A 208,101-nucleotide genomic window follows, 5' to 3' on the forward strand; every position below is an offset into this window, starting at 1 on the left:
GACAGAGCCGACGATGAACGCAATGATTCAGGCGCAGACTGACAGAGCAACAGTGACCTGTAACCCAGACCAAATCCAGCCAAGATAAGTGGTATTACCGAACGGGGCGGCTTGTAAAAAAATACCCCAGTTTCAATCTATAGACATAGCAAACTCCGGTAAAAAAAGGGTAGCAGAGCTACCCTGAAGATTGATGAGTGGCGATAACCCGTTGGTGGCAAAGGCAGAACTGTTTAACTATTCCTGCATTGCCACTGGTTGGGCCGGGGGAACGACCGTCTGGCGCCTGTCTGTCCAGCCACGAATCAGCAATCGGGGGCAGGCTGTCTGCCCTTGTTTTCACTTGTTGTTAGTTTAATGCTTTATCGTTAGGTGCTTTGAACAACGCTTTCATTTCTTCAGACAGGTCGAAGTTCATGTTGAGATCCTTAGGCGGAATCGGCTGTTTGAACCAGCGATCAAACCATTTTTCAGCTTCGCCAGAGGTTTGTACCTGAGCGATGGTGTCATCAACCAGCTTCTTGAACTGCGGATCGTCTTTACGCAGCATACAGCCATAGGCTTCTTCGGACTACGCTTTGCCAACGATTACCCAGTCATCCTGTTTTTTGGCTTTGGCACGTTCACCGGCCAGCAAGGCATTATCCATCATAAAGGCGACCGCGCGGCCACTCTCCATGGTGCGGAACGAGTCGCCGTGATCTTTGGCACTGATGATGCGCATGTTAATTTTTTTCTCTTCATTCAACTGGTTAAGCAGTTTTTCAGAGGTAGTGCCGGAGGTAACAGCCACGGTTTTACCCGCCAGATTTGGGAAGTCTTTAATTCCCGAATCTTTTTTGGTCAGCAGGCGAGTGCCGACGATGACGATGACGATGACGATAAAGATGGTGTTGGAGAATGCAGCCTGTTGCTGGCGCTCCAGGTTGTTGGTGGTTGAACCACACTCAAAATCAAAGGTGCCGTTCTGCAACAAAGGGATACGGTTCTGAGACGTGATCGGGATCAGTTTGACCTGAAGGTCGGCTACACCAATTTTAGCTTTGACCGCATCGACAATCTTGTTCGAGTAATCCTGAGAATAACCAACGACTTTCTGTTGGTTGTCATAGTAGGAAAACGGCACGGAGGACTCACGGTGACCTACAACGATGACGCCATTGTCTTTAATCTTTTTCAGCGTCCCCGTTAATTCTTCTGCATGAGCCAGGCTGCTTGCGGCTGTACCAATCAGAAGCAGTGACAGTGCCAGTTTACGCATTTGCATGTTGTAACTCCTTTGCTGTTGTGATGGCTGCAGTCGCTATGACGCTAAGGCGGTTGCGAATTCAATCATGCCGATAGAGCGCTCTCACCGGTGCGACAACATGTGCACCATTAAAGAGCGAGTACTTGCCTTTATCTTTAAAAAATAGCTGATTGTGAACAAAATGAAATAAAATTGTTTGCCTTTTGAGAACTCAACTGCACTAAAATCGTTTGGCACTATTTTGGTGCGCTGATTGCCCTATTAAGGTGCTTATCAGCTGGTTTTCAGTGTGCAAACAACTGAATCATCCCGTTACACTCTGTTATTCAATGAATAATAAGCAAATGATGTGCCAATTATGCAAATGGGTGACCGTCAGGTATTACAGAAAGGTATGGTGAGGGCAGGAGGAAGAAACCGGCAGGCGGCACCTGCCGGTGATAACGTTAACGACGCAGACGGGTGAAGCAGGCGATACTGGCAAGCACCGCGAGAATGATCCACACCGGCCAGGCATCAAAGCGTGCATAAGGGGTCATGCCGGTGGTCGGCGTGACCTTGGCAAGCAGCACCTTGCGCGTAAACTGCGGCAATTCAGCACTGATTTCACCCTGTGGGCCGATAACGGCAGTCACACCATTGTTGGTAGCGCGCAGCAGCGGACGCCCTAGCTCCAGGGCACGCATGCGGGCCATCTGGAAATGTTGCCACGGTCCGATAGAGCGACCAAACCAGGTATCGTTAGAGATGGTCAGCAGCATATCGGTATCGGGACGGAAATTATCCCGCACCTGTTGGCCGAGAATGATTTCATAACAGACCGTGGCCGTCATGCGGATGCCATTTACCTTGAGCTGAGGCTGTTGATAGGGGCCGCGACTGAAGGAGGACATCGGCAGATCGAAGAACGGAGCCAGTGGCCTCAACAGCGTTTCCAGCGGCACAAATTCGCCAAATGGCACCAGATGATTCTTGTTGTAACGGTTGGTGCTGGGATAATGGTACGGCTCACTATCACCCAATACGATAATACTGTTGTAAAAATCGACCTGCTCGTTAGCGCTGCGGCGTGCATCCACCACTCCCGTCACCAGACTGCCATTGTGCGCGCGCAGCATATCGTCGATTTGGCGTAGGTAGTCTTGCTGACGGGTCTCCACATCGGGGATAGCGGATTCCGGCCAGATGACGATCGGTGCTTTATCCACATAAGGCACCGTGGCATCTCGGTAGATATTCAGAATCTGTTGCAGTGCATTTGGGTCCCACTTTTGCGCCTGTGCAATATTGCCTTGCATTAGAGCAATGTTAACAGCACGCTCTGGCTGTGGCGTGAACCAGTGGATAAATTTCAAAGACCAAGGCAGGAGCAGCAACGCGATGGCGCAGTAAAGGGGCAACGTTTTGCGCCGTGTGGTGCCAAAAACGATCAGGCCCGCAATGATGACCAACAAGAGATTGATACCGTCAACGCCGATCAGCGGTGCCAAACCTTGCAGAGGCCCGTCAATTTGGCTATAGCCAAATTGTAGCCATGGGAAGCCAGTGAGTACCCAACCACGCAATCCTTCGGTAATCTGCCACAGTACAGGCGCGGCCAATACCAGACGTGAAAGCGTTGCTCGCGGCCAAATGCATGTTAACAGTGCGGCAAAAAGCGCTGGGTAAAGCGAGAGATACAGCGCCAGCAGCACAACCAGAAATACGTTGATCGCTTCCGGCATGCCGCCAAACTCGGCGATACTCACGTACACCCAGTTTACACCGCTGCCAAACAGACCAAAGCCCCAGCTAAAACCAATAGCGGCAGATTGCCGCCAGGTTCTGTTCAGCGTTAGCGCTTGCAACCCACACAGTGAAACCAGTGCGGCGGGCCAAAAATCAAACGGCGAAAACGCCAGGGTGCCCCAGGCACCGCAGGACAGCGCCAGCAGAACATGCACCCGCTGGCGTCGTAAAACAGACATGACAGACATTGTCGAATTAAGGTTCCAGTGTTGGTTGAGGCGCCTCGTCAGGGATTCTGACATGAGTCTGAATAATACGTCGGCTATCCGCCATGGCAACTTTGAACAGGTAACCGTTGATGTCGATGGTTTCACCCCGCGCGGGCAGATGACCGAACGCCTGCATGACCAGCCCGCCGATGGTGTCCACTTCTTCATCGCTGAATTGGGTGCCAAACACCTCGTTGAAATCTTCAATCGGCGTTAACGCGCGCACGGTGTAGGTATGCCGGTTCAGTTGACGGATATCGCGATCTTCCTCGTCGTCGTACTCGTCTTCGATTTCGCCAACGATCAGTTCCAGGATATCTTCGATGGTGACCAAACCAGAAACGCCGCCAAACTCATCAATGACGATAGCCATGTGATAACGCAGTGAACGAAACTCGTGCAGCATACGGTCCACGCGTTTGCTCTCTGGCACGACTACCGCCGGACGCAGCACCTGTTCCATGCTGAAAGGGGCGGCATCGCTACGCATAAACGGCAGCAGATCCTTCGCCATCAGGATGCCTTCGATGTGGTCCTTATCTTCACTGATCACCGGAAAACGGGAATGCGCCGATTCGATAATCACATCCAGACACTCATCAAGTGACTGATTATGTTTTAACGTGATCATCTGTGAACGCGGGATCATTATATCTCGTACGCGCTGCTCGCCGATATCCATCACCCCTTCGAGCATGTCGCGGGTGTCTGGGTCTATCAGATCGTTTTGTTCGGAATCACGAATAAAAGCGAGGAGATCGCTACGATCCTTAGGTTCACCATGAAAAAGCTGGTTAAGGATCAGTGAGAAGAATCCTTTCTTGGGACTGGGGCTATCGCTGTTTTGAGAATGGTCGTCGCTCATGGCGTTTTATTTACTGTCTCTCTGGTTAGTCAATCATCATCAGCCACGCAAAAGGTGCATACGCCGTAAGACCATCAGGGCGCGCGGGCGGGCTGACATAAAAAGTGCACGGTAATAACCGCGCGTGGCGTTATGTTTAACCATAACGCCATTAAGCTATGATGACGAAAATGGCATCATAACCAAAAAAGCGTCATCACGAAAAATACTGAGGCCTGTCGTAATCTACTGTACTTTTCGCAATAACAGAACAACGTCTGACAGATTATACTACGCATCATCGTTCAGGTTGCAGCCGCGTTGGCTCACTCTTTCTCGGACAGATAAGGGTCTGCATAGCCCATTTGCTGCATGATCTCGGTTTCCAACGCTTCCATCTCTTCTGCTTCGTCGTCTTCGATGTGATCGTAGCCCAGCAGATGCAGACAGCCGTGTATCACCATATGTGCCCAGTGGGATTCTGTTGTTATCTGCTGTTCAATGGCTTCCTGCTCCACCACCTGGCGGCAAATGATCAGATCGCCCAATAAAAGCAGCTCGACTTCCGGTGGCGCTTCGAACGGAAAAGAGAGCACGTTGGTCGGTTTGTCTTTACCGCGATAGGTGTGATTCAGTTCGTGGCTTTCCGCTTCATCAACGATGCGGATGGTCACTTCCGCTTCTGGCTGAAACTGCGGCAATACTGCCTCCAGCCAACGCTGAAAATCCTGCTCACTGGGCAGCCCTGCCGTATTTTCGCTGGCGATTTGTAAATCGAGAATAACCTGACTCATTGTGACTCCTGCTTATCACCCGCGTCTGATACGGCGGGTACACTGACTGCTTGCGCTTCGCGTTTACGTTCTTCTGCCTGCGCTGCTCGGCGCTTCTGGTCGGCTTCTTCCCAGGCCTCATAGGCATTGACGATGCGTGCGACCACCGGATGGCGCACCACGTCTTCACTGTGGAAGAAGTTGAAGCTGATCTCCTCCACATCGGCCAGTACGTCGATAGCGTGGCGCAGACCGGATTTCATATTTCGTGGCAGGTCAATCTGGGTGATATCACCGGTTATCACCGCTTTGGAATTGAAGCCAATACGGGTCAGGAACATCTTCATCTGTTCGATCGTGGTGTTCTGGCTCTCATCGAGGATGATAAAGGCGTCATTCAGTGTGCGACCACGCATATACGCTAACGGTGCCACTTCAATCACGTTGCGCTCAATGAGTTTTCCTACGCGCTCGAACCCCAGCATTTCGAAAAGTGCATCATAGAGCGGGCGCAGATAAGGATCGACCTTTTGGCTCAAATCACCGGGCAGGAAGCCGAGCTTTTCACCGGCTTCAACGGCGGGGCATGTTAACAGAATGCGTCGGATATCCTAACGCTCTAACGCATCCACCGCGGCGGCGGCCAGATAGGTTTTCCCCGTTCTCGCCGGGCTAACGCCGAAGGTGATATCATGATCGAGGATATTGGCGATATATTGCGCCTGATTGGGTGTGCGAGGCTTGATGACGCCACGTTTAGTGCGGATATTGATGGCCTTGCCAAAATCCGGCACGCTCTCGGCGCTTTGCTCCAAAACGCCCGATTCTTTGATCGCCAGGTGAATCTGCTCGGGGTCAAGATCCCCTTCAATGCCGCGTACGGGAGCAGTATCAACATATAAACGTTGCAGAATATCTGCCGCAGCCTCAATGCACAGGCCTTTCCCTACCAGTTTGAATTTGTTGTCCCGACGGTTGATTTCGATTCCGAGGCGGCGTTCGAGCTGTTTGATATTACTATCAAAGGGGCCGCACAGACTGAGCAGGCGTTTGTTATCAGCAGGTTCAAGGGAAATCTCTTCTTTTATCGTAACGTTCAAATTATTCCTCTGGGTATGTTAGCGCTCGTCATCATGCGTGATGAGAACAATAAGATGCGAGATGATGATTGAATTATTTATCGGTAACAGGGAAAGGTGCAAGTAGCAATGTATTTTGTGGTGAGGCCTGGAGAGTGTCCAGCCGATGCACGGGCGAGTGTATCGCCCGTGCTGGCATCATCAAGGCTGGTAGATGCCAACGCCAATGTCGTTCTCTTTGCGCGTGCGCGCGATGACAGAGGCTGGGGACTCGTTGACGCGCAAGCCCATCTGGTCTTCGGTTTTGACCACCACACCGCGCAGTGAATTCGGATAAACGTCGACGATTTCAGCGTCAACGAATTTACCGATCATATCGGGTGTGCCTTCAAAGTTAACCACGCGGTTATTTTCCGTGCGTCCTGACAGTTCCATCACGCTTTTGCGCGATGTTCCTTCCACCAGAATACGCTGAATGCTGCCTAACATACGGCGACTGTATTGCATTGCCTGCTGGCTGATGCGTTCTTGCAGAATATACAGGCGCTGTTTTTTCTCTTCTTCGCTGACATCATCAACCATGTCCGCTGCTGGTGTGCCCGGACGTGCGGAATAGATAAAACTGAAGCTCATATCAAAATTGACGTCACCAATCAGCTTCATGGTTTGTTCAAAATCTTCCTGGGTTTCACCGGGGAAGCCAATAATAAAATCGGAGCTGATGTGAATGTCCGGACGTGCGTTGCGCAGTTTACGAATGATGGCTTTATATTCCAGCGCAGTGTGGCGGCGCTTCATCATGGTCAGGATGCGATCGGAACCGCTCTGCACAGGCAGGTGAAGGAAGCTCACCAGTTCAGGGGTATCTTCATAGACGCTGATGATGTCGTCAGTAAATTCAATGGGGTGACCGGTGATAAAACGGATACGGTCGATACCGTCGATAGCCGCCACCAGACGCAGCAGATCGGCGAAGGAGCAGATGCTGCCATCAAAGTTTTCGCCACGGTAGGCGTTAACGTTTTGGCCTAACAGGTTGACTTCACGTACCCCTTGCGCGGCCAACTGCGCGATTTCATATAACACATCGTCGCAAGGGCGACTGACTTTTTCACCGCGCGTATAAAGCACAACGCAGAATGAGCAATATTTATTGCATCCTTCCATGATGGAGACAAACGCTGTCGGTCCTTCGGCGCGTGGTTCCGGCAAGCGGTCAAATTTTTCGACTTCCGGGAAACTGATATCTACCACCGGGCTGCGCGTGCCCCGAACGTGGTTAATCATTTCCGGCAGACGGTGCAGTGTTTGCGGACCAAAAATCAGATCGACATCGCTGGCTCGTTCGTGAATATGCTCGCCTTCCTGAGAGGCAACACAGCCACCTACACCAATAATCAGGTCTGGATTGCTCTCTTTCAGCGCTCTCCAGCGGCCAAGTTGATGGAAAACTTTTTCCTGTGCCTTTTCACGGATAGAACAGGTATTCAGCAGCAGAACGTCAGCCTCTTCGGCCACCTCGGTCAGCTCATAACCGTGTGTATTTTCCAGCAGGTCAGCCATCTTGGATGAATCATATTCATTCATCTGACAGCCCCAGGTTTTAATGTGCAGTTTCTTTGTCATCGACTTGTCATTACTCAGTGCGGGTGAAAAAGCGTATTACCAAATCATAGATGCCCGGAAATACGGACGGGGCGCGTATTGTAATCTTTTGCTGCGGTTGTGACCAGTGCGCGAAATTCGTTGAGCGGTTTTTCGCAGAGTGAACGCGATTGTCGAAAATCCAGTACACTGTGCCTATCAGTCACACAGTTTGAATCGGTTTAGGCACGATGAACGGAATAAATCAACGGTATGACGCCATTGTGGTCGGTGGTGGGATGGTCGGTGCTGCAGTCGCGCTGGGGTTGGCGCGTAACGGCTTCCAGGTCGCAGTATTGGAACAGACGGCGCCCGCTACATTTGTGGTAGACAGCGCCCCGGATATTCGGGTTTCAGCGTTGGGATATGCGTCGGTTTCGCTATTAAAGTCGCTGGGGGCATGGTCAGGTGTTGAGCAGATGCGTTGTGCGCCTTATCGCCGGTTAGAAACCTGGGAATGGGACGATGCCCGCGTTGCGTTCAATGCTGCGGATGTGCATCTGCCCGAACTGGGATTTATGGTGGAAAATCGAGTATTGCAACTGGCGTTGTGGCAATGTCTGGCTGAGCAGCAACGGTGTGATATCCATTGCCCTGCGCAGATACGTAGCATGGCTCGCTCGTCGCAATATTGGCAACTCACGTTGGATACCGGGAAGACGTTGAGTGCGCCTCTGGTGATCGGTGCGGACGGCGCGAACTCGCGTGTGCGCCAGTGGGCGGGTATCGGCATGCATGGTTGGCAGTATCGGCAGTCATGCATGTTGATTGCCGTTGATACCCAGCAACCTCAACAAGATTGCACCTGGCAGCAGTTTACGCCTCAGGGGCCGCGCGCATTTTTGCCGCTGTTTGGCTCGTGGGGGGCATTGGCGTGGTATGACAGCCCGCGTCGCATTCGTCAGCTTCAATCACTGTCGTTGCCACAGTTGGATAAAGCGATTGCAGAGACTTTCCCAGCGCGGTTGGGTGCGGTTAACTCTGTTGCCGCCGGGGCATTCCCGTTGGTACGTCGCCATGCACAGCGCTATGTTGCGCATGGGGTTGCGCTGGTAGGGGATGCGGCGCATACCATTAATCCGCTTGCTGGGCAGGGCGTGAACCTCGGCTACCGTGATGCTGATGCATTGATTGATGTTGTGACGAGGGCTCGGGATGCGGGAGAGTGTTGGCACAGTGAAGCTGTCTTACGTCGCTACCAGCGTCGGCGTAAGGCGGATAATCTGGTGATGCAAAATGGCATGGATTTGTTTTATAACGCGTTTAGCAATAGCTTGCCGCCGTTAACCTTTGCCCGAAATATGGCGCTGCTGGCCGCTGAACGAGCCGGACATCTTAAAACGTTGGCGTTGAAATATGCCATTGGCGTGTAATGTGTTTGTGCTAGTGTGCGTGACGGTTGTTGGTATCTCTAAGCGCTTTGGCGCAATTTTGTAAGGTAGCTGTTTTTTATGACCTATCTGTTCCTTTCTCTCGCCATTGTGGCGGAAGTGATCGCCACTACGGCGCTTAAGCTCTCGGATGGTTTTAGCCGCTTAATGCCCAGCATTATCACCGTGCTATTTTATGGAGTGTCGTTTTACTGTCTTTCTCTGACGATGCGCACGTTGCCGACCGGGATCATTTATGCCATATGGTCTGGCGTTGGGATAGTGCTGATTGCCACGGTGAGTTGACTGTTTTACGGCCAAAAACTGGATCTGCCCGCCGTGTTGGGGATGATGCTGATTATCCTTGGCGTGATTGTTATTAATCTGTTTTCCAAGTCGGTGGCACATTGAGACGACATCGATTCTGGATTGTCTCGATTTGTTAATATGCGGTCCCTACTCTCTAGCCCGTTAGTACGCTGTTGCGTCTAAGGACCACTGTTAGCGTTTCTGGAACTGATCTGCATTTTCCTGACATAGTGGCGGAAACGTAACTAAGGCCACCGAGTTACCGCTCGCTGGCCTTCAGTATTTTGTTGAATAATCCATAAAAATAAACAGGGCGACGTCTTTCGACTGTCGCCCTGTTACTTGCTGTGTTACCAGCGTTTTTGGCTGGGGTACGAGGATTCGAACCTCGGAATGGTGGAATCAGAATCCACTGCCTTACCGCTTGGCGATACCCCAAAAATGTGGTGGCTACGACGGGAATCGAACCTGTGACCCCAGCATTATGAGTGCTGTGCTCTAACCAGCTGAGCTACGTAGTCAAATAGTACATCTTGGTTTTTTGTTTTTCAACAAAAATTTTTAACTTCAATCACATATTATCAATTACATGGCTGGGGTACCTGGATTCGAACCAGGGAATGCCGGTATCAAAAACCGGTGCCTTACCGCTTGGCGATACCCCAATACCCTAACATGCCTTGTCGCATAACAACCGTGAAGGAATGGTGCGGGAGGCGAGACTTGAACTCGCACACCTTGCGGCGCCAGAACCTAAATCTGGTGCGTCTACCAATTTCGCCACTCCCGCAAGAAAAGATGGTGGCTACGACGGGAATCGAACCTGTGACCCCAGCATTATGAGTGCTGTGCTCTAACCAGCTGAGCTACGTAGCCATCTTTTCCGCGTCACCTTCATCGGCGTTGCGGGGCGCATTATGCGTAGTTGGCTAAGTTGCGTCAACACATTTTTTCCCGAAAAACGTCTGTGACGGTTCGTTTGTTTGGGTTGTGAACAGTATGATGAGAAAAGCGACAAAAAAACACGTTTGGGTGAGACAATATGAAAAAAAACGGGCCGCAAAGGGCCCGTTGTTGTCATAAGACAATGTTCTGTAACGGTGACTATCAGTAGGCTGATTGGTGAACGCCAACCGCACGACCTGAAGGATCGTCCATCTTTTTGAAGGATTCATCCCACTCAATCGCTTTTGCCGAAGAACAGGCTACAGAAGGGCCGCCAGGTATGCATTCTGCCGCGCTCGGAACCGGGAACAGTTCTTCGAAGATTTCACGATACAGGTAGCCTTCTTCAGACGTTGGCGTGTTGTACGGGAAACGGAAGTGTGCAGTTTCCAATTGCTGGTCAGAAATCTGTTTTGCAGCAACTTCTTTCAGCGTGTCGATCCAGCTATAACCTACACCATCAGAGAATTGTTCTTTCTGACGCCAGGCAACGCTGTGCGGCAGGTAGGATTCAAAACATTCGCGCAGAATGTGTTTCTCCATTTTGCCGTTGCCGCACATTTTGTCTTTGGGGCTAATGCGCATTGCCACATCCAGGAATTTTTTATCCAGGAAGGGCACACGAGCCTCCACACCCCAGGCTGACATTGCCTTGTTGGCGCGCGCGCAGTCGTATTGATGCAGTGCGAGCAGTTTACGTACTGTTTCTTCGTGCAGTTCTTTGGCGTTAGGCGCTTTGTGGAAGTACAGGTAACCACCGAACACTTCATCAGAACCTTCACCAGACAGCACCATTTTGATGCCCATTGCCTTGATTTTTCGTGACATCATATACATCGGGATAGACGCACGAATGGTGGTCAAGTCGTAGGTCTCAATGTGATAAATCACATCGCGGATAGCATCCAACCCTTCTTGCACGGTGAAATGGATTTCATGGTGCACGGTGCCCAAATGATCTGCCACTTCCTGCGCCGCTTTCAGATCCGGAGCGCCTTCCAGCCCGACAGCGAAAGAGTGCAGTTGCGGCCACCAGGCTTCACTACGCTCGTCATCTTCCACGCGACGTGCTGCAAATTTCTTGGTAATTGCGGAAATGACTGAAGAGTCCAGACCACCAGAAAGTAATACGCCGTAAGGCACATCAGACATCAGGTGGCTTTTAACGGATTCTTCCAGCGCTTCACGCAATGCTTCTTTGTCGGTAACGTTATCTTTGACGTTATCGTATTCGAACCAGTCACGGCGATAGTATTCGCGAATTTCGCCGTCTTTGCTCCACAGGTAGCTGCCTGCCGGGAATTCCTTGATAGTGCGGCACGCCGGCACCAATGCTTTCATTTCGGAGGCGACATAGAAGTTACCGAATTCATCGTGGCCCATATAAAGTGGGATGATGCCCAAATGGTCGCGGCCAATCAGGTAGGCGTCTTTTTCACTGTCATACAGCGCAAAAGCAAACATGCCGCGCAGATCGTCTAAAAACTCTGGTCCTTTTTCCTGATACAGCGCCAGAATCACTTCGCAGTCGGAACCGGTCTGGAAGGCGTAGCGGTCACCATACTGTTGGCGCAGTGCCTGATGGTTGTAGATTTCACCGTTGACAGCCAGAATATGGGTGTGCGCCTGGTTGTAGAGCGGTTGAGCACCGGTATTGACGTCAACGATGGAGAGACGTTCGTGGGCCAAAATCGCTTTTTCATTGGCATAAATACCAGACCAGTCCGGGCCGCGATGGCGCATCAGTCGAGACAACTCCAACGCTTTTTTACGTAATTCAACCGGATCGGTTTTGATATCCAGCACACCAAAAATAGAACACATAAAGAACTCCCTCTAGCTCACCTGTCTGTAGTGAAGTAACACGATTATTGCGTCAGCAACCTCGAGTGGGACTCAGCCACACCTGTTCACGTTGCCTTCTGCTGTATCAATGACAATGATTTATCATCAAAACGGTACTTGAATTCAATATCATTTAATGAAAAAAGCCTTTGGCATGTGTTTTATTCAATGTGAAAGGCTTATTTATGAAGAAGTGATAATGAGTGTCACTGTTGAGGGCAGATTTTTGCGGATTGCATAATCCGGCAAACATCTGCGATTAGGTGGGTTCCAGCAAATGTTGCAAGAGTACACCGTTAAGCATGGCGCGTTTTACCAACGCGAAAGCCCCAATGGGAGATAGATGGTTTAACCCGGACACTTCAATAGGTAAGTGCTGACGAAACTCTTTTAATACCTGCGTGTTAACGCAGCGTTGAATGGCGGGCAGCAGAATTTTCTCTGCATCGGTGATTTCACCAGCAATCACGACCTTTTGCGGATTGAACAGGTTGATTGCGATGGCAAGGGCTCTGCCCAAATATTTGCCTGCATGTTCGAGCACATCCTGCGCCAGTGTATCACCACGGTTAGCGGCTTTGCAGATGGCGGTAATGTTGCACTCTTCGAGCGTCAGTTTGCTGCTGAATCCCTGCGACAAAAGATGGGCCACCCGTTGTTCAATCGCACCGTTGGAAACTACCGTTTCCAGACAGCCAAAGTTGCCGCAATGACAGCGTTCACCGAGAGGATCGATTTGAATGTGCCCGATTTTGCCCACGTTGCCGTTACTACCGAGGAATATTTGTCCGTTGACCAAAATGCCCGCACCGGTGCCGCGGTGAACGCGTATCAAAATGGAGTCCGGGTAATCGTGAGTCGCACCAAAATAGTGTTCGGCTAACGCCAGACTCCGAATGTCATGACCTACAAAGCAAGTGACCTTGAAACGGTGTTGTAACTGTTGCACCAGCGGCCAGTTGTCGACACTGATATGCGGCATGTAATGCACAATCCCGGCAGAGGGATCGACCAGCCCTGGGAGCACAACAGAGATGGCAATCAGTTCGCGAATACGGCGCTGATTAATGGTCATGAAATCACTGATGGCGTCAAACAGCGAGGCTTCCAGCGTATCCTGTGTACTTTCTGTCAAAGGATAGTGGGCATCACTGAGCGATTTACCCTGAAGATCGTAGAGCGCAATCGTGGCACCGTGACGGCCCAGGTGTACTGCAATTGCATGGAAAGGTCGTGTTTCACAAATGATGGAAATGGCGCGCCGACCGCCAGTAGAGGCCTGTTGGTCAACCTCTTTTATCAACCCACGTTCCAACAGTTGGCGCGTAATTTTCGTGACGCTGGCGGGGGCAAGCTGGCTGAATTCAGCAATTTGAATGCGGGAAATTGGGCCCTGTTGATCAATCAGACGATAGACAACAGCACTATTTAACTGTTTGACCAGATCAACATTCCCTATTTGTGCTTGTCCGCCTGTTGTCATTCTTGAACACCCGCTTATATTTTGTGCCTCATTTTATACCCACCATACATCAGATTGCCTATGCGTTAGCTATACGTGTTATCGCGTATATACGCTATTGCCATTCACGAAGGTATGAAGGATGTGGTACCCATCATCAAATACGGTCAAATTAGCGATTTTTCCGCTCTCGATACTGCCTAACCTATCGTCAAGATGCATAGCGCGCGCTGGGTAAAGGGTTGCCATGAGCAGTGCTTCATCAAGTGCAATACCGACATATTTCACGCTGTTCTTAACGGCATCGATCATCGTCAGTGCTGAACCGCTCAGCGTGCCGTTATCGTCAACGCACAACCCATCACGGTAGTATATGGTTTTACCAGCAAAAGTGAACCTATCGATGTCAGAGCCAGCAGGGGCTGTGGCATCAGTGACCAGCACCAATTTTTCACCTTTGATACGTTTACTGTTGCGGATATTGGCCCAATCGACGTGCATGCCATCGGCAATGATGCCGCAATAGATCTCTGGCGCGTCATAAATGGCACCCACCAAACCCGGTTCGCGCCCGGTAACATATGGCATTGCATTAAACAGGTGTGTGGCGAAGCGAATACTGGCAGCAAAGCCGCATTTTGCCTCCTGCCAGGTGGCATTGGAATGTCCGGCAGAAACAACGATCCCGGCCTGACTGAGTTGGCGAATGATGGCGGGAGCCACTTTTTCAGGTGCCAGCGTAATTTGGCCAATCACATCCGCATTGGCACAAAGATAGTCTACTAATTGTTGCTCTGGCGCACGAATCAGGCTGGCATCGTGCGTCCCTTTTTTCTTGAGCCACGGGCCTTCAATATGCAGGCCGAGAGCCTGATTGGCGTGTGATGCGAGATAAGCGCGCATGGTTTCTACCGCATGCTTTATGAAGGCATCACTGGAGGTGATAAGCGTAGGAAGAAAGCTGGTGCAGCCAGAGCGCTGATTGGCTTGCTGCATGGTTTTAAGCGTGGCTATGGAAATGGAGTCAAGGCTGTCATTGAACTGAACGCCACCGCAGCCATTGAGCTGTAAATCGATAAAACCGGGTGCCACCGATGCGCCAGCCAGATTTTGACGCGGCAGTGTGTCGGGAAGATCGGATTGAGGACACACGCTTTCGATCACGCCATCATCGATAACGATAGCATGGTCATCCAGTATTTGGTGCCCGGTATAGATACGACAATCGGTTAACGCATACATCTTGAACTCCCGGCTTACAGATTAAAGACCGATAATGCTTTCCGCTTCCAACTCGCGGAAATATTTCACTGTTTTGACTTTCAACTCCATGGTAGAGGGTTCATCACAGATGATGATCGCTTTGGCATGCAGTTGCAGGCAACTGATGGTCCACATGTGGTTCACGTTGCCCTCTACGGCTGCCTGCAACGCCTGAGCTTTGTTACGACCAGAAACCAAAATCATGACTTCCTCTGCATCGAGCAACGTGCCGACGCCGACGGTAAGCGCGTATTTGGGAACCTGAGACACGTCACCTTCGAAGAAACGGGAATTAGCCGTGCGGGTTTCTTCGGTCAATGTTTTGATTCGCGTACGTGAAGCCAATGATGAGGCGGGTTCGTTGAATGCAATATGCCCATCGTTACCTACACCGCCCATAAACAAATGAATCTTGCCATAAGAAGCCATTTTATCTTCATAACGCTGGCACTCCGCTACTACATCTGGAGCATTACCGTTTAACAGGTTAATATTTTCCTGCTGAATATCAACGTGGTTGAAGAAATTCTTATACATAAACGTGTGATAGCTTTGTGGGTGCGCTGCTGGCAGACCGACATATTCATCCATATTGAAGGTCACCACGTGTTTGAAACTGACAAGCCCCGCCTTTGTGCATCACGATAAGCGCTTTATAGGCTTCTAACGGCGAACTCCCTGTCGGGAGGCCCAACACAAAAGGGCGCTCAGCGCTGGGATTAAAGGCATTGATACGCTGCACAATGTGTCGTGCCGCCCATTTACCTACCTGTTCTGGGTGTTGCGACGGGAATAAGTCTCATACATACAATCTCCGGATAAGCGTTCCAAAAGCAGTAAACCGATTTGCTCGTGTCTGGATGATAAAGATAGGTTATTAGTTAGTCTAGCCTGTTTTTTTTATCTTGAAATAAGGTGAGGTGATTGATAGGTATAATGATTTAATATGCAGTGTTTTTGCGCGTATTGTCACAAAATGCTAGGGTTTAATTTGCGTGGCGAATTATTTTTTTACACTTCATGCACAAGCCGCCTTGTACGGGATGGCTGCTGTGAATCGGTTTAACGGGCAGTTTGGTATCCCCTGGCGGGAGAGAGAGGATAATGTGAGTGTTCTTAGCTATTTGCAAAGGGTAGGTCGAGCGCTGATGGTACCCGTGGCGACGTTGCCAGCCGCAGCGATTCTCATGGGGATAGGGTACTGGATCGATCAGAACGGCTGGGGAAGCGAGAGCGCTCCGGCGGCGTTACTGATCAAATCCGGCGCCGCAATCATTGAAAATATGGGCGTGCTGTTTGCGGTGGGGATCGCGTATGGCATGTCCAAAGATAAAGACGGGGCGGCGGCATTAACAGGGTTCGTTGGCTTTCTGGTACTGACCACGCTGTGCTCTCCTGCTGCCGTGTCGATGATTCAACATATTCCGCTGGCGGAAGTGCCTGCGGCGTTCAGCAAAATCCAAAACCAGTTTATCGGCATTCTGGTCGGTATTATTTCTGCTGAGCTCTATAACCGTTACAGCCATGTCAAACTGCCTGAGGCATTCTCGTTTTTTAGCGGGTGTCGACTGGTGCCGATTTTGACTTCGTTTTTGATGATCGTTGTCGCCTTATATCTTGATGTATGTCTGGCCGGTGATTTTTAGCGCGCTGGTCACACTGGGCGAACATATCCAGCAGTTAGGATCGGTTGGTGCGGGTGTGTACGCATTTTTTAACCGCCTGTTGATCCCTGTCGGATTACACCACGCATTGAACTCGGTATTTTGGTTCGATGTCGCGGGCATCAACGATATCCCGAATTTCCTGGGTGGTCAGCAGTCCATTGATGCGGGCAAAGCGGTGGTCGGGATCACGGGGCGCTATCAGGCTGGGTTCTTCCCCATCATGATGTTTGGTTTACCGGGAGCCGCGTTGGCGATTTATCACTGTTCGCGGCCGGAAAACAAAAGCAAAGTGGCGGATATCATGATGGCCACTGCCTTTGCCGCCTTCTTTACCGGGATTACCGAACCGCTTGAGTTTTCGTTTATGTTCGTTGCGCCAGTGCTGTATGTGTTGCATGCCGTGCTGACTGGGATCTCGGTGTTCATTGCAGCAAGTATGCACTGGATTGCTGGCTTTGGTTTCAGCGCCGGGCTGGTTGATATGGCGCCCTCCTCGCGTAACCCCTTGGCGACGCAGTGGTATATGCTGATTCCGCAAGGGCTGGTGTTCTTTATCATTTACTATGTGACGTTCCGTTTCACGATAAAACGTTTCAACTTGCTGACGCCCGGTCGCGAGCAGTCGGTTGAGGGAAGTGAAGAGGATGGTTTTACGCTAAATCAGAGCGTTGCTGAGAATAAGGTGAATGACACAACGTCTCTGGCGCGGGGATATCTGGCAGCGCTGGGCGGTAAGGCAAATCTGGTCGGGATCGATGCCTGCATCACGCGTCTGCGTCTGAATGTGGTAGATTCCGCGCAAGTGGATGAGGCTCAGGCAAAACGACTGGGGGCTGCGGGTGTTATCCAAAATGTGCAGATTGTTGTGGGGACACAGGCTGAATCTATCGCCACAGCCTTAAAACAGATTAAAGACGAGCAGTGACCATAGCCTAACTGTCTCGTTGTGCGGCGTGAGGTGTACCTCGCGCCGCATTTTTTATTGATGCCAGTGCCGCAGAAGGATGCACATTTTAGACTGTGTCATGCGTAATCATCGGCGCTTTCGCCTCTTTCTGTGCATTTCATAAGATTTAGTGCAAGTAACAGTTGTGTCCTGTCGTAGCTTGTTGGATCATTGCAGGTTATGTGTCGTTTTGCATTGAGGAACCAAGCATGAGTGAGGCCGAAGCCCGCCCAACCAATTTTATCCGTCAGATCATTGATGAAGATCTGGCGTCTGGAAAACACAGCCTGGTACATACCCGTTTTCCGCCGGAACCCAATGGCTACTTGCATATCGGCCATGCCAAGTCTATTTGCCTCAATTTTGGGGTGGCGAAAGATTACAACGGCCAATGTAATCTGCGTTTTGACGATACTAACCCGGTGAAAGAGGATATCGAGTACGTCGAATCCATCAAACAGGACGTGCAATGGCTGGGGTTCTCCTGGAGCGGTGAGATTCGCTACTCTTCTGATTATTTTGACCAGTTGCATCTGTATGCGGTGGAACTGATCGGTAAAGGCCTGGCCTATGTGGACGAGCTTTCTGCCGAACAGATCCGCGAATACCGTGGCACCTTGACCTCTCCCGGTAAAAACAGTCCTTACCGCGATCGCAGCGTTCAGGAAAACCTGAACCTGTTTGAAAAAATGCGCAATGGTGGGTTTGCCGAAGGTTCGGCATGTCTGCGCGCCAAGATCGACATGGCCTCACCGTTTATCGTGATGCGCGATCCGGTGCTGTATCGCATTAAATTCGCTGAACATCACCAGACCGGGAACAAGTGGTGCATTTATCCCATGTACGATTTCACCCACTGCATTTCCGATGCGCTGGAAGGGATCACGCACTCACTGTGTACGCTGGAATTTCAGGATAACCGCCGCTTGTACGATTGGGTGCTGGATAACATCACCATTCCTTGTCATCCGCGCCAGTATGAATTCTCGCGTTTGAATCTGGAATATGCGGTGATGTCCAAACGTAAGCTGAATCAGCTGGTGACGGAGAAAGGGGTAGAAGGGTGGGATGATCCCCGCATGCCGACCATCTCTGGTCTGCGCCGTCGTGGTTATACTGCCGCTTCTGTACGCGAATTTTGTCGTCGTATTGGAGTAACCAAACAGGACAACAATGTCGAAATGGCAGCGCTGGAATCCTGTATTCGCGACGATTTGAACGAGCATGCGCCGCGTGCCATGGCCGTGTTGTATCCGGTAAAAGTGATTATCGAGAACCTGCCAGAAGGTCATGAAGAGTGGGTTTCTATGCCGAATCATCCGAATCAGCCTGAGATGGGTACGCGTCAGGTGTCATTCAGCCGTGAGATTTATATCGATCGTGCTGATTTCCGTGAAGAGGCGAACAAACAGTACAAACGCCTGGTGCTCGGTAAAGAAGTGCGTTTGCGCAATGCTTATGTGATCAAGGCAGAACGCGTTGAGAAAGATGAGCAGGGCGTTATCACGGCGCTGTATTGTACCTATGATGCTGAAACCCTAAGCAAGGATCCGGCTGACGGACGTAAAGTGAAAGGGGTGATTCATTGGGTATCTGCCGCACACGCGCTGCCCGCTGAGTTCCGCCTTTACGATCGTCTGTTCAGTGTGCCAAACCCTGGCGCTGCGGATGACTTCCTGGCGACCATCAACCCAGATTCGCTAAAAGTGGCTCAGGGCTTTGTGGAGCCGAGTCTGGCGAAGGCAGAAGTAGAAAAAGCGTATCAGTTCGAACGTGAAGGGTATTTCTGCGCCGATCGTCGCTATTCGAGCGAAACACACTTGGTGTTTAACCGCACGGTAGGCCTGCGTGATACCTGGGTCGGCTGATGTCAGTGTTTGACTAAAATGAAAAAACCGCCTGCATTGGGCGGTTTTTTTATGGCATAAATCGGAAAAATGCCAAGCTTATTTCGGATCGTGGAGAGATTCGTCTTCTCGGCAGTCACCCGTACTGCAATGGCCATAAAGATACAAACTGTGGTTAGTCAGTTTTATACCGTGTCTGTCTGCGATTTCACGCTGGCGCGCTTCGATGGATTCATCACGAAATTCGATAACGCGTCCACAATCCAGGCAGATAAGATGGTCATGGTGGTGTTGTTGCGTCAGTTCAAACACTGACTTACCACCTTCGAAATTATGACGGGTGACAATACCGGCATCATCAAACTGGTTAAGTACGCGATAAACGGTCGCCAGACCAATCTCTTCGCCCATATCTATCAGTTTTTTATAAAAATCTTCCGCGCTGACGTGATGGCACTCCGGATCCTGCAAAACCTCCAGAATCTTCAGTCTTGGCAGAGTGACTTTCAGGCCGGCCTTCTTTAATGCGGTGTTATTGTCAGTCATGCGGATTTAGTCCTGTTACTTTCTCGTCGATGGGGGCAATTAAGCCTATGACATCGGTCGGCTCAAAAATTGTAATGGCGTCTCAATTATAGAACTGCGCATTAAAAATGAAAACCATGGGATGTTAACAATACAGTCTCCATAAAGTGTGCAATCGCGCGCAATCTGTTGTTGTAAAATGGAGAAAATTGATAAACGTACAAAACCGATGGGTACTATTGTACAGGCTTAGACCGAGAAGTTAAAAAAATGTTTCTATCAATTTAATCGGTTTTATCTATTAATAAAGCCATGAAATTGCTTTCAGGGCTTTTGTGTCAACTTGCTGGATCAGCCAACCAGCGCTTTCAGGTTGAGTTCTTCGCTGATTTGTTTGACCCAGGTACTTACGCGTTCGCTGGTCAGTTCAGGCTGACGATCTTCGTCAATGGCCAGACCGATAAAGTGGTTGTCGTCTGCCAACCCTTTAGAGGCTTCGAAATAGTAACCTTCAGTTGACCAATTGCCGACAATGGTCGCCCCGCGCGGTTCGATAATATCGCGCAGCGTCCCCATCGCGTCACAGAAGTATTCCGCGTAATCTTCTTGATCGCCACAGCCAAACAGAGCAACGATTTTTCCATTGAAATCAATTTCTTCCAATGTTGGGAAGAAATCGTCCCAATCGCACTGGGCTTCACCATAATACCAGGTCGGAATGCCAAGCAGCAGGATATCAAACGCCTCAATATCTTCTTTGCTGCTCTTGGCGATGTCATGAACCTCTGCAACATCACTGCCAAGTTGCTGTTGGATTGTCTTGGCAATGTTTTCGGTATTGCCGGTGTCACTGCCAAAGAAAATGCCTATGAGTGCCATGGATAAAATAACCTCTTTATTCTTAATGGTATGGTACGCTTTATCACCTACATATCAGACAATAATATCAGACGTGGGGTGAGGGAGAAACTTGTATCTTTCCCATGGCACAAACCAAAAATCGCCTATATTAAGTAAGGGAATTTTCCTTCTAGTTCCTTTACGTGATTTCGCCAGTTTTTTTAATTACTTTAGCAGCGTCACTGTCAACTGATATTGTTATATCTTTATGAAAAAACTTATTAATAACTGATTTTCAGTGACAATGTGCTGTAGATCACGGAGTGAAACTACTAAATATTCTTTCAATATTGACGATGAAAATAGGAGGTGCGACGTGTGCTTTCTATTGCGAAGTGCCGCGTGTTTTCCCCTTTGGGGATCGTTTTAAACCTGATGATTTTTTTTAAAAATAATAACCCTACCGCACGTTATTTTATATCTGGAGCTGGCTTATGCAATTTTTGAGAAACATCGCCATTAGAACGGCCATGTTATGGGTTTTAGGGGTTTTCTGTGTACTTTGGGGCGGTGTCTCCGTGTACACCATTTTCTCGTTTAAAGAGATGACCACAACCTCACAGACCAGTACCTTGCTGGTTCATAACATGAATCTGGTCAATCAGGGCAATGACCAATATTTTCGCATGGTGACACGTTTGGTGCGGGTGGTGGATTGGCGTCGTAACGGAGAAAACACCCTGGCGGATAAAGAGCAGGCATCCGCATTGACCGCGTTGAATAACCTGAAATCAGATCTGGCAACCTTTAGCAGCATCAATCACGCGGGGTTGGATGCAACACTGGCTGAAGCGGTGATCCGCGATTGGGGAAATCTTATCACTCAGGGCGTTGACCCGATGTTTCAAAAAGCGCAGGCCAATGAATTTGATGAATACCAGCGTTATGCCAAAGAAACGGTGCCAGCGCTCAGCCGTCAATTCGGTACCTCCGTTACCGCTTTTAACAAGGCGGGTTCCGAAAAATTTGCCGCAGCAGGCGTACGTTTTCAGAAAATTACCTCTGTTGGACAAAACATTTTGCTGACTGGCCTGATTGTCGGGTTGCTGCCGCTGTTTTTCACCGATCGCTATTTGGTGGCCTGTTTGGTGACGCCGCTCAACACGCTGCGTGACCATTTCAGCGTTATCGCGTTTGGGCAATTGGGTAAACCGATTCATGACTTTGGGCGTAACTGCGTGGGACGTTTGTTCCCTCTATTGAGGGAGATGCAAACCAGTCTGGCGACGACGGTGAGTACGATACGCTCCAGTACGGATGCTATCTACCTTGGGGCGTCCGAGATTGCCTCAGGTAATAACGATCTCTCTTTGCGTACCGAGCATCAGGCTTCCGTACTGGAAGAAACCGCGGCCAGCAGGGAGCAATTAATGGCAACCGTGAAACAGAATGCGGAGAATGCAAACCATGCGAGCCAATTGGCCTTGCAAGCATCCAATACGGCAAGAAAAGGGGCGAGATCGTTGATAACGTGGTGAAAACCATGGCAGAGATTTCGGGCAGCTCAAAACGCATCGCGGAGATTACCACGGTGATTAACGATATCGCTTTCCAGACCAACATCCTGGCGCTTAACGCGGCTGTTGAAACGGCTCGGGCTGGTGAACAAGGGCGCGGTTTTGCCGTCGTTGCCGGTGAGGTTCGCAGTTTGGCACAGCGCAGTGCACAGGCGGCAAAAGAGATCGAAGGGTTGATCGCCGAATCAGCGCACTGTGTGGGCACTGGCTCGCAGTTGGTTGAGGATGCTGGCGTTACCATGAGTGATATCGTTCGTGCGGTCACCAATGTGACAGATATCATGGGGGAAATCGCTTCCGCATCAGGTGAGCAAAGCAAAGGCATTGCGCAGGTCGGCCAGGCGGTAGCAGTAGCAGAAGCGGTAGCAGAAATGGACAGCGTCACTCAGCAGAATGCGGCATTAGTGGAGCAGGCCTCTGCGGCGGCGCTCTCGCTGGAGGAGCCGGCTGCGGTGCTTAACCGGACTGTCGCGGTGTTCCAACTGTCTGAATCAGTCGTGCCAGCCACTGCGCCTGCTGCGACGCCCGTGGCGGCGTTGACGCGCGCTGACAGCGGAACAAAAGCCAAAAAGGCTTTGCCGCCGGGAAACGATAACTGGGAACAATTTTAACCGAGCGGTTTGCGACTCGATACAATCACCACGGAGGGGATACAGGGCGTCATGGATGACGCCGGAAATACACCTGTCAGAATGAAAGGTCTTTGCCCGCCAGTTGCGCCAGCAACATGCGTTCAATCAGTTCACTACGGCTGATATTCTGTGTTTCAGCCAGGCTATTGAGTGCTTCTACGGCTTCTTCATTAATTTTCAACTCGATGCGACGCAAGCCTCGCACCTTGTCACGGCGCAATTGATTACGCTTGTTGATACGAAGTTGTTCATCACGCAAAAGCGGGTTGGTTTTGGGACGACCAGGCCGACGTTCATCCGCGAACAGATCCAACGTGGTACGGTCCGTTTGTTCTTTTGCCATAGTAGGTAGTGCTGCTGCAAGGAAGTCTGACCAAAATGCCCGCGCCGATTCAGCGTGGCATTTTGATGATGTGGTTACTGTGCATAAGGCTGATTCAGCCGTCCCTCTACTGCGGGCGCCATCATACCCCAGCGAGGCTGGCGGCGACAATGGTTAACTGCCGCTGCCATTCTCGGATTATGCAGGAGATTCTTCAAGAAAACGGTGAATGGCACGCAGCACAGCGTCGGGTTTTTCTGCATGAACCCAGTGGCCACTACCTGCAATAACATGCGCCTTCGCATTGGGAAACTGTTGCAATAGCGCATCGCGATAGCGGTCATCCAGATAGGGGGATAACGCGCCTCGGATAAACAGAATGGGTTTGTGCCAGGCGGGTACCGTTCCCAGCCCACAATGTGCTCATACTGCTCCCACAGAACGGGGACATTGAAGCGCCACTCTCCCTGCTGAAAAGATTTCAGTAGAAATTGCACCACGCCCTCTTCCTCAAGGTGGTGACGCATGATGGCGGCCGCTTCTGTGCGGGTAGTGACGCCCGCAGCCGTAACCGCACGCAGGGCGGCAAAAACGTCATCGTGGCGGCGCAACTGGTAATCCACGGGAGCGATATCAATGGCGACGATCTTTTCAATGCGATCGGGGATCTGTGTACTTAACGCCATCGCGGTTTTTCCGCCCATGGAGTGACCGATGATAATGGCTTTCTCAATATTCAACGCATCCAATAATTCTTTCACATCGCCCGCCATGGCCGGGTAGTTCATCTCCGGTGTGCGCGGCGATAATCCATGATTGCGTAAGTCGATCTGTATGACATCGTGCTGCTTTTGCAGATCGCGCGCCAAAATACCCAGATTACTAAACAGACTGTGAATCAATATGATAGGTGGCGAATGCGTTGGCTGCTGCGCATTTTGCAGGCGATAATTCAATTTCATGGTGAAGTTCATTCAGAGACACAGACGCTTAGGGTATCATGACTGCTGCCGATGATGTTGCCCTGTGGAAAATGAAGACTATGCTTTTTGCAGGTTGCAGGTTGCAGGTTGCAGGTAATGGGGCGAGGGAGCAGATGGGGGATCGTCTGACTTTCGATATTGTTTGTGTTATGCCGCTGTTCGGTGGTATTGATTCGCCTATATACTTCTTGCCGATTAATTAGAGTAAAAACAGTACTAGATAAAGATGAAAACTATTGAGGTCGACGAAGAGCTGTATCGTTATATTGCCAGCCACACGCAGCACATTGGTGAAAGCGCCTCGGATATTCTGCGGCGTATGTTGAATCTCCGGGTCGGGCAGGTTGCTGCTGCCTCTGAGGCCACATCGGCAAAAGCGCAGGCCCCTGCGACCGCACCGGCAAAACCGCGTGACGGTGTCAGGGCGGTATGTGAACTGTTGCTGTCCGATGAATATGCAGCCCAAAGTAAAGCGATCAACCGCTTTATGCTGGTGCTCTCCACGTTATATTGCCTCGAACCGAATGCCTTTTCAGCCGCAACCGAGCAACTTCATGGCCGTACGCGCGTCTATTTTGCGGGCGATGAACACACCTTGCTTCAGCATGGCGTCCATACCAAACCCAAACATATTCAGGGGACTCCCTACTGGGTCATTACCAATACCAATACGGATCGCAAACGCAGTATGGTCGAACAAATCATGCAATCGATGCAGTTCCCGACGGAACTTATCGAAAAAGTGTGCGGTACTATTTAACGAATAGCGTCAGGGAGAACGCCGATGGCTAATCACCCCAGAGCCGGACAACCCACCCGGCAAAGTGATCTGATTAATGTGGCGCAATTAACGTCACAGTATTATGTATTGCGTCCAGATACGGATAACGCCGCGCATGCGGTTAAGTTCGGGACGTCTGGCCACCGCGGTAGCGCGGCGCGCCACAGCTTTAACGAAGCACATATTCTGGCTATTGCTCAGGCGATTGCGGAAGAACGCAAAAAGCAAGGGATCACTGGCCCGTGTTTTGTTGGCAAAGACACTCACGCGCTTTCTGAACCGGCCTTTATTTCCGTGCTGGAAGTGCTGGCGGCGAATGGCGTTGAAGTGGTGGTGCAGCAAGACAACGGCTTTACGCCCACGCCGGCTATCTCCAATGCCATTCTGGTGCACAATCGCAAAGGAAACGCGCTCGCTGACGGGATTGTGATTACACCATCACACAATCCACCGGAAGACGGCGGGATTAAATATAACCCGCCTAATGGCGGCCCGGCCGATACCAACGTCACCAGCGTTATCGAAAAACGCGCCAATGTCCTGTTAGCCGATGGACTGAAAGAGGTTAAACGCCTAACGCTCGATAAGGCTTGGCAGAGCGGTCATGTCCATGAGCAAGATCTGGTGCAGCCTTATGTGGAAGGGTTGCGCGAGGTGGTGGATATTCCGGCCATTCAAAAGGCAGGATTGACGATGGGTGTTGATCCGTTAGGCGGCTCTGGCATTGCCTACTGGCAGCGCATTGCCGAGCACTATCAGTTAAATTTATGCCTGGTCAACGATGCGGTTGATCAGACCTTCCGTTTTATGACGTTGGATCATGACGGCGTTATTCGCATGGACTGCTCCTCTGAGTCGGCAATGGCGGGCCTGCTGGCGCTGCGTAACAAATTTGACCTGGCCTTTGCCAACGATCCCGATTATGACCGCCACGGCATTGTGACGCCGGCGGGCTTAATGAACCCGAATCATTATCTGGCTGTCGCTATCGACTACCTGTTCCGCCACCGTCCGCAGTGGGGACAATCTGTTGCCGTCGGCAAGACGCTGGTTTCCAGTGCCATGATTGACCGTGTGGTGGCCGATCTCGGACGCAAACTGGTGGAAGTGCCGGTCGGGTTCAAATGGTTTGTTGACGGTTTGTTTGATGGCAGTTTCGGTTTCGGCGGCGAAGAGAGTGCGGGGGCTTCTTTCCTGCGCTTTGACGGTACGCCATGGTCAACGGACAAAGATGGCATCATCATGTGCCTGCTGGCGGCTGAGATCACTGCCGTTACGGGTAAAAACCCGCAGCAACACTATGATGCGCTGGCCGCCCGCTTTGGTGCACCTAGCTACAACCGTATTCAAGCCTCTGCAACGCATGCGCAAAAAGCTGCGCTGTCTCGATTATCACCCGAACAGGTTTCAGCCAGTACGTTGGCCGGCGATCCCATTACTGTTCGTCTGACAGCGGCACCGGGTAATGGTGCTTCCATCGGCGGATTGAAAGTGATGACGGATAACGGCTGGTTTGCGGCGCGTCCATCAGGCACGGAAGAAGCCTATAAGATTTACTGCGAAAGTTTCCTGGGCGCAGAGCATCGTGCGCGCATTGAGAAAGAAGCGGTAGATATTGTCAGCGCTGTGCTGGCGAATGCTAAATAAATTTTTCTTTACCGCGCCTTTCAATGAGACTCGGTGAAGAAGATAAACGAAGGACGCCATGTGCGTCCTTCGTCTTTTTAGCTCCTGCCCTTTTTGATGAACGCAATGGCCAATAGCGATAGGCTGCTTGCGTTTTGCGCTGCTATTTATTTCTTTTGGGCGTTCCTTTTTTCTGTTTGAAATAGCAGGAAAGGTTCTCCGCAGCGATGCTGTGTAACCATTCATGGAGGTCTGCGTGGTTTTTCAGCATCAATTTTTGCATTGCGTGATTGCGATACGCACTGATTGCCTTGATGGAAATTCCCGATTGTTTACTGATTTTACTGTTGTCTAATCCCTGCTTGTAGCCCCACAAAACTTCACGTTCGCGCGGACTAAGACACTGCACAATATTATATCGCCGCACATGGGGTGAAATAGTTTGTGACGAAGGACTGGCAAGAAAGGTATTCAACAGTGTAGTCAGCGTTTCAGGAGGATCGCTGATTGCCAACTGCCCGTCTTCATAACCACAGCAGAGTGTGTTTCTCTGCTTTACTAGCAAAAAAAGTAGGGGCTTTTGCCGTTTGCGGCGAAATTGGCGCCACCAACGTGGAGCGTGCTGGGTAGCTGTAGTGAAAATGATATCCGCTTGTTCAATTTGTTCTGCACTATGTCGAATACTGACTCCCAGTTTTTGGGTATGAAACCATTGATGGATGAGGTGTCCAAGGCCGACAGTAAAATAGCGATCAAAATGAAGGAGCACAACAGTTCTTTCCATCGTCTAGTACCTATTTAACAGGTTGTTCCCGAAAAAATATCTGCATGGGTAAATACGCCTGGATCCCATGTAGGGTAAATACATTCATTGACTGTTTATTAATGAATGATTGATGTAAAAAATGTGTTTTAATTTGATTTTATTATCTTGTTTTATGAAGGTTTATGTTTTTGGATTAATCTTCCTCTTGGTTGCTTGTGTCATGTTTTAATATTTAATAGCATGCTTTTCTGTAATGTCCATTTTTTTTGTTTAGTCGTTGTGTAACTGTTATCTTTGAAATGACACTCATTGTAATCGTGCGATATCTGTAGCAAAGTATATGAATAGTAATCATTTTATTAAAAATAAAGCGAATATCTTAATTTAAATTATCCTCTGATTCATAATGTTTGTTTTAATTAATTACTCTGGACATGAGGGACGAAAAGCTGCTCATTAAGATTTTTCTATGGTTAAGCGTTTGCATACTTGATTGATACTCGATGTTGGTTCAGTATCGTTGCTAATGATAGGGGTATTTTTTTATTTGTTTGCCTTTCGTTTACTATTTGTTAGATATTATCATCACGTATACTTGCAATCGTTAACTGTGAAAGCGAAGCTCTCATCATCGAGACAGCTTTTATTTGTGCATATTCAATGTGCTGTGCTTTTGCGTGGTGCTGTATTTTGGTTACAGCGAGTGCTTTCTTAATAAACCCAATCGTGGTCAAGCCAATGTAGCAACAGCTTGGCATAAACAGGATTCACCTGCTATAACTCAGATTGTTATTTTAATTCTTATCTCATGGGATAGCGATATTATGGAAGGAAAAAATGTTTTTTTTCAATATAAATCATGTGCGGTTCATTCATTAAAGAAAATCAAATATAAGAGGGCGAGAGGGGCCGTTTATTTAATGATGACGCACATTTATAAAGAAGAGAAGATAAATTGCTTGAGGGATAAATATGATATTTATTTTTATTTCAGCGGCAGAGACAAGCAACGCTCCGAATTCAGATTTTATTCAATATGTCGTTTACATGAAAAAAGAAAAACCTTGAGCTGCCATGTAATGAGATTTTCATAATCTTTGGCGTGTTGCTAACGGCCTGCTGTATACCTCTTTTATCTGCCCTCGGCATAGGCCGAGGGGTATACTTAGCCCAGCGCCACCAGCAGCGCACCAACAGAAATCAGTGCAACACCAATACCCCCTAATAGCGATATCTTTTCCCCAAGGAGAAGGGCAGCCAAAATAACGGCAAAAACAACGCTGAGTTTATCAATGGGCGCCACCTGAGCAACGTTGCCCGTTTTCAATGCCAAAAAATAAAACAGCCAGGAAAGTGCTCCTGCAATACCACTTAGCAGAATAAATGCCAATGCTTTTTTATTGGCAAGCACTTCACCGATCATTGTCGTTTTCCCTTGAGCCACCACGACGCCAACTAAAAATAGCGCCATCACGACCGCGCGAACAGCGGTAGCCGTATTGGCGTCAAGATTTTGCAATCCCACTTTGCCAAACAATGCCACCGCGGCGGCACACAGGGCGGAGAGTAATGCATAAAGTAACCAGCTACTCATGATGAGCCTTGGCATCAAAATATCAGGATAAAAATCAACAGAATGAGAGGGGATGTTACGCCTGCTCGGGGGGGATCACGCTCCAGCTTTTGTCGCAGGTGTCCCATGTAGATGCGCAAGTAGTGGGTACTTTCCACCGCGTTGGGACCCCATACCTGTACCAGCAGTTGGCGCTGAGTCAGCACTTTACCTGCATTCGCCAGCAGGAGCGCTAGCAGCTTGAATTCGGTAGGCGTCAGGTGCAGCGCTTCGCCATCGCGGCTGACCTGGCGCTGGCTGAGATCGACGCTCACGGTGCCGAAGGTCACAAGCGGACTTTCCGTCGGATTGGCCCCGTGGCGGCGTTGCGCTACGCGCACGCGGGCCAGTAATTCTCCAATACTAAAGGCTTGCCAAGATAATCGTCAGCGCCAGCATCCAGCGCATCGATTTTATCCTGCTCATCAACGCGCGCGGACAACACAATAATCGGCACGCCGCTCCATTGGCGAACATCGCGAATGTAATCGGTGCCATCACCATCTGGCAACCCGAGATCGACAATCACCAGGTCTGGTTTGCGCGTAGCGGTTTCCAACAGACCGCGTTGCAATGTCTGTGCATCAAAAACACGCAGCCCTTCGTTTTCCAGAGCGCTGCGGACAAAACGCCGGATTTCTTTTTCATCTTCTACGATTAAAACGCTGGCGGATAACAGAGCATGCACTCCTTTCTGACTCGTTGTTAGTGGCTTTCGGGTTACTGGCGTTGCCTGTGATGCTGTTTCGTGAAGATCGCGCCCGCTTTTACAGCTACTTACACCGCGTTTGGTTGAAAACCAGCGATCAGCCGGTCTGGATGGCGCAATCCGAAGCGGCAGCAGGTGATTTTTTCTAACTTGCTTTGCAACTCGGTAAACCTCGTCTTTGTGCTACTGACCTTATCGTTCCGTTGGCCAGTAGCCTTATTTTTTTGATCCCGTTATTTTCCTTCTTGACACGCCTCTGCCTTTTTGTTTTCGCTCGATCTTCGCCGATGTGCTCTGTAACCGCTTGAAATCCGCTATGCTGAGGGGATGTTGACAAACGGGAGAGCTTTTATGATGTCAGCTCCTATTCCTGTTGGAATAAGTACATGTTTACTCGGTGCGCCAGTGCGTTTTGACGGCGGGCATAAGCGCCTTGATTTTGCCGTTGATCAATTAGCGCCTTATTTTCATTTTCAGACGGTATGCCCTGAAATGGCGATTGGGCTGCCCGTGCCGCGCCCTGCATTGCGCCTGGTCAATGATGAAAAGAACGGACTTCGGCTTTGTGCCAGCAACGGTTCAGGGTTAGATGTTATGGATGACATGCACGCCTTTACTGAACAAAAAATGGCATCATTACGGGACCTATGCGGTTTTATCCTGTGTGCCAAATCCCCCAGTTGCGGGATGGAACGGGTAAAGGTGTATGACAGCCATGGGAAAAATGCGCGAAAAAGCGGAGAAGGGCTGTTTGCGCAGGCGCTGAAACGGCATATGCCATGGCTGCCGTTAGAAGAAAATGGTCGCCTGAGCGATCCCGTGCTGCGAGAAAACTTTATCTCTCGGGTCTATGCCTTGCACGAATTGCAGCAAATTTGGCAGCAAGGGCTCACGCATGGCGCTCTGATGGCGTTCCATAGTCGCTATAAATTGCTGTTACTGGCGCACTCGCAGCCCGAATACCGAGAGTTGAGCCCCTTTGTGGCGGGAATGGCGCAATAGCCGACGCTGGAAACCTTTGCCACGGAATATCGATTGCGTTTTATGCGCTTGTTATCTCATCCTGCGTCGCGACGTAATCACACGAATGTACTGATGCATGTTCAGGGCTATTTTCGTCCTCATCTGACCTCGCAGCAGCGACAGGAGTGGCCGGATTAATCGATCGTTATCGACAAGGCGTACAACCGCTGCTGGCACCGATGACCATGCTGCGCCACTACATGACTGAATACCCAGATGATTACCTTGCGCAGCAACGCTACTTTGACCCCTATCCTGAAGCCTTGCTCCTGCGCTACGGCCATTAATTCCTGTAAGGATCAATTATGACCACGCATCTGGTCTGGTTTCGCCATGATTTACGTATCACCGATCACTCCGCGCTGCATGCAGCCTGTCAAAACGCTGATGCCAAGGTAATTGCGCTCTATATTGCTACACCTGCCCAGTGGCAGGCGCATGGCATGGCCCCGAGACAGGCGACGTTTCTGCTGCAGAATCTCCAGGCACTGCAACAGGCATTGGCAGATAAAGGAATCCCCTTGTTTTATCAACAATGTGACGACTTTCATCAGGCGGTTGAGGCCGTTGATGTCTTTTGCAAAAAACAGCATGTTTCCCACCTGTTCTATCATTATTAGTACGAGATCAATGAACGCGAACGGGATCGCGCGTTGGAAGCCAAACTGCACGGGCAGGTGGTGTGTCAGGGGTTCGATGACAGCGTGCTGTTAGCGCCGGGCAGCCTGGTGACGGGAAAACAGGAGATGTACAAAGTATTTACGCCGTTTCGCAAAGCCTTTATTCAGCGCTTGATGGAGACGGACGTTACCTGTTTTCCCGCGCCGAAAAAGCGCACTAACGCAGATTTAGGGAAATGGGATGCCTTGCCCCCCTTCGATTACCCCCAGCAAAAGGTGGATGAGACGTTGTTTCCGGCTGGGGAGCAAGCGGCGTTGGCAAGATTACGCCAGTTTTGCCAATCGAGCGTGGCTGATTATGACCAACAACGCGATTTTCCTGCACAGCAAGGTACCAGTCAGCTTTCACCTTATCTGGCGTTGGGTGTGATTTCCCCTCGCCAGTGTCTGAATCGCTTGCGTACTGAGCATCCCAATCTGTTGGAGCGATCCGATGGCGGCGCATTCACCTGGCTGAATGAGCTGGTTTGGCGCGAGTTTTATCGCCACTTGCTGGTGGCATGGCCGCGTTTATGTAAGCACCGCCCGTTTGTCACGTGGACGCAGCAGGTAAAATGGCGGCAAGACGACAAAGCGCTAACGGCATGGCAGGAGGGGAAGACCGGGTTTCCCATTGTGGATGCGGTGATGCGTCAACTGAATAGCACCGGATGGATGCATAATCGACTACGCATGATCTGCGCCAGCTTTCTGGTAAAAGATTTGCTTATCGACTGGCGGGCAGGGGAGCGCTATTTTATTTCTCAACTGTTGGACGGCGATTTGGCCGCAAATAATGGCAGATGGCAATGGGCAGCCTCAACTGGCACGGACGCAGCGCCCTATTTCCGTATTTTTAATCCCACCACGCAGGGTGAACGCTTCGATCCACAAGGGACGTTTATCCGCCATTGGGTGCCCGAACTGGCGGACGTGCCAGAGAGTGATATTCATCAACAGCATCGTTGGGCAAAGCGGGAAGGGCGTTCGTTGAATTATCCGGCGCCCATTGTTGATCATAAACAGGCCAGGCAGATGACGCTGGAAGCCTTTGAGGCTGCGAAAGCGTCGCAGGAAAAAGGCCAGAATAAGGCATATTAAGGAGCGTTATGCGCAATAGCGAATTGGAAACATTGATCAACCAGCAACTGAATGTGGCTTTGTTTCAGGATTATGCGCCTAACGGGTTGCAGGTCGAAGGGCGTGAAAACGTGCAGCGGATTATCACTGGTGTTACCGCTTCACTGGCATTGCTGGATGTGGCAGTAGCTCAGCAGGCCGATGCGGTTTTGGTACATCATGGCTATTTTTGGAAAAACGAATCGCCGGTGATTTGTGGCATGAAACGGCGTCGCCTTAAGACGTTGTTGGCAAACGATATCAACCTGTATGGCTATCACTTGCCGCTGGATGCGCACCCGGAGTTAGGTAATAACGCCCGGCTGGCGGCGTTGTTAGACATCACCGTGCTGGGTGAGATTGAGCAACTGCTGCCTTATGGCGAACTGTCTCAGCCTGTGAGTGGTGAGACGTTACGTGAGCGCTTGGAGACGCTATTGGGGCGTCCGGTGCTGCATTGTGGGGATAATGCACCGTCGCGGATAACACGTTTGGCGTGGTGCTCTGGCGGTGGTCAGGGGTTTATTGAGCAGGCCGCACGTTTTGGTGTGGATGCCTTTATCACCGGTGAGGTATCGGAACAGACTATCCATATCGCCCGCGAGATGGGGCTGCATTTCTATGCGGCGGGACACCATGCGACAGAGCGTGGTGGCATTAAGGCGCTGGGGGAGTGGCTGGCGCAGCAGCACGGGCTTGATGTGACCTTTATCGATATTCCCAATCCGGCATGATGACAATCAACTCACTGTTTTTTTAAAAATAATATAAATTTTTTAATCAGAATAATTGGCATCTTTATTGCTTAACACTGTTATAGCCAGACGTTGTGAAGCCGAACTGCGTAGCAAGGTGGCATGACGCAACGATGCCGTATCGCGATGGGGAGAAGAGGGTGCAACGAGCACGGTGCTACTTATTGGGCGAGCGGGCTGTGGTGCTGGAGTTGGAACCACCGCTGTCACTGCAAAGTCAACAACGCATCTGGGGACTTGCCGAACCTCTTCATCAGCATGAAGAGGTTGAAGCGGTGATCCCCGGGATGAATAACCTGACTGTGGTGTTGACGCATCCGCAGCAGGCGGCACGCGATACCATTGAACGTTTGCAGCGCTGGTGGGAAGAGAGTGAGTCGGTAACGATTGAGGCGAGAGAGATCACGATTCCGGTGGTATATGGCGGCGATGCTGGCCCCGATCTGGTGCGAGTGGCTGAACATTGCCAGCTTTCCCCACGTCAGGTGGTAGAGGCGCATGCGGCGGCGCACTATGTGGTGTACTTTCTGGGTTTTCAGCCGGGATTCCCTTATCTGGCGGGATTACCGGAGCCACTTTATACTCCACGGCGTGCAGAGCCGCGCCTGAGTGTGCCCGCCGGATCTGTCGGTATTGGTGGTCGACAAACCGGTATTTACCCACTGGCAACGCCAGGCGGCTGGCAGTTGATTGGTTGCACCTCGGCTGTGCTGTTCGATCCGCGTCAGGTGCCCCCCACGTTGTTGCGCCCCGGTGACAATGTGCAGTTTGTGCCGCAGCCGGAGGGCATATGCTAAAGATAATTCATGCCGGACTGCATACCTCGGTGCAGGATACCGGGCGTCATCATCTTCGCCATCTGGGAATCAGTCAGTCTGGTGCTCTGGATACGCCAGCGTTAAACATTGTCAATTTGTTAGTGGGCAATGCGATGTCTGAAGCCGGGTTGGAAATTACGCTTGGGAAATTCACGGCAACCTTTACCTCAGCCTGCTGGATAGCACTGACGGGCGCGGACAGTCACGGAGAGCTCGATGGTAAACCGGTCTGGACAGGCTGGCGCTTTCCCGTCAAGGCGTGGCAAACGCTCACGCTACGTATGCCGCGTCGAGGTATGCGCAGCTATCTGGCCATTTCTGGCGTTGCCAGAAGTTCTCGGATCGCTCAGTACCGATTTGAAAGCGGGGTTTGGTGGGTATCTCGGCCGCCCGCTACAGGATGGCGATACCCTTCCATTGAGAAAAGCGGCCTATCGCAAACCGCGCAAGCTTGTTGGTATCAAGCAGTTGCTGTTCAGTAATCGGGTTCGGGTGCTCCCCGGGCCGGAATATCATGAATTCAGTGAAGAGGCGCGCGACATTTTCTGGCGTACCGGGTGGCAACTGAGTCCGCAGAGTAACCGTATGGGATATCGGCTACAGGGGCCTGCGTTGATGCGTATTACGCCGCGAGAGCTTTTTTCTCACGGCTTGCTGCCGGGGGTGATTCAGGTGCCGCACGGTGGTCAACCCATCCTGCTACTGGCCGATGCGCAGACCACCGGCGGCTACCCGCGCATTGCTTGTGTCATCGAAGCTGATTTGTTCCACCTGGCGCAGATTCGGCTGGGTGAGCCGATACATTTCATTCCCTGCACGCTGGATGACGCCTTGCGCGCGTCAGAGGCGCAAAGGCGTTATCTGGAACAACTGGCGTGGAGGCTCAATGATTATTGATTTAAACGCGGATCTGGGCGAAGGCGGCAGCAATGATGAAGCGTTATTGCAGTTAGTTACTTCTGCCAATATTGCTTGTGGGTTCCACGCGGGCGATGCGCAAACCATGCGCCAGTCGGTGCGTTGGGGAATGCGTTACGGCGTGGCGCTTGGTGCGCATCCCAGCTTTCTAGACCGGGAAAATTTTGGCCGTAAAGCGATGTCGGTATCAGCGGACACGGTATTCGCTCAGGTGGTTTACCAACTTGGCGCGCTGAGCGCCATTGTGGCGGTTGAAGGCGGCAGGCTGACGCATGTCAAACCCCATGGCATGCTCTATAACCAGGCTGCGCGCGATCCTATGTTGGCCGATGCCATTGCCCGTGCGGTGAAATCGGTGAATCCGGCGTTACGGCTGGTCGGGTTAGCCGGTAGTGAACTGATTCACGCCGGGCAACTCCTAGGACTGGCGACGCGGCAAGAGGTGTTTGCCGATCGCGGTTACTTGCCGGACGGGACGCTGGTGCCGCGCGACCAGCCTGCCGCATTAATCAAAAGCGATGAGCTGGCGTTGGCGCAGACGCTGGAGATGATTAAACGTCGCCGGGTGCGCGCCAGTGATGGCACCTGGGTGAATGTGGAGGCAGATACGGTTTGCCTCCATGGTGACGGTGAGCACGCGCTGCTGTTTGCACGCAAGCTGCGTCAATGTTTCAATGAGCACCAGATTCAGGTTCGCGCGGCGTGATGCCGATCAGGCAAAATGAGTAAATGCATAACATGAAAACCGTATTGGTGACGGCATTTGAGCCGTTTGACGGAGAAGCCATTAACCCCGCCTGGGAAGCGGTAAAAGTATTACACGGTCGCGAAGTTGCCGGGGCGCGAGTGGTTACCTGCCAGTTAGCCTGCGTGTTCGACCTTGCTTTGCAACAGCTCAATGTCGCGCTGGCACAGTATCAGCCAGACTGTACGATCGCCGTTGGGCAAGCTGGGGCGCGCGCCGAGATCACCATCGAGCGCGTTGCTATCAACATCAACGATGCACGTATCCCTGATAATCATGGCAGGCAACCCATTGACACGCCGGTGGTTCCAGACGGGCCTGCGGCCTATTTTGCCACTTTGCCGATCAAGTCGATGGTCAATGCGTTACGCGAACAAGGCATTCCTGCATCGGTCTCCCACACCGCAGGTACCTTTGTCTGCAACCATGTGATGTATGGCCTGTTGCACGCGCTGGCACAATGTTCCGGCTCCGCCAAAGGTGGGTTTGTGCATATTCCCTATGCGCCGCAACAAGCAGCCCGCCATCCCGGTGGGCCATCGATGCCAATCACCATGGTGAGTCAGGCGCTGATTATCATGATTGCCCAGGCGGTGACTCAGCAGTAGGATGCCATTATTTCTGGCGGAACTACGCATTAACGTCTGGGGCGAATGACCGGGCGAGAAAGGAGATAGCGATGCCTGAAGGGCCAGAGATCCGTCGCGCTGCCGATGCATTAGCCGCGGCGGTGTTGGATGAACCGTTAACGCGGGTGTGGTTTGCGTTCCCCGCATTAAAACCTTACGAAACTGAACTCACCGGGCAGGTGATTGAAAAGCTGGAAACACGCGGCAAAGCGCTGCTGACCTACTTTTCCAATGGCCATATCCTCTATTCGCATAACCAGCTTTATGGCGTATGGCGGGTAGTGGATGCGGGTGTGACGCCCGAAACCAAGCGGGATTTGCGCGTTCGTCTGGAGACGCAGCAGCGCGCCATTCTGCTCTATAGCGCCTCGGACATTGCCATGCTCACCGCTGACGCGCTTGCCACACACCCTTTCTTGCAGCGCATTGGCCCCGATGTGCTCGATATGTGCGTTACGCCACAGCAGGTGCAAGCCAGATTGTTAAGCGAGCGATTTCGCCGCCGCCTGAGTGGGTTATTGCTCGATCAGGCTTTTCTTGCCGGTCTCGGCAACTATTTGCGCGCGGAGATCTTGTGGCAAGCAGCACTGTCGCCACAACACAGTGCCGCCACGTTGGATGAAACACAACGGACCGTACTCAGTGACGCGCTGTTGGCAGTTCCGCGCCTTTCCTACCACACGCGAGGCGCGGTGGATGAGAATCATCATCACGGTGCGTTGTTTCGTTTCAAGGTTTTTGACCGTGAGGGGGAACCTTGTGAGCGATGCGGTCATCCTATTGAGCGAACTATGCTCTCTTCGCGTCCGTTCTTCTGGTGCCCCTATTGCCAGCGCTGAGGAAGAAAAAAGCCGGGAAAATCCCGGCTTAGGTGTGTTGTTGCATCTCTTGTCACGCTTAACGTTCGGTGAGCGAAGAGGTGAAGTCGCGTTTGTCGTAGCCGGTATACAGCTGGCGCGGGCGTGCAATCTTCAAGCCGTCGTCGTGCATTTCGTTCCAGTGGGCAATCCAGCCGACGGTACGCGCTATCGCGAAGATCACGGTAAACATCGAGGACGGAATGCCCATTGCTTTCAGAATGATGCCTGAGTAGAAATCCACGTTCGGGTAGAGTTTCTTCTCGATAAAGTAGGGATCGTTCAGCGCAATGTGTTCCAGCTCCATGGCCACTTCCAGCAGGTCATCCTTCATGCCCAGCTCTTTAAGCACTTCATGGCAGGTTTCACGCATCACGGTGGCACGCGGGTCGTAGTTTTTATACACCCGATGGCCGAAGCCCATCAGGCGGAAGGAGTCGTTCTTGTCCTTGGCACGTCTGACGAATTCAGGAATATGTTCGACCGAGTTGATCTCTTCCAGCATACGCAGACACGCTTCGTTGGCGCCGCCGTGCGCCGGCCCCCACAGAGAAGCGATGCCCGCAGCGATACAGGCAAACGGGTTCGCGCCGGAAGAACCTGCGGTCCGCACCGTCGAGGTAGAAGCATTCTGTTCATGGTCAGCGTGCAGGATCAGAATGCGATCCATCGCGCGCTCCAGCACCGGATTCACCACATACTCTTCGCACGGCGTAGCAAACATCATATGCAGGAAATTACCGGCATACGACAGGTCGTTGCGCGGGTAAACAAACGGCTGGCCGAGAGAATATTTGTAACACATGGCGGCCACGGTCGGCATTTTGGACAGCAGGCGATACGCGGCGATTTCGCGGTGGCGCTCAATGCTGATATCCAGTGAATCGTGGTAGAACGCAGCCAGCGCACCCGTTACGCCGCACAGAACCGCCATTGGGTGAGAGTCGCGACGGAAACCGTGGAACAGACGCGTAATCTGTTCGTGGATCATGGTGTGACGCGTTACCGTGGTTTTGAAGGTGTCATACTGCTCGGGCGTTGGCGCTTCGCCGAACAGCAGGATGTAGCAGACTTCCAGATAAGTGGATTTCTCCGCCAGTTGGTCGATAGGGAAGCCGCGATGCAACAGCACCCCTTCGTCACCGTCAATATAGGTGATTTTGGATTCGCAAGACGCCGTGGAGGTAAATCCCGGATCGAACGTAAAAAAACCTTTGGAACCGAGGCTACGGATATCGATTTCGTCTTGCCCAAGTGTGCCGGACAATACATCAAGCTCAATGGGCTCTTTACCATTTAGGGTAAGTGTCGCTTTCTTATCAGCCATTTACAGTCTCCTTAGCGCTTTAATTTTAAAAATTTATCACCGAAGAAATACCGTTATGCCTGTACACCGAACGGAGAAACTCGGCCAAAACGCCGAGGTCTCGGCATTTGCGCCAATCAGGGTACAGCATCGGGCAGTGGCCGGGCTCACCACCCCATCAAAGGAAAACCGCGTTCTTCTGGTTAGTAACGATTCTCTAAATTCTAGTCTACTCTAGTCATTAACATGACTTTATACGTGGAATTCAACTTTCCACTGTTACACAAGTTATGTCACTTGGGAAAGCCTATCTTGAATTCTTTAACGGGCGACTTTCAGATTACAGCCTTATTTGTAATTTAATTGTTTAATATATGTAAAATTATATGGTTAATTTTATATAAAATGTGAAATAAGTGATCTAACTCACTGTTTAGCCGAAATGTCACTAAACAATTTGTGGGCTAATTGTAATAAGATTGTGAAGTACTTATACTCGCGTCAGGTCTCCGGAACCCCCTGAAGTAGGAGCACCCAGCGTGAATAAGTCATGTGCCGTTTAACATGGGATGTTGACGTTAAGGCCAACGTATCACCCGGAAGCATGTGGCTGCATTCTTCGCGCTGTCTGACCTAGTTACAGGTCCGGAGGAACGAAAAATAATAAAGGTGTGTGGGAAAATACGTGAAAAAACAAATATATGTCAATCTGGATCTGCAAACGATCCAGTTTCCCGTAACTGCGATAGCCTCAATTCTTCACCGTGTCTCTGGCGTAATCACCTTTGTGGCTGTCGGCATTTTGCTGTGGCTGCTCGGGCACTCTCTCGCATCCGAAGAAGGGTTCCTCTACGTCGCGGCCATTCTGGATAGCGTGATTGTTAAATTTATTCTGTGGGGCATCCTCACCGCGCTGGCCTACCACATTGTTGGCGGATTACGCCATCTGATGATGGACTTTGGCTTTCTGGAAGAAGATCTCGCGTCGGGAAATCGTTCCGCAACTTTCTCTTTTATCATTACTGTCGTGCTTTCACTACTGGCTGGAGTCCTCGTATGGTAAGCAATGCTTCTGCATTAGGACGTAATGGCGTTCACGATTGGCTGCTCATTCGCGCTTCTGCCATTGTTATCGTGCTCTACGTTATTTATATCGTGGGTTTTGTCGCGACGGCGGGGGATATCACCTATCCCGTCTGGCGCGGTTTCTTCGCGATGCCCCTCACCAAAGTGTTCACGCTGCTGACGCTGTTCGCCATCCTGGTTCACGCCTGGATAGGGATGTGGCAGGTATTGACTGACTACATCAAACCGCTGGCGTTGCGTCTGATACTGCAACTCGCCATCGTGGTTGCGTTGCTGGTGTACGTTATTTATGGAACCGTTGTGGTGTGGGGTGCGTGATGAATTTACCAATTAGGCAATTTGATGCCGTTGTTATCGGCGCAGGTGGCGCAGGTATGCGCGCTGCGTTACAAATCTCTCAAATGGGACTTTCCTGTGCTCTGCTGTCCAAGGTCTTTCCGACGCGCTCGCATACCGTGTCTGCGCAGGGCGGTATTACCGTCGCGCTGGGCAACACCCATGAAGATAACTGGGAATGGCACATGTATGACACCGTAAAAGGGTCGGACTACATTGGCGATCAGGATGCCATTGAATACATGTGCAAAACCGGCCCGGAAGCCATTCTGGAACTGGAGCACATGGGGTTGCCTTTCTCCCGTCTCGACGATGGCCGCATTTATCAGCGTCCGTTCGGCGGACAATCGAAGAATTTTGGCGGTGAGCAGGCGGCACGTACAGCGGCGGCGGCAGACCGCACCGGACACGCCTTACTGCATACGCTCTATCAACAAAACCTGAAAAATCACACCACCATCTTCTCCGAGTGGTATGCGCTGGATCTGGTGAAAAATCAGGACGGTGCCGTATTAGGCTGTACGGCTATCTGCATCGAAACGGGCGAAGTGGTTTATTTCAAAGCGCGCGCGACGGTACTGGCTACCGGCGGTGCAGGCCGCATTTACCAATCCACCACCAATGCCCACATCAACACCGGTGACGGCGTCGGTATGGCGCTGCGTGCAGGTGTGCCGGTGCAGGATATGGAAATGTGGCAGTTTCACCCGACAGGCATTGCCGGGGCGGGTGTGTTGGTTACTGAAGGCTGCCGTGGTGAAGGGGGCTATCTGCTCAACAAGCACGGTGAGCGCTTTATGGAGCGCTATGCGCCTAACGCCAAAGATCTGGCCGGCCGTGATGTTGTTGCGCGTTCCATCATGATTGAAATCCGTGAAGGTCGCGGCTGCGACGGCCCGTGGGGCCCACACGCCAAGCTCAAACTGGATCACTTGGGTAAAGAGGTGCTGGAATCGCGCCTGCCGGGCATCCTGGAGCTGTCTCGTACCTTTGCTCACGTCGATCCAGTGAAAGAACCGATTCCGGTCATTCCCACCTGCCATTATATGATGGGAGGCATTCCTACCAAGGTGAGTGGTCAGGCGCTGACGGTCAATGAAAAAGGGGAAGATGTGGTGGTGCCGGGGCTGTTTGCCGTCGGCGAGATCGCCTGTGTCTCCGTGCACGGTGCTAACCGCCTTGGCGGCAACTCGCTGCTCGATCTGGTGGTGTTTGGCCGCTCTGCCGGCATGCATCTGCAAGAATCCCTGGAAGAGCAGGGGGCACTGCGCGATGCCAGCGACAGCGATGTTGAAACGGCGTTGGCGCGTCTGAATCGCTGGAACAACAATCGCACTGGTGAAGATCCGGTGGAAATCCGTAAGGCATTGCAATCCTGCATGCAGAACAACTTCTCGGTGTTCCGTGAAGGGGATGCGATGGCCAAGGGCTTGGAAGAGCTGAAGGTGATTCGCGAGCGTCTGAAAAATGCGCGTCTTGATGACACCTCAACGGAGTTCAATACCCAGCGCATTGAGTGTCTCGAACTGGATAACCTGATGGAAACCGCCTATGCAACGGCCGTCTCCGCCAATTACCGCACCGAAAGTCGCGGGGCGCACAGCCGCTTCGACTACCCGGATCGCGATGATGAAAACTGGTTGTGTCATTCGCTTTATTTGCCGCAAAACGAGCGCATGACGCGCCGCGAGGTGAACATGCAGCCTAAATTACGTCCGGTGTTTCCGCCGAAAATACGTACTTATTAATGTCGCGGAGATGGCACGATGAAACTTGAATTTTCAATTTATCGCTACAACCCGGATGTCGATGACGCGCCGCACATGCAGGATTACACCCTGGAAGCGGAAGAAGGGCGCGATATGATGCTGCTTGACGCGCTGATCCAACTGAAAGAGCAAGATCCTACGCTGGCGTTTCGCCGCTCTTGCCGTGAAGGGGTCTGTGGCTCCGATGGTCTTAACATGAACGGCAAAAACGGGCTGGCTTGCATCACACCAGTCTCGGCGCTGCAACGCGCTAAAGGTAAAATTGTCATTCGTCCGCTGCCGGGATTACCGGTTATTCGTGATTTGGTGGTGGACATGGGGCAGTTCTATACTCAATATGAGAAAATAAAACCTTACTTGTTGAATAATGGGCAGAATCCACCGGCGCGCGAACATTTGCAGTCGCCGGACCAGCGTGCCAAGCTGGATGGATTGTATGAGTGCATTATGTGCGCCTGCTGTTCCACGTCTTGTCCGTCGTTCTGGTGGAACCCGGATAAATTCGTGGGCCCGGCAGGACTGCTGGCGGCTTACCGTTTCCTGATCGACAGCCGTGATACGGAAACCAAGCCGCGTCTGGATTCGTTGGACGATGCATTCAGTGTATTCCGATGCCACAGCATCATGAACTGCGTCAATGTCTGCCCGAAAGGGCTCAACCCGACGCGGGCGATTGGGCATATCAAATCGATGCTATTGCAACGTGGGGCGTAATCAGTTGCGCTGGGCATAGCAAGGCAAGCACCGCGAAACAGAGCAAGCGACGCCGCGCAGAGGTAAAACTGCCGTATTGTGTAGTGGTAAGACGTAACATGATTATCCCCCGGCTGGCTGCGGGGGATGATTAGGAAACCTTTAAAAACGGGCTTGTGCGCCAAACCGGTTTTTAAAGGTTCCTTAAAGGGTAAGGATACCCTGGCCCTGTGTACCAGGCAGGGAAATGAACCGTTTACGGTGCCCCGTTTTTTACGGCACAGGACATGTTAACCACGGCGAAAACTGAAGCTTATTAGCTTAAGGGATCACAATGCAGAACGGCGCAATGAAGGCCTGGCTGGATTCCTCCTATCTGGCGGGCGCGAACCAGTCCTACATAGAACAGCTCTATGAAGATTTTTTAACCGATCCGGATTCTATCGATCTTAGCTGGCGGTCTATCTTCCAGCAGTTGCCTACGGCGGGGGTCAAACCCGATCAACTGCACTCCAAAACGCGCGACTATTTCCGCCGTCTGGCGAAAGATGCCTCGCGCTTTAGCTCCTCTGTGACCGATCCTGACATTGACGCCAAGCAGGTCAAAGTATTGCAGTTGATTAACGCGTTTCGTTTCCGTGGACATCAGCAAGCCAAGCTGGACCCGATCGATTTACGCCCGCAGATTCCTGTCGCTGAGCTGGATCTGGCCTACCATAACCTGACGGCAGATGACCTTCAAGACGCCTTTAACGTGGGCTCTTTTGCCATCGGCAAAGAGACCATGAAGCTCGGTGAGTTGTATGACGCCTTGAAACGCACCTATTGCGGTTCTATCGGTGCCGAATACATGCATATCACCAGCACCGATGAAAAACGCTGGATTCAGCAGCGTATTGAATCTATTACCGGCCAGCCTTCTTTTAGCCTGGAAGAGAAGCGCCGCTTCCTGAAAGAACTGACGGCGGCGGAAGGGCTGGAGCGCTATTTAGGGGCCAAATACCCGGGCGCTAAACGCTTCTCGCTGGAAGGTGGCGATGCGCTGGTGCCCATGCTCAAAGAGATGATCCGGCACGCGGGCAGCAATGGCACACGCGAAGTGGTGCTGGGCATGGCGCACCGTGGACGCCTTAACGTGCTGGTTAACGTGCTGGGTAAAAAGCCGCAGGATTTGTTCGATGAATTTGCCGGTAAGCACAAAGAGCATCTCGGCACCGGTGATGTGAAATACCATCAGGGCTTTTCGTCTGAATTCGCGACCGAAGGCGGTCTGGTACACCTGGCTCTGGCGTTTAACCCATCACACCTTGAGATTGTCAGCCCGGTGGTGACCGGTTCCGTGCGTGCGCGCCTCGATCGTCTCAGCAGTGAGAGCGGTCCGCGCGTGTTGCCGGTAACCATTCACGGTGATGCGGCAATCAGCGGGCAGGGCGTAGTTCAGGAACTGCTGAACATGTCCACGGTGCGCGGTTACGAAGTGGGCGGTACGTTGCGTATTGTGATCAACAACCGCATTGGTTTCACCACCTCCAACCCACTGGATATCCGCTCCACCGAATATTGCACCGACATCGGCAAGATGGTGCAGGCACCGATTTTCCACGTTAACGCTGACGATCCGGAAGCGGTTGCCTATGTGACGCGTCTGGCATTGGATTTCCGCAATCAATTTAAACGCGATGTGTTTATCGATCTGATTTGCTACCGCCGCTATGGTCACAACGAAGCGGATGAGCCAAGTGCGACGCAGCCGATGATGTACCAGAAGATCAAAAAACACCCGACACCGCGTAAAGTGTATGCCGATCGTCTGGAACAGGAAAAAAGCATCACGCTGGAAGACGCCACCGAGCAAGTGAATCTGTATCGTGATGCGTTGGATGCGGGGGACTGCGTAGTCGGAGAGTGGCGTGAAATGGACATGCAGTCCTTCACCTGGACGCCTTACCTGAACCACGAGTGGGATGAACCTTATCCGCACAAAGTGGAGATGAAACGCCTGCAAGAGTTGGCAAAGCGTATCAGTGAGGTGCCGGAAGCCATTGAAATGCACCCGCGCGTCGTCAAAGTGTACGCCGACCGTGCCGGAATGGCGCTGGGCAATAAACCGTTCGATTGGGGCGGTGCGGAAACCCTGGCCTACGCCACGCTGGTAGATGACGGTATTCCTATCCGTATTTCTGGTGAAGACAGCGGCCGTGGCACCTTCTTCCACCGTCACGCCGTGGTGCACAACCAAAAGAACGGTTCCAGCTACACCCCGCTGGAACATGTGCACAACGTGCAGGGCAAGTTTAACGTATGGGACTCGGTGCTGTCCGAAGAAGCGATTCTGGCATTTGAATATGGATATGCGACGGCAGAGCCACGCACGCTGACTATTTGGGAAGCGCAGTTCGGTGATTTCGCTAACGGCGCGCAAGTGGTGATCGATCAGTTCATCAGCTCCGGCGAGCAGAAGTGGGGACGCATGTGCGGCCTGGTGATGCTGCTGCCGCATGGCTATGAAGGTCAAGGTCCGGAGCACTCTTCTGCGCGCCTTGAACGCTATCTGCAACTGTGTGCTGAGCAAAACATGCAGGTGTGCATTCCGTCGACCCCGGCGCAGGTTTACCATATGTTGCGTCGTCAGGCATTGCGCAGCATGCGGCGTCCGCTGGTGGTCATGTCACCGAAATCACTGTTGCGCCATCCGTTGGCGATCTCTTCGCTGGAAGAGCTGGCAAACGGCGCATTCCAACCAGCTATTGGTGAAATTGACGAACTCGATCCGCAAGGAGTGAAGCGCGTCGTGCTCTGTTCCGGCAAGGTCTACTATGATTTATTGGAACAGCGTCGGAAGAATGAACAGAACAACGTGGCGATTGTGCGTATCGAACAGCTTTACCCGTTCCCGCAGCAGGCGGTGCAGGCGGCGTTAGAGCCTTTTGCGCACGTGCATGATTTTGTCTGGTGTCAGGAAGAGCCGCTCAATCAGGGGGCCTGGTATTGCAGCCAGCACCATTTCCGCGAAGTGATTCCCTTTGGAGCGTCTTTGCGTTACGCCGGACGCCCGGCCTCCGCCTCACCGGCGGTCGGTTATATGTCTGTGCATCAGAAACAACAGCAAGATCTGGTTAACGACGCGCTGAACGTTGATTAAATAAAAGGATAGATAATGAGTAGCGTAGATATTCTTGTCCCTGACCTCCCCGAATCGGTAGCTGATGCTTCCGTGGCGACCTGGTACAAAAAGCCGGGTGACAGCGTCCAGCGTGATGAAGTGCTGGTCGAAATTGAAACGGACAAAGTGGTGCTGGAAGTGCCTACGCCAGAAGCCGGCGTGCTTGATGCCGTGCTGGAAAGCGAGGGGGCTACGGTAACATCGCGCCAAATCCTTGGGCGCCTGCGTCGCGGTGACAGTTCCGGTAAAGAAACCAGCGAAAAAGCGCAGAGCAAAGAGCCTACTCCTGCCCAACGCCATACCGCAGGGTTGACGGAAGAGAACAACGACGCGCTCAGCCCGGCGATTCGTCGCCTGATTGGTGAGCACGGTCTGGATGCGGCTGCGATTAAAGGCAGCGGCGTAGGTGGCCGTATCACGCGTGAAGATGTGGAAAAACATCTGGCGGCGCAGATGCAGGCTGCCAGCAGCAGTGACAAAAAAGTGGAGAAAGCGGAAGCTGCGCCGGCTCTGGCTCATCGCAGCGAAAAACGCGTACCGATGACGCGTCTGCGTAAGCGTGTTGCCGAACGCCTGCTCGAAGCGAAAAACAGCGCCGCCATGTTGACGACCTTCAACGAAGTCAACATGCAGCCGATCATGAATCTGCGCCAGCAGTACGGTGAAGCGTTTGAAAAACGCCACGGCGTGCGTCTGGGTTTTATGTCGTTCTATATCAAAGCCGTGGTGGAAGCGCTGAAACGCTACCCCGAGGTGAACGCCTCCATTGATGGCGAAGATGTGGTGTACCACAACTATTTCGATGTCAGTATCGCGGTATCGACGCCGCGCGGGCTGGTAACGCCGGTGCTGCGCGATGTGGATGCACTGGGTATGGCTGACGTTGAGAAGAAAATCAAAGATCTCGCTGTTAAAGGGCGCGACGGCAAGCTGACGGTAGAAGAACTGACCGGCGGTAATTTTACCATTACCAACGGCGGTGTGTTCGGCTCCCTGATGTCTACGCCGATCATCAACCCGCCGCAAAGCGCGATTCTGGGCATGCATGCCATTAAAGACAGACCTATAGCAGTGGATGGTCAGGTGGTTATTCTGCCGATGATGTATCTGGCGCTTTCTTACGATCACCGTTTGATCGATGGTCGCGAATCCGTGGGCTTTTTGGTCACGGTAAAAGAGATGCTGGAAGATCCAACACGCCTGCTGCTGGATGTATAGCGCGTGGTGACGTAGACCGCCGCAGCCTGCCGAGCGGTGGCCATACGGCAAGAGGTATTGGTTTGATTTGTGCTATGCAGCCGCCCCGTGGCGGCATTATCCAATAATATCAAGAAAGTCATGCGACTTATCTTCTAACCGAGATGGATAGAACATCATGAATTTACATGAATATCAGGCAAAACAGCTCTTTGCTCGATATGGCCTGCCGGCACCAACCGGTTATGCCTGTACCACGCCGCGCGAAGCAGAAGAAGCCGCCTCTAAAATTGGCGCCGGGCCGTGGGTCGTGAAGTGCCAGGTGCATGCAGGTGGCCGCGGTAAAGCGGGCGGCGTGAAAGTGGTGAGCAGCAAAGAAGATATTCGCGCGTTTGCGGAAAACTGGCTGGGCAAAAATCTGGTGACCTACCAAACGGATGCGCAAGGGCAGCCTGTACATCAGATTCTGGTGGAAGCTGCAACGGATATCGATCAAGAACTCTATCTCGGTGCCGTGGTCGATCGCGCTACGTGTCGGGTAGTGTTTATGGCCTCGACAGAAGGCGGGGTGGAAATTGAAAAAGTGGCGGAAGAGACGCCGAAACTGATTCATAAAGCCGCGCTCGACCCGCTGACAGGCCCGCAGCCTTATCAGGGCCGTGAGCTGGCCTTTAAACTGGGGCTGAGCGGCAAGCAAGTGGCGCAGTTCACCAAGATTTTTATGGGGCTGGCCACTCTGTTCCTGGAACGCGATCTGGCGCTGGTGGAGATTAACCCGCTGGTGATCACCAAGCAGGGCGATCTGGTCTGTCTGGACGGCAAACTCGGTGCTGATGGTAACGCGCAGTTCCGTCAGCCGGAACTGCGCGAAATGCGCGATCCGAGCCAGGAAGATTCCCGCGAAGCGCATGCTGCGCAGTGGGAACTGAACTATGTGGCGCTCGATGGCAACATTGGCTGCATGGTGAACGGTGCTGGCCTTGCCATGGGCACCATGGACATCGTTAAACTGCACGGCGGCGCTCCGGCTAACTTTCTGGATGTGGGCGGTGGTGCAACCAAAGAGCGCGTGACCGAAGCCTTCAAAATCATTCTCTCCGACGACAACGTGAAAGCGGTACTGGTCAATATCTTTGGCGGTATCGTGCGCTGCGACCTGATTGCCGATGGCATCATCGGTGCAGTAGCCGAAGTGGGCGTTAACGTACCTGTGGTGGTGCGCCTGGAAGGAAACAATGCGGAACTGGGTGCAAAGAAACTGGCGGACAGCGGCCTGAATATCATTGCCGCCACCAGTTTGACAGATGCGGCTCAGCAGGTTGTGAAGGCAGCGGAGGGTAAATAAAATAATGTCTATTTTGATTGATAAGCACACTAAAGTCATTTGCCAGGGATTTACCGGCAGCCAAGGCACCTTCCATTCTGAGCAAGCACTCGCTTACGGTACGCAACTGGTGGGCGGCGTGACGCCCGGTAAAGGCGGCACAGAACATTTGGGCTTGCCGGTGTTTAATACTGTGCGCGAAGCGGTGGAAGCCACAGGGGCTACTGCCTCGGTGATCTATGTCCCGGCTCCGTTTTGTAAAGACTCGATTCTGGAGGCGATTGATGCCGGTATCGAACTGGTTATTTGTATCACAGAAGGCATCCCGACGCTGGATATGCTGACAGTGAAAGTGAAGCTGGAACAGAGCGGCGTGCGGATGATTGGGCCGAACTGTCCGGGTGTTATCACCCCGGGTGAGTGCAAGATTGGCATTATGCCAGGGCACATTCATAAACCGGGTAAGGTGGGGATTGTTTCTCGTTCAGGAACGCTGACCTACGAAGCGGTTAAGCAGACCACGGATACCGGGCTTGGCCAGTCTAGCTGTGTAGGTATCGGCGGCGACCCGATTCCGGGTTCCAATTTTATCGATATTCTGGCGCTGTTCGAACAGGATCCGCAAACCGAGGCCATCGTGATGATCGGTGAAATCGGTGGTACTTCGGAAGAAGAAGCGGCTGCCGATATCAAAGCGCATGTGACCAAACCGGTGGTGGGGTACATTGCTGGGGTGACGGCACCGAAGGGCAAGCGTATGGGCCATGCTGGCGCCATCATCGCGGGGGGTAAAGGCACGGCGGATGACAAATTCGCTGCGTTGGAAGCCGCTGGTGTAAAAACGGTACGCAGCCTGGCGGATATCGGCGAGGCGGTAAAAGCGGTGCTGGCGCGGTAATCTCTTGCCGTAGTCGCGTGCTGTGCTGTTAACAGCAGGGGCCATCTTGGGATGGCCCTTTTTTATGTATTTCTAAATGCTATGACTTGCCATCGGCACAGTAAATAAAAGCGGTTAATAATAAAGAACCGTGATTAATTGAGCACCCAATATATTAACTATAACAACATTAAATTAACAATTTAAACAATATGGATATCATTAAATCATCTACGCTTAATAACAAGTGAAATTAAATCTGTCCCGCCAGGTCAAAAATTGGTTTGCTAATTGATGCTGTTGTTAAGTTTATTTCTACATTTACTTAACAAGTAAGCGCATGGCGAAAACCTGGTAAACCAGAAATTAACATCAGTCGCGCTATTTGCGTCAGATCAAAATCTTAAGCTGGCTATAAACAGGGAAATACGCTTAAATTGCGCCACATCAATTTCTACTAAAGGTGCGCCAGAAGGGTAAAGTTGATTTGAAACCAAAAACACAATCTGTGTCACGTAACAATCTATTTATTGTAGGGAATTACAGGCGTAATATAGCTGCTACCCTGTTTGTGGTATCGTTTTTAGCTATTTTTAACGTGTTTTCTTTGGCGTGTTATTGGTTTAACGGTGAACTCTCGCTGTTTATAAAAGCCGGTTCTGAAGCAATTTTCTGTTGTGTTCTTTTTGGGTGTTTAGCGGCTTGTCTGCATTTACAAGCTAAAACCTTCCTGCGAGGAGCAAGGAGTCAAGATGTTTGATATAGTCGAACTGTCACGTTTACAGTTTGCCTTAACCGCGATGTACCACTTCCTTTTCGTACCATTAACGCTGGGGATGGCGTTTTTGTTAGCGATCATGGAAACGGTCTATGTGCTAACGGGCAAACAAATCTACAAGGATATGACCAAGTTCTGGGGCAAATTGTTTGGTATCAACTTTGCGCTGGGCGTGGCCACCGGGCTGACCATGGAGTTCCAGTTCGGTACTAACTGGTCCTATTTCTCTCACTATGTCGGGGACATTTTCGGCGCACCGCTAGCGATTGAAGGCTTGATGGCGTTCTTCCTCGAATCAACGTTTGTTGGCTTGTTCTTCTTTGGCTGGGATCGCCTGGGCAAAGTGCAACACATGGCCGTGACCTGGCTGGTGGCGTTGGGGTCTAACTTCTCCGCACTGTGGATTCTGGTAGCGAACGGCTGGATGCAAAACCCCATCGCTTCCGAATTCAATTTCGAAACCATGCGTATGGAAATGGTGAGCTTCTCGCAACTGGTGCTGAACCCGGTTGCGCAGGTGAAATTCGTCCATACCGTTGCAGCAGGCTACACCACCGGTGCCATGTTCATTCTGGGTATCAGTGCTTACTATCTGCTTAAGGGCCGTGATTTGGCCTTTGCCAAACGTTCATTCGCGATTGCTGCCAGCTTCGGCACCGCTGCTGTGCTGTCTGTTATCGTACTGGGTGATGAATCCGGTTATGAAATGGGCGACGTGCAAAAAACCAAACTGGCCGCGATTGAAGCCGAGTGGGAAACTCAACCGGCACCTGCCAGCTTTACGCTGTTCGCCATTCCTAATCAGGAAAAAATGGAGAACCAGTTCGCGGTGCGCATTCCGTTTATGCTGGGGCTTATCGCCACGCGTTCGACGGACGGCGTTGTGCTGGGGCTGCGTGAGCTGATGGATGGTCATCAGGTGCGTATTCGTAACGGCATGAAAGCGTATGAATTGCTGGAACAGCTGCGCGCGGGTAATACCGATCCGGCAGTGCGTGAAGCCTTTAACCAGACCAAACAGGATCTGGGATACGGTATGCTGCTTAAACTCTATACGGCAGATGTTGCTAACGCCACCGAAGCGCAAATTCAGCAGGCAACCAAGGATTCCATTCCTCGCGTAGCGCCGCTTTACTTCTCGTTCCGTATCATGGTGGCCTGTGGCGTGCTGATGCTGCTGATTATCGGCTTGTCGTTCTGGAGCGTGATCAGAAACCGTATCGGTAAGAACAAACTGCTGCTGCGTGCTGCCCTGTTCGGTATTCCGTTGCCGTGGATTGCGGTTGAAGCCGGTTGGTTTGTTGCTGAGTACGGTCGCCAGCCGTGGGCTATCGGTGAAGTGCTGCCAACGGCGGTGGCGAACTCTTCGCTGACGGCCGGAGACATCCTGTTATCAATGGGTCTGATCTGCGGTCTGTATACGATGTTCCTGGTCGCCGAAATGTATCTGATGTTCAAATTCGCGCGCCTCGGCCCAAGCAGCCTGAAAACAGGGCGTTACCACTTTGAACAGCCGTTGACGCTGGCTCAGGACGCACGGTAAACAGGAGTCCACTATGTTTGAATATGAAGTATTACGTTTTATCTGGTGGCTGTTGATTGGCGTGCTGATGATCGGTTTCGCCATTACTGACGGCTTTGATATGGGGGTCGGTGTGCTGGTGCGCGTGATGGGGCGTAATGATGTAGAACGCCGTATCATGATCAACAGTATCGCACCGCACTGGGACGGGAACCAGGTGTGGTTGATCACCGCTGGCGGGGCGCTGTTTGCTGCCTGGCCGATGGTGTATGCCGCTGCGTTCTCTGGTTTCTATATCGCGATGATTTTAGTGCTGGCATCGCTGTTCTTCCGTCCGATCGGTTTTGACTACCGTTCCAAGCTGGAAGACGCGCGCTGGCGCAACATGTGGGACTGGGGCATCTTTATTGGTAGCTTCGTGCCGCCAGTGGTGATTGGTGGGGCATTCGGTAACCTGTTGCAGGGCGTGCCGTTCCATATCGATGCCAGTGCTCGCTTGTTCTATACCGGTAACTTCTTCCAACTGCTCAATCCGTTTGGCCTGTTGGCGGGCGTTGTCAGCCTGACCATGATTTTGGCGCAGGGTGCAACCTACCTGATGATGCGTACCAATGGCGATCTGTATGTGCGCTCAAAAGGTGCGGCTCAACTGTCTGCGTTGGTAATGATGGTGACCTTTGCTTTGGCTGGCGTGTGGGTGATTTACGGTATCGATGGTTATACCATCACCTCCGTGTTGGACAAGGCGGCTGAGTCTAACCCGCCGCACAAAGAAGTCGCACATCAGGCCGGTGCCTGGTTGGCTAACTTCACTGCGCATCCGGTGCTGTGGGCGATCCCGCTGTTGACTATCGCGACGGCGCGTGCGAACAAGGGCAGCCTGGCATTCCTGTTCAGCTCGCTGACTATCGCCTGCGTTATCCTGACCGCAGGGGTTGCCATGTTCCCGTTTGTGATGCCTTCCATCACGCAACCGAACGTGAGCCTGACCATGTGGGATACCACCTCAAGCCTGTACACGCTGAAAGTGATGACGATCGTCGCGATTATTTTTGTACCCATCGCGCTCTCTTATACTGCATGGTGTTACTACAAAATGTTCGGTCGCATTACCAAAGAGCATATTGAACAGAACACCCATTCTCTATACTAAGTAAGGAGCTTAATGATGTGGTATTTTGCCTGGATACTCGGAACGCTTTTTGCTTGCTCGCTGGGGATTATTACCGCTCTGGCGTTAGAGCAGAGTGAAGCAACAAAAGCGAAAGCGGCAGAAGATAACGCGCAATGAGTAGTCTGGTTGATAAACTCTACCAGCTAATGGACAAGGGCCCATTACGGGCTCTTGCCTTGACTCATGGCGTTGCTGATGGCAGGGTGTGTGATGTGGGATCCGACACGCTTTGCCGCGCGCACCAGCGCGTTGGAAATTTGGCAAGGCCCGTTGCTGGTATGGGCCGTTTGCACCGGCGTAATATACGGGGTAGGGTTTCGCCAACAGCGCTTGCTGTGGCGCGTGATTTTTGCGCCTTTTCCTGCCTTTGTGATCCTGCTCGTAGGGCTTATTTACTTCTTTCGCTAATATCACTGCCTATTCCGTTTGGGTTATGGGTTGCTTGCAACCCATAATTATTTTATTTCCCTCTAAGCTAGCCATTCCAAACCTCATTTCTCTTGCGTATAGTAGCAGTGTTTCGTTGTATTACCGGGATGTAGAGTGAGCAATACGTTGTTTCGTTGGCCTGTGCGTGTCTATTATGAAGACACAGACGCCTGTGGCGTGGCGTATTACGCCTATTATATCACCTTCTATGAGCGTGCGCGAACAGAAATGTTACGCCAGCACGGCTTTCATCAGTGCGCTTTGCTGGAAGAGCATGTGGCTTTCGCTGTGCGCCGGATGGCGGTCGAATATTTTTCTCCGGCTCGTCTGGATGATTTACTGAACGTAGAGAGTGAAATCACAGTGATACGCGGTGCTTCTCTCACGTTCGCTCAGCGTACTCTCAATTCTCACGGCGATCTGTTGAGTCAGGCCGACGTATTGATCGCTTGTATCGATCCACATCACATGAAGCCCATCGCGCTTCCTAAGTCTATTGTCGCGGAGTTTAAGCAGTGACTGACATGAATATCCTTGATTTGTTCCTGAAAGCCAGTCTTTTAGTGAAACTTATCATGCTGGTTTTGATTGGTTTTTCCATCGCCTCTTGGGCGATCATCATTCAACGCACGCGTATTTTGAATACCGCTACGCGTGAAGCTGAAGCCTTTGAAGATAAATTCTGGTCAGGCATTGAACTCTCCCGGTTGTACCAGGAAAGCCAAACGCGCCGCGATTCGTTGGCAGGTTCAGAGCAGATCTTCTATTCCGGCTTCAAAGAATTTGCCCGCTTGCATCGGGCTAACAGCCATGCGCCAGAGGCGGTGGTGGAGGGCGCTTCTCGCGCCATGCGTATTTCTCTGAATCGCGAACTGGAAATGCTTGAAACCCATATCCCGTTTTTGGGAACTGTTGGTTCCATCAGCCCGTATATCGGCCTGTTTGGCACCGTGTGGGGGATCATGCATGCCTTTATCGCACTGGGTGCGGTGAAGCAGGCCACGTTGCAAATGGTTGCTCCGAGTATTGCAGAGGCACTGATTGCTACCGCAATTGGCCTGTTTGCCGCGATCCCGGCGGTAATGGCGTATAACCGCCTGAATCAGCGTGTGAATAAACTGGAGCAGAACTACGACAACTTCATGGAAGAGTTCATCGCTATCCTGCATCGTCAGGCCTTCTCCGAAAGTGGCAAGTAATCAGGAGGCAGCATGGCTCGTTCACGTGGTCGCCGGGATTTAAAATCCGAAATTAACATCGTTCCGTTGCTGGACGTGTTGCTGGTGTTGTTGCTGATTTTCATGGCGACGGCACCGATCATCACGCAGAGCGTGGAAGTGGATTTGCCGGATGCGACGGATTCTAAGACCGTTTCCAGTAACGATAACCCACCGGTGATCGTTGAGGTGTCTGGCGTCGGCCAGTACAGCCTGGTCATCGAACAAAAGCGGATGGAACAACTGCCCGCTGAGCAGATTGTGGCAGAAGCCCAGGCGCGTATGGCTGAAAACCCCAAGTCGGTGTTTCTGATCGGGGGCGCGAAAGACGCGCCTTATGATGAGATCATCAAAGCGCTGAACTTGCTGCGCCAGGCTGGGGTCAAATCAGTAGGTCTGATGACTCGGCCTATATAATCAATGCGTTGCAGTCAAAGCATGATGTTTTTTCTGGCAATCGTTAATTACGGCAACACAGTATTTGGGAACCGCTTGTGCTAAAGGCCACCGAAAAACCTGATAAGTTGAAATGCGCTTTTATTGTCTCGGCCGTTTTGCACATCATACTGATTGCTTTGTTGGTTTGGAGCTCATTCCATTCCTCGATGGATGCCAGTGGCGGCGGTGGCGGCGGCTCGGCAATCGATGCGGTTATGGTTGATCCTAATGCCGTCGTTGAACAGTACAACCGCCAGCAACAGCAGCAGAGCGATGCAAAGCGTGCTGAACGGTTGCGCAAAAAGCAGGCTGAACAGCAAGCTGAAGAGTTGCATCAAAAGCAGGCTGCTGAGCAACAACGTTTAAAAGAACTTGAAAAAGAGCGTCTTGCGGCGCAGGAAGAGGCCAAGCAGCAGGCGCAAGAGCAAGCTGAACAACGCAAGCAGGCGGAAGCCGCTGCGGCCAAGGCTAAAGAACAGCAACAGCAGGCAGAAGCGGCTGCCGCGAAAGCAAAAGCGGAAGCAGAGCAACAAGCAAAAGCCGCCGCTGACGCAAAGAAAAAAGCTGAAGAAGAAGTGAAGAAACAGGCAGCCGCTGCCGCAGCCGCGAAGAAGCAGGCTGAGGAAGAGGCCAAGGCTAAAGCGGCAGCAGACGCGAAAGCTAAAGCTGCTGAGGATAAAAAAGACGCCGCCCAGTCTGATTCAGTAGACGATTTGCTCGGTGGTTTGGCATCGTCGAAAAATGCCCCTAAATCGGGTGGCGGTGCGCCAGCCGGTGCCGGCGCGGCGAAAAAGAGTGGCGCATCGGGTGCAGCCCTTGACAGCTACGGCGGTCAGGTGCGCGCGGCGATCCAGAGGAAATTCTATGATTGGCAGCTTTATCGGGGTAAAACCTGTACATTGCGCATCAAACTTGCACCGGATGGTCTGTTAGTTTCCGTTGAGGCGGAAAGTGGCGATCCGGCACTGTGTCAGGCGGCGATTGCCGCAGCGAAGCAGGCAAGAATACCGAAGCCGCCAAGCACGGATGTGTATGAAGCTTTCAAAAACGCACCGATTGATTTCAAACCGCAATAATCGGAATGTGCTGTACCCGACGCTAAAGGGGTCGATGCGGCACCTTTAGGACAAGGACGATGGCATCACTCCCTGGTATTGTGTTTTGTTGATACCGGTTTGTTAAAATTCTGCTAATTTATCTAAGGCGATACGTCTGGATAAGGGAGATGAAATGAAGCAGGCATGTAAAGTTGCACTAGGTTTTTTAATGCTGTGGGTCACAGCGCTGCACGCCGAAGTGCGTATCGAGATTACCCAAGGGGTTGACTCGGCACGTCCTATCGCCGTGGTTCCGTTCAAGTGGGCTGGCGGCGGTGCAGCTCCTGAGGATATTGGCGGTATCGTTGGCGCGGATCTGCGTAACAGCGGTAAATTCAATCCTATCGATCCCAGCCATATGCCGCAGCAGCCGGGTTCCGCCTCGGAAGTCACCCCTGCTGCCTGGACGGCTCTGGGTATTGATTTTGTTATCGTCGGTCAGGTTCAGCCAGGTGCTGATGGCAGCTACGTGATCTCTTACCAATTGGTGGATACCTCGGGTAACCCGGGCAGCGTATTGGCGCAAAACCAGTTCAAGGTCACCAAGCAGTGGCTGCGTTACGCCGCGCACACCGCCAGCGATGAAGTGTTCCAGAAATTAACGGGCATCAAAGGTGCATTCCGTACCCGTATCGCCTATGTGGTACAGACCAATGGCGGTCAGTTCCCTTATGAACTGCGCGTATCTGACTACGATGGTTACAACCAGTTTGTGGTACATCGCTCTCCGGAGCCGCTGATGTCACCGGCCTGGTCGCCAGATGGCAGCAAAGTAGCGTACGTGACCTTCGAAAGTGGTCGTTCTGCACTGGTGATTCAAACGCTGGCGAATGGTGCTATCCGTCAGGTTGCTTCTTTCCCGCGCCATAACGGCGCACCGGCGTTCTCCCCGGATGGCAGCAAACTGGCCTTTGCGCTTTCCAAGAGCGGCAGCCTGAACCTGTATGTCATGGGCATCGGCTCCGGTCAGATCCGCCAGGTGACGGATGGTCGCAGCAATAATACTGAGCCAACCTGGTTCCCCGATAGCCAAACTTTGGCATATACTTCTGATCAGGCTGGACGTCCACAAGTCTACAAAATTAACGTCAATGGCGGAGCTCCGCAGCGTCTCACGTGGGAAGGGGCGCAGAATCAGGACTCAGAAGTCAGTGACGATGGAAAAATGTTAGTGATGGTGAGTTCCAACGGTGGTGCTCAGCATACCGCTACACAAGATCTGGTGACGGGGGCCGTTCAAGTCATTACGGGCACCTATCTGGACGAAACGCCGAGTATCGCACCGAACGGCACAATGGTGATTTACAGCTCTAAGCAAGGGCTGGGTTCAGTGCTGCAACTGGTGTCTACTGACGGGCGTTTCAAAGCGCGTCTTCCGGCAACTGATGGTCAGGTTAAATTCCCTGCCTGGTCGCCGTATTTATAAACATAAATAATTTTTTTCAAAGGACATAAGAGATGCAATTCAATAAAGTACTGAAAGGCCTGATGTTGGCTCTGCCGGTGCTGGCTATCGCCGCATGTAGTTCACACAAGAAAGACGGCAATGACCAGTCTACCGTTGGCACTGCAGGCAGCGGTTATGAAAACGGCAATATGTCTTCTTCTGAGCAGGCTCGCCTGCAAATGCAAGAGCTGCAACGCAACAATATCGTCTACTTCGATCTGGACAAGTACGATATCCGTTCTGATTTCGCTCAGATGCTGGACGCGCACGCTTCCTTCCTGCGTAGCAACCCGTCCTACAAAGTGACCATCGAAGGTCATGCTGACGAACGTGGTACACCGGAATACAACATCGCGCTGGGCGAACGTCGTGCGAATGCCTTGCAGATGTATCTGCAAGGCAAAGGCGTTTCTTCCGATCAGATCTCTATCGTTTCTTACGGTAAAGAGAAACCTGCGGTTCTGGGTCATGACGAAGCTGCATGGTCCAAAAACCGTCGTGCGGTCCTGGTATACTAAGAGCATTGCATGAACAGTAACTTCAGACGTCATCTCGTGGGTCTGTCGTTATTGGTTGGCGTAGCGGTCCCTTGGGCCGCTACTGCCCAAGCGCCAATCAGTAATGTCGGCTCTGGCTCGGTGGAAGACCGTGTCACCCAAATGGAGCGTATTTCCAACGCTCACAGCCAGCTTTTAACTCAACTTCAGCAGCAGCTTTCTGATACGCAGCGCGATATTGATAGTTTGCGCGGGCAGATTCAGGAAAATCAGTACCAGTTAAATCAGGTTGTTGAACGCCAGAAGCAAATCTATCAGCAAATAGATAGTATGGGCTCTTCGTCTTCAACGCCGTCGGCATCGTCTTCTTCTGCGCCGTCCACTGATACGGGTGCCTCCACCTCCAGCCCCGCCAGTAATGGTGCGGGCGCGGCGGCGCCAGCCAGTACCGGTGACGCCAACAGCGACTACAACGCTGCGGCTGCACTGGTGTTAGAGAAGAAACAGTACGACCAGGCAATTGTCGCCTTTCAGGCATTTATCAAGAAGTATCCTGATTCAACCTACCAGCCTAATGCCAACTACTAGCCGGGTCAGTTGAACTACAACAAAGGTAAGAAAGACGCCGCCGCCTACTATTTTGCGAACGTGGTCAAGAATTACCCCAAATCCCCCAAAAGTTCTGAAGCCTTGTTCAAGGTTGGGGTGATCATGCAGGAAAAGGGTCAGACGGATAAAGCGAAGGCTGTCTACCAGCAGGTCATCAAACAATATCCCAACACCGAAAGTGCCAAGCAGGCGCAAAAATGGCTGACTGGGCTTTAACCCCTTTTCAGGCACAAAAATTGCGCTGCATGAGCGATTTTTGTGCTTTGCCGTTTGATGATTAAGCAGTTAAACAGTTTTTCAGGAAAATAGGTTGCACTGAGCGGATAAGTTAGTAATATATGCCGCCGTTGCCAAGGCAAGGTGAAAACGCCGTGGTGGCACAATGATGGGTCGTTAGCTCAGTCGGTAGAGCAGTTGACTTTTAATCAATTGGTCGTAGGTTCGAGCCCTACACAACCCACCAACAATATCAATCACTTATATCGCATTCTTTATTTCCACAATTATCCCTTGTGCCGTATTTTTGCCATTCTTGGCAAAAATGCTGTCTATTTGTTTGGCATGTTGAGTTAAATGATTTGGCGACAGATGTGCATATCTGCGTACCATTTCTATTGACTCCCAGCCACCCATCTCTTGTAATGCAGATAAAGGAGCGCCGGATTGAACTAACCAACTCGCCCATGTATGTCGCAAATCATGAAAGCGAAAGTTTTCAATTCCGGCCCTTTTTAATGCAGCATGCCAAGCCTTATTTCCATCAACCCTTAATTTCCTTATTTCTGGTGTTTTTTTCACCATTAGGTTTTGTCGCTGATATTTCGTGAACAAATACCCAGCGGTGATGTTTCCCTATCTGCCCGCGTAATACTCCGCATGCCGTATCGTTCAGCGCAACCCCCTATCGCTTTTCCGCCTTTTGCATTCTCTGGATGAATCCATGCCATCTTTCTCTGCATGTCCACCTGAGACCACTCAAGGTCAAGAATGTTAGAGCGGCGCAGGCCAGTAGCTAGGGTGAACGTCACAACCGGCTTCAGGTGGTCTGGCAACTCATCTATAAGCGTTCTCTCCTCATCGTGAGTTAGCCAGCGGATCCGCTTGTTTCTCGGCTGCCTAGCCTTAACAACTGGCAAGGAGTTAAGCCATACCCATTTGTTAGCCGCTATCCGTAGCAGCGCACGCATGAACGCCTGTAGAGAGTATTTGGTTGATTCAGATATCGGCTTTGGCCTGTACGCCGAAACGGATTTCCCCTCGCGCTTCATCCTGTCACGCATCTCTTCCCATCGCGCTCTGTGCTTCCGGTCATATGCTTTCGATATCGCTACCTGAATCTGGTCATTCGTTATCGTAGACAACTCCCGTCCGTGGAAGTGATCGAGGAAAAACGTTATTTTCGACTTGTCAGCATCCAATGACCGCTTATGCGATTTCTCTCGCAGCCACCGAATGCACGCCTCATCGAACAGCTTAACCGGAGCCTCACCCAGTTTTGCAGATCGCCAAGAATCAGCCTTTAGCTTGTCGTGGAGTTCCTGCGCCTCTCGCTTGTCTTCCGTCCCAAGAGACTGTCTAACTCGCTTCCCATCCGGCGTAGTGAAATCACAGTGCCAGATACCATTCCTTTGTTTGATTGACATGGTTTTGTCTCGGTCATGTCACCCGCATTCACGGCGACAGTGTTGATCGGTTTTGACATCGCTTCAAGGCATGCTGATTTTACGAACCGGTATTTATGTCGCTGTCCAGTGCCGATGTCAGTGGCAGGAAGGATGCCGCGCTGTACGAGTGACTTTATGGTTTCAGGATGGACTTTCAGTAGAGAGGATATTTCTTGCAGGGTTAGCACTTCATCGTTCAATCGTCACCTCACTTAAATAACCCGAAACAAATTCAGCCCGAAGAGGATTGCTACAGTCCATTCAAATATGCTCATGGCTTCCTCCTGTTTCTGAAAAACTCTACGATGCGCTGCACAAGTTCAGCCAGGCACCACACGAAGCAGGCCAGTCCGATAAATGCGCATACAGCGTTCTTCTGCTCCATATGCCAGCTAAAGAGAAATAAAAAGGCCACTGTGATAGTGGCCAATAACCATTTTGGTAACGGTATGCGCATCATGTCACGCTCCATAGCAGCCACGCTGCCAATAAAAAGCCGCTAATAGCTTTGCTGTTAGCGTTGTTCGCTTCATGATTCCCCCTTGGCTTTCGCGATGGCGGCAATAGCCTTTAGTATTTCCTCTGGTGCATCGCCATCTTTCTTTATTTGATTCCATGTACGACCCATTCCCCACTCTCCGTATATTTTGACTTCATTGTGCACAGCCAACTCCAGTAGAGATTCCAGCGCCTCAAACAAATCCGGTGCCGAAACAAGAAGCGCTATATCTGCCCGGTTGCTGAAAATGTAGTATTCATCACATCTCACAACCTCATTTCCATTTGCGCCATATATCCCCGGATTGTTGTAATAAGCGCCAGAATTGTATGTATATGGTTTTTCCTGAACACCATCAGTGAATGACTTCACGCCGAATACCCACAGGCCCTCTGTATGCTTACTCATCCTCATCTCCTTAATTCAGGCGTAAAAAAACCGCTCTCGGCGGCTGGTTAAAGTTCAGGTATTTTTCGCTTACTGCGAGTTTTTCTGTCGGCATCTGCCTTTAATTTTCTTGCGGCAGCCCACCATACCCAATGCCGGCATATCAGACCAAATGCCATCAAATCCTCATAGCTATGTGGGTCTTTTAAATCGCAAAAGAATGGCCCGTTTGCCATCCACAGCATGTGACCACATCTATATGCCGTATAGTGATAATTGTCAGTGGTATTCAGGCGAGGTTCCCACTCTCCGTTTTTAATCTGGCGAATCGCTGCTCTTGCATTTCTGAATCGAAGAGCAAAATTTGAAATGAAAGGTATCATCTACTCCCCCTTATGCTGCGGAGCGGAGGATAAATACGCATCAATGCGCGGCGCAAGGTCTTGCGGATTGAGGTCAACCAAACTCCCGCCACCCCGCCAGCGTTTTGCGCGGCACGGCTATCGAACTATCCGTCGACACCGGAGAGTTGGCGGAGCTGGATCCGCAAAACCGCTCTTGGAGTTATCTTGCGCAGACTGATTCAGGGGTGGATATATAGAATGTCGGCTTCGCTTGTTCGGAATTACCGGACAACTGGAGCATTGCGGCGCGAGCCAGCGAGCCAATACGGGCACGACCTTCTTTCGTGTTGACGTCCGGTACTTCTTTTGCCATTTCGCGGATATGGTTCAGGTAATCTTCAAGGCCATTAGGAACATAAAGCACAGGTGCTTGCTCTGGCTTAATATCTACTGTCGTCAAATCTTTAATTTCACTCATCACTCCCTCCCGTTGATTTATAAATATGCCGACCTAATCGGCATGGGTATAAGCCGAACTTAATCGGCTATTACTGATTTAGCGATGATGCGGCGTAATCTGCGGAACAACTTTTGAAATCAGGCTCATTGTCGTACCTGATATCAAATCCGGGGTAAGTTAATCGACCGAACTCATCACTTTCCGGTTTCTCTGGTGGGTATTTTTTTAAGATTATTGCTATGGTTTCTGCGTTTATCGCTGCTCTCTTTGAGAGATATCGCCTACCTTTCGTTGGAGCTAAATAAACTATCGCTCTCTGCTCCTTAATCATCTCTATCTCCAATGCCCATTAGGGCGGTTATTCGTGCGTTATCTGGTGTTGGCGCGGGGGTTAAAGGTATTTACTGTAAATTCTCTGGCATTCTTTTTCTGCCAGAGTGATTGTCGATTCTAGGTCTGAGGCTCGTGGCTCTGTGTTATTCCCCAAGCCAATTACTTTAAATCCATTTATTGAGCGCTCAACCCTAACGCTAAACTCTGAATAAAGATGATGAAGCCGTTTTTTATGGTTGTCGCTAATTCTGCTTGACATATCTCACCTCTGTACTGATTCAGTTATTAATCGGATGCAATAAAAAAGGCTGCGGTTAGGCAGCCTAATCAATTCCTTTTTTCGCAAGGTTTAAAAAATCTTCGTAAGATAGATTTTCTATTTCAGTAATATGGTTCTTCATATTCGATATCACCTCTTGTTTTGCTCGGTTGAATGCATCCTCATTCTTACCAAGGCATACCTCATGAGGGCGAGGAAAGTAATATCCAGATACGCTTCTTACTGCACGCTCTTTCCCGAATCTATCCATGCTCACCTCGCTTGATAAATGCTTTTGGTTTTCCCGCGATGCCCCGCGCGAAATAGCGCCACATCAGGGATGCATGCTGAGCCGTTGCATTCTTCTTTCACTCGCGGCAACTCAATCAGCGCTTTCAACGTGCGTTCTGAGCATCCAGACATCGCTACTTCGATTTTCTTTGCCAGCCGAATATCTGCGTTCTTCTCTGCTTGGTGCGCAATGGCACGAGCCAGGTTCTTGTGTCTGTTTCTTGGCATTTTAATTTCTCCAGTGGTTTTATGCCTACCGACCTGAACCAGCATCGGCAGGGTAAATCCGCTTGTCGTTTTAGGCTGCTTACGCGTTAAATCGGACGCCACCCGTAACTCAGTGATGCTTTCGCCTCCTCTCCCTCACTACGTCGCCGTGGGAGCCCGACCTGTAACACCGTCGTCGCGCCACCTGAAATCAATCAGGTATTGGTTGCGGTCTAACCGCGTTAGTGCACCATTTCGGCACCTCCTGTTTGGTTAAACATTCTTTTTGGGGTGAAACACCCACGAGTCTATTGTTAAAGAGCGCACATCCGTTTAAGTTCGCCAGCGTCCTGCTGTGATAAGAAAGATAGCTTAAGTTATGATGGTGGTCAATAACTTAATTTATATTTTCATGATAAAAGTTATTTTTTGTTGATAACTAAAGAAATTTATTTTTCACATGGCTATCCGCTTGGTGTGCTATCGTGTAGAAAAGGCAACGGGAGGGCGAGTTGATGGAACATGATGAATTGAAAGAAGACCGTGCAGCGTTCATCGCAGGAGAAATCGACGGGATAGTGATTCAGTTAATCATTGATGGCGTAGAGATAAACCGCGATAACATCGTCGGGCATCTCGAAGCTAAGCGTAAGGCCGTTGGCAATGTCATTCACAAAGGGTTACTGCGCGATTCTGCGGCTATGGTGTGGAAGGGGAAATAGGGCACAAAAAAACCGGCGCTGGCCGGGTTTATGTTAGACGTGTAACGTCTTGATTATTATTCCAGATGCTATAGAAACAATAGCCAGCACAGAAGTTGTTGTCCAAATTATTTGAGATAGTTTGGCATCGGATATTTTTTTATCAACAGCATCAGAAGATGGCTTTTTGGAAAGAGAATCAGTGATGTTATCTAGTTTTACCATGATAACCGCCATATTTTTGTAATAGAATTGACAGTGGTTTCAATGGTAGATACTGATTTCTTCAGCTCGGAGACATCTGTTTTGATGTGCACAAATTCAGTCTCTAGAACTGCTAATCGCTTTTCCATGTCGTCGCCTCCATCTGAGTTTATGTCATTGCTTAATTGTACATCATCAGTTCCAGAATGGTCTAATCCAGATGTAACTGGTTGAGGAATTTGTAAGAAAGCTTCTGAGTAATTTACGATACCTCCAGATAGCGATATCAGACTAATCTTTCCAGCTGCGATTTTTCCAAGGAAGAATGCCTCGGAATCCACCTGGCTACCGAACCCCTGTGACAAATCATCCCTCAGAAGGTTGTGGATCTTCCCCATAATGCGTCTTTAATACCTCATAGAGAGCCTTCATTTGCCGTTCGGTCATTGTTACCGATGCTACATGCTGTGCCTGTACAAGAACCGCAACCTGAAACTCATCCCCTAGTATATACGGGGGTGGATTCATTTCTCATGATTCATTTCTCATAATAAAAGAGAGCTAAAAGCTTGCCCGTTCTGGTCATAGCGACTTATTCCAGCGAAGTCAGCAAAAAATGTAGAAAATCCAGCGGCTTTTGAAATTTCCTTTCTTTCAGACAATTATAAATCCCCCATGTTGTTACACCCACCTGCTATGCTGGCTAGTAGTCCAGCACAGCCCACCAGAACACGCGACCTATGATTTCAACTTCGCTCTCATTGGCTACTTCATCCTCTGGGTTGTTGAAGCTACGGATTATCAGCTTTCCACCCGGCTTGCGGTAAAGCTGCTTGATTCGCTTTAACTGCTTATCACCTGCGCCCGGTTGCCCAATGGCATAGAGCTTGCCGTCAATGATTCGCTTGTTGTTAGTATCTATAGCTACGGTCGATCCATCGCGAATGATTGGCTCCATGCTATCGCCTCTTGCTGGGAAGCAGACCACGCCAGAACCATCTGAATTAGCGCCAATCTTGCGCAATGTGGACTTTGAAAATCGCAGCATAAAGCCGTTATGGTCTTCATCCATGATCCGCCCATCACTACAGGAAAAGTCGATGTCTTTCAGGAAATTAACTTCCACCTCGTCATCTTTCAATGGGGTTTTGCTGTCCCACGGATCTAACTTGCCCCACTCTGATTTTGGCGGGATGGTAGAGTTTGGATTCTGAGGCTCCGCCCCGTCTTGTCTCATTACCCCATTACCTGACTCCAGCCATTCGGGCCGAACGCCAAGAACATTAGCAATAGCTATGGTCCTTTTGCTGCCCTTTGTCTTTCCTGATGTCATTTTCTGGATAGCTGGCTGGGTTAGACCCACAGCTTCACCTAACCGCTCCTGAGAATATCCAGCGGCTTCCATTGCGGCATTTAATCGTTCTGAGAATGTGTTCATCCTCTAAATATATAACCTCGGTTACCCCAATACAAATAACATAGGTTATGGGCAGCGCGCATAACTTGAGTTATTATTAATCTTAATCCATAACCAAAAAAGGACATTTTATGAATTTAGTTATTCAGCGCGCCCTTGGCATCGTCGGAAGCCAGAAGAAACTGGCTGAAGCGTGTGACGTTAGCCAGCCAGCGGTACACAAATGGCTGAACGGCGGAAAGGTTTCTCCTGAAAAGGTTCAAGCCATCGTCAACGCCACTGACGGAATTGTTAAGGCTCATGAAATACGGCCTGATTTGCCGGGAATTTTTCCACATCCTAATCGCGCCGCCTAGCAACACCGCTCTTTAAACAACTTAACCGGTGGGTGCTTCACCCCCAATAACACAGTGGCACCCCACAGGGCTGTCACGTCTTAACAACAGGAAAATAGTAACGAATGGAACATGCAAAAACACGCAAACCGACTCAGCAAGAAATTGATCGCGCTGAAACAGATTTACTCATCACTTTGTCGTCTCTGACTAATCGGGGGCTGGCAAAAATGGTGGGATGTCATGAATCGAAGATAAGCCGTACAGACTGGAGATTTATCGCGTCAGTTTTGTGCGCATTCGGAATGGCATCAGATATCAGCCCAGTTAGTATGGCGTTCTCGTATGCGTTAGAGAACATTTCAAAGAAAAAATCCCCGGTGTGCAAGACCGAGGATTCTCAGGTAACGATGGAATTTTAAACCGATAGGAATAATACCATGATTTTAACTATCAGCAAAACCGCGCTGTTAAGCGCAATGATTTTCCAAGCAAAAGCGGATGTTCGTTATTACCTCAACGGCATCTGTTTTGCTCCAGACAAAAAGCTGTATTCGACTGACGGTCATCGGGCGTTTATCGGTGAGCATGAAACCGATGGGCTGGAAGATCGCATAATCGTCGCTATCAAGGGTGCCAAGCCATCCAAGTTCGATAAAGCCTCGATTGATACCGATACAGGGAATGTTGCTTACCTTGACGAGCATGGCTCTCGCGTTGGCGCTGGCCTGTGTGAAGTCATTGATGGTCGCTTCCCTGACATTGACCACATCGCCTCAAATTTCAAAAGCAAGCCTACAGACGAGATCGGATTTAACGATGGCTATCTGGCTGACATCGAAAAGGCCGCCAAGCTCTACAACCCGAAATTCTGTGGCATCAAGATCAAGCCAAACGGGAACACGGAAGCGTCAATCGTGGAGTTTAACAGCGCTTTCGGCAATGGAACGCTGGTCATCATGCCTATGCGGCTGTAGGGGGTAGGACATGAACGCCGCAGAGGTAATCAAATTCCCCGGTCCTGAGCCGGGGCAATTCAGGAGCAACCGGATGGAGAACCAGAGGCAAGGTTACATCCCGTTGTACCGGAGTATCAGGAAAAAAACATGGGCTAAAGACGTGTTCCTGCGAACCTTGTGGGAAAACCTCTTAATGGACGCAGCCAGAAAGCCATACACAGCGAATTTCAAAGGCCATGTGTGGCACAACCCGGTCAACTGGTGGTGACAGCGGCTGATTTAGGGCTGCAATTGTGTGACAGGAAAGGGAAGCCAATAAGCCGGGACGCAGTGGAGCGGATGCTGTCTGTTTTTGTGCGAGAGGGGATGATTTCTATCGACGGCGAGAAGCAAAAGGGAAGGGTGATCACCATCCTGAACTACGCCGAATATGCCGAAAAAATAGACAATTTACCCGCACATGAAGCCACACAAACATCCGCACAACATGAACAAGAAGGTAATAACAAGAATATAAATAATAAACCCCCTATATCCCCCAAGGGGGAATCACCAAAGTTCGATCCTCTCAGCGTCCCAATTCCTGAATGGCTAGACCGCCAAGCATGGAGTGATTGGGTAAGTAACCGCTCTGAGATGAAAAAGCCGATAAAGACCGAGCGCGGAATTAACGCCGCATTCAAGCTGCTGAAAGAATGCCTTGATGAAGGTCACGGTCATAAACAACAGCATTGCCAATGGCTACCAAGGCTTGTTCAAGCCGAAATTCCCGCTCAGGAAAACAGGTGTTGCCAGACCTAGCCGACCCATGAACCACATACCGGAGGGCTTTACAGGATGAGCGATTTAATTCGACGCCTACAGGCCGCCATGCCAGCAGGTATCAAACCAAAGTTCACAACGCCGGAAGAGTGGCTGGCGTGGCAACGGGAGCAGGGCCGGAAGGATTCGGAGCGCATTGCTGAACTGAACCGCATTTCCCGCCTGCAAAAAATCCTCGGACGTTCCGGCATTCAGGAGCTTCACCGGGAGTGCACATTCCAGAACTACAACGCTGACCTTCCTGCGCAGCGTACGCACTGGATAAGGCGAAGCGGTACGCGAATGAGGTTCGGTGGGTTTATTTTCAGCGGCGGCTGTGGCACCGGCAAAAACCACCTAGCGGCGGCAATCGGCAATCACCTGCTGTCGAAAAACAAATCGGTGCTGGTTGTTACCGTTCCGACCTGATGATGCGCTTTCGTGAGACGTATCAGGACGGCGCGAAGGTGTCAGAAGCCGACCTGATGAACGACCTGTGCAACGTTGACCTGCTGATTCTTGACGATATCGGCGTGCAGCGTGGGAACCAGAACGAAGAGATTGTCTTGTTCCAGATAGTGGATCGCCGCCTGTCTGCAAAGAAACCCGTAGGCATGCTGACAAACCTCGACGTGGAAAAACTAACCGCGCTACTCACTGAGCTAATCATGGACAGGATGCGCATGGACGGCGGCATGTGGGTAAATTTCGACTGGCCCAGCTATCGGTCTCATGATGGAAATTACTACAGACGATTACGACGTAATTAACGCCTATGCAACCGACAGGCTATGGCATGACCGAGTAAGCACAACGGAAGCCGTTAATGCTCAAAAGTTCTTCGCTAAAACCATTGTCGAATTATTTATTTTTGACATGAGATTAGCTCACAAGCATGGCTGGCAGCCAAACAAACAGGGGGAGTGATATGGACATAATCAAATTAAACCAAGCATGCCGAATTCAAGCGGCTGGTGGCGAAAATCGCATTGAGTTTGAGCCAATTTACATTCAGGTAAGCCACATCGAGTCGTTTTATTCTGCTGGGCGCACTGTGCTGAAAATGACAAGCGGTGACCGGATCGAAGTAGAACAGACACTGGAAGAGACAGTTGCATTAATACTAGGAAGCAATTCCGAGACAAAAATGAGCTATACACCTGCCCTAAATGCGGTGGAAGTGGTCGGTCTGCTGGTTGTGATGAGTGCATACCTTACTGATAAAAGGGGGTGAAGAGTGAAAGTAAAAACTAGCGAGTTGACGGGCGCAGAGTTGGATTGGGCTGTGGCAGAAGCTATAGGTGGTGATCCGATATTGCATATGACATCTGGAACCGCTTTTGTCGAGAGGAATGGATCGGTTTTTTCGCCATCGTCAGACTGGGGGCAGCTGGGGGAAATCATAAATACGGTAGAGATAGTTATTGGCAACCACCCATCCGGGGAGGGTGATAATAAATTCTGGGGTAGCGCCCACAGTTTCAAGTCGGGCACTAGTTTTCAAACATGGGATGGTGCTGCCATTGCTGCATGTCGGGCCATAGTCGCCTCAGTGCATGGTGATGAAATCGACTTGCCGGAGGGCTTGCAATGAGTGAGTCAAAGCCACAGCGCCGCGTTGTGTGCGCCGCTAACCGATATGAATCAACTAAGGGGTAATTATTGAAACAGGTTTACTTCTTGGTAGACCAAGCCAGAAAGAACAACGCCATTCAATTCATCCAGCAATTACCCACCGATTCAGATAAGCCTCTCACCATCACCATTCAGGACCGAAACCGGACGCTTGAGCAGAACGCTCGGCTTTGGGCCACACTGCGCGACATCAGCGAGCAGGTCGTTTGGTATGGGCGAAAGATGGATTCGGAGAGTTGGAAGCACGTTTTCACCGCGGCGTTAAAGCGGCAAGAGACGGTGCCTGGAATCGATGGCGGCTTTGTAGTGCTTGGTCAATCAACATCAAAAATGCGAGTCAGTGAGATGCGCGACCTTATCGAGCTTATGAAAGCGTTCGGCGCGGAACGTGGCGTTAAGTGGAGCGAAGAATCAAGACTGGCTATCGAATGGGCTGAAAGATGGGGGAAGCAAAGTGAGCACACGAAAACTAATCCGTGAGTATTTCAAATCTAACGACAAAGCAACATACACCCAGATACGTGAACACTGTGAAAGCCATGGCTTCCATAGCGGAAATATATCATTCGCTGTGAATGACATGATGAATCGCGGCGAACTGGATAGGACGGGAAAGTATGGCGCTTACCAGTATTTTCCGACTGAAAAACTCAACGAGGAGATAACTACGGGCCGACCACTCGGCGCGAAGGATAAAACCCCGAGAGCTCGACAAAGCAAGCATGCTGCGGCGGTGAATAGATTCGACCAACTATTGCACGGGGTACGTCATGGGACAACGTGTTAGCCCGACATATTTAGTCTGTGAACACCTGAAAATACAGCCCACCAAACGCAGCAGAAAGCCGCCGAAGCCCAATACCTGTAAGTGCTGTAGAAAGAAATTCACCCCAGATAGACCACTGCAATTCGTTTGTTCCCCATCCTGCGCATACCAATACCAAAAACGACAGAAAGAGAGGCAGCAGAAAGATGCTGAAGCTAAATCTCGTCGCGAATGGAGAGAGCGTAAGGCCAAGTTAAAGCCGTTAACGCATTGGGAAGACTATACGCAACGGGTAGTCAATGACTACATCCGGGAGCGTGATGCTCACTTGCCATGCATTAGCTGTGGAACGTGGGAAACCGTTCAGTGGGAAGCAGGGCATTACAGGTCAAGAGGCGCGGCATCACACCTCAGATACAGCGAAGACAACATTCACAAACAGTGTCATCGGTGCAATGACGAGCTATCCAGCAACGCCATTCCATACCGTGCAGCACTCGTCAACAAAATCGGCCTTGAGCGCGTTCTAGCGCTTGAAAACAACAACACCCCACACCGTTACACCCGTGAAGAACTGGAAGCGCTGCGAGCGCATTACAGGGCTTTAACGCGTGTTCTAATCAAACAACGGGAGGCAGCATGACAACTGAAACCGAAAATGAGTTAAGCAATGTACTAGCGTTTCCGGCCAGGAAAGCGGACGAAAAAGACAACCTGCCATTTCTTCCCGAAGGAACGCAAAGACGCTTCTGTCCTCATGACATTGTTTGGGTTAATGAGCAGGAAAGACAGGTTCGCTGTCGACGTTGCGAGTTGGTGCTTGACCCATTTGATTACATGCTATCAGTCGCAAATAAAGAGGTGAAGTTGGCTGATACCGTCAAATATCTGCGACGTGAGGAAAAGCAGCGACGCCAGAACATCGAAAAGTTGATTCAGATAGAGAAAAACGCCAGGGCCAGAATCAGAAAGGTTGGATACAAAGAACCTCTTCCTCTTTGGCAAAACGAGAGGGTGGAATCATGAAAATGCTTACCTACGTCCTCAACCTCTTCACCCCCATAACTCCCAATATCCAGCCAACACACCTGCAGTCGTGGGATGCTGATCCGAAAAGGAGGAAAGAATGCGCAAAGAGCCAATAACTCAACTGATGTGCTTCGAGAGGGAGTCAGCGTTACGCATGAAGCACGGCAGGGGCATAGCATCAATAACCCCCCATGCAGCGCACATGGACACGCTACATGCTGCACAATTGGGGCGCAAAGCATCGCGGCGATGACCTGCCATGCGGTGGCAGCGGGGGAGTGTGGCGCATGATGTGGCACGAGCAATGGAACTCAGAACAAGGCGACCGGATACAGCTAATTTTCAGCAAGTTAGGCAAGCAGGACTACAGCGGGGAAGAGCTAATCAGGAAGGTTAGAGAAATATTTCTGCCATCAGCATCAGGAGCCAGCGTCATCAGTCTCGCCAAAGAACAGAATGACGTCGATTTTGTAGAGAAATGTCTGGTAGAAACTTTCATGCCCGATAGCCCGATCCGCGCTGTAGTTATTGAACGATATCGTGAACGCAATTACCCGCAAAATGTTTTACGCGACCTCACCGGAGTAGATATTGAGTCCTGCAAGCGTCGGGCGCGGTGGGCTGAAAGCTGGCTGAGGATATGGTTTTTTCTACAATTAAACGTGAAATGGAGAAAGAAATAGCAAATAAAGAATAATAAATAGAAATTTTTTTCATAAAAGCCTTGATTCGCGAACTGAGTATGCTCGGGAGCAAAGCGAAAGAGCAGGTGGTGAGATAAACGAGGCGGCGCTCACCATTGAACCGCCAAGCGGGTATGTTCAGCAGATGGCCTTGCTACTCCCGCCATGCAGGCTGGGAGGTCTGCAAATAACCTCCTGTACTTTGATGTCACAGTGATGGTCGATGAAGGTGGAGTTCAGATACAAAGTTTGGCAACTGGCTCTGATCTCCGTCTCTCCTTACTCAAGCCCTAGCTAACCGCTGTGTATTTTCTTTAGTATTTTCAATGTTTTGATAGCTGGCATCCAACTCTAGCTAGAAAGTTCGATTCTTTCATGGCCCGCCAAATTTCAGGCTGAGCTAATTGCTCGGCCTTTTTTATTTACTGCACACAGCGAGGATCCCGTGAAGATACCTGAAATTATTAAAACGGGGTTCGTTAACTCAGCCCCGTGGCTATTGGTTTTGGTTTTCCTGTCATATGCGGGCGCTGAAATTAACTCCCGTATTAACTCTGCTGAACACGCATATCCTCGCGCTGTTGTCTCTTACGGTTTGGCTAATGCCAAGACCGATGACGAGTTAATCACCACGGTTGAAACATGGAAGCGTGACGCATGGGGAGCACAGATTGGGGCATTGCGCGTTCTTTGCGAAAAAGACCGGGATTACGTGAATAGCCTCGGTGGTAATGATGTGGGTGCACGGATATGCAGGATTACAAAATGAATGATCAGCCCAGTAACGGTATTACCCAATTGTTCGCCTGGATTGCCGGTGTTGCCTCTGCTGCTGGTATTGCTACACAGGACATGATTTACATCTTCTTCGGTGCTGTCGGTGCTGTCGGTGCTGTCGGCGCTGCTGTGTCTGTTTTCTCATTAGTTAGAGGGCGTGTTGATGCCTATCGAAACCGAAAGGAAGAAGAGCGCCGCACACAGTTGCTAGCTGATTATTTGAAAATCGCTGCACAAATACCCTGATTCTGAAAATCCCTCATCAGTGGCTGAGGTGATGAAGAGGATCAGCGAATAATGGCACCATCACTACGCAACAAGATTGCTGGTGCCGCCGCAGGTGGTGCTATCGCTATTGCTACCGTGCTGATTCAGTGGCATGAGGGAGTTCGATATACCCCATATTACGATGTGGTTGGTGTGCTCACTGTTTGTTATGGGCATACAGGCTCAGACATCATCCCCACCAAGAAATACACGCAGGCCGAATGCAATGACCTGCTAGCGAAAGATATCGCACCCGCTGCCGCTGCTGTAGAAAAAGCCGTAAAGGTTCCGATGACCGATATGCGTAAAGCTGCGCTTATCTCATTCATGTACAATGTTGGCATTGATTCGCTGACTCGCTCAACGATGCTGCGCAAGCTGAATGCTGGTGATACATCGGAAGCCTGTGACGAGCTAAAGCGGTGGGATAAAGCAGGCGGTAAAGTCTGGCGTGGATTAACTGACCGCTGAGCGGTGGAGCGTGAGCTATGTCTATCAGGGCTACAATAATAGCCGTTCTGCTTGCTCTCATTGCTGCGCTGTCATTCGGCGTCTACTACTACCACGACGCATACAGTGAGACAGCAAAATCGCTGAAGCTCGCCAACGCCACAATCACCGATATGTAGATACGGCAGCGTGATGTTGCTGCGCTTGATGCCAAATACACCGGAGAACTCGCAGATGCTAAAAGCAAGCTGGCTGATTTGCAGCGCTGTGTTGCTGCTGGCAAGTGCGGGTTGCGCGTCAACGTTGTCAAGCAGGCCACCTCCACCTCCGGCCTGGATGATGCAACCAGCGCCAGACTTACTGACTCCGCTGAACGGGATTATTTCACTCTCCGGGAGCGAATCGAAACCATCACAAAGCAACTGACCGGATTGCAGCAATACGTCCGTGAGCAGTGCTTGAAATAACCAGCCCGTTAATTCGGGCTTTTTTGTAACTACAACCACGAGAACTAAAGATGCTTACTATCAAGATAATCAACAAAGAGAAAGATGTTTCAATTTTCCAATCACTCGGTGATGTCAGCTATGTGAAAGACTCTCGGAAAATCTTCTTCACTGGCTGGCATGGTGGTGATGCTGACCTGCTGCTTGATGAAGGTGAGGTCGTTTATGTATGCAACGAAAAGGGCGTAACAGTGGCCCTATGTTCCTAAAAATCAGTCAGAAGAAGTCAGTCACGGCAGAGTATTGGCCCATTAAATCTGTCGCATCAATCACTACAATCGCTGACGGCGTATTTGATACAAGCGACATTGTGGCTGAAGTGCGATTCAACAATGAAACCGTCACTATTTACAAATATCAGAATGCATGGCTGGTAAATGACGAAGGGAAAATCCTTGAGGTCATTAACCGCGACTATATGTGGAGCTAAAAATGGATCGCATGAGCGTTTTTATCGCAGCAGATAACGAGGCTGGACACGTCCAAGCCGTTATCGTTGAGAAAGATTTCCCGATTTACGAAAAGCCGGGCTTTGTCGCCTCTGTTGACGACATCAAGCCAGCAACCAAGCGCGTGCGTAAGGCGGCTGACAATGGCAACGACGCTAACAAAGAGTGAGATAGTCCTGTTTGCCCTGCGTAAGTTTGCCGTGGCATCGAATGCGACACTGACTGACGTAGAGCCTCAGTCGATGGCTGATAGTGTGGCTGACCTTGAAGATATGATGTATGAGTGGCAGATAAACCCCGGCGACATTGGCTATCTGTTCGCGGTGGATGATGAAGATCCGCTTCCAGATGATGATTCAGGGCTTCCGCGCAAATACAAGCAGGCTGTTGGCTATCAGCTACTTCTCCGCATGATGTCAGATTACAACCTGGAGCCTACGCCACGCATCAAAACCAACGCAGCAAAGGCTTACGACGCACTGCTCACCGATACGCTTGAAATCCCATCCATGCGCCGCCGTGGAGACTTTCCTACCGGGCAAGGCAACAAATACGACACATTCTGCACCGATCGCTACTATCCCGACGATAGGCCGGAAACTGACGACGATGTGCTAAATCCATAAGGTGAGAGAATGCCAATCCAACAGCCTCCGCTCATGAAGGGCAGCGGCAAAAACTTCCGCGATGCTGACTATGTGGACCTGCTTCCGGTCAATATGCTGGCGACACCTAAGCAAGTGCTGAATAGCAACGGCTATCTACGCTCATTCCCCGGCATAGACAAGCGTTCTGATGTTGCAGGTGTATCGCGTTTGCGGTGGTAGCCTGTATCGCGGTCAGTCTGTCGTAGGTTCGGTGTCAGGTTCTGGGCGCGTGAGCATGGCGTATGGGCGTACATCGCAGGCTGTCGGCGTTTGCGGGCAATTGGTACTGTATCGCTACGATGGCACTGTAAAGACGGTGGCGAATTGGCCTGTGTCGAGCGGTTACACTCAGTACGAATTAGGCTCAGTGCGTGACGTCACCCGCCTGAGCGGGCGGTATGCGTGGTCGAAAGATGGTACTGATTCGTGGTTTATCTCTGACCTTGAGGACGAGTCTCATCCTGACCGCAATAGTGCAGAGTACCGTGCAGAATCCCAGCCGGATGGCATTATCGGCATGGGGACGTGGCGTGACTTTGTTGTGACATTCGGCACATCGACTATCGAGTATTTCTCGCTGGCTGGAGCGACTACGGCGGGGGCGGCTCTCTATGTTGCTCAGCCCTCGCTAATGGTGCAGAAGGGTGTCGCCGGGACGTACTGCAAGGCGAAGTTTGGCGACTTCTACGCATTTATCAGCAACCAGGCAACCGGCGCACCGTCTATCTATGTGATTAACTCAGGGCAAGCGCAGCCAATCGCTACAGCTTCCATCGAGAAGATATTACGCGAGTACACCGCCGATGAATTGGCTACGGGCGTCATAGAGTCGTTGCGCTATGACGCTCATGAGCTGCTTATTGTTCACCTGCCACGCTACGTGTTGTGCTTCGAGACAGCATCGAGTGAGAGTGGCGGTCCTCAGTGGTGCATTCTGAAAACTGGCCTGTTTGATGACGTATATCGCGGCATCGACTTCCTATATGAAGGGAACAACATCACTTGCGGTGACAAGCTGGAAGCGGTGACCGGTCAGTTTAATTTTGCGTCAAGTGCTCAATATGGGAAGCAACAGGAGCACCTGCTTTTCACCCCAATGTTTAAGGCAGATAACGCTCGCGTGTTTGATTTCGAGTTTGAGGCAAGCACAGGCGTTGCTCAAATAGCCGATCGCCTGTTCTTATCCGCAACCACGGACGGCATCAATTATGGGAGCGAGCAAATGATTGAGCAGAACGCACCATTCATTTATGACAAGCGCATTCTATGGCGTCGTGTCGGGCGCATACGTAAAAACGTGGGATTCGTGCGCATTATCACCAAATCACCAGTGACCCTATCAGGCTGTCAAATCAGGGTGGAATAAATGGCTGACCCATCACTTAATGCGCCTGTCGTCGTGCAGGCTCATCGCATCGACGCGTCTATTCTCCCGCTGAATATCTTCTCTATCCCGTATCAGCTTTATGTCATTCAGAACGGTATGGACTTCGGTAATGTTGCTGGCAAGGCAAATCAGGCAGGGCAGGGCGCATATGATGCGCAAGTTAAAAACGACGAGCAGGATGCGACTCTGGCTGACCATGAGTAGCGGCTTGATGATGCTGAGGCTAAGCTAGCCAATCACGAATCTCGTATCACGGCAGCAGAAGCGACGCTTGCCAACCATGAGGCGCGTATATCATCGGCAGAAAGCACAATTGCCATTCACACGACGCAGATTTCCGCAAATACCGCTCAGTTAGCCAATCACGAAGCCAGAATCACCACGCTTGAGACTAACTTTGCTGCGTATCAGGCGTACATGAACCGGCAGAAATCAGAGGTTGTTTACTCTGGCATTTCTCTGTCAATCCCTACTACTGCAACAAATTTGCTAACGCTGCTAGGCCCGCTGACTCCGACAACTGGCACATTATTGCCATTCTTTGACATCGCGGTCGGAAGCACTCAATAAGTTCAAAAATCTTAGTGTAAAGATAAACATACGTGGCACATATGCATCATCGTCAGGTAATCGCTCGATGCAAATAACATTCGGCACTGTTGTCCATGACACGATTGTGATTAGTCGTGACGCGGCAACAAGTATTGATGACGTGTTCATAAACACCTTTTTTGCTGTCGATGAAAATGACGACATCGTATCGCCTGGTATCACGATGATGATTAAGGCCAACGGCAGCACATTCACGGCAAGTCGGATAAAAATCATCGCCACTCAGTGAGGCGCACTCATGATTTCATTTAAGCCAACCCGAAACATCGACCTGATAGAGGCTGTTGGTAATCACCCGGACATTGTCGCTGGAATCAATAACGGTGACGGATACGACTATAAGCAGGAGTGTCGTTATTTCGAGGTAAGTGCTTATGGTCAGTTCGGAATAATCGTATATTACCAATATATTCAGTATCTTAATTTCGATTACCACGCGATGTACCTGCCAGAAATTCGCGGATTTAGCAAAGATATTGGCTTGGCATTCTGGCGATTAATCCTGTCAGAAACGAATGTGCAATGCGTTACTTCATTCGCTGCCCGCAAATTCCGTCACGGGCAAATCTACTGCGCGATGATCGGCTTAAAGCGCGTAGGGACCATCAAGAAATACTTCAAAGGCGTTGATGACGTCACCTTCTATTCAGCCACTCGCGAAGAACTAACCGACTTCCTCAATCACGGGAGATAACTATGCTATACGCATTTACGCTGGGCAGGAAACTGCGCGGCGAGGAACCATTTTGCCTTGAAAAAGTCGGCAAGGGTGGCAGTAGTGATAATGGCGCAGGCGCTCAAGCCGACGCCATGAACTGTGCTACCGCCTTGCAGCGAGAGCAATGGCAAACGGTGATGAATAATCTCGCGCCTTTTACTCCGCTGGCGCAGCAGTACGTCACGCAGTTGCAGGATTTGTCCTCACTCAGCGGGCAAAACTCAGCACTGAACAGTTATTACAATTCTGACCAGTACAAGCAGCTTGCAAATCAGGCTCGCTATCAAGGCCTGAATGCGGCAGAGGCCACAGGTGGACTAGGCTCTACTGCGACCGGCAATATGCTTTCTTCCATTGCCCCAACGTTGGGCCAAAATTGGCTATCAGGCCAGATGAGCAACGCGCAGAACTTGGCGAATATCGGCTTGGGCGCGTTGCAAGGTCAAGCTAATGCCGGACAGACGTACGCCAACAACGCCGGTCAGCTCTACCAGCAGCAGGCAGCACTGGCAGCAGCTAATACCAATAAGCCATCTGCCTTGCAACAAGGTATTGGTGGCGCATTGAGCGGTGCTTCTCTTGGTATGGGAATTGGTGGCCCATGGGGCGCGGTTATTGGCGGCGGTCTTGGCGTTCTCGGCTCACTGTTTTAGGAGGTAATCATGGCTACTACTCAACCATGGGCAACTGGCGGCAGTATGCTGGCTGGTATTGGTGGCAATAACACTAATGCCCCACAGGCCAGCGACGTTAATGCAACTCTCGGTCTGATTCGCCAGAACAACGAGTTCGCGCGTGCTGGTGGGAATAACGTTGGATTACAGGCGTTGCAGGGATTGAAAGGTCTTTCCGATGCCTACAAGCAAGACCAGTTACAGAAAGCGCAGGCGGCTTTTAATCAGGCCCACGCTAACGCGTGGAAGTCTGGTGACACATCTGCGCTGCGTGATTTCGCTGTGAAGAATCCGGCATTCGTAACGCAGGCTCAGGCTGCTGTATCGCACCTCGGCGAAGAGCAGCGTAAGGATATCGGTAATCTCGCTGCTGGTATGCGTGTATCGCTGGCTCAAGGGCCGGAAGCGTTTAGTAAGTTTGTTAACTCGAACACTGGTACTCTCGGGCGAGTTGGGGCTGATCCAAACACTGTATTGCAAATGGGAATTAACAACCCGCAGGCGGCGCAAAAGTTCGTTGATACGCTTGGCATGTCATCGCTGGGTGGAAAGGATTACTTCGACATTGTTGATAAGCAGCAGGGTAGAGTAATTGATAGAGATAAGATTGCGGTAGACAGAGAGCGCTTAGCCGAGACGGCGCGTAGTAACCGTGCTGGTGAGGCAGTGCAATGGGCTAATGTCGGAATTGCTCAGCAGAATGTGAACGTGCGCAAACTTGAGCTTCAAGATAAAGCTCTTGACCGCCAAATCGCCAGAGAGACGAATCAGGTTCAGCTTGGTGTATTGCAGGACAAGAGAGCTGCAACCCAGCGCGAGCTTGAACAAGCTAAGTCTGATAAGGCCGACGCATACAACACCAGCATGGATGCCATGACTCGCGCCATTGATACGGCAAACAAGGTGCTTAACAGCCCAGGCTTTACTGGATATTTCGACGTTAACTTAATGCCGGGGACGAACAGATGGATTCCGGGAACAGATACGGCAGACACTAGAGCGCTAGTCGATACGCTTAAATCGCAGGGGTTCATGTCTGGCATTCAACAAATGCGTGGGCTTGGTGCGCTGAGTAATGCCGAGGGGCAAAAGGTAATGGACGCCATCGGAAACCTATCGGCTAGCCAGTCCGAAAAATCAGCGCGGACATCGATAAAAACAATCATTGACACAACCCAGATGGCGCAAAAAAGACTGCAACAAAAGTACGGGAAGGATATCCCGGCGCAGCAGCCTAATCAGCAGCAATCACAGCTATCAGATGATGATCTGGTGAATAAATACCTCGGGGGCAGATAGTGGCATACGACCGCGAACAGCTTATGACCGCGTTACGCAATGCTGACGCGGCGGGTGATACAGAAGGGGCGACCAGAATTGCTCAGATGATCCAGTTGCAAGGACAACAAGCGCAGGAGACTCAACAACCATCATCCCCAATGGTATCAGCAGAGGAGAACGCCAGACAGGAAAACGTGGTCAATAACGCCAATGTTGCGAGATGCAATTGGTAATGGCGCAGTGAATAGGCTAGATACGATTTACCAAGCGGCAAAAGCCATGAATCGCCTCAACACAGGGAAACAGTACGCCAGCAGCCTTGTCTCAGCAGGTAAATAACTTCCTGAAAGAGAAGAGCGGTCTGTCAAAGATATATGGCATTGCATCCAAGGCTGCCGCAGCAGAGGGCATTACTAGCCTGTCAGGATTCCCCGGAGCAGGCGCGGCGGGCGTAATCTCTGGAGCGCTGGCGGCGGGTAAAACCAGCAGGATAAAAGCCGCTGATGCGCTGCTTTCATCGCCAGAGTTCAAATCAATGTTGTTCCGGTTGCAAAGCGCACCTATCGACAGGGACGAGGTTAGGCGTGTGATAGAAAGAAAGGTGATGCAGTCAAATTCTTTTAAGCGGTGGGAGAAAACCCTATCAACGGATGAGGCTAAAACCCTTGGGCGTGTTGGATTGATAACGTGGCTGTCTCAGCAAGACACTACCGCCACCGAAGACCAATCCAGAACGCAATGAGAAATGCGACAATCCAACCTGCTGTTACCATATTTACCTCCGCCACGGATGGCTAAATAAAAACCACATTACCCAATATCAACCGCAAATTCACGCAATTTGTGGGGAACTACTCACGCATGGAGAAAATAATGGCGGAAATTCAACCCAATGTCGTAGTTTCGATGCCGTCTCAAAACTTCACGCTAGCCCATTCTTTCAAGGCCAACGCCAACGGTAAAATCTATATAGGATTAATCGATACTGACCCGTCAATCCCAGAGAACCAGATTCAGGTCTATCTCGAAAACGAGGACGGCAGCCACGTACCTGTAGCACAGCCAATCGTTATCAACTCTGGCGGCTTCCCGGTATACAATGGGCAGATTGCCAAGTTCGTGACCGTGCAAGGCCACTCCATGGCGATTTGCGACGCCTACAACGTGCCGCAATTCTATTTCCCGAACGTGCTTAAGTATGACCCGGATCAGTTTAGGGTGTCGCTGGGAGGGAGTGATGGATTCGGTTATATTGGCGGGGCAACATATGCGCAAATCAGGGCGTACACCGGTTCACTTTCTCGCGTTTATTGCCTCGGTCGCAGTAACGTTTTTGATGGTGGTTATGGATTTTTTGAAGTCGATTTGACTGACACTACGAGTGCTGATGATGATGGCACTGTGTTGATTGACGTATCCGGTCGTCGCTGGAAGCGTCAATACTCTGGTGCTGTGAATGTCGTTTGGTTCGGGGCTAAAGCTGGAGATGACACGGCGTCAGTCGCACTTGCAAATACGTCAGCATTTTGCCGCGCTTGCTTATCGCTAAAAACAAGTTGGGATGCATGGCGCACGGCGACAAAAGCGTCAAGGTCTGTTTATGTTCCTGCTGGTGATTACAACTTGTCTAACGGGCTCACAATACCAAAAGGTTGCTCGCTATACTCCGACGGAGTGGGGGTGGCTCGTCTAAAAATACTATCAAGCACCGTCGATGCGGGAACAAAACTACCCTTGGTGTCGCTGGGTTCTGTTATAGATGATGCCGGTCTTATTGTGGCGTCAACTGGTGCATATGTACAAGATCCGGCACCTTCTATAGATAAAATCTACCTCAACCCACAAAACTCAAATACCGCCGTAGACGTCAATGGGATTCCCGGCTTTCATATTGGTAGCTTATGGATTCAGGCTGATAGTGGTATTGTAATTCGTGGTGGGAGTGGTGACGGAATTATTGAGAGTGTTTTCGCGGAAAACGGAATAAGCAGAGGGGTTGTGTTCGCTGATTGTCAGAATATCACAGTAAATAATCTCTATACGTTCTTGTGTTCTAACTCTGTGGTTTTTTCGACAAATAGTAATAACACGACCGTTAAATCAATTCAAGCTAATTACCCTAAAGTAGCAGTTATCCAAATAAATGACGGGGGTTACTGTTAGAGGGGCAAAGGTTGGGATTTTGATTTCAAAAACAAACGAACAATTCTCAATATTTACATCAGTGGTTCGCTGCCGTGGTACTGGTTGCGACATTAGTATAGATGACATGGATGCAAGGAATTATAACGGCTATGCCACTAACAACGAAACAGGATTAAATAACTCAATAAAGATTGGAAGATTAATGCTTAGGCAAGCGCCACATAACTCAACAGATACGGCAGGGACAAATGCAAGAGGCTGTAGGGCTAACAATTCAGAGCTGATAGTTGATAGTGCTAATATTGCGGAGCTAGGCTTTGCTCCGTTCAGTCTCGAAGGAACTTTCCAGGCTAAAATTTATGTTAATGGCGGGGTAATATCAGGGCTTAATGCAACTGTTCCAGTTGTAGATATCAGCAACACAAGCACATCGTCTATATGTGAAGTGCAGGTTGAACCACCGTCTGGATTGGCACTTTTCAATCTACAGCAATATATTTCCCCTCGCTACGATAGGGTTAGAAGGCCATTTCTAACGGTGACAGAGGGTGGACGGCTGGCGATCAAGATTCCATTTATTGGCAACGCAAACACATGGAGGCTGTCAATACGCGCCAACACAAACTCCGCAGGAAACGCAAATTACCGACGAGTTAGGCGGTTGTTCGTCGCTCAAGAAACCGGGTTTGTAAGCTCAGCAGTTGTTACAAATTTGGCATCGATTGACGACGGAAACACATCACTATCAACATCATTCACTCCTGATGTGGTGTATCAGCTAGATATTGATACGGTTGGTAACGGATCACAAAGGCCATATCAGAGCTATGGATATGCAGTGATATCAGTACCGTCAACATATACACAACTGGTTTTTGATGTAGAGAAAGAACTGTAATACGAAATATGGCAAGGGAATGCCGTCAGTGATAGCATAGGAGGTAAGCTAGTCAATATCGGACAAACCACGATGAAATTAAGAGTTAGCCAGGTAAGGTTTTTTATTGTACTGTTCATTGCATTTATGGTCCCGTCATTCATATTTGTTTTTTTAAACAGTCGTCAATGGCCTCAGGAGTTTTGATTTCTTTTATAAGCATTGCTTTCTTGTGTTTAAGTTCAGCGGCAGATGTATCCATAAAAAAATCAAATTTGATTTTGTTGCTGTTGGCGGCTATTGTTATCTTACTTCAATCTGCATATTTTGCTATTTTTCATGATAATCTAAAGCCTATATACTCTATAGCCGCAATAATATTAGTGATAGTATCTGCTACATTTTTGCATAAAAAATTATAGATATGGGATTGCAAAAGATATCATCAGTTGTGATTTTGTTTTTTACTTTTGTTGGTTGGTTATCACTAATCCATCCGGTTAGTATATCTGGTTACTCTGTTAAAATGAAGCCAGTATTCCCATTTTCAGAACCGAGTCATTATGCATTGACTATAGGATTTCTGTTTTGCACTTTCGGATATTATACATCAAAAAAGTTAAGTTATTAATAATTTGGAATATGGTTGCTCAGGCACTGCTTTTCCCTAACTTAACTCTGATTATTTTCAGTTTCATATCTATGTTTATATTTTTCGGGTCAAAAGATTAACGTCTATTATAGTCATATCACTTATTGTTTTATCATCTATTTACGCATCAATGTATTTTTTTCCTCCAGCGAGGCGATTCAGTACATAACATCTCGTGTAATTGTTAGCTCTGATAGCAATAATCTAACTACTCTTGTCTTCCTGCAAGGGATTGATGATGCAAAAATGGCTCTTTTTGATACTTATGGGCTTGGGCTTGGATTCCAAATGGCAGGGACAAATGGTGTTGGGGAGTATGGTTATAAGATTTACGTCTTATCAGGAATGGATCTTAATAGATTTGATGGTGGTTTTTTAGCTTCAAAAATAGTTTCTGAATTCGGTGTTATTGGTGTATCGCCTTGCTTATATATGTAAGTAAGGCTTTCAAGTCTATCCGAGAGCTACGGAAATGCAGTCGTGATGATTCTGAGTCAGATAGATTGCGTATTATGTGGGCTTGCGCGGTAATATCACTATCTGTTGAGGTATTTTTGCGCGGGTTTGGGTACTTCTCTCCAACCATAATCATGTTCATCACTCTTTACATGGTAAAAAGATCAAAAGAGCGCGAGCTTTCCTAGCCGACCCAATCAGCCCACCACTGAAATATTCATGTGCCGTTTTTGTGACGTGGTGTGCCGTGTTATGGCGTAAAAATACGGTGCGAATTAATGTAAATTTTTGATAATTAAAGTTTCTATAGATGGATTTACTGACTTTTAATCAATTGGTCGCAGGTTCGAGCCGAGCGAAGCGAGACAGCATTTCAGAGTCTGGCTACGTCGGCAGAGACACTTTTCTTGTGTTATACGGCGTCAGGGGGATCTGTCCGATAACGTTCAGCGGCATGTTGTTGCGCGAAGCCAGATAGCATAGCCCCGCGTGCCACCTGATAAGCTTCCCACTGTTCAACATGATGCAGAGGCGGGATCGTGACTGATTCCCGGCGATCGAAACCGACTAACGCGGCATCGACCAATTCACCGACCTCCATCACGGCAGGAAGCGTATTCACGTCAGTACCGGAACGTTCCCAGATTTCAGTGTGTGTTGCTGCGGGAAGCACCTCCTGAACATAGACCCCCCCTGGGGGAGAGTTCGAGGCTAAATCCCTGAGACAAAAACAGTACGAATGCTTTAGTTGCGCCATAAACGGTCAGTCCGAACTCTGGGGCTAACCCGACGACCGACCCAATATTAATGATTGCACCATTAATGATTGCACCTTCACCAACCGCCGCCAGCCGGGGAGCGATCGCGCTGGCAAGACGCACGAGCGCCGTGGTGTTGAGTGTGACAAGCCGTGCGATATCGTCAGTTGCCTGATCAACAAAGCTCCCCGCGATACTCATACCGGCATTATTCACAAGGATTCCGATGCGACTGTCTTCGCGTACGCGCGCTTCTACGGTGGCAAGTTGGTCAGATTAGGTGAGATCGGCGGGGAGGATATCGACGGCAACACCATGCTCTTGGCGCAATCGAGTGGCCAGGGCTTCCATCCGCATGCGATCGCGGGCAACTAATACAAGATCATGGCCACGACGGGCGAAGCGCTCAGCATAGGTTGCGCCAATGCCAGATGACGCGCCAGTAATGATAACCGAGGGGAGTGTGTTCATAAATGTGCTCTCGTGTCTGAGTGATAGGGATGATGCCCTCATATAAATGTCGATTGACATTTATATGAGGGCATCATCATGCAATACACCACGTTTGGTCGTAATACGGGTTTACGTGTATCTGAATTGGCGCTTGGCACCGGTAACTTCGGTACCGGCTGGGGCTACGGTTCTGAAAAAGAACAGGCGAAACAGGTTTTCGATCGCTATGCGGATGCAGGCGGTAACTTCATCGATACAGCGGATGCCTACCAGTTTGGTCAATCTGAGCAAATGGTCGGGGAATTTATCGCTGCTGAACGCGATCATTTTGTCCTGGCGACGAAATACACCTTAAGTGCTTTGCCTGATGCCGGCGCTTCCCGTACCGGCAACAGCCGTAAGAATATGATTGCTTCGGTAGAAAATAGTCTTAAACGGCTACAAACCGATCGTATTGATGTGATGTGGGCGCACTTTGACGATCAATTGACCCCGTTCGAAGAGATCGTTCGCGCTTTCGACGATCTTATCCGTGCCGGGAAAATCCAGTATGCCGGATTATCCAACTTTCCGGCGTGGCGCATTGCCCGTGCCGATACGATGGCGGAACTGCGAGGCTGGTCGTGTATTGCGGGTATCCAGGTGGAATACAGCCTGGTACAACGCACCGCCGAGCGGGAACTGCTGCCTATGGCCCAAGCGCTCGGGTTAGCAGCAACGCTCTGGTCGCCGCTGGGAGGTAGTCTCCTTACGGGCAAATATCGTCAAAGCGCAGAAGGGCGACTAAAGGGGTTTGGGGGAAGACTGATACATATCGAGCAGGATACTGCCTTGCTCGATACGGTGTTTGCCATTGCACAGGAAGTGAACGCGATGCCTGTTCAGGTTGCCATCGCCTGGCTGCGATACAAGGCCGCTCGCGCCAGCACCAGCCTGATTCCTATTCTGGGCTCGCGTACCCTGGCGCAACTGAACGACTCACTGTTGGCCCTGGATATCTCCTTAAACGGCGGGCAGGTTACCCGACTGGATGATGTCAGCGCAATCTCACTGGGCACGCCGCATGAGCAGATTGCCAGTACGCGGCCCCGGGCACAGGGAGGCGAGGGGGTTCATTTTATCGCGCCGTGGTCACCACGCGCCTGACCTTGCTATTGATGAAAGGCATCATCTATTGAGTCTTATTTTTTCATCACCTAAGATGATGTCTGACTGAAAAGGAGAAAATCATGGCCCGTGTATCAAAACAACAAATGGAGCGCAATCGCGAGGAAATTATTCAGGTCTCCTCTCAGCTCTTTCGTGAACGGGGTCTGAATGGCGTCAGCGGGATTAACACATGGCGGTTTTTATGGCCATTTTTCCTCTAAAGATGAGCTGGTGGCTATCGCTAGCCGTAAAGCACTTGATGATTCAGCCTCCCGCTGGCAGGAAATCAGGCACCAGTCACACCATGATGACTTTCGCACTTTGGTGGAAGCCTATCTTTCCCAAATCCACCGCGATGCTGCGAAGGATGGATGTGCAATAACTGCGTTAGCCAGTGACGTGGCCCGTGAAGAGGAAGATAAACCGGTGCGTGAGGTTTATCTTAGTGGCGTAAGGGCAATGCTGGAGAGGCTGGAGTCTGTTTCCGATAGACAAGACGCAGAACAGAGCAGACAGCACGCTTTGGTGCAATTTTCCCCGTTATTGGGGGCGTTGACACTGGCGCGAGCCACTGCCGGAGGCGCTTTGTCAGATGAGTTTCTCATGGCGGCCAAAAAAGCATTAGTCGGTGACACAGTATAAACGCATCCAAACCGATTCTGGCCGGATTGACGTCTGGACAGAGACAGGCGTAGGATTCAGTTACTTTTAGTTAGTACAAACATCCAGGTAAGCTTGCAATGACCGCATTTCCCACGCCAGAAGCCGATATCGATCAGCAAATCCTCACGCTCTCGGAAAAACTCGATCGCGGTGATGTATTGGCGGCAAACTGCCCTTCACGCGAGGTGCTTAAGCACCTTACCAGCCGCTGGGGTGTGCTGGTGATGATTGTGTTGCTGCCGGGCACACAGCGCTTTAGTGCGTTACGCCGCAGCATTGAGGGTATCAGCGAGCGCATGCTGTCACAAACGCTGCAATGGCTGGAAGCAGACGGGATGGTGCATCGGCATGTGTATAACACGGTACCGCCCCATGTGGAGTACACCCTCACGCCTTTGGGGCGCGAAGCGGCGGAAAAGGTACGCGATCTGGCGGATTGGATAGAAGTCAATTTACCGACTATTTTACAGGAACAGATGCCTTCATCAGCGCAAAGCCTATTGGAATAATGGCTGGTTAGAATAAAAAGGCCTGCCGGGAAGGCAGACCTGATGACATCAGAGTGCTTTTTCTGGGCTGCGTACCAGCGCGACAATATTACTGCTGGCGGTTTTTTGTTTGAGTTTGGCGATAACTAATTGGCCCAGTTGGCGGGTGGCTCCAGTAACGGCAATAGTCATGATCTTACTCCTTCGCCGGATGGCGTGATTGATGTGAAAGTCACTATAAAGCCTTAAATAACTTTTAGTAAGTACTTACATAAACATAAGTGTCATCAGTCTTGACTGAATGTCTGTGCTTCTCTGGCTGACTTATACGTTATATTGCATCCTGCCATGGTCTGGTGGGAGTATAGTAGGTTCTTTGTGTTTTTCTGCCCGCAGTGTTGCTGGGCTGAACCCACTGAAGTCTCGTTGTCTGTAACACGGAGAAGTGGGGTAAGGAGTGTTATGATTGGTCCTCTGATTAACGGTTCCGCCATTATTATTGGCGGCGTTCTCGGCATTTCCCTGAGTCGTTTTATTCCACAGCGCCTTCGTGATGGTTTACCGCTTGCGTTTGCTATGATCTCCATTGCAATGGGGATAACGTTGGTGGTCAAGGTGTATCAATTGCCCGCCGTCGCACTGGCGGTCGTGCTGGGTGTCGCATTGGGTGAACTGTTGCGATTGGAACATGGCATATAGCTCGGAGGCATCTGGATTTAACGGGTGTTAAGTCGTGTCCTGCCGTCCCCCCGGCACAAGCTGCCACCGGACGTGTATACACAGAATTTTACCGCCTTGATTGTGCTGTTTTGTGCCAGCGGTACCGGTGTGGTTGGCGCGCTGACGGAAGGGTTGACGGGAGACTATCAACTGATGGTGATCAAATCGGCACTGGATGTATTTACTGCGCTAATTTTTCCATCACGCTCGGGGCCGCGGTTATTTCTATCGCTGTACCGCAATTTATCGTTCAGGCGCTGTTATTTTTCTCTGCACAATTGATTATGCCGTTTATGAATGACATTACCATGGGGGATTTTGCAGCCTGCGGTGGCATTATCATGATGGCGGTGGGGCTACGCATTGCGCAGATCAAAATGTTTGCCGTGGTAAACTTCCTGCCTGCGCTGTTATTTATTATCCCACTGTCAATTTATTGGCATCGCTGGTTCGGTTAGTTTTATTTTTGCTAAACAGAAGTGGATAATTAAACGTATTATTCATTATTTGTTTAGTATGCAAAACTTTAAGTGCCTTCTTGCTAACCGGCTGCTAACATATACCCCGCTTGGGAGTCCGGCTGGAGCAGGATTTCCTCATTTGACGATAACTATGGGGTGGCAAGATGGACTTTTTCAGTACCAGCAACATTTTGATTCATATCCCGCTCGGTGCGGGAGGGTACGACCTTTCCTGGATTGAGGCCGTAGGTGCGTTGTGCGGTCTGCTCTGTATTTGGCTTGCCAGCCTGGAAAAAACCATCAATTACCTGTTCGGCTTGATCAACGTCTCACTGTTTGCCGTTATCTTTTTCCAGATTCAGCTATACGCCAGCCTGCTGCTGCAAATCTTCTTCTTTGTGGCTAATGTCTACGGCTGGTACGCCTGGACTCGTCGTACAGAACAGCAGGATATCGCCCTGAAAATACGCTGGCTGCCGCTCCCCAGGTTGCTTGCCTGGTCAGTAGTGGGCGCACTGGCGATTGGTTTGATGACGGTATACGTCGATGCGGTATTTGCTGCTCTGACAGGCATTGCAGTGACCGTAATGCAAAGCATGGGCGCGCAGGTGACCATGCCGACATTACAGCCAGATGCGTTTCCCTTCTGGGATTCCAGCATGATGGTGCTCTCCATGATAGCCATGGTACTGATGACGCGTAAGTATGTTGAAAACTGGATACTGTGGGTTGTGGTTAACATTATCAGCGTGGTGATCTTTACGTATCAGGGAGTTTATGTGATGGCGTTGGAATACCTGATTTTGACGGGTATTGCCCTTAATGGCACCTGGCTGTGGATCATGGAAGCACGTCAGCGTCAAACGCCATCGTATGTGCAACGTCAAGTGTAGGATTGGGCGTTGGAAAACGCGGCGTTGCTGTGCGGTAACAGCATTTTATCGCGTAAAATGACGCGATATTGTTGTGGGTACGCCATACGCTTGACTTATCATTTGCGCGCTGCAATATGAACAGTTCCGTTTTTAAACGCCAGGGCAATCGCCCTGCAACCGTTTCCTATTGGCAAGATGTGGCATTTTCTGCGCAAGAATCGATGGATGAATGATGAATTACCAAAATGATGACTTAAGAATTAAAGAGATCAAAGAGTTGTTACCTCCTGTCGCGTTGCTGGAGAAATTTCCGGCCACCGCGCGCGCTGCAGAAACGGTCTCATTTACCCGCTCGGCAATTCACAAGATTCTGCATGGCACTGACGATCGTCTGCTGGTGGTGATTGGCCCGTGCTCGATTCATGATACCAAGGCTGCAAAAGAATACGCTGCACGTCTGCTCACTCTGCGCAATGAATTGAGTGACGAGTTGGAAGTGGTGATGCGTGTCTATTTCGAGAAACCGCGCACGGCCGTGGGTTGGAAAGGGCTGATTAACGATCCGCACATGGATAACAGCTTCCAGATTAACGATGGGTTGCGTATCGCACGTCAACTGCTGGTGGAAATCAACGATACCGGGCTACCTGCGGCGGGCGAATTTCTGGATATGATATCGCCGCAGTATCTGGCAGACCTGATGAGCTGGGGTGCCATTGGTGCTCGCACCACGGAATCTCAGGTACACCGAGAACTGGCTTCTGGCCTTTCTTGCCCGGTTGGCTTTAAAAATGGTACCGATGGCACCATCAAAGTGGCGATCGATGCTATTAATGCAGCCAGTGCGCCGCGCTGCTTCCTGTCGGTCATCAAATGGGGCCACTCAGCCATTGTTAACACCAGCGGTAACAACGATTGCCACATTATTTTGCGCTGCGGCAAAGCACCAAATTACAGTGCCGAGCACGTTAGCGCAGTTAGCGCAGTTAAGGAAGGGCTGGAAAAAGCTGGACTGCGCCCGCAGGTGATGATCGATTTCAGTCACGCTAACAGCAGCAAGCAGTTCAAGAAGCAGATGGACGTGGGTGCTGATGTGTGCGCGCAGATTGCTGGCGGCGAACGAGCCATTACCGGTGTGATGGTGGAGAGCCATCTGGTGGAAGGGAATCAGAGCCTAGAAAGCGGTGAGCCGCTAGTTTATGGCCGCAGTGTGACAGATGCTTGTATCGGTTGGGAAGATACCGACACCTTGTTGCGTCAGTTGGCTAAAGCGGTGAAACAGCGACGTGCACAGTAAGTTGTCAAACACAACATGGGTTGTTTCTTATTCCTGACCCGTGAAAAGGTCAGGAACGATCGATCAATATGAGGTGTTCACTTTCTGGCTCAGTCATCAGTATCTTGAGATAGCGATTGTGTCACACCGCATGAGGCCAGCATACGTTGTGTGTTTTCAAGCTCTTCTTGTAATAACTCGGCATTTGGCAGCACCGTGCGAAAGTTTGCGGCCATGACCTTGGTGGGGAGCCCTTCCAATGCATACCTTGCTAAAGCATGGCCTCTATCCGCACAGAGAATTAAGCCCACAGGGGGATTCTCGTCAGGTAAGGTCCAGTGTTCTCTGGCATAGTTACAATACATATGCATCTGCCCTACATCCGCATGAGTGAGACTGCCGAGTTTCAAATCAACGATGAGACCAGACAGCGCAATTGGCGATGAAAAAATAACAGATCAACGCGATACCAGGTCTGATCAATGCGTAGTCGTCGCTGTCGTCCGATAAAGGTAAAGCCGTCACCGAGTTCAAGCAGAAAGTCCTCTAATCGGTGGATTAACGCTTCCTCTAGATCGGATTCTGAGTATTCGTCTTTAAGATCAAGAAACTCCAGCACATAAGGATCTTTGATCGCCTCATTGGGGGTAACAATGTCTTGTTGCTTCGGTATTGAGCCAGTGACCAGCATGGCTGCTTTATCGCGGGAAAGCGCAGTGCGCTCATAAAACTGGCTACTGATTTGTCGGTCGAGTTGACGCACGCTCCAGCCGCCTTGTAGTGCTTCGGTTTCATAGAATTGGCGGGCATAGGTATCTTTGACCGATAGCAGACGAACATAGGCTGACCACGGTAGCGTGAAAAACTGCGCCAGTTCAGTAAGATCAAAATTCCGAGACAGTGTCTCGGAAATCATTGATCGCGAGTAGATGAGGAAAAATCTCCGCATATTTTCCAGATTGTCCACACTGAAGCCGCGTCCAAAACGTGTTGTCAGGTCGTCGGATAAGCGCGCGATCAGCTGCTCACCGTAACTGGCTCGACGTCTGCCCTTTTGCTCGACCTCAATAATTCGTCGGCCAATTTCCCAATAGCTTGCTGTCATCAATGCATTGACGCTGTGGGCCACGGTGTGGCGCGCATCATCGAGCAATGCCACGATACCATTGTGGATACCTACATAACCTGTAGGTAATGCGGTACGCTTCATTGCCACCGCCGATTTCTTTTTTTTACTCAAGGCATCACCTCCGCAGAACACAGTCTCCTGCTATGTCATAGCGATGATGTTACGACCAAGAACACGCCTGACACTATCAAGGCGTCGAGCGTGTTGTGAACTTTGGAACACGCTTCCAGAGAATGCCCTTATCGAACTTGAAACGTTGACGTTTTATCCAGGCCATATTGGAAATTTACAGGAAGTTCCTTTGCCTGGCTCAGAGGGCGCTATGCTTGAGCAATAAAAAACCCGGCTTATGCCGGGTTTTTTACTACTTCAGTTCAAACGTAACTTATTTGGCTTTGCCCTGATTAGCAACAGCAGCGGCTTTCGCTGCGATCTCATCAGCATCGCCCAGATAGTAGTGTTTGATCAGCTTGAAGTTTTCATCGAACTCATACACCAACGGTACGCCAGTCGGGATGTTCAGCTCGAGGATTTCGTCTTCGCCCATGTTGTCCAGGTATTTCACCAATGCACGCAGGGAGTTACCGTGTGCTGCGATGATAACGCGTTCACCGCTCTTGATGCGCGGCAGAATGGTTTCATTCCAGAACGGCACAACGCGCTCAATGGTCAGCGCCAGGCTTTCGGTCTGCGGCAGTTCGTCGTCAGTCAGTGACGCATAGCGCGGGTCATGGCCAGGAAAACGCTCATCTTCACGGGTCAACGCAGGCGGAGTGATAGCAAAGCCACGACGCCATTGTTTAACCTGGTCATCACCGTATTTTTCTGCGGTTTCTGCTTTGTTCAGACCCTGCAACGCGCCGTAGTGGCGTTCGTTCAGTTTCCAGCTCTTTTCCACCGGCAGCCAAGCTTGATCCAGCTCGTCCAGGATGTTCCACAGCGTATGAATGGCACGTTTCAGCACAGAGGTATAAGCGAAATCGAAGGAGAAACCTTCATCTTTCAGCAAGTTACCAGCGGCTTTGGCTTCTGAGCAGCCCTTATCGGACAGGTCAACATCGTACCAGCCTGTGAAGCGGTTTTCATTGTTCCACTGGCTCTCACCGTGTCTCACCAGTACCAGCTTAGTTACAGCCATAGCTAAACTCCCTCATTCCTAAGATTTCAGTGATAACTGATCTCATTATATTGCTGCGCTGCAATTAACGGCAATCAATAGTCACCGATTAACCTGATTTATCTGCATTAACTTTGCTCATTATCACGTTATAGCTTGCTCGTTTCAGCTCACAGCAATGGCCTGCTGGAGCTGTTCCGTTGGGGAATTTATCGATAGCCTGAGTTCTCTGAATAAAAATCATACCGACCCAGTATGAGTATGGGTCGATATGACGAGATTGTCACTCAGGCAGTATCGCCTCGCTTACGGTGTGTTAGCAGATAGAAGGCTGGAATCACCAACATCGACAGCAGCGGCGCAGTCACCATACCGCCAACCATGGGGGCGGCGATGCTCTGCATAACTTCCGCGCCCGTGCCGCCGCCCCACATAATGGGTAACAGCCCTGCCATGATGGTGGCAACGGTCATCACTTTGGGACGCACGCGCAACACAGCACCTTCATGGATTGCTTCGCGCAACAACGGTAATGCCAGCGTTTCATCGGATTTTTGACGTTTTTCAATGGTGTGATTGAGGTATAGCACCATGATTACGCCAAACTCGGCGGCCACCCCAGCAAGAGCGATAAAACCCACTGCTGCTACTGATAAGTTGTAACCCAGCAGATAGAGCAGCCATACGCCACCAATCAGCGAGAAGGGTAGAGTACCCATGATCAACAGCGCATCCTTCACCTTGCTGAAAGTCACATAGAGCAGGATAAAGATAATCAGCAGTGTGAACGGCAATACCACTTTGAGTTTGGCCGTCGCGCGCTCCAGATACTCAAATTGTCCAGACCAGCTTAGTGACACGCCTTCTGGCAATTTCACCTGCTGCTCCACAGCACGTTGCATATCCTGCACGGCAGATTTCAGATCGCGGCCGCGAATATCCACATAGATCCAATCCGAGAGGCGAGCATTTTCACTTTTCAGCATGGGCGGCCCATCGCTGATGCGAATATCTGCCAGTTCCGAGAGTGAAATTTGCCCACCACTTGCGGTAATGACCGGTAAGTTCTTAAGCTTTTGCAGTGAATCGCGAATCTCGCGTGGATAGCGCAGGTTGATAGGATACCGTTCGCGTCCCTCAATGGTTTCGCCAATGTTTTCCCCGCCTACCACGATGGAAACAATGGATTGCAGCTCTTTGACCGACACACCGTAACGCGCAGCCTTGGCGCGATCGATATCAATATAACGTCCACCTGCCAGACGCTCCGCCAACGCGGAGGTGACGCTGGGAACGCCGCGCACCACCTGCTCGATCTGTTCGGCCACCGCTTCAATTTGCGCGATGTTGCTGCCGTTAACTTTTATGCCCACCGGGCTTTTGATCCCCGTTGCCAGCATATCCAGTCGGTTGCGGATTGGCGGTACCCAGATGTTGGCAATCCCCGGCACTTTCACAATGCTATCGAGTTCGCTTACCAGCTTGTCCATCGTCATGCCGGGCCGCCACTGATCTTTGGGCTTGAAGCGTATGGTGGTTTCGATCATGGTCAGCGGCGCGGGATCGGTGGCCGTTTCTGCCCGTCCTGCCTTGCCGAACACGGTTTCTACTTCCGGCACGGTTTTGATTAGCCGGTCGGTCTGTTGCAATAATCGGCCTGCTTCTCGCGCAGATATTCTGGGCAGGGTGGAGGGCATATAGAGCAAGTCGCCTTCATCCAACGCGGGCATAAATTCGCTGCCTAATTGGGAAAGCGGATAGAGCGTAGCCAGCAGCAGCACCCCTGCTACTGCCAGCGTCACTTTCGGCCACTGTAATACGCGATCGAGCAGCGGCTCATAGGCACGGATCAGCCAGCGGTTGAGCGGGTTGGCGTGTTCATCGGGAATTTTGCCACGAATAAAATAGCCCATCAGCACCGGCACCAGCGTAATGCCCAGTCCAGCGGAAACCGCCATGGTATAGGTTTTGGTGAAGGCGAGCGGCGCAAACATTTTCCCTTCCTGTGCTTCGAGCGAAAACACCGGAATGAACGACAGGGTAATGATCAGCAAGCTACAGAGGAGAGCTGGGCCGACCTCCACGGCTGCCTTTTCAGCAATCTTCCAATAGTCCGCGGAAGCGGGTTGTCGGTCAGGATGCTCATGTCGCCACTGTTCCAGCACCTTATGCATATTTTCTATCATCACAATGGCCGCATCCACCATGGCCCCGATGGCGATGGCAATGCTGCCCAATGACATGATGTTGGTGTTCACCCCCTGATAGTGCATGACAATGAAAGCGCCGAGAATATCCAGCGGCAGCGTCACAATGGCCACCAGAGCCGAACGGAAGTGGAACAGAAACAGCGTACACACCAGGGCAACGACAATAAACTCTTCAATCAGCTTGTGCGTGAGCGTCGTGATGGCGTTTTCAATCAGGTGTGAACGATCGTAGACGGGAACAATCTCCACGCCTGCGGGCAGGCTGTGCTTGATTTCATTGAGCTTGAGCTTGACCGCATCGATGGTTTCCAGCGCATTTTTCCCTGAGCGCATCACGATAATGCCGCCCGCGACTTCACCTTCACCATTGAGTTCAGCAATGCCACGCCGCATTTCCGGACCAATACGCAAGGTGGCGACATCTGACAACATGATGGGGATGCCGTCTCGGGTTGCGATCACCACATGCTTAAAGTCGTCAATCGTTTTTAGATAGCCCGAGGTGCGCACCATGTACTCCACTTCCCCGAGCTCGACAACGGAACCGCCACCTTCCTGATTCGCGTTTTGTACAGCAGTCATCACCATCTCGTGGGAGAGGTTTAGGGCGCGCAGTCGGTCTGGATTGAGCACAATCTGGTACTGTTTAACCATGCCGCCGACGCTCGCCACCTCTGATACGTTGGGCACAGTCTTTAACTCATACTTGATGATCCAGTCTTGAATGGCGCGCAGATCGCCAAGGCTGTGCTGGCCGGTTTTGTCTACCAGCGCATACTCATATACCCAGCCAACGCCGGTGGCATCAAGGCCAAGAGAGGCCTTCGCCTGAGGCGACAATGTCGACTGCACCTGGCTGAGATACTCCAGCACGCGTGAGCGTGCCCAGTAGGGATCGGTGCCGTCTTCAAACAGGACGTAGACGTAAGAATCGCCGAACATGGAGAAGCCGCGTACCGTTTTGGCACCTGGTACGGAGAGCATGGTGGTGGTGAGTGGGTAAGTCACCTGATTTTCCACGACTTGCGGCGCTTTGCCGGGGTAGCCGACTTTGATGATCACCTGAACATCGGAGAGATCGGGCAACGCATCAAGCGGCGCTTTTTGCACCGCCCACCAGCCCCATGCGGCCATCAGCATGGCACTCAGCGGCACCAGTAGCCGATTGCGCAAAGACCAACGAATAATGGCAGCAATCATTGTTGATGTCCTTCATGTTGGTGGTTATTCGCACTGCTGGCCGCTGGCGTGACACTGACCAATCGCACGCCCTCTTCTGGCAGCACAAATGTGAAGCTGACTTGCTGACCAACAGCCAATGATGGCCGTAATGCGGAAGGGGCCGTAAAGTCCATGGTCATCGGGCACCAGTTCAGCGCGGCAACCGAGCCGTGCGAGATGGTGATATTGTCGCCGTCTATCGCCTCAATTTTCCCCTCTGCGGTGTAGGTGGGGGTGGCCGGTGTATCTTGCTGTGGCTGATCGCCTGCCATTTGCGGCAGTGCGCTTTTCAGGCTGGCTTCTGAATCAATCAGGAATTGCCCGGAAGTGACAACGGCTTGGCCCGCGTCAAGACCGTGAGTGATCTCTACCCAGCCATTTTGGCTACGGCCTGTTTTCACCTCGACCGGCGTGAAGTGACCGTTACCGTCTGCAAGCAGCACCCGATTGTGCGTGCCGGTGGTGATGAGCGCTTCGTCAGGAATAGCGACTACGGCGGGCGTGGTGACGGGATGCGTCAGTGTCACGTTGAGGATCATGCCGGGTTTGAGCAAGTGCTCCGGGTTTTCCAGTGTCAGCCGGGCTTTCAGTGTGCGCGTTGTCGGTTCCAGATTCGGCAGCAGTTCATTAACCTTGCCGTGAAAGGTTTTGCCCGGCCAACTGTCCGTAGTGGCGCTGATGTCACTGCCACGTGAAAGTAAGCGGGCTTGGCTTTCCGGATAATCAACCACGATCCATACCGGGTCGAGCGTTGCCAGTTCAAACAGCGATTGCGCGGCGTTGACCTGTGCGCCTTCACGCACATCCAGCTTGTTGATGTAGCCCTGTGCCGGTGCGCGCAACGTGATGCGGGTTTGCGGTTTTCCCGAACGTTCAACGGCCTTAACAATCTCTTCCGGCATAAACTGTAATTGCAGGCGCTCGCGCGCAGCGGCAACCAAAGAGGCATCGCCCCACTGGCGAATGGCGAGGTATTCCTGCTGCGCCGCCGACCACTGCGGCATCCAGAGTTGCGCGAGAGGATCGTTCCGCTGGACGAACTGCTGTGGCGCTTTCACATACAGTTTTTCGATCAGCCCGTTTGCCCGCGCGGAAATGGTTTCAATGCCACGTTCATCCGTGGCGACGGTGCCAAAGGCAGTGAGTTGCAGATCTAACGTCCGCTGAGTTGCTTGCGCCGTTTTCACGCCCAGATTTTGCTGTTGGCGTGCACTGATGGTTATGCCGCCGTCATCCTGGGTTTCATCGGCGTAACGCGGCACCAGATCCATGTCCATAAAAGGTGATTTACCCGGCTTATCGAAGCGCTGCCCTGGGGTCATCGGGTCATACCAATAGAGCACTTTCTTTGCGTTTCTTGTGGCGTAGCGGTTGCGGGGCTGGCAACCGAGGCGTCGCTATGGCTGGAGGATGCACCCAGTCGGTACCCGACGACCAGCGCGGTGGCAACGGCAATAGCAACGACGTTTAACGTAACGATCGGTTTCATTGTTTTGTATCCTGAGGTATCAGCTTTGTATCCTGGGGAATCAAGTAACGAATAGCAGCCCAACTGGCGGCGAGTGTTTTCTGCGCGTTAATCTGTTCAATTTCGCTGTTAAGTAGCGCGCGTCGCGTATCAAGATTTTCTGCCAAGCCGCCGCTGCCGGTACGGTATTCGGCATCGAGCAATTTGAGCCGCGAGCGTTGCAGCGGGACCACCTCATTGACCTGGCGATCGTAGATGGATTTAGCCGCCTGATACTGTGCAATAAGCGCATCCAGCGCAGCCTGATGCGCACGAGTCAGTAAGATCAACTGATCGTTGGCTTCATAGGTTCTGGAGAGATCGGAGGCGTAATCTTTATCCTGTCGCCGTGATTTGAATAAGGGCAAATCGACGGTCAACATCACGCCGCCCATGTCCTCTAATCCATCGGCCCGCTTGCCGTAGTACACTTCCACGCCGACATCCGGAATGGCAGCCACCGCGGACTGCTCTGATTTAGCCTTGGCGGCATCTGCTTCGCGCGCGGCCTGAATGATTTCGGGGTGCTGCTTGATGGCATCAACCAGCGCATTCTGACTGGCGGGAAGTCGGGTAATGACAGGGAAATCACCGCTAACGCGCGTGATGTCAGTCCCCGTCAGTTGCTTTAGTCGCGAACGTGCCACCTCCACGTCACGTTTGGCGTTATCCAATTGATTTTTCATTTCATTGACAGTGAGTTGCAGTGCTAGAACGCTGCTGGCGCTCGCTACCCCGGCTTTTTGCATGCCGAGTTGCCGCTGTGTGTCATTCAGCAGGCGTTCAATGGCTTCCTGTGCATGTTGCCCCAGCGCCAGATCGAACCAGGCCAGCAATGCTTCCCGTTGTAACGCGGTGCGAATCACGTCCTGATTGGCCTCAGCTTTACGCGCTTCTGCGCGAATAGCATCGGACTTACGTTCACGTTTGGTGCTACTGACGTAATCCTGCATGATACCGACACGCTGCATGGTCATGTCTGAGCGGGTAAAGCGATGCGCGTTGGGGTCACTGACCGGAAAGTTCTCGATCCCGACTTTCAGTTTGGGGGCGGGTAGCTGCATGGCGGAATCCGCCATGTTATTCAACGCGTTCACCTGATGATGGTTGGCAGAAATTTCTGCTAAATACTGTTCAGCAGCAGCCAGAGTTTGATCGAGCGTTGTGGACTGCGCAGTGAAAATCGCGCAGCCAAACAGCCACGGCAAGGCATAGCCCGCCTGTTGTAGACGATGAGTCAACATATCGACCTCGAAATCAGTTAGCGGATGCTGAAATCAGATCGTAGCCGGAGGCGCTTTGGATAAAGGTGAAGTTCACCGTTTGTCCGACGCTGGCAGGCTGACTACCGTGGTTCATGCTGCTGTGATCCATAGGCATGGACATCACAGTGCCATGATTCATGGCACTGTGATCGTGTGCGGATGCAGACGATGTTTCGGCAAAAGCAGGGGCAATAGCGGTAACAGAAGCAAACAGGGCAATGGCGGTCAGTAACGTACGCATAATAAACATCTCCAGAATAAAACATAACAGGTGATAAAAGTATCAATTTATTGTTTTATCTGGATTTATTCTCTAAAGCGGCAGTATACGATCTCAGCCGGTGGCCCGGTTCGCGGCGGGGTTAACCAGGCATGCTGGTCAGGAATGTTGGTATCGTCCGCGATCACAAGCAGCGTACTTGTGTCGTGCGCCATGGCATCAAGATGCAACGGCGAAGCGGTTTTCTGTGCATTATCCGGCGTGCAGTGTTTATCACACAGCGGCGTTTTCACCATGGCTGCGGCATGGTGAGACGTCTGCGTCATGCTCATGCCGTGGTAGCTGATCACCTGCGTGGTTTGCACAACCGGTTGGACATCGCACAGATGGGCTGCCAGCGCCAGTTGGGTATTGAGCATCAGCCAGCAGACAATCACGCCAAACGCCAATAAACGGCGCTTGCGCTGCGGTAATTGTCTGAAAGGCAACCCAAACATGCGGAGCTTCCCACTGAGTGATCGAATAGCCCTACATATAACAATAAAATTTGTGCGAGCGAAAGCGAGAATTGTTCGTGGCGCACGTTCTTGACGTAAATTTACCGTTCAAAAGCGTGCCCTGTCTGTCTCAGGGGGGTTATGTAAAGAATTGATAACTTGTCAGGGAGCAGTACTGCTTACCGGGTTTCAACCAGCAGTCTGGCTGCGGCCAGTCTGGGTGATTTGGGCTATCAGGTAGAAATTCACTTTCCAGCGCTACACCGGCGTAGTTGTCATACGGGTTACCTTCACGAGCGGGGGTTCCCGCGAGAAAGTTCCCGCTGTAAAGTTGCAAGGCTGGGGCGCTGGTGAAGACGCTCATCATGACCTTCTCATCCGCAGACCACAAGTTTGCTGCCGGGCACTCGCTAGAGCCGCAGGTACGATGCAGCAGATAAGCGTGATCGTAGCCGCTGATCGCTTTCTGATCATCGTCGCGTAAAAAATCCTGCAATAGCGTTTTAGGGTGGTGGAAATCCAGTCCGGTGTGGTTCACCACGGCAAGACCGCCGACGGGGATCCCCTCGCTGTTAACGGGCAAATAATGATCGGCGAACAGTTGTAAACGGTGGTTGCGCACATCGCTGGCATGTCCGTCCAGATTGAAATAAGCATGGTTGGTCAGGCACACCGGGCAGGTTTTTTCTACCACGGCGGAATACTCAATTTCCAGCGCATTGTGCTCTGTTAACCGATAGCGTGCCTGTGCGGTCAATTGTCCCGGGTAGCCCTGATCGCCATCGGGCGAGACCAGCAGATAGGTGATTTGCGTGGCATCCTGTTGTACAATGCGCCATCGACGTGCATCAAACCCGTCAGGTGCAACTGGTGCTGGCCTTGATTAGGCGTCAGCGCATAGGTTGCTCCGTTACGCTGTAAACGGGCGTGGTCTATGCGGTTGGCATAGCGCCCGATAGACGCGCCGAGATAGGCCTGTTGGCGCGGATAATCCGCAGGTGTCGTGCAGCCGAGCAGTACTTCGCGCACTTCTCCCTCCGGCAGAGGGACCTGACAAGAGAGCCAGGTTGCGCCCCAATCCATCAACACAACGCGCATTCCTGCGCGGTTCTGTAACGTAGTCAGGGTGAAAGGCTGGCCATCGGGGGCCAATTCAGCACTTTTTTCGTTCAGCATACACCTGCTCCTCAGGGTATCAGTCGGGATAGCCGTTGGGATGGTTAGATTGCCAGCGCCAGGTATCCTCAGCCATTTGCGCTAGCGTACGGGTTACGCGCCAGTGGAGTTCATTGGCCGCCTTTTCCGGATCTGCCCAGTAGGCGGGAAGGTCGCCCTCGCGGCGCGGCGCGAAGTCATTGGGCAGCGATTTACCGCATGCCTGACTAAATGCTTGCACGACTTGTAATACACTGTAGCCGACACCGGCACCAAGGTTGTAAATGTGTACGCCTGGGCGTTGATGCAGCGCTTTCATGGCCGCCACGTGACCATCGGCCAGATCGACCACATGAATGTAATCTCTGACGCAGGTGCCATCTTCAGTCGGGTAATCATTACCGAAGACAGACAGCGATTCACGGCGACCAACGGCGACTTGCGCGATAAAGGGCATCAGATTATTGGAAATGCCTTGCGGATCCTCACCTATCTCTCCTGAGGGGTGAGCGCCAACCGGATTGAAATAGCGCAGCAGGGCGATGCTCCACTCAGGATGGGCTTTCTGTAAGTCCGTCAGGATCTGCTCCACGATCAACTTGCTGCGCCCGTAAGGGCTGGCGGGCATCCCGGTGGGGAAGCTTTCCTGATAAGGGATGCGTGGCTGATCGCCATAGACAGTCGCAGAGGAACTGAATATCAGGTTTTTTACGCCCGCCTTTTCCATCGCTTTAACCAGCGTCAGGGTGCCGTAGATGTTGTTATCATAGTACTCAACAGGATTGCTGACGGATTCCGCTACTGCTTTTAGTGCAGCAAAATGGATCACGGCGTCGATATCATGAGTGGCGAAAATGCGGTTTAACAAGACGCTATCGCGAATGTCGCCTTGATAAAACGGCACGGTCTTTCCTGTGAGACGGGTAAGGGTTTCCACCACGCTGGCTTTACTGTTGCACAGATTGTCCAGAATAATCGGTTGGTGCCCGACTTCTAAAAGCTGAACACAGGTATGGCTGCCGATGTAACCGCTACCACCTGTTACTAAAACATTCATAAGAACCTCGATTGCCAATGTTGAATAAAACTAGCATAGCCTGTGGGGTGAAAAGGTGATCTGCAACGAAGAAATTCGCTGAAATTATGAGGTTTTTCATCAATCTTGCCGAGAAGAATAATCCGTTTCACACCCAAAAAATCCATCAGATATTGACACGGTAATGGCGTGGTATCGCTATCACTTTGATCCGTCAATAAGAAGTCCGGCCTCCAGCGCTGTGGGGGCCGGGGAAAAATAACATATCTGAGGGGGGACGGGTACTTCCAGCCAGGTGAATGGTAAAAAAAGTGTATGAACAAGACATGTGATTTGGCCCACACTGTAAACTATTAGGTCCCTGGTGAAGGTTAAAATAATTATATTTTAATGCTTTTATTTTTCTATAAAAATGATATTTCCTACTTGTTTGATGAAGAGGGTAGCTTATTTTTTATGTGTGAAAAGCGTATGTCTTTGCATAAATTAGCAGGAAGTTCTACGTAGCATGTTACGTAATTTACACCGTAAAAAAATGATTAAATCTATATTGATTTGTGATTTTTAGTGTTTTGTCTATATGTTATATTTATATGGTTGTAGCTCGCTAAATATAACCTAAACTGTTTATGGATAATCTTATAGAGCGAAGTCTCAAGTCTGTTTGTACTGGTATAGTATTTACTAGGAATTTTTGGTTTTTTTATAGGGCTGAGAATATATAATAAATAAGGTGTTATCATGAAAAATCATATTGATAATAATTATCTTCCTAAAATGCTAACCAATGTGTTAGATCAACATCCAGAATCTTACTGTATCAAAAAAAAGACTCTACATATGTTTATGCGAACTTATCTCTTGCGAAATTAATTGGAGTTCGCCCGCCAAATGATTTTTTATTTAAGACCGAATTTGAATTTAATTCGAGGTTAACAGAAGATGAAAATGTAGTTAAAGAGTGGCAATGTCAGGATAGATTAGTCTTTGAATCAGAAAAAATGCTGAGTGTGCTCGAAATTCACCATAATGCAGTTATTCATCCTTATATGGTAATTAAACTGCCATTCTACAATGATACTAATCAGTGTGTCGGAGTACTCTCCTACGGAAAAATATTGAAATCTTTCACACCAAATGAGTTTATTAGCGTATCTGGCACAGGATCTCTGTTACTTGATAAACCGGATGATTTTTTAATGTTACAAGGTAAAAACTATAAAAATATTTCTGATATTCTTTTTCTCCCTGTTAATGCTATAGAAAACGCTTTTCAAAATCTTTATGAGAAGGCCAATATTTCTTACCATTATGACTTTGCTGCATTTTGTTATCAAAAGAAGTATAACTAATATTTGCTGAAGCGATTTATTAAAAACAAAACGTTCATGTTTGAGGATAATATTCTTGTAGCGATGTAAGTGTGATTTTATTTTGTTGTAGTGAATCAAGGAGAGTCTGAGTTATGAATGATCGTATACATGAAGATAATTACTTGCCTAGAATGTTGACCAATGTTTTAGATCAACCTCCAGATCCGTACTTAATTAAAGGACTAGATTCGAGGTATATCTATGCAAACTTAGGTCTTGCAAAGTTAGTAGGCGTTCGTTCTCTAAATGATGTTTTACATAAAACAGAATTTGAGTTTAATTCGCGATTGACAGAGGACGAAAATGTAGTTAAAGAATGGCTTTATCAGGATAGCTTAGTTGGGACTACGCGTAAGAAATTAAGTATGTTGGAAATTCATCCCGGCGCTGTAAGCTATCCTTATATAGTAAGAAAGTTACCATTTTATGACGATAATAATCAATTTGTTGGAGTTATTACCTATGGAAAGACGCTAGAGACATTCACACCAAGTGATTTTATTAACGGGCGTTGTCCTGGATCGCTGCTACTCCATAAGCCAGATGACTTTTTTACTGAGAGAGAATGTGAGATTATTTTCTTAAAATTGCAAGGGCGAACGTGTAAAAATATTGGCGATATGCTTTTTTGTCGGCAAGAACAATCGAGAGCACATTGCAAAGACTTTACGCTAAGGCCGGAGTATCTCATTTCGATGATTTTTCTGAATTCTGTCATAATAAAAATTTTCATCGCTATCTCCCTCGGCGATTTCTTGAATGTAAACGCGCGATGTTCGAAAATAATTACGACTTAGACGAGTGGTGATGTGTCTTGCAACTTACGCTCATTCAGCTGTTAAAATAATAAAGGCCGCTGAGCGGCCTTTATTATTTGCTTTTTATTTCGCGTTACTCGTCAGCGTTTCAAACTGGTACCCATAAATATCGCCTTGCGCCACAAAGGTGAGGCGGTGGGTGATGCACTCTGGCGCGTCTTCTGCGTGGTGGGAAACAAACAGCAGCTGCGTTTCACCTTCACCGATCAAGACATCCAACCAGCGGCGCACTAACTGCCGGTTAAGGGGGTCTAACCCTTGCAAGGGTTCATCAAGAATTAACAGTGCCGGGTGTTTAACCAGCGCGCGCGCAATCAGTACCAGACGCTGCTGCCCCCAGGACAATGCGTGGAACGGGGAATCGGCTTGTGATGTCAAGCCCAGCAGTTCAAGCCATTGCTGCGTTAAGAAACGCTGACGATCGGATACCGCTGATAAATGCCGATCGAGTCGAAAAAGCCTGATGTGATGGCATGGTGCACACTAACGCTGATGCGATATTCCAAATGCAGGCTGCTGCTGACGTAACCTATATGCCGCTTGATATCCCAAATGGTTTCGCCACTGCCGCGGCGGCGACCAAACAGCGTTAAATCATTACTGTATCCTTGCGGGTGATCGCCGGTGATTAGGCTCAGCAGCGTGGATTTACCGGTACCGTTCGGGCCGACGATTTGCCAATGCTGACGGGGTAACACTTCCCAATTGAGGTGATGCAGTATCGGGCGATCGTTATATTGCACCACGCCATCTCTCAGGATGATACGAGCTTGATCGGTCGGCAGCGTAGGCGTATGCAGCGGGTCTTCCGGAGCCGGAAGTGCCGTGCCAGACAGTGTTTCGCTGAACGCGAGCTGGGCGATCAGCGCATCGGCCAATACGTCTGCACGCGCGCCGGTGCGCGTCAGGGTACAATCGGCCAGAATGCCCACATGGTTTATAAATTCAGAGATATCATCAAAGCGGTTAACGATGATCGCCAGCGTGTAGCCGCGCTGCGCCAACTCAGCCAGATGTGCGGCCAACTGAGCGCGGGAGGCAACGTCGAGGCCATCAAAAGGTTCGTCCAGAATCAGTAGGTCGGGCTTGGGCATCAGCGCCTGGCACAGCATGACCTTACGTGTTTCACCGGTAGAAAGGTATTTAAAACGGCGCGAGAGCAGGGGAGTGATGCCAAGACAGCGGCGCCAGCGTGGCGCAACGGATGGGATCCTGAACCTCATCCTGAATCACTTCGGCGGTGGTACGCCCGGTATCGTCTTCATCGGCGCTGAGCATATCGGTATTGTTGCGCTGCCACTCTTGCGTGACCAGTTGTTGCAACTGCTCGAATGACAGACGGGCAACACGGGGAAAATCGCAGTTTCGCGAGTCTTCCAGCAAAGGGAGTTCACCCGATAATGCGCGCGCCAGCGCAGATTTCCCGCTGCCATTGGCTCCCACAAAGGCCCACTGCGATTTTCCTTCCAGCGTCAAGGTATCAAGGCGCAAAACACGTGTGTCATTTATGCGAAAAACACCTTGCAAAATTTGCAACAACGACATTCTTTATCTCTTTTTTAGCAAGTAATACACTCAGAAATAAAGGGCATTGCTGTTGTTGTCAAGCCGTTCCTGTGGCGATTCCGGTAGTGAACGTTCAGGCGTTAGCACAAAGTAGCGACAATCGCGCGGTCGGCATTAAAGCAGGCTGTCACTGCCATTCCTACGCGCAGTTTTTGTTGTTCAATTTGCACGTTTGGCACTGTGGAGCATAACGTTTCGCCGCTTGCCAGTGCGATCAACACTTCGCTGCTCTCTTGTCCTGCTTCCAGATGCGACACCGTGCCAGTCAGCTCGTTATCTGATTGAGGTCGGGCTGCTGCGGTGTCGTATACCGCAATCCAGGGCGCTTTAATCAATACCAGCACTTCTTTGCCCTCATCAAGCCCCAATCGCTCTGCACTTTGCTGCGTCAGCAACACGTTCACCGCCGTTTTCCCATCTGCCAGCAGGACGTTCAGGTGCTGCTGCACAGCATCCAGACTGCGTGCTTGAACGGTACCAAAGAATTGGTTGCGCGCGCTGGTTTGCAGTGAAAAACGGGCGATGGCGGCCAATAAGCTGTCTAATGGCAAGTTATCGTCTTGCAGCACGTCAAAGGCCTTTTGCTGTATTTGCGCCAGTAAATCATAGAGTTGAATTAAACGCTCGCCGTAGCGAGTCAGCGTAGCACCGCCGCCCCCTTTGCCGCCGGTCATGCGTTCTACAATGGTCTGCTCAGCCAGTTGATTCATTTCGTTAATGGCATCCCAGGCGCTTTTGTAGCTAATACCTGCGAGTTTGGCTCCTTGGCTGATTGAACCGGTGTGACGAATCTGTTTGATCAGCTCAATGCGCCGTGGATCGGCAAAAAGACGTTGTTGTAATTTGAGTGTCAGGAGGATTTCAGCTTGCATGGTCACGGTCCAGGGAGATTAAAAAAAGACAAAACCGAACGTGGGTAACGTTCGGCGCAGCGCTATTGTCGCGTGTTTGGGCAGTGTGGGCAAACCGCACAAATGGTTGCATTAATTCTTACAGTTACGGTACACCATTCATCATCACCCGTAATGATTTTTCGTTGCGGTACGTTGAGATTCGCGATGGATATCGCGTGTATTGAAAAGCGGACCGTTACCGATAAGTGAGGTAAGCATGTTGGAATTGCTCAAAAGCCTGCTGTTTGCAGTTGCCATGGTTCCTGTGATGATGGCGATCATCCTGGGCGCTATCTACGGTTTAGGCGAAGTGTTTAACGTTTTTTCCCGTATTGGCCATGCCGATGAAGGTACGCTAAGAAAGTAACCCCGCTGTGTTTCATCCTTTTTTGATGCCCGGTCTTTTTGACCGGGCATTATTTTTTTGTATGTACTCTCTTCGGATTATGCGAGCAAAAGTGCATGACAATGCGGGATTTATCGTTATATTATTCTGAATACAACGATAACGTCCTGATGTAATTACTCTTGGGAGAGACCGATGAAACAGCAATGGATGAAATGGGGTGTCGCATTAACCCTGAGTGCAACGTTGGCGATGCCAGCCGTTGCTGCAGAACAAAAAATTACCGTGTTTGCCGCCGCTTCACTCACCAATGCGCTACAGGAAATTGCCGCCCAATATAAGAAAGAGAAAAGCGTCGATATCGTTTCCTCTTTTGCTTCTTCTTCAACGCTGGCGCGCCAGATTGAACAAGGTGCGCCTGCGGATCTGTTCATCTCTGCTGATCAGCAATGGATGGACTACGCTCAGGATAAAAAGCTGACGGATACTGCGACCCGTTACACACTGCTGGGCAATGCGCTGGTGGTGATTGCTCCCAAGTCTAACGATGTGAAACATTTTGCCATCACAGATAAAACGGACTGGAAGAGCCTGCTGAAAGGGGGCCATCTGGCGGTTGGCGATCCGGACCATGTGCCTGCCGGGATCTACGCCAAAGAAGCGCTGCAAAATCTGAAAGCCTGGGACGACCTCTCTCCGGTGATGGCGCGCGCCAACGATGTGCGCTCCGCAATGGCGCTGGTAGAACGTGAAGAAGCGCCTTTAGGTATTGTTTATGGTTCTGACGCGGTTGCCAGCAACAAGGTAAAAGTGGTCAGTATTTTCCCGAAAGAGAACCACAAGCCGGTCGAATATCCGATGGCTATCATCAAAGATCATAACAACGCGACGGTTACCGGTTTCTATGAGTATCTGAAAACGCCTGCCGCTACGGATGTTTTCAAACGCTACGGTTTCACTCCGCGCGGATGATACTCACGGATTACGAATGGCAAGCCATTGAACTCAGTATTAAAATTTCCATCACCGCTGTAATATTCAGCATGCCGCTAGGGATCCTGGCGGCATGGGTGTTGGTACGCTGCCGTTTTCCTGGGAAGTCTTTGCTGGACAGCATCATTCATTTGCCACTGGTATTGCCACCCGTGGTGATTGGCTATTTGTTGCTGATCGGGATGGGCAGAAGGGGCATTATCGGCCAGTGGCTTTATGAATGGTTCGGCCTCAGCTTCAGCTGGCGCGGTGCCGCGTTAGCGTCCGCCGTGATCGCGTTTCCACTGATGGTGCGCGCGATTCGCCTGGCGCTGGAAGCGGTAGATACGCGGCTGGAGCTCGCCGCTCGAACGCTGGGCGCAAATCCCTGGCGTGTCTTCTTCACGATTACGTTGCCACTTTCATTTCCCGGCATTGTGGCTGGCACTGTATTAGCGTTTGCCCGTTCTCTGGGAGAGTTTGGTGCGACCATTACGTTTGTGTCCAATATCCCGGGGGAAACGCGTACCATCCCGTCGGCGATGTACACACTGATTCAAACCCCAGGCGCAGAAGCTGATGCGGCACGCCTGTGTGTGATTGCCATTTTGCTCTCGATGGCGTCGTTGCTGCTCTCTGAGTGGTTAACCCGCTGGGGCCGCAAACGGTTGGGGGTGTAATGCTGGAGCTTAATTTTCATCAACGCCTCGGCGATCTTGATTTGCGTGTGGATACCCGATTGCCTGCTTCGGGCATTTCTGCGGTGTTTGGCGTTTCCGGCGCAGGGAAGACGTCGCTGATCAATGCGGTGGTTGGCCTTACGCGTCCGCAGTCTGGCCGTATAGTGCTCAACGATCGCGTGCTAATGGATGCGGAAAAACGCATCTACTTGCCGCCTGAAAAACGCCATGTGGGTTATGTTTTTCAGGATGCGCGGCTTTTTCCGCATTATCGTGTGCAAGGCAACTTGCGCTATGGCATGGCACCTTCCATGAAGTCGCAGTTTGATGCCATTGTTGCATTATTGGGCATTGAAGCGCTGTTAAATCGGCTACCGTTGACCCTCTCTGGCGGCGAAAAGCAGCGAGTGGCGATCGGCCGTGCCTTGCTGACTGCACCGGAACTGCTGTTGATGGATGAGCCGCTGGCATCGCTCGATCTGCCGCGCAAACGTGAGCTATTGCCTTATCTGGAAACGCTGGCAAAAGATGTCAACATTCCTATCCTGTACGTCAGCCACAGTATGGAAGAGATTGTGCGGCTGGCGGACAGGGTCGTGGTACTGGATAAGGGCAAAGTTAAGGCAGAAGGCAAGCTGGAAGAGGTCTGGGCGAGCAGTGCGATGCGTCCCTGGTTGCCGAGTGATGGGCAAAGCAGCATTCTCAACGTGAAAATGATGGAACAGCATGAACGCTACGCCATGACGGCGCTGTCGCTGGGCGAACAGCGTCTGTGGGTGAATCGCGTTTCTATGCCGTTGAAAACGCCGCTGCGCATTCGCGTCAATGCCGTAGATGTCTCTTTGGTGTTGCAGCCGTCAACGGCGAGCAGTATTCGTAACGTGTTACCTGCCAAAGTGTTGGAGTGCATCGACGTTGATGAACAGGTTGAAGTGAAACTGTCGGTTGGCGGGCAGATCCTGTGGGCGCGGATTTCACCCTGGGCGCGCGATGACTTGAGACTGCGCGCGGATATGTGGCTTTATGCACAGATCAAGAGTGTGTCAATAACGGCGTAGCGTGTTTTTTTGTCGGGTTACGTTTAACCTAGCGGCAATCACTCCCCAGCTTGCGCCGGGGAACACGCGCTGGCGGATCAACTGCGCAATGGAAGGCTCTTCATTGTGGCCGATAACCAGATCGGCGTGCGCTTTAACGGCATCATCGCTGTTGCCCATGGCAACGCCTAGCCCGGTGGCTTCCAGCATACTGATATCATTAAAGTTATCGCCAAAATCCAGCACATCGCTCATGGCATAGCCCTGAGGGGTGGACCCACTCACGCAGCAGTTTGCCCTTGTTATTTCCGCTCAGCGCCACGTCAACCTGATCCTGCCAGGACCACTCGCAGGTTAAGCCAAACTCATTCATGACCCGATTGGCAAAGTTGTCTAACGCCTGCGTATCCGTGTGCGAAAGGGCGAATTTCCAGATGTTTTGCACCTGATCGGCGGCGTTCAACAGGCTGTCAACGTGCAGGAACGTGGGGCGCTGGTGTGGTGGCAGCGTTTCGCCCCATGCCTGAGTACGGACCACATGGCCGGTCGGCTCCTGATACAGCATGCCGTCATCGGCGTACATCAGACTGTGAATGCCGTACTCGCCTAATAAAGTCAGTACGCTTTTAGCCTGGGCTGCCGTCAACGGATTGGCTTGCGATGTCGGCTTTTTCTGATAATTGTACAGATAGGTGCCATTACAGCAAATGGCCGGCGTATCCAGATCCAATGCCTGATAGAACGGATGAATGGCGGAATGATGCCGTCCGGTAACGATCACCACCTTGGCGCCCTGTTGGCGTGCCAGCGCCAGCGCAGTGAGGGATTCCGGTAAAATTTTCTTTTGCCGGTCAAGCAAAGTGCCGTCCAAATCAAGAGCAATGATACGATACGTCATAGAGGCCCTATTAAGAGAGTCTAGAATTGCGTTAATGCCCATAATGTTACACCCTAAGTGTCATGGCGCAAAATGCGACAAACCAAGGAGAAAAGCATGCAGCAAGTGGTCTATATTGCCAGTCCGGAAAGCCAACAGATTCACGTCTGGCAGTTGGCGTCCTCGGGGCAGCTCACGCTGTTACAGGTTGTGGATGCGCCGGGGCAGGTGCAGCCGATGGTTATTGCGCCCAATAAACAACATCTTTACGTTGGCGTGCGCCCGTCTTTCTCGGCCATCAGTTACCGTATTGATGCGCAAGGTCTGCTGACGCAGGTGGGTTCTGCTTCGTTGCCGGGAAGTCCAACGCATTTTTCCACAGACCGTCAGGGGCGTTTCCTGTTCAGTGCATCCTACAGTGGTGAAACCCTGAGCGTCAGTCCGATTGATGCCGAAGGCATCGTGGGTGAGCCGATTCAGCAGTTGGATGGTCTGTCAGGCTGCCACTCCAGCGATATCGATCCTCAAAACAGGGTGCTGTGGGCTCCATGTTTGAAGGAAGATCGCATCCGGTTGTATGACGTTTCTGCCGAGGGCAAGCTGTCCGTTGCGGCGCAAGCAGAGCTACGCGCGGTGGAAGGCGCAGGGCCGAGGTATATAGATTTCCATCCAAATCAGCGCTTTGCTTACTGTGTGAATGAATTGAACAGCACGGTTGATGTGATTGAGCTGCATGGGCTGGAGGGTAAAGCGCGTACCGTGCAGTCACTAGATGCCATGCCGCAGGGCTTTGCCGATACCCGCTGGGCCGCTGACATTCATTTAACGCATAATGGTCGTTTCCTCTATTGCAGCGATCGTACCGCCAGCCTGTTGAGTATTTTCCAGGTATCAGAAGATGGCAGCACCTTATCGCTGGTCGGGCATCAACCGACTGAGACGCAGCCGCGCGGTTTCAACATCGATCATAGTGGTGAGTTTGTGATTTCTGCCGGGCAGAAGTCACAGCACATTGAGGTGTATCGTATCGATCAGGAAAGCGGAAAGCTGCAACCGTTGGCGCGCTATGCCGTAGGGCAGGGGCCGATGTGGGTGAGTGTGCTGGCGCTTGATTGAGCCTGACTGGGTTCCCGCGCACAGTGCGGGAACCACAAAAGGACATCCCCGGCGTATCGCTGGGAATTGATATTTACTTCTTCTCTTCTTCTTCGTTAAGCACCTGATGCGCCCAACGCGGGTGGTGCTTACGCGCCCACTTGGCAGACACTTTGCCTTCGATCATGCCCTTGATAGAACCACGCACCCAGAACGCCATATACATATGAATCAGGATGGCGTGGATCAACACGATAGCTGCCGCCGCGTGAACCAGAATGGCGTAACGCACGATATCGATCGGGAACAGGTGAGCAAAGTAAGGCTGATGCCAGTAATCAGCAACACCAGCGTTAAGCCCATGATGCTCCAGAACATCAGCTTCTGGCCCGAGTTGTATTTGCCCACATCCGATACGTTATGCTCGTTGCCTTTTAGTACCTCAACGATATGCAGGAACCAGGGAATTTCGCGGCGTTTTGGAATGTTGTGGCTCACAAAACGGAAGAACATCGGCACCAGACAAATCACGATCAGAATACCGAAGAACGGGTGCATGATGCGCCCCATCTGGGGCGTACCGAAGGTCTGCGTTAACCATTGCAGCGTCGGGAAAAACAGTGCGATGCCGGAAAGCGCCACCAGGAAGAAGCTGATCACTACAATCCAGTGACAGATGCGGTCAACGAACTTGGTGCGCACAATCATTTTCTGCTTGCTCATTGCTTCTCCTCCTCGTCGTGGTCATGCTCTGTCTCTTCCGTGTTTGGCCCAACGCCAACATAGTGGAAAATCAAACCGGCGAAGGTGGCGACAAAGCCGAGCGTTGCCAGCGGCTTGAGGATGCCTTTCCACAAATTGACCGGTGTGGAGATCTGCGGGTTATCGGGCAGATTGTTATAGAGCGACGGTTTATCTGCATGGTGCAGCACGTACATGACGTGAGTGCCGCCGACGCCTTGCGGATCGTACAGGCCCGCGTTGTCATAACCGCGTTTTTTCAGATGTGTGATCCGCTCTTCAGCCAGCAGTTTCATCTCTTCCTTGGTGCCGAAATGAATAGCGCCGGTCGGGCAGGTTTTCACACAGGCAGGTTCCTGACCGGTGCTAACGCGATCCACACACAGGGTACATTTGTACACCCGGTTATCGTCTTTATTGAGACGCGGAATGTTGAACGGGCAGCCAGCGATGCAGTAACCGCAGCCGATGCAGTGCTCAGACTGGAAGTCAACAATACCGTTCGCGTACTGAATGATGGCGCCCGCAGACGGGCACGCCTTCAAACAACCCGGATCGCTACAGTGCATACAGCCATCTTTACGGATCAGCCACTCCAGACGATCGGCACTTTCCACTTCGGAAAAGCGCATCACTGCCCATGATTTGGCGCTCAGATCCATTGGGTTGTCGTACACCCCGTGGTTATGACCCACTTCATCACGGATATCGTTCCATTCGGAGCAGGCCGCCTGACAGGCTTTACAGCCGATACAGGTGGTGACGTCAATCAGTTTGTCGCTTTTGTCGTTTCTCACGTGCGGTGGCGGTGTAAGGCTACTGGTAGCCGAACGTTGGATAATATCTTGAGATTGCATTGACATAGCGCACTACCTTACACCTTTTCCACATTCACCAAAAACGCCTTGAATTCTGGCGTTTGCGAGTTGGCGTCACCGACGCTGGGCGTGAGGATATTTGCCAGGAAGCCTTTGCGAGTGGTGCCCTCAAAGCCCCAGTGGCAAGGTATCCCGACTGTCTCTATCGCTTTGCCGGCGATGGTCAAGGTCTTGATACGTTTGGTGACCACCGCTTTGGCTTTAATGTAGCCGCGCTGACAGGAAACCTTCACCTCATCCCCTGCCTTGCTCCCTTTGCTCTGCGCCAGGTTTTCGCCAATTTCCACGAACTGCTCGGGTTGGATAATGGCGTTAATGTGCGCATGCTTGGTCCAGTGGCGGAACAGCCCGGTAATGGAATAGGTGGTAGCGACATACGGGAAGTCGCTTGCCTTACCCATGGTTTTGGCATCGCGGGCAAACGGCCGCGCCGCCGGGCTGGAAACCACGGACGGATGCAGCGGGTTGGTGTCGAGCGGCGTTTCAATCGGTTTGTAGTGTTCCGGGAACGGACCATCGACCAGTTTGTCCATCGAGAACAGACGCGCCACGCCTTCCGGCAACATGATGAACGGCATGGTGTCTTTGCCCGGCGGTACGGTGGCCGCAAAATCCGGCACATCAATGCCTTGCCATTTCTGGCCGTTCCACTCCAGCAGCTTGCGCTTGCTGTCCCAGGGTTTCCCTTGCAAGTCAGCGGAGGCGCGGTTGTACAGGATGCGGCGGTTTTGCGGCCAGCACCAGGCCCAGCCCGGCGTCGCTGTTGTCTCGGTTAGCCATCTGGTTGCTTTTTTCCGTCCGGCTACCAGCATAAATCCAGCAGAAGCTGGCGGTGGTACCATCGTCGCGCAGCCGTGAGAAGTCAGCCAACTGCTGGCCTTTTTTCAGAATCAGCGTGCCTTTGTCGTCATAAACATCGGCCAGCGCCATACCGTTACCTTCGCGAGCGATCTCTTCCGGCGTTGGGTCTTCCGGGTCCTGATAGTTCCAGTTGATGTTCATCAACGGCTCAGGGCATACGCCGCCTTCTTCGCGATACAGCTCACGCAGACGCATCAGCAATTTGCCGAGAATTTTCCCATCGTGCAGCGCTTCTGCTGGCGGTTCAGCTGCCGCCCAGTGCCATTGCTTCCGTGGGGGCAAAGCCCAGTGCGGCGAGGGTGGTGCCAGCCATACCCCCTGCACAAACTTTAAAGAAACCTCTTCTATTGATTTGCATTAGTTTCCCTAGGTGATGGTTTGTTTATTTTTTGTTGCAGGCGATTTAACAACACTCACGATAGGGGGTTTGCGCGAAATCAAAATTTAAGTATTTAAAACACCTTTTTACTCCTTTAAGGGGATGTTTTTATGGCTATATATAATGTTTTATATAACGTTTGGTTTCAGTTTTGTAATCTGGCGGTTGTTTTTTAGCTGCAAAAATAGGCAAAACAGCAAAAAAAACGCCGTATAAAAAAATACAATCGGGCAACAAAAAAGAGAGGGAGATGTTACGTCTGTGAGATGTATTGAGGTAAAAATAGGACGATAAAAAAGCCGCTCGGAGGCGGCTTAACAGATTATTTCACTTGCATACCCGGTTGTGCTCCGCTGTCTGGGCTGAGCAAGAAGATTTCCTTGCCGCCGGGGCCTGCGGCCATCACCATGCCTTCCGATACACCGAAGCGCATTTTGCGCGGGGCCAGGTTGGCGACCATGATGGTCAAGCGGCCTTCCAGCGCTTTCGGATCAGGGTAAGCGGTGCGGATGCCGGAGAAAATCTGGCGAGTTTCACCACCGAGATCCAGCGTCAGGCGCAGCAGCTTGTCGGAGCCATCCACAAAATCTGCCTGTTTGATCAGCGCAATGCGCATATCCACTTTGGCAAAATCATCAAAGGTGATGGTGTCCTGAATCGAATCGTCAGCCAGCGGGCCGGTTACCACTTTCTTGGCGCTCATGTCCTCTTTCGAGGCGTCAACCATGGCATTGACCTTGTCGAGATCGATACGGTTGAACAACGCTTTGAACGGTTTCACTTCGTGACCCAACAGCGGTTGCGCTAGCGCGTCCCATGCCAGCGTGGTGTTGAGGAACGCCTCGGCGCGCTCAGCCAGCGATGGCAATACTGGTTTCAGGTAGGTCATCAGTACGCGGAACAAGTTGATGCCCATGGAGCAGATGGCCTGCAAGTCAGCATCACGGCCTTCTTCTTTCGCCACCACCCACGGGGCTTGTTCATCCACATAGCGGTTGGCGATATCCGCCAGCGCCATGATTTCACGGATGGCTTTGCCTGATTCGCGGCTTGCGTAGGCGTCTGCAATGCTGTCTGCCGCATTGGCGAAGGTGACATAAAGCTCGGGATCGGCCAGCGTTTCTGCCAGCTTGCCGCCGAAACGCTTATTGATAAATCCAGCGTTGCGTGACGCGAGGTTAACCACTTTGTTGACGATATCGGCGTTCACGCGCTGTACGAAGTCTTCCAGATTAAGGTCGATATCATCAATAATGCGTGATGAGAGTTTGGCGGCGTAGTAATAGCGCAGGCAATCGGCATCCAGGTGTTGCAGATAGGTCTCGGCCTTGATAAAAGTGCCGCGAGATTTGGACATCTTGGCACCGTTTACCGTCACGTAGCCGTGTACAAACAGGTTGGTCGGCTTACGGAAACCACTGCCTTCCAGCATGGCAGGCCAGAACAGGCTGTGGAAATAGACGATGTCTTTACCGATGAAATGGTACAGCTCTGCGCTGCTCTCTTTGCGCCAGAATTCATCAAAGTCGATATCGCCACGTTTGTCACACAGGTTTTTAAACGACCCCATATAACCGATAGGCGCATCCAGCCAGACGTAGAAATATTTGCCCGGCGCGTCCGGTACTTCAAACCCGAAGTAAGGCGCATCGCGGGTGATATCCCACTGTTGCAGGCCGGCATCAAACCACTCTTGCATCTTGTTGGCGACCTGCTCCTGCAACGCGCCGGAACGAGTCCAGGCTTGCAGCATTTCGCTGAATGCGGGCAAATCGAAGAAGAAGTGCTCTGAATCACGCATCTCCGGGGTTGCGCCAGACACCGCCGATTTCGGATCGATCAGTTCTGTCGGGCTGTAGGTAGCGCCGCACACTTCGCAGTTGTCACCATACTGATCGGCCGCTTTACATTTCGGGCAGGTGCCTTTTACGAAACGGTCTGGCAGGAACATGCCTTTTTCCGGATCGTAGAGTTGAGAAATGGTGCGGTTTTTGATAAAACTATTCTCTTTCAAACGACGGTAGATTAAACTAGACAGCTCCTGGTTCTCTTCACTGTGGGTGGAGTGATAATTGTCGTAGCTAATCTGAAAGCCAGCGAAATCCCGCTGATGTTCCTGACTCACGTCCGCAATCATCTGCTCCGGCGCCACGCCCATCTGCTGCGCTTTCAGCATGATCGGCGTACCGTGGGCGTCATCCGCACAGATAAAGTGAACCTGGTGACCGCGCATTCGCTGATAACGGACCCAAATATCAGCCTGGATATGCTCCAGCATGTGGCCGAGGTGGATTGATCCGTTAGCATAAGGCAACGCGCAGGTTACCAATATTTTCTTAGCGACTTGAGTCATAGTGGGGGACTTTCTTTCATGATGATGAGAGGGAATCCCGATGTTAACCGATAGCCCCTTGCGGCGTAAACCGCTGTAAGCGGAAAACCCTTTTCAAGTACAGGCAATGCCGCGTTCACTGCGCCTGCACAGCAGTCGGGCCGATTTTTTCGCTGAGGTCAACGATCGGGGCGGGGCATTCTGTTATGCTAGGGCTGTTTTTCAACAAAATAATGAGAACGATAAGGAGCCGGGATGAACGCACGAATCCCTGAGCAAACTCCCGATACGCTGAAGGCACTGGTTACCGGTGTTTTATCCACTTTCAAGCACCTGACGCTGAAAAATAACCTGACGACGCTCAATGCATTGCATTATTGCGCCTTGCTTGATGATGTGCTGCGCATTGAACTGGTGATGCCGTTTGCCTGGTTGAGCGGTCTGGAAGTATTGAAAGAGACGGTCAGCCCTGAGTTGATGCGTTTAACCGGCGCCAAGGATGTGGAATGGCGTCTGACGCACAGTATCGCCCGCCACGTTAATAATCAGGCGGGCGTCAAAGGGGTGAAAAACATCATCGCTGTCAGCTCTGGTAAGGGCGGCGTGGGGAAATCCAGCACAGCGGTGAACATGGCACTGGCGCTGGCTGCGGAGGGGGCAACGGTCGGTATTCTCGATGCCGACATCTATGGTCCGTCAATTCCGACCATGCTGGGTACCGCCAGCGAGCGTCCGACCTCGCCCGATGGTCAGCATATGGCACCGATCATAGCCTATGGCCTGGCGACCAACTCTATCGGCTATCTGGTGACGGATGACAATGCCATGGTGTGGCGCGGCCCAATGGCGAGTAAAGCGCTATTGCAGTTGTTGCAGGATACGCTCTGGCCGGATCTCGATTATCTGGTACTGGATATGCCGCCGGGTACCGGGGATATCCAATTGACGCTGGCGCAAAATGTACCGGTGACGGGCGCAGTAGTCGTCACCACGCCGCAGGACATCGCGTTGATGGATGCCATGAAAGGGATCGTCATGTTTGAGAAAGTCAGCGTGCCGGTGCTGGGTATCGTTGAGAACATGAGTGTTCACATTTGCAGCCACTGCGGGCACTTGGAGCCGATTTTTGGCACAGGCGGCGCGCAGAAACTGGCAGAGAAATATAACTGTGCTCTGCTGGGGCAGTTGCCGTTGCATATCTCTTTGCGTGAAGACCTCGATCGCGGTGAGCCTACCGTTGCCAGCAAGCCGGATAGCGAGTTTACCTCACTCTATCGTGAACTGGCCGGGCAAGTTGCCGCGCAGCTTTACTGGCAGGGTGAAGTTATCCCAACCGAGATTTCGTTCCGCGCGGTGTGACAGGTTTTGTGCCCTGTTTAAGGGGTTCCCGCGCAGGCGGGAACTGCCTGCGACTAACCATGCATGCGCGCCTGACGGATTCTCGCGTCGAACGGCGATCTCCCTGGCATAAGCGCTTGCGTAGTCGGGGCGAAAATCTGTCAGGGCATCTAAACGAAACGGCAATTAAGGCTCTCTTCGGGTATCTCGCGTGCTATACCTATGTTAGTTTTCCAGCCTGTAAATTCACATGTATTGGGTGATAGAACGATGACAAAATTTTTGCAATGGCTGGTTTTGACACTGCCGACTGCCACTCTCTTGTCATGTGCGCCTTATAACTACGATGCACATCAGGATAAAAGGCCAGCCATGCATGTCGATAGACCAATATATTCGGTTGGTAAGTGATGGATCGTATAGAAGAGATCTGCGTATGGAACATGTCCGCGATCGAGGAGGATGTGTAGATAACAGCACCGATTGCGGTAGGCCTGTTGGCTGGTAATGCTGTGGGCAATCCAGCCTTAATAATTCTCTGTGGCAAAAAAAGCGCCTCGTTGCCGTTGATAACGCTTGGTGGCGGGAAACAAGCAAGCCACATAAAGCCTCCCTTTACCCCGCTTTCACTTTCCGTCATCTCTTGCTGTGTTGAGACAGCGTGCGCACGTTCACCGATCCTTTTGTAAACCGGAAATGACCGTGACTAGGGCTGGCGCTGCCTTCCTTAACTCCCTATAATTCACTCGTTACCATTAATTTATTCGTTACTGCGCCCTGCGACGTTTCCCCCAATTTTTTGAACAATCAGGTCATTTATTGTCATGGCTGCGACGTCTCACCAGTGTGTCATCATCGGAATTGCTGGAGCATCCGCTTCTGGCAAGAGTCTTATTTCCAGTACGCTCTATCGCGAACTGCGCGATCAGGTGGGGGATGAGCATATCGGGGTTATCCCGGAAGACAGTTATTATAAAGATCAAAGCCATCTGAGCATGGAAGAGCGGGTGAAAACCAACTATGACCACCCCAATGCCATGGACCATGACCTGCTGTTAACGCATCTGAAAATGCTGAAGGCCGGCCAGGCGATAGAGTTGCCACAATACAGTTACGTTGAGCATACCCGTAAAAAAGAGACGGTACACTTACTGCCGAAGAAAGTGATCATTCTGGAAGGGATTTTGCTGCTGACGGAAGTGCGTTTGCGCGCCGAGCTCAATTTTTCCATTTTTGTCGATACCCCGCTGGATATCTGTTTGCTGCGTCGTATGCGCCGTGATGTTAATGAACGCGGTCGCTCCATGGACTCGGTGATGGAGCAATACCAAAAAACGGTACGCCCGATGTTTTTGCAATTTATTGAACCGTCTAAGCAAGATGCGGATATCATCGTGCCACGCGGTGGTAAAAACCGTATTGCGATTGATATTCTGAAAGCTAAAATAAGTCAGTTTTTTGAATAATTCACCGGTGACGGCTTAAACGTGAAAAGGGAACAAAATGAGACTGTGCGATCGTGACATAGAAAGCGCCTTAGACAATGGACACTTGGTTATCACGCCCCGTCCTCCCGTGGAAAGAATTAACGGCGCGACGGTTGATGTACGGCTGGGGAATCAGTTTCGCGTTTTTAGTGGCCACACAGCCGCATTTATCGATTTAAGCGGCCCGAAAGACGAAGTCAGTGCGGCACTTGATCGCGTGATGAGCGATGAGATTAATTTACCGGAAGGCGAGGCGTTTTTCCTGCATCCTGGCGAGCTGGCGTTGGCGGTGATGCTGGAATCCGTGACGCTGCCAGACGATCTGGTGGGATGGCTGGATGGCCGCTCTTCGCTGGCGCGTTTAGGATTAATGGTTCACGTTACTGCACATCGTATCGATCCCGGTTGGCGGGGTAGAATTGTGCTGGAGTTCTATAATTCAGGTAAGCTACCGTTGGCATTACGTCCTGGCATGATTATCGGTGCGCTGAGTTTTGAACCGCTCTCTGGCCCGGCTGCACGCCCTTACAACCGTCGTGAAGATGCCAAATACAAAGATCAGCAGGGCGCTGTGGCGAGCCGAATCGATAAGGATTGATCGCCAGTGCATAATGCCGTTGCACTGATTGTTGGGAGAATGGCATGAAAAGAGTGTTGACGATGCTGGCGATTCTGCTTGTGGTGCTGGCTGTCGGTATGACGGCGCTGGTCATGCTGGTGAATCCCAACGATTTTCGCGCCTACATGGTGAGTCAGGTCGAAGCCCGCAGCGGATACCGTTTGCAGTTGGACGGGGATTTACGCTGGCACGTTTGGCCACAGCTAAGCATTCTTTCCGGCGGCATGTCGTTAGCCGCACCGGGTGCCTCATTGCCGATTGTCAGTGCGGAAAACATGCGGCTGGATGTCAAACTCTGGCCGCTGTTGTCACATCGTCTGGAAGTGAAGCAGGTAATGCTCAAGGGCGCGGTGGTGCGCCTAACGCCCGAGAGCGAAGCACCGCGCTCCAGCAATGCGCCTATTGCCCCGGCCGGTTCTTCCACGCCGGAAGAGACGCGTAGCTGGCAGCTTGCTATCAATCAACTGAAAATCGTGGATAGCCTGTTGATTGTGCAACGGGGCGACGACGAACAGCTTAACGTGCGCGATATCAACCTCACGCTGGAACAGAGCAGCGATCGGCAACTGGAACTGGAACTGAGCAGTCGTATTAATCGCGATCAACGCGACCTTGCCGTTTCGCTCCAGGCCAATCTGGATATGCAGCACTATCCGCAGCAAATCAGTGCCAGCATCGAACAATTGCAATATCAGCTTCAAGGTGCCGGCATTCCCTCCGGTGGCATCAGCGGCAGTGGTAGCCTGCAAGCCAGCTATCAACCGGCTTCTGGCAATGCACAACCCAAAAAAGTCACGGTAAGCCAGTTCACGCTGGCGGCGAATGACAGCCAACTGAGCGGAAATGCCTCGGCGACGCTGGGTGACCGCCCAGACTATATGCTGGACATCAAAGCCGCGCGGTTAAACCTTGATGCGCTGCTGGGCATTGCACCAAAAGCGCAAACGCAGAGTGCTACTCCTGCGGTAATCAAAACCGCGACGCCAGTGGTATCGTCGGAGCGCGGGCCAAGTGAAGGAGATGTCTTATGGCAATCGTTCAGCGCTCAGTTGGCTTTGCAGGCGGATACGCTTATCTACCGTGGTCTGACATTCAGTCATGTGAATCTCAACGCCGCCAATCGGGCAGGCGTATTGACCCTTACTACCTTGCAGAGCGAACTTAACGGCGGGCGTATCGCTCTGAGCGGAAAAATGGATGTGAATGCAACGCCGAAAATCGCCCTGCAACCGGTTATTGAAAATGTGGAGGTTGAGCCGCTGACGGCTGCATTTGCGTTGCCGCAAACAGTCAGTGGCAAACTCTCGTTAAAGGGACAGCTTGGCGGCGATGAATTCTCCCAGGATGCATTGATGCGCCAGTGGCGCGGCAATGCGGCGTTGAGCGTGGAAAATCTGCGCTTCCAGGGTGTGAATATTCAGCAAATGATTCAGTTGGCCGTGGTGCGTAACAACAGCAATGTGCAGGCGTTGGAGCGCTATGATCGCTACACCGAAATTACACGATTAACAGGTAATGCCGATCTTAATGCAGGCAAACTGCGGGTGAGTGATATCGCTGGCGAATCCGCCCTGTTGAGGCTAACCGGCACCAGCCAGTTTGATCTTCCCGCTCAGCAATGCGATATGAACTTTAACGTGCGTATCACCGATGGTTGGCGTGGGAATGAGCAATTGGTGGAAATTTTAAAATCCACCAGCGTGCCACTGCGTATTTACGGGCCGATCAACAACCTGAGCTATCAACTGCAAGTTGACCAGATGCTGCGTAAACGCCTGCAAGATGAGATGAAAAAGCGGCTTAATGATTGGGCAGATAAAAATCAGCAAAGCCAGACGGGCAAAGGGCTGAAGCAATTTCTTGATAAGCTTTGATTCCGTTTTTGCCCCCGGCATTCTTTGCGATGAGGCAAAAATGCCGGGGGTTATCGCTGTAACGCTGTGCTAAATGGTTTTTTTCTTTTAATACGGAAAGTTTCAGTTTATTAAACTTCTCTCGTTTCCCAAAATAAACTTTACTTCTTTGATCTTTGCCATTTGTAGTTTTTCTACAAATCAGTAAACTCCCCTGCTTTTATCGCGTTTTCTTATACCAGAGCGTTATCTGATGTCTGCCTGTCAGGCGCTTGTTTACGTTCACTTTCTACAGAGAAACATCATGATCGAACTCCTTATAGGTGTCATTGTGACGGTGCTGGTGGGCCGTTACATCATTAAAGGCTATTCCGCAAAGGCTATTCCGCGAGCGGCGTGCTGCTGGCGGGCGGATTGTTGCTGTTGCTGATCAGCGTAGCGATGGGGAAAAGCGTGCTGCCCGCTAGCGCCAAATCCACCGGGTGGGGCTTAACGGATATTGTTGAGTACGTCAAAATTCTGCTGATGAGCTGCGGTGGCGATCTCGGCATGATGATCATGGTTCTGTGTGGTTTTGCCGCCTACATGACGCATATTGGTTCCAATGACGTTGTAGTAAAACTGGTCTCACGCCCGCTGAAAGTGATCAATTCGCCTTATTTACTGATGATTGCCGCGTATTTCGTTGCCTGCCTGATGTCACTGGCTGTGTCATCGGCAACGGGGCTGGGGGTGCTGCTGATGGCAACCCTATTCCCGGTCATGGTGAACGTTGGCATTAGCCGTGGCGCGGCAGCCGCTATCTGCGCTTCGCCGGCGGCATTGATCCTGTCGCCGACGTCTGGCGATGTGGTGCTGGCCGCACAAGCGTCGCAGATGAAACTGGTGGACTTTGCCTTTAAGGTGACGCTGCCGATTTCTATTGCCGCCATTGTATGTATGGCTATCGCGCACTTCTTCTGGCAGCGCTATATCGACCGAAAAGAGAACATCAGCCACGAAATGGTTGAGGCGAAAGACATTGAAACCAATGCGCCACGCGTGTACGCCATATTGCCGTTCACGCCAATCATCGGCGTACTGATTTTTGATGGCAAGTGGGGGCCGGAACCTGCATATTATCACCATTCTGGTGATTTGCATGTTGCTGGCTGCGGTGTGCGAGTTTCTGCGTTTCTTTAATGCCAAAACCATTTATGCCGGTCTTGATGTGGCTTATAAAGGCATGGCTGAGGCATTCTCCAGCGTGGTTGTGCTGTTAGTGGCAGAGGGTGTGTTTGCACAGGGGTTGAGTACCATCGGCTTTATCAGCGGTTTGATTAGGCTGGTGCAATCTTTCGGCAGCGGTGCATTGCTTATCATGCTGGTGCTGGTCGTGATCACCATGCTGGCGGCAATGACTACCGGTTCTGGCAACGCGCCGTTCTATGCGTTTGTTGAACTGATCCCCAAGCTGGCTTCGCAGATGGGTATCAACCCGGCTTATTTGGCAATCCCGATGTTGCAAGCCTCTAACCTCGGCAGAACCATTTCTCCTGTCTCCGGTGTGGTGGTTGCAGTGGCCGGGATGGCGAAAGTCTCCCCCGTTTGAAGTGGTAAAACGCACGTCAGTACCGGTGTTGGTCGGGCTGATTGTGGTGGTGGTTGCTACAGAAATTTTGATTCCGACGTGATGTAAACAGGCATCCCTCACTGTGTTTGGTGGGGGATACTCCAGTGCTGCGTAATGATTTATGTGCAAATTGTCACTGGAATTTTTTACACTTCATAATCCTGCTCAGGCGTGTGTTCCTGAGTGATTGCCACTTTGACAATGCGGTGGCTCTCCATGCTTACTATCTTGAAGCGATAACCATCGATGGTGAGCTCATCACCCTCCTGCGGCACCCGTTGTGAATACTCCATCATTAATCCGGCCAGCGTGTAGTACTCGCGTTTTTCATCCAGCGTAAGGGGAATGTACATGGCGAGATCTTCCAGCGGCGTGTAGCCGTTGGCAATCCAGCTTCCATCTTCGTTTTGCTGAATGTCGTGGCGCGCATCGACATCTTCTCCCTCTACCGGCAGGTTACCGGCAATGGTTTCCATCACATCGCTCAGCGTAACAATACCTTCCACCGAACCAAATTCATCCACCACAAAAGCGAAATGGGTTTTAGCCGCTCTAAACTGCTCCAGAGCTTGCAGCAAAGAGATCTGCTCAGGAAACACCAGCGGTTGGCGCACCAACTTATGCAGATCGAGCGGCTCATGGCGCAACTGTTGTTGCAACAATGAGGCCACGTGCACGATGCCCACCGGTTCATCGGAGGTGGGGCTATCCATCACCACCAGCCGGGTGTGGGGGCTTTTTTCCAGCAGCGTTGCCAGAGCATCTTGTGAAGACTGAAGCTCAACGGCAGTGATGTCGTGGCGCGATGTCATGATACTGTTCACGCTACGTTGCCCCATGCCTAGCACGCGCTCGATCATGCGCCGTTCCTGACGGTTGAACACCGTGTTACCGCTTTGTGCGTTGTCGCCAATCATATCCGACGTTTGGTTATTCAATTCTGCATCTTCATGCTCTCCGCGCAGAATTTTCAGGATCACATCGGCAGTGCGCTGGCGCAACGGTACATCGGAGGTGAGGAAACGGCGGCGGTTAAACTGCGCGACCTGATTAAGCACCTCGATCAATACTGAGAAACCAATCGCCGCATAGAGGTAGCCCTTGGGTATATGGTAGCCAAAACCATCTGCGACCAGACTAAAGCCGATCATCAACAAAAAGCTGAGGCAAAGGATCACAATAGTGGGGTGGGCGCTAACAAACCGGGTTAGCGGTTTGCTGGCAAGCAGCATTAACCCGATGGCAATGGTCGCGGCAGACATCATCACCAGCAGGTGGTCTGTCATGCCGACGGCAGTGATTACCGAGTCGAGTGAAAAGATGGCATCCAGAATAACAATCTGTGTCACGACAGCCCAAAAGCGTTCCCCTTTGCGCTGCGTATGTTGCTCTTGATCTTTGCCTTCCAGCCGCTCATTAAGCTCAACGGTGGCCTTAAACAGCAGAAACAGACCACCCACCACCATGATGATATCGCGCGCGCTAAACGGCTGCTGAAACAGGGTAAAGAGTGGGGTAGTGAGCGAGACCAGCCAGGACATGGAGGCAAGCAGTACCAGACGCATCAACAGTGCAAGTGACAAGCCAACGACGCGGGCACAATCTCTGAGTTTTTCGGGGAGTTTTTCCGCCAGAATGGCAATAAAGACAAGGTTATCGATACCTAACACCAGTTCCAACACCACAAGCGTTGCCAAACCGGCCCAGATAGTGGGATCTTCGATCCACTCCATATAAATTTTTTCACCTGTATCAACCAGAACCGATATAGGTTAGCAGCGCAGCCCGCGATGAACCAGCATTTGTAGGGATATTACCTGTCTGGCAACATTGCCATAAAATAATTACAAACATAATTACTTTATTTACAACCATTTTCATTGTAACTTACTGATTTAAAATCGCTAAATTTCAAAAAAACGATATCTAGTGGCTGGCAAGAGTGTTAGCGTTTGTAAGGAATTATTAAATAATACCGTTTTGTTCAAAAAACACTCAAACATAAAAAGACATGTGATTTCTTGAGGTTATTGCGGTTTTGTTGCGCGGGATAGGCCTAATCTGAAAATCTTTGTAAATCCAAGAACTTCCTGTACATAGTGAAATGTGCTCCATACTATAGTGGCTTGCGCGGCACTATCGGGTCGTTTTCTGAAGGTTTCGCGGTTTTTTTTGCTTGACTAGTCCGTAAAAATAAATAGGTACCCAGGAATCATAATGTGGTCCACGGACGGTATTCCGTATTTTAACAGCACGTTGGCGGCTATAAGCCAAGGGCGGTAGCGTGCCTGGTGCGAAGTAACTTCACGGTTGATGATGGTGCAAAAATGCAAGAAATTACGGTTATCTTCATAAGCGCTTTTATTGCGCTTTTTCTGGCAAGAAAAATGGCAATAAAAGTAGGGTTAGTCGATAAACCGAACTCGCGTAAAAAACACCACGGGCATATTCCTCTGGTGGGCGGTGTTTCTATTTATCTTGCGCTCTGGATCCTCTATGCCCTTCATTCTGAATGGCTACCTGATTTTTCCCTCTATATGGTCTGCGCCAGCGCATTACTTTTCGTTGGCGTGCTGGATGACCGCTTTGATCTCCCTGTTATGCCCCGTATCTTCCTGCAAGCGCTGGTGGCTAGCCTCATGATGTATTCCGGGCTGCATCTTGCGAGCCTGGGCAACATTCTGTTTGGTTATGAACTGGTGCTGGGCTGGGCGGGCTACGCGGTGACTCTGCTCGCCGTCTGGGGAGCTATCAATACTTTCAACATGGTCGATGGCATTGATGGCTTGCTGGGTGCACTCTCTTGCGTAACCTTTGGTGCACTGTCTGTGATGTTTTATCTGGATGGTGAGCATGAACTGGCGCAGTGGAGTTTGTGCCTGTTGGCCGCATCCATTCCTTATATTCTTCTCAATCTTGGTATCCCTTGGGGACAAAAATTTAAAGTCTTTATGGGCGATGCCGGCAGCACCTTAATTGGCTTTACCGTTATCTGGTTGTTGATTGTCGCCACGCAAGGGCATGACGCCGTAATCCGCCCGGTGACCGCATTATGGTTTATCGCAGTGCCTTTGATGGATATGGTAACCATTATGACGCGCCGTATTCGCCGTGGCGACAGCCCCTTCAAGCCCGATCGCGAGCATCTTCATCATATTTTACTGCGTGCGGGGCTGGGGCCTCGCCAAACCCTGTTAGCCATTGTTGGTGTGGCTTTTATGTTTGCGCTGGTAGGAATTATTGGCGAGCGTGCAGGAATCAGAGAGTCTGTTATGCTTAGCCTGTTTTTACTGGCATTCGTCGGCTATTTCTGGTCAATTATCCGGGTGTGGCGCTTGCTGACGTGGACTCGCCGTCGTAGCGGCCAGTCAGGGCATTTGCACAGCAAAGTGGGCCAAACGCCACTGAACAAGTAAATTACCCGTTTTTACAGCCGTAACTCATGGAATCAATAGCACCCGAATTCTCTATGATAGAGGAAGAGGATCGGCGGCGACTTATAACTTATTAAAAGTGATGGCATAAACAGGATGATAGCTTACAAAAGAAAAGTGATACCGTTGATGGCATCTGCCGTGTTGCTGAGCGGTTGTACCATTTTTCCTGGTTAGCATTTGACGACCAGCGGCAAAGAAGTGATAAAACAGCAGGATGCAGATTTTAACATCAGTAAACTGGTCAACGTTTACCCGATGACGCCCTACCTGATTGAGAAAATGCGCGCAAAACCGCTGGTGGCTCAGAATAATGCGGCTTTGGATCGTGAACTCCAAGGTTATGAGTATCGTATTGGTGTGGGCGACGTGCTGATGATTACCGTGTGGGATCACCCTGAGTTGACGACTCCGGCGGGCACCTACCGTACTGCCGCAGATACCGGCAACTGGGTCCACTCTGACGGTACTATCTTCTACCCCTATATAGGCAAAGAGGCAAAGTGACGGTTGCGGGTAAAACCGTCACCCAGGTACGCGATGAGATCATGAGCCGCCTGGCGCAATTATTGAGTCTCCGCAGGTTGAAGTGAGTATTGCCGCATTCCGCTCGCAAAAGGTGTATGTCTCTGGCGAAGTGGCGACATCCGGCCAGCAGGCGGTTACCAATGTGCCGTTAACTATACTGGATGCCATCAACAAAGCTGGTGGGCTGACAGAAAACGCCGACTGGCGCAACGTGGTGCTGACCCACAACGGCCAGGAAAAACGCATTTCCCTCCAGGCGCTGATGCAAAACGGCGACCTCTCTCAGAACCAGCTTCTTTACCCTAGCGATATCCTTTATGTGCCACGCAACGATGGCCTGAAGGTGTTTGTGATGGGGGAAGTGAAAAAGCAAAGCACGCTAAAAATGGACCGCAGTGGCATGACGCTCACCGAAGCGCTCGGCAATGCGGAAGGGATGGATCAGGCGATGTCTGATGCAACCGGTGTGTTTGTTATCCGCCCGTTGCGCGGCGCACAAGGCCCGAAACTGGCCGATATCTATCAGCTTAACACCGCAGACGCGACAGCTCTGGTGATGGGTACCGAGTTCCAGTTACAGCCTTATGATGCGGTGTATGTGACTACCGCACCGATTGTGCGTTGGAACCGCGTTGTCTCACAGCTGGTGCTGACCATCTCCGGCTTTAATGACCTGACCGAAGGCGCGTTGCGTATTCGTACCTGGCCGTAACCTTTCATTAATCCTCGAAGAACGTCATGTTTGATTCCATTTTAGTGGTATGTGTAGGCAACATCTGCCGCTCCCCGACCGGGAAGCGGTTATTAAAACAGCTATTGCCGAACAAAAGAATCGCCTCTGCAGGGTTGGGCGCGTTAGTGGAGCACGCTGCGGACGACACCGCCAGTGACGTGGCCAGTGCGCACGGCCTTTCGCTGGAGGGGCACTCAGCCCAGCAGCTCACCAAATCTCTGTGCAGAGAATATGACCTGATTTTGGTGATGGAAAAAGGCCACATTGATGCCGTGGGGCGCATGGCACCGGAAGTACGTGGCAAAACCATGCTGTTTGGCCACTGGCTGAACCAGCGCGAAATCGCTGACCCTTACCGCAAAAGTCGCGAGGCTTTTGAATTTGTGTATTTGCAACTTGAGCAGTCGGCCCAAAAATGGGCGCAGGCTTTAAATCGATAATTCTCAGAGAAACCGATGGCAGAGAAAAATTCAGTGAAAACATCTGAAATTGATCGTTCAGATGAGATTGATTTGGGGCGATTGCTTGGAACTCTGCTAGATAATCGTTGGTTAATTATTGGTGTGGCGGCGCTGTTTACCATTGTTGGTATTATGTATGCCATGCTCGCCACACCGATTTATAAAGCGGATGCATTGATTCAGGTGGAGCAAAGCGGTGGCGACTCACTGCTGAAAGATTTCTCCAGCATGCTGCCGGATGCTAAACCGCAGTCTGCTGCAGAAATTGAGTTGATTGAATCGCGCATGGTAATCGGGAAAACCATTAACGATCTGGCGTTAGATATTGATGTGCGTCAGAAGTATTTCCCAATCGTCGGACGCGGTATTGCGCGTTTAATGGATGCTGAGCCAGGCCAAATTGCCGTCTCGCGTCTTGATGTGCCCGACAGTTGGCAGGATGAGCCGCTGACGCTGAAAGTGATCGATAAAGAGAATTACACCTTAACGGGGGGGGAGACACTGTTTCTTTTTCCGGTAAAGTTGGGCAGGTTGAGAGCCATAACGGTATTAATCTCTTGGTGAGTGATATTCAAGCTGAGAACGGTACAGTTTTTCGCTTAAGAAAACTTAACCCATTAACGGCAATTAATAACCTATTAGATGATTTTACCGTTGCCGATAAGGGTAAGGATACTGGGGTTTTAGGTTTAAGCCTTGAGGGCACCGACCCTATGCTAACAACCAAGATTTTAAACAGCATCAGCCAAAACTATTTGCAGCAGAACGTAGAACGAAAATCAGAAGAAACAGGGCGCAGCCTTGAGTTTTTAAAAGAACAATTACCGAATGTTCGTGGTCAACTGAATGATGCAGAAAATAAATTAAATACCTTCCGACAACAGAATGACTCTGTTGATCTCTCGTTGGAAGCAAAAGCAGTTTTAGATACTATGGTGTCTGTTGAGTCTCAGCTTAATGAATTGACCTTTAAAGAAGCAGAGATCTCCAAACGCTACACCCGTGAACACCCAGCCTATCGTGCGTTGATGGAAAAGCGCAAAACGTTGCAGCAAGAACGTGACAAGCTCAATAAACGTGTTGGGGCTATGCCGAAAACCCAGCAGGAGATTCTGCGCTTAACTCGCGATGTTCAGGCAGGGCAAGAAGTGTATATGCAACTGCTGAATAGACAACAGGAACTGAGCATTAATAAAGCCAGCACCGTAGGCAACGTCCGTATTATCGATAAGGCAGTTGTTCAGCCTAAGCCAGTGAAACCAAAAAAAGCATTGATTGTGCTATTAGCAATGATTTTAGGCGGAATGGTATCCACTGCATTTGTCATTCTGAAAACTTTGTTGCATAAAGGCATTGAAAGCCCTGAGCAACTGGAAGAGTTAGGGATTAACGTTTATGCCAGTGTGCCGCTTTCTGAATGGCAGCAGAAAAAAGATAACGCATTGCTAGCAAAAGGTAAAAAAGTAATACTCGCTCTACGGAGTTGCTTGCGATAGGTAACCCTGCCGACTTGGCTGTTGAAGCCATTCGCAGTCTGCGCACCAGCCTTCACTTCGCGATGATGGAAGCAAAAAACAATGTGCTGATGATTTCGGGTGCGAGCCCCTCTATTGGTAAAACCTTTATCAGTGCTAACCTGGGGGGCGGTAATTTCACAAGCAGGTCAGCGTGTGCTAATTGTTGACTGTGATATGCGCAAAGGTTATGCCCATGAGTTGATGGGGGTGCAAAGCAACAATGGCCTTTCCGATATTCTTTCAGGACAGATACAAGCAAAGGATGCTGTGCGCAAGACGCATATGGAAGGTATGGATTTTATCCCGCGCGGTCAGGTGCCTCCTAATCCTTCTGAATTGCTAATGCACAGCCGTTTTGCTGAATTTATTAAGTGGACGGCAGAGGATTATGATTTAGTGCTGCTAGATACGCCTCCCATTTTGGCGGTGACGGACGCGGCTATTATTAGCCGCCATGCTGGCACTTCACTGCTTGTCGCGCGCTTTGAAATGAACACCGTAAAAGAAATTGAAGTGAGCATTCGCCGCTTTGAGCAAAATGGTGCTGAGATTAAAGGTGTAATTCTTAACGCCATTGTTAAACGTGCAGCCAGTTATTATGGATATGGTAATTATCACTACTATACTTATGATTATAAATCCAATAAATAAGGCGATAGCGTAAGGGAGATAATAACATTTCCCTTACCGTTATATTAACAAAATAATTTGTGAATTAGGTTTGAATATTTTAAAAAATATATTTTGGATGCTATCTGAAAAGATTATAAGGTTAGCATTAAGTGTTGTAACAAGTGCCTTGATTGCGCGATATTTAGGACCGCAAGGCTTCGGGGAGCTTAACTATTATATCGCTTTGTTATCAATAGCTATTGTTCTCTCTTCTGTAGGATTCAATAGAATTATTGTGCGGGATGTTGTGCAATCAAGGGATAATGTAGAAGAACAAAATGTTATTATTCAACTGCCTTATATATACGTTTGCTATTTTCTTCCCTTATTATTATTGCAGTTTTTTACTCCTTTTCTCTTCCAATGAAAATGAAATACTAGCTACTGGTATGATTTTTATATCATTAATATTTACATCATTTGATGTGTTGGATTTTCATCAACAAGGGTTTTCTTCGTTTAAGCAGGTTAGTATATGTAGAACAATTACATTTTTTATTAGCGCAATAATTCGATTGGTTTTCATATATTTTCATTGGATTTCTTATGGTTTGTTTTTGCTGTATTAGTTGAATATATTATTACGGCAATGGGATTAATGTATGTCAGTTATAAAAATAAAATTATTTTTCCTTTTGCAATTAAATTCTTTTCAATTGATAAAGCTAAGGTCTTAATAAGAGAGTCATGGCCTGAAATCATAGCGGGATTTGGTGCGGTTTTGTTTATGAAAATGGATCGGGTTATGCTGCAAGTAATACATGGTTCTGAAAGCGTGGGGATATACTCTGCAGCAACGAGGATCAGTGAGGCTTGGTACTTTGTTCCTGTAGCGGTAGTTTCAGCAACGTTTCCTAAAATTATTCACTTGAAAAAGAAATCTGAAATTGAATATTACAAGTCAATTGCTGCGCTAAGCTCAGCATTAGTTTATATGGCTTTATCTGTAGCTATATTTTTCTCAATTTTTGGTGGTGATATTATAAGCATTATATATGGAGAAGAATATACGAAAAGTTCTATGATCATTGTATGGCATACATGGGGAGCAATATTCTTGTGCATGGAAATTACATCTGGATCTTGGTTAGCAGAAGAGAAAAAAATTAAATATTAATTTGTATCGTAATCTATTTGGATTGGCTGTGAATTTTACCTTAAACTTTATTCTAATACCCATATTGGGAGCTCAGGGTGCAGCCATTGCCACTGTAATAGGTTTAGCCTCTGCATTTTATCTATTCGATTTGTTTTTACCATCACTTAGACCTATTTTTTGGATAAAAACGAAATCGATTTTTCCTGCTGAGTTTTATAAATGTGTCACATTGTTTATAAAATCAAAAAACTGAAATTTTGGATTTAATCTTCATGAAGTTTTCATCGCTCATTAATCAATATAAATATCTCTTTTCTGATCATACAACGCGTTTGCAAAAACCACTTGTTATCCAATTTCCTGTCATTGATATATGTAACTCTAGATGCCAGATGTGCCGTATTTAGGAGAATAAAAAAGTACCGATATTTCTGTTGCACAACTTCAGCAAGGGTTGAATAGTTCACTTTTTGATGAGGTTGAGGGTATTGGTTTTAATGGTGGCGAACCTACACTTAGGACTGAACTTGCAGAATTAGTTGAAGTTGTTGTTAATTCATTGCCAAAGTTGAAACATGTGTCATTAATTACAAACGCTTATAAATACACGCAAGTTATAGAAAAAATTGAAATCATAGCCCCTATTATTAAAAAAATATTAATTTTGATGTAATGGTATCCATAGATGGATATGGTGAAGTTCATGACCGGGTCAGAGGTCGGAGTGGAAATTTCAATAATGCACTTAAAGTTATTGAATTTTTACAAAACTACCCACTTGTTAATAATGTAAGAATTGGATGTACCGTAATTAGAGAAAACGTATATCATCTTCCTCAATTACTTGAGTTTTGTATATCAAAAGGATTATATATAAAGTTTAGACAAGGTGTACCTCATCAACGACTTTACACAGAAAACTTACTAGACCCGTATGCGCTGACTGTTGAAGAGAAATATGAATTTGTTGAATTTCTAGAAGGTTTAATCTCATACTACGAAAAAAGCATTATGCAACGATTCTTCTATCGTTCATTAATCCAACAAATAACGAACCAAGAATCGCTGGTTGTGATTGGCGTCACCGAGGGGAGACAATTACTGCGAAAGGTGAACTAGCCTATTGTGCTGTTCAAAGCAAATCATTGATGAAAAATATAGCTGAAGGTGATCCTAATGACGCTTATTTTTCAAATGAAGCACATCTAAAAGATATTATTAGAACTAAATGCGATACTTGCCATCATGACTATGTTGGTATTCCAGCTAAAGAGCATTATCGTCGTTTATTCGTTGAAAGACTTGATGAAAAATTTAAAATAAAACGAAAGGTACGCCAGTTTCCTGGTTTTAATATTCTTAATAGTTTGCGTAGAAAGAGCGAATTTAATAAAAGTCTAAATTATTTTAGAACATCTGTAACAACACCTAGCGTTCAGCTGAAAACAAATCAAATAAAAATACTCATATGCGGCTGGTATGGAACAGAAACATTAGGTGATGAGGCTATTATTGGTGGCATAATGCGTAGCTTTCAGCAATGCCTGGGAGAGAACGTACAATACATCGTAGTTAGTTTATTCGAATACATAACTCGTATGACTGCGTCACAAATGCCAGAATTTGTTAACGCCAAAATAGTTACGCCTGAGCAGGGAATTTCAGTAATTAAGAGTATGGATTATGTAGTATTTGGTGGTGGTCCGTTAATGGGGATTGACACATTAGCTCCTGTGCAAGCTATTTTTGAAACCGCGAAACTGCATAACGTTAAAACGGTGATAGCTGGATGTGGTGTAGGGCCTTATGGCGAAAGTTGGCATAATATCAGTATAAAAAGAATTTTAGATCTTTCGGATATTCGGATTTATCGTGATCAAAGGTTAAAAGAATATGCTGCAGAATTTGGTGTAAATATTACGAGCGACGTAGTTGCGGAAGATCCTGCATTTACTTGGCTGGCATATATGTCGGCTGAAAAAACAGGAAATAATGATGGTAATAAGAAGGTGTTACTGTTGGGACTAAGAGATTTTCCCTACGAAGAATATGCCCGACATATACCCTATAGTAAAAGGTTAGCTATTAAAGATAACTATGAAAAAACAGTAGTAAAGGCGCTTGCTATTTTATCACAAAGATATCCTAATCTGATAATTAGACCATTACCAATGTGCACTAATCATATTGGTTCAGACGATCGTTGGTTTTACCGCCGTTTATTTAGAGGTAGTAATGAATTAAAGAATATCATTGATGATTCGCTACTCGGCCATGAAATGTCACTAGTAGAGTATTGTCAAGCATTCAAATCCGCTGACGCTCTTTTGGCGATGAGATTTCACTCGCTTGTATTCGGGCTGGAGATCGGTGTTAACTCTGTTGCCTTAGATTATACCCTTGGAAAAGGGGAAGTACGTTCATTAGCTGAGAAACATAATGCTGTTCTAATCTCTATGATTGATCTTGATGAATATCACTTAGCTAACGCTATTGAAACCGCGCTAGATGCAGAAAAAAACAAAGCAATTAGCGCCGATAATTTGCTTTTTACCAGTCTATTGAAAGCTAAATTAGCTGAGGGTTTTCTATGAAGGTACTTCATCTTTGTTATAGTGATTTGGATGGGGGCGCTGCCCGAGCAGCTTATCGATTGCACATAGCTCAGCGACGCTTTGGTATTGATAGCCACATGTTAGTTGTTAATAAGTTATCTGATGACGATAACGTTCATGCAGTATCTAAATGGAATAATGTTAGAATTAAAATCATCAATTATTTAACATATAAATGTTTGAGGGTTAATAAAAAAATAGAACTGGGATATATTCAATTAATTTATTTTCATCAGGACTGGTAAAGTATATAAATCAATTAGATCCTCAGGTGGTTAATCTACATTGGATTGGTGGAAATATGCTTTCCATCGGAGAAATAGGTAAACTACGGCAACCGATTGTATGGACTTTACATGACATGTGGGCATTTTCCGGATATGAGCACTATGAAGATTTAAATAATCCCGGACAATATATAAATGGTTATAAAAAATAGTAAGGTGTTGTTTGATTTAAATAAAATAGTTTTTTAGTTAAAAAAATAAAGTGGGGAGGGAAAAATTCTATATTATTGCCCCCAGTCATTGGATAGGTAATTGTGCGCGAAATAGTATATTATTCCAAAATAAAAAAATAAATGTTATCAGCAATTGTATAGATCATGAGAGATATAAGCCTGTTGATAAGTTCTTAGCGAGAGATTTATTTAGATTACCTCAAGATAAAAAATTAATTTTATTTGGAGCAAGTAAGGAACGGGATGAAGACAATTTAGATATAAAAGAACATTATCTAGGTAAGTTAATGGACGATATTTCGCTAAACTTACTTTATTCAGCTGTAGATGTATTTGTCGCTCCATCCCTACAAGATAATTTACCAAATACAATTGTTGAATCCCTTGCAACTGGCACGCCATGTGTAGCGTTCAATATCGGTGGAATGAGTGATTTGATATCTTCGGAGTTATTTGGCTCATTAGTTGATAAAGTAGACTTAGTTTCTCTTGCAGGTTCAATAGTTAAGTCATTACAAACAAAACATAAACAAAATGTGATAGCTAAAAATAGTTTTATGATTCGTAATGAAAACTGTATTGCTCAAGAATACGATGAAGTTTATAAGTTCTACATAAATCAAAATAATGAATGAAAATGAATATTTTGCTTAAAATTACAGTTATAATAATCATGAATTGAAGTTAACTATTGATTCAATTTTAAATCAGACTTATTCGAATATCGAGTTTGTTATTATTGACGGGGGGTTAACAGATGGAACTGTCGATGTAATAAAAAGAATAGTAAGTTTATTGACTGCTGGGTTAGTGAATCGGATAGAGGGATTTATGATGCAATGAATAAGGGGGTTTTACTTGCGACTGGTGATTATGTTATTTTTATGAACTCAGGGGATAGATTTTATGATAGTGATGTTTTACAACATATTGTAATCAACTCGGGTTGTAAAGATGATATTATCTATGGGGATCACTGGACACTAAACTCTAATGTTAGTAACGGTCATCATAAAGCGAAGGAGGTGGAAAAAATTAAATATGGAATGATATGTTCTCATCAAAGTATGTTGTTTAGGCGAAGCATATTGATTCATATTTTTCAAAAAAATTTAGTTTTTTTAAGTTGAATGGTGTTATTGTCTCCTATTACCGGGCTGGTGGCGTGTCGGATAAAAAAAGAATTAAATCGTTAAGTAATTCGTACAAGGCTTTTTGTGATAACTTAAAATGTACATCAGATATTAAATTCTTTTATCTATGGAGATTAACCATGGAAATCGGGAAGATAATTTTGAAATGGGTCACTAAAAAATTGTGATCATTTCTATTTCTATTTCTTTGTTTTATATTCTGGTATATAGATTCTATCTGGGATATCCAATAGACTTTTATTATTTTATGTGCTTTGGTGTTTTGTACTATATTCCATCACCTTATCTTATATATTTGTCTGGGGCTTTATTGAGTTATCCTGGTATATCGGCGTGGCGAGATTATCTTTTTTCCGCATCAACAAAATATGAAAAAATATGTATTGTTTTTTTCGTATTTACCGTGTTGATTTTTTCTAAATAAATTATTTTCGAAAATCACTATATTAAAATTAAGAATGGTAAATATATCTTCATTTTCTTTGTTTTTTTCTTTACTATGGTTTTGTGTTTATATTTATGGTATTCAGCGTATGAAGCCAACCTTCTCTTTAGCGGTTATATATCAGAATATAGTACACGAATAATGGGGAATATGGCGACAGCAAATTTACTACTGAATTTTTAGCACTATATTTTAACTTTATCAATAAAATTAGAATAAAAAAATATATATGGCTTTAATCATGATTAATTCTCTTTTCCTGCTGAGCATGGGGGGCGGATGTATGTCGTTACAATCATGATTCCATGGATAATGATTTATGTAAATAATATGCAAGAATTAAATAATTTTTTGAGTAAATTTAAGACTAGTTTAATAGTGTTGCTGTTAATTATATTGTTTTGTGCAATAGGAATATTCAGATTGGGGATAAATGATTTTTCATTCCTTATGTATATTTTTTGCAGAGCCAATTTTACAAGTTATTCTTCAGTTACCTATTTATTATATAATTCTGGCATGCCGTTACTAAATAATGGTATTCTTTTTATTAGTTCATTTCTTGGGGTAATTCTCTCATTCCTCATCGGGAACAAAGACTCGTTGTATCTTCTTCTGGAGCATTTAGGTGTTTATTACGAATCTCCTTTTGGAGTTACATCTGTTGTTGTTTATTTGTTTACATCTTTTGGTTTAATTGGATCGTTTGTTTTTATTGGTTTTTTGACTTTTTTATAGTTTGCTTTCCAAAATGGCTTCAATGTGTATGTTTTTTAAGACATTCTATTTATCTGCCTTATCAATTGTGCCATTCATATTTTTTCGTGAGTCTTTTATATATCTACTAGAATTGTAGTATTCCCATTATTTATCCTTCCTATGTGTATTTTTGTATTTGATCGTTGCTTGTTCATTTTCTTAATAAAATGAATTGATGATTGTATTTGATAATGTTATTCGATCACTTCAATCTTATGGTGGGATATCAGTATATTTTGATAATCTTATTAATAATACAATCAAAGATAATTTGGAATGTGAAGTAATAAATTATGATGATTTTGATAAAAGAAGAGGGGCGAACTTAAGTAAGTTATTAGAAAGATATAAACTATGTAATTGCAAAAATATTCAAGAGGGTGTATTTCACTCCAGTTATTATCGCTTACCATCAGAATTCAATTTATCTATTGTTACAACTGTACATGATTTTACATATGAGAAATTTATCAAAGGTCCTGCGCTTTGGGTACATCATTGGCAAAAAAGTAAGGCCATAAAAAATAGTAATTTGGTTATTTGTGTCTCACAGAATACGGCCAATGATCTTTTGAAGTACATGCCAATACCAGAACATAAAATAAGGGTTGTTCATAATGGTGTCTCCGACAATTATCATCCTTTATCTCCCAATCCAACTATAAATAATGAAGTGCTTTTTGTCGGAGGCCGTTCAAGATATAAAAATTTTAATTTGGCAATCCAGGCAGTTTCTTCTATGCCAGAACTGAGATTATCGGTTGTAGGTGGTGGTGATTTCTCCGAAAAAGAAAAAGCTTTATTGAATGAATTAATACCAGGGCGGTATAAGTGGTTAGGTCGCCTTAGTGATGCTCAGTTAAATGCTGAGTATAATCAAGCCTATGCAATTCTTTATCCATCGAGTTATGAAGGTTTTGGAATACCAGTATTAGAAGCGATGAAAGCAGGTTGTCCAGTAATTGCTGTCAATTCCTCATCAATACCTGAAGTTGCTGGGGATGCTGCGTTCTTGACTGAAGGGGCGCATAGTGATGCGTTTGTAGAAGGCTTAAGTATGTAGATGCAAATAGAGCGTATCTCAAAGGTAAAGGTTTTTTACAAGTAAGTAAGTTTTCATGGAATAAGTGCTATCAAGAAACGTTGAGTATATATAAAGAGTTAATGTAAGTATCTTTTCGTGACGGTTAATTTATTAGGTTTAAGTTATGACAAAAAAATCGCATTAATTACTGGAGTTACAGGGCAAGATGGATCATATCTGGCTGAGTTTTTATTAGAAAAAGGATATGAAGTTCATGGCTTGAAACGCCGCTCATCACAATTTAATACTAATCGTATTGACCATATTTATCAGGATCGTCATGCAGATAAACAAAATTTTATTCTTCACTATGGTGATTTGACTGATTCATCAAATCTTATAAGTCTTATTCAGAAAATACAACCAGATGAAATATACAATCTTGGTGCTCAATCACACGTTGCTGTTTCTTTTGAATCTCCAGAATATACAGCTGATGTTGATGCTATAGGCACATTAAGATTATTAGAAGCGATTAGAATTAATGGGCTTAGTAATAAAACAAAATTCTATCAGGCTTCGACATCTGAGCTATATGGTTTGGTCTAAGAAATCCCTCAAAGAGAGACGACACCTTTTTATCCTAGGTCTCCATATGCGGTCGCAAAATTATACGCATATTGGATTACGGTTAACTATCGTGAATCATATGGAATTTATGCTTGCAACGGTATTCTTTTCAATCATGAATCACCGCGTCGTGGTGAAACATTTGTAACACGTAAAATTACTCGTGCAATTGCGAATATTTCGCAAGGCATTGAACAGTGCCTTTATTTAGGTAATATAGACTCTCTGCGTGATTGGGGACATGCTAAGGATTATGTACGCATGCAGTGGATGATGTTGCAACAGGACAAACCAGAGGATTTTGTTATTGCGACTGGAAAACAAATTTCTGTTCGTGAATTTGTAAAGATGTCTGCAAAGGAAGTTGGGCTTGAATTAGAGTTTAAAGGTGAAGGGGTTGATGAAATCGGAACTGTTGTTGGAAAAACTTCAGACTGTGCAGTTTCCGTAAATATTGGTGATGTTATCGTCCGCGTTGATCCCCTTTATTTCCGCCCTGCTGAGGTCAAAACTTTATTAGGTGAGCCAACTAAAGCAAAGGACAAACTCGGCTGGACCACTGAAATTACTGTTGAAGAAATGTGTGCTGAAATGATAGCGAGTGATCTTGAAAAAGCTAAGCAGTTAGTTTTGCTGAAAAAACATGGTTATGATGTTTCTGTCTCTTTAGAGTGAAAATATATGTCTGCAAAAAAAACGTATTTATATTGCAGGCCATAACGGTATGGTTGGTTCTGCAATTTTTCGTGCACTAAGTGCTAATGATAATGTTGAGTTGATACATAGAACGCATAGTGAACTTGATTTAACATCACAGGCTGCTGTGAATAATTTTTTTAATACCACTAAAATTGATGAAGTCTATCTTGCTGCCGCCAAAGTTGGAGGGATTCACGCAAACAACGAGTGCCCTGCAGATTTTATCTATCAGAACTTAATGATTGAAGCTAATGTTATCCATGCAGCGCATCAAGCTGGTATTCAAAAATTACTTTTTCTAGGCTCAAGTTGTATCTACCCTAAATATGCAGCTCAGCCAATGTCTGAAGATGCTTTATTGACAGGTGTGCTGGAATCAACAAACGAACCGTATGCTGTTGCAAAGATTGCTGGTATCAAACTTTGTGAATCTTACAATCGTCAGTATGGTCGGGATTATCGTAGTGTGATGCCAACAAATTTGTATGGCGTGAATGACAATTTTCATCCTGATAATTCACATGTAATTCCTGCTCTACTTAGACGCTTTCATGAAGCGAAAGAGAGTAATAACCCCACTGTTACAGTGTGGGGGAGTGGTCTCCCGATGAGAGAGTTTCTTTACGTAGATGATATGGTATCAGCATCTATCTACGTTATGAACCTTGACCATGAGGTCTATGCTAAAAATACACAGCCAATGCTTTCCCATATCAATGTTGGTACGGGAGTCGATTGTACAATTCGACAATTAGTAGAGACAATGGCAAAAGTTGTAGGTTATCATGGGGAAATTATTTTTGATGCAAGTAAACCTGATGGAACTCCTAGAAAATTGATGAGTGTTGATCGCCTTAGTTGTTTGGAATGGACATATAAACATGATCTTTTTACTGGTCTAAAGTTGACTTATGCCTGGTTCACAAAAAATATTAATTCATTTAGACGCTAACGATGTGTCAACGACTAGATAAAGATCTTTTCCGAACTATTGTTGTTAATACACCTTTAATTTCAATAGACCTCATCGTTAAAGATGAGCAAAGCCGGGTTTTACTTGGGAAGAGAATAAACCAGCCAGCGCAAGGATATTGGTTTGTGCCTGGTGGTCGTATTTTTAAAGGTGAATCATTTCAATCTGCTTGCACGAGAATTTGTAATGAAGAACTAGGAAGACCTATAGAAATTACACATGCCCGATTTTTAGGTGTGTATGAACATTTCTATGAAAACAACTTTTCTGGTGAAGATTTCCCAACTCATTATGTAGTTCATGGGTATGAAATTAATAGTAATTTAAATCTTTTACTTCAACCTTTAATACAGCATGAGTGTTTTCAATGGATAAGTGTACCAGACCTTCTTAGTTCTGATACGGTACATCAATATACAAAAGATTATTTCATAATTAGGTGATAGGATTATGTTGCTTCCTGTAGTAATGGCCGGTGGATCAGGAACAAGGCTTTGGCCTCTTTCGCGTACCTTGTATCCAAAGCAATTTTTGTCTTTAAATACGAAGATGACAATGTTGCAAGAAACATTAAGGCGGTTAGAAAAAATAGAACACCATGATCCATTGATTATTTGCAATGAGTCCCATCGTTTCATTGTTTCTGAACAATTACGGAATGTAGGATACACGCATAGCGGGATTTTACTTGAACCTGAAGGGAAAAATACAGCGCCAGCGGTTGCACTTGCAGCTATCCAAGCTAGTCGGACAGGAAACGATTCTATTATGCTTGTATTGGCGGCAGATCATGAAATATTAAATGAAGAAAAATTCCTTTTATCAATACAACAAGGAATTCCATTCGCCGAGCATGGAGATTTGGTTACATTTGGCGTTATTCCTTCATGTCCAGAAACCGGCTATGGCTACATTCGCCAAGGCGAAAAACTCTCTGAGGGAGGATTCCGTGTTGCGGAGTTTGTCGAAAAACCTGATTTATCAACCACAGAGCAATATTTAGATGACGGTTGTTATTTATGGAATAGTGGAATTTTCATGTTCAAAGCGTCAGCCTATTTAGCTGAGCTTAAAAAATACCGACCTGACATTCTTGGTGTATGCGAACAGTCGTTAATGTCACCACAACAGGATTTGGATTTCATTCGTATTAATGCTGATTGTTTTCACTCGTGTCCCGAAGAGTCTATAGATTATGCAGTCATGGAAAGAACGGAACATGCGGTAGTTGTTCCACTTGATGCTAAGTGGAGTGATGTCGGTTCTTGGTCTGCGCTATGGGACATTAGTAATAAAGATAATTCTGGCAATTCTGTTCGAGGCGACGTGCTAATTGAAGATGCTAAAGATAATTATCTTTATTCTCAGCATCGCCTTATTGGTGTTGTGGGTGTCGAGGATTTAGTTGTTGTTGAAACGAAAGATGCGGTATTAGTCGCGCATAAAAGCAAGGTCCAAAAAGTTAAGGACATTGTTTGCCAATTGAAGGATCATAATAGGCCTGAATATCTTCAGCATCGTAAAATTTTTCGTCCCTGGGGTAGTCACGATACAATTGCCGAAGGTGCAAGATTCCAAGTCAAGCATATTACAATAATGCCAGGTAAAAGAACTGCAAAGCAAATTCATTATAATCGTACTGAACACTGGATTATCGTATCTGGCACTGCTAAGGTTCATCTTGAAGATGAAATGATACTTGTTACTGAGAATGAATCAACTTTTATACCTGTTGGCATGCCTCACGCTATTGAAAATCCCGGTAAGATCCCCTTGGAGATTATTGAAGTTCGGTCAGGAGTATATCTTGATGAAGATGATGTCGTCCGTGTTTCTGATTCTGAGGCCTGATCACAATGCGCATTTCAATAATTACAGCAACATTCAATAGTGAAAAAACGATAGGCGATACCTTGCTTTCAATTGAGCGTCAGTCGCATAGTGATATTGAGTATATTATCATTGATGGCGCTTCCAAAGATGGAACAATTCACTTAATTAATAAACTAAGTACTAAAGTATCTAAGATAATAAGTGAGCCAGATAAAGGAATTTATGATGCTTTGAATAAAGGTATCAATATTGCAACTGGTGAAGTAATAGGTTTCTTACACTCAGATGATTTTTTTGCTTATGATGATGTATTAAAAGACATTGCAGAAGAATTCGAAACAAGAAATTGTGATGCAATCTATGGCGATTTAGAATATGTATCACAGCATAATGTTGATAAGTGCCTACGAGTATGGAAGAGTGGCATCTTTAGTAGAAATAAATTGCTACTGGGCTGGATGCCTCCCCATCCATCCTTCTATATGAAGCATTCCTGTTATATTAAATATGGCTGTTTTTCACTTGATTATGATATAGCTGCGGATTATGATTCAATATTAAGATATCTCTTTAAAAGTAAAATTATACTCTCATATATCCCTAAGGTTCTTATAAAGATGAGAGTGGGTGGTCTTAGTAACCGCTCTATAAAGATTATGGCGAAAAAGTCTTTAGAGGATATAAAGATTATGAAAAGCAATAGAATTCCATGGCCATTAGCTCTCGTTGGTAAGAATTTATCAAAAATCCCACAATTCATTAAAAAGAATCATTATGTTAAAAGCTAACAGTGTTATTAAAAGTAGTCGAATTACATTTGGTACGAGTGGTGCCAGAGGCTTGGTTGTCGATTTTACCTCAGATGTTTGTGCAGCATTTACGCATGTTTTTCTAAGTGTTGTCAAGGGAGAGTATAAATTTGATAGTGTTGCTATTGCTGTGGATAATAGACCAAGCAGTTTATCAATAGCAAAATATGTTGCATCTGCAATTGAAAAACACAACTTGAAAGTTGTTTATTATGGAGTTGTTCCCACACCAGCTTTAGCATTTCGTGCATTAGCAGATAACGTTCCTTGCATTATGATTACTGGTAGTCATATTCCTTTTGATAGGAATGGAATGAAGTTTTATAGCCCTAACGGTGAAATTACAAAAGAAAATGAAATCCAAATTATCGAGAGTACTTACGAATTCAATACTTCTGATGAATTTTCAGAACTAGTTACTTGTAATGATGCTGCTCAAACATATATTGAACGCTATACTTCAATTTTTTCTGATAAACCGTTGTTAGGAAAACGAGTTGGTGTTTATGAGCATTCTAGTGCTGGTAGGGAATTATATGCCAAGATATTCTCAACTTTAGGTGCAAATGTCATTTCTTTGGGGCGTAGTGATAAATTTGTGCCTATCGATACTGAAGCGATTAGTGATGAAGATAGTGCACTAGCATTAAAATGGGTAGAGGAATATAAGCTTGATACGATTTTTTCTACTGATGGTGACGGAGATAGACCTTTAGTTGCTGATGAAAATGGAAAGTGGTTAAGAGGCGACATTCTTGGATTATTGTGTGCTGATAAACTTGGTATTGAAGCTGTAGCTGTTCCTGTAAGTTGTAATACCGTGATTGAAAAATCTGGAAAATTCAAGTGTGTTAAAAGAACCAAGAGCGGATCACCGTATGTAATTGATGCTTTTTCAGAGCTAACAGGTATGTATTCATCAATTGCAGGTTTTGAAGCAAATGGTGGATTTATACTAGGATCGGATGTTTACATTAATAACATTCGGTTATCCGCACTGCCAACGAGAGATGCAGTTTTACCGGCATTAATGTTAATTAGCTCCATTCGTGAACAACCTATTTCAAGTTTAGTTGATTCATTATCTGCACGTTACACGTCTTCAGACAGACTTAAAGATTTTCCTATAAATCGTAGCGAATATTTTATTGGTTATGTATTGAATTATTCCGATTTATTTATTTCTGAGGTAGGACTTCAAAACATGACTTGTTCAAATATCGATACTACTGATGGAGTTAGAATGTTATTTAATAATGGAGATATTATTCATTTAAGGCCATCAGGAAATGCTCCTGAGTTAAGATGCTATGCAGAATCTTCAAAACAGGAAATGGCAAAAAAATATGTGGAAGTAACATTGATGTATCTGTCTACGGCCTCAAAACCCTTAGAATAGTGTTAAGTTATTTTTATACTCGCTGTAGACTATCTTCTATATTTGGTGGTTTTGCCAAAGAGCTATGTACAAATAGTGATGGAAAGTATTACTGGTGGGGATATTTGCATATTTTATATTTTTCTCTTGGCATGCCAGCTATATTAATTATTTTTTAGTTAGTTAACTCTACAGCGTGGTAATTATATTTACGCTTTTAGAATATATGCTTAATAAATGAACCTGCATGAGATGTAGCTAACAAGGTGATGCTCCTTTCACAGTTCACAGTAAACCCCTTGCCACTCACCATCAATGTCGGTATCGTTAACGCGCACCTGCAAAATCAGGTGCCAGGATTGGGACCCTGCCTGACTTCACTGACGACACCAAGCGCGTTTGCGCTTTTTTTGTGTCGTGCGCTTAGCTGCACTTCTATGGTGGGCCGGGCGGGGGCATCGCAAGATGCGCCGGTGTCAGCGAGGCCGGTAGTTCCAACCCCGTCCGGTTCCACCACCCAAGAGATTGGAACCTCAGGTGGCGGGAATATACGATACTCACTGGAGGCTTCCTTATGGCTACACCCCTCAATCAAGCACACCCGTTACTTGTTCTACCCTTCAATGCGGATACCGATTTCACCACACTGGCCGAGCACTGTGAGCACTTTACAGATGCTATGCTCGAAAGTGACGATATTGCGCTGAAGTTGGCTCTGAGTGGGCGACTCGCTGCCTGCCTTAGTTTATTAAAATCCACACTGAATGAGCCCATTCCGCCGCATCTTATTGAGAGCCTGACCGTTGATGCGCTCCCTGCCACTTTTCCGCATTTTGAGCCCGATGCTGAATCTCTCTGCGAATATTGCCAAATGCTGGTGCAATTGTTCACAGAGCAGAAGCTATCTTCACAAACGTCACCGGTTTTGATCGGGCTATTGTCTGAGCTGGTTTGGTATTTTGTAGCTGGCCTAAAAGCCTCGCGTTGGTTAAAAACCGAAAATGGCATAAACGAGATTGATGAATTGATGGCGTAAATCGACTGGCGGTGGTTGCTACTGATTTGCTAAACCCCAAATTGCATTGATTTGCCTAAAACGGGAAACAGGTTTAGATATTATTCATTCAAAAGGAGGTCCTCCGCTTTCGCGGAGGATAACCGGAGAGGGCGATAGCAACAAAAACCGCCATTCCGAAGATGATCAAATTGTCTTATTCAGCGCGCTTTGCCAGTCAGATAATGCAATTCCTAACCCCTGAATCTTCCCACCTGCTAAGGTCGAATATGCTGGTCGATGTGCTGGCGTAGGGTATTGCGCTGTTGTAATTGGCGTTAGCGCAGGGGCTTTGCTCAGTACTGATTTCTGCACCGCGACAGAAAAGATCGCCTGAGCAAATTCAAACCAACTCACTTCTTTATCACCTGCGTAATGATAGATACCACCTGCGGCATTTTGTTGTAACAGTGCAATAATCGCCTGTGCCAAATCACCGGCATAAGTCGGGCAGCCGCGCTGGTCGTCCACAATGCTTAATGCATCACGCTCTTTGCCTAAACGCAGCATGGTTTTCACGAAGTTATTGCCATATTCGCTAAATACCCAGGCGGTGCGCACGACAATCGCATCCGGTGCTGCGCTGCTAACGGCAACCTCGCCTGCAAGCTTGGTTTTGCCATAAACGCTGAGCGGGTTAGTCGGGCTCTCTTCGGTGTAGGGCGTGCTGGCATTGCCATCGAAAACGTAGTCAGTAGAAACGTGCACTAGACGAATGCCGTGCTGAGCCGCAACGCTTGCCAGATTAGCCGGGCCTGCGGCATTAATGCGCTCCGCCAGATCCGCTTCACTTTCTGCTTTATCCGCTGCGGTATGGGCCGCTGCGTTAACAATGGCATCCGGTTTAAAAGCCAGCACTGCAGAGTTCACCTGCTCAAGATCGGTAATATCCAGTTTTGTAGAGTCTGTGGCACGGATTTGCCAGTCAGTTGGCAACCGGTCTTGAAAGCAACGACCAAGCTGACCATTAGCACCGGTCAATAGCACTTTCATCAGTCCAGCTCCTTGAAGCGTTTGCCGAGTTTGTCCTTTTCTGAAAGCAATGGAGATTCCAGCGGCCATTCTATGCCTAAATCAGGGTCATTCCACAGCAGGCAGCCTTCATCGGAAGGTTGGTAATATTCCGTGCATTTATATTCAAAATCGGCAATGTTTGAGAGCACGACAAACCCGTGTGCCAGCCCCGGCGGTAGCCAAAATTGCGTTTTGTTTTCTTCAGATAACGACACGCCAAACCACTTGCCGTAGCTAGGGGAATCTCGACGAATGTCGACTACCACATCATAAATTTCACCGCGCACTACACGCACCAGCTTGCCTTGTGGTCGTGTTTTCTGGAAATGCAGACCACGCAATACGCCTTTGCTGGAGCGTGAGTGGTTATCCTGCACAAAATCCAGATCGATATTCAGCATTTGCTGATAACGGTTTTTCTCAAACGTCTCTAAAAAAAATCCGCGTGCATCACCAAAGACCTTGGGTTGAATCACTTTTGCACCGAAAATGGGGGTATCGATAACTTGCATAGTGTTTGTTCAATAATCGTGAGGTTAATTGTGTTTTTTGTACCATAAATCCCCAGCCTATGCTTAGGATGGTAAAACCAGCGTTGCTGAGCATAATAAAAATCAAGCATTCACAAGTGTTATAACAAGTTATCGGCTTGCTAACGCGTTTCTTCAACCAGGCGCGCTAGATACTGCCCGTATTGCGTTTTGCTCAGTAATTGGGCTTCTTTTGCCACTTGTTCACGGGAGATCCAGCCCTTACGGAAAGCGATCTCTTCCAGGCAGGCCACTTTCAGTCCCTGACGTTTTTCAATGGTATGAATAAACTGTGAGGCTTCAATCAGGCTATCATGAGTGCCGGTGTCCAGCCAGGCAAAGCCACGACCAAGTATTTCAACGTTGAGTCTGCCTTGCTCCAGATACATCTGGTTCAGCGTGGTGATTTCAAGTTCGCCTCGAGCCGAGGGTTTCACCTGCTTGGCCATCTCGACGATATCCTTGTCATAGAAATAGAGTCCGGTCACCGCCCAGTTAGATTTAGGCTTAAGCGGCTTCTCTTCGATGGAAAGGGCTTTGAAACTTTCATCAAATTCCACCACGCCAAAACGCTCAGGGTCGGTCACCTGATAGCCAAACACCGTTGCGCCTTGCTCTTGGGCCACCGCACTTTCCAGCTTTTTACCGAAACTTTGACCGAAGTAGATATTGTCACCCAAAATCAATGCACAGCGTTCACCGTTGATAAACTCTTCGCCGATAATGAATGCCTGTGCCAGCCCATCTGGGCTTGGTTGTTCCGCGTAGCTGAGGTTGATACCAAAGTGGCTGCCATCGCCGAGCAAGCGCTGGAAGGAGGGGAGATCTTCCGGGGTGCTGATAATCAAGATATCCCGAATGCCTGCCAGCATCAGCACAGAAATCGGGTAATACACCATGGGTTTGTCATAGATGGGCAGGAGTTGCTTCGAGATACCTCGGGTGATGGGGTAAAGTCTTGTGCCGGAACCACCTGCTAATACGATGCCTTTCATTATGTTAACCTTCGCTGTGGATACTTGAAGTAGCAGGCTGTAATCATACAATATCGATGCGGAATTGTCTGAACTATAAGAATAGTTACGCCTTTCAGGTAGCGTTGTTGACAATTGGGTGTAACCTTATTCTCACGGCCACGTTATGATGGCAAAAGAATGACAACGGATAAGTTAAGAGAGTTTAAGAGAGTTAATGCATGGCAACAAAATTGAAAGCGATTATCCCCGTCGCTGGGCTGGGTATGAACCTGCTGCCGGTGACAAAAGCGATCCCAAAAGAGATGCTGCCGTTGGTGGATCGCCCGGTAATCGAAAAAATCGTTAACGAGTGCGTCAATGCAGGTATTAAAGAGATTGTGCTGGTTACGCACGCTTCCAAAAATGCGATTGAAAACCACTTTGATACTTCTTTCGAGCTGGAATCCCTGCTGGAAGAGCGCAAAAAACGCCAACTGCTGGCCGATGTGCAATCCATCTGCCCGCCGGGCGTGACTATCATGAACGTTCGCCAGGGCGAAACGCTGGGGCTGGGCCATGCCATCAATTGCGCCCGCCCGATAGTGGGTAACAACCCGTTTGTGGTGGTGCTGCCCGATGTGGTAATGGATGAGGCCAGTGCCGATCAAAGCAAAGAGAATCTGGCGCAGTTGATTGCCCGTTTTGAAGAAACGGGCAACAGCCAGGTGCTGGTGAAACACCGCCCTTACGAAGTGCTGCCGGAATACTCCGTGGTGGAGTGTGCCAAGCCGTTAAACCACGCGGGGGATGCTGCGGCAATCACCTCGATGATCGAGAAACCGGAAGAGGGGTTTGATTTGTCTGCGGTCGGGCGTTATGTGCTGTCGGCTGATGCCTGGTCAATTCTGGCAAAAACGCCTGCCGGTGCTGCCTGGGGCCGTATTCAACTGACGGACGCCATCGCCGAACTGATTGAGCAAAACCATCAGGTGGATGCGGTGCAGATGGCGGGTCGCAGCTTTAACTGCGGGCGTAAGTTGGGCTATATGCAGGCATTTGTGGCCCATGGCTTGCGTAATCCTGAGTTTGGTGATGCGTTTAAAGCCAGCATTAAAGCGCTGTTAGAGCAACCCGCAAAAAGCTAATGGTTCCACCTGTGTCCCCGGGTTTATAGATGCCCGGGGCTCTGGGGGATTGTGTCTTTTATGCTTTTAAAAAGAGTTCCTTTTCCATTTTCCTACGATATGTAAGCCCGGGTATTTCTCTTCCACCAGCATTGTTCCATTTTGAGAACTCATTGGCTGCAAGTTCGTAATTCCCTTGATTCAGGTACTTTAATAATGTCGATTTTCTGACATTCCCTGTACCGATATTGAAAGAAAGAGAGACTAATACGTCAAATTGGTTTTGATTAATATCCACGGTAACAATAGTACTAATATCATGTTCAAAACGGTTAAGGTCTTTGAGTAATAAATCATCTGCTTCATAATGTGTGATTTTATCTAAATACCTTTCTTCCGGCATAATCAGGTAGCCATAGCCAATTGTCCATTTTCCTACCACATCCTGATATTTTTCAAGCCTGAGTCCTTCAAACATTTTTATCAAATCTAAACCTGATTGGCCAATTTTATTCGGTATGTTTGCCATTGGATGCTCCATATATAAATGTCATGAGTTAATATTATTGTGTTGCTCCATCCTGTTTCACAGTAGGTGTAGGTACTACCATTTCCTCATCAATCGAAATAAAGTATTTTAATTGATGAGGAATTCATTGCGGGAATAGTGATGGTAACCCGCTTGTTTTCCCAGCGCCTGAACCACCGTGTCAGAATGCCGGGCTTACTTGCATGCAAGATGTCAGGCTGGTGCTTTAAACGATATGCCTGAAAAGAAATGTGTAACGTGGTTTGGTAGCAATGGCAGTCCAGAGTGGTCAGAAGGCTATTTAGTGGTTTCTGAGAGCGCCAACTAAAATAAATAAGCCGGTTTACATACTGATGCGCCATATTATGCTCAACCGTATGCTGTGCATGTTGGTGCGCTCGATAAACATGATCAGCTATCTGTATGAGCGGTATGCGCATGATCAGTCAATCCATAATGGCTTGCGTTCAAAACCGATGTGATAGACCAACCACTGTTGTATTATCTGGTGTTCTCCCATGTTGAGCAGGATAAAGTTCTTTTCAATGCCAATGATACGGCCCTTTGGTGATTCTGAAAGGCAACGATTTAATAAGTTTGTCGCTTGCTGAGCATCTTCTTCTGAGTAAGGAACAGAGGGAGTCGGGTTACCGATAGCAACGCGCTTTATGAATCGAACGCCTGAAAGATCAAATATTGATGATGCCATTCAACGTATCCTCACCAGAAAAGGGTAATGTAGGGTAAGCGGGTTAGCTTTAACTTAACTCTTACCCTTAGGTTATTCCTTGTTACTTCTGTTCTTCGGCGGATTCTTGCTTTCCTTCAGATGATCTATCAACATGCGGAATAGCTACTGGCTGAATAGCGGTCTGCATAATATCAAGCACACGTGAAAGGCCTTCTGGCATTCCTTCATCAGCGGCATGGACTTCAATATGGTATTTTGCCGAGTTATCTGTCTTTCTGGTGCTTTCTTGATGTGCGCTAACGTTGCCCTTGATTTTAATACCCCAACCAAACAACCTGTCGCCTGCTTTGGCTTCAAGGGATTCATCTGATGAATTTTTTTCTTCTGCTGCTGATTTCACTTCCATATCAAAGGTAATGTCTACTTTCTTTACCGACAATGAAGGAATATTAACAATGAAAAGAAGAGGAACATTGATTTCCATATTTTGCAAAATGTGCGTTATTTTCCCGTCTTTTTCTTCCTGGGGAATACTGTGTTGATATTCAAATTTGATATTTCTTACTAATTTTTTATCAAGGACCTTTTTTCCTTCGTTTGTTTTAAACGTTGTAATAAAACCAATATCATTGATAAAATCCGCAGTGGCCTTAGCCATCATAACCTATGCTTCGCAGGCAGCTTGCAACGGCGCACCGATAAGCGTGTTCATGGGGAGTCCATTAAACTGATTCGCGATTTCATTTGCCATGAGTGTGATTCCTTTTGCTGTGAGTTAATTCGTGATTGCTGATTAAATCTGTGTTTTATTCATTGTCCGGCGATGTGCTTTTTTGTTTTTTGTGTAAAACCATCTTGATAAATCATCATTGCGGTCGCTCTTTCCCTGCTTTTTCCCCGTATAAAAATAGCCTTGTGAATTGTTGATGAGTTCGTTCACCATTCTGGAAACACCTTCAGGTGTGTCCTGGTGAACAATTTCAATTTTTATATTCGCTAATAGACTATTTTTATTTTTAATGATTCCGCTACCAAGATCCACCTGCAAGGAGGGTTGTTCCGCCAATAGTTCGGGATTGTCTTGAACATCATTAGCGAATAGTTTTATCTGGCTATTATTGTGATCGGGTTCGAACTCGTCGAGATTGGTGAGCCCTACCTCAGATTCGGCTGAGGCTTTTTCAATGCGGACACTACTGAGAGGAACCAGGTTAATGAAGGGAACACAATAGTAATCAATATCATCATCGGTCGCTCCTTCTCTGCGAGACGGGAGACCGATTTTGAGTCTGCGCGGAAAAATGCCAGGTAGCATATTTTTTCATCGCTGGCAGAGAGATCAGGATCTCTTCTGCGCTTTTTTTAAAAAAAACGCAGAATGTTTAATGACTGCGCCTCAGCAACGTCATTTTGTGCCTGAGCCATTGATTTTGCTAAAGCGGTAATAATACTGCTTAACGAAGTCTTCTTTGCCATGGTGGGTTCACGCTCCGAATGTTGCGGGAGGTTTTTCACTCCCGATATTTCAGTCGCAGATCATTAAAAATGATGTTGTATACCTAACGACAACGTATAGTATTTGTTATCCATCCCGCTCCAGTCGCCATCGTAATATCGTGCGCTGTCTGCGATTCGCCATTCCTTGCCGCTATTCGATTCCTCAAATCGGGTATAAGCCACCTCGGCATAGAGGTTTGCTTGGGGCATGATGTAGTAGCCCGCATTTAACACTGTCGAAAAATGCAGTGAGTTTCTGCCCTTGGTGCGAATGATCAGGTCTCGGGCATAATGGTTGTCGTTACTTTTCGCCTGCACCAGGTTGCTAAATTTAAAATAAAAATGCCACCAATTTCTATATCTTGATAACGCCAGGAACCGACTAATCCGATGTAAGGCATACTGTAGCTTTGACGATACCCAAAGATTTTTTCACTGTCGGGGATAGTAAATATATCGCGTCCCCTTATTCATCGCCATAATCAAAGTAGCCACCATACCCAGACCAGCTAAACGTGGTTTTCTGGCAGCCTGGCGTGATCATTAATCTGATGTGCCACTGTCGTTTCTGCCGTTGTCGTCTCTGATATGATGAGCCCGCCTGTTAGGATAATAAGAGTAAGCGGTATTATCATTTTTATTTCCTTAATTATACTTGTGTATCTTTTGCATGCTGATCTTTTTGCAATGACATTAGCTTTATTTTGATAAATACCTTCCCATCACATCATTGTTCCGATATGACAGGTTCTGCTATCACAGTGCGCAGAAGAGCAGGCGAGTAAAGATATTGTGCAACGCTATTTCCGTGCGCTTACGCAAACGGTGTTTACGTACTATTCAGATTATTCAAAATTGAATGCTTTACTATCACCCTTTTTCTGATTCATTGTTCACCCCCCCCCAGAGTCGCATTTTTTGTGAAAAAAGGGGGGTGATGTCTATTTTTTATATTTACAGCATGAGAAAGATCACGGTAAATACAGAGGTACAGGAAAAATAATTATTAGCTTTCTAATCATTCCGTTAGCCATTTGGTCTTTTATTATGAATAAATTGTTAAGCTTCATTGCACAGCGAGAAGGCGAAGCGATAAATCTTCATCGGGAATTGGTCCGTCGCCCAGCAGTTAATCCTGAACATGGTGGTGAAGGAGAGGAAATAAAGGCACGTTGGATAGAGGAGTGGCTATATCATAATGGCCTGTGCCGCGTGCAGCGTATGGATGCGTTAGACGTTAAGGCAAACAATAAGCTAAGACCCAATTTGGTGGCACATTTTCTTCCATCTGGATGTAAGCACACACTGTGGCTAGTGACGCATATGGATATTGCTGCACCTGGGCCGCTCGAGCATTGGGTGAGCGATCCGTTTGTATTGCGTATCGATGGCGATCGGCTATACGGCAGAGGCGTCGAGGATAACAATCAGGGCATTGTTTCAGCCTTGTTATTGCTGGATGCCGTCAAGCAACTGAAGATAACGCCGCCAATAGGGATCGGGATTATTTTCACCAGCGCAGGTATCACTGATTACACAAAAGGGATCGGTCATATTTTGAATAAGACGCCACAGTTATTTCGGGCAGACGATCTGATTGTGGTACCGGATTATGGCAATGAGAACGGCAGCATTATTGAAATTGGTGAAAAGCGCAACGCCTGGGTGCGTATTGATGTCAAAGGGCGGGAGTATCATGCTGGTTTTAGTGAAGGGCCAAACTGTTTTGAGGCAGCTGCTCGCTTTATCTCTCGGTTTAAGCATGTCCGCCGTCGTTATGCTTGCCCGGATCCGTTCTTCTTTCCTCCTACATCAACGATAACGCCAACACATTCTGAAACTAACTGTACGGGTTTAAACCACGTTCCTGCCAATTTTGTTTTTTATCTCGATATTCGTTTGATGCCAAATTGTGGGCTCGAACCGGTAATGGAAGATCTCCAGCAATTGGCTCGCCTTATTGAAAAACAGGAAAGGGTTTTGTTTACCTTTTCCTATGTGGAGATCACGCCAGAAGCCCCCCATTACACCGGGGCACTCGCCAGTGATTCGCATTCTCTCTGATGCCGTCGAGAAAGAGTTAGGTGTTACACCACGCTTGGTGGGGGTTGGCGGCGTGACAATGGTATCTGTGATCCGTTCTCTGGGGTTGTCTGTGGCGGTATGGGGGATTCAGCAATCCAGCAAGAACCAGATAAATGAAAGTATCAGTCTTAAAGCTCAGTTAGAACAAACCCGTATTTTTGCGCGCATGTTATATACCTCACCGCAAAAACTATCCAAAGTGACGCCTTCTCAATCGCTCTCCTGTGAAAGCGCAAAAAATATCACGCCTGCGGAACAGTCGGTCGCAAGGTTGGTAGGGCTTGGCATGAATAATGAGAATATTGGTGAACAGCTCAATTTGAGCGTTAATACGATCCGAACACACTTGAAGAACTTATACCGTAAAACGGGAGCGCGTAACCGTCGCGATTTACAGCGTTTGTTTATTTTGAAGTAAGAGCGTGCAATTTTCTTCAGACTATCCACATGCCTTAAGCTGAGTTACCATATCCGTCTGCTTTTGCGTTGTCTGTCGTCGTCGTGATACAGGCAGGTTATCCTTCAGACAGGAGTTGCTTTAATGTCCAAACAGCAAATTGGCGTGGTGGGTATGGCGGTGATGGGGCGCAATCTGGCGCTTAACATCGAAAGTCGTGGTTACACCGTGTCCATTTTCAACCGCTCTCGTGAAAAAACCGAAGAAGTGGTGGCCGAAAACCCCGGCAAAAAACTGGTGCCTTATCACACCGTTGAAGAATTTGTGGCGTCACTTGAGTCTCCGCGCCGTATTCTGTTAATGGTAAAAGCGGGAGAAGGCACGGACAAAGCGATCGAATCCCTGAAACCTTATCTGGATAAAGGCGATATCATTATCGATGGCGGCAACACCTTCTTCCAGGACACCATCCGCCGTAACCGTGAGCTTTCCGCTGAAGGGTTTAACTTTATTGGCACTGGCGTATCTGGTGGGGAAGAGGGCGCGCTGAAAGGACCTTCCATCATGCCGGGTGGGCAGAAAGATGCCTATGAGCTGGTGGCCCCTATTTTGGAGAAGATTGCCGCTCGTGCCGAAGGCGAAGCCTGCGTCACCTATATCGGGCCAGACGGTGCCGGTCACTATGTGAAAATGGTGCATAACGGCATTGAATACGGCGATATGCAACTGATTGCCGAAGCCTATTCACTGCTGAAGCATGGCTTGAATCTTTCCAACGATGAACTGGCGAAAACCTTCTCTGAATGGAATGCCGGGGAACTGAGCAGCTACCTGATCGACATCACCAAAGATATCTTCACCAAGAAAGATGAAGAGGGTAACTATCTGGTCGATATGATTCTGGATGAAGCCGCCAACAAAGGCACTGGCAAATGGACCAGCCAAAGCTCGCTGGATCTCGGCGAACCGCTGTCTCTGATCACTGAATCGGTGTTTGCGCGCTATATTTCGTCCCTGAAAGACCAGCGCGTTGCTGCCTCCAAGGTTCTGACCGGGCCGCAGGCAAAACCGTTCAGCGGTGACAAAGCCACCTTTATCGAGAACGTGCGCCGCGCGCTCTATCTGGGGAAAATTGTTTCTTATGCGCAAGGCTTCTCACAGTTGCGTGCGGCTTCGGAAGAGCATCAGTGGAACCTGAACTACGGTGAAATCGCCAAGATTTTCCGTGCCGGTTGTATTATCCGTGCCCAGTTCCTGCAAAAAATTACTGATGCCTACGCAGCAACGCCGGATATCGCCAACCTGTTGCTGGCGCCGTATTTCAAGAAAGCGGCGGATGAGTATCAGCAGGCATTGCGTGATGTAGTAGCCTATGCGGTACAAAACGGTATCCCGACGCCGACCTTCTCCGCAGCTATTTCTTACTACGACAGCTATCGCTCCGCGGTGTTGCCTGCCAACCTGATCCAGGCGCAGCGTGATTACTTTGGCGCGCATACTTACAAACGTATTGATAAGGAAGGCGTATTCCACACCGAGTGGCTGGAATAAGTTATTTCCTAAAATTACGTTGCTAAATAAACGCCGAATAGTTCCGCTATTCGGCATTTTGCGTATTGGTTTATCGTTAAATTCAAATTAATCATGCCGTTATGATTGATTTTCTTTTTCTTACTACACATTTTTGTTAACGTTGATATGAGCGTAATTTACAATTTCACTGTTTATTGTAGCGAGATCTTGCTATTTTTAAGCTTGTGTAAAAAAGCAGAGTCAAATGATGGAGAGCGTTAAGACTCTCTGTCCTATAATCTATTGCTGAGAATCTCCTCAGTGGAGCGATGTCGCCGCGGTCGGAGTGGGCTGTGCCGCGCATCGCGGTTAAAGAAGGTTGGGATGCGGTTCCTGGTAACGGTATTCCTACCTGAAGCGCTTCATTTGTTAACAAAGGAAATCGTAATGAAGAAGACGTTACTTACGTTGGCCCTGGCAGTGGCCATGTCCTCTAGCGCATATGCTGCCCCAGTAGGTACTGCTGGCACCACCACCACGTCCGCAAGTGCGGCAGGTGCTGGTGCAGCTGCGGGCACCACAGCACTGGTTGCTGTGGGTCTGGCTGCTGCGGTAGCAGTCGGTGTTGCTGTTGCCAGCAATGACGATAATGGCAATACCGGAACTACTGGTTCGGTTGTTCCGGGTACTGCTCAGTAAGGTCATTTGACAACCAAGGCCACTTCGGTGGCCTTTCTTTTATTGTATCTGGCCGTTTCGCGAGACATTCACGTAATGATAAAAATAACGCTCGTGGCAAAACGCAGTGCGCTGATGTTACTGCCACTGTTCGCGCTGGCATTGACCGGTTGTTCCCGAAATATGGATGCGTTCCCCAAACCGCCAAACTGGCGATTTGGGGAACGGATGATGTGCAGGTCTCCGCTGAGCGGGTTGAAAAAACGCCTTATGCTTCTGCTTATCTTAAAGTCGGTGATGCTTCTCAGGCCTTTGTGGTGCTGGCCTTTGCAGAAAATAATCAGCTTAATGTGGATCGGGGCAGACAGTAATCTTCTGGTGATGCAGCATGGCCGTATTGTGAAAACCCAGGGTTTTGGTGAAGATATTGCGCACGTCATCAATGTTACGCCCGATCCGCTCGCGGTGGGGTTGCTAAAACCGTCAACCTCCATGCGTTGGCAGGGGAAAATGGCCTGGTCGCAGGTGCAACGCGGTGATTATGCGGTAGAGTCCGTATTTCAAGCGCGCGGCAAAGAAACGGTGACCATTCTGGGCAAACCGCGCCAATTGCTGAAGTTTACCGAACAGGTTTCGGTTCCCGCCTTAAATGCGCAATACACCAATACCTATTGGCTGGAGCCAACTACAGGGCAGTTGGTGCAAACCTGGCAACATATGGGGCCGGACATGGCGCTGGTTAAATTCACGGTATTAAAACCCTACGTACAATAAGGGACTGACATGTTGGCATTTTCCCGTATGGCACTCCTGATGCTGTTCACTGTGGGCGCCGCACAGGCAGCGCAGTTGACAGTAAAAACGCCGCAGCAAACGCTGGCGGTGGTAAAGCAAGCCGATGGCACGCGCCTTGCAAACTTTTACCAGCAAGTCGCTTTTCCCACTGGCGTTAACTGGCGCAACTCGTTGATTTCAGATTATGCCAGTACGAAAAAAATCTATGCGCAGGCAGAACAACTGCGCAAATCTTTGGCAGAGTTCGAAACCCGCTGGCGTAACTCTGGCGATGGCGATCTGGCAATCTCCGCCTGGCTGATGCGTAAAATGCTGGATCAGGTTGATGTGGCCGGGAGAATCTCAACGCCGCTCGATCCCGATTGTATTCGTGTAAACCCGCGCGCTAATCGCCCGCCGGTGGGTGACTATGCGCTCTATATCGCACCGTTGGCATCGCGTTTTACCCTGGCAGGGCTTATCAATACCGATCCTGATGTGGCTGAACTGAAAACGGTGGGTGATGTGGCGTTGCAATCGGGTTGGACGGTCCGCGATTATGTGCTGGATCGCCGTTTCCTTGCCGGTGCCAACCAGGATGCTGGTTACCTTATCGATGGGCAAGGCGCATGGAGCAAGGTGCCATTGGCACTGTGGAACCAGCAGCATATCGAGCCTGAGGCAGGTGAAACGTTGTTTATTGGTTTCGAACCCAGCGTATTACCTAACGAATTTTCGTCTTTGAACGATCAAATTGCTGATTTTCTGGCTAACCGGATTCCACACTAATGACAAAGAAAAGAAGATTTAAAATAGGCTGTCTGTCGTTGGCCATCGGCTGCGCATTGGCGGGGCAAGCTGTGGCGCAGGATGTCGCCCAGCAAAGTGATATGGTTAAAAGCGTCACCAACCCCAATACCCGTTTTGATAGCGCGGGCGTATCTCAGTCTGATTTTGGTGGCACCGGGCTGCTGCAAATGCCGACGGCACGTATGGCACGCAGCGGTGAGTTTAATCTGAACTACCGCGATAACGAAGAGTATCGGCGCTATTCCGTGTCGTTGCAGCTGTTTGACTGGCTGGAAACCACGGTGCGTTATACCGATATCCGTACGCGAGCTTACAGCAACAGCACCGATTTTAGCGGCGATCAAAGCTATAAAGATAAGGCCTTCGATCTTAAGGCGCGGTTGTGGCAAGAAAGTGCATGGCTGCCGGATATTTCCTTTGGTCTGCGCGATATTGCCGGTACTGGGTTGTTTGACAGTGAATATCTGGTCGCCAGCAAACTCATGGGGCCGTTTGATTTCTCGTTCGGGATTGGCTGGGGCAATATTGGGCAGAGTGGCAATATTAAAAACCCCGCCTGTGAGTTTAAAGCCAGCTTCTGTCAGCGTAGCGATAGTTATAAAACAGGCGGTGGGCAGTTTGAAGTGGGGAACTTTTTCCACGGCCCGGCGGCGCTGTTTGGGGGGATAGAGTACCAAACTCCGTGGAATCCGCTACGTTTTAAGCTGGAGTATGATGGCAACGATTATAGCCACGAAGCTTCAGAGTTTATAGCTAGCCGAAAAAAAGCGGACGGAAAAATCAAGCAAGACTCCCCCTTCAACATTGGTATGGTCTATCGCGTCAGCGATTACTTTGATACCACGCTTTCCTGGCAGCGCGGCAACACCCTGATGTGGGGCTTTAGCCTGCACACCAACTTTAACGATTTACGTCAATCACACCCGGAAGATGTTCCGCCGGTGTACGCCCCCGTCCATTCAGCGAATGGCACCAACTGGCAGCAAGTGGCGCGTGAACTGGATGAGAAAGCAGGGTACAGCGATGCTGATATTTATGCCGATGCGCATCAGGTTACCATTGTTGCCGATCAGGATAAGTACCGCGATAAAAATGAGGCCACTCAGCGTGCGGCGACCGTGCTGGCAAACCATGTGCCGGAGAGCGTAGAGGAATACCATATCGTGCGTCGCAGTCAGCGTTTGCCAGTGGAAAGTACGGCCGTGGATACCAAGGCGTTCCGCGATGTGCAATCGGCATCTATCCCACTTGGGCAGCCGGATCCCGTAACCCACCGTGCGGAACCGCTCTCTGACATCAACGGGCAACCGGTGTTACGCAGTGAACCCTCGCGCTTTACCTATGGAATAGAACCGACCTTGACGCAATCGGGGGGGGGGGCCAGAATCATTCTATATGTATCAGGTGGCGCTGAAAGGCAGTGCCGATTATCGCCTGAACGATCACTGGTCTGTTGGTGGCGCAGCATCATTGAACCTGATCAACAACTACGATCGTTTTAATTATAAAACACCGCCTACCGACACCACTTTGCCGCGTGTCAGAACCTGGATTCGTGAATATGTAACTTCTTCGGATCTGTTACTGACCAACCTGCAACTGACGCGCATGGATAACCCGGCCACCGACTGGTATACCCAGGTGTACGGCGGTTATCTGGAAATGATGTATGCGGGGGGGGGGGGGTCTGAAGTGCTGTATCGTCCGTTCGGCGAACGCTGGGCATTGGGGCTGGATGTGAACTACGTCAAGCAGCGTGACTGGAATGACATCATGCGCACCGCAGATTACGACGTGGTCACTGGGCACCTGACCGCCTATTGGGAAATACCTTACGTCGAAGGGGCGGTGGCGAAAATCAGCGTCGGGAGCTATCTGGCCGGAGACTATGGTGTTACGGTTGATCTGTCACGCCGCTTTGACAGCGGCATCATTGCCGGGGCATTTGCCACCAAAACCGATGTCAGCACTAAAGACTACGGTGAAGGCAGCTTTACCAAAGGGTTCTATATCTCCATTCCGTTCGATCTGATGTTTACCGAACCGACGGTGAAACACGGTGCTGTCGGTTGGGTGCCGCTGACGCGTGATGGCGGCCAGATGCTGCAACGGCGTAACGGCCTGTACGGCGTGGCGGGTGAAATGCGCTAACCGCAATAAGCAGCGGGCATCAATGTGCGGCCTTACTCCCCGTGAGTAAGGCCGCATTGTTTTTACCTGACCAATGAATATTGTCGGGTTACAGTGGACGTTTTGTGAGTTTCAGGTAACGATATAAAAAATAAATTCACTGCGTTAATACGCGGTGAATGGCATGATTTCGGTCATATTATACACCCTTTGATGTAATGGAATGGGAGAGGCGTGATGTCTGATAAATTGCCTACATTATTGACAGTGGACTCTCATCTTTCCGGGGTACGCTTTTCCAGGAGAGTCTATCTGCCGCGTATTACCGGTACGCTGCTGTGCTCCCTGTTCATCGCTTCTGTATTGGTCACCAAAACTACCCCGTTCTGGGTGTGGATGCTGCTTTTCCTCAACGCCTTTGTGTGGCCCCACCTTGCCTACTACTTTTCCCGACGTTCCATCGACCCTATGCGTTTTGAACGTGGTAATTTGCTGGCAGATGTTGTTTTTGGCGGATTCTGGATTGGCATGATGGGGCTTAACGTGCTGCCCAGTGTCATTATCATCGCCATGGTGGGCATGAATAGCATGGCGGGCGGCGGCATTCGCTTGTTTATCCAGGGCGTGAGTTTGCAACTGCTCAGCGCTGCCCTGGTGGCGGGGCTTAATGCACACCGGATCGATTTAGTCACCACGCCGACTCAACTCTATGCCTGCTTACCGATGCTGGTTATCATCCGATTGCGCTTGGGTATGTGACCTATGTGACGGCGACCAAGCTGGCTGAACACAAGAGCAGGCTAATGCTGATGAGCCCCCACGATGGTATGACCAACGTTTATAACCGTCATCATTGGGAGCAGTTGCTGCACAATGAATATGAAATCTGTCGCCACATTGATGAGCCTTCGACGCTGGCCTTGATCGATATCGATCATTTTAAAACCATCAATGACAGCTTCGGCCACCACGTGGGTGATGAAGCTATCCTGTTTTTGACGGAAGAACTGCGCAACGGTTTACGTGCGACCGACGTGATTGGCCGCTTTGGTGGCGATGAGTTTGCGGTGATTTTGCCCGAGGCGCTTGCAACGGACGCCGTTGAGATCATCAACCGCATCCGCAAACGCCTGGCAGCCAAGCGCTTGACGCAAACGCCACAGTTGGGGATCCGCATCAGCGTCGGCGTGGCGGAATATCGCCCGACCATGAATCAATATCATGACTGGCTCAAAGCGGCGGATATCGCGCTTTATATGGCGAAAAACAAAGGCAGAGGGCGCACTGAAGTGGCCTAAACCCTTTTCTCATGGCCACTGCTGCGGCAGTGGCGTTGACTACGGCTGCGAGTTCAGCCGGTGATAGACTTTGAAGTCAATAACTCTGTTCGCAATGTCTCCCAGCGGTTTTCCTGCATCAATTATTGCGTGAATATCCGTGCTCAAGTGTGTGGAGCTCTCGACGTTTACCGCTCGCTTTTTTCGACCGATGTTCTGACTGATGGCGCTAATGGACGCTTTTATTGCGTAAACTCTTGGCGTGTTGTTATAGGCTTGCGTCAAATGCTGGTTTATCGCACGGCGCAACGTGTCGACTGGGTGTTCGGGCGTTTCTTCTGTGGGCAGCGAACCATCTAAAAAGAGACGTATCTGTTTTACCCGGTTAAGCTGCTCGGCAAGGTGTTGATATTTATCTTCCCGAATACGCTTCTCATGCATGCGTGAAGGGCAGCAGAGATATTCTTTGTAACGCGTCAGTGATTCAAGGTGTGTGTCCGGGGCCGCCCTTTTTATCTTCAGCAGTTTTTCTGCAAAGACGATGTGCTTGGGTGATTTGGTTTTCTTCGCAAGTTCGACAGCAGAGGTCAAACTATGGGTAAAATGTGCTCTGAGAGAAAGCAGCAGGGGGATGTTGCGATATTGCTTAGCATGATTGTTTTTTGTGATCATTTTGCGGTTGAGTGTTAAAACTGTAACGTATTGCCACTAAATCCTTCTTCTATATTCCGTCCCCCCAGCGAAAACGGCCTTGCAAGGGCCTTGTCAGCAAGCATTTATTACTAAGCTGGCCTAAAATGTTTTATGTCTGAAGAATATGCAACCATTCTTTTGTGAATGGTTTGTTAATAGCCTGCTATTTATTTTTTTTATTTTTTATAAGTTATCACGAAAAAATAAAGCGCAGTGTTGCATTTGCTACATTTTTGATTTTAAATGTAGCAACTGATTCTTTAAGGGGGCAGTATGGAGTTCACCGCTTTATTGAGGGAACGTTTCTCGCGCTTGACCCCGTCACAGCAGATGATTGCATGCTACATCGAACGCAACAAAGATCGCGTGGCATTCATGACGGCTCGCCAGTTAGCCGTTGTGATGAACATCAGTGATGCCGCCATTGTGCGCTTCTCACGTGCAGTGGGGTATGAGGGCTATGCCCACATGAAAGAATCGCTGGGTGATGCCTTGATTGAGCGCACCGGCGCCAGTGGCATCTTGCATCGCGAACCCGCGCTGCCCAGTGAGACAGAATTAAAAGAGAGCGTGTTTGCCAATGCCAGCCAGCTCTTGAAAGCCACGGCAGAACTGAATGAAGACCGCATTGTCTCCGCAGTTGCCGGGCGTATCGCCGCCGCAAGGCGTATTTGGGTAAGTGGCAATGGAACATCGTTTTCCATGGTTTCTTACCTGGCGATGCAGCTGAATCATTTCCTTGGCAACACCGAGGTGTTCAATATCGGTCACGGTGACGTTGCGGATCGCATATTGCAGGTTAATGAGCAGGATGTGTTTATTGGTATCGGGTGGGAACGTTATATCCCTTATACCATTGATTTGATGAGCCTTGCCCGGCAGCGGGGAGCTTATGTCGTCGCCATGACGGACCGTGCCAGCTCTCCTTTGGCAAATGAAGCTGATGAAATGTTGTATATCGTGCGTAGTTCATCGGCTGTGGCATGGTGGTCGAAAGTGAGTCCGATGATCGTCGCTGATTGGCTGATGGCGCAGGTGATCACCAAAGATGAGGAGAAAATCAAAGCGAATTTAAAACTTTCCGATGATGCCTGGCGTCTTCTGGGTCATTGGAAAAATGCCAACACCAGGGAATTATTTAACAATAATAAATAGATATAACAATCAGTCGTAAAAAAAACAGCGGTGGCAATAACCACCACTGTAACATTATAAAGAAATACCTTCGCGCCTTCGTTTCATAGTTAACTAATCAATGTGTTGTTTGATCAACGTATTGTTTAATCCACGTTTTGATTAAACCGTGTCTTATGTTGCTGACATCAGAGAAAAGTAGTTTCTTACCGTTTGTTTCTCAAAGGAAAACATATGAACAAAGGAAACGAAAAGCAACAGGGTTTCATGCAGTCGAGCGTTGATGAAGGTGTCAATGCCGAGCGTCGTCGCTTAATTAAACAAACTTCGATTATTGGTGCAGGGGCTCTGCTCAGTGCCTTTTCGCCAGCGGTTTTTGCCGCACCCAGCAAAGAAGTGATTGTGCGAGGGATAGGTGGGAGCTACCAGGAAGCGCTGGAAAATGCGGTTTATAAACCTTTTACGGAATTGACCGGCATTAAAGTGATCATCCAGCCTTCTACTGCCGCACAAATCATGGCAATGATCAAGGCGGGTCGTGTGACGCTTGATGTGCTGGATATCGGTGATGTCACGCAAACCAACCTCAATGCGGCCGGGGCGTTGATGCCAATCAATTACGCGGGCATGAAGTTCACCAATCCCGACGACATTATACCCGAAGTACGACGCCCCAATATGGTCGGTAATCTGTTCTTCTCTACCGTGATGGTTTACAACACGGATGTGTTCCGCGATGGTAACCACCCGCGCACCTGGGCAGAGTTTTGGGATGCGGAACGTTTCCCCGGCCTACGTACATTAACGGATCTGCGTACCAGTTCCACAGAGCTGGAATTTGCCTTGCTCGCCGATGGCGTAGACATGAAAGATATCTACCCCATTGACATCAAACGCGCATTTGCTTCCCTGAGCCAAATTAAACCCCACGTGGTGAAATGGTGGGATACCGGTGCGTTGTCCGTGCAACTGATGGAGCGTAAAGAGGCGGTGTTGGGGGCATTGTGGAACGGGCGTGCGCAAGCGCTGATCGATCAGGGGGCTCCATTAGCCATTGAGTGGAACCAGATTAAACAGCAGTTGCAGTGCTGGAGCGTGCTGAAAGGTTCACCGAATCCGGAAAATGCCCAGTTGCTGATCGATTTTGCATTGCAGCCGGAAGTGCAGGCGAAAATCACCCAGTTTATCGCCTATGGTCCCACCAACAAAAAAGCCTTCCAGTTTGTTCGCCCGGAAGATCTGGCGAAACTGCCTTCCAACCCTGAGTATTATTTGCGCTCCTTTGTGCAAAATGCGCAGTGGTGGACCGATAATATCGAGGAAGTGGGCAAAATCTGGCAACCATGGATCTTGGGTCAGGGGTAATGAGAACGGATTCAACTCACCACGACTCCCGGCGTCAGCCGGGAGCAGCACTGCGCCTTGAGGGGCTGACCCGGCGCTACGAACAGGCAGCCGTCGTCGATAATCTGGGCTTGACGATAGCGGCTGGCGAGTTTGTCACGCTGCTGGGTGCCAGCGGTTCAGGGAAGACGACCACCTTGATGATGGTGGCGGGCTTTACTGAACCCAGTCAGGGACGCGTACTGATTAACGATCAGGATGTCACGCATCTGCCCCCCGCAAAACGCGACCTCGGCGTGGTGTTTCAACACTACACGCTGTTTCCCCATTTGTCGGTGGCGGATAATCTGGCGTTCCCACTGGAAATGCGCGGCATTGCGCGTCGTGATATCAAACAGAAAGTGGCGGATGCGCTTGCATTGATTCAGCTTGATGATAAGGGCCACCGTCTGTCGCGAGAGCTTTCCGGTGGGCAGCAGCAGCGCGTTGCGCTGGCGCGCGCGCTGATCTTTTCCCCGGCGGCGCTGTTGATGGACGAGCCACTGGGCGCGCTGGATAAAAAATTACGCGAACATATGCAGTTGGAAATCAAACGGCTGCACGCGGCTTCCGGTTCTACAGTGGTGTTCGTCACGCACGATCAGGAAGAGGCATTAACCCTGTCCGATCGCATTGCCGTGATGCAAGAGGGGCGCATTGCTCAAATTGATGCGCCGCACGATCTCTATACCAAACCAAAGAATCGCTGGGTGGCTGAATTTATCGGCCAATCCAATTTTATTGACGGTCAGGTTAGCGCAATTCGGCAACAAGGCTATGACGTCCGCCTCTCAAGTGGTGAAACAGTGTGCGGGCAGGGCGTAGAGCATCTTAGCGTAGGGGATTCGGTATTGGCCGTTCTACGTCCAGAACATATTCATATTGGTCTGCCGGGGGATGCCTCAACGCATTTGCCGATTGCGGCAACCATCGCTGAAATGCTGTATCTGGGACACACTTTTAAATTGACGCTGGCGCTCAGTGATGGCACTACGCTGCTGGCACAGTTACAGAACTCGGCGCTGGAGGGAACTCTGCGACCGGGGGCCGCCGTGCATATCGGATGGGCAACGGAAAGCCTATGGTTTATTCCCGCCGAGGCTAAGCGATGAGCGGGCTTGGCGACAGGCTCGTGAGCCGGTGGAAACCGTGGCTATTGCTGGCCCCGGCACTGCTGGCGCTGACGGTTTTTTTGCTGATCCCGCTGGTGAAAATGCTGGGGTACAGCCTGTTCGATCCTGAGCTAACCAGTAAGCACTTTGCACGCATCGTGCAGGAACCGGTCTGGCTGCAAGTGTTGTGGATTACGCTGCGCACCTCGCTGTTAGTGACTCTGGTGACGCTGTTGCTGGGGTATCCGGTGGCCTGGGTATTGTGCAAGTTGCCGGCGCGACTGGCCAGTATCGCCGTTGTTATCATCATTATTCCGCATTTTACCAGCGTGCTGGTGCGCACGTATGCCTGGATGGTGCTGTTGGGCAGTGATGGTTTTGTCAACCAGGTGCTGCGCGCACTGGGGCTTATCGATACGCCGCTGAAACTGATGTATACCCCGCTCGGTGTGTTGATCGGCATGACCTATATTTTGCTGACTTACATGGTGCTGGCGCTCTACAGCGTCATGCGCGGTATCGACCCTCAACTGCTGCGGGTGGCATATAGCCTCGGAGCCTCGCGCTTTCGTGCCTTTTGGCGCATCTTTTTGCCGCTGTCGTTGCCCGGTGTCGCAGCAGGCAGCCTGCTGGTGTTCATTATCTCTATCGGATTCTTCGTCACGCCCGCGCTGATGGGCAGCCCGCGAGATACCATGATCGCCATGGTCATCGAGAATCAGTTGGAAGTCTATTTCAACTGGGGCTTTGCTTCAGCGCTGTCAACGCTACTGTTGCTGTGCACGTTATTGCTGTTTTGGGTCTATGTTCGCGTCGTGGGATTGGAACGGCTATTTGAGGCGAAAGGATGAACGGAAACCGACCCGGCTGGCTGCCTCTGCTGATTACGTTGTTAACCCTCGCTTTTTTGCTGGTCCCGATTGCAATGATTTTCCCGCTGGCGTTCAGTACCAATAGCTATTTGTCGTTCCCGCCGCAGGGATTCTCTTTAAAGTGGATGCGCGCTATTTTGCAGGACGCGCAGTGGCTACAGGCTATCGGCCTATCGTTTACCATTGCGCTCATGTCCACCTTGCTGGCCATGGTGTTGGCTCTGTTTGCCGCCCTGGCGTTGGTGCGCTGCCGTTTTGTCGGCAAAACGCTGGTCTATGCGCTGATTGTGCTGCCAATGATTGTGCCTAATGTGATTGTGGCGCTGACGTTGTTCTTTTTCTTTTCCGAGTTGGCGCTGTTTAACAGCTTCACTCGCATTGTTATCGGACATGCCCTTATCGCGCTGCCTATCGCGACCATTATTTTGTCTTCAACCTTCCAAGGAATGGATTATCGGCTGGAGCAGGCGGCAATGAGTCTGGGGGCCAGCCACTTCAACGTATTACGACGCATCACACTGCCGCTTGCAGCACCAGGAATGTTCTCGGCAGCGATTTTCTCGTTTCTCAGTTCGTTCGATGAGCTGCTCATTGCGTTGTTTCTTTCCGATCACGGCAGCCAAACGCTGTCGGTACGGATTTGGAACACCGTACAGTTTCAGCTCGATCTTTCTATCTATGCTGCCGTCAGTGTGCTCTCCATCGGCGTGACAATAGTGACACTGGGAATTACGAGTGTGGTGAACAGAAAAAAAACGACATCAGGTAACCATTATGAATGAAAGTTGGCTTTTCCCGCTCCATGAGTATCAGCAGCGCGTCGCAAAGATCCGCGCTTATATGCAAGAAAAAGAGATATCCCTGTTGCTGATTGATCAGACTGAATTCCTGTTTTATCTCACCGGATTCGGTATTTCCGAAAATATGTACCGCGCCTGTTTGCTGCCACTCACGGGCGAGCCGGTGATGGTGTTCCGCGCCATGGATGAGCGTGCGTTCAGGGAAAACAGCTGGATTACTGACACGGTGACATTCCATGACTGGCAGGATCCGCTGACGGTGCTGGCAGATACGGTGCGCGCTCGCGGCTGGGAGAGTGCGACGCTTGGCATCGATTTCGATTCTTATTGCATGACGATCAATCGATTCCAGTGCTTGCAGGCGATGTTGCCACAGTCTCGTGTAAAGGATTTTTCCGGTGTGCTTAAGCAATTGCGCGCGCGCAAGATTCCTCAGGAAATTGAGTGCATCAAGCAGTCCGCTGCGGCGAACGATCAAGCGATTCGTGAAGTGGTTGCCGAAATGGGCGTAGGAAAGACCGAACGTCAGGCGGCTGAAATTATCCACCGCGTACTGATTCGCCACGGGATGGATTCCAACCGTTGCGGCATTGTCACAACCGGCGGTGGTAACAGCTTCTCGCATGCCAACATGCAAGAACGGCCACTGGAGCAGGGAGATATTCTGCACCTTGAAGTGGTCTCTTTTAAACGCGGCTATAGCTCCAAGATCATGCGTTCGGTGATCATCGGCACCGCATCGCCCGCACAGCAAGAGATTGCTCAGCAACTGATCGCGATTCAAGACAAGCAGCTTGCAGCCATGAAACCCGGCGCTGTGGCTAAAGATATTGATGCGCAGGCACGTAGCGCTGTGCTTAAAGCGGGGTTGCGTCAGGATTACGCCAGCATTACCGGATATACGCTGGGATATTATCCGAAAACCACACCGCGCACCAGCGATTTCAGCCATGTGTTTCTGCCCACCTCTGAATGGCAGCTAGAAGCAGGCATGGTGTTCCACATGTATCTGTACGCGGCTGGCATGGCTATCAGCGAAACCGTGCAGATCACGGAAAATGGTTGTGAACGTTTGACAAAAATACCGCGCCAGCTGTTTGCTACGGCATAGCGTGGATTAAGGCGGCCTTAAGCCGGGCCGCCGATCATTCAGGTTTCAGTAACGCTTATTTACGCGCGATCAAGACGGTCAGCGGTGACATTGGAAACGGCTGATGTTGCCGTGTCTCCACACGGCTAAAGCCGGCATCGCACAGCAATGATGCCAATTCCCCCTCTCGCGTGACGTGACGCCCGCGCAGTAATAGTGGCAGGTAGAAAGGCAGTACAGAGGCTGCATCCTCTTGGTTGGGCGATATCTCTGCGTGTACGGCGACTAGCACGCCGCCTGGCGTCAGCGCGTTGAACAGTTGTGCAATGCTGGTGGTGATATCCTCGACAAAATGGAGAAAGGAAGAGCACCAGATGATATCAGCATAGCTAGCGGCAAACGGCTGAGTGGTAAAATCGCCGCTGGCGGCACGTAAGCGATCGTGCAGACCGGCGGCAACAATATTTTGCTGTGCCACGGCGGCAGTTTGCGGCAGATCGTACACCACACCTTGCAGCGCTGGATGACGCTGTGCCAGACCGATGGCGATCATCCCCGGACTGCCGCCCACATCCAGCAGTGTTTTTGCATGGGGGAATTCCAGCAGCTCACCCACGATGTCACAGGCGCGATCGACCGTCAGCGCGCGCTGCTCCTGTGCAATCTGCTTTTGTGCGGCCTGTGCCCACCCCTCATCCATGCGGGCGGCGGGGGGCGGTGTGCCAGGTGTCTGCTGCATCAGGTCGGCTAACTGCTGCCCAACTTCGCGTAGCGATTGATTACGGAAACACCAGCTATCGCCAATAAAACGCTCGCCGGTTTGGCACAGATAAGGTTGCATCTCGGGTGTAGTCTGATAGGATAGCCTGCCGCGTTGCGTGTCAGCAGTTTCATACTCCACAGCAGCGCTAACAGCGCTGAAGCTTGCTCTGGTACCCGCTGTTGGCGCTGCGCGAATTGCTCAACGGTTAATGGGTGCGCCAGTTGATCAAACAGCGCGCTATCCAAGGCCAGAGTCGCACCGCCTTTGTTTTGATGTTGGTGGCGGTAAGTGTCCATAAATCGGTCAAAGTGGCTGGGAACATGGTGACTCCTTGCATGCTGCATTGCGCGTAAAAACGCGCTGCATTGCCTTACGTGGGCGTTGCCGCCGGGGATAGGCTTATGTTATCTATAAATGAGAATTATTATTGTCTTGGTTTGTCTGCGTAACGGCGGTTTTTCTCTGAGGATGGGAGGAGAGAGAAATGGGAGAAGGGCGAGGGTCATCAACGCAGCGCGTGATGCCGCGTATGGTGTTGCGTGAGGGTCACCGTCGTCAGTTACCGGACCAGTTTGGCCAGTGCTGGTCACAATCGGATGCGCTGAGTGACGGCCTGACGCTGGTGACTTCCTCTTATCAGCCGCTGAAACCGTTGGTGGAAGAGGCCGAAACCGCCCATTCACAGCCGGTGCTAGTGATGACCTTCGGATTGAACGGCGAGTCGAACTACAGCGAAAAGCAAGGTGCCAGTATGACGTTTCGTCAGCAGCACGTGACCATCGCCAGCTTTCATCACAGCTTGGGCGAATGCTATTACCCGGAACGGCAAAAAGTGGATCAACTGCGTCTCTGCTGGTGAACGAATCCATGCTGGCGCGCTATATTGGCGGTGCGGTAACGCAGCGCCTGTTTGGCGATTACCGGTTGCGTCAGTATGCCTACAGCCGCTTGACGCCAGTGGCGCAACAGCATCTGCACGCGTTGCAACAGGCACAGGGCGATATGCTCTCCATGCACATTCACGCTTTGAATCTGTTGGCGGCACATCGCTATTTGTTTGAAGAGACGCGAGAAGCGACTCGGTTACATCCTCAGGATGTGGTGGCCGTGGAACGCGCCCGCGACTGATGGTTGCGCACCTGAGTGAAACCATCTCTCTTGGGGCATTGGCATTAACGGTCGGGCTGAGCGAATACAAGCTTAAGCTGGCGTTTCATCGTCATTTCAATACCACGCCGGGGAAAATGTTGTTGCAACTGCGTATGGAAGAGGCGCATCGTTTGTTAGAGCAGGGCTTGCAGGTCGCGCTTGTCGTCTGCCTGGTGATCAACGTGCGTCAGGCGCGTGGAGGTCGGCAGCATGGCACCGGCACGGACCAGCAGCGGCAAACGCTCCAGCGGGGCATCCAGTGTGATGATCTGGCCACCGCTGAACCAGGTGCCGGTATAGAAATCATACCAGCCGGAGGCATTCTTCGGCAGATAAACCTGGCGCTGACGTTGGCCTTGTTCCACGACGCTGGCCACCAGCAGATCGCGGCTCCTCAGGAAGTCATCCGTTTCCTGGAACGTGATAGCATCGTGTTCGTGGTCGAGGAAGGTGGGGCGCAGCATCGGCTCATCGTCCTGGCTGGCGTGCCACAATTGGGTGTACAGGTAAGGCAGCAGGCGATAACGCAGGGCGATAGCATCGCGGATTGCCGGGTAACTTCCGGGTACATCCATGGCTCATTGACCGTGTGGTCGTCATTCCAGGAGTGGATGGTAAAACGCGGATGCATCACCCCATTCTGAACCCAACGCACGAACAGCTCAGCATCAGGTTTATCGCCAGAGAAACCACCCACATCGTGGCCTACGTTGTATAAACCAGAAAGTCTCATGCCGACGCCCATGCGGATGTTGTAGCGCAGCGTGGTCCAGTTGGTGCGGTTATCACCGCTCCAGGTTTGCACATAACGTTGCATCCCTGCACAGCCGGAACGGGAGATCAGGTAAGGACGTTTTTCCGGGGCGAAACGCTGTTGCGCTTCCATCGATGCGCGCATCATCACCGGGCGGATGTGTTTAATGGCGATCGGTTTACCAAAGCCGAAGCAGCGCGCTTCGACGTCCCACACTTCATATTCGTTGTTGTCGTTCCAGGTGGAATCGATGCCCATTTCCAGCAGTTGTGAAGTCACGTTATCCTGCCACCATTCGGGTTGGTGAAGTCCAGGAGTGAGCCTTCATCGTCCCAGAAACAAGAGCGCTCTGGTGCATCTTGCTCTGAATCGCGGATGAACAGTTGTTGCTCTGCGACTTGCTGGTACATCGGGTGGTCTTGCAACAGGCAAGGCTTGATGTTGGCTGCCAGTTTCAGACCGGCATCATGGAAGGCCTGCGACATCACCTTCGGCTGCGGCACTTTGTCGTAGTTCCAGTTAAACACATAACGCTTGTTGCCAATGGAGGTGTAGCCGGACGACAGCTGGAACGAATCACACGGGATGGCATGTTCTTTACACAGCTCAATGAATTTCATCAGTTGCTGCTGTGCATCGGGTGCGTCGGTGTAGTGCATGGTGGAGCCGCTGTAACCCGGGCTCCATTTGGGGCCAAACAGGGTTTTACCGGTCAGGCGCACGAATTTTTTGGTAACATCCAGCACACGCGGGCCGAGGAACAGGTAGTAATCGAGATCGCCGGCTTCCGCGCTGTAGCGACGGTAAGCCACGTGATAGTTATCCAGCTCGTTACCCAGATCCAGTCGGGTGCTGCTCAGGTTATCGTAAAACATCCCAAAACTTACCTCACCGCGACGGGTAATGGTAAATGGAATGTGTTTGTAGAGTGGGTCGGTAGACTGCGCGTTGTACCCCATGGCATCGAGGTTGCGCATTTCATAACGGCGGCCAGCGCGGTTCAGATCGCCCGCTTTCTCACCCAGACCGTAGTATTGTTCCTGCGGATGGCGGCGCTGATAGTGCTCAACGCCATCACCGTGCGCATTCAACAGGTAGGCGCTGGTATGGCGGTCAGCGGAAGCGGTTGCCATTCGCCCTGTTGGTCACGGTATTCCCATGATAGCCACAGCGGTTGATGCACGGTAACGCGCAGTTTATCGGTAGCCACTTGCAGGCCATCATCCAGTGTTGTCAGGGTAAAACCAGGCAGGGCAAAGCCCACGGTGCTTTCGCGTTCACGTCCTTCCCATGCCACATCTTTCCCTGCTTCCGGGGCGATGCTCCAGGTGCGATCCAGGGCGAGTTCCCCTTTGCGTTTGATCAGTACACGAAACAGATCGTCTTCCAGTACATACAGACGAAACAGATGCTGGTTATCCACGTTGATTTCAACAAACGCTTGCGTTTGTTGGCTTAGCCCCCGGTTTTTCAAAATTTTCATAGCAGCTTTCCAAACTAAACAATCGAAGACATCACAGTACGAAAGGCCTTGTCATAACAAGGCCTTTCGACAAAACGTTATGCAGCGCGCGCTTTATTGCGACGCTCAGCGATGAAGGCAACCAGGAAGATGGCGCCAATCAGGTCAAAAGAAGCCCATAGCGATAAACAGCGGGTTGTAGCCGATCTTGTCCGCTGTTACACCAATAATCAGCGAGAAGATAAAACTGGCAATCCAGGCAAAGGAACCGCGCATCCCATTAACCGTTGCCATTTGGCCTTTCTCAAACGACTCAACCACCAGCGCGCTCAGCATGCAGGAGATGATCTGGTGACCAAAACCGCCGATAGAGATCAACAGAATGGTGATGTACGGGTCTTTAGTCAGAGCCACCATCGCCAGCGAAATCATCAGGAAAGCGCCGGTTACGGAGCTGGAAACCACGGAGTTGACGCGGCTGCAACCAAACAGACGGGTATAGACACGGGTCCGGTAACCACTGGCGATACTGCCCAAGTCAGCGGCCAGGAACGGCAGCCAGGCGAACATGGCGATCTGTTTCAGATCCATTCCACGCTCTTTCGCCAAATACAGCGGTACCCAGAAGCCCAGTACGGCCCAGGCCGGTTCTGCTATAAAGGCCGGGATAGCGATACCGTAAAAGCGTTTGTTCTTACCCACGGTTTTCAGTGCGGCGAAGAAAGGCAGCTTAACCGGCGCAGGTTCGTTATCCTGCTTGATGAATTCCAGCTCGGTTTTGCTCAGATTCGGGTGCTGTTCCGGGTCGTAATAGAACAACCACCACAGAACTACCCACAGCATAGCCAGCCGGCGGCGATAGGACGCTCTTTTTTTGGGAACTATTCACCGAGGGTTTTGGCGTTAGCCGGGGTTGCGGCCGCTTCTGATGCACCCATAAAGAAGCGCAGGATGGCCAGATGCAACCAACTGCCTGCGCCTGCGTGGAACATACACATCAACGCCCAGATAGACGCGCACACCAGGAAGCCGACTTTCAGACCAACGACGTCAATCAGCCAGCCGCACAGCGGTTGGAAAATGGTATAGGCCAACTGAAATGCGCCGACGATCCAGGAGTATTGCTCCGTGGTGATCCCCATGGTGGCTTTCAGTTCAGGCGCCAGGATACCCAACGAGTTACGAGTAATGTAGTTAACAGTGACACCTAAAAGGAACATCCCCAAAACCCACCAACCGCAGGTTCTTGATTTTGCGTTTCCCATGCGCTGCGGGTGCAGCGTTGTCAATCTTGAGACTCATGATAATCTCTGTCAGAAGGTGATGATTGATTTGGCCTGATAAGTTATTCTTTCTCTTACACCATCAGTAACCTTAACTACTCACCTTATCGATATATTATGATTATTTATATTAAAATTCAGGTTGTTATATAATGCTCTCCTTGAGATGCTGCTTTCTTAATTGGTCTGCCAATTAAGCCTGAAGGAGATAATCGATGTGGGATACGCCCTTTTTTGCAAAAATTCTCATAACGTTGGCTTATTTTAGCGTTAGTCACAAAAACGGTTAAGATATGGGTAGTTTTAGAATGAAAATTTTTTTATCTTCAAATTTGAAGGGGATCACAAAATGAATGGAAAGCTTAAAATCAAGGAAATTGCGGCTCAAACCGGGCTTTCTATCAGTACAGTATCCCGCGTGTTGTCAGGCAAATTTAACACCAGCGAAAAAGCCAAGCAGCGGGTTCTGACCTGTGCGCGAGAGTATGGTGTGCTTGATGATATCGCCTCCGGACGCCTGCGCGCGGCGACGAAGAGAAACTTTACGATTAACGAGGGCTCCCGCAGCAGTGAAAACGCCGACACTGTTGCGTGAGTGTCTGGTCTTGGCGTTTAGAACCACTGGCTGAAGCGTCGGATATAGATGCGTTTCATCACCTGCGTCAGTAAGCAGTAGCTCAGCAGCGTTGCTACCAGCCAGGGGAAATACTCCCAGGGTAACGGTGTTAAGCCGATATACGCCCCCAGCGGGGAAAACGGAATGTAGATCCCGAGAGCCATGACCAGCCCGGTGTTCAACATCACGGGCAGAGCCGCAGTGCTTTGAATAAAGGGGATTTTCTGGGTGCGTAACATATGCACTACCAACGTCTGCGACAACAACCCTTCAATAAACCAGCCGGACTGAAATAAAGCCTGATGCTCCACGCTGTTGGCGGCAAAAACATACCACATCACGGCAAATGTAGTGATGTCGAACAGCGAAGAGGTCGGGCCAATCCATAACATAAAGCGACTAATATTCTTTGCATCCCATTTGCGTGGGCGTTGCAGGAACGACTTATCCATCTTGTCCCACGGCAGGCTGAGCTGAGAGATATCGTACATCAGGTTTTGCAGCAGCAAATGGATGGCCAGCATCGGTAAAAATGGAATAAAGGCGCTGGCAACCAATACGGAAAACACGTTACCGAAGTTGGAGCTGGCGGTCATGTTCAGGTATTTGATGATATTGCCGAACGTCTCACGCCCGGTGATTACTCCTTGTTCCAGCACCATTAAATCTTTTTCCAGCAGGATGATCTCTGCTGACTCTTTGGCAATATCCGTTGCGGTATCCACCGAGATACCGACATCCGCATCGCGCAGTGCCGGAGCGTCATTGATACCATCCCCTAAAAAGCCGACGGTGTGGCCGTTGCGTTGCAACATTTTCAAGATGCGCGATTTTTGCATTGGCGTCAGCTTGGCAAACAGCGTGCGCTGCTCTACTTCACGTGCAAGCGTTGCATCATCCATTTGATCGATATCTGCACCGAGCAGCGGCTGGTCGGCATCAAGTCCGACATCTTTGCACACTTTGCTGGATACCACCGGGTTGTCACCCGTGAGCACTTTGACTTGCACACCGTTTTCCCGCAGTGCGGTTATCGCGGAGGCTGACGATGGCTTAGGTGGATCGAGGAAAGTCAGCAGGCCATGGATTACCACGTCACGCTCATCAGCTTCTGTGAGCGGGAAGTGGTAATCGCTGGCACCAAACTCACGCGTTCCTATCATCAATACGCGGAAACCCTGCTCGTTATAACGTTCTGCCAGTGCAAGCAGCGCGGTACGACGGGCATCGTCCAATGGATATCTTTCGCCGTTATCATCGATATGGGTCGCGATGGCGAGCATCTCTTCTACCGCGCCCTTACAGATCAACTGGTACTGCTGGTTTCCGCTGTTGATTAAAATGGACAGGCGACGGCGGATAAAATCAAACGATAGCTCATCGATTTTGTCATGCTGAGTCAGCGCTGCAATTTCCGGTTTTTCCTTGCCGAAGCGGATGATGGCTTTATCCATCAGATTTTTCATTCCACTCTGATGGAAACTGTTCAACCAGGCCAATTTCAGCACCTGCTCGCTCTCTTTACCGTTGACGCACAGATGGTGTTCGAGAATGATGCGATCCTGTGTCAGCGTGCCGGTTTTGTCGGTGCAGAGCACATCCATGGCGCCAAAGTTCTGGATGGCATTTAAATGTTTGACTACCACTTTGCTGCGCGACATTCTGATTGCCCCTTTCGCCAGATTGGCGGTGACAATCATCGGCAACATCTCCGGCGTCAGCCCAACGGCGACGGCCAGCGCGAAAAGCGCCGCTTCGGCCCAGTCACCTTTGGTGAAACCGTTAATCAGCAGTACAACCGGCACCATCACCAACATAAAGCGGATCAGCAAACGGCTCACGCTGTTGACGCCACGATCGAACGCGGTTTGAGAACGGGTGCCGACAATGGATTTTGCCAGCGAACCGAAGTAGGTGTGATTACCGGTAGCCACCACAACAGCTTTGGCGATGCCGCCCGACACATTGGTTCCCATCAAACAAATATTGCCCATTTCCAGCAGGGATTCGCCATCCTGACCGGCATGAGTCTGGCTGGATTTCTCTGCTACGTGTGCGGAGGTGTCATATTTCTCTACAGGGAGGGATTCGCCGGTGAGGACCGCCTGGCTGATAAACAGATCGCGTGATTCAACCAGTTTTACGTCAGCGGGCACCATGTCACCTGCCGAAAGCAGAATGATATCGCCGGGCACTAACGCTTGCAGCGGGATCTCATGACATTCTGCGCGGGTATTAGGATGGGCGCGGCGCAGTACGGTGGCCGTGGTACGCACCAGTGATTTCAACGCTTCGGTTGCTTTGTTGGTGCGGAATTCTTGCCAGAAACGCAGCAGACCGCTCAGGGTTACCATTACCAGAATGATAATGGTGCCAGTCAAATCAGTCTCTTCTCCACGCTGCAAGGGTAGCCAGTAATCGGTAAAGATGCCGATGGCGGCCAGCGCTAGCAAAATAAAAATAAAAGGGTTATTAAAGGCGCCGATGAGCTGTGTCAACGCGGGTGGTGCTTTCTCTTGCACCACCTGATTGGGGCCGTTTTCAAGTAAGCGCTCCTTTGCCTCGGCTTCTACCAAACCGTCCAGGTTGGCAGAAAGCGTGGAAAGGGTGCTATCGAGGCTTTTTACCGCTTCGTCCGCGATAAGGTAGCTTTTTTTTACCGACTGCTGGCGGCGAACCGGCAGGTTTTCTAACATCTGAGTCATTAACCGTTACTCAATTTTTAAGCACATCGCGTTCAGCCTGCCTTTTTAAGGGCACGGAGAAGAGGTCCTGTAGGCAAGGCATGATGTGCAAACGGGCTAATTGTTATGCGTGGCAGATGGGATGGAGAAGCAAACGTGCTAGCGTGTCATCCCTTGCTACGCGCTATAGATTGCTGACTAGGGTGATCGTCCATTTCGGCTCCTTAACCGCTGCGAAGCGATAGGATTGAACGTGATGATGCGGGGAACTCCCTGATCGTGGGAGTCTCCGAAGAAACAATGCGTATCTTCAGCGCGATCGCTCGAACTTGCGGCCGATATGCATAGTAACGCACTTCTGGCCCACTTCAAGGGATTGAAGAATCTAAAGGCGCTTGAGGCCGGGAGGGAAGAGTGCATATGTGTAGAGTTGCATCCTGATACTTCCTGTTTATACGGCTTGTTATATTGGCCGTAATGAATAAAGGATCAACAGGGATGCAATCGTGCTTAGAATGATGATTGTGCCACCCGCCGTTACCGGCAAGCAACGCACATCAACGTGAATCAGTTTGCCGGAGAGATACTGCTGTTGCTTTCACAACGTATATCGCTTTGACTGTCCAAAAATCTCTCTCCGTAGTTATACTGTGCGTACTATAGCGGCTTAAATATAAACGTATCTGCAACGTGTGAATGATTCATCCCCGTTTCATCCTTTTGCCCGGGTTAATACGATAGAGCACGTATAACGATCGGCGGGATGCACCGAGATGGTGGTTTCAAACGTATTGCCGTCACGATCCAGATAGCGGCGCACAATCTTCAGCGCTGGAGAACCGGGCTCTACGCCCAGCACCTTGGCGATTTTGGTCGACACGGTGACCGCAGAGATGGTCTGCCGCACCTCTTCACTTTGAATGCCGTAGTGCGTTTCAATCAGATCGCTGATCAGTGCGAAGGGATCGCTGCGGACCAACTGGCGCACTTTGGTGAAGGTGGCGCTGGCGTAGCTGTCCGTCCAGCAGATGGGGGCGTCTTTGTTCTAGCTGTCTTCCCGAATGCTGGCAACGTGTAGCCAGCGAGAACCTGGCTCACAGCCGATGGCCTGCGCCAGATCGTAATCAGCAACGACTTCATCAATCCTTTTCACCACGCGCGGATTGTTTTTCGCCAGGAAAAAGAGATCTTCCAGACAGGCCAGTGGGTGATTCAACCCTTTATGCTGCGCTTTGTCGGCCACTTGCGTGCCTAATCCCTTGCGCCGCGTAATCAATCCCTGTTCAGTCAGGTCACGCAATGCTTCCCGCATGGTGTGTCGGCTTACCTGATAGTGTTCACACAGCTCCATTTCTGTCGGCAACAATGAGCCCACCGGATACTGGCCAGAGAGGATTTGCTGTGCAAGTTCACGCGCAATGCGTCGGTACAACGATTCTTTCATAGGCAACGGTTTTTTTCTCGCATAACTGATCAATTCAATATCACAAAGCTGCGTTAAAACGCTTTCGCTTTAATGTCCGTACATTTAAACGTGCTCGTACATAAACAATAGTACAGATATGTGAGTACCCGATGCGCCTGCCAACCTTTCTCCCCAGGCATGGCATATGTTCGCCATTTTTGCCGCGACTATCGCGGCAATCCTGACGCAGCCATTGCCCTCGGGGGCGGTGATGTTGATCGCGCTTTGCGTGGCCATCTTCACCCAAACGCTTACCGAAGCAAAAGCGCTGTCTGGTTTTGCCAGCGGCACGGTGTGGTTGATTTTCTGCGCTTATATCCTTTCACTGGGGTTTGTCACCTCGGGGCTGGGTAAGCGTATTGCCTATAAGATGCTTTCCCTGTTTGGCGGAAGCAGCCTGGGGATTGCGTATTCGCTCGGCATTTCCGATTTGATTATGGCGCCGGCGATGCCGTCGGTAACCGCCCGTTCCGGGGGAGTCATCTTTCCTATCGCGCGCTCTATCAATACGGTGTTGGGATCGGCCCCGGGGGAAAGTGGTAAAAAAATCGGGGATTTCCTGACCATGGTCTGCTTTCAGTTTACCCCGATTACCGGTGCCATTTTCCTGACCGGGATGGCAGCGAATCCGTTAGTGAGCAGTCTGGCAAAAAGCTCGTTTGGCGTTGAAATAACCTGGAGCGGCTGGTTTATTGCCGCGGTCGTTCCGGCGCTGGTCTGCTTCTGTCTGATGCCGTTATTGGTTTACAAGCTGGTGAATCCCGAGCTGAAGCGCACGCCGGAAGCGAAAGCGATGGGGCGGGAAGCGCTGTCTCAGTTAGGGCCCATGACCACAACGGAAAAGAAAGTCGCCTTTGGTTTCCTGTTGGCATTGGTAGGGTGGGGAACCAGCCTGATTACCGGTTTGTCTGCGACCTCTGTGGGCTTAGGGCTGGCGGCTTATCTGTTTGCTGTCGGCGCGGTGGACTGGAAAGCCTTGCTGAAAGATCATGCGGCCTGGGACACGGTCATCTGGTTTAGCGTTTAGCGTTATCATCAGTCTGGCTACCGGGCTCTCCGATCTGGGGTTCATCAAATGGATGGCGGGCTTGCTGGGCAACCTGATCCAAGGGTTTGGTGCCATGGAAACCTTTGTACTGCTGGGCGTGCTCTATATCTACGTGCACTATCTGTTTGCCACGGCTTCCGGGCATGTTGCCGCACTCTACGTGCCGTTTGCCGCCACAGCCATTGCTGCGGGCGCGCCGCCGATGATGGTGGCCATTTGTTTCGGGATCTTCAGTAATCTGATGTGGGGCAACACAGAATATGGTGGTGGGCCGGGGCCGATCTATATTCGCTCAGGGATATTTCACGAGACCGCGCTTTTATAAAATTAACGCGGCGGTGGTCACCTTTAACGTCGTGTTGACCTTCGGTGTCGGTCTGCTGTGGTGGAAACTACTGGGCTACTATTAATCCCAATGCACATTAATTACAATACACGCTTGTTGTTTTCGCTTACCCCTCAGGCTGCCTATTAATCAGATAGCCTGAGTCGTACTTACTGCACCGTGCGGTTTCGACCTTCTCGTTTGGCGATATACAAATTTTTATCGGCAGCCGCAAAGAGCTGGTGCACATTCTGTGTCAGATCCATCTGTGAAGAGGGATCGTAGGCAATACCAATACTCACTGCGACGGGGACCGATGTGTCATTGATAACGCAGGGCGTGTCGTAAATTTTAGTTCGCACCTGTTCCGCTAGCCTAAAAAAGTCTTCTTGGGAAAAATCAAAGCAGACCACGGTAAATTCCTCTCCGCCGATGCGGCTCACCAAACCTGGCTCAGGAATGGATTGTTGAATCATGTTCGCTAAGTGTTTCAATGCGTTATCACCGTTATCGTGCCCGTAACTGTCGTTGATGGTTTTGAAATGATCGATATCAACCAACATCATGTTGATAGCGGCTTGACGATAGCGGGGGATTTTCTCGTAGCGGTTTAGTGCATCGTTAAAGCCATAGCGCGAAAGCAGGCGCGTTAAAAAATCGTGGCTGGCCTGCATCAACAAACGCTGATTGAGCTGGCGGATGGTTTTGGCATTCATGGCCATCAACAGCGGGCTAAAAATGATAGCGGCGATACTGATACGAGCGATCGTGATCTCCTGCATAAACAGGGCATCTTGATGGTCATACACGCCCTGGACATGAAGTGCCGTCATGATCAGCTCAACAATGCCGGTACATAACGTAATCAGGCGTATCGCCCATAACGGGTACACGATGGCGCACCAGGTGAGGGCCGGCAACGGAAACGCCAAAATGGCAATCGGACCAATCAGTGTGCCCAATCCCAGCGACAGCACAAGAAATATCAAGGGGATGCTGCTGCGCCAGTTTAACGAGGGGAGACGTAAGGTGAAGTCGCTGCGCAGTGTCAGCAATAAGGGCAGAAACAGGACAGCAGTATAAAACTGATCGCTAAACCAGTTGAGGACATCCTGTTGAAAAGGTTGGCGTGTTTGTTCCGCAGCATGCTGTGCAAACGCGCAAACCAGTGCGCAGGAAAGGGCGGCGATCATGCGGGAGGCAAACAGATGTAATGACGTGGTGATGTCCGCTTCTTGCTGGCGATACCCTCCCGGCCAGCATAGTAATTTGACCCCAGCACAAATATAAACACGAGATTGGCAGCATTGATGGTGAATGCACTGACTCCCCAGCCGTAAAGCAGGCTGTCCTGCATGATCATGGCACTATAGGCGACGCAATAATACCAAAGCGTATTCAGGTAACGGCATCGATAAAACAGGGCGGCTACGAGAATGTTGACGGGCCAAAGAACAGAGAGATCGATGCCTGACATACGCGCATGTGAACCCAACATACAGCCCAGTAGCGTCAGTATAAAAACGTTAAAGCTGTTTAAAAACGCATTGTTGCTTTTAAACAGTGCCAGATTTACATGCATATTCTCTGCCCATTTCTCTCGGGGATGTTGCTCTGCGTCTCAAATTGCGTGCAATCATACACGTAACCCCGAGAGCAAGCAGTACCCGACGTGAAACGCACTGGTTTTTAACGTATTTTTTTGAGCACATCTGATGTGAATTCTCAGAATTCCGATAAAAAAAGTGTGTTAATGGCGGGATGGAAAATCCTTTGAAGCGCTAGTGTTATAACCTGAATACTGCGTGATGGTATGCGCATACTTTTTACTGTCAGGAGTCCAGAATGAGAATAAAACAGGGTATGTGCGGATTATTATTGATGCTGCCGCTGTATGGCTTTGCGCAGACGAATAATGCCGATCTGATCGACGGTTATACCACGCAGCAAATTGCCGATGTGTTGCCGAAATCAATAGACGGTTTACAGCGGCGTACGGTTGGGGGGGTGTCGGATTATCATACTTTTCAGGTGGAATACGTTGATCCCGCCACCCAGCGCAAAGCGCTGGTGACGCTTTATACCTTACCGGCAGATACAAAAGGGAATATCCCTGTGGCCTCCAGCGATCGCGATCTGGATGCGGTAGTGGCCAGCGCCGAAAAAGAGATGTTGCGTCAGCGTATCAAACCGGACGTGAAGGATCTGGTGGTGTCTGGTGCGCCCAAATTTCGCTGCCTGCAAACGGTGATGAATGAAAAAGTGGTTCATCAGGTTTGCTCGACCTTGTTGAAAGGGCGCGTGCTGGAGATCCAACCGGTCACTCTGGTAAACGACAAAGTGTATGATCTGGCGATGAAGCGCGGCGAGGAACTGGTCGTGAACCTCGGTAAAATCATGAGTGATGCGGTGAAATAAAGGGTAGCAACAGGATGGCATGCCAGCCTGTTTGCGTCAGAGGGGGTTTTCGGTCCAGTCGAACTCCAACTGTCTGGCCGTTCTTTCTTCCAATGCACGGCCCGCAAAACGCTCGACCAGATGCAGGCTCATATCGATGCCTGCGGAAATCAACGCACGCCGCTTTTTACGTCCAGACTGGGGAACATTGTTTGCAAGTCGGCGATGTCTTCCCAATGCGTGGTCACCGATTTGTTATCTAATTGTCCGGTTTTGGCGAGCAGAAAAACGCCAGTACAAACAGAAGCCGTAATCGTTGTTTGTGGAATTTTGCGTGCAAGCCAGTCGATAACGGCGGGTTTTTCCATCTCTGCTGTGTAACCACCCCTCCGGGGACGATCAGACAATCCAGAGCGGGATGATCGTCGAGGGCATAGTCTGGATCGATCTTTAATCCTGCACGTGCCCGTACCGGCATACGCTTTTCACCGAGCGTAAACACATTAAAACGTGGTTCGACTCCCCCCGCGACGCGCGTTGCACAAGTGAAGACCTCATACGGCCCGGAAAAATCCAATACTTAAACATTATCAAAAACATAAATTCCTATTTGCAGCGTCATTGCCGGATCTCCACAGGAAAGGTCATCCATCGGATGTTATAATCTGGCGCGTAAAAAAGAAACGGTAAGCCATCAAGAACATAGTGCTTGCTTGTTCGGATGTGGTAGTTGCTTATTCCGAAAAGTAAAAAATTCTAATTATTTTCGTACTGCCATTATCACTCTGTTGTAGTATATGCTGGTAGGTATTTCTTGTTTACTTGGTATCAAATTTCGGCACGCCTGTTGGCGTGCCATTTAGCGTGAGGTATTTATGCAACGACAGAAGTGGTTTAGCGTGTTTGTCCTAACTATTCTGCTGATGACGACAGGAACCTGGACTTTGCACTTTTTTCTGGACGGAGGGGTTGTCAAAGGGATTGCCTGCTATTTTGTGAAACTGATGAGTGGAATTACCCCACTGGCGGCGATCCGCTCTGTGGTTATGCCCCAACATGGCCCCTAAGACCACGTTGGGACGCCAGACGAATCTTATGGTAAGACCCTAGCTCCGAATAACCGCTACACCAGATCGAAACGATCCAGATTCATCACTTTATTCCAGACAGCCACGAAATCGCGTACGAATGATGCCTGCGCATCAGCACTGGCGTAGACTTCCGCCAATGCCCGTAGCTGTGAGTGTGAACCGAAAATCAGATCTACGAGTGTTCCCGTCCATTTAGGTTGGCCCGTGGTGCGATCGCGCCCTTCAAACAGGGTGTGCGATGCATCAATCGGGTACCAGATAGTATTCATATCCAACAAATTGACGAAGAAATCAGTGGTCAAGGCGCCAGGGCGTTGCGTAAAGACGCCGTGCTGTGCTTGCCCGGTATTGATGTCAAGAACGCGTAACCCACCCAGCAGTACGGTCATTTCCGGGGCTGTAAGGGTGAGTAACTGTGCCTTGTCCACTAATAACGCTTCTGGGCTGATGCTGTAGTGCCCTTTTGGGTAGTTGCGGAAACCATCGGCAATCGGTTCCAGCACCTCAAACGATGCGACATCGGTTTGCGCCTGAGGGGCATCCATTCGCCCCGGCGTAAAGGGAACGGTGATGGCCTGGCCCGCCTGTTGCGCTGCTTGTTCAACACCCACGACGCCAGCCAGTACGATAATGTCGGCCAGTGATACGCGTTTGTCGCCCGACTGCACATCATTAAAGGATTGCTGCACGCGTTCCAGAACGCTCAACACCTGCGCCAACTGTGCAGGCTGGTTCACTTCCCTGTTGTTCTGCGGTGCAAGACGGATGCGTGCGCCGTTGGCACCACCACGTTTGCCTGAACCGCGGAATGTCGATGCGGATGCCCAGGTCGTTGAGACCAACTGCGACACACTAAGCCCCGTCGCTTTGATCTGCTGCTTGAGCGCAGCGGTATCCTGCTCATTGATCAGTTTGTGGTTGACGGCGGGAATAGGGTCTTGCCAGATCAGCTCTTCGCTCGGTACTTCCGGGCCGAGATAGCGTGCGCGCGGTCCGATGTCGCGGTGGGTCAGTTTGAACCAGGCACGGGCAAAGGCGTCAGCAAACTCTTCGGGATGTTCATAGAACCGGCGTGAAATTTTCTCATAGACAGGGTCGACACGCAGGGAAAGATCGGTGGTCAGCATAGTGGGCACATGGTGCTTGGTGGCATAGTGTGCATCAGGGATTTCTCCTGCTCCTGCGCCATTTTTGGGCTGCCACTGGTGTGCGCCCGCCGGACTTTTGGTCAATTCCCACTCGTAGCCAAACAGGTTTTGAAAGAAATAGTTGCTCCACTGGGTGGGCGTTTGTGTCCAGATGACCTCCAGGCCGCTGCCGATAGTGTCGCCGCCTTTACCGCTACCGAAGCGGCTCTTCCATCCCAACCCTTGCTCTTCTATACCTGCGGCTTCCGGCTCAGGCCCGACCAATGCGGCATCGCCAGCCCCGTGCGTCTTGCCGAAGGTATGGCCGCCAGCGATCAATGCCACGGTCTCTTCATCATCCATCGCCATGCGGCTGAAGGTTTCCCGAATATCTTTGGCGGCAGCAAGGGGATCAGGATTGCTGCCGGGGCCTTCCGGGTTGACGTAAATCAGACCCATCTGTACCGCAGCCAGTGGGTTTTCCAGATCCCGTTCACCAGAATAGCGTTTGTTATCCCCCAGCCAGGTCGTTTCCGCGCCCCAGTAAACGTCTTCTTCTGGTTCCCACACGTCAGGGCGACCGCCCGCGAAACCGAAGGTTTTAAAGCCCATGGATTCCAACGCGACGTTACCGGTCAGAATCATTAAATCGGCCCAGGAGATGCTTTGGCCGTACTTTTGTTTTATCGGCCACAGCAGGCTTCGTGCCTTATCGAGGTTTACGTTGTCGGGCCAACTGTTGAGCGGGGCAAAACGTTGTTGTCCTGCACCTGCGCCACCGCAACCATCGCCGGTACGGTAAGTTCCTGCGCTGTGCCAGGCCATGCGAATGAACAGCGGGCCGTAGTGGCCGAAATCCGCTGGCCACCAGGGCTGGGAATCTGTCATCAAGGCATGGAGATCTTTTTTAACCGCGGCCAGATCGAGGCTGTTAAAGGCATCGGCGTAATTGAAGTTTTTATTGAGGGGATCGGAGAGGGCGCTATGTTGATGAAGTACTTTCAGGCTGAGCTGATTTGGCCACCAATCCTGATTCGAGGTACCGCTGTTGGCTTTTGGTTTGCTGCCGCCGCCCGAAAACGGGCATTTACTTTCAGTTGTCATGCATTATCTACCTCTGCTGATGAGTTCCGTTGGTCCTGGTGGAAAGTCGCCCGGTACAGCACTGTGGACACATTAAGCGTAGTCATCTTGTGGACATTGTTAAAATCGAAAAAGGCAACTATTACGATAGTTTTTATCTATGTTTATTTATAAATCGATAGGTCGAGTGGTTTATGCCAAGTTAGGATGTGCTAAAGCACGACGGCCAGCCGATGCGTGCGAAAACCATATCGATCTCTATGTCTGATTGGTGAATAAAATGTGAATAATAAAAAACAAAAGTGACTGAAATAAATTTATAAATATTATGAAGTTAATATATTTTACTGATTTTATGGCGTGCGGTTGTTACTCAAGCGCTCATGTTTTTGTCGATGGCGGTCGATAACTGATAACAGGGAGTTGAAGAATGCCACGGATAGCTTACAGTGAAAGGGCTGAATCTTGTCATCTGAACCCGGATGACGCGCGACACCTCGTTACTGCACATAAATACGCATTCTTATTGAGGGTATAATGGATAATTTTCAAAAAGAGATAGATGAGAGAACAAATCTCACTTCCTCAAATAAATTTGAACTGCTGTTGTTCCGTTTGGGCCCCGCAACGCAGGGATCTGAGTCTGAGTTGTACGGTATCAATGTGTTAAAACTACGCGAAATCGTGCCGATGCCTTCGCTGACCAAAGCTGCTGGTATGAAACCGCCGATGATGGGTATGGTGAACATTCGCGGGCAGGTTATTCCGGTTATCGATCTGCCCGCGCTGCTGGGGTGCGTGCCGAGCACTGGGTTGAACATTCTCCTCATTACCGAATATGCGCGTAGCACGCAAGCTTTTGCAGTGGAATCGGTGGATGATATCGTGCGTCTGGACTGGAGCCAGGTGCTTGCTGCCGAGAATGGGGTTAATTCTACCTATCATTACCAGCATTGCGTGCTTGGATGCTGACAAATCCAGTAACCGTCTGGCCTTGGTACTGGATGTAGAACAGATTCTGCACGACATGAACCCGGTCGATCGCGATATCAAAGAAGATAAACTCAAAACCAAAGGATTCCGTTTAAAACCGGGCACGGTTGCGATTGTGGCAGACGACTCCAAAGTGGCACGCTCCATGATCGAACAAGGCCTGAATGTCATGCAGATCCCTGCGTTGATGCATGTCACTGGTCAGGAAGCCTGGAACAAGATCCAGGCGATGGTGAAGGAAGCACAGCAGGAAGGACGTCCGATTTCGGATAAGATCTCCTTTGTGTTGACGGATTTGGAGATGCCGGAGATGGACGGCTTTACCCTCACACGCAATATCAAACGTGATGATTTCCTCAAAAAACTGCCCGTAATTATTCACTCCTCACTTTCAGGCAGTGCTAACGAAGATCATGTGCGCAAGGTGGGAGCAGATGCCTATGTGGCGAAGTTTGAAGTTAATGAACTGGCTGGATGCGATTCACTCGGTTTTAGACTGATAGCACAACCATTGTGTAATTTTTCTGCCGCCAGCGCGTTGCAAGCGTACTGGCGGCATTTTTCGTTATGCCTTTTCTGGCGTTTTAGAGCACAGCCAGATGCCAAAGATAATCAGTAGCGCGCTGATCAGATGAAAGGATTCCAGCGTGGTATTGAGGAACACCAGACTGAACACCCCACCGGACAATGGAATCAGGTGCGTGTAGATTTCCCCCGTGTAGCGCCGATATCGCTGATACCTCTATTCCAGAATAAATAAGAGAGCCAGGAAGGAAAGATCACCAGATAGGCCAAACCGGTTAAAAAATCCCATTGAAAGTAAGGTGCTACGTCAAGGGTGGGAATATTGGTGACGTAAACACATACCAGGGGTATGAGAAGTACAGCGCCGATTAGGGCACTGACGGCTACGAATGCGTTGCCAGATATGCTCTTGTCTTTTTTCCTTAAAAAGGCGCAATAAAGCGCCCAGCTGAGCGCTGAACCCATTGTCCATAAATCGCCTTGATTGAGCGTACTAAAAGTTTCAAGACTGGGTATTTCTCCCTTTACCACTAAATACAATACGCCGCAGGTGCTGAGGATGACCCCCAGCATATTGTTACGCGAGATAGGATCGTTGAACACCATGCGGTTAAGCAACAATACGACGGCGGGTGTTGCCGACATATAAATTGCGGCATTCAATGATGTCGTGTACTGCAAGCCGATGTAGAGTGTAAGGGGAAACAGCACTTGTCCACACAAGGAGAGAAAAAATATGACGCCCAGGGATTTTCGCATCATCAGCCAGCACTGTTGCACTTGCTTGAAATAAAGGGTCATCAATAATATTGCGGTAATTGCCCAGCGCGCTTCCGTCATGATGATAGGATCGGCACGTGCTACCAGAACATGTCCAACAACGTAATTTCCTCCCCAGAACATGGCTGCCAGAGTGAGTAAAAGATAAGGCATGATAGCTTTCTCTTAATAAACGTAGTACAGATAATTCTGCATAGAGATAATATTGACAATGATTCATATCAATAAAAATTATATTTTAGCTTGAGTGAGATAATAACACCCAGAAATCATATACCTTTGGTTGAATTGAGGTGATTTATTGTCAATCTTTCCTTTAAATATAAAAACATATTCATAAATGCATGTTTTTTCATCGGTAACCGTAAGGTTTTTTTAATGAATTTTGTTATTTAAACATCATGGAGTATATCAGTGGTGGCATTATCGATTATTAGTGCTAAGTTATAAGCGAAATACCTGATGGTGTGGTTAATGTTTTTTATTTATTTTCTTTGTATATAAGGGCGTTATCCCTTTTTACAGGAGTATAAGGAGTAATAAATAATGTCGCATAGTATCACACAACCAAACCGTGGAGATTTCTGTTATTCCGATTTTAGATTATTCGATAAGCATTCTGATTCTAATGATATATGCCGGATTACGAGTAATAAGAATGGTGATATGTGTTTGTCATCGGCATATTCATTGAAAGAGAGATTTATTCAATTCCTTTCTTATATTCCTCTGGTTTCTCGTATGGATTTTGTTTCCAAACAAATAGGTTTAATCAAAAAAGAGCAAGCGGATGCTGTCACTGTTTTTTTACGTGTATTACGGGACGAATTTGATCGTAACAGTTTTCATTCTGAGACTCAGCGTCACGAGAATCGGCCAGATTATCTGAAATGTAAAAATATTTCTATTTGGTTAAATTCTGCTGCAAATTCTACGGTCTCTCAGTCAGAGTGCCAAGATATAAATGATGAAAACTTGATGAATTTAAAATACGGGCTATCAACAGCATTCAATGGATTATCTTCTGAATCTCTTGATTGCCTGGTTGAAAATGAAACGCGAGATCAATATGCTGATGTGATAGTAAGTAAAATCAATACTCTTTTACAAAAAGCAAAAGTGCCAGAAAATCTTCATGCCTGCCTAAGAGGAGCCATTCTTGAACACCTTAATTTCAATGCATTGGACAGCAAACACTCGTTGAAATCTATTTCTGATTTCATCTGTGATTTTATGAATGTGAGTCACATGGCGAGTGGCAGGGTATCTTCACGCGGAAACCCATTCATAATATCTGACGATATATTACTTGTTATGGACAGAATAAAAACCCAAACTGGGTTTACATCTGCGGGGACTGTTCTTGCTGGTGTTGCCGATCTTAAGGCAGAAATTCAATCAGAGAGACTGTTAAAAAATGTAATGAGAAGTAGTTTACATGCATATACGATGAAAAACACCTACATGTATTCGCTTCTGGCACCTGCAATTTCGAGGCAACCTGAGGATGGAAAAATGCCCTCTTCATCATCTGCACCTCCGTCACCCCCAGCACCTCCGTCTATGCCATTGGCACCATCAGCACCACCACCAATGCTTGGCACACCACTGTTAACGCCTTTATTCCGCGCAACTGCATCGACGAAGCCCAAAGCCCCAATCGAAAATAAACCGGTAACCCATCGTGTGGAAAATACGGGTTTTATAAATTCAGATGATTTTATATCAAAATTAAAAAAAAGACGTGAGGCAATAGACGGTGAGCATCATGATGAAATTAAATACAATGAAACAATAACTAATAAATTTAAAGGTGAAAGTAATGATAGTAATAATCAAAATATTTTGGCAATCATGAAGAGAAAATTTGATAGTGAATATTCATTTCGAGGCGCTTCTGATTCAATTTCGTCTGATGACTCTGGATTGAATACGTCTTCCAATCGGTCATCTATTGCTGGAGATTCTCAATGGGACGAATAAATCCTGCATTGCAGATCAAGCATCTGGGTGAAATTTTAGGACTGGAACTGTTCCTGGATGAAAAACAGCAGGCAGTTTTAGTTATCGATGGGCAACATCCAGTATCTCTGCATTTTTATGACGATCAATGGTATTTTTATGGCATGGTGCGCCATTTAAAAAATGAAGAAAATTCGCATTTATTCTATCAAAAAATCCTTATGGAAAATTTGAAAGAGTTACGTTCAGGCATCGGGGGGTTATGTCTAAATGAATCATCTGAAATCCTCATGTACGTTGGCGGACCTAAAAAGACGATTCACAATGCGGATGAATTGTATGACAGTTTAAATCAATATGTGCAGCGTTTGGACAACTTGCGAGTAACGTGGGAATAACGTGGGAATAAAGTCAGTTTGAAAAGGTTATGTGCCTCGACGAAACAGTAGATACGAATAGAAAAACCTTCCCCACTTACGGTTGTGAGTGGGGAAGATCGTTGTTATTACATTGATTTCAATCTGAACTTTCCGGCGTTGTGTTCTGCGTAGTGACAAGGATGCGTCTAATATTGATACCGGTAATCCCCAATATCAATGTGACCAATGGGGCGGCAATGTTAAAAATGGCAAACGGCATGTAAGCCATGGTAGAGACGCCGAGCACGGCGGCTATATAAGCACCGCAGGAGTTCCAGGGAATTAAGGGGGAGGTAACAATCCCGGCATCAGAAACCGCTCTGGAAAGGTTTTCTGGTGCTAATCCCCGTCTGGCGAATTCAGATTTGAATAAACGGGTGGGCAATAGCAGGGCGATGTATTGATCGCCTGCGGCAATGTTCAAACCAATGGCAGTAGCAACCACTGAAGCAATCAAGCGACCGACCGTTCTGGCATGCAGCAACAGCGGTGTGACCAGCTTATTCAGCAGGCCAAAATCATCGACCATGATCCCGAAAGTGACTGCCCCGATGATTAACCAAATGGTCAGTAGCATACTATCCATGCCACCGCGCGACAGCAGCGCATCGATCTGCTCAATTCCTGAATTCTCCTGAAAGCCTGTCGCCATTGCTGTCCAGATGGCTTTGATGGCAAGCAGTGGCGTGGCAGTATCCGGCTCAGCAATAAAACGCAGCACCACCTGAGGTTGGATTATCGGAGTCATAATACCTGCCAGTAATGCTAAGCACATGATGGCCAGCGACGCCGGAACTTTTAATACCGAGAGGCTAAGCAAAAAGATCAAGGGCAACAGATTCCAGGGGGTGATGTGGAACAGTTCATTAAAACGTTTTAACTCATTATCTGTGACGGTAGCATCGAAGGCACTGTGTTGATTAATACCGAGCACGATAAACGTTATCAGGGCAATAAGTGCGGCGGGAAGGGTTGTCCACATCTGCGTGCGAATATGTTTGTACAGTTCGACGCCATTCAATTGAGCCGCTAAAACAGTACTTTCAGAGAGCGGCGAAACTTTATCACCTACGTAGGCGCCTGAAATGACGGCACCGGCGGTTATTTCAGGCGACAAGCCGAGCATATTCGCTAACCCGACCAAACCGACGCCCAGCGTCCCCGCAGTGGTCCATGAACTGCCGATACTGAGTGATACGCCAACACAAACCATAAAGGCGATGGGGTAAAACCAGTTAGGGGTAATCATGACAATACCGTAATACACCATGGTCGGAATGGTGCCAGACATGTTCCAGGTGCCAATTAATGCACCTACGGAAAAAAGAATAAAAATGGCACCAGAGACGGTGGCAATTCCTTTTTCAGAAATATCTTCCCAACTGTGACCATTTTTCAATATGACGATGGAGGTGATCATGGTGCTAACAATAATTGCTACTTGCAACGGGCCATTTACGGCATCGAGGCCAAAAAAGGAAACAGAAGCACCTACCAGCACGATCAATGTGGCTACCGGAATCAAGGCATCAAGGCATCAAGGTAACTCGGCGCTTTTATTGTGCAAGGAGACTTGGGATCGCTGACCATATATGCTCCATATCCCGCTAAGGTAAAAAGGTTTTTTTAAATTTGGAATGATCGTGTTGCGCGGTTCGTTCTGGTTTAAGCATAGTCGCTTTTTGCAATGGTATCGAAGAATGTAATGGGGGCATCCATTGCCAGATGCTTGCCTGTTTTTTCTCATTAGCGTTATTCCTGCGAATTTATGTCAGTAACTCCCTTTATTTTTCTTTGTAAAGATTCCCTATGAATCAGTAAAGAAATTCAAATGATAATGACTATTGTTTGCTTTCTTATTAAAATTATTGCGCAAGTAACTTCATTGGCATCAATTTAGGCGTGTTTAAAGGGAGTTGGGATGATAAAAAAAATGTTGGTTTCGGCACTAGCCATCACGGCGGCCCCTTACGGGATCGCCGCAGAAAATGACGATGTTATGGTCGTCACGGCTTCGGGTTATGAACAAAAACTGCGGCAGGCAGCGGCCAGTATTTCTGTCATCAGTCAAAGTGAACTTAACCAGAAAAGTTACACCGATCTCGCCGATGCGCTCAGCGATATCGAAGGGGTGGATGTTCATAGTACGATGGGTAAGACTGGAGGCCTTGATATCAGTATTCGCGGCATGTCCAGCAGTTATACGCTCATCCTGATCGATGGCATTCGGCAAAATGGTACCTCGGATGTTACGCCAAATGGGTTTGGTGCCATGAACACCAGTTTTATGCCGCCACTTTCTGCCATTGAACGCATTGAGGTCATCCGTGGGCCGATGTCGACGCTGTATGGCTCTGATGCCATTGGCGGCGTCGTGAACATTATTACCAAGAAAGTTCCCAACGAATGGGCCAGTACCGCAACGTTGGAGCACACCTTTCAGGAAAACACGGACTTTGGCGACAGCTCTAAATTCTCATTCTATTCCGGTGGTGCATTAATTGAAGATAAATTTGGGCTGTCTTTACGCGGCAGTATCTTTCGCCGGGGAGCTTCTCAGGTTGAATCATCCAGCACAGGTACTGAACTGAGCAAACGTGGGTAAAACCAAGTTAAATCAGATAATTATACACTAGGCAATAAATTGCAGTGGCAGGTCAATGATAAAAACTCGTTCTGGCTGGACGGTGAGATTGCCAATCAGAAATACGATAACGCTGAGAACCAGCTCGGTACAATCGGTGCTGCGGGGGGGATATGAAGACACGTTGCGTTATCAGCGTCGCAAAGTGACCCTGGGCAGTGATAATTACCTGAGTTTCGGGACGTGGAATTCGAGCCTCTCGTACAACAAAACCGAGAATAAAGGCCGACTGATTACCAACGCTTCTGTTCCTGCCGCAACGGGCCTGGCGGGAACAAAGCGCGATCTCGAAAAACCAATATTATTCTTGATTCCAAACTGGTAGCGCCGCTGGGTGACAGCCATCTGTTAACGGTAGGGGGGCCAGTATTGGGATGCCTGCATGAAGGACGGTATCGTTCTGGCGAACAACGGTAAAGAGTTCCGTCAGAACTCCTGGTCCCTGTTCGCTGAGGATGAATGGCGGATTGTCGATCCGCTGGCACTGACTTTTGGTGCCCGTTATGAGCATCAGGAGACGTTTGGCGGACATGTCAGCCCTCGTGCCTATCTGGTGTGGGATACGCATGATGACATCACCGTTAAAGGTGGTGTCAGCACAGGATACAAAACGCCGTCTCTTGCGCAATTGCATGATGGTATCAGTGGGGGTAACCGGGCAGGGGACGATTACCACGATCGGTAACCCGAAATTGAAACCGGAAGAAAGCGTCAATACTGAACTGGGGATTTACTATGAGAACCAGAGTGGTTTTGGCGCCAACGCGACGTTATTCCACAACCGTTTCAAAAACAAAATCAACAGCGAAACCATCGACAATGTAACCAGCACCTATATCAACATTGGAAGAGCCACCACACAGGGCGTTGAGCTGGCGACAACCATTCCGCTGTGGTCTGATGATTGGTCGCTCAATATGAACTATACCTTCACCGACAGTGAACAAAAGGATGGTGAAAATAAAGGCGCGTCACTGACCAATACGCCCAGACATATGGCGAATGCGCGTTTGAATTGGAACGTGAATGAGAAGCTCTCTACGTGGTTAAAAGCGGAATACCGTAGTAACACCGCGCGATTCACCGAGAACTATGAAAATCTGAGTCCTGCGAATAAAGTGGTTTACGATAATTTGGGCGCGTATTTTAAATCCTTTACTGTCTATAATCTTGGCGCATCGTATAAAGTGTCCAAAGATGTCACGCTCAATGGTGCTATCAATAACCTGACGGATAAAGATTTTACCAGGACACACGTATTTGCTGTGGGTAACGGGACAACAACCGCAGGTGATTATTTTTACCTCTTCTCAGAGTACCACCGGCTATGTGATGCCTGGACGTAATTACTGGCTTTCAGTGAATGTGAATTTCTGATCCTTTTCTCTTGGTTGAGTCACGCAAAAAATCAGAAGGAGCAGTACATTGCGGCTTCTGATTTTTATTCTATCTCTGCCATACTTCAAATCATCTGTGCGTTGGTTGTATGCAATCCATCCCTCGCTGTGCCACTCGTTCTGTTGCCAGCCAGCGAAAGGGCTGCATGATGTCATTTATTGCCATAATGATAATTAAATGGAGGAAGTATGCAGTGGAAATCCCTGACTCCCGGCCTGACAAATCTGTTTGCTTATGAACGCAGCTGGCTAAAGCACGACATACGCGCAGGGCTCTCGGTGGCGGCCGTGGCATTGCCGGTGGCGATAGCCTATGCCGAATTGGCGGGGGTAAGCACAATCGTGGGGCTTTACTCCTGCATTTTGCCGATATTCGCCTATGCCATCTTCGGTTCTTCACGCCAACTGATTGTCGGCCCGGATGCAGCCACCTGTGCGGTTATTGCTGCCGTTGTCACGCCTTTGGCAGCGGGGAATGCGGAGCTTCACTGGCAACTTGTCATTGTGATGACGTTAATGATGGGAACGTGGTGTCTCATTGCCAGTCGATTCAAGCTTGGGGCGATTGCGGATTTGCTTTCTCGTCCAATATTGAACGGATTGATTAACGGTGTTGCACTAACGATTATCGTCAATCAGATCAGTAAAGTATTTGGTTTTTCATCGCCCTCCAGTGAGTTGGTTGAGCTCATTTATGCGCTGCCGTCGAATCTGGTGAACAGTCACTGGCCTACCGTTGGCATCTCCTTGCTGACACTGCTGTGCCTGTTTGGCGTGCGCTATGTTCGCCCGAATTGGCCTGCTCCACTGTTTGCCGTGGTGTTAACGACAGGGCTGACCTGGGCGGCAAGCTTGCCACGTTTTGGTGTAGAAACGGTTTCTGGCTATACCGGCGGTGGTTTGTCGATGGTGACCTGGCCCGATTTTAAACCCGGCTTACTACGTGAACTGGTGATCCCGGCGTTGAACCTCGCGGTGGTGAGCTTTGTGAGCATGATGCTGACGGCACGCAGTTTTGCGGCAAAAAATGGCTACGAGGTGGATGTAAACAGCGAATTCCGCGCACTTGGGCTGGTGAATATCGTCTCTGGATTGTCGCAGGGCTTTGCCATCAGTGGTGCTAATTCGCGGACTGCGGTTAACGATGCCAACGGTGGCAAAAGTCAGTTGGTTTCCGTGATTGCCGCCGTAGCGATTGCGTTGGTGGTAGCGCTGTTTAGTGAACCCCTGCAATATATTCCCATTGCCGTGCTCGGCGTTATATTGATTTATGCGTCGTGGGGATTGTTGAATTTGAGTAGCATATTGCAACTGCGTAAGCGCAATCGCCCGGCATTCTATCTGGCACTGTTTACTTTCCTGAGTGTGCTGCTGGTAGGGATTATTCCCGGTATCGGATTGGCGGTATTGCTGGGATTGCTGCAATTTCTTCAAACCGTTTTTCGACCTACCGAGCATTTGCTCGGAGTCAATTCTGAAGGCATGATCCATTCGTTAGGAAATGGCAATGATAATGAGATTAACCCGGTAGACGGTGTGATCATGTACCGTTTTAATTCGCCGTTAACCTATTTTAACGTTGCTTATTTCAAACGCCGGATAACGGATCTGGTGGACGCTGATTCGTCTCAGCCGCGCTGGGTGGTGATTGATGCTGTAGCCAGCTTCACCCATGCCGATATTAGCGTACTTGCGGCTATCGACGAATTGAAACGCGAACTTAAACAACGCGAGATTAACCTGGTGCTTGCAGGAAGACGAACAGAATTAACCCGGTGGTTCCGCTTGAACCGTTCAGACAGTAAAATGCACGATCTGATTCTGGTGCCCGATCTTTATTTGGCATTGCGATTGATTCAGAGTAAAGAGCGCAAGGATATAAACAATCTGAGGGCGGATGGTCCGCCCTAATGATGTGGGTTATTTCAACGTGGACATATCCAAAACAAACCGATATTTTACATCGCCTTTTTCGAGACGAGAGAACGCGTCATTAACCTGACTGGCGCTGATCAATTCGATATTTGCGGTAATGCCATGTTCGGCGCAAAATTCAAGCATCTCCTGGGTTTCTGCAATGCCGCCGATATTGGAGCCGGAGAAGCTGCGGCGTCCTTTAACCACATTAAATGCCCCAATCTCGATTGGCTCCGGCGGTAACCCAACCAGAACCACGGAGCCATCGATTTTTAGCAACTTAAGGTATGCATTGACATCGTGCTTTGCGGAAACTGTATCGAGGATCAGATCGACCTTACTGGCAAATTTTGCCATCTGCTCTGGATCAGTAGATAGCACCGCCTCATGTGCGCCAAGGCGAGTTGCATCTGCGACTTTTGCTTCCGATGTGGTAAATACCACCACATGTGCACCCATCGCTTTTGCAATTTTGATTGCGACGTGCCCGAGTCCACCGATGCCGAGAATACCCACCACTTTCCCCGCGCCTGCTTGCCAATGTTTGAGCGGTGAGTACACGGTAATTCCTGCACACAGCAGCGGTGCTGCTGATGCCAGATCCAGCGTAGCAGGCATCTTTAACGTGTATTTCTCACGGCAGACGTAGGTTTGTGAAAACCCGCCGTAGGTTATCCCTCCCAGATGTTTATCCGGTGAGTTAAAAGAGAGCGTGGTACCGGATTCGCAGAACTGCTCAAGATCGCTTCGGCAAGCCGGGCATTCACCGCATGAGTCAATAATACAGCCTACTGCTGCATAATCACCTGGCTGAAATCGGGTAACGCCGCTGCCAACGGCAATAACACGGCCCACGATTTCATGACCTGGAACCATAGGGTAGTGTGCGGCACCAAAATCATTCTTGATTTGATGAAGGTCGGAATGGCAAATGCCGCAGTAGAGAATTTCGATCTCCACATCATCGTCCAGTAATCCGCGGCGTTTGATACTGAATGATTTTAGCGGGTTGGTTGCAGCATCGGTGCCAATGGCTTTGATGGTTTTAAACATGACTTCTATCTCTTTGAAGATTAACGACCAACACAAGCTTGTAATGCTGCCGGATAACTCTCACCCACGATGTTCACTGTTTCCAGCGTCTGCGTAATTTTTTGCAAGTCTGCCTGCGTTAGAGCAATTTCTGCTGCGCCCAGATTTTCCTCCAGTCGATGCAGTTTCGTGGTACCCGGAATAGGAACAATCCATGGCTTTTGCGCCAGTAACCAGGCCAGGGCAATTTGCGCGGGTGTGGTGCTACGTTCTGCCGCCAGCTCGGCCAGTAAGATCACCAGTTTTTCGTTAGCTTCCAGGGCTTCTGCGGCGAAACGGGGAACCACATTGCGGAAATCATTCTCTGCAAAGGTGGTTCCGGCTTTGATTGTGCCGGTCAGAAAGCCCTTGCCCAGCGGGCTAAAGGGTACAAACCCAATGCCGAGCTCCTCAAGCAGCGGAATAATTTCTTGTTCTGGCTCACGCCACCATAGGGAATATTCACTTTGTAGCGCAGCGACAGGTTGCACTGCATGAGCACGACGTAGGGTCTGCGCACCGGCTTCTGAGAGGCAAAAATGTTTCACCTTGCCTTCGGCTACCAGCTCCTTTACTGTGCCTGCTACCTCTTCAATAGGGACATCGGGATCTACACGGTGCTGATAGAGAAGGTCAATTACGTCAGTTTTAAGGCGGCGCAGTGATCCTTTTACGGCTTCTCGGATATGTTCCGGGCGACTGTTCAAAATCTGCTGTTTATTGTCGTTGCCGAAGGTAAACCCAAATTTTGTCGCGATAATCACGCGATCGCGCAAAGGTTTTAAGGCTTCACCGACGACTTCTTCATTTAAATAAGGGCCATACACTTCTGCAGTATCAAAAAATGTCACAACGCGCTCCACGGCTGCGCGAATGAGCGCCACGGCTTGACGTGTATCCGTAGCCGGGCCATAGCCGTGGCTCAATCCCATGCAGCCCAGACCTAGCGCAGACACTTCAAGCCCGGACTGACCGAGATAACGTTTTTGCATGATTAAGCTCCTACGGTTAACGTTATTACTGATGTATATTAAGCATAACGCATTACGATTTATTGGATTAGTGGCCCTAATTTGCTAGGGTTTATTAAATGAGCTCATTAATTGCCGCTCGCTTTTTTTTGTTTAGCGTTGAGCTGCATTTAGCCAATGGGTCACCGTTTCTGTGGTTCTTCTTTCCTGATCGCATTCAATAACCAGTGGTTTTTCGTGTCTGGTATTAGGTGCCAGTTTTGCTAATATCGCTTCACTGTTACCGACACCATATCCGCCATGAGTGATGAAAGGAATCAAAGTCTTGCCAGCAAAATTATGTGTAATGAGAAAGGTTTGAACAACTGGAGGGAGGGTTGTTCCCCAAATAGGGAAACCTAAATAAATCGTCTGATAACGCTCAATATTACTGACACTGTTTTTTAACGGTGGCCTGATATTACGATCGCGTTCGATTTTTGCTTGCTCTACCGTCTGAAAATAATCTTCCGGATAGGGGGTGGCTGGCTCAATCTCAAATAGATCGCTTTGCAGGCTGCGATGAATTACACCAGCGATGACGCGTGTGTTACCACTGCGGGATAAATAGGCGACGAGAGTGCGTCCGTTGTTTAAGGTGTTTTCAGTGCCGGCGATGGCGGGGGAAAGGCTATCTTTACCACTGTCAAACTGGCTGATGTGGTAAGCAATACTCTTCGGGTAGGATCATGTTCGTCTGCCATGCGTTATTCTCCGCGGAAATGGGTACCAAACAGCGTACGCTGTAATGCAGACTCAGCGCAGTATCAGTAAGCATAAGATAACGGAAAACGGGCAGTGAAATAATTGAGTTATATTGATTAGTATTATGATTGTTACTCATTAAATGAGTGTCAACGTATCAAGGCGAGAGTGTTATCACTTCATTATTTAAAATGCGTAAAAAGATAAAATATTGAATAAATAAGAATATTTACCTTCAAATGTTCATAAGACAAATCTGGTTATTTCAAACTGCGCAGTTTTTTTTGGGTAATCTGTAATTTATTTAAGATTCTGTATGTGGAAAATAGTGAGCAAGCAGATAACACTATGGGTTTTATTGTAGATCGATGCTTATATATGTTATCGATATCTTTAAAAGTGAAAGTACGTTGAAATCACATTTTTTCATGACTGTGGTGTTAAACGGCAAATAGATAAACGGTAGAAAAATATGGCGGTATAGATATAAATCCAGCTATCACCCTATTTTTAAATTGTTTTATCTATAATAGATTTGGCCGCTTTTGTCTTCTTGGAAATTATATTATTTGTTGTGTTTATTTTGAGGGCACGTTTGTGTTTAATTAATGATGAATGATAATGGAATATATCGATATTGCCGGAGTCTGGGCGTTGTTTTCGCTTTGATTGGTTGTACTCAGACGAGTAAAAGTGATGAAGCAATGGACACCCCTGCTATTAAGTACTCAAAAGATGATGCCAAACGATCTCTAATTTCGCCATCAGTCACAGGGAATGGATCTGCTATGAGTTCCGCTACGTCGGCCAAAAAGGAGGCCATGGATATTCATGGGGAAGCTCAAGCTCAGATAGGCGCGTTTGGACGTCAGTCTGGTAGTACAGCGCTGAATGTCTTGTTGCCATTGCAACAAAATGAAGATCGCATGCTGTTCGGTCAGTTTGGGGGATACCGTCACAAGAATAAAAACACCTTTAGCGTGGGGGTGGGGCAGCGTCATTTCGGTGATGATTGGGGATTAGGCTACAACGTTTTTTACGATACCCAAATGTCGAAATCAGTTTATCACCGATTGGGACTTGGGGGGGAGTTATGGTTTGATAATGCGCGTTTTACGGAAAATGGATATTATGGCCTGACGCATAACCGAGATGTTGATGAAAAACCAGGATATTACGCGGAAGTTGCTCATGGCTATGATGTCAATCTGCAAGCGTGGTTACCGGGGTATCGTCAGCTTAGTGGGCGGGTGAAATTTGAGCAATATTTTGGCGATCGTGTCGCGTTTCCCAAGAAAGGACAGGATGCCATAAATCCGTATGCGCTATCATTAGGGCTCAGTTATGCACCTATTCCGCTGCTACAATTTGATGTTGATCGTGTGTTGGGTAGCTAAAAATATACTGAAAACCGCGTAGGCGTCTCTATTCGTTACCAATTCGGCGTACCCCTTTCTTTGCAACTTGATCCAACACGTACGGCATCCCAATACTTGAAGTATGCAAATAATAATCGCGTAGTTGATCGTAACCATGCGATGGTGCTCTCGTATCGAGAAAAACCCTCTCAGCAGGCTGAAAAACCGGTAATAAAAACACCTGTGGCACCAAAACCGCCAGTAACACCTAAACCACCAGGAACGCCAAACCCATCAGGGACGCCGGAATGGCCAGTAACGCCAACACCGCCAGTAGCAACGCCAGAAGGAGAGCCATGTTTAGAGTGCGGAGACCTGTCGCCAGGAGCAAAACCATCTGATGACGATGAACGTGCTGAGGATGAAGATAGGGCCATTCAACCGCCTGATCGTCCTGTTTTTTTACCAAGACCTGATGGTAAGCCGCTAAAATATATTACTTCAAATCAGGGGAGCTATGAGTTTATTGATGAGGCTGTAAATGCAGAAGGATTTGCGATTGTTGAAACCCACTACTACAAAAATTGATCAGTCAGATGGGGGACATGGTTTTGAGTTTGTCGGCGCCTCTTAATGTGTTGTGGAGTACCCCCCTAATCTGACCACCAAATGTTTTTAATGCATAGTTGAAATTCAATGTGTAGCGGAACTCACTTTCAATCTAACCAATTGAAAGAACATTGAATTCAGAAAAGCAAAAAGCCTGCTTTTAAGCAGGCTTTTTTAAATTTGGCTCCTCTGACTGGGATCGCCTTTGCCAGTAAATGGCTAAAAACAAGCTAAATGAGAAATTCCTTTCTGTCAAGACCACCAGAATGACCACCAATAGGGTGCAGGTTACATAAAGCTGATTTTAGCCCCCTCGCTGCATATGGTGATGGTCACTATAGAGCACCCAGCAAGGGAAGCACAGTCAGAGCGAGCACCGAAGAGTCTGTCTCCGTCGTGGAATTGTGTCTAAAGAGCTCTGAATATCTACTCAGTGCCCAGGCTGTGTGAAAACGTTTTTTTCGTAGAGGCTGACAAAAATAGAGCTGAAAACCGTGGTCTTACATAAAATTCTACTCTGCTAACCAGTCGCTCAATTTCAGATTTTGCGTAGATGCGCGAACTTCAGTTTTTTGTCATGGCTTTCACACAGCCTAGGGCATGAGCTGACATATAAAAATATCGGGGTTTGTTAATCAATGATAAGCAGGTCAGCCAGTACATATTTGGTATTGGCTGTCCAGCACCTGGCGCTTTTCTCCCGCCTGAACTATTAATAGCTAAGCTGTACTCAGCTACCCCATATTCCTCTCTTCGAACTGCGAGGTTTTGTATACAGTATATCTTCGTGTGTCTTGATGGAACAGGCAATAGTCCGATACAGACAGATCTTGATTACACCGTCATTCATGGCTTGCCGCAAAACTGTTTTGAAAGTAACGTTCTCAAATTATTGTATGCTCTCATTGGAAATGAGGACAAATCTCAGCCAGCGGATCTTATTAGTAGTAATAAGTACAAATACTATGGTCTGGTTTCCTCTCTGAAGCTATCAATAGCCTTGGTTCCCAAGGCGAAAAAGAAAAATGAACATTTAAGGAGCTACTGGTCTGGGAACCAGTGCTCGTATTATCGATGCGTACTGGTTTCTTGCTGAACGCTGTAAACTGGGAGATAAAATTTATCTTTAACATTTTTTTTGATATCTGACATTTTGGTTCCCGCTACTATTTGATGGAAACCACTTGTTACCAGGAATAATTCACCCCGAGGGAGACCCGTCCTGCTTTATAAGACGACATGTTGGTATCCACGCCGACAGCACCCGTTACACTCAGGTCTTTCCTTACATTTCCTTTCACGCCAAATTTGAATTCGGCCCTATCGGCAGGCATCGGTTCCCGCACTGTCGTTTCATCCATGCGCATTGTTTGTGATAATGGTCCATGCCACCAGTTTGCTTCAATGAAGCCCTGCATTAACGTTTGACCATGCTTGTCCAGTCTGTTTTCATAAAGCCGAACCCCCAAACGTGTGGTGGCATTATTATCAGACATATCTGATGCCACGGAGCCGCTGGCCGTTGTGTGATCTTTTGCGCGATAAAGGGAGTAAATGACCTGAGCCTGTGGTTCTATGTAATATTTGGCTGTGGGTGATTCCGCCATCTTGAGTTTATATCCTCTCTCTATGGACATCGTTGTATTGCGTGAGCGATAGCTCTCGGTGCGCTGTCCTTGGCCGGTCACATCGTTGTCAAATCGACCATGCATCAACCAGGTATCAAAATAGGGGCCGGTTTGCGCATCACCGTGACCAAACCAGGTGCTGTAGCTCCCTGCGCTGTAGCCTTTAACGCTGTGTGATGAACGTGATACCTCATCCTCACTGTTGCCGGAACTGGTGCCGTATTGAGCCATCAGCCCAACCCGGATGCTACCGCCGTACCCGTCGCTGAAACGTGCGATGTCACTCCCGCCGTGCAGCACCCAGCGTCTATCTTCCGTTTCCTGGTTATCAACACCATCGTGTTGAACCATTGAGCCCTCCATGCGTAACCAGGTATATGAATCCTCCTGGCCTGGCACCTGCCATTGCCGATTGGCGTTCTTGCAGGTATGAACCTACCACAGGTGAAAGTAGCGAAACCAAATACCAATCTTGCTCCTCACCACCATCACCACCGCGTTTTAAGCTGTAATTATAAGCGCCAACGTTCAATATCCCTGTACTGTTGTATCCGTCGGAGTCGGGATCAAGTTGAAAAGCGCCAGCACTGGTCGTGCCGCCATTTTCAGTCTGTACCAGGGCAATGCCTTTGTTGGTGAGCCCACCCAAACCGTTGCCAGTTTTCACGAGAAGTGAGGTATTGCCTGAGGCGTTACCACCATCAATGATCAGGCGATCGGTGGGCGAGGCATCACCGCTGAGCAGCGTATTGATCACAATCCGCCCGCCATTCCCGACATAATCGCCTTTAACCGTCAGCGCTGCGCTGGGGCCACTGCCATCGGTCATGTTTATCGTGCCTGCATTATTTAGTCCGGCGATGATCTGGCTTAATCCATCGAGTGCCAGCGTGGCCGATTCCTCGACAGTGATGATGGAATCTGGGCTGAATACGTTCAGATCGCCCGCTTGCAGCGTACCCGCTTCTACATGGGTTAAACCTGAATAAGTATTATTGGCCGTGAGCGTAGTGATACCGGTGCCGAATAGCCGTAGCCCGCCGCTGCCAGAGATAAGGCCGTCAAAGAAATAATCATCGCTGCGGTTAAAGGCGAGTGTGCCCGTATTATCTACGTTGCCAAGAATTGAGCCAGTGCTGCCGCTGTTGCCCAGTTGCAACGTACCGGCGGAAATCAGAGTGTCGCCGAGGTAGTTATTGGCTGCCGTTAATACTGTGGTGCCGCTGCCGCGTTGATCAACCAGACCATTGCCGGAAATGGTGTTGTTGAAAATCAATGTATCACTACGATTGAACGCAAATATTCCATTGTTGTTAACGTTGCTGGCGAGCGAGCCTGTGCTTCCATCGCCAATCTGCAATGTCCCCTGGGTGAGTGCCGTATCTCCGGTGTAGGTGCTCTCTCCTGTCAGGGTGAGCAAACCGGTACCGGTTTTGGTCAGGGTTCCTGCGCCGGCAATAACACCGCTCATGGTTAACGGGGAGGCGAGGGCGATATCGATTGTGCCGCCATTAAATGATAATCCTCCAGCGGACTGACCAAGGTTGCTGTCGCTCGTGATGCGCAGCGTACCGCCGTTGATTGCCGTGCCCCCGGTATAGGAGTTGGCTCCGTTAAGCACCAGTGTGCCAAGATCGGTTTTCACCAACTGCACCTCGCCTTGCAAGGTAGCATCGATGGTGGCTGTGTAGGCTGCTCCCGGCAGGCTGCCATTGCCGACCCGCACAGTGGTTTGCCCCGAGCCGGTTTCGGTTTCTACCAGCGACAACGCAGCGCCATTCAAAACGTAGCCATCAGAGGCGAACTGCATTCCCGATGAGGTAACCTGACCCAGGCTATTATCTATCGCTTCCGCCTGGAAAATGGCAAAAGCACTGTCCTGCCAGGGGGCGTTTAACATGCCATCGGGAACCGTCCAATTGTCGTTACCCACGGTACTGGTTTGCCAGATACCGCTACCGCCGTTGACTTCACCGTTATTTTTATTATCTGTCGCGCCGCCGTCCCACATGTTCAGCGTCAGACCGGTGGTATCCACCAGGTTTACCTGATTCGCAACCGATGTTTGCACATATTTCACCCTGCCCGGCGGAATGTCACCGAGTTCCAGGCCGTTATTGGTCAGCGTGCCTGCGTAATCAATGACGCAATAGATACCGGGGCCAAATGAGCCTCCTGTCGTGGCCGTGATGTTGATGGTCCCGTCCAGCACCAGATCCCCGTTGACGGTCACCAGATCGTTAAGCGGGCCACCCACTTCATAAGGTAAGCCGAAGTTGTAATCGAGTATTGAGCCACTGCTCAACGTGAGATTGCCATTGATGGTCAGTTTATCAATGAGACCTCCTACCGAGCCGGGTGACAGGGTTGAGCCGTCGGCAATGGTTACATCGCCTCCGATGATACCGATGCCGCCGAGTGTAGCGTCGCTGTTTACCGTGGTGATGCCCGTGGCTGCGGTTTGATCGCCATAGATATACAACCCACCAGCAGTAACGTTGGTTGCGCCCAGATAGGTGTTGCTGCCGGTTAATACAGTGTTTCCTGAACCGGTTTGAGAGACACCACCGTTGCCGAAGATGTTGCCATCATAGGTGAGTAGATTGCTGCGTTGAAACACCAGTGTGCCAGCGCTTGCCACATTGACATCACTTGCTATCGCTCCCGTGCTGCCGTTATCACCGAGTTGCAGCGTCCCGGCAGTGGCAGTGGTGGTGCCAGTGTAAGTATTCTCTCCAGTCAGGATGGTGATACCGCTTCCACGTTGGTTGACCTGGCCAGTACCCGAAATGATGCCGCCATACGAGAGGATATTGTTGCGATTGAAGGTCAACACGCCGTTGGTACCTACCTCAACATCACTGGTGATGGATCCGGTGCCGAGACCATTGCCCAGTTGTAGCGTTCCGCTCTCAATCACGGTGCCAGCCGTATATAAATTATCGCCTGAAAGCGCTAGCGTCGCATCCCCTGATTTAACTAGAGTTAATGTACCATTAATACTACCTGCGTATAACGAATCCATGGTTGTATTAAGTGAAAGCACTTGTTCAGGAGCAAGACTGTCGATATGAGAACCGGCGACACCATTCAAATTACCAATTTCGACAATTGTATTGTCCCCGTTGATCTTCATTTTTGATGTATCTGCATTCAAGGATAATGTTGCCTTGTTATTTTTCCAATCTTGATTTACCTGTACAACAGAAAATTCATTGGCTACCACACCTTGAAGAGAATTCAGACCGCCGCTGACTTGGTTAGTCAAATAAGAAGAATTCAAGAATACGACCCCGGAGCCTAACGCATTCTCAGCAAAAGCAATTAAAGATGCCTGCCTAGAGTCGGGGGTGATATTTCTTGAACTAATATGCCAATTTCCAGAGTAGGCGTTATTGGGACTATGAACTTCTATGCTTTTCCTGCTTAAACCACCCACAGAAGTAGAGCTACTTAAATCAAAGTCAACAACAATGTCGGCGCCGCCCGTCAATGTAGCAGTCGATGTTAGATATAATAAATTGCTATAATATGACAGATTTTTATAAATAGTTATCTGCCTACTGGATGCTAATTGGAGTAGGGTTTCTAATCTGTGGTGCACATTACCAGCTAGGGCAGATAGTTTTATGTTTGATTCGTCATCAAGAAATAGATTTGGGATACTATAATTAATAAATGCGTTATGAGCTTGACTTCGACTTGTGAGTGTTAATGTTCCACCTGTTTCTACCTTCAAACTATTGCCATCAAAGTTTCTCTGGTAAGTACCCTCCGAAGTTATTGGTGGCGAGCTAATTTCCGTGGCAGAAATAATAACATAGTCATTCGTCACTGTAGGGGCCTGACCGTCGCTCCATACTATAGGGTCATCCCATCTGCCACTCTCGACAGAAGTCATTGTGGCAGCATGGAGTGGAAGTAACCTTGAAGTTACACAAAATATAGATAAAAATGTTGCTTTTAATATGAAAGTTGTTTTTTTAAATAACCATCTAATAAATACTCCTCTCAAACCACTATCCACTGTTACCCATTTTGGTTTTTTTGAATAAAAAAGAGAGTTTTATCAAATATCAAATATCAAATATCAAATATGTTAATATCTCATTGGCTGTATTACTAACGTTCAATAAAAGTGCCTATTATCCTATGGATAGCGCTAAATTTCACTACTTCATGTCCGTATAGGGGCCTGCCATGGCTCAATGATGAGTTCGATTATGTCGACCTTTAATAGAGAGGCAGAGCGAATGGATTTTTTTAATTATGGTATGGGAAGATATGTTTTCAATGTAATCAAATTCTCAATTATTATTTTTCTGATTGTACTTCGCATCAATATTACTTGATGTGAGTCAACTATTCGGGTCAATATATTCTTTCTCTCTTTTTGTCCCCGATGCTTAAGCATCGATAACTTTTGGTGAAGAAGGCTGCAATTTTATCCAACTACGAAAACGACGTTACAGCGGTGATGTAAGTATCTAGGTAAACAGAACCATTCACTTTTAGAGATCTTCCGGCATACTGATTATGTCCCCCTGAGCAGATCCCTATGCGTAAAGCCAGGTTCACCAAACACCAGATCATCGCCCTTTTGAAGTCCGCCGAAGCCGGACGTACCGTAAAAGATGTCTGCCGCTAAGCGGGAATATCCGAGGCCTCGTACTACAATTGGAAAGCAAAATATGGTGGTATGGAAGCCTCTGATATCAAGAAGATGAAAGATCTGGAGGAATCGTCGTATGAAACAGATGTTTGCCAATCTCAGTTTGGAATGCAGGGCATTCAAAGACGTTATCGAAAAAAAGCTTTAAAACCAGCGAGAAAGCGTGAGCTCGTCAGTTACCTGACCGCACAATTTGAGATGAGCATCCGTCAGGCATGCGGGACGTTATCGCTGAGCAGGATAGTATATTTTTACCAACCCGATACAGGCGAGATGATCCGGTGATCCAGGCGTTGACAGAAGTCGCTACGCATTATCCGCGATAGGGCTAAATTTAGCGCCGTGCTGCTTTCTACCAGCCTTTGTTGCACGGCGTAGTGCATGGTATTGCACAAATGCTGCTGGGTGCGAGGTGCAACTTCCAGTAACCTCTTTGCTTAGATGCTTTCGAGCAATGTGTTAAAGTGCTACGTTTTCAACTCTGTCACGAGCATGTTGCCAATCGCCGGAAAGATATGGTTGTTCATGCTGGCAAGCAACCGGGCGGCGTGGTTCTCTGACCATGCTTTGTTGCTGCTATGCCAGCCAAGTGCGACGGCTTTAAAACATTTTTCAGGGGAACGGGCTGCTTTTTCAGCTACGCGTTGCTGCATCGGGTTGATGTTCTGCGCCAGTTGTTTGCGGAGTACATCGCGCTTCTGACGTGCTTCCGACAGGCTGAGTAACGGATACGCGCCCAACGCAATGCGGGTTTCTTTGCCACCGAAATAATATCTGAAATACCAGAGGCGCGAACCTGTCGGTTTAACGTGAAGATACAGACCGTGTGAATCGGACAGTTTTACTGGGGTAACTGGAAGTTTTAAGTTGCGGAT

General features: G+C 49.2%; 171 protein-coding genes, 6 tRNA genes and 49 pseudogenes (1 of these 226 only partly in view). 143 read left to right on the forward strand and 83 right to left on the reverse strand.

All coding sequences use genetic code 11. From position 1 onward, the window contains the following. The 7 genes and pseudogenes from ACMZI0_RS14680 to miaB form a co-directional block, all read right to left on the reverse strand. A pseudogene (locus ACMZI0_RS14680) lies at positions 1-123 on the reverse strand (amino acid ABC transporter permease) (it extends 593 nt beyond the left edge of the window). Between the two features lie 226 nt (positions 124-349). Beyond that, positions 350-1,267: pseudogene (locus ACMZI0_RS14685) on the reverse strand (glutamate/aspartate ABC transporter substrate-binding protein). A gap of 428 nt (positions 1,268-1,695) precedes the next feature. Continuing rightward, a complete protein-coding gene (gene lnt, locus ACMZI0_RS14690) occupies positions 1,696-3,225 on the reverse strand; it encodes an apolipoprotein N-acyltransferase (RefSeq protein ID WP_415673504.1) in 1,530 nt (509 codons plus the stop codon). 7 nt (positions 3,226-3,232) lie between these two features. Continuing rightward, on the reverse strand, positions 3,233-4,111 hold the full coding sequence (gene corC / locus ACMZI0_RS14695) for a CNNM family magnesium/cobalt transport protein CorC (protein WP_415673505.1): 879 nt from the start codon (positions 4,109-4,111) through the stop codon (positions 3,233-3,235). 305 nt (positions 4,112-4,416) lie between these two features. After that, complete coding sequence (ybeY, locus tag ACMZI0_RS14700) at positions 4,417-4,884, reverse strand: rRNA maturation RNase YbeY (protein WP_415673506.1); 468 nt, start codon at positions 4,882-4,884, stop codon at positions 4,417-4,419. Further along, positions 4,881-5,951, reverse strand: a pseudogene (locus ACMZI0_RS14705) (PhoH family protein). The gene ybeY and the pseudogene ACMZI0_RS14705 overlap by 4 nt, the downstream one beginning before the upstream one ends. 192 nt (positions 5,952-6,143) lie before the next feature. Further along, positions 6,144-7,568: a tRNA (N6-isopentenyl adenosine(37)-C2)-methylthiotransferase MiaB gene (gene miaB / locus ACMZI0_RS14710; protein WP_415673507.1), complete on the reverse strand. Its 1,425-nt coding sequence runs from the start codon at positions 7,566-7,568 to the stop codon at positions 6,144-6,146. A gap of 209 nt (positions 7,569-7,777) precedes the next feature. Here miaB and ubiF point away from each other — a divergent pair, with 209 nt between their 5' ends. Further along, positions 7,778-8,959, forward strand: a complete 1,182-nt coding sequence (ubiF, locus tag ACMZI0_RS14715) for a 3-demethoxyubiquinol 3-hydroxylase (RefSeq protein WP_415673508.1) — start codon at positions 7,778-7,780, stop codon at positions 8,957-8,959. 78 nt (positions 8,960-9,037) lie between these two features. Continuing rightward, a pseudogene (locus tag ACMZI0_RS14720) lies at positions 9,038-9,367 on the forward strand (SMR family transporter). A gap of 261 nt (positions 9,368-9,628) precedes the next feature. On the opposite strand, the gene ACMZI0_RS14725 reads toward ACMZI0_RS14720, so the two are convergent. The 9 genes and pseudogenes from ACMZI0_RS14725 to nagB all read right to left on the reverse strand — a co-directional run bounded on the left by ACMZI0_RS14725 (position 9,629) and on the right by nagB (position 15,583). After that, positions 9,629-9,703 (reverse strand) — tRNA-Gln (locus ACMZI0_RS14725). Positions 9,704-9,709: 6 nt separating this feature from the next. Beyond that, positions 9,710-9,786, reverse strand: a tRNA-Met gene (locus ACMZI0_RS14730). A gap of 69 nt (positions 9,787-9,855) precedes the next feature. Beyond that, positions 9,856-9,930, reverse strand: a tRNA-Gln gene (locus tag ACMZI0_RS14735). A gap of 40 nt (positions 9,931-9,970) precedes the next feature. Continuing rightward, positions 9,971-10,055 (reverse strand) — tRNA-Leu (locus tag ACMZI0_RS14740). Between the two features lie 9 nt (positions 10,056-10,064). Continuing rightward, a tRNA-Met gene (locus ACMZI0_RS14745) sits at positions 10,065-10,141 on the reverse strand. 231 nt (positions 10,142-10,372) lie between these two features. Beyond that, a complete protein-coding gene (gene asnB / locus ACMZI0_RS14750; protein ID WP_415673509.1) occupies positions 10,373-12,034 on the reverse strand; it encodes an asparagine synthase B in 1,662 nt (553 codons plus the stop codon). A 280-nt stretch (positions 12,035-12,314) separates the two neighbouring features. Next, positions 12,315-13,538, reverse strand: a complete 1,224-nt coding sequence (gene nagC, locus ACMZI0_RS14755) for a DNA-binding transcriptional regulator NagC (protein WP_415673510.1) — start codon at positions 13,536-13,538, stop codon at positions 12,315-12,317. Positions 13,539-13,616: 78 nt separating this feature from the next. Continuing rightward, the gene (gene nagA / locus ACMZI0_RS14760) at positions 13,617-14,759 is read right to left on the reverse strand and encodes an N-acetylglucosamine-6-phosphate deacetylase (RefSeq protein WP_415673511.1); all 1,143 of its coding nucleotides are present in this window, start codon (positions 14,757-14,759) and stop codon (positions 13,617-13,619) included. A 21-nt stretch (positions 14,760-14,780) separates the two neighbouring features. After that, positions 14,781-15,583 (reverse strand): annotated as a pseudogene (nagB, locus tag ACMZI0_RS14765) (glucosamine-6-phosphate deaminase). Positions 15,584-15,886: 303 nt separating this feature from the next. On the opposite strand from nagB, the pseudogene nagE reads away from it, so the two are divergent. Beyond that, positions 15,887-17,372: pseudogene (gene nagE, locus ACMZI0_RS14770) on the forward strand (N-acetylglucosamine-specific PTS transporter subunit IIBC). 230 nt (positions 17,373-17,602) lie between these two features. Further along, positions 17,603-19,261 (forward strand): glutamine--tRNA ligase, encoded by a 1,659-nt coding sequence (gene glnS / locus ACMZI0_RS14775; RefSeq protein ID WP_415673512.1) that lies wholly within the window; start codon positions 17,603-17,605, stop codon positions 19,259-19,261. Between the two features lie 78 nt (positions 19,262-19,339). Here the strand turns inward: glnS and fur are convergent, their stop codons facing one another. Further along, positions 19,340-19,786, reverse strand: coding sequence for a ferric iron uptake transcriptional regulator (gene fur, locus ACMZI0_RS14780; protein WP_415673513.1), 447 nt, complete (start codon positions 19,784-19,786; stop codon positions 19,340-19,342). A gap of 330 nt (positions 19,787-20,116) precedes the next feature. After that, positions 20,117-20,644: a flavodoxin FldA gene (fldA, locus tag ACMZI0_RS14785; protein ID WP_415673514.1), complete on the reverse strand. Its 528-nt coding sequence runs from the start codon at positions 20,642-20,644 to the stop codon at positions 20,117-20,119. Between the two features lie 455 nt (positions 20,645-21,099). On the opposite strand from fldA, the pseudogene ACMZI0_RS14790 reads away from it, so the two are divergent. Next, positions 21,100-22,793 (forward strand): annotated as a pseudogene (locus tag ACMZI0_RS14790) (methyl-accepting chemotaxis protein). 76 nt (positions 22,794-22,869) lie between these two features. Here ACMZI0_RS14790 and ybfE read toward each other — a convergent pair. After that, positions 22,870-23,157, reverse strand: coding sequence for a LexA regulated protein (ybfE, locus tag ACMZI0_RS14795; RefSeq protein WP_415673515.1), 288 nt, complete (start codon positions 23,155-23,157; stop codon positions 22,870-22,872). 177 nt (positions 23,158-23,334) lie between these two features. Next, a pseudogene (gene ybfF / locus ACMZI0_RS14800) lies at positions 23,335-24,098 on the reverse strand (esterase). Between the two features lie 38 nt (positions 24,099-24,136). On the opposite strand from ybfF, the gene ACMZI0_RS14805 reads away from it, so the two are divergent. The 3 genes from ACMZI0_RS14805 to pgm are packed head-to-tail and all read left to right on the forward strand — an operon-like array spanning position 24,137 to position 26,547. Continuing rightward, positions 24,137-24,322, forward strand: coding sequence for a hypothetical protein (locus ACMZI0_RS14805; protein WP_415673516.1), 186 nt, complete (start codon positions 24,137-24,139; stop codon positions 24,320-24,322). Between the two features lie 23 nt (positions 24,323-24,345). Next, positions 24,346-24,879 (forward strand): replication initiation negative regulator SeqA, encoded by a 534-nt coding sequence (gene seqA / locus ACMZI0_RS14810; RefSeq protein ID WP_415673517.1) that lies wholly within the window; start codon positions 24,346-24,348, stop codon positions 24,877-24,879. Positions 24,880-24,903: 24 nt separating this feature from the next. Further along, the gene (gene pgm / locus ACMZI0_RS14815; RefSeq protein ID WP_415673518.1) at positions 24,904-26,547 is read left to right on the forward strand and encodes a phosphoglucomutase (alpha-D-glucose-1,6-bisphosphate-dependent); all 1,644 of its coding nucleotides are present in this window, start codon (positions 24,904-24,906) and stop codon (positions 26,545-26,547) included. A 142-nt stretch (positions 26,548-26,689) separates the two neighbouring features. Here the strand turns inward: pgm and ACMZI0_RS14820 are convergent, their stop codons facing one another. Further along, on the reverse strand, positions 26,690-27,310 hold the full coding sequence (locus tag ACMZI0_RS14820) for a response regulator transcription factor (RefSeq protein WP_415673519.1): 621 nt from the start codon (positions 27,308-27,310) through the stop codon (positions 26,690-26,692). 659 nt (positions 27,311-27,969) lie between these two features. Here ACMZI0_RS14820 and ACMZI0_RS14825 point away from each other — a divergent pair. Then, the gene (locus ACMZI0_RS14825; RefSeq protein WP_415673520.1) at positions 27,970-28,386 is read left to right on the forward strand and encodes a hypothetical protein; all 417 of its coding nucleotides are present in this window, start codon (positions 27,970-27,972) and stop codon (positions 28,384-28,386) included. Between the two features lie 71 nt (positions 28,387-28,457). On the opposite strand, the gene ACMZI0_RS14830 is transcribed toward ACMZI0_RS14825, so the two are convergent. Together ACMZI0_RS14830 and kdpE are read right to left on the reverse strand one after the other, a co-directional pair. Next, a complete protein-coding gene (locus ACMZI0_RS14830; protein WP_415673521.1) occupies positions 28,458-28,886 on the reverse strand; it encodes an EamA family transporter in 429 nt (142 codons plus the stop codon). 14 nt (positions 28,887-28,900) lie between these two features. After that, positions 28,901-29,583: pseudogene (gene kdpE / locus ACMZI0_RS14835) on the reverse strand (two-component system response regulator KdpE). Between kdpE and ACMZI0_RS14840 the strand changes: the two are divergent. The 10 genes and pseudogenes from ACMZI0_RS14840 (at position 29,577) to nei (ending at position 37,118) form a co-directional block, all read left to right on the forward strand. Further along, positions 29,577-29,762 (forward strand): YbfA family protein, encoded by a 186-nt coding sequence (locus ACMZI0_RS14840; protein WP_415673670.1) that lies wholly within the window; start codon positions 29,577-29,579, stop codon positions 29,760-29,762. The pseudogene kdpE and the gene ACMZI0_RS14840 sit on opposite strands and share 7 nt — an antisense overlap. Positions 29,763-29,964: 202 nt before the next feature. Further along, complete coding sequence (locus tag ACMZI0_RS14845) at positions 29,965-30,615, forward strand: DUF523 and DUF1722 domain-containing protein (RefSeq protein ID WP_415673522.1); 651 nt, start codon at positions 29,965-29,967, stop codon at positions 30,613-30,615. Between the two features lie 42 nt (positions 30,616-30,657). After that, positions 30,658-30,923: pseudogene (locus tag ACMZI0_RS14850) on the forward strand (DUF1722 domain-containing protein). Positions 30,924-30,941: 18 nt separating this feature from the next. Then, a pseudogene (phrB, locus tag ACMZI0_RS14855) lies at positions 30,942-32,396 on the forward strand (deoxyribodipyrimidine photo-lyase). Between the two features lie 8 nt (positions 32,397-32,404). Further along, complete coding sequence (locus tag ACMZI0_RS14860; RefSeq protein WP_415673523.1) at positions 32,405-33,148, forward strand: type 2 GTP cyclohydrolase I; 744 nt, start codon at positions 32,405-32,407, stop codon at positions 33,146-33,148. Between the two features lie 161 nt (positions 33,149-33,309). Continuing rightward, a complete protein-coding gene (gene pxpB / locus ACMZI0_RS14865; protein WP_415673524.1) occupies positions 33,310-33,966 on the forward strand; it encodes a 5-oxoprolinase subunit PxpB in 657 nt (218 codons plus the stop codon). Further along, positions 33,960-34,884, forward strand: a pseudogene (pxpC, locus tag ACMZI0_RS14870) (5-oxoprolinase subunit PxpC). Before pxpB ends, pxpC begins: the two are co-directional and overlap by 7 nt. Next, positions 34,874-35,611 (forward strand): 5-oxoprolinase subunit PxpA, encoded by a 738-nt coding sequence (pxpA, locus tag ACMZI0_RS14875; RefSeq protein ID WP_415673525.1) that lies wholly within the window; start codon positions 34,874-34,876, stop codon positions 35,609-35,611. The pseudogene pxpC and the gene pxpA overlap by 11 nt, the downstream one beginning before the upstream one ends. 32 nt (positions 35,612-35,643) lie before the next feature. Next, positions 35,644-36,258, forward strand: coding sequence for a pyroglutamyl-peptidase I (gene pcp, locus ACMZI0_RS14880; RefSeq protein WP_415673526.1), 615 nt, complete (start codon positions 35,644-35,646; stop codon positions 36,256-36,258). A 71-nt stretch (positions 36,259-36,329) separates the two neighbouring features. After that, on the forward strand, positions 36,330-37,118 hold the full coding sequence (gene nei / locus ACMZI0_RS14885) for an endonuclease VIII (RefSeq protein WP_415673527.1): 789 nt from the start codon (positions 36,330-36,332) through the stop codon (positions 37,116-37,118). A 58-nt stretch (positions 37,119-37,176) separates the two neighbouring features. On the opposite strand, the gene ACMZI0_RS14890 is transcribed toward nei, so the two are convergent. Beyond that, positions 37,177-38,463 (reverse strand): citrate synthase, encoded by a 1,287-nt coding sequence (locus tag ACMZI0_RS14890; RefSeq protein ID WP_415673528.1) that lies wholly within the window; start codon positions 38,461-38,463, stop codon positions 37,177-37,179. 652 nt (positions 38,464-39,115) lie between these two features. Here ACMZI0_RS14890 and sdhC point away from each other — a divergent pair. From sdhC to ACMZI0_RS14995, 21 genes and pseudogenes are all read left to right on the forward strand, one after another. After that, positions 39,116-39,505, forward strand: a complete 390-nt coding sequence (sdhC, locus tag ACMZI0_RS14895) for a succinate dehydrogenase cytochrome b556 subunit (RefSeq protein ID WP_415673529.1) — start codon at positions 39,116-39,118, stop codon at positions 39,503-39,505. Continuing rightward, positions 39,499-39,846, forward strand: coding sequence for a succinate dehydrogenase membrane anchor subunit (gene sdhD / locus ACMZI0_RS14900; RefSeq protein ID WP_415673530.1), 348 nt, complete (start codon positions 39,499-39,501; stop codon positions 39,844-39,846). Before sdhC ends, sdhD begins: the two co-directional genes overlap by 7 nt. Next, entirely contained in the window at positions 39,846-41,612 is a 1,767-nt protein-coding gene (gene sdhA, locus ACMZI0_RS14905; RefSeq protein ID WP_415673531.1) for a succinate dehydrogenase flavoprotein subunit, read from the forward strand. Before sdhD ends, sdhA begins: the two co-directional genes overlap by 1 nt. Positions 41,613-41,630: 18 nt before the next feature. Continuing rightward, complete coding sequence (locus tag ACMZI0_RS14910) at positions 41,631-42,347, forward strand: succinate dehydrogenase iron-sulfur subunit (RefSeq protein ID WP_415673532.1); 717 nt, start codon at positions 41,631-41,633, stop codon at positions 42,345-42,347. 313 nt (positions 42,348-42,660) lie between these two features. Continuing rightward, on the forward strand, positions 42,661-45,468 hold the full coding sequence (sucA, locus tag ACMZI0_RS14915) for a 2-oxoglutarate dehydrogenase E1 component (protein ID WP_415673533.1): 2,808 nt from the start codon (positions 42,661-42,663) through the stop codon (positions 45,466-45,468). Positions 45,469-45,483: 15 nt separating this feature from the next. After that, on the forward strand, positions 45,484-46,707 hold the full coding sequence (gene odhB / locus ACMZI0_RS14920; RefSeq protein WP_415673534.1) for a 2-oxoglutarate dehydrogenase complex dihydrolipoyllysine-residue succinyltransferase: 1,224 nt from the start codon (positions 45,484-45,486) through the stop codon (positions 46,705-46,707). A gap of 157 nt (positions 46,708-46,864) precedes the next feature. After that, complete coding sequence (sucC, locus tag ACMZI0_RS14925; protein ID WP_415673535.1) at positions 46,865-48,031, forward strand: ADP-forming succinate--CoA ligase subunit beta; 1,167 nt, start codon at positions 46,865-46,867, stop codon at positions 48,029-48,031. Positions 48,032-48,035: 4 nt separating this feature from the next. After that, the gene (gene sucD / locus ACMZI0_RS14930; protein WP_415673536.1) at positions 48,036-48,908 is read left to right on the forward strand and encodes a succinate--CoA ligase subunit alpha; all 873 of its coding nucleotides are present in this window, start codon (positions 48,036-48,038) and stop codon (positions 48,906-48,908) included. Positions 48,909-49,374: 466 nt separating this feature from the next. Then, entirely contained in the window at positions 49,375-49,647 is a 273-nt protein-coding gene (locus ACMZI0_RS14935; RefSeq protein WP_415673537.1) for a hypothetical protein, read from the forward strand. Then, positions 49,640-51,208 carry a cytochrome ubiquinol oxidase subunit I gene (gene cydA, locus ACMZI0_RS14940; protein WP_415673538.1) on the forward strand — a complete coding sequence of 523 codons (1,569 nt, stop codon included), beginning with the start codon at positions 49,640-49,642 and terminating at the stop codon, positions 51,206-51,208. Before ACMZI0_RS14935 ends, cydA begins: the two co-directional genes overlap by 8 nt. A gap of 13 nt (positions 51,209-51,221) precedes the next feature. Beyond that, entirely contained in the window at positions 51,222-52,340 is a 1,119-nt protein-coding gene (gene cydB, locus ACMZI0_RS14945) for a cytochrome d ubiquinol oxidase subunit II (RefSeq protein ID WP_415673539.1), read from the forward strand. 15 nt (positions 52,341-52,355) lie between these two features. Further along, positions 52,356-52,478 carry a cytochrome bd-I oxidase subunit CydX gene (gene cydX / locus ACMZI0_RS14950; protein WP_415673671.1) on the forward strand — a complete coding sequence of 41 codons (123 nt, stop codon included), beginning with the start codon at positions 52,356-52,358 and terminating at the stop codon, positions 52,476-52,478. Further along, positions 52,475-52,769: pseudogene (gene ybgE / locus ACMZI0_RS14955) on the forward strand (cyd operon protein YbgE). The gene cydX and the pseudogene ybgE overlap by 4 nt, the downstream one beginning before the upstream one ends. A 135-nt stretch (positions 52,770-52,904) precedes the next feature. After that, positions 52,905-53,309: a tol-pal system-associated acyl-CoA thioesterase gene (gene ybgC, locus ACMZI0_RS14960; RefSeq protein ID WP_415673540.1), complete on the forward strand. Its 405-nt coding sequence runs from the start codon at positions 52,905-52,907 to the stop codon at positions 53,307-53,309. Next, on the forward strand, positions 53,306-53,989 hold the full coding sequence (gene tolQ / locus ACMZI0_RS14965; protein WP_415673541.1) for a Tol-Pal system protein TolQ: 684 nt from the start codon (positions 53,306-53,308) through the stop codon (positions 53,987-53,989). The genes ybgC and tolQ overlap by 4 nt, the downstream gene beginning before the upstream one ends. 12 nt (positions 53,990-54,001) lie before the next feature. Next, positions 54,002-54,424, forward strand: coding sequence for a colicin uptake protein TolR (tolR, locus tag ACMZI0_RS14970; protein WP_415673542.1), 423 nt, complete (start codon positions 54,002-54,004; stop codon positions 54,422-54,424). A gap of 77 nt (positions 54,425-54,501) precedes the next feature. After that, entirely contained in the window at positions 54,502-55,521 is a 1,020-nt protein-coding gene (tolA, locus tag ACMZI0_RS14975) for a cell envelope integrity protein TolA (RefSeq protein WP_415673543.1), read from the forward strand. A 154-nt stretch (positions 55,522-55,675) separates the two neighbouring features. Next, the gene (tolB, locus tag ACMZI0_RS14980) at positions 55,676-56,968 is read left to right on the forward strand and encodes a Tol-Pal system beta propeller repeat protein TolB (RefSeq protein ID WP_415673544.1); all 1,293 of its coding nucleotides are present in this window, start codon (positions 55,676-55,678) and stop codon (positions 56,966-56,968) included. A gap of 32 nt (positions 56,969-57,000) precedes the next feature. Beyond that, on the forward strand, positions 57,001-57,507 hold the full coding sequence (gene pal / locus ACMZI0_RS14985) for a peptidoglycan-associated lipoprotein Pal (protein WP_415673545.1): 507 nt from the start codon (positions 57,001-57,003) through the stop codon (positions 57,505-57,507). A gap of 9 nt (positions 57,508-57,516) precedes the next feature. Continuing rightward, positions 57,517-58,311, forward strand: a pseudogene (cpoB, locus tag ACMZI0_RS14990) (cell division protein CpoB). Between the two features lie 171 nt (positions 58,312-58,482). Then, a tRNA-Lys gene (locus ACMZI0_RS14995) sits at positions 58,483-58,558 on the forward strand. 14 nt (positions 58,559-58,572) lie between these two features. On the opposite strand, the pseudogene ACMZI0_RS15000 reads toward ACMZI0_RS14995, so the two are convergent. The 8 genes and pseudogenes from ACMZI0_RS15000 to ACMZI0_RS15035 all read right to left on the reverse strand — a co-directional run bounded on the left by ACMZI0_RS15000 (position 58,573) and on the right by ACMZI0_RS15035 (position 62,560). Continuing rightward, positions 58,573-59,732, reverse strand: a pseudogene (locus tag ACMZI0_RS15000) (site-specific integrase). After that, complete coding sequence (locus ACMZI0_RS15005; RefSeq protein WP_415673672.1) at positions 59,615-59,947, reverse strand: helix-turn-helix domain-containing protein; 333 nt, start codon at positions 59,945-59,947, stop codon at positions 59,615-59,617. The pseudogene ACMZI0_RS15000 and the gene ACMZI0_RS15005 overlap by 118 nt, the downstream one beginning before the upstream one ends. Positions 59,948-60,288: 341 nt before the next feature. Then, positions 60,289-60,666 carry a hypothetical protein gene (locus tag ACMZI0_RS15010; protein ID WP_415673546.1) on the reverse strand — a complete coding sequence of 126 codons (378 nt, stop codon included), beginning with the start codon at positions 60,664-60,666 and terminating at the stop codon, positions 60,289-60,291. A 47-nt stretch (positions 60,667-60,713) separates the two neighbouring features. Beyond that, on the reverse strand, positions 60,714-61,028 hold the full coding sequence (locus ACMZI0_RS15015) for a hypothetical protein (RefSeq protein WP_415673547.1): 315 nt from the start codon (positions 61,026-61,028) through the stop codon (positions 60,714-60,716). 181 nt (positions 61,029-61,209) lie between these two features. After that, complete coding sequence (locus tag ACMZI0_RS15020; RefSeq protein WP_415673548.1) at positions 61,210-61,467, reverse strand: hypothetical protein; 258 nt, start codon at positions 61,465-61,467, stop codon at positions 61,210-61,212. Between the two features lie 70 nt (positions 61,468-61,537). Next, positions 61,538-61,780: a hypothetical protein gene (locus tag ACMZI0_RS15025; protein ID WP_415673549.1), complete on the reverse strand. Its 243-nt coding sequence runs from the start codon at positions 61,778-61,780 to the stop codon at positions 61,538-61,540. Positions 61,781-62,105: 325 nt separating this feature from the next. Continuing rightward, complete coding sequence (locus ACMZI0_RS15030; RefSeq protein ID WP_415673550.1) at positions 62,106-62,312, reverse strand: hypothetical protein; 207 nt, start codon at positions 62,310-62,312, stop codon at positions 62,106-62,108. A gap of 2 nt (positions 62,313-62,314) precedes the next feature. After that, positions 62,315-62,560 carry a hypothetical protein gene (locus tag ACMZI0_RS15035; protein WP_415673551.1) on the reverse strand — a complete coding sequence of 82 codons (246 nt, stop codon included), beginning with the start codon at positions 62,558-62,560 and terminating at the stop codon, positions 62,315-62,317. A gap of 494 nt (positions 62,561-63,054) precedes the next feature. Between ACMZI0_RS15035 and ACMZI0_RS15040 the strand changes: the two genes are divergently transcribed. Beyond that, positions 63,055-63,261 (forward strand): hypothetical protein, encoded by a 207-nt coding sequence (locus ACMZI0_RS15040; RefSeq protein WP_415673673.1) that lies wholly within the window; start codon positions 63,055-63,057, stop codon positions 63,259-63,261. 33 nt (positions 63,262-63,294) lie between these two features. On the opposite strand, the gene ACMZI0_RS15045 is transcribed toward ACMZI0_RS15040, so the two are convergent. From ACMZI0_RS15045 to ACMZI0_RS15055, 3 genes are all read right to left on the reverse strand, one after another. Next, a complete protein-coding gene (locus tag ACMZI0_RS15045; RefSeq protein ID WP_415673552.1) occupies positions 63,295-63,465 on the reverse strand; it encodes a hypothetical protein in 171 nt (56 codons plus the stop codon). After that, positions 63,459-63,842 (reverse strand): hypothetical protein, encoded by a 384-nt coding sequence (locus tag ACMZI0_RS15050; RefSeq protein ID WP_415673553.1) that lies wholly within the window; start codon positions 63,840-63,842, stop codon positions 63,459-63,461. The genes ACMZI0_RS15045 and ACMZI0_RS15050 overlap by 7 nt, the downstream gene beginning before the upstream one ends. Before the next feature lie 305 nt (positions 63,843-64,147). Beyond that, positions 64,148-64,882 (reverse strand): XRE family transcriptional regulator, encoded by a 735-nt coding sequence (locus ACMZI0_RS15055; RefSeq protein WP_415673554.1) that lies wholly within the window; start codon positions 64,880-64,882, stop codon positions 64,148-64,150. Positions 64,883-64,992: 110 nt separating this feature from the next. On the opposite strand from ACMZI0_RS15055, the gene ACMZI0_RS15060 reads away from it, so the two are divergent. The 29 genes and pseudogenes from ACMZI0_RS15060 (at position 64,993) to ACMZI0_RS15200 (ending at position 82,949) form a co-directional block, all read left to right on the forward strand. Beyond that, a complete protein-coding gene (locus ACMZI0_RS15060) occupies positions 64,993-65,217 on the forward strand; it encodes a transcriptional regulator (RefSeq protein WP_415673555.1) in 225 nt (74 codons plus the stop codon). Between the two features lie 104 nt (positions 65,218-65,321). Continuing rightward, the gene (locus ACMZI0_RS15065) at positions 65,322-65,618 is read left to right on the forward strand and encodes a CII family transcriptional regulator (RefSeq protein WP_415673556.1); all 297 of its coding nucleotides are present in this window, start codon (positions 65,322-65,324) and stop codon (positions 65,616-65,618) included. Positions 65,619-65,636: 18 nt separating this feature from the next. Continuing rightward, positions 65,637-66,173, forward strand: a complete 537-nt coding sequence (locus ACMZI0_RS15070) for a hypothetical protein (RefSeq protein WP_415673557.1) — start codon at positions 65,637-65,639, stop codon at positions 66,171-66,173. A gap of 73 nt (positions 66,174-66,246) precedes the next feature. Next, positions 66,247-66,701: pseudogene (locus tag ACMZI0_RS15075) on the forward strand (replication protein); the annotation flags it as partial. Between the two features lie 291 nt (positions 66,702-66,992). Then, a pseudogene (locus ACMZI0_RS15080) lies at positions 66,993-67,726 on the forward strand (ATP-binding protein). A gap of 158 nt (positions 67,727-67,884) precedes the next feature. Beyond that, positions 67,885-68,190 carry a hypothetical protein gene (locus tag ACMZI0_RS15085; protein WP_415673558.1) on the forward strand — a complete coding sequence of 102 codons (306 nt, stop codon included), beginning with the start codon at positions 67,885-67,887 and terminating at the stop codon, positions 68,188-68,190. Positions 68,191-68,193: 3 nt separating this feature from the next. Next, positions 68,194-68,550: a phage protein NinX family protein gene (locus ACMZI0_RS15090; RefSeq protein WP_415673559.1), complete on the forward strand. Its 357-nt coding sequence runs from the start codon at positions 68,194-68,196 to the stop codon at positions 68,548-68,550. A gap of 68 nt (positions 68,551-68,618) precedes the next feature. Next, the gene (locus ACMZI0_RS15095) at positions 68,619-69,071 is read left to right on the forward strand and encodes a recombination protein NinB (RefSeq protein WP_415673560.1); all 453 of its coding nucleotides are present in this window, start codon (positions 68,619-68,621) and stop codon (positions 69,069-69,071) included. Between the two features lie 290 nt (positions 69,072-69,361). After that, positions 69,362-70,000, forward strand: a complete 639-nt coding sequence (locus tag ACMZI0_RS15100) for a recombination protein NinG (RefSeq protein WP_415673561.1) — start codon at positions 69,362-69,364, stop codon at positions 69,998-70,000. Beyond that, positions 69,997-70,383, forward strand: coding sequence for a hypothetical protein (locus ACMZI0_RS15105; RefSeq protein ID WP_415673562.1), 387 nt, complete (start codon positions 69,997-69,999; stop codon positions 70,381-70,383). Before ACMZI0_RS15100 ends, ACMZI0_RS15105 begins: the two co-directional genes overlap by 4 nt. A gap of 218 nt (positions 70,384-70,601) precedes the next feature. Beyond that, on the forward strand, positions 70,602-71,069 hold the full coding sequence (locus tag ACMZI0_RS15110; RefSeq protein WP_415673563.1) for a hypothetical protein: 468 nt from the start codon (positions 70,602-70,604) through the stop codon (positions 71,067-71,069). 445 nt (positions 71,070-71,514) lie between these two features. Further along, positions 71,515-71,838, forward strand: a complete 324-nt coding sequence (locus tag ACMZI0_RS15115; protein WP_415673564.1) for a hypothetical protein — start codon at positions 71,515-71,517, stop codon at positions 71,836-71,838. Continuing rightward, positions 71,835-72,092, forward strand: coding sequence for a hypothetical protein (locus tag ACMZI0_RS15120; RefSeq protein WP_415673565.1), 258 nt, complete (start codon positions 71,835-71,837; stop codon positions 72,090-72,092). Before ACMZI0_RS15115 ends, ACMZI0_RS15120 begins: the two co-directional genes overlap by 4 nt. A gap of 51 nt (positions 72,093-72,143) precedes the next feature. After that, positions 72,144-72,584, forward strand: a complete 441-nt coding sequence (locus ACMZI0_RS15125) for a lysozyme (RefSeq protein WP_415673566.1) — start codon at positions 72,144-72,146, stop codon at positions 72,582-72,584. A 294-nt stretch (positions 72,585-72,878) separates the two neighbouring features. Continuing rightward, positions 72,879-72,989: pseudogene (locus ACMZI0_RS15130) on the forward strand (Rz1 family lipoprotein); the annotation flags it as partial. Between the two features lie 91 nt (positions 72,990-73,080). Further along, positions 73,081-73,278 (forward strand): hypothetical protein, encoded by a 198-nt coding sequence (locus tag ACMZI0_RS15135; protein ID WP_415673567.1) that lies wholly within the window; start codon positions 73,081-73,083, stop codon positions 73,276-73,278. 223 nt (positions 73,279-73,501) lie between these two features. After that, on the forward strand, positions 73,502-73,687 hold the full coding sequence (locus ACMZI0_RS15140) for a hypothetical protein (protein WP_415673568.1): 186 nt from the start codon (positions 73,502-73,504) through the stop codon (positions 73,685-73,687). Then, positions 73,662-74,144, forward strand: a complete 483-nt coding sequence (locus ACMZI0_RS15145; RefSeq protein WP_415673569.1) for a packaged DNA stabilization gp4 family protein — start codon at positions 73,662-73,664, stop codon at positions 74,142-74,144. Before ACMZI0_RS15140 ends, ACMZI0_RS15145 begins: the two co-directional genes overlap by 26 nt. Positions 74,145-74,153: 9 nt before the next feature. Then, positions 74,154-75,531: pseudogene (locus tag ACMZI0_RS15150) on the forward strand (packaged DNA stabilization protein). Further along, positions 75,532-75,756 carry a hypothetical protein gene (locus ACMZI0_RS15155; protein ID WP_415673570.1) on the forward strand — a complete coding sequence of 75 codons (225 nt, stop codon included), beginning with the start codon at positions 75,532-75,534 and terminating at the stop codon, positions 75,754-75,756. Positions 75,757-75,885: 129 nt separating this feature from the next. After that, positions 75,886-76,393 (forward strand): annotated as a pseudogene (locus ACMZI0_RS15160) (tail needle knob protein). Positions 76,394-76,402: 9 nt separating this feature from the next. Next, the gene (locus ACMZI0_RS15165; protein WP_415673571.1) at positions 76,403-76,858 is read left to right on the forward strand and encodes a DUF2824 family protein; all 456 of its coding nucleotides are present in this window, start codon (positions 76,403-76,405) and stop codon (positions 76,856-76,858) included. A gap of 2 nt (positions 76,859-76,860) precedes the next feature. Further along, on the forward strand, positions 76,861-77,535 hold the full coding sequence (locus ACMZI0_RS15170; protein WP_415673572.1) for a DNA transfer protein: 675 nt from the start codon (positions 76,861-76,863) through the stop codon (positions 77,533-77,535). 9 nt (positions 77,536-77,544) lie between these two features. Then, positions 77,545-78,855, forward strand: a complete 1,311-nt coding sequence (locus ACMZI0_RS15175) for a phage DNA ejection protein (RefSeq protein WP_415673573.1) — start codon at positions 77,545-77,547, stop codon at positions 78,853-78,855. Continuing rightward, positions 78,855-79,070: a hypothetical protein gene (locus tag ACMZI0_RS15180; RefSeq protein WP_415673677.1), complete on the forward strand. Its 216-nt coding sequence runs from the start codon at positions 78,855-78,857 to the stop codon at positions 79,068-79,070. The genes ACMZI0_RS15175 and ACMZI0_RS15180 overlap by 1 nt, the downstream gene beginning before the upstream one ends. An 86-nt stretch (positions 79,071-79,156) precedes the next feature. Next, positions 79,157-79,579, forward strand: a complete 423-nt coding sequence (locus ACMZI0_RS15185) for a hypothetical protein (RefSeq protein ID WP_415673574.1) — start codon at positions 79,157-79,159, stop codon at positions 79,577-79,579. A gap of 131 nt (positions 79,580-79,710) precedes the next feature. After that, positions 79,711-81,000 carry a phage tailspike protein gene (locus ACMZI0_RS15190; protein ID WP_415673575.1) on the forward strand — a complete coding sequence of 430 codons (1,290 nt, stop codon included), beginning with the start codon at positions 79,711-79,713 and terminating at the stop codon, positions 80,998-81,000. Further along, a complete protein-coding gene (locus ACMZI0_RS15195; protein WP_415673576.1) occupies positions 80,981-81,880 on the forward strand; it encodes a hypothetical protein in 900 nt (299 codons plus the stop codon). Before ACMZI0_RS15190 ends, ACMZI0_RS15195 begins: the two co-directional genes overlap by 20 nt. Positions 81,881-82,757: 877 nt before the next feature. Further along, the gene (locus tag ACMZI0_RS15200; RefSeq protein ID WP_415673577.1) at positions 82,758-82,949 is read left to right on the forward strand and encodes a hypothetical protein; all 192 of its coding nucleotides are present in this window, start codon (positions 82,758-82,760) and stop codon (positions 82,947-82,949) included. Between the two features lie 430 nt (positions 82,950-83,379). On the opposite strand, the pseudogene ACMZI0_RS15205 reads toward ACMZI0_RS15200, so the two are convergent. Beyond that, positions 83,380-84,196, reverse strand: a pseudogene (locus ACMZI0_RS15205) (SDR family NAD(P)-dependent oxidoreductase). A 78-nt stretch (positions 84,197-84,274) separates the two neighbouring features. On the opposite strand from ACMZI0_RS15205, the gene ACMZI0_RS15210 reads away from it, so the two are divergent. From ACMZI0_RS15210 to ACMZI0_RS15220, 3 genes and pseudogenes are all read left to right on the forward strand, one after another. Next, positions 84,275-85,324, forward strand: coding sequence for an aldo/keto reductase (locus ACMZI0_RS15210; RefSeq protein WP_415673578.1), 1,050 nt, complete (start codon positions 84,275-84,277; stop codon positions 85,322-85,324). Between the two features lie 83 nt (positions 85,325-85,407). Further along, positions 85,408-85,969 (forward strand): annotated as a pseudogene (locus tag ACMZI0_RS15215) (TetR/AcrR family transcriptional regulator). A gap of 98 nt (positions 85,970-86,067) precedes the next feature. After that, entirely contained in the window at positions 86,068-86,499 is a 432-nt protein-coding gene (locus tag ACMZI0_RS15220) for a winged helix-turn-helix transcriptional regulator (RefSeq protein ID WP_415673579.1), read from the forward strand. A gap of 48 nt (positions 86,500-86,547) precedes the next feature. Here ACMZI0_RS15220 and ACMZI0_RS15225 read toward each other — a convergent pair whose 3' ends face one another. Continuing rightward, complete coding sequence (locus ACMZI0_RS15225; protein WP_415673580.1) at positions 86,548-86,670, reverse strand: hypothetical protein; 123 nt, start codon at positions 86,668-86,670, stop codon at positions 86,548-86,550. A 270-nt stretch (positions 86,671-86,940) separates the two neighbouring features. Between ACMZI0_RS15225 and ACMZI0_RS15230 the strand changes: the two are divergent. From ACMZI0_RS15230 to aroG, 3 genes and pseudogenes are all read left to right on the forward strand, one after another. After that, positions 86,941-87,656 (forward strand): annotated as a pseudogene (locus tag ACMZI0_RS15230) (DUF554 domain-containing protein). A gap of 167 nt (positions 87,657-87,823) precedes the next feature. Then, positions 87,824-88,552, forward strand: coding sequence for a nicotinamide riboside transporter PnuC (gene pnuC, locus ACMZI0_RS15235; RefSeq protein ID WP_415673581.1), 729 nt, complete (start codon positions 87,824-87,826; stop codon positions 88,550-88,552). Between the two features lie 214 nt (positions 88,553-88,766). Next, positions 88,767-89,831: a 3-deoxy-7-phosphoheptulonate synthase AroG gene (gene aroG / locus ACMZI0_RS15240; RefSeq protein WP_415673674.1), complete on the forward strand. Its 1,065-nt coding sequence runs from the start codon at positions 88,767-88,769 to the stop codon at positions 89,829-89,831. Positions 89,832-89,920: 89 nt separating this feature from the next. On the opposite strand, the pseudogene ACMZI0_RS15245 reads toward aroG, so the two are convergent. The 9 genes and pseudogenes from ACMZI0_RS15245 to galE form a co-directional block, all read right to left on the reverse strand. Further along, positions 89,921-91,020, reverse strand: a pseudogene (locus ACMZI0_RS15245) (PDDEXK nuclease domain-containing protein). A 304-nt stretch (positions 91,021-91,324) separates the two neighbouring features. Further along, positions 91,325-92,077 (reverse strand): 2,3-diphosphoglycerate-dependent phosphoglycerate mutase, encoded by a 753-nt coding sequence (gene gpmA, locus ACMZI0_RS15250; protein ID WP_415673582.1) that lies wholly within the window; start codon positions 92,075-92,077, stop codon positions 91,325-91,327. Positions 92,078-92,343: 266 nt separating this feature from the next. Beyond that, positions 92,344-95,466 (reverse strand): efflux RND transporter permease subunit, encoded by a 3,123-nt coding sequence (locus tag ACMZI0_RS15255; protein WP_415673583.1) that lies wholly within the window; start codon positions 95,464-95,466, stop codon positions 92,344-92,346. After that, positions 95,463-96,976, reverse strand: a pseudogene (locus ACMZI0_RS15260) (efflux RND transporter periplasmic adaptor subunit). Before ACMZI0_RS15260 ends, ACMZI0_RS15255 begins: the two are co-directional and overlap by 4 nt. Beyond that, positions 96,973-98,238: a TolC family protein gene (locus ACMZI0_RS15265; protein ID WP_415673584.1), complete on the reverse strand. Its 1,266-nt coding sequence runs from the start codon at positions 98,236-98,238 to the stop codon at positions 96,973-96,975. The pseudogene ACMZI0_RS15260 and the gene ACMZI0_RS15265 overlap by 4 nt, the downstream one beginning before the upstream one ends. Positions 98,239-98,251: 13 nt before the next feature. Continuing rightward, the gene (locus tag ACMZI0_RS15270; RefSeq protein WP_415673585.1) at positions 98,252-98,500 is read right to left on the reverse strand and encodes a hypothetical protein; all 249 of its coding nucleotides are present in this window, start codon (positions 98,498-98,500) and stop codon (positions 98,252-98,254) included. Positions 98,501-98,565: 65 nt separating this feature from the next. Further along, positions 98,566-98,976 (reverse strand): hypothetical protein, encoded by a 411-nt coding sequence (locus ACMZI0_RS15275; RefSeq protein WP_415673586.1) that lies wholly within the window; start codon positions 98,974-98,976, stop codon positions 98,566-98,568. Between the two features lie 139 nt (positions 98,977-99,115). After that, positions 99,116-100,152, reverse strand: a pseudogene (gene galM, locus ACMZI0_RS15280) (galactose-1-epimerase). Between the two features lie 19 nt (positions 100,153-100,171). Next, complete coding sequence (gene galE / locus ACMZI0_RS15285) at positions 100,172-101,188, reverse strand: UDP-glucose 4-epimerase GalE (RefSeq protein WP_415673587.1); 1,017 nt, start codon at positions 101,186-101,188, stop codon at positions 100,172-100,174. A gap of 980 nt (positions 101,189-102,168) precedes the next feature. Here galE and ACMZI0_RS15290 point away from each other — a divergent pair. Both ACMZI0_RS15290 and ACMZI0_RS15295 read left to right on the forward strand, forming a co-directional pair. Beyond that, positions 102,169-102,519 (forward strand): hypothetical protein, encoded by a 351-nt coding sequence (locus ACMZI0_RS15290; protein ID WP_415673588.1) that lies wholly within the window; start codon positions 102,169-102,171, stop codon positions 102,517-102,519. Between the two features lie 113 nt (positions 102,520-102,632). Next, positions 102,633-103,337 (forward strand): transcriptional regulator, encoded by a 705-nt coding sequence (locus ACMZI0_RS15295; RefSeq protein WP_415673589.1) that lies wholly within the window; start codon positions 102,633-102,635, stop codon positions 103,335-103,337. Positions 103,338-103,421: 84 nt separating this feature from the next. Here the strand turns inward: ACMZI0_RS15295 and modF are convergent. Both modF and modE read right to left on the reverse strand, forming a co-directional pair. Next, positions 103,422-104,903: pseudogene (modF, locus tag ACMZI0_RS15300) on the reverse strand (molybdate ABC transporter ATP-binding protein ModF). Positions 104,904-105,004: 101 nt separating this feature from the next. Continuing rightward, a complete protein-coding gene (gene modE / locus ACMZI0_RS15305; protein ID WP_415673590.1) occupies positions 105,005-105,796 on the reverse strand; it encodes a molybdenum-dependent transcriptional regulator in 792 nt (263 codons plus the stop codon). A gap of 238 nt (positions 105,797-106,034) precedes the next feature. Between modE and ACMZI0_RS15310 the strand changes: the two genes are divergently transcribed. The 4 genes from ACMZI0_RS15310 to modC all read left to right on the forward strand — a co-directional run bounded on the left by ACMZI0_RS15310 (position 106,035) and on the right by modC (position 108,873). Continuing rightward, positions 106,035-106,184 carry an AcrZ family multidrug efflux pump-associated protein gene (locus ACMZI0_RS15310; RefSeq protein WP_415673591.1) on the forward strand — a complete coding sequence of 50 codons (150 nt, stop codon included), beginning with the start codon at positions 106,035-106,037 and terminating at the stop codon, positions 106,182-106,184. 174 nt (positions 106,185-106,358) lie between these two features. Beyond that, a complete protein-coding gene (gene modA, locus ACMZI0_RS15315; RefSeq protein ID WP_415673592.1) occupies positions 106,359-107,135 on the forward strand; it encodes a molybdate ABC transporter substrate-binding protein in 777 nt (258 codons plus the stop codon). Continuing rightward, positions 107,132-107,815 carry a molybdate ABC transporter permease subunit gene (gene modB, locus ACMZI0_RS15320; protein WP_415673593.1) on the forward strand — a complete coding sequence of 228 codons (684 nt, stop codon included), beginning with the start codon at positions 107,132-107,134 and terminating at the stop codon, positions 107,813-107,815. Before modA ends, modB begins: the two co-directional genes overlap by 4 nt. Then, on the forward strand, positions 107,815-108,873 hold the full coding sequence (modC, locus tag ACMZI0_RS15325; RefSeq protein WP_415673594.1) for a molybdenum ABC transporter ATP-binding protein ModC: 1,059 nt from the start codon (positions 107,815-107,817) through the stop codon (positions 108,871-108,873). Before modB ends, modC begins: the two co-directional genes overlap by 1 nt. A 63-nt stretch (positions 108,874-108,936) precedes the next feature. Here the strand turns inward: modC and ACMZI0_RS15330 are convergent. Then, positions 108,937-109,750: pseudogene (locus tag ACMZI0_RS15330) on the reverse strand (pyridoxal phosphatase); the annotation flags it as partial. Positions 109,751-109,846: 96 nt separating this feature from the next. Between ACMZI0_RS15330 and pgl the strand changes: the two are divergent. Further along, positions 109,847-110,845: a 6-phosphogluconolactonase gene (pgl, locus tag ACMZI0_RS15335; RefSeq protein WP_415673595.1), complete on the forward strand. Its 999-nt coding sequence runs from the start codon at positions 109,847-109,849 to the stop codon at positions 110,843-110,845. 73 nt (positions 110,846-110,918) lie between these two features. Here pgl and fdnI read toward each other — a convergent pair. The 4 genes and pseudogenes from fdnI to metG form a co-directional block, all read right to left on the reverse strand. Further along, positions 110,919-111,547: pseudogene (gene fdnI, locus ACMZI0_RS15340) on the reverse strand (formate dehydrogenase-N subunit gamma). Continuing rightward, positions 111,544-112,428, reverse strand: a complete 885-nt coding sequence (gene fdxH / locus ACMZI0_RS15345) for a formate dehydrogenase subunit beta (protein ID WP_415673596.1) — start codon at positions 112,426-112,428, stop codon at positions 111,544-111,546. Before fdxH ends, fdnI begins: the two are co-directional and overlap by 4 nt. Before the next feature lie 11 nt (positions 112,429-112,439). Further along, positions 112,440-113,571, reverse strand: a pseudogene (locus tag ACMZI0_RS15350) (molybdopterin dinucleotide binding domain-containing protein); the annotation flags it as partial. Positions 113,572-114,005: 434 nt separating this feature from the next. After that, on the reverse strand, positions 114,006-116,036 hold the full coding sequence (metG, locus tag ACMZI0_RS15355) for a methionine--tRNA ligase (RefSeq protein ID WP_415673597.1): 2,031 nt from the start codon (positions 116,034-116,036) through the stop codon (positions 114,006-114,008). Between the two features lie 234 nt (positions 116,037-116,270). Between metG and apbC the strand changes: the two genes are divergently transcribed. Then, on the forward strand, positions 116,271-117,374 hold the full coding sequence (gene apbC / locus ACMZI0_RS15360; RefSeq protein ID WP_415673598.1) for an iron-sulfur cluster carrier protein ApbC: 1,104 nt from the start codon (positions 116,271-116,273) through the stop codon (positions 117,372-117,374). Between the two features lie 199 nt (positions 117,375-117,573). Here apbC and ACMZI0_RS15365 read toward each other — a convergent pair whose 3' ends face one another. Continuing rightward, positions 117,574-117,993, reverse strand: coding sequence for a hypothetical protein (locus ACMZI0_RS15365; RefSeq protein ID WP_415673599.1), 420 nt, complete (start codon positions 117,991-117,993; stop codon positions 117,574-117,576). A gap of 184 nt (positions 117,994-118,177) precedes the next feature. Between ACMZI0_RS15365 and udk the strand changes: the two genes are divergently transcribed. The 4 genes and pseudogenes from udk to dcuC all read left to right on the forward strand — a co-directional run bounded on the left by udk (position 118,178) and on the right by dcuC (position 122,985). Continuing rightward, positions 118,178-118,819, forward strand: a complete 642-nt coding sequence (gene udk / locus ACMZI0_RS15370) for a uridine kinase (RefSeq protein WP_415673600.1) — start codon at positions 118,178-118,180, stop codon at positions 118,817-118,819. A gap of 37 nt (positions 118,820-118,856) precedes the next feature. Continuing rightward, the gene (gene dcd, locus ACMZI0_RS15375; RefSeq protein WP_415673601.1) at positions 118,857-119,438 is read left to right on the forward strand and encodes a dCTP deaminase; all 582 of its coding nucleotides are present in this window, start codon (positions 118,857-118,859) and stop codon (positions 119,436-119,438) included. Positions 119,439-119,482: 44 nt separating this feature from the next. Beyond that, on the forward strand, positions 119,483-121,333 hold the full coding sequence (asmA, locus tag ACMZI0_RS15380; protein ID WP_415673602.1) for an outer membrane assembly protein AsmA: 1,851 nt from the start codon (positions 119,483-119,485) through the stop codon (positions 121,331-121,333). 283 nt (positions 121,334-121,616) lie between these two features. Further along, positions 121,617-122,985, forward strand: a pseudogene (gene dcuC, locus ACMZI0_RS15385) (anaerobic C4-dicarboxylate transporter DcuC). Positions 122,986-123,070: 85 nt separating this feature from the next. Here the strand turns inward: dcuC and ACMZI0_RS15390 are convergent. Further along, positions 123,071-124,657 carry a TerC family protein gene (locus ACMZI0_RS15390; RefSeq protein WP_415673603.1) on the reverse strand — a complete coding sequence of 529 codons (1,587 nt, stop codon included), beginning with the start codon at positions 124,655-124,657 and terminating at the stop codon, positions 123,071-123,073. A 594-nt stretch (positions 124,658-125,251) separates the two neighbouring features. Here ACMZI0_RS15390 and wecA point away from each other — a divergent pair. From wecA to ACMZI0_RS15500, 22 genes and pseudogenes are all read left to right on the forward strand, one after another. Next, positions 125,252-126,340 carry a UDP-N-acetylglucosamine--undecaprenyl-phosphate N-acetylglucosaminephosphotransferase gene (gene wecA / locus ACMZI0_RS15395; protein ID WP_415673604.1) on the forward strand — a complete coding sequence of 363 codons (1,089 nt, stop codon included), beginning with the start codon at positions 125,252-125,254 and terminating at the stop codon, positions 126,338-126,340. Between the two features lie 114 nt (positions 126,341-126,454). Beyond that, positions 126,455-127,598 (forward strand): annotated as a pseudogene (locus ACMZI0_RS15400) (polysaccharide export protein). Between the two features lie 26 nt (positions 127,599-127,624). Beyond that, positions 127,625-128,059: a protein tyrosine phosphatase gene (locus tag ACMZI0_RS15405; protein WP_415673605.1), complete on the forward strand. Its 435-nt coding sequence runs from the start codon at positions 127,625-127,627 to the stop codon at positions 128,057-128,059. Between the two features lie 15 nt (positions 128,060-128,074). Continuing rightward, positions 128,075-130,248: pseudogene (wzc, locus tag ACMZI0_RS15410) on the forward strand (tyrosine-protein kinase Wzc). A 70-nt stretch (positions 130,249-130,318) separates the two neighbouring features. Beyond that, entirely contained in the window at positions 130,319-130,636 is a 318-nt protein-coding gene (locus ACMZI0_RS15415; RefSeq protein WP_415673606.1) for an oligosaccharide flippase family protein, read from the forward strand. Positions 130,637-130,804: 168 nt separating this feature from the next. Further along, entirely contained in the window at positions 130,805-131,386 is a 582-nt protein-coding gene (locus ACMZI0_RS15420; RefSeq protein WP_415673607.1) for an oligosaccharide flippase family protein, read from the forward strand. A 28-nt stretch (positions 131,387-131,414) separates the two neighbouring features. Beyond that, positions 131,415-131,621 (forward strand): polysaccharide biosynthesis C-terminal domain-containing protein, encoded by a 207-nt coding sequence (locus ACMZI0_RS15425; protein ID WP_415673608.1) that lies wholly within the window; start codon positions 131,415-131,417, stop codon positions 131,619-131,621. A gap of 201 nt (positions 131,622-131,822) precedes the next feature. Then, positions 131,823-132,041: a hypothetical protein gene (locus tag ACMZI0_RS15430; RefSeq protein WP_415673609.1), complete on the forward strand. Its 219-nt coding sequence runs from the start codon at positions 131,823-131,825 to the stop codon at positions 132,039-132,041. Further along, the gene (locus ACMZI0_RS15435; RefSeq protein WP_415673610.1) at positions 132,041-132,487 is read left to right on the forward strand and encodes a hypothetical protein; all 447 of its coding nucleotides are present in this window, start codon (positions 132,041-132,043) and stop codon (positions 132,485-132,487) included. The genes ACMZI0_RS15430 and ACMZI0_RS15435 overlap by 1 nt, the downstream gene beginning before the upstream one ends. Before the next feature lie 29 nt (positions 132,488-132,516). Then, positions 132,517-133,962, forward strand: a complete 1,446-nt coding sequence (locus tag ACMZI0_RS15440) for a polysaccharide pyruvyl transferase family protein (protein ID WP_415673611.1) — start codon at positions 132,517-132,519, stop codon at positions 133,960-133,962. Then, complete coding sequence (locus tag ACMZI0_RS15445; protein ID WP_415673612.1) at positions 133,959-134,228, forward strand: hypothetical protein; 270 nt, start codon at positions 133,959-133,961, stop codon at positions 134,226-134,228. Before ACMZI0_RS15440 ends, ACMZI0_RS15445 begins: the two co-directional genes overlap by 4 nt. 244 nt (positions 134,229-134,472) lie before the next feature. Beyond that, the gene (locus tag ACMZI0_RS15450; RefSeq protein ID WP_415673613.1) at positions 134,473-135,078 is read left to right on the forward strand and encodes a glycosyltransferase; all 606 of its coding nucleotides are present in this window, start codon (positions 134,473-134,475) and stop codon (positions 135,076-135,078) included. 40 nt (positions 135,079-135,118) lie between these two features. Next, positions 135,119-135,286 (forward strand): annotated as a pseudogene (locus tag ACMZI0_RS15455) (glycosyltransferase); the annotation flags it as partial. Between the two features lie 1,687 nt (positions 135,287-136,973). Continuing rightward, a pseudogene (locus ACMZI0_RS15460) lies at positions 136,974-137,971 on the forward strand (glycosyltransferase family 4 protein). 10 nt (positions 137,972-137,981) lie between these two features. Beyond that, positions 137,982-139,130: pseudogene (gmd, locus tag ACMZI0_RS15465) on the forward strand (GDP-mannose 4,6-dehydratase). A 10-nt stretch (positions 139,131-139,140) separates the two neighbouring features. After that, entirely contained in the window at positions 139,141-140,106 is a 966-nt protein-coding gene (fcl, locus tag ACMZI0_RS15470) for a GDP-L-fucose synthase (RefSeq protein ID WP_415673675.1), read from the forward strand. 2 nt (positions 140,107-140,108) lie between these two features. Continuing rightward, positions 140,109-140,570 carry a GDP-mannose mannosyl hydrolase gene (locus ACMZI0_RS15475; protein WP_415673614.1) on the forward strand — a complete coding sequence of 154 codons (462 nt, stop codon included), beginning with the start codon at positions 140,109-140,111 and terminating at the stop codon, positions 140,568-140,570. Between the two features lie 7 nt (positions 140,571-140,577). Beyond that, positions 140,578-141,978, forward strand: coding sequence for a mannose-1-phosphate guanylyltransferase/mannose-6-phosphate isomerase (locus ACMZI0_RS15480; RefSeq protein ID WP_415673615.1), 1,401 nt, complete (start codon positions 140,578-140,580; stop codon positions 141,976-141,978). A 5-nt stretch (positions 141,979-141,983) separates the two neighbouring features. Next, a complete protein-coding gene (locus tag ACMZI0_RS15485) occupies positions 141,984-142,748 on the forward strand; it encodes a glycosyltransferase family 2 protein (RefSeq protein WP_415673616.1) in 765 nt (254 codons plus the stop codon). Further along, positions 142,735-144,168, forward strand: a complete 1,434-nt coding sequence (locus tag ACMZI0_RS15490) for a phosphomannomutase (protein ID WP_415673617.1) — start codon at positions 142,735-142,737, stop codon at positions 144,166-144,168. Before ACMZI0_RS15485 ends, ACMZI0_RS15490 begins: the two co-directional genes overlap by 14 nt. Positions 144,169-144,584: 416 nt before the next feature. Continuing rightward, positions 144,585-144,686, forward strand: a pseudogene (locus tag ACMZI0_RS15495) (hypothetical protein); the annotation flags it as partial. A 35-nt stretch (positions 144,687-144,721) separates the two neighbouring features. Beyond that, entirely contained in the window at positions 144,722-145,183 is a 462-nt protein-coding gene (locus tag ACMZI0_RS15500) for a hypothetical protein (protein ID WP_415673618.1), read from the forward strand. A gap of 165 nt (positions 145,184-145,348) precedes the next feature. On the opposite strand, the gene rfbD is transcribed toward ACMZI0_RS15500, so the two are convergent. The 3 genes from rfbD to rfbA form a co-directional block, all read right to left on the reverse strand. Further along, positions 145,349-146,194 (reverse strand): dTDP-4-dehydrorhamnose reductase, encoded by an 846-nt coding sequence (gene rfbD / locus ACMZI0_RS15505; RefSeq protein ID WP_415673619.1) that lies wholly within the window; start codon positions 146,192-146,194, stop codon positions 145,349-145,351. After that, on the reverse strand, positions 146,194-146,727 hold the full coding sequence (gene rfbC, locus ACMZI0_RS15510) for a dTDP-4-dehydrorhamnose 3,5-epimerase (protein WP_415673620.1): 534 nt from the start codon (positions 146,725-146,727) through the stop codon (positions 146,194-146,196). The genes rfbD and rfbC overlap by 1 nt, the downstream gene beginning before the upstream one ends. A 140-nt stretch (positions 146,728-146,867) precedes the next feature. Next, the gene (gene rfbA / locus ACMZI0_RS15515) at positions 146,868-147,740 is read right to left on the reverse strand and encodes a glucose-1-phosphate thymidylyltransferase RfbA (RefSeq protein ID WP_415673621.1); all 873 of its coding nucleotides are present in this window, start codon (positions 147,738-147,740) and stop codon (positions 146,868-146,870) included. A 200-nt stretch (positions 147,741-147,940) separates the two neighbouring features. Between rfbA and ACMZI0_RS15520 the strand changes: the two genes are divergently transcribed. Continuing rightward, positions 147,941-148,846, forward strand: coding sequence for a sugar phosphate nucleotidyltransferase (locus ACMZI0_RS15520; protein ID WP_415673622.1), 906 nt, complete (start codon positions 147,941-147,943; stop codon positions 148,844-148,846). A 58-nt stretch (positions 148,847-148,904) separates the two neighbouring features. On the opposite strand, the gene ACMZI0_RS15525 is transcribed toward ACMZI0_RS15520, so the two are convergent. The 6 genes from ACMZI0_RS15525 to ACMZI0_RS15550 form a co-directional block, all read right to left on the reverse strand. Next, positions 148,905-149,354: a lysozyme gene (locus tag ACMZI0_RS15525; RefSeq protein WP_415673623.1), complete on the reverse strand. Its 450-nt coding sequence runs from the start codon at positions 149,352-149,354 to the stop codon at positions 148,905-148,907. Positions 149,355-149,796: 442 nt separating this feature from the next. Beyond that, positions 149,797-150,063 carry a hypothetical protein gene (locus tag ACMZI0_RS15530; RefSeq protein ID WP_415673624.1) on the reverse strand — a complete coding sequence of 89 codons (267 nt, stop codon included), beginning with the start codon at positions 150,061-150,063 and terminating at the stop codon, positions 149,797-149,799. A gap of 82 nt (positions 150,064-150,145) precedes the next feature. After that, on the reverse strand, positions 150,146-150,706 hold the full coding sequence (locus ACMZI0_RS15535) for a DUF2589 domain-containing protein (RefSeq protein ID WP_415673625.1): 561 nt from the start codon (positions 150,704-150,706) through the stop codon (positions 150,146-150,148). Between the two features lie 132 nt (positions 150,707-150,838). Further along, a complete protein-coding gene (locus tag ACMZI0_RS15540; RefSeq protein WP_415673626.1) occupies positions 150,839-151,360 on the reverse strand; it encodes a DUF2589 domain-containing protein in 522 nt (173 codons plus the stop codon). A 224-nt stretch (positions 151,361-151,584) separates the two neighbouring features. Next, entirely contained in the window at positions 151,585-151,860 is a 276-nt protein-coding gene (locus tag ACMZI0_RS15545; RefSeq protein ID WP_415673627.1) for an omptin family outer membrane protease, read from the reverse strand. Continuing rightward, complete coding sequence (locus ACMZI0_RS15550) at positions 151,818-152,012, reverse strand: omptin family outer membrane protease (protein WP_415673676.1); 195 nt, start codon at positions 152,010-152,012, stop codon at positions 151,818-151,820. Before ACMZI0_RS15550 ends, ACMZI0_RS15545 begins: the two co-directional genes overlap by 43 nt. 577 nt (positions 152,013-152,589) lie before the next feature. On the opposite strand from ACMZI0_RS15550, the gene ACMZI0_RS15555 reads away from it, so the two are divergent. From ACMZI0_RS15555 to ACMZI0_RS15600, 10 genes and pseudogenes are all read left to right on the forward strand, one after another. Further along, on the forward strand, positions 152,590-153,606 hold the full coding sequence (locus tag ACMZI0_RS15555) for a M20/M25/M40 family metallo-hydrolase (protein ID WP_415673628.1): 1,017 nt from the start codon (positions 152,590-152,592) through the stop codon (positions 153,604-153,606). After that, entirely contained in the window at positions 153,587-154,045 is a 459-nt protein-coding gene (locus tag ACMZI0_RS15560) for a LuxR C-terminal-related transcriptional regulator (RefSeq protein WP_415673629.1), read from the forward strand. The genes ACMZI0_RS15555 and ACMZI0_RS15560 overlap by 20 nt, the downstream gene beginning before the upstream one ends. Before the next feature lie 123 nt (positions 154,046-154,168). Further along, positions 154,169-155,575: an NADP-dependent phosphogluconate dehydrogenase gene (gene gndA / locus ACMZI0_RS15565; RefSeq protein WP_415673630.1), complete on the forward strand. Its 1,407-nt coding sequence runs from the start codon at positions 154,169-154,171 to the stop codon at positions 155,573-155,575. A 408-nt stretch (positions 155,576-155,983) separates the two neighbouring features. Then, entirely contained in the window at positions 155,984-156,235 is a 252-nt protein-coding gene (locus ACMZI0_RS15570) for a hypothetical protein (RefSeq protein WP_415673631.1), read from the forward strand. 149 nt (positions 156,236-156,384) lie between these two features. Then, positions 156,385-156,585, forward strand: a complete 201-nt coding sequence (locus tag ACMZI0_RS15575) for a YjbF family lipoprotein (RefSeq protein ID WP_415673632.1) — start codon at positions 156,385-156,387, stop codon at positions 156,583-156,585. Next, positions 156,563-156,988, forward strand: a complete 426-nt coding sequence (locus ACMZI0_RS15580; RefSeq protein WP_415673633.1) for a YjbF family lipoprotein — start codon at positions 156,563-156,565, stop codon at positions 156,986-156,988. The genes ACMZI0_RS15575 and ACMZI0_RS15580 overlap by 23 nt, the downstream gene beginning before the upstream one ends. Before the next feature lie 9 nt (positions 156,989-156,997). After that, positions 156,998-157,777 (forward strand): capsule biosynthesis GfcC D2 domain-containing protein, encoded by a 780-nt coding sequence (locus tag ACMZI0_RS15585; protein WP_415673634.1) that lies wholly within the window; start codon positions 156,998-157,000, stop codon positions 157,775-157,777. Then, positions 157,777-159,949: pseudogene (locus ACMZI0_RS15590) on the forward strand (YjbH domain-containing protein). The gene ACMZI0_RS15585 and the pseudogene ACMZI0_RS15590 overlap by 1 nt, the downstream one beginning before the upstream one ends. A 216-nt stretch (positions 159,950-160,165) precedes the next feature. Beyond that, positions 160,166-160,687 carry an MASE2 domain-containing protein gene (locus tag ACMZI0_RS15595; protein ID WP_415673635.1) on the forward strand — a complete coding sequence of 174 codons (522 nt, stop codon included), beginning with the start codon at positions 160,166-160,168 and terminating at the stop codon, positions 160,685-160,687. Continuing rightward, positions 160,684-161,226, forward strand: a complete 543-nt coding sequence (locus ACMZI0_RS15600) for a diguanylate cyclase (protein WP_415673636.1) — start codon at positions 160,684-160,686, stop codon at positions 161,224-161,226. Before ACMZI0_RS15595 ends, ACMZI0_RS15600 begins: the two co-directional genes overlap by 4 nt. A gap of 39 nt (positions 161,227-161,265) precedes the next feature. On the opposite strand, the gene ACMZI0_RS15605 is transcribed toward ACMZI0_RS15600, so the two are convergent. Beyond that, positions 161,266-161,877 carry a hypothetical protein gene (locus ACMZI0_RS15605; protein WP_415673637.1) on the reverse strand — a complete coding sequence of 204 codons (612 nt, stop codon included), beginning with the start codon at positions 161,875-161,877 and terminating at the stop codon, positions 161,266-161,268. Positions 161,878-162,171: 294 nt separating this feature from the next. On the opposite strand from ACMZI0_RS15605, the gene ACMZI0_RS15610 reads away from it, so the two are divergent. The 6 genes from ACMZI0_RS15610 (at position 162,172) to ACMZI0_RS15635 (ending at position 168,310) form a co-directional block, all read left to right on the forward strand. After that, on the forward strand, positions 162,172-163,053 hold the full coding sequence (locus ACMZI0_RS15610) for a MurR/RpiR family transcriptional regulator (protein WP_415673638.1): 882 nt from the start codon (positions 162,172-162,174) through the stop codon (positions 163,051-163,053). 213 nt (positions 163,054-163,266) lie between these two features. Next, the gene (locus ACMZI0_RS15615; RefSeq protein ID WP_415673639.1) at positions 163,267-164,397 is read left to right on the forward strand and encodes a polyamine ABC transporter substrate-binding protein; all 1,131 of its coding nucleotides are present in this window, start codon (positions 163,267-163,269) and stop codon (positions 164,395-164,397) included. Then, positions 164,397-165,527 carry an ABC transporter ATP-binding protein gene (locus ACMZI0_RS15620; RefSeq protein WP_415673640.1) on the forward strand — a complete coding sequence of 377 codons (1,131 nt, stop codon included), beginning with the start codon at positions 164,397-164,399 and terminating at the stop codon, positions 165,525-165,527. The genes ACMZI0_RS15615 and ACMZI0_RS15620 overlap by 1 nt, the downstream gene beginning before the upstream one ends. Continuing rightward, the gene (locus ACMZI0_RS15625) at positions 165,524-166,378 is read left to right on the forward strand and encodes an ABC transporter permease (protein ID WP_415673641.1); all 855 of its coding nucleotides are present in this window, start codon (positions 165,524-165,526) and stop codon (positions 166,376-166,378) included. Before ACMZI0_RS15620 ends, ACMZI0_RS15625 begins: the two co-directional genes overlap by 4 nt. Next, positions 166,375-167,181, forward strand: coding sequence for an ABC transporter permease (locus ACMZI0_RS15630; protein WP_415673642.1), 807 nt, complete (start codon positions 166,375-166,377; stop codon positions 167,179-167,181). The genes ACMZI0_RS15625 and ACMZI0_RS15630 overlap by 4 nt, the downstream gene beginning before the upstream one ends. After that, a complete protein-coding gene (locus ACMZI0_RS15635; RefSeq protein ID WP_415673643.1) occupies positions 167,174-168,310 on the forward strand; it encodes a M24 family metallopeptidase in 1,137 nt (378 codons plus the stop codon). Before ACMZI0_RS15630 ends, ACMZI0_RS15635 begins: the two co-directional genes overlap by 8 nt. Positions 168,311-168,365: 55 nt before the next feature. Here the strand turns inward: ACMZI0_RS15635 and ACMZI0_RS15640 are convergent, their stop codons facing one another. Both ACMZI0_RS15640 and ACMZI0_RS15645 read right to left on the reverse strand, forming a co-directional pair. Then, the gene (locus ACMZI0_RS15640; RefSeq protein WP_415673644.1) at positions 168,366-169,130 is read right to left on the reverse strand and encodes a class I SAM-dependent methyltransferase; all 765 of its coding nucleotides are present in this window, start codon (positions 169,128-169,130) and stop codon (positions 168,366-168,368) included. Then, positions 169,037-169,348 carry a hypothetical protein gene (locus ACMZI0_RS15645; RefSeq protein ID WP_415673645.1) on the reverse strand — a complete coding sequence of 104 codons (312 nt, stop codon included), beginning with the start codon at positions 169,346-169,348 and terminating at the stop codon, positions 169,037-169,039. The genes ACMZI0_RS15640 and ACMZI0_RS15645 overlap by 94 nt, the downstream gene beginning before the upstream one ends. A 188-nt stretch (positions 169,349-169,536) precedes the next feature. Here ACMZI0_RS15645 and ACMZI0_RS15650 point away from each other — a divergent pair, with 188 nt between their 5' ends. From ACMZI0_RS15650 to ACMZI0_RS15660, 3 genes and pseudogenes are all read left to right on the forward strand, one after another. Next, positions 169,537-169,911 (forward strand): hypothetical protein, encoded by a 375-nt coding sequence (locus ACMZI0_RS15650; RefSeq protein WP_415673646.1) that lies wholly within the window; start codon positions 169,537-169,539, stop codon positions 169,909-169,911. Next, positions 169,908-170,180, forward strand: a complete 273-nt coding sequence (locus ACMZI0_RS15655) for a hypothetical protein (protein ID WP_415673647.1) — start codon at positions 169,908-169,910, stop codon at positions 170,178-170,180. The genes ACMZI0_RS15650 and ACMZI0_RS15655 overlap by 4 nt, the downstream gene beginning before the upstream one ends. After that, a pseudogene (locus ACMZI0_RS15660) lies at positions 170,180-170,308 on the forward strand (AraC family transcriptional regulator); the annotation flags it as partial. The gene ACMZI0_RS15655 and the pseudogene ACMZI0_RS15660, both read left to right, overlap by 1 nt. A gap of 39 nt (positions 170,309-170,347) precedes the next feature. Here the strand turns inward: ACMZI0_RS15660 and ACMZI0_RS15665 are convergent. Together ACMZI0_RS15665 and ACMZI0_RS15670 are read right to left on the reverse strand one after the other, a co-directional pair. Then, a pseudogene (locus ACMZI0_RS15665) lies at positions 170,348-172,438 on the reverse strand (TIM-barrel domain-containing protein); the annotation flags it as partial. Between the two features lie 77 nt (positions 172,439-172,515). After that, a pseudogene (locus ACMZI0_RS15670) lies at positions 172,516-173,719 on the reverse strand (MFS transporter). A gap of 330 nt (positions 173,720-174,049) precedes the next feature. Here ACMZI0_RS15670 and ACMZI0_RS15675 point away from each other — a divergent pair. Then, positions 174,050-174,295: a LacI family DNA-binding transcriptional regulator gene (locus ACMZI0_RS15675; protein WP_415673648.1), complete on the forward strand. Its 246-nt coding sequence runs from the start codon at positions 174,050-174,052 to the stop codon at positions 174,293-174,295. 17 nt (positions 174,296-174,312) lie between these two features. Here the strand turns inward: ACMZI0_RS15675 and mgtA are convergent, their stop codons facing one another. Further along, the gene (gene mgtA / locus ACMZI0_RS15680) at positions 174,313-177,021 is read right to left on the reverse strand and encodes a magnesium-translocating P-type ATPase (RefSeq protein ID WP_415673649.1); all 2,709 of its coding nucleotides are present in this window, start codon (positions 177,019-177,021) and stop codon (positions 174,313-174,315) included. A 691-nt stretch (positions 177,022-177,712) separates the two neighbouring features. Continuing rightward, positions 177,713-178,444, reverse strand: a pseudogene (locus ACMZI0_RS15685) (GntR family transcriptional regulator). A 136-nt stretch (positions 178,445-178,580) separates the two neighbouring features. Here ACMZI0_RS15685 and ACMZI0_RS15690 point away from each other — a divergent pair. Continuing rightward, positions 178,581-179,923: pseudogene (locus tag ACMZI0_RS15690) on the forward strand (DASS family sodium-coupled anion symporter); the annotation flags it as partial. Positions 179,924-180,008: 85 nt separating this feature from the next. On the opposite strand, the gene ACMZI0_RS15695 reads toward ACMZI0_RS15690, so the two are convergent. Then, positions 180,009-181,031, reverse strand: a complete 1,023-nt coding sequence (locus ACMZI0_RS15695) for a GGDEF domain-containing protein (RefSeq protein ID WP_415673650.1) — start codon at positions 181,029-181,031, stop codon at positions 180,009-180,011. Beyond that, positions 181,028-181,420 carry a hypothetical protein gene (locus ACMZI0_RS15700; RefSeq protein WP_415673651.1) on the reverse strand — a complete coding sequence of 131 codons (393 nt, stop codon included), beginning with the start codon at positions 181,418-181,420 and terminating at the stop codon, positions 181,028-181,030. The genes ACMZI0_RS15695 and ACMZI0_RS15700 overlap by 4 nt, the downstream gene beginning before the upstream one ends. A 263-nt stretch (positions 181,421-181,683) precedes the next feature. Between ACMZI0_RS15700 and ACMZI0_RS15705 the strand changes: the two genes are divergently transcribed. Further along, the gene (locus ACMZI0_RS15705; protein WP_415673652.1) at positions 181,684-182,256 is read left to right on the forward strand and encodes a hypothetical protein; all 573 of its coding nucleotides are present in this window, start codon (positions 181,684-181,686) and stop codon (positions 182,254-182,256) included. 149 nt (positions 182,257-182,405) lie between these two features. Here ACMZI0_RS15705 and ACMZI0_RS15710 read toward each other — a convergent pair whose 3' ends face one another. Beyond that, complete coding sequence (locus ACMZI0_RS15710; RefSeq protein WP_415673653.1) at positions 182,406-182,603, reverse strand: DJ-1/PfpI family protein; 198 nt, start codon at positions 182,601-182,603, stop codon at positions 182,406-182,408. Between the two features lie 507 nt (positions 182,604-183,110). On the opposite strand from ACMZI0_RS15710, the gene ACMZI0_RS15715 reads away from it, so the two are divergent. Beyond that, positions 183,111-183,302, forward strand: a complete 192-nt coding sequence (locus tag ACMZI0_RS15715) for a hypothetical protein (protein ID WP_415673654.1) — start codon at positions 183,111-183,113, stop codon at positions 183,300-183,302. Between the two features lie 56 nt (positions 183,303-183,358). Here the strand turns inward: ACMZI0_RS15715 and katG are convergent, their stop codons facing one another. Then, positions 183,359-185,557: a catalase/peroxidase HPI gene (gene katG / locus ACMZI0_RS15720; RefSeq protein ID WP_415673655.1), complete on the reverse strand. Its 2,199-nt coding sequence runs from the start codon at positions 185,555-185,557 to the stop codon at positions 183,359-183,361. Between the two features lie 516 nt (positions 185,558-186,073). On the opposite strand from katG, the pseudogene ACMZI0_RS15725 reads away from it, so the two are divergent. Further along, positions 186,074-187,029, forward strand: a pseudogene (locus ACMZI0_RS15725) (chemotaxis protein). A 65-nt stretch (positions 187,030-187,094) separates the two neighbouring features. Here the strand turns inward: ACMZI0_RS15725 and ACMZI0_RS15730 are convergent. After that, positions 187,095-187,987, reverse strand: a pseudogene (locus tag ACMZI0_RS15730) (DMT family transporter). 393 nt (positions 187,988-188,380) lie between these two features. On the opposite strand from ACMZI0_RS15730, the gene ACMZI0_RS15735 reads away from it, so the two are divergent. Together ACMZI0_RS15735 and ACMZI0_RS15740 are read left to right on the forward strand one after the other, a co-directional pair. Further along, complete coding sequence (locus ACMZI0_RS15735; RefSeq protein ID WP_415673656.1) at positions 188,381-189,817, forward strand: hypothetical protein; 1,437 nt, start codon at positions 188,381-188,383, stop codon at positions 189,815-189,817. Next, complete coding sequence (locus ACMZI0_RS15740; protein WP_415673657.1) at positions 189,805-190,194, forward strand: CesT family type III secretion system chaperone; 390 nt, start codon at positions 189,805-189,807, stop codon at positions 190,192-190,194. The genes ACMZI0_RS15735 and ACMZI0_RS15740 overlap by 13 nt, the downstream gene beginning before the upstream one ends. A 118-nt stretch (positions 190,195-190,312) precedes the next feature. On the opposite strand, the gene ACMZI0_RS15745 is transcribed toward ACMZI0_RS15740, so the two are convergent. After that, positions 190,313-191,740 (reverse strand): Na+/H+ antiporter NhaC family protein, encoded by a 1,428-nt coding sequence (locus tag ACMZI0_RS15745; protein WP_415673658.1) that lies wholly within the window; start codon positions 191,738-191,740, stop codon positions 190,313-190,315. A gap of 408 nt (positions 191,741-192,148) precedes the next feature. Between ACMZI0_RS15745 and ACMZI0_RS15750 the strand changes: the two are divergent. Together ACMZI0_RS15750 and ACMZI0_RS15755 are read left to right on the forward strand one after the other, a co-directional pair. Next, positions 192,149-194,236: pseudogene (locus tag ACMZI0_RS15750) on the forward strand (TonB-dependent receptor). Between the two features lie 209 nt (positions 194,237-194,445). Beyond that, a complete protein-coding gene (locus ACMZI0_RS15755) occupies positions 194,446-196,167 on the forward strand; it encodes a SulP family inorganic anion transporter (RefSeq protein ID WP_415673659.1) in 1,722 nt (573 codons plus the stop codon). A gap of 9 nt (positions 196,168-196,176) precedes the next feature. On the opposite strand, the gene ACMZI0_RS15760 is transcribed toward ACMZI0_RS15755, so the two are convergent. The 3 genes and pseudogenes from ACMZI0_RS15760 to ACMZI0_RS15770 form a co-directional block, all read right to left on the reverse strand. Further along, positions 196,177-197,226, reverse strand: coding sequence for an NAD(P)-dependent alcohol dehydrogenase (locus tag ACMZI0_RS15760; RefSeq protein ID WP_415673660.1), 1,050 nt, complete (start codon positions 197,224-197,226; stop codon positions 196,177-196,179). A 20-nt stretch (positions 197,227-197,246) separates the two neighbouring features. Further along, on the reverse strand, positions 197,247-198,236 hold the full coding sequence (locus tag ACMZI0_RS15765) for an aldo/keto reductase (protein WP_415673661.1): 990 nt from the start codon (positions 198,234-198,236) through the stop codon (positions 197,247-197,249). A 132-nt stretch (positions 198,237-198,368) separates the two neighbouring features. Continuing rightward, positions 198,369-198,958, reverse strand: a pseudogene (locus tag ACMZI0_RS15770) (flavodoxin). A gap of 609 nt (positions 198,959-199,567) precedes the next feature. Here ACMZI0_RS15770 and ACMZI0_RS15775 point away from each other — a divergent pair. Then, positions 199,568-200,356 (forward strand): inverse autotransporter beta domain-containing protein, encoded by a 789-nt coding sequence (locus ACMZI0_RS15775; protein ID WP_415673662.1) that lies wholly within the window; start codon positions 199,568-199,570, stop codon positions 200,354-200,356. Positions 200,357-200,452: 96 nt separating this feature from the next. Continuing rightward, the gene (locus ACMZI0_RS15780) at positions 200,453-200,905 is read left to right on the forward strand and encodes a hypothetical protein (RefSeq protein ID WP_415673663.1); all 453 of its coding nucleotides are present in this window, start codon (positions 200,453-200,455) and stop codon (positions 200,903-200,905) included. A 1,208-nt stretch (positions 200,906-202,113) separates the two neighbouring features. Here the strand turns inward: ACMZI0_RS15780 and ACMZI0_RS15785 are convergent. Both ACMZI0_RS15785 and ACMZI0_RS15790 read right to left on the reverse strand, forming a co-directional pair. Then, the gene (locus ACMZI0_RS15785; protein WP_415673664.1) at positions 202,114-202,905 is read right to left on the reverse strand and encodes an autotransporter outer membrane beta-barrel domain-containing protein; all 792 of its coding nucleotides are present in this window, start codon (positions 202,903-202,905) and stop codon (positions 202,114-202,116) included. Next, positions 202,883-206,455 carry an autotransporter-associated beta strand repeat-containing protein gene (locus ACMZI0_RS15790; RefSeq protein ID WP_415673665.1) on the reverse strand — a complete coding sequence of 1,191 codons (3,573 nt, stop codon included), beginning with the start codon at positions 206,453-206,455 and terminating at the stop codon, positions 202,883-202,885. The genes ACMZI0_RS15785 and ACMZI0_RS15790 overlap by 23 nt, the downstream gene beginning before the upstream one ends. A gap of 1 nt (position 206,456) precedes the next feature. Here ACMZI0_RS15790 and ACMZI0_RS15795 point away from each other — a divergent pair, with 1 nt between their 5' ends. Further along, a complete protein-coding gene (locus ACMZI0_RS15795; protein ID WP_415673666.1) occupies positions 206,457-206,609 on the forward strand; it encodes a hypothetical protein in 153 nt (50 codons plus the stop codon). 503 nt (positions 206,610-207,112) lie between these two features. Next, a pseudogene (locus ACMZI0_RS15800) lies at positions 207,113-207,549 on the forward strand (transposase); the annotation flags it as partial. 6 nt (positions 207,550-207,555) lie between these two features. Here the strand turns inward: ACMZI0_RS15800 and ACMZI0_RS15805 are convergent. Further along, positions 207,556-208,101, reverse strand: a pseudogene (locus ACMZI0_RS15805) (tyrosine-type recombinase/integrase); the annotation flags it as partial.

The organism is Symbiopectobacterium sp. (genome assembly GCF_047692315.1).
In the GTDB taxonomy this organism is placed as follows: Bacteria; Pseudomonadota; Gammaproteobacteria; order Enterobacterales; family Enterobacteriaceae; genus Symbiopectobacterium.

Excerpts from the sequence above, each read along its gene's own strand:
- lnt (WP_415673504.1), bottom strand. The coding sequence starts at position 3,225 with ATGTCTGTCATGTCTGTTTTACGACGCCAGCGGGTGCATGTTCTGCTG.
- corC (WP_415673505.1), bottom strand. The coding sequence starts at position 4,111 with ATGAGCGACGACCATTCTCAAAACAGCGATAGCCCCAGTCCCAAGAAA.
- ybeY (WP_415673506.1), bottom strand. The coding sequence starts at position 4,884 with ATGAGTCAGGTTATTCTCGATTTACAAATCGCCAGCGAAAATACGGCA.
- miaB (WP_415673507.1), bottom strand. The coding sequence starts at position 7,568 with ATGACAAAGAAACTGCACATTAAAACCTGGGGCTGTCAGATGAATGAA.
- ubiF (WP_415673508.1), top strand. The coding sequence starts at position 7,778 with ATGAACGGAATAAATCAACGGTATGACGCCATTGTGGTCGGTGGTGGG.
- asnB (WP_415673509.1), bottom strand. The coding sequence starts at position 12,034 with ATGTGTTCTATTTTTGGTGTGCTGGATATCAAAACCGATCCGGTTGAA.
- nagC (WP_415673510.1), bottom strand. The coding sequence starts at position 13,538 with ATGACAACAGGCGGACAAGCACAAATAGGGAATGTTGATCTGGTCAAA.
- nagA (WP_415673511.1), bottom strand. The coding sequence starts at position 14,759 with ATGTATGCGTTAACCGATTGTCGTATCTATACCGGGCACCAAATACTG.
- glnS (WP_415673512.1), top strand. The coding sequence starts at position 17,603 with ATGAGTGAGGCCGAAGCCCGCCCAACCAATTTTATCCGTCAGATCATT.
- fur (WP_415673513.1), bottom strand. The coding sequence starts at position 19,786 with ATGACTGACAATAACACCGCATTAAAGAAGGCCGGCCTGAAAGTCACT.
- fldA (WP_415673514.1), bottom strand. The coding sequence starts at position 20,644 with ATGGCACTCATAGGCATTTTCTTTGGCAGTGACACCGGCAATACCGAA.
- ybfE (WP_415673515.1), bottom strand. The coding sequence starts at position 23,157 with ATGGCAAAAGAACAAACGGACCGTACCACGTTGGATCTGTTCGCGGAT.
- ACMZI0_RS14805 (WP_415673516.1), top strand. The coding sequence starts at position 24,137 with ATGACTGCTGCCGATGATGTTGCCCTGTGGAAAATGAAGACTATGCTT.
- seqA (WP_415673517.1), top strand. The coding sequence starts at position 24,346 with ATGAAAACTATTGAGGTCGACGAAGAGCTGTATCGTTATATTGCCAGC.
- pgm (WP_415673518.1), top strand. The coding sequence starts at position 24,904 with ATGGCTAATCACCCCAGAGCCGGACAACCCACCCGGCAAAGTGATCTG.
- ACMZI0_RS14820 (WP_415673519.1), bottom strand. The coding sequence starts at position 27,310 with ATGGAAAGAACTGTTGTGCTCCTTCATTTTGATCGCTATTTTACTGTC.
- ACMZI0_RS14830 (WP_415673521.1), bottom strand. The coding sequence starts at position 28,886 with ATGAGTAGCTGGTTACTTTATGCATTACTCTCCGCCCTGTGTGCCGCC.
- ACMZI0_RS14845 (WP_415673522.1), top strand. The coding sequence starts at position 29,965 with ATGATGTCAGCTCCTATTCCTGTTGGAATAAGTACATGTTTACTCGGT.
- ACMZI0_RS14860 (WP_415673523.1), top strand. The coding sequence starts at position 32,405 with ATGCGCAATAGCGAATTGGAAACATTGATCAACCAGCAACTGAATGTG.
- pxpA (WP_415673525.1), top strand. The coding sequence starts at position 34,874 with ATGATTATTGATTTAAACGCGGATCTGGGCGAAGGCGGCAGCAATGAT.
- pcp (WP_415673526.1), top strand. The coding sequence starts at position 35,644 with ATGAAAACCGTATTGGTGACGGCATTTGAGCCGTTTGACGGAGAAGCC.
- nei (WP_415673527.1), top strand. The coding sequence starts at position 36,330 with ATGCCTGAAGGGCCAGAGATCCGTCGCGCTGCCGATGCATTAGCCGCG.
- ACMZI0_RS14890 (WP_415673528.1), bottom strand. The coding sequence starts at position 38,463 with ATGGCTGATAAGAAAGCGACACTTACCCTAAATGGTAAAGAGCCCATT.
- sdhD (WP_415673530.1), top strand. The coding sequence starts at position 39,499 with ATGGTAAGCAATGCTTCTGCATTAGGACGTAATGGCGTTCACGATTGG.
- sdhA (WP_415673531.1), top strand. The coding sequence starts at position 39,846 with ATGAATTTACCAATTAGGCAATTTGATGCCGTTGTTATCGGCGCAGGT.
- ACMZI0_RS14910 (WP_415673532.1), top strand. The coding sequence starts at position 41,631 with ATGAAACTTGAATTTTCAATTTATCGCTACAACCCGGATGTCGATGAC.
- sucA (WP_415673533.1), top strand. The coding sequence starts at position 42,661 with ATGCAGAACGGCGCAATGAAGGCCTGGCTGGATTCCTCCTATCTGGCG.
- odhB (WP_415673534.1), top strand. The coding sequence starts at position 45,484 with ATGAGTAGCGTAGATATTCTTGTCCCTGACCTCCCCGAATCGGTAGCT.
- sucC (WP_415673535.1), top strand. The coding sequence starts at position 46,865 with ATGAATTTACATGAATATCAGGCAAAACAGCTCTTTGCTCGATATGGC.
- sucD (WP_415673536.1), top strand. The coding sequence starts at position 48,036 with ATGTCTATTTTGATTGATAAGCACACTAAAGTCATTTGCCAGGGATTT.
- cydA (WP_415673538.1), top strand. The coding sequence starts at position 49,640 with ATGTTTGATATAGTCGAACTGTCACGTTTACAGTTTGCCTTAACCGCG.
- cydB (WP_415673539.1), top strand. The coding sequence starts at position 51,222 with ATGTTTGAATATGAAGTATTACGTTTTATCTGGTGGCTGTTGATTGGC.
- cydX (WP_415673671.1), top strand. The coding sequence starts at position 52,356 with ATGTGGTATTTTGCCTGGATACTCGGAACGCTTTTTGCTTGCTCGCTG.
- tolR (WP_415673542.1), top strand. The coding sequence starts at position 54,002 with ATGGCTCGTTCACGTGGTCGCCGGGATTTAAAATCCGAAATTAACATC.
- tolB (WP_415673544.1), top strand. The coding sequence starts at position 55,676 with ATGAAGCAGGCATGTAAAGTTGCACTAGGTTTTTTAATGCTGTGGGTC.
- pal (WP_415673545.1), top strand. The coding sequence starts at position 57,001 with ATGCAATTCAATAAAGTACTGAAAGGCCTGATGTTGGCTCTGCCGGTG.
- ACMZI0_RS15010 (WP_415673546.1), bottom strand. The coding sequence starts at position 60,666 with ATGAGTAAGCATACAGAGGGCCTGTGGGTATTCGGCGTGAAGTCATTC.
- ACMZI0_RS15015 (WP_415673547.1), bottom strand. The coding sequence starts at position 61,028 with ATGATACCTTTCATTTCAAATTTTGCTCTTCGATTCAGAAATGCAAGA.
- ACMZI0_RS15020 (WP_415673548.1), bottom strand. The coding sequence starts at position 61,467 with ATGAGTGAAATTAAAGATTTGACGACAGTAGATATTAAGCCAGAGCAA.
- ACMZI0_RS15025 (WP_415673549.1), bottom strand. The coding sequence starts at position 61,780 with ATGATTAAGGAGCAGAGAGCGATAGTTTATTTAGCTCCAACGAAAGGT.
- ACMZI0_RS15030 (WP_415673550.1), bottom strand. The coding sequence starts at position 62,312 with ATGGATAGATTCGGGAAAGAGCGTGCAGTAAGAAGCGTATCTGGATAT.
- ACMZI0_RS15035 (WP_415673551.1), bottom strand. The coding sequence starts at position 62,560 with ATGCCAAGAAACAGACACAAGAACCTGGCTCGTGCCATTGCGCACCAA.
- ACMZI0_RS15040 (WP_415673673.1), top strand. The coding sequence starts at position 63,055 with ATGGAACATGATGAATTGAAAGAAGACCGTGCAGCGTTCATCGCAGGA.
- ACMZI0_RS15045 (WP_415673552.1), bottom strand. The coding sequence starts at position 63,465 with ATGGTAAAACTAGATAACATCACTGATTCTCTTTCCAAAAAGCCATCT.
- ACMZI0_RS15050 (WP_415673553.1), bottom strand. The coding sequence starts at position 63,842 with ATGGGGAAGATCCACAACCTTCTGAGGGATGATTTGTCACAGGGGTTC.
- ACMZI0_RS15055 (WP_415673554.1), bottom strand. The coding sequence starts at position 64,882 with ATGAACACATTCTCAGAACGATTAAATGCCGCAATGGAAGCCGCTGGA.
- ACMZI0_RS15060 (WP_415673555.1), top strand. The coding sequence starts at position 64,993 with ATGAATTTAGTTATTCAGCGCGCCCTTGGCATCGTCGGAAGCCAGAAG.
- ACMZI0_RS15065 (WP_415673556.1), top strand. The coding sequence starts at position 65,322 with ATGGAACATGCAAAAACACGCAAACCGACTCAGCAAGAAATTGATCGC.
- ACMZI0_RS15070 (WP_415673557.1), top strand. The coding sequence starts at position 65,637 with ATGATTTTAACTATCAGCAAAACCGCGCTGTTAAGCGCAATGATTTTC.
- ACMZI0_RS15085 (WP_415673558.1), top strand. The coding sequence starts at position 67,885 with ATGGACATAATCAAATTAAACCAAGCATGCCGAATTCAAGCGGCTGGT.
- ACMZI0_RS15100 (WP_415673561.1), top strand. The coding sequence starts at position 69,362 with ATGGGACAACGTGTTAGCCCGACATATTTAGTCTGTGAACACCTGAAA.
- ACMZI0_RS15105 (WP_415673562.1), top strand. The coding sequence starts at position 69,997 with ATGACAACTGAAACCGAAAATGAGTTAAGCAATGTACTAGCGTTTCCG.
- ACMZI0_RS15110 (WP_415673563.1), top strand. The coding sequence starts at position 70,602 with ATGCTGCACAATTGGGGCGCAAAGCATCGCGGCGATGACCTGCCATGC.
- ACMZI0_RS15120 (WP_415673565.1), top strand. The coding sequence starts at position 71,835 with ATGAATGATCAGCCCAGTAACGGTATTACCCAATTGTTCGCCTGGATT.
- ACMZI0_RS15125 (WP_415673566.1), top strand. The coding sequence starts at position 72,144 with ATGGCACCATCACTACGCAACAAGATTGCTGGTGCCGCCGCAGGTGGT.
- ACMZI0_RS15135 (WP_415673567.1), top strand. The coding sequence starts at position 73,081 with ATGCTTACTATCAAGATAATCAACAAAGAGAAAGATGTTTCAATTTTC.
- ACMZI0_RS15140 (WP_415673568.1), top strand. The coding sequence starts at position 73,502 with ATGGATCGCATGAGCGTTTTTATCGCAGCAGATAACGAGGCTGGACAC.
- ACMZI0_RS15145 (WP_415673569.1), top strand. The coding sequence starts at position 73,662 with ATGGCAACGACGCTAACAAAGAGTGAGATAGTCCTGTTTGCCCTGCGT.
- ACMZI0_RS15155 (WP_415673570.1), top strand. The coding sequence starts at position 75,532 with ATGGCTGACCCATCACTTAATGCGCCTGTCGTCGTGCAGGCTCATCGC.
- ACMZI0_RS15165 (WP_415673571.1), top strand. The coding sequence starts at position 76,403 with ATGATTTCATTTAAGCCAACCCGAAACATCGACCTGATAGAGGCTGTT.
- ACMZI0_RS15170 (WP_415673572.1), top strand. The coding sequence starts at position 76,861 with ATGCTATACGCATTTACGCTGGGCAGGAAACTGCGCGGCGAGGAACCA.
- ACMZI0_RS15175 (WP_415673573.1), top strand. The coding sequence starts at position 77,545 with ATGGCTACTACTCAACCATGGGCAACTGGCGGCAGTATGCTGGCTGGT.
- ACMZI0_RS15190 (WP_415673575.1), top strand. The coding sequence starts at position 79,711 with ATGGCGGAAATTCAACCCAATGTCGTAGTTTCGATGCCGTCTCAAAAC.
- ACMZI0_RS15195 (WP_415673576.1), top strand. The coding sequence starts at position 80,981 with ATGACGGGGGTTACTGTTAGAGGGGCAAAGGTTGGGATTTTGATTTCA.
- ACMZI0_RS15200 (WP_415673577.1), top strand. The coding sequence starts at position 82,758 with ATGGCTCTTTTTGATACTTATGGGCTTGGGCTTGGATTCCAAATGGCA.
- ACMZI0_RS15210 (WP_415673578.1), top strand. The coding sequence starts at position 84,275 with ATGCAATACACCACGTTTGGTCGTAATACGGGTTTACGTGTATCTGAA.
- ACMZI0_RS15220 (WP_415673579.1), top strand. The coding sequence starts at position 86,068 with ATGACCGCATTTCCCACGCCAGAAGCCGATATCGATCAGCAAATCCTC.
- ACMZI0_RS15225 (WP_415673580.1), bottom strand. The coding sequence starts at position 86,670 with ATGACTATTGCCGTTACTGGAGCCACCCGCCAACTGGGCCAATTAGTT.
- pnuC (WP_415673581.1), top strand. The coding sequence starts at position 87,824 with ATGGACTTTTTCAGTACCAGCAACATTTTGATTCATATCCCGCTCGGT.
- aroG (WP_415673674.1), top strand. The coding sequence starts at position 88,767 with ATGAATTACCAAAATGATGACTTAAGAATTAAAGAGATCAAAGAGTTG.
- gpmA (WP_415673582.1), bottom strand. The coding sequence starts at position 92,077 with ATGGCTGTAACTAAGCTGGTACTGGTGAGACACGGTGAGAGCCAGTGG.
- ACMZI0_RS15255 (WP_415673583.1), bottom strand. The coding sequence starts at position 95,466 with ATGATTGCTGCCATTATTCGTTGGTCTTTGCGCAATCGGCTACTGGTG.
- ACMZI0_RS15265 (WP_415673584.1), bottom strand. The coding sequence starts at position 98,238 with ATGTTGACTCATCGTCTACAACAGGCGGGCTATGCCTTGCCGTGGCTG.
- ACMZI0_RS15270 (WP_415673585.1), bottom strand. The coding sequence starts at position 98,500 with ATGCGTACGTTACTGACCGCCATTGCCCTGTTTGCTTCTGTTACCGCT.
- ACMZI0_RS15275 (WP_415673586.1), bottom strand. The coding sequence starts at position 98,976 with ATGTTTGGGTTGCCTTTCAGACAATTACCGCAGCGCAAGCGCCGTTTA.
- galE (WP_415673587.1), bottom strand. The coding sequence starts at position 101,188 with ATGAATGTTTTAGTAACAGGTGGTAGCGGTTACATCGGCAGCCATACC.
- ACMZI0_RS15290 (WP_415673588.1), top strand. The coding sequence starts at position 102,169 with ATGCTGAGTGTGCTCGAAATTCACCATAATGCAGTTATTCATCCTTAT.
- ACMZI0_RS15295 (WP_415673589.1), top strand. The coding sequence starts at position 102,633 with ATGAATGATCGTATACATGAAGATAATTACTTGCCTAGAATGTTGACC.
- modE (WP_415673590.1), bottom strand. The coding sequence starts at position 105,796 with ATGCAAGCTGAAATCCTCCTGACACTCAAATTACAACAACGTCTTTTT.
- ACMZI0_RS15310 (WP_415673591.1), top strand. The coding sequence starts at position 106,035 with ATGTTGGAATTGCTCAAAAGCCTGCTGTTTGCAGTTGCCATGGTTCCT.
- modA (WP_415673592.1), top strand. The coding sequence starts at position 106,359 with ATGAAACAGCAATGGATGAAATGGGGTGTCGCATTAACCCTGAGTGCA.
- modB (WP_415673593.1), top strand. The coding sequence starts at position 107,132 with ATGATACTCACGGATTACGAATGGCAAGCCATTGAACTCAGTATTAAA.
- modC (WP_415673594.1), top strand. The coding sequence starts at position 107,815 with ATGCTGGAGCTTAATTTTCATCAACGCCTCGGCGATCTTGATTTGCGT.
- pgl (WP_415673595.1), top strand. The coding sequence starts at position 109,847 with ATGCAGCAAGTGGTCTATATTGCCAGTCCGGAAAGCCAACAGATTCAC.
- fdxH (WP_415673596.1), bottom strand. The coding sequence starts at position 112,428 with ATGTCAATGCAATCTCAAGATATTATCCAACGTTCGGCTACCAGTAGC.
- metG (WP_415673597.1), bottom strand. The coding sequence starts at position 116,036 with ATGACTCAAGTCGCTAAGAAAATATTGGTAACCTGCGCGTTGCCTTAT.
- apbC (WP_415673598.1), top strand. The coding sequence starts at position 116,271 with ATGAACGCACGAATCCCTGAGCAAACTCCCGATACGCTGAAGGCACTG.
- ACMZI0_RS15365 (WP_415673599.1), bottom strand. The coding sequence starts at position 117,993 with ATGACGGAAAGTGAAAGCGGGGTAAAGGGAGGCTTTATGTGGCTTGCT.
- udk (WP_415673600.1), top strand. The coding sequence starts at position 118,178 with ATGGCTGCGACGTCTCACCAGTGTGTCATCATCGGAATTGCTGGAGCA.
- dcd (WP_415673601.1), top strand. The coding sequence starts at position 118,857 with ATGAGACTGTGCGATCGTGACATAGAAAGCGCCTTAGACAATGGACAC.
- asmA (WP_415673602.1), top strand. The coding sequence starts at position 119,483 with ATGAAAAGAGTGTTGACGATGCTGGCGATTCTGCTTGTGGTGCTGGCT.
- ACMZI0_RS15390 (WP_415673603.1), bottom strand. The coding sequence starts at position 124,657 with ATGGAGTGGATCGAAGATCCCACTATCTGGGCCGGTTTGGCAACGCTT.
- wecA (WP_415673604.1), top strand. The coding sequence starts at position 125,252 with ATGCAAGAAATTACGGTTATCTTCATAAGCGCTTTTATTGCGCTTTTT.
- ACMZI0_RS15405 (WP_415673605.1), top strand. The coding sequence starts at position 127,625 with ATGTTTGATTCCATTTTAGTGGTATGTGTAGGCAACATCTGCCGCTCC.
- ACMZI0_RS15435 (WP_415673610.1), top strand. The coding sequence starts at position 132,041 with ATGGTATCCATAGATGGATATGGTGAAGTTCATGACCGGGTCAGAGGT.
- ACMZI0_RS15440 (WP_415673611.1), top strand. The coding sequence starts at position 132,517 with ATGAAAAATATAGCTGAAGGTGATCCTAATGACGCTTATTTTTCAAAT.
- ACMZI0_RS15445 (WP_415673612.1), top strand. The coding sequence starts at position 133,959 with ATGAAGGTACTTCATCTTTGTTATAGTGATTTGGATGGGGGCGCTGCC.
- ACMZI0_RS15475 (WP_415673614.1), top strand. The coding sequence starts at position 140,109 with ATGTGTCAACGACTAGATAAAGATCTTTTCCGAACTATTGTTGTTAAT.
- ACMZI0_RS15480 (WP_415673615.1), top strand. The coding sequence starts at position 140,578 with ATGTTGCTTCCTGTAGTAATGGCCGGTGGATCAGGAACAAGGCTTTGG.
- ACMZI0_RS15485 (WP_415673616.1), top strand. The coding sequence starts at position 141,984 with ATGCGCATTTCAATAATTACAGCAACATTCAATAGTGAAAAAACGATA.
- ACMZI0_RS15490 (WP_415673617.1), top strand. The coding sequence starts at position 142,735 with ATGTTAAAAGCTAACAGTGTTATTAAAAGTAGTCGAATTACATTTGGT.
- ACMZI0_RS15500 (WP_415673618.1), top strand. The coding sequence starts at position 144,722 with ATGGCTACACCCCTCAATCAAGCACACCCGTTACTTGTTCTACCCTTC.
- rfbD (WP_415673619.1), bottom strand. The coding sequence starts at position 146,194 with ATGAAAGTGCTATTGACCGGTGCTAATGGTCAGCTTGGTCGTTGCTTT.
- rfbC (WP_415673620.1), bottom strand. The coding sequence starts at position 146,727 with ATGCAAGTTATCGATACCCCCATTTTCGGTGCAAAAGTGATTCAACCC.
- rfbA (WP_415673621.1), bottom strand. The coding sequence starts at position 147,740 with ATGAAAGGCATCGTATTAGCAGGTGGTTCCGGCACAAGACTTTACCCC.
- ACMZI0_RS15520 (WP_415673622.1), top strand. The coding sequence starts at position 147,941 with ATGGCAACAAAATTGAAAGCGATTATCCCCGTCGCTGGGCTGGGTATG.
- ACMZI0_RS15525 (WP_415673623.1), bottom strand. The coding sequence starts at position 149,354 with ATGGCAAACATACCGAATAAAATTGGCCAATCAGGTTTAGATTTGATA.
- ACMZI0_RS15530 (WP_415673624.1), bottom strand. The coding sequence starts at position 150,063 with ATGGCATCATCAATATTTGATCTTTCAGGCGTTCGATTCATAAAGCGC.
- ACMZI0_RS15535 (WP_415673625.1), bottom strand. The coding sequence starts at position 150,706 with ATGATGGCTAAGGCCACTGCGGATTTTATCAATGATATTGGTTTTATT.
- ACMZI0_RS15540 (WP_415673626.1), bottom strand. The coding sequence starts at position 151,360 with ATGCTACCTGGCATTTTTCCGCGCAGACTCAAAATCGGTCTCCCGTCT.
- ACMZI0_RS15555 (WP_415673628.1), top strand. The coding sequence starts at position 152,590 with ATGAATAAATTGTTAAGCTTCATTGCACAGCGAGAAGGCGAAGCGATA.
- gndA (WP_415673630.1), top strand. The coding sequence starts at position 154,169 with ATGTCCAAACAGCAAATTGGCGTGGTGGGTATGGCGGTGATGGGGCGC.
- ACMZI0_RS15570 (WP_415673631.1), top strand. The coding sequence starts at position 155,984 with ATGAAGAAGACGTTACTTACGTTGGCCCTGGCAGTGGCCATGTCCTCT.
- ACMZI0_RS15580 (WP_415673633.1), top strand. The coding sequence starts at position 156,563 with ATGTGGATCGGGGCAGACAGTAATCTTCTGGTGATGCAGCATGGCCGT.
- ACMZI0_RS15585 (WP_415673634.1), top strand. The coding sequence starts at position 156,998 with ATGTTGGCATTTTCCCGTATGGCACTCCTGATGCTGTTCACTGTGGGC.
- ACMZI0_RS15595 (WP_415673635.1), top strand. The coding sequence starts at position 160,166 with ATGTCTGATAAATTGCCTACATTATTGACAGTGGACTCTCATCTTTCC.
- ACMZI0_RS15605 (WP_415673637.1), bottom strand. The coding sequence starts at position 161,877 with ATGATCACAAAAAACAATCATGCTAAGCAATATCGCAACATCCCCCTG.
- ACMZI0_RS15610 (WP_415673638.1), top strand. The coding sequence starts at position 162,172 with ATGGAGTTCACCGCTTTATTGAGGGAACGTTTCTCGCGCTTGACCCCG.
- ACMZI0_RS15615 (WP_415673639.1), top strand. The coding sequence starts at position 163,267 with ATGAACAAAGGAAACGAAAAGCAACAGGGTTTCATGCAGTCGAGCGTT.
- ACMZI0_RS15620 (WP_415673640.1), top strand. The coding sequence starts at position 164,397 with ATGAGAACGGATTCAACTCACCACGACTCCCGGCGTCAGCCGGGAGCA.
- ACMZI0_RS15625 (WP_415673641.1), top strand. The coding sequence starts at position 165,524 with ATGAGCGGGCTTGGCGACAGGCTCGTGAGCCGGTGGAAACCGTGGCTA.
- ACMZI0_RS15630 (WP_415673642.1), top strand. The coding sequence starts at position 166,375 with ATGAACGGAAACCGACCCGGCTGGCTGCCTCTGCTGATTACGTTGTTA.
- ACMZI0_RS15635 (WP_415673643.1), top strand. The coding sequence starts at position 167,174 with ATGAATGAAAGTTGGCTTTTCCCGCTCCATGAGTATCAGCAGCGCGTC.
- ACMZI0_RS15640 (WP_415673644.1), bottom strand. The coding sequence starts at position 169,130 with ATGCAACCTTATCTGTGCCAAACCGGCGAGCGTTTTATTGGCGATAGC.
- ACMZI0_RS15645 (WP_415673645.1), bottom strand. The coding sequence starts at position 169,348 with ATGGACACTTACCGCCACCAACATCAAAACAAAGGCGGTGCGACTCTG.
- ACMZI0_RS15650 (WP_415673646.1), top strand. The coding sequence starts at position 169,537 with ATGGGAGAAGGGCGAGGGTCATCAACGCAGCGCGTGATGCCGCGTATG.
- ACMZI0_RS15675 (WP_415673648.1), top strand. The coding sequence starts at position 174,050 with ATGAATGGAAAGCTTAAAATCAAGGAAATTGCGGCTCAAACCGGGCTT.
- mgtA (WP_415673649.1), bottom strand. The coding sequence starts at position 177,021 with ATGACTCAGATGTTAGAAAACCTGCCGGTTCGCCGCCAGCAGTCGGTA.
- ACMZI0_RS15695 (WP_415673650.1), bottom strand. The coding sequence starts at position 181,031 with ATGATCGCCGCCCTTTCCTGCGCACTGGTTTGCGCGTTTGCACAGCAT.
- ACMZI0_RS15700 (WP_415673651.1), bottom strand. The coding sequence starts at position 181,420 with ATGCATGTAAATCTGGCACTGTTTAAAAGCAACAATGCGTTTTTAAAC.
- ACMZI0_RS15705 (WP_415673652.1), top strand. The coding sequence starts at position 181,684 with ATGAGAATAAAACAGGGTATGTGCGGATTATTATTGATGCTGCCGCTG.
- ACMZI0_RS15710 (WP_415673653.1), bottom strand. The coding sequence starts at position 182,603 with ATGGAAAAACCCGCCGTTATCGACTGGCTTGCACGCAAAATTCCACAA.
- ACMZI0_RS15715 (WP_415673654.1), top strand. The coding sequence starts at position 183,111 with ATGCAACGACAGAAGTGGTTTAGCGTGTTTGTCCTAACTATTCTGCTG.
- katG (WP_415673655.1), bottom strand. The coding sequence starts at position 185,557 with ATGACAACTGAAAGTAAATGCCCGTTTTCGGGCGGCGGCAGCAAACCA.
- ACMZI0_RS15735 (WP_415673656.1), top strand. The coding sequence starts at position 188,381 with ATGTCGCATAGTATCACACAACCAAACCGTGGAGATTTCTGTTATTCC.
- ACMZI0_RS15740 (WP_415673657.1), top strand. The coding sequence starts at position 189,805 with ATGGGACGAATAAATCCTGCATTGCAGATCAAGCATCTGGGTGAAATT.
- ACMZI0_RS15755 (WP_415673659.1), top strand. The coding sequence starts at position 194,446 with ATGCAGTGGAAATCCCTGACTCCCGGCCTGACAAATCTGTTTGCTTAT.
- ACMZI0_RS15760 (WP_415673660.1), bottom strand. The coding sequence starts at position 197,226 with ATGTTTAAAACCATCAAAGCCATTGGCACCGATGCTGCAACCAACCCG.
- ACMZI0_RS15765 (WP_415673661.1), bottom strand. The coding sequence starts at position 198,236 with ATGCAAAAACGTTATCTCGGTCAGTCCGGGCTTGAAGTGTCTGCGCTA.
- ACMZI0_RS15775 (WP_415673662.1), top strand. The coding sequence starts at position 199,568 with ATGATGAATGATAATGGAATATATCGATATTGCCGGAGTCTGGGCGTT.
- ACMZI0_RS15785 (WP_415673664.1), bottom strand. The coding sequence starts at position 202,905 with ATGGTTCAACACGATGGTGTTGATAACCAGGAAACGGAAGATAGACGC.
- ACMZI0_RS15790 (WP_415673665.1), bottom strand. The coding sequence starts at position 206,455 with ATGACTTCTGTCGAGAGTGGCAGATGGGATGACCCTATAGTATGGAGC.